This is a genomic window from Streptomyces sp. NPDC052016, from assembly GCF_044548445.1.
GTDB lineage: Bacteria > Actinomycetota > Actinomycetes > Streptomycetales > Streptomycetaceae > Streptomyces.
Genome location: NZ_JBIUBX010000003.1, coordinates 1 through 171,825, shown reverse-complemented (window position 1 = coordinate 171,825; position 171,825 = coordinate 1). Strand labels below are relative to the sequence as shown.

Sequence of the window (171,825 nt, the reverse complement as noted above, 5' to 3'; positions counted from 1 at the left end):
TGCGCCACGGCCACGCGGCACCACCGCCCACCCAACCCAATAGCCAGGACAGGGCCGAGGCGCCCACGAGCAGGTGCACCAGCGCCCCAGCCCACGCGGGCAGTGCGGACGGTGGCGCGCCACGGACCGATGGCGTGACTGCCCACAGCGCGGCCGGCAAGACAGGCCCGGTGCGCCATGGCCAAGCGACACCCCCGCCCCCAGCCGGGCTGGGCGAGTGGGGCGCGCGCCGCGGCCGGGGCCGGGCGAGCCGCTGCCGTGTCGGGCGGGGCGCGGGTGGCGTGCGGTCTCGTTCAGTCCTTGCGGGCGATGATCCGGTACGCGTTCGAGAAGCGGGTGTGGCGCAGGACGGGGGCCAGGGTGCGGTCCAGGGCCATCGCTGTCGTCACCAAGGGGGCCGCCGCGCGCAGGAGGGTACCGCGGGACGGCGGGACGGCTCGGGTCAGGGACAGGGAGAGGGCCGCCGACAGGTCGTAGGGGATGTGGGCGTCGCGGCGGTCGGCGGCGAGGACGGTGCAGCCCAGGGTCTCCAGTTCGGTGCGGAGGTTGGGCAGGGGGATCAGGTGGAGGTGGCGGGGCTGGCCGTGGGCGAGCCACCACTTGCCGAGCAGGGCGGCGAACACGCTGCGGGGCTCGGGGGCTTCGAGGAGGAGGTGGCCGCCGGGGCGCAGGACGGTGAGGGCGGCGCGGAGTTCCGCGCGGGGGTCGAGGGTGTGCTGCAGCTGATGGAGCATGCTGACGACGTCGTAGCGGGCGCGCAGGCGGGTGGTGATGCCGGGTGTGGTGAGGTGGCCGATGTAAGCCTCCTCGACGCGGCCCGCCCGCTGCGCCCGTTTCACTCTCGGGGTGGGGTCCAGACCGTCGAACGCCGTGTACGTGAACATCTCCTTCGCCACACGCGGGAACAGGGCGTGCCCCGTGCCCACGTCCAGCCAGCTCTCCGGCTCGGGCAACGGCAGCATCGTCCGCGCGGTGGCGCGCAGGCGGCGACGGTCGGTGCGGGTGGCGAGGACACGGCCGGTGAGACCCGTCCGGTGGCCCTCCTCCGGGTCCGGGTCGTAGAGGGCGAGTCCCTCCGCGGTCAGGCGCGGGTTCTGGAAGGCGTGGGCGCAGTCCCGGCACTCGTCGACCACGAACGTCCCCGGTCTGTGGTGGCGCAGGTCCGGCGCGCGCAGTCGTGTGCGCAGGCGTCTGGAACCGCACCAGGGGCAGTCGTCGCGGCGCGGCTCGTGGATGGGCCTGGGGGGCATGAGCGGCTCCGGTGGGGGGCGTGGGCGCGCGGCAATTCGTGGTAAAGCGGAACGTATGGGATCCGGATCTAGGGTGCAAAGACGTCGTGGGGGTGTGGTGGCGATGTGGCGCGGAACCGTTCGTTCGGTGCCGGTACTGTTCGGCGAATGAGCTCGCTGAATCTCGACGACTTCACCGATCTGATCGAGCGCCCCGACGGTGGGGTGCGCCGCGACGCGGAGGCGCGCCGGGAACGTCAGATCGTGCCGCCCGGATCGCTGGGGCGCCTCGACGACCTGGGTGAGTGGCTGGCGGCGGCGCAGGGCACGGTGCCGGTGCGCCCGGTCAGGCGGCCGCGGGTGGTGCTGTTCGCCGGCGACCACGGGATCGCCGAGCTCGGCGTCTCCGTCCGGCCCGCGGGCAGCGCCGCGGAGCTGGTGCGGGCCGTGCTGGAGGGCGGCCGTCCGGCGGCGGTGCTGGCCCGTCAGCTCGAGGTGCCGGTGCGGGTCGTGGACATGGCGCTGGACTGCGAGCCGGACGCCTTCCCCGAGGACGTCGTACGGCATCGGGTACGGCGGGGCAGCGGCCGTATCGACGTCGAGGACGCGCTGACCCTCGAGGAGGCCGAGGCCGCCTTCCGGGCCGGGGTCGCCGTCGCCGACGAGGAGGCCGACTCCGGTACGGATCTGGTCGTGCTCGGGGATGTGAGCGTGGGCGGGACGACAGCGGCGGGCGTGCTGGTCGCGGCGCTGTGCGGGACCGACGCGTCCGTGGTGACCGGGCGGGGCGGCGAGGCGATCGACGACCTGGCGTGGATGCGCAAGTGCGCCGCGATCCGTGACGCGTTGCGGCGGGCCCGGCCGGTGCTCGGCGACCAGTTGCAGTTGCTGGCGACCGTGGGCGGCGCCGACCTCGCCGCGATGACGGGCTTCCTGTTGCAGTGCGCCGTGCGGAAGTTGCCCGTCGTGCTGGACGGGGTCGTGACGGCGGCGTGCGCGCTGGTCGGGCAGCGGATCGCCTTCCGGGCGCCGGACTGGTGGCTGGCCGGGCAGCGCAGCGGCGAACCCGGGCAGGCCAAGGCGCTGGACCGGATGGCGCTGGAGCCGCTGGTGGACCACGGGGTGACCGTGGGCGAGGGGGCGGGCGCCCTGCTGGCGCTGCCGTTGGTGCAGGCCGCGGCGGCGCTGGCCGCGGAGCTGCCGGAAAAGCCCGAGAAGCCCGAGGGGTCCGGGGAGTCCAAGGAGACGTCCGGGGAGTCCTCCGACCGGTCCGAGGAGGACGAAGGGACCGGGGAGCCGCAGGCAGAGTAGGCGGAGTAGGCGGAGGCGGAGGCGGAGGCCCGGGCGACCGAGCGGAGGCGGAGCTACGGCGTCGGCGGGAAACGGCATCTCCGGGCCGCCGGTCGGCGCGGCAGAGCCGGGGACGCGGGGAGCCGCGCGGCCGACTGTGCGGCCGTGCCGCGGCCGGCCTCGACGTGGACGACCTGGTCCTCGTCGGCAGCCCGGGCACGGGGCCGACTCGGCGGCCGGGCATGAGGCCGACTCGGGGGCCGGGCTGCGCACCCGTGCGCGGGTCTGGGCGGCCAGGGAAGCCCGCACGCGCCGCACGACCCTCGCCGCCTGGGCGCCACCGGCGAACGTCACCCCAGGAGAACCAACCCCGTCACCCCGGGAGGATCAACCCCGTCATCCCGGGATGGCCGACCCCGTCACGCCGGGAGAACCTGCACCGTCACCCCGGGCCGACCGGCCCCGTCCCCCCGGGAGAACCTGCACCGTCACCCCGGGCCGACCGGCCCCGTCACCCCCGCCCGGGGGAGCGCAGCTCCGCGTCGGTCTTGCCGCCCAGCCAGTCCCCCATCACCCGCCGCGGCCGCGCCCACCGCCGGTCGTGGTGGTAGGCGCGCAGCGCGGCTCTGGCGCGCGCCCGCGGCCGCCGGCGGTAGAAGCGGCGGGCCCACCAGGAGTCGGGGCGGGCCAGGCGGACGAAGCCGATCAGGCCGAGGAGCGGAATGATCACGCTGAAGATCGCCATCCGGGTCTTGCCCTTGCTCAGGACCGCGAGCGCGAACAGGAAGTTGACCACCACCGTCGAGATGACACCACCCCGGCCCTGGCGCTCGTCCTGGTCCACGTCGTTGACGCCGAACGGCGAGAAGCCGACCAGGACCAGCCCGACCAGGGCGGCCGTCAGGACGACGACCTCCACGCTCTTGCGGCCCGCCTCCGTCCAGTAGACGTCGTCGAGGTGCAGGACCAGCGCGAACTCGTCCAGGACGAGCCCGGCGCCGATGCCGAAGACGATCGCGAAGGCGGCCGGGCCGACACCGTGCCGGCCGCTCGCCACGGCGCCGAACCCGCCGACGACGGACAGGACGACACCGGGGACGACGTGATGGACGTGCAGCCCGCCCGCGCTGACGTTGCCGAAGGGCCCCTTCCCGGCCCGGATCAGACGGGTGACGACACGGGTGATCACGAAGGTCAGGACGAAGGCGGCGAGGGCGAGAAGCAGCGGGAGTTTGCCCGGCTCGACGATGTTCCGCTGCAACCAATCTCCCATATGCGCATTTTCGTCCTTGCCCGCACGGGACGCCCGTCCGACCGCCCGGTAACCTGCGCCGGTGTCCACGCCCCCGCCGCCTCCCCCGCCCTCCGCCGCCGACGGCCTCCGTTTCGCCTTCGGCACCCTCACCGTGCTCCCGGTGCGGGTGACCCGTTGGGACCGGGAGGCCGCGCGCGGGGGCATGCTCGGCGCCCCGGCGGTCGGGCTGGTGGTCGGCGGCTGCGCGGCCGGGCTCGGGCTGCTGGCGCTGTTCCTGGGGGCGGGACCCCTGCTCGCCGCCGTCGCCTCCGCGGCCGTACCCGCCGTGCTCACCCGTGGGCTGCATCTCGACGGGCTGGCCGACACCGCGGACGGGCTGGGCAGCGGCAAGCCCGCCGAGGACGCGCTGCGCATCATGAAGCAGTCGGACATCGGCCCGTTCGGCGTGCTCACCCTGGTCCTCGTCCTGCTCGCCCAGGTGGCCGCGCTGGCCCAGCTGTACGGCGCCTCCTGGGTGCGGGGCGCGCTCGCGGCCGTCACCGCGGCGGTCGCGGCCCGGCTGGCCCTCACCCTGGCCGCCCGCACGGGAGTGCCGGCGGCCCGCCCGGAGGGGCTGGGCGCGGCGGTCGCCGGCGTCGTACCCGCACAGGGGGCGCTCGCCGTGGCAGCCGCGTGCACCGCCGCCGCGGCGGCCTCGGGGGCACTCCTCGGCCCCTACGACGCCGTCCGCACGGCCCTCGCCGTCCTCCTCGCCCTGGGCGCGGCCGAACTCCTCCTGCGCCACTGCACACGCCGTTTCGGCGGGATCACCGGCGACGTCTTCGGCGGACTGGCCGAGACGGCGGCGACGACCGCCCTCGTCGCGCTGTGCCTTGGCGGCTAGTCGCACTGCGCCCGGACGACCGGAACCGCCCCCCGCCGGAGCCCGGTCGCCCCGCCCGCACTCCGCCCGGACGCCCCGCCCGCACTCCGCCCGGACGCCCCGCCGGAGCCCGGTCGCGATCCGCCCGCCCGCACTCCGCCCGGACGACCGGAACCGCCCCCCTCGGAGCCGAGTTGCACCACCCGCACTCCGCCCGGACGACCGGAACGCCTCCCACCGGAGCCCGGTCGCCCCACCCGCACTCCGCCCGGACGACCGGAACCGCCCCCACCGGAGTCGAGTCGCGCCGCTTCACCGGCACCCGGCGGGTGTGACCGGGGGCGGGGAGTGCGAGGATCGGGGCGTGGCCACGACGCCCGACCGACAGCCGAAGACTCGCCTGCATGAGCGAACGCACAGGCACGCGTACGCTCGTCCCGGGGGTTCGCCGCGCCGGTTCGCCGCGCCGGTGGGGCCGCCCCCGGTTGCGACCGCACCCCCAGCCCGGATCTAGGGTCGGCTGTCGGGCCCGGTCGACCCACACAGATCGGCCACTGCAACTTCACATCGGAAGCGAGATTTCACCACCGTGACTGCTCTCACTCTCAGCACCGCCGCGGCGCCCGGCCTGCGGGCCGACGCGATCGTGATCGGTGTCGCCAAGGGCTCCGCGTCCCGGTCTGGGGACCTGGTCGTCGCCCGGGGCGCCGAAGCCGTGGACAAGGCCTACGACGGCCGGCTCGCCGGCGTCCTGGAGACCCTCGGCGCCACCGGCGCCGAGGGCGAGGTGACGAAGCTGCCCGCCCCGGCCGGCTTCAAGGCACCGCTCGTGCTGGCGGTGGGGCTGGGCGGGGAGCCCGAGAAGGACGCCTCGTACGACGCCGAGGCGCTGCGCAAGGCGGCCGGCGTGGCCGCCCGCACCCTCGCCGGGTCCAAGAAGGCCGCCTTCGCCCTGCCGCTGACGGACCCCGCCGACGTCGGCGCGGTCGCCGAAGGCGTGGTGCTCGGCGCCTACTCCTTCGACGCCTACAAGGAGAACGGCAAGGACGCCAAGGCCAGGAACGGCAAGGCGCCGCTCGCCGAGGCCACCCTGCTCGGCGGCAAGCCGCGCGACGCCGCCCACAAGGCCGCGCTCGCCCGCGCCACCGCCGTCGCCGAGGAGCTCAACCGCGCCCGCGACCTCGTCAACACCCCGCCGAACGACCTCAACCCCGAGGCCTTCGCCGCCATCGCCCAGGCCGCGGCGAAGGAGCACGGCATCAAGGTGCAGGTCCTCGACGAGAAGGCCCTCGCCAAGGGCGGCTACGGCGGCATCCTGGGCGTCGGTTCCGGCTCCGCGTCGGCCCCGCGCCTGGTGAAGCTGTCGTACACCGCCTCCAAGGCGGACAAGCACCTCGCCTTCGTCGGCAAGGGAATCACCTACGACTCGGGCGGCATCTCGCTGAAGCCGGCCGGGCACAACGAGACGATGAAGTGCGACATGAGCGGCGCGGCGGCGGTCTTCGCGGCCGTGGTCGCCGCCGCACGGCTCGGCCTGCGGGTCAACGTCACCGGCTGGCTGGCGCTCGCCGAGAACATGCCGTCCGGCTCCGCCACCAGGCCGGGCGACGTGCTGCGCATGTACAGCGGCAAGACGGTCGAGGTGCTCAACACCGACGCCGAGGGCCGGCTGGTGCTCGCCGACGCGCTGTGGGCCGCCTCCCAGGAGAAGCCGGACGCCATCGTGGACGTCGCGACGCTCACCGGCGCGATGATGCTGGCGCTGGGCAACCGGACGTTCGGGATCATGGCGAACGACGACGCCTTCCGCTCCACGGTGTTCGAGGTCGCGGAGGAGGTCGGCGAGCCCGCCTGGCCCATGCCGCTGCCGGAGCACCTGCGCAAGGGCATGGACTCCCCCGTCGCCGACATCGCGAACATGGGTGAGCGGATGGGCGGCGGCCTCGTCGCCGGCCTGTTCCTCAAGGAGTTCGTGGGCGACGGCATCACCTGGGCGCACCTGGACATCGCCGGGCCGGCGTTCAACGAGGGCGGGCCGTTCGGCTACACGCCGAAGGGCGGCACCGGCACCGCGGTGCGGACCCTCGTGCGGCTCGCCGAGCGGACCGCCTCGGGCGACCTGGGCTGACGCCGGCTCGGGGCGCGGGGACTGTGCGCCTGGTCACTCGGCCCGCACCCGTCGTACGGCGGGTGCGGGCCGTAGGTGGCTGGTCGCGCGGTTCCCGCGCCCCCGGGCGCGAGCCCCACGGCCTGCCGAAAAGGACCGTGGGGCGTCTCACACAGCAGCCCCGCGTCTCGTCTCCCTCGCACAAGTGCAAAGATGGGGCTCGGCAGGACAGGGCCCCCACCACAGGGCCGAAGAAAGAGCGGCCGGACACCAGCCGCCGACCGGTCACCGCTGACCGGCGTGGCGCACATGCATGGAGGACGTGACGTGGCGAACGACGCCAGCACCGTTTTCGACCTAGTGATCCTCGGCGGTGGTAGCGGTGGTTACGCCGCGGCCCTGCGCGGGGCGCAGCTGGGCCTGGACGTCGCCCTGATCGAGAAGGACAAGGTCGGCGGCACCTGCCTGCACCGGGGTTGCATCCCCACCAAGGCCCTGCTCCACGCGGGCGAGATCGCCGACCAGGCCCGTGAGAGCGAGCAGTTCGGCGTCAAGGCCACCTTCGACGGCATCGACATCGCCGGGGTCCACAAGTACAAGGACGGTGTGATCTCCGGCCTGTACAAGGGTCTCCAGGGCCTCGTCGCCTCCCGCAAGGTGACCTACATCGAGGGTGAGGGCCGGCTGTCCTCCCCCACCTCCGTCGACGTGAACGGTCAGCGGATCCAGGGCCGTCACGTCCTGCTGGCGACCGGCTCGGTGCCGAAGTCGCTGCCCGGCCTGGAGATCGACGGCGACCGCATCATCTCCTCCGACCACGCCCTCGTCCTGGACCGCGTGCCGAAGTCCGCGATCATCCTGGGCGGCGGTGTCATCGGAGTCGAGTTCGCCTCCGCGTGGAAGTCCTTCGGGTCGGACGTCACGATCATCGAGGGCCTGAAGCACCTCGTCCCGGTCGAGGACGAGAACTCCTCGAAGCTCCTCGAGCGCGCCTTCCGCAAGCGCGGCATCAAGTTCAACCTGGGCACCTTCTTCTCCAAGGCCGAGTACACCCAGGACGGTGTCAAGGTCACCCTCGCCGACGGCAAGGAGTTCGAGGCCGAGGTCCTGCTGGTCGCCGTCGGCCGCGGCCCGGTCTCCCAGGGCCTGGGCTACGAGGAGGCCGGGGTCGCCATGGACCGCGGCTACGTCCTCGTCGACGAGTACATGCGCACCAACGTCCCGACCATCTCGGCCGTCGGTGACCTCGTCCCCACGCTCCAGCTCGCGCACGTCGGCTTCGCCGAGGGCATCCTGGTGGCGGAGCGTCTGGCCGGTCTGAAGACCGTCCCGATCGACTACGACGGTGTCCCGCGGGTGACGTACTGCCACCCGGAGGTCGCCTCCGTGGGCATCACCGAGGCCAAGGCCAAGGAGATCTACGGCGCGGACAAGGTCGTCGCTCTGAAGTACAACCTGGCGGGCAACGGCAGGAGCAAGATCCTCCAGACCGCGGGCGAGATCAAGCTCGTCCAGGTCAAGGACGGTGCCGTGGTCGGCGTCCACATGGTCGGCGACCGCATGGGCGAGCAGGTCGGCGAGGCCCAGCTGATCTACAACTGGGAGGCCCTGCCGGCCGAGGTCGCGCAGCTCATCCACGCCCACCCGACGCAGAACGAGGCGCTCGGCGAGGCCCACCTGGCTCTCGCGGGCAAGCCCCTTCACGCGCACGACTGACCCTCGGTCGACGAACGCGACGACACAGACTTCCGCAATTCGTAAGGAGCAACCGAAACCATGGCGGTTTCCGTAACCCTTCCGGCGCTCGGCGAGAGCGTCACCGAGGGCACTGTCACCCGCTGGCTGAAGGCCGAGGGCGAGCGCGTCGAGGCCGACGAGCCGCTGCTCGAGGTCTCCACCGACAAGGTCGACACCGAGATCCCCTCCCCCGCCGCCGGCGTCCTGGCCTCCATCAAGGTCGCCGAGGACGAGACGGTCGAGGTCGGCGCCGAGCTGGCCGTCATCGACGACGGCACGGGCGCCCCGGCCGCCGCTCCGGCTCCGGCCGCCGAGCAGGTCGCCCCGCCGGCTCCCGAGCCGACCCCGGCCGCACAGCCGTCCACCGAGCAGGCGGCCCCCGCCCCGGCCCCCACCGCCGAGGCCGCCGCCGGCGCCGGTGCCGCCGAGGGCACGGACGTGGTCCTGCCCGCGCTCGGCGAGTCCGTCACCGAGGGCACCGTCACCCGCTGGCTGAAGTCGGTCGGCGACACCGTCGAGGCCGACGAGCCGCTGCTCGAGGTCTCCACCGACAAGGTCGACACCGAGATCCCGGCGCCCACCTCCGGTGTGCTGCTGGAGATCACGGTCGGCGAGGACGAGACCGCCGAGGTCGGTGCCAAGCTCGCCGTCATCGGCGCCCCGGGCGCCGCTCCGGCCCCCGCCCCGGCCCCCGCCGCCCCGGCTCCGGCCCCCGCCGCCGCTGCCCCGGCCGCTCCCGCCGCCCCGGCCCCCGCCGCCCCGGCTCCGGCCCCCGCCGCGGCTGCCCCGGCCGCTCCCGCCGCCCCGGCTCCGGCCCCGGCCGCCCCGGCCGCCGCCGCGCCCGCCCCGGCCCAGCCCGCGGCTCCGGCCCCGGCTCCGGCCGCCCCGGCGCCGGTCACCCCGGCCCCGGCCGCTCCGGCGCCCGCCGCCGTGCAGCCCACCGACGAGGGCGCCTACGTCACCCCGCTGGTGCGCAAGCTCGCCGCCGAGCACGGCGTCGACCTGGCCTCCGTCAAGGGCACCGGCGTCGGCGGCCGCATCCGCAAGCAGGACGTCGTCGCCGCCGCCGAGGCCGCGAAGGCCGCCGCCGCTGCCCCGGCCCCCGCCGCGGCCGCTCCGGCCGCCGCGAAGAAGGCCCCGGCGCTGGAGGTCTCCCCGCTGCGCGGCCAGACCGTCAAGATGCCCCGCATCCGCAAGGTCATCGGCGACAACATGGTCAAGGCGCTGCACGAGCAGGCCCAGCTGTCGTCGGTCGTCGAGGTCGACGTCACGCGTCTGATGAAGCTGCGCGCCAAGGCGAAGGACTCCTTCGCGGCCCGCGAGGGCGTCAAGCTCTCCCCGATGCCGTTCTTCGTGAAGGCGGCGGCCCAGGCGCTGAAGGCCCACCCGGTCATCAACGCCAAGATCAACGAGGCCGAGGGCACGATCACCTACTTCGACACCGAGAACATCGGTATCGCGGTGGACTCGGAGAAGGGCCTGATGACCCCGGTCATCAAGGGTGCGGGCGACCTGAACATCGCCGGCATCGCCAAGGCCACCGCCGACCTGGCGGGCAAGGTCCGCGCCAGCAAGATCACGCCGGACGAGCTGTCCGGTGCGACCTTCACCATCTCCAACACCGGTTCGCGCGGTGCGCTCTTCGACACGATCATCGTGCCGCCGGGCCAGGTCGCGATCCTCGGCATCGGTGCCACGGTCAAGCGTCCGGCCGTCATCGAGACCGAGGAGGGCACGGTCATCGGCGTCCGCGACATGACGTACCTGACCCTGTCCTACGACCACCGTCTGGTGGACGGCGCCGACGCGGCCCGTTACCTGACCGCGGTCAAGGCGATCCTGGAGGCGGGCGAGTTCGAGGTCGAGCTCGGCCTCTGATCCCCTGATCAGGCAGTACGGCGCCCCGTCCGGAGTTTCCGGGCGGGGCGCCCGCCTGTTCGCCGGGCGCCGGGGCGCCGGGGCACCGGGCACCAAGGAGCGGGGCCACGACGCGTGCGCGCTCCACGGCGCGGGCCCGGCCGGCCGCACCCGGCCCGCACCCGCCCGGCGGCGGACCGGAGCGCGCCGGCCGACGCACCGGCCGGCGCACCGGCCGGACCTCACGCCGTGTAAGTCTCGTCTCACCTGCGGCAAAGGGCGCCCGTGCGCTCCTCCGGGACGGAGGGTCGGCCTTATTGTCTAAACGTCAAACGCCCCAGGGGCCGATGGGCGGCCCCTCCCTAAGGAGCACTCATGACCGCGCCCGTCGTCCACTCGCTGCGCGAACAGATCCGCGAGCACATCGTGGAGGGGATCGTCAGCGGGCGCTGGAAGCCGGGCGAGCGGATCGTGGAGCGGCGGATCGCCACCGAGCTGGAGGTCAGCCAGACGCCGGTGCGGGAGGCGCTGCGCGAACTGGAGTCGCTGCGGCTGATCGAGTCCGCGCCGAACAAGGGCGTACGGGTGCGCAACCTCACGGCCGCCGACCTGGAGGAGATCTACCCGGTCCGGGCCGGCCTGGAGCAGATCGCCGCCGAGCTGGCGGCCGCCCGGCTGGCCGAGGGCACCGCCGTGCTGGAGGCGGAGGTCGCGGCGCTGTACGAGGCGGACCGCGGGGCCGACAGCGAGGCGCAGGTCAGGCACACCGTGGCCTTCCACCGGGAGATGGTGCGGGCGGCCGGGAACAGCGTGCTGCTGCACACCTGGGAAGGCCTGGGCATCGAGGTGTTCACGGCGCTGTCGATCCGGTGGCTCGGGACGCGGCAGCAGTCGTACGCGGAGGAGCACCAGGCGCTCGTCGAGGCGTTCAGGCGCCGGGACCCGGACATCGGCCGCCTCGTGAAGGAGCATGTGCTGGGCTGCGCTCCGCGCGCCGCCCAGCCGCAGGCCTGACGACCCGGCGACTCCGTCCGGCGGCTACGTCCGGCGGCTCCCTCCCGCGGCGTGTCCGGCGTCGCAGCGCAGGACGATCTCCTCGGTGTGTGCTCATACTGAGGGGAGTTGTGTGTCCGCCGGGGCGCTGATCGTGCCACCCGTTGGCCGAGGGAGGCCGCGTGACCTGGGCCGTGTTGTCCCCGTCCACCCTCTCGCGGTCCGTTTTGTCCGCATCTGCGGCAGCTGGATCACTGCTGTCGGGAACTATCCGTACCGTCTCGGAACGGTTGAGTTCCCTGTCCGCGTCGCCGTCGGCGGACCCCGACCCCGGACCGCCTGGTGACCCCACATTCCGGCGGACCGCGGGCGGTGTGCAGATCGAGGTCCGGCGCCTGGGCCGGCCCGGCACGACTTCCGCGGCACGCGAGCTGGAGACCGCCCTGCGCCGGCTGCCGGGGGTGGGCCGCGCCGAGGTGAACGGCGCCTTGGGCTGCGTGTACGTGGGGTGCGGGCCCGAGACCGATCTGGAGGGCGTGCTCGCCCTGGTCTCCGCCGCGGAGGCGGACATGACCGAGGCCAGCGCCGACGGCGAGGAGGAGCCGGGCAGCGGCGCCCGGCGGGCGCCCGGCCCGGTCGGCCTGTCCACGGTGGCGGGGACGGGGATCGCGGCGGCCGCGCAGCTCGGCGCGGGCGTGGTGGCGTTCGGGGTGGCGTCGGCCGGCACCGCCCTGCGGCTGCGCGGACTGCCGCCGGTGGTGCTCTCGGCACTCCAGCTCCTGGAGGCCACGCCGCGGCTGCGCGAGGGCGTCGCGGACCGGTACGGCGAGGCGGCCACGGAACGCGGCTGGACCGCGGCGAACCTGCTCGTCGCCACGCTGACGTTCCGGCCGCTGGGCACCGCGGTGACGACGGTGCTGGCCGGAGCCCGGTACCTGGAGGCGCAGGCCCGCCGCAGGGCCTGGGAGGACTGGTCGCGCAGGCTGGCCGGGCAGGAGGGGACGTACCGGCATGACGCGGTGCCGGCCTGCCGGCGGCCCGCCCCGCTGCCGCCGGGGCCGGGCGAGCGGTACGCCAATCTGGCGGTGCCGGCGTCCCTCGCGGCGTACGGACTCACCGCGGTCGGCACGCTCGACCACGACCGCGGGCTGGCGCTGTTGACCGCCGGGACGCCACGGGCCCCCCGGCTCGGCCGGGAGGCGTTCGCCTCCTCGGTGGCACGGACCCTGTCGGACCGGGGAGCCCTGGTGCTCCGCCCTGAGGCGCTGCGCCGCCTCGACCGGATCGACACTGTCGTCCTCGACGCCCGGGTGCTGGCCACCGGCGGCTGGAGCGTCGAGCACGTGCTGCGCCTGACACCGGCCGGCGAGCCTTCGGAGGCCGGGGGGAACGGCCCGCACGGCGAGCGCCCGGACACGGCGGGCATCAGCCCGTACGGCGAACGCCCCGGTGGCGCCGGGGAGGGCCGGGGCGGCGCTCCCGGTGACGCGTACGGCGACCACCCGGGCGGCGGCGCCGGCGGAGCGGACGGTGACGGACCGGGTGACGACGAGATCCACGCGCGGATCCACGAACTGATCGAGCCGGACGGGCCCCCCGGGTCGCGGGCCCGGCGCCGGGGCGGATCCGCGCGGCGACGGCAGCGGTCGGACTGGGCGCTGGAGCCGTTCCGGGGTCCGGGCTCCGCCCCGGTGTCCGAGGACGCGGCAGCACGGGCGGAGCGGTGGGCCGAGGAGGGTGCCCAGGTGGTGCTGGTCCTGCGGCAGGGCACACCGGTCGCCGTGGCCGCCCTGACCCCCCAACTCCATCCGCTGGCCCACCACTTGGTGCGCGCGGCGGGTCAGTGCGGCGAGGTGCGGCTGGTGGGCGGCCCGCCCGGCCTGCACCGCCGGCTCGGGTTGCCCGGCGCGGTTCCGGCCGGGCGGCGCCGTACGGCCGCGCTGGTGCGTTCCCTGCAGGCCGAGGGCCACGGCGTCGCGGTGGTCACGGCACGCAGCCGGCGCGCCTTCGCCCGTGCGGACCTGGGCATCGGGCTGACCACCGGTGTACGGCACGTGCCGTGGGACGCCCATGTCGCCGCTCCGCCCGAGGCGGTCCACCTGCTGCTCACCGCCGTGCGGGAGGCCCGGCGGGTCAGCGTGGTGTGCACCCGTGTCGAAGGGGCCGGCGCCCTGGCGGCCTCCGCGTTCGCCCTCCTCACGCCCCGTCCGGGCGCCTGGGCGCGGGCCCGTCCGGTGGCCGAGGGGGTGACCGTCACCGGGATCGTCCTCGGCTTCTGGGCGGGCCGGCAGCTGCGCGCCCGCCCGGCTCCGGCGGCCGTCGAGCGCACCGCCTGGCACGCCATGACGGTACGTCAGGTGATGGCGCGGCTCGGCACCTCCTCCCGGGGACTGGACGAGGCCGAGGCCGCCCGGCGCCGGCAGGCCGACGCCGGTGCCCGGCATGACGGCCCCGTCACACTCGCGGGCCGGATCATGGAGGAGCTGGCCAATCCGCTCACCCCCGTCCTGGCGATCGGCGGCGGCATCTCGGCGGCCCTCGGCTCCGTGGTCGACGCCGTGCTCATCGGCGGCGCCCTGGGCGTGGACGCCCTGGTGGGCGGGGTGCAGCGGCAGCGGGCCGACCGTGCCGCGGAGCGGCTGGTCGAGGCGACGTCGGTACAGGTGAGGGTGCGCCGCGCGGGCCGGGCCGAGCCGGTCGAGGCGCCCGCCGAGCAGCTGGTGCGCGGCGACGTGATCGAGCTGCGGGCCGGTGACGCGGTCCCGGCGGACTGCCGGCTGGTCCGGGCGACCGGACTGGAGGCCGACGAGTCGGCGCTCACCGGGGAGTCGCTGCCCGTCGCCAAGAGCGCCGCGCCCAGTGCGGCGCGGGCCGTGGCGGAGCGGACGTCCATGCTCTACCAGGGCACGACCGTGGCCGCGGGGCAGGCCCTGGCCGTGGTGGTCGCCACCGGGACGGCCACCGAGGCGGGCAGCGCGGCGCAGGCGGCCCCCGAGGACGGACCGCCCCAGAGCGGTGTGGAGCGGCGCCTGAAGGAGCTGGGCCGGTGGTTCCTGCCGATGTCCGTCGCCTCGGGAATCGCGCTCCTCGTCGTCGACCTGCTGCGCAGGCGACCGCTGGGCGCCGCACTAGGATCCGCGGTGAGCCTGTGCGTCGCGGCGGTGCCCGAGGGGCTGCCGTTCGTCGCCACGGTCGCGGAGCTGGCCGCGGCCCGCCGTCTGTCCACCCGCGACACCCTGGTGCGCAGTGCCTCCACCATCGAGGCGCTGGGACGCACCGACGTGCTGTGCTTCGACAAGACCGGCACGCTCACCGAGGGCAGGATCAGCCTCCAGCAGGTCTCCGACGGGCTGGAACGCCGTCCGCCGGACCGGCTCACCCCGGCGCTGCGCCGGATCGTCGCCACGGCGGCCCTGGCGGGTCCGGGGGGTCCGGCCTCGGCGCTCACCCACCCCACCGACCGTGCCATCGCGGCCGGAGCGGAACTGCTCGGGGCCGCCCCGGCCCGGGCCGCCGGACTCGGCACGGACACCTGGGAACGGGTGGCGGAACTGCCGTTCGAGCCGGGGCGCGGCTACCACGCGGTGCTGGGGCGGTCGGACGCGCAGACGCGGATCGTCGTGAAGGGGGCGCCGGAGATCGTGCTGGCCCGCTGCGACCGGATCCGCCGCGACGGCGACGACACACCCTTCACGGAGCGGCAACGCGAGGAGTTCGAGGCCGAGGTCGACCGGCTGGCCCGGCAGGGCCTGCGCGTGCTGGCGGTCGCCGAGCACGTCCTGGCCCCGGAGGCGCCCCGGGACGAGGCCGCGCTCGCCCGCTTCGCCGATCTCAGCGAGCTGGGCCTGGACCGGCTGTGCCTGCTGGGCCTGCTGGGACTCGCGGACCCGGTGCGGGCCACGGCGGCCGAGAGCGTGGACCGGCTGGCCACGGCAGGGGTACGGGTCGTCATGCTCACCGGGGACCATCCCAGCACCGCCGCCGCGATCGCCAGGGAGCTGCGGCCCGGACAGGAGCCGCGGCTGATGACCGGGGCGGACCTGGACGCCCTCGACGACACCCGGCTCGCCGGGGCGTTGACGGACGTCTCGGTGTTCGCCCGGGTGACTCCGGCGCACAAGGTCCGGGTGGTCACCGCGCTGCGCTCGGCGGGCCGGATCGTGGCGGTCACCGGCGACGGCGCCAACGACGCGCCCGCGATCAGGATGGCCGACGTCGGCATCGCCCTGGGCTCCCGGGCGACCCCCGCGGCCCGCTCCGCCGCCGACATGGTGGTCACCGACGACCGCATCGAGACCGTCGTCGACGCCATCGTCGAGGGCCGGGCCATGTGGGCCTCGGTGCGCAAGGCGCTGGGCGTCCTGCTCGGCGGGAACGTCGGGGAGATCGCCTTCACCCTGACGACCGGCCTGCTGGCCGGCGGCAGTGCGCTGAACGCACGCCAGCTCCTGCTGGTCAACCTGCTCACGGACATGCTGCCCGCGCTGGCGATCGCCGCCCGGCCGCCGGCCGACCGCCCGGACGAGCTGCTCGCCGAGGGGCCCGAGACCTCGCTGGGAGCGGCCCTCACCCGCCAGATGCGGCTGCGTGCCGTCGCCACCACGTCGGCGGCCGCCGGTGCCTGGCTGGTGGCCCGGGCGACCGGCACCCGGGGGCGCGCCGACACCGTCGGCCTGGTGGCCCTGGTGGCTTCCCAGCTCTTCCAGACGCTGGCGGACGCGGGCCGGGACCGCCTGGTCGCCCTGGCCGTGGTGGGGTCCCTTGCGGCGCTGGCCGTGGTGGTGACCGTGCCGGGGCTCAGTCACTTCTTCGGCAGCCGGCCGCTGGGGCCCGTGGGCTGGACGATCGCCCTGGGGGCGGCGGCGGTGTCCGCGGTGGCGCCGGCCGTGGTGCGGGGCGCCGCCGGTGCCACCGGGCGGAACGGATGGGGCTGACCGGGCCGACCGGGCCGACGACCGGCCCGACTGGGCAGGAAGCGGAACAGACTCATCCGGAAAGTTGGAGTTCACCCGCAGGACACCTGGACGAAGCCTCCCGGACCAGATGACACCGGACAAAGGAGATGTCCCCAGAACGATGCACATGAAAGTCGGATGAACCATGCCGCACCTCCTCACCTCGATCCTGACCCGCGCCGCGGTCGGCCTGCTCGAGACCGCCGTGATGCACCTGTCCGTCCTGCTCTGGAAGTCGCTCGTCACCGGCGGCCGTCCGGCGGCCGCCCACGCCTGACCCGCCCGCCCCCGGACCCGCGTCCGTCCCGCCCCCGCCGGATCCCCGCAACCGGCGAGGGATTCCTGGGCTTTTGCCCGACATTGACGGTTTACCGACGCCAGGGAATGGAAGGCGGTGGGGGAGACGCCTCCTTCACTCAGGGTTCCCACCACGGGAGGACGGAGATGACTGCCCCACAGGCCCAGCCCACACCCCAGCAGCAACCGACACCGCCCCCGTCCGGGACGGCTCACACACCGCCGCCGTGGACGAAGACGACCCAGGCGGAGTCCACGGCCGGCCAGGCCGAGCGACCGCCCGAGGCGCCCACCGGGCGCCACGACGGGGGTGCCGCCGAACGGCTGCAGCACGCGGGCGGCAAGGTCATGCACCTGCACACCGCGCACCCGCGGGTTCCCATCCCGTACGTGACCCCGGGCGACATGTTCACCGGCGCCCGCTCGGCCGCCTCATGGCTCCCCTCCCCGCGCAAGCTGGCCTTCTACGGCGTCCTCGGCGGCATGGCCGCGCTCGAGGTCCTGGAGTGGCCGGTCGCGGTCGCCATCGGCGCCGCCACGGAAGTGATCACCCGCGAGCAGACGCAGCGGCAACGCGCCGAGCAGGAGCAGCGCGGGCAGCCCGCCGCCGAGACCCCGGCCCGGACGGAGCCGGGCAGGCCCCCACAGCCGGCGATGGGATGACGCGCACCTTCCGCCCCGGACGGATGGGGCCGCACACCGAAGGGTGTGCGGCCCCACCGGTCTGTGCGGCACCGTCGGCCCGTAAGGCACCACCGGCCTGTACGGCACCCCGGCCCGTGCGGCACCACCGGCCTCTGCGGTCCCACCCCGCCTGTGCGCGTACGGACGGGGCTCCGGCGCACACGTAACCCCGCCACAGCTCAGGTGAGCAGGGAAAACGCGGCACGGCGTGCCCAAACCCCTGGCACGCGATGCCAATTTTTCGGTCAGCGAGAGATTTTCCGCTTCACCCTTTGATCGATCATCGATCACGGAGTTAGAGTCGCCGACGGGCTTCCACCCAAGCCCCACCGCCCTGTCCTGCCAAAGACCAAGGGCACCCCGAACCCTTACCGATGAGGGAACCCCCTTCGACTGAGGAAGGCGGCGACATGACCGACCCCAACGCCATCCAGCCGAGCGCGCTCGACCAGCTCCCCGACCGGGACCCGGAGGAGACCGCCGAATGGCAGGCCTCCCTGGACGCCGTCGCCAAGGCGGCCGGGCCTCACCGGGCCGCGTACCTGATGCGCCGCACGCTGGAGCGCGCCGAGGCGGGCGGCATCGCGCTGCCGAAGCTCCTTGAGACCGACTACGTCAACACCATCCCGACCGCCGCCGAGCCGTCCGTGCCCGGCGACGAGGAGATGGAGCGGAAGATCACCGCGTGGAACCGCTGGAACGCGGCCGCGATGGTCACCCGCGGCTCCAAGTACGGTGTCGGCGGCCACATCGCCACCTTCGCCTCCGCCGCCTGGCTGTACGAGACCGGCTTCAACCACTTCTTCAAGGGCAAGGAGGCCGACGGGTCCGGCGACCAGCTCTACATCCAGGGCCACGCCTCCCCCGGCATCTACGCCCGCGCCTTCCTCGACGGCCGGCTGAACGAGACCCACCTCGACAACTTCCGCCAGGAGGCGGGCGGCAACGGCCTCCCGTCGTACCCGCACCCGCGGCGCCTGCCCTGGCTGTGGGAGTTCCCGACGGTGTCGATGGGCCTCGGCCCGCTGTCGGCGATCTACCAGGCGCGGTTCAACCGCTACCTCACCAACCGCGGCATCAAGGACGTCTCCGCGTCCCACGTCTGGGCCTTCCTCGGCGACGGCGAGATGGACGAGCCCGAGTCGACGGCGGCCCTCGCGCTCGCCGCCCGTGAGGAGCTCGACAACCTCACCTTCGTCATCAACTGCAACCTGCAGCGCCTCGACGGCCCGGTCCGCGCCAACTTCAAGATCGTGCAGGAGCTGGAGGCCCAGTTCCGCGGCGCCGGCTGGAACGTGATCAAGACGCTGTGGGGCTCGGCCTGGGACGAGCTGTTCCAGCTCGACACCACCGGCGCGCTCGTACGCCGCCTGCGCGAGGTACCCGACGCCCAGGTGCAGACGTACCAGACGCGCGACGCCGCCTACATCCGCGAGGACTTCTTCGGCAAGGACCCGGCGCTCGTCGAGATGGCGAAGCTGCTGAGCGACGACAAGATCCTCGAGTGCTTCCACCTCTCCCGCGGTGGTCACGAGGCGCGCAAGGTGTACGCCGCGTACAAGGCCGCCGTCGAGTTCAAGGGCGCGCCGACCGTGATCCTGGCCCAGACGGTCAAGGGCCACACCCTCGGCGAGGGCTTCGCGTCGAAGAACGCCAACCACCAGATGAAGAAGCTGACGGTGGACGAGTTCAAGACAATGCGCGACCTGCTCGAACTGCCCATCAGGGACAGCGACTTCGTCGACGGGGTCGTCCCCTACGGCCACCCGGGCGCCGACTCCCCCGAGGTCCGCTACCTCCAGGAGCGCCGCGCGGCCCTCGGCGGCCCGGCCCCGGCCCGCCGTACGCACGCGCTCGCGCCGCTGCCCGCCCCGGCGGAGAAGGCGTTCGCCTCCTTCGACAAGGGCTCCGGCTCGCAGAACGTCGCCACCACCATGGCCTTCGTCCGCCTGGTCAAGGACCTGGTCCGCGACAAGGAGACCGGCAAGCGCTGGGTGCCGATCGTCCCCGACGAGGCGCGCACCTTCGGCATGGAGTCGCTGTTCCCGTCGCTCGGCATCTACTCGCCGAAGGGCCAGACGTACGAGCCGGTCGACCGTGACCAGCTGATGTACTACAAGGAGGCCAGGAACGGCCAGATCCTCAACGAGGGGATCACCGAGGCCGGCTCGATGGCCGACTTCATCGCCGCTTCGACGTCGTACGCGACGCACGGCGAGGCGATGATCCCCTTCTACATCTTCTACTCGATGTTCGGCTGGCAGCGCACGGCCGACCAGATGTGGCAGCTCGGCGACCAGCTCGGCCGCGGCTTCCTCGTCGGCGCGACGGCGGGCCGCACCACGCTGACCGGCGAGGGTCTGCAGCACGCCGACGGCCACTCCCCCGTCATCGCCGCGACCAACCCGGCCGCGCTGACGTACGACCCGGCCTTCGCGTACGAGATCGCCGTCATCGTCAAGGACGGTCTGCGCCGGATGTACGGCGAGGCGGCGCCGGGTGAGGACCCGAACGTCTTCTACTACCTGACCGTCTACAACGAGCCGCTGCCGCAGCCCGCGAAGCCGGCCGGCCTCGGCATCGACGAGGGCATCGTCAAGGGCCTGTACCGCTTCAACACGGCGGAGTCGGCGGGGCTCACCCCGGCCGCCAACGCCCCGCGGATCCAGCTCCTCGGTTCCGGTACGGCGATCCACTGGACGCTCGAGGCGCAGAAGCTGCTCGCCGAGGACTGGGGCGTGGCCGCCGACGTGTGGTCCGCGACCTCGTGGAGCGAGCTGCGCCGCGACGCGCTCGAGGCCGACGCGGCCCTGCTGCGCGGCGAGGAGCGGGTGCCGTTCGTCCGTCAGGCGCTGCAGGGCGCCGAGGGGCCGGTGCTGGCGGTCTCCGACTACATGCGCCAGGTCCCGGACCAGATCGCGCAGTGGGTCGAGCAGGACTGGTCCTCCCTGGGCGCGGACGGCTTCGGCCTGTCCGACACCCGTGAGGCGGCCCGCCGCCACTTCGGTGTCGACGCGCAGTCGGTGGTCGTCGCGGCGCTGGCCCAGCTGGCCCGGCGCGGCGAAGTCAAGGCGACGGCCGTGAAGGAAGCGCGCGAGAAGTACGGCCTGTAGGTCGTCGCTTCGGCGGAAGGGGCACGGCGGTTCCGCCGTGCCCCTTCGTTGTCGGTGCTCCCCGGCATGATGGTCCGCATGCGCGCTGCCCGGCTGATCAAGATGGTGCTGCTGCTGCAGTCCCGGCCCGCCATGACCGCCGCCGAGCTGGCGCGGGAGCTGGAGGTGTCGGAGCGGACGGTCACCCGGGACGCGCAGGCGCTCTCCGAGGCGGGGGTGCCGGTGTACGCCGAGCGGGGGCGGGCCGGCGGGTACCGGCTGGTCGGCGGCTACCGGACACGGCTGACCGGGCTGGCCCGCGGTGAGGCCGAGGCGTTGTTCCTGAGCGGGGTGCCGGGGGCGCTGCGGGAGATGGGGCTGGAGGACGCGGCCTCGGCGGCCCGGCTGAAGGTGTCGGCCGCGCTGCTGCCGTCCCTCCGGGACGCCCCGCGGACGGCGGCGCAGCGGTTCCATCTGGACGCTCCGGGCTGGTTCCAGGAGCCGAGGACGCCCGAGCTGCTTCCGGTGGTGGCGGAGGCGGTGTGGGACGACCGGCGGGTCCTGGCCCGTTACCGCCGGGGCGAGGGCGATGTGGAGCGGGAGCTGGAGCCGTACGGGCTCGTGCTCAAGGCGGGGGTCTGGTACCTGTGCGCCCGGGTGGTCGAGCCGGGGACGGGCGCGAGGACCGGTGTCTTCCGGACGTACCGGATCGACCGGTTCACGGATGTGCGGACGCTGGAGGAGCGTTTCGTCCGTGACGAGGACTTCGACCTGCCGGGCTACTGGGCCGAACAGGCCGAGCGGTTCGCCCGCTCGATCCTGCGCGCCGAGGTGGTCGTACGGCTGTCGGAGGCGGGCGTCCGCAGGCTGCCGTACACCGTGGACCCCGTGGCGGCCAGGGATGCGCTGGCACAGGCCGGGGAGGCCGACGGGCAGGGGTGGGTGACGGTCGCGCTCCGGGTCGAGTCCGAGGAGGTGGCGCACACCCAGCTCACCGCCCTCGGCCCGGAGGCCGAGGTGCTCTCCCCCGCGTCACTGCGGCGGCGCTTCGCCGAGGACGCGGCGCGGCTGTCGGGGCTGTACCGCGGCTGACGGTCCCCGCCCTCGCCCGACGGTCCCCGCCCTCGCCCCGACGCCTCGGCCGCCCGCGAGCGCGCCCGGACGGGGCCGTACCGCGGCCGGCAATCGCCTTCACTCCGGGTGCGTGCCACCCGTCGAGGCACGATGCTGGGACGCGTGATGGACGAGACGGAGTTCTGGGAGATGGTCGACGCCACCCGCGAGGCCGCCGAGGGCGATCCCGAGGAGCAGGCGGACCTGCTCCTCGACCGGCTCCTGCAGATGGAGCCGGACATGGTCCTGGACTTCGCCCGTCACTTCGAGGCGCGGTACAACCGCGCGTACACCTGGGATCTGTGGGGTGCCGCCTGGGTGCTGCTCGACGGGGCCAGCGACGACGCGTTCGACTTCTTCCGGTGCTGGCTGATCGGGCAGGGCCGGGAGGTCTACGAGGGCGCCGTGCACGACCCGGACTCGCTCGCCGACCTGCTGGACGACTTCGACGAGGAGATCGACGGCGACGGCGAGGAGCTGGGCTACGCGGCCGACGAGGCCTACGAGCAGCTCACCGGGACCGTCGCCCCGGACCTGGGCATCGCGCCCGCCCCGGCTGAGCCCGAGGGCACACCGGTCGACTTCGAGAACGAGCAGGCGCTCGCGGAGCGGTATCCGCGGCTGTGGGAGCGCTTCAAGGAGTGATCCGCCTCTTCCCCGGAACCCCAGGGCCCTGAAGCGGGTTCCGCGGCCGCCGGGGTGCTCAGGCCGCGGTGCGGCGGCGGGTGCTGTCCGAGGGGATGTAGGCCTGCGCGGGCTCGGCCCTGACGGCGTGGTGCAGCGGCGCCTTGTTGGCCTGCTCCAGGGCGGACGCGGTGGTCGCGGCCGGTCCCAGGACGACCGCGGCGACGGCGCAGACGACCGTCCAGGGCCTGCGGGCGGCCCCGGTCCGGCCGGCCTTCCGCTCGACGGTCCCCGTGGTCTCGGTACGGCTGCTGTTCATGTTCCCCACCTCCGGTCGGCTTGTGTCGTGCATGACCGTAGGACGCGGGGATGGGAGGACCCTGAACGCCGGCTGAGGCGTTTCTGTGAACGCCTCAGCCGGTCCTGCCCTGCAGCCGGGCCGCCGCCCGGCGGATCTCCGGCAGGCGGGCGCTGAGGGCCGCTCCCGGGCAACTGGTCATGTAGCCGTCGCCGTGGCCGGCCAGGGCGGGCAGAACGGCCGTGACGCCGGCGGCGTACCGGCTGCCGCTGTTGCTGGAGGTCAGGCGGACGTCCTTGCGCGGATCGGTGTCGGACGGGCCGAGTTTCCAGGCGGCGAGGGCGGCGATCGCGTCGATCATCGGCTGCGGGACCTCGACGCCCGCGGTGAAGGTGCCGAGGGCGGCGATGCCCGTCGTGCGGTGGTTGAAGCCCTGGGTGTGCGCGCCGGTGACGGGGCGGTCGACGCCGCCGGCCCGGCCCTCGTAGATGGTTCCGCAGCGGTCGACGAGGAAGTTGTAGCCGATGTCGTCCCAGTCCCGGCCGCCGGTCTGGCCCGCGTACAGGTGGCGGATGACACGGGGTGCGTCGACGCAGTCGTAGCCGTTGGGTGAGTCGGTGTGGTGGACGAAGACGGCCACCACCTCGTCGTCGTAGCGCGGGGGCGGCTGCCGGCGTCCGGCGAGGTCGGCCAGCCACGCGGAGCGGGGCAGGATGCGGGGGCGGGCGGCGGTGTGCGGGGTCGCCGGGCGCCCTCCGGCCGGGTGGGCGGAGCGGGCGGCCAGGGCGGTCGTTGCGGCGTGCTCGACGCCCTCCGCGCACAGCACCAGGGCGACGGCCGCTGCGAGCCCGGGCAGGCCGCCCAGGAGCACGAGGAGCGGGCCCGGCAGCCGTGCCGGGCGCCGTCCCCACGTCCCCCGCACGCGGCGGGGGATTCGGATGGCAGGCATGAGCCCACTGTCGGCCGGTTCCGCTCCGCTCGCGATGTGTGCTGTGCCACCCGGTGGAACCATCGTCCCGGTCCGCTACGTTTCCGGTGGTAAGCCCTGTCCGGCCCGATCCGCCGGACGCCCCCGGGTACGGCCGGCCGGTTCACCGCCCGCGCACGGCTCGCTCCCGGCTGATCACCGGGCCCGTCCCGTACGTACTGGAGGATCCGAGAGAGAGGCGGCTCCGTGGACCTGCTCGACATCGCGCTGGTGCTGGTGGCCCTGGCGTACGCCGGCTCCGGATACCGGCGCGGACTGCTGGCCGGCTGCGTCTCGCTGGCCGGGTTCGTGGGCGGCGCGGTGGTGGGCGTGTGGGTGCTGCCGTGGGTGATGGACCTGGTGGCCCCGGGCACGACGGCGGCGACGGTGACCGCGGTGCTGACGGTGCTGGTCCCGGCGGCGCTGGGCCACGAACTGGCGGGACGGCTGGCGCTGCGGCTGCGCCGGGAGCTGGACCGGGGCCCGCTCAGGGTGGCCAACGGGATCGGCGGCGCGGCGGCGAACGCGGTGGCGGTGCTGGTCGTGGCGTGGGTGGCGGCGAGCGTGCTGGGGGCGTCCTCGTCGGCGGCCGTGACGTCGGCGATCCGGGACTCCCGGCTGCTCGGGACGGTGCAGGACGCGATGCCGGACACCACCCCGGCGTGGTTCTCGCGGGCCACATCCGCGCTGACCGAGGCGGGCTTCCCCCAGGTGTTCAACCCGTTCGAGGCCGAATCGACGGCCGAGGTCGCCAGGCCCTCCGGCGACAGCGTCACGGCGAGTGCGACGAACGCGGCCAAGCTGAGCACGGTGAAGGTCGAGGGCGTCTCGGGCGACCAGGGCCGCGAGGGCAGCGGGTTCGTGTACGCGCCGGAGCGCGTGATGACCAACGCCCACGTGGTGGCCGGCATCGACGAGCCGACCGTACGCGTCGGGGGCGTGGGGCGGTCGTACGAGGCGCGGGTGGTGCTGTTCGATCCGGGCGAGGACGTGGCCGTGCTGTACGTGCCCGGTCTGCGGGCGCCGGTCCTGCGGTTCGACGGCACGGCCTCCCGCGGGGACTCCGCGGTCGTCGCCGGCTATCCCCAGGACGGCGGCCTCGACCTGCAGGCGGCGACGGTCGCGGGCCGGGTCGACGCGACCGGCCGGAACATCTACAACGACGCGACCGTCACCCGCGAGATCTACTCGATCCGCTCCACGGTCCGCCCCGGCAACTCCGGTGGCCCGCTGCTGACCACGGACGGCCGGGTCTTCGGCGTCGTCTTCGCCCGCTCCACCTCGGACGTCGAGACGGGCTACGTCCTGACGGCGGCCGAGGTCGCGGACGACGCGGAGCGGGCGGCCACGGCGACGACACCGGTGGACACCGGCGCGCTGATCACGTCGTAGTCGTCCCGCCGGTCACAGGGAGCGGCCCATGAGGACGTCGTCGACGTACTCCCCGCCGAGCAGGAACTCCTCCGGCAGCACGCCTTCCACCACGAATCCCTCGGACTCGTAGAGCTTGCGGGCGGGGGTGTTGTGGGCGAGGACGCGCAGGGTGACGCGGCGGGCGCCGCGCCGGCGGGCCTCCTCGACGGCCGCCCGGATCAGCGCCCGTCCGGCGCCCCGGCCGCGCGCCTCGTTCGCGACGGCGAGGCCCTGGATCTGGCGGACGTGCGCGTTGCAGGCGAGCGGGGTCGGGAAGCCGAGGAGGACGTAGCCGGCGACGCGGCCGTCGACCTCGGCGACCAGGCAGTCCTCGGGGGCGTGGCGCTCGCTGAAGAAGGGGGAGAAGGGCGGCTGCGGCTCGGGCGTGACCGCGTGCAGCCGGGACCAGGTCAGACGGTCGATCAGACCGAGCGCCTCGTCGTCGGCGGGTCTGGCGGTGCGTATGCGCGGTGCTGGGGGCTCGGACATGAACGTCACCCTATGACCCGGACACCGGATCACAACGGGGGTTTTACGGGCGCACGCGGCAGGATGGCCGCATGGAACGTAGGCGAATCGCGGTGGCCGGCGCGTCCGGTCTCATCGGCAGCGCCCTGGTGCGGTCCCTGACCGCGGACGGGCACGAGGTGGTGCGTCTGGTGCGGCGGGCGCCCCGAGGGGCCGGCGAGGTGCGGTGGGATCCCGAGCGGGGCCGGATGGACCGGGCCGGGCTCGCCGGGTGCGACGCCGTGGTCAACCTGGCGGGCGCCGGGGTGGGCGACCGGCGGTGGACCGAGGAGTACAAGAAGCGGATCCACGACAGCCGGGTGAACGGGACGGCGGCGCTCGCGCGGGCGGTCGCCGAACTGGACGCGCCGCCGCGGGTGTTCGTCAACGGCAGTGCGATCGGCCGCTACGGCGAGACGGGGGACCGGGCCGTCGACGAGAGCGCGCCCGCCGGACACGGGTTCCTGCCGGAGCTGTGCGTGGAGTGGGAGGCGGCCGCGGCTCCGGCGCAGGAGGCGGGCGTACGGACGGTGTTCACCCGGACCGGGCTGGTGGTGGCGCGCGGCGGTGGCGCCTGGGGACGGCTGTTCCCGCTGTTCACCGCGGGCCTCGGCGGGCGGTTGGGCGACGGCCGGCAGTACTGGTCGTACATCGCGCTGCACGACGAGGTCGCGGCGATCCGGCACCTCCTCGACCGCGACGACCTGTCGGGGCCGTTCAACCTGACCGCGCCCGAGCCGCTGACGAACCGTGAGATCACCGAGGCCATGGGACGGGTGCTGCACCGGCCGACGCTGTTCGCCGTGCCGGCGCCGGTGCTGCGCGCGGTGCTGGGCGAGATGGCCGCGGACGTGCTGGGCAGCGCACGGGTGGTGCCGAAGCGGCTGCTGGCGTCCGGGTTCACCTTCGCGTTTCCCGGGATCGAGGACGCGATCCGAGCGGCCTGAGACCCGCCGGGACCACATGCGACCGCTGTGCGACCGTGCCCTGTCCATGCGCGACTGTTCCCGACCGATCACGGCCCTACCCTCGATCCGAACTCGGGTATCCCGGACGCCCGTTGGGGGCATGACGTCTCCACCGGCCGCGCAACCTCGAGGCGAGGAGGGGCACGTGCTTGAGCCCGCGTACCAGGCAGACGTCGTCGTGGTGGGAGCCGGGGTCGCCGGCCTCTCCGCGGCCCATCGGCTGATCAGTGCAGGAGTGACGACGGCGGTGCTGGAGGCCGCCCCCTGTGTGGGTGGCCGCATGGCGACCGAGAAGGTCGACGGCTTCCGGCTCGACCACATCGGCCAGCTGCTGTCCACGGCGTATCCCGAACTGGCGCTGACCCCGGGGCTGGATGCGCTCGTCCTGCGCCCGTTCGCCCCCGGGGTGCTGCTGCACAGCGACGGGCGCCGTCATCGCGCGGGCGCGCAGACGAGCGCAGGGGGCGCAAGGGGCGCACTGCACGCCGTGCGCGCCCTCGCGAGCGCCCCCCGGCCGGGGGCGCTGCCCAGGCCGCGCCCAGGGGCCTCCCGGGCGGTGCCGCTGTCCGGCAGGCGGGCGGGCACGCCCTGGCAGGCCGGGCCCGCGCCCCGGGTACGGGCCGGCGCGCCGCTGGGCACCGCCGTGGACCAGGCCCGGCTCGGCGCGGCGCTCACCCGGCTCGCGGCCACCCCCGCCGAACGGCTGCTGCGCCGGCCGGAGGCGCCGGCCGCCGAGGCCCTCGCCGCCCGCGGACTGCCCGCCCGCACGATCGACGGCTTCCTGCGGCCCCTGCTCGCCGCGCTCCTGTGCGACCCGGACCTCACCACCTCCAGCCGCTGCGCCGACCTCGCGCTGCGCGCCTTCGCGGCCGGGCGGCTGTGTCTGCCGGAGGGCGGGGCCGAGGTGCTGCCGGAGCTGCTCGCACGCACCCTGCCGCAGGGCACCGTGCACACCGGCGTGCGGGCCACCGCGGTCTCCACGACGTCGGTGACCACCGCCGAGCACGGCGAGTTCCGCTGCCGCGCGGTCCTCGTCGCCACCGACGCGCGCACCGCCGCCGAGCTGCTGCCCGGTCTGCGGGTGCCCGACTTCCACCCGGTGACGGTCCTGCACCACACCACGGACGACCCGCCCTCCACCGGAGCGTCGCTCCTCCTCGACGCCGACCGCGGCGGCCCGGTCGCCCACACGGCGATCACCAGCCGCGTCGACCCGAGTCGCGCGCCCGCCGGCCGCACGCTGATCTCCTCCACGGTCCTGGGCACACCCCCGCCCGGCGTGGACACCGCGGTCCGCATGCACCTCTCCCGCCTCTACGGCACCTCGACCGCCCGCTGGGAGACGCTGGCCGTGCACCACACCCCCGAGGCGGTCCCCGCCATGCGCGCCCCGCACGATCTGCGCCGCCCGGTCCGGCTGCTGGCGGGCCTGTACGTGTGCGGCGACCACCGGGACACCAGCACCGTGCAGGGCGCGCTGCACTCCGCCCACCGGGCGGCGGCGGCCATCCTGTCCGACCTCGGCGCGGCGGGCTCGCTCCACGCGGCGGACCCGGTACGGACGGTGCCGAAGGCGGCGTAGGCGGTTGACCGGACCCGGGACCCGGTGGGACCGGCGGTCGGGGGCGGAACCCGCTCAGGGCCGGCAGCGCGGGTCCGGCAGCGGCCCCACGGGGACGGGACGGGTAAGGGCGGCGGGGGGTGACGAACCCCGCCTGACGGGGGGGACGAGGAGCCCTCGCCTGACGGGGCGACGGGGAACTCCCGTCAGGGCAGGGGCGCGAACCCCCGCCCCCCGAGTCACCCGGGGGGCGACGAAACCGCCTGGCGGGGGATGAGGAGCCCTCGCCTGACGGGGGACGAGGAACTCCCGCCAGGCAGGGACGCACGCGAACCCCCGCCCCCGGGTCACCCGAGCGCCGCCACCTTGTCGCGGTACGTCCGTACCGGCGCCGCGTCCTTGTACGGCTCCAGCCGGCGTTCGAAGTCCCTGACGTACTCCACCGCCCGCACCGACCGCATCTCCGCCGCCTGTCCCGCCGCCTCAGCCGCCAGCTGGCAGGCCTGGTCGAGTTCGCCGAGGCCGAGGCGGGCGGAGGCGAGGACGACCCGGCAGAAGAGCCGGCTGCGGGCGTAGGCGGCGGGGCGGAGCTGGAGGGAGCGTTCGGCGTGCTGCGCCGCGGCGCGGAACTGCTGCAGGTCGCGGTGGCAGTGCCCGAACTCGTCGGCGAGCTGCCCCTCGTCGAAGTACCGCGCCCAGAACGGCACCTCGTCCCCCGTCTTGGCCGCCTCCAGCGCGCGCTCGGCCCGTACCAGCGACGCGGTGCAGGCGCGCACCTCGCCGAGCACCCCGTGCCCGCGCGCCTCGGCCGCGTGCAGCAGGGCCTGGACCACGGGCGGGGCGTTGGTGCCGGCGCCCTGCTGGGCGACGCGCGCGAGCTGCACGGCCTCGCGGCCGTGGCCCAGGTAGACGGCCTGACGGCTCATGGTGACGAGGACGAAGGAGCCGTACGCCCGGTCCCCCGCGGCCTGGGAGAGGCGCAGGGCCTGGACGAAGTAGCGCTGGGCCAGTCCGTGCGCGGCGATGTCGAAGGAGGTCCAGCCCGCGAGGCGGGTGAGGTCCGCCGCGGCGCCGAAGAGGCGGCGGCCGGTCTGCTCGCCGTAGGTGCCGCGCAGCATCGGCTCGCACTCGTGCTCCAGGTAGCGCACGAGGGCCTGGCGGGCATGACCGCCGCCGTACATGTTGTCCAGGGTGCGGAAGAGCTCGCCCACCGAGCGCAGGGCGGCGATGTCGCCGCCGGTGACGCGCTGGCCGGGGCCCCGCTCGGCCGTGCCGCGCTGCCGGGGTACGCCGAGCGCGCCCGGCACGAGCGCGGCCGTGGACCTGGGCGGGACTACCTGCGGGGAGGCGGGCCCGGTCTGCCCGGTCCGGGCGGACGGGCGGCTCTGCGCCGGCAGCCGGCCGGACTGCTCACCTGGACCGCGGGCGACCTTCTCGTCGGCCCGGCCGATCAGCCAGTCCCTGCTGGGGACCACGAGACCCGCCGGGGTGAAGGCGATCTTGCGCAGCTCGGCGTGGCTGCCGGAGTCCTTGCGCCACAGCCCGCCGACGATGTCGATGGCCTCCTCGGGCGTACCGGCGAACTCCAGCCCGGCATACACGGGGGCGCACGCGTCCAGACCGAGGTCCTGCGCGGTCAGCCGGCGCCCCAGGCGACGGGTGAACACCTCGGCGATGAGGGCGGGGGTGGTGCCGCGGGGCTGCTGTCCGCGCAGCCATCGTGTGACGGAGGTCTTGTCGTATCTGAGATCGAGCCCGTGCTCGAGGCCGAGCTGATCGACGCGCCGGGCCAGACCCGCGTTGGAGAAGCCCGCTTCTGCGATGAGCGCGGCGAGCTGGCGGTTGGGAGTGCGCTGCGCGGGTCGTTCCGTCATCTGCGGTGCGGTCTCCTGCCTTCCGGGCTCTGAAGTGCCCGGATTGCCCTGTGAGCAGCCCTAATGGCCTGGTGAACGGCGCGAATGTAGCGGAGCGTAGCCAGTCGATCGCACATCTCGACGTTCATTCATCCGATCGTGTGAGGATTGGCCGCGGGGCTGACGCGTGACGGGCGGACGTACAGTGGCTTGGGCGCGTTACGCGCCTGGCACGACTGTCGCTGAGCTGCACTGCCGTATCGCCTTAGGGAGGCGCTTGCCGTGAGTGGGTTGCGGTTCGTTCGCATGGGCTTCGGAACGGACGCCGTGGAGTACCAGGAGGCGTGGGACGAGCAGCGCCGGGTGCACGCGGCCCGGTTCGCCGACGAGGTCCCCGACACCGTGCTGCTCCTGGAGCACCCGCCGGTGTACACGGCGGGGCGGCGCACGGCCGACGACGAACGGCCGCTGGACGGCACCCCCGTCATCGACGTGGACCGGGGCGGCAAGATCACCTGGCACGGGCCGGGCCAGCTGGTGGGGTACCCCATCCAGAAGCTCCCGCGCCCCGTGGACGTGGTGGCGCACGTTCGGCGCCTGGAGGAGGCGCTGATCCGCACCTGCGCGGAGTTCGGCCTGGAGACCACCCGGGTCGAGGGCCGCAGCGGGGTGTGGGTGCTCGGCGATCCGGTGGAGCGGCGCCCGGCGCTCGGCGGCCTGTCCCTGGACTTCGACCCGCGGCTCACCGACGAGGAGTTCGACCCGCGGCTCAACGGGCCGGAGTACGCCCCCTCCAACGCCGGGCAGCGCCGCGAGGACCGCAAGATCGCCGCCATCGGCATCCGCGTCGCCAAGGGCGTCACCATGCACGGCTTCGCGCTGAACGTGAACCCCGACAACAAGTGGTTCGACCGGATCATCCCGTGCGGGATCCGCGACGCGGGGGTCGCCTCCCTCGCCGGCGAGCTGGGCCGGGACGTGACCATCGAGGAGGTGCTGCCGGTGGTCGAGCGGCATCTGCGGGACGTGCTGGAGAACGCGGAACTGAAGCCGAGGGTGATCGAGACCACGCCGGCGGCGTGAGACGGCCTGTCCGGCGTCCGTGGACGAGGCCGCAGAGGCCGGAACAGGGGTCCGGGAGGGCATCACCGGGCGGCCGGCACCCTCGCCGGACCATCAAATCAACGGGCGTACCCTTGAGGTCGCCGAGGAATCAACGCTAGGGAGCCGGTCGTGTCCGCAGTCGCACCCGACGGACGCAAGATGCTGCGCCTGGAGGTCAGGAACAGCCAGACCCCCATCGAGCGCAAGCCCGAGTGGATCAAGACCCGGGCGAAAATGGGTCCCGAGTACACGAAGATGCAGAACCTCGTGAAGAGCGAGGGTCTGCACACCGTCTGCCAGGAAGCCGGCTGCCCCAACATCTACGAGTGCTGGGAGGACCGCGAGGCGACCTTCCTCATCGGCGGTGACCAGTGCACCCGGCGCTGCGACTTCTGCCAGATCGACACGGGCAAGCCCGAGGCCCTCGACCGGGACGAGCCGCGGCGCGTCGGCGAGTCCGTCGTCACCATGGACCTGAACTACGCCACCATCACCGGTGTCGCGCGCGACGACCTGGAGGACGGCGGCGCCTGGCTGTACGCCGAGACCGTGCGCCAGATCCACGCGCAGACCGCCGAGCGCGAGGGCGGGCGGACGAAGGTGGAGCTGCTGGCTCCCGACTTCAACGCGGTTCCCGAGCAGCTGGCGGAGGTCTTCTCCTCCCGGCCCGAGGTCTTCGCGCACAACGTCGAGACCGTCCCGCGGATCTTCAAGCGGATCCGGCCCGGCTTCCGCTACGAGCGCTCCCTGAAGGTCATCACGGCCGCCCGCGACTTCGGGCTCGTCACCAAGTCGAACCTCATCCTCGGCATGGGCGAGACCCGCGAGGAGGTCGTCGAGGCGCTGAAGCAGCTCCACGACGCGGGCTGCGAGCTCGTCACCATCACGCAGTACCTGCGGCCCTCCGTGCGCCACCACCCCGTGGAGCGCTGGGTGAAGCCGCAGGAGTTCGTCGAGCTGAAGGAGGAAGCCGAGCAGATCGGCTTCTCGGGCGTGATGTCCGGCCCGCTGGTACGGTCCTCCTACCGTGCCGGGCGCCTCTACCAGATGGCCGTCGAGAAGCGCGGCTCCTTCGTCGCCGCCCAGGCCGTCTGACACTCCGTCAACCGCCCTTCCCCCAGGGCGACGAGGCAAGCGTGTGAATTCGCGCACAAGAGGCTACCAATCAGTAGTGGCCGATACGACGCGGTCCTGACCGTCCTCGCAGATGAGGGCGTGCGTCAGGGCCGCGTCAGCATTTCGGCCCCCGCATCAAGGCTTCATTGGTGTTTGACCGGTCGGTCACGCCCTGGTAACACCAATCAGTGACGCTGGTGTCACGCCAGGTAGACCCGCCACCCAAACCGCCCGAGGGGGACCTCCACCATGCAGGCCGCGCCCGTTCGCGCCACCGCGATCCCTTCCTTCACCGACGCTCTGCGCGCCGTCGAGTCCCTGCTCATGAGCGGCGGCCAGCGCACCGCCCGACGCAACGCCTGGACCTCCGTCCTGGAGGACCGCCGCCGCGCCAAGGACCGTGTCGAGGCGCAGCGCGTCCTCGAAGAGGTCACCTCCGCACGCACCTCCTGACCGCCCCCGCCCTCCTCGCGGGCACTGCCGTCGTCGGTACTCCCGGAGCCACGTAGACTGCGTGACATGGCGAGGAAGGACACGGCGGCGGACGCCGCGAACCCCGGGCGACTGAAGCAGATCGCCCTGACCTACAAGATGACCCGCAAGGCCGACAAGAAGATCGGTCTTGTACTCGCGGCTGTCGGAATCGTCACCTTCGGTGTCTTCCTCGCGATCGGTTTCTTGATCGGCCACCCCATCTATCTCGGCATCCTGGGCTTCCTGCTCGCCTTCCTCGCGACGGCGATCGTGTTCGGCCGCCGGGCCGAGCGGGCCGCCTTCGGCCAGATGGAGGGCCAGCCGGGCGCGGCCGCGGCCGTACTGGACAACGTCGGCCGGGGCTGGACGACGACCCCCGCGGTGGCGATGAACCGCAGCCAGGACGTGGTGCACCGGGCGGTCGGCAAGGCCGGCATCGTTCTGGTCGCCGAGGGCAACCCGAACCGGGTGAAGGGCCTGCTGGCCGCCGAGAAGAAGAAGATGAACCGCATCGTGGCGGACGTGCCCGTGCACGATCTGATCGTCGGCACCGGTGAGGGCCAGGTCGAGCTGAAGAAGCTGCGGACCACCATGCTGAAGCTGCCGCGCGTGCTGACCGGCCCCCAGGTGACCACCACCAACGACCGGCTGCGCGCCATGGGCGACCTGATGTCCAACATGCCGCTGCCGAAGGGGCCTATGCCCAAGGGCATGCGCCTGCCGAAGGGCGGGCCCAAGGCCCGCTGACCCCGTGACACACGAAGGGGGCGCCCGGATCACTCCGGGCGCCCCCTTCGCCGTACCGACCGCTTTCCGCCTCCCGGCGGCTCGGATCCGTACGAGCGCCTCAGATCCGCACTTCCACCGTGCGGGCCAGGCGGTCGTGGAGGCCGCGGCCGTCGCGGTCCCAGATCAGGGCGGGGACGGCGAGGCAGAGCAGGACCGTGCGCAGGGCGGAGCGGGCGGGCTGGACCGTGCCGGTGTCCAGGGCGACCACGCGCAGGCCGAGGAGGCGCTTGCCCGGCGTGAAGCCGAGCGTACCGACGGTGAGGACGCTCATCACGAAGAAGATCAGCAGGGCCCAGTTGCTGGTCGCCTGGCCATAGCCGTCCGTGATCAGACCGTATGCGATCAAGAGGCACAGACCCCAGTCCACGGCCAGCGCGCCGAGCCGGCGGCCGGGGCGGGCGATCGAGCCCGGTCCCTCCTCCGGCAGACCCAGTTGCTCGCCCCGGTATCCGAAGTCGGCACCGGCTTCCTCCATGGCCGCGCGGGGGCCGGAGAGCCACGATCCGATTGCTTGCCTCTTGTCCACCCGTCCACGGTACTGCGCACCCATATGACCGGGGTGCGCAGGGGTGCGGCGGGCGGTGGCGGAGCTACCGTGGAACGAAGGCCGGTTAACTTCTGCGAAACAAATGGGTCACGCACGAGAAATCACCCGTCCCTAGGGTCGGGGTCAGCGTGTGCCACCCGCACTGGCCGCACGAACGAACTACCACCCCGGCGGAACGGTCGGGAGTAGGAGGAGCTGGATGTTCCAGAACGCCGACGAGGCCAAGAAGTTCATCGCGGACGAGGACGTCAAGTTCATCGACGTCCGGTTCTGCGACCTGCCGGGCGTCATGCAGCACTTCTCGCTGCCCGTCGAGGCGTTCGACCCGGACGAGGAGCTCGCCTTCGACGGATCGTCGATCCGCGGTTTCCAGGCCATCCACGAGTCCGACATGGCCCTGCGCGCCGACCTGTCGACCGCGCGGGTGGACCCGTTCCGCCGCGACAAGACGCTCAACATCAACTTCTTCATCCACGACCCGATCACGGGCGAGCAGTACTCCCGTGACCCGCGCAACGTGGCGAAGAAGGCCGAGGCCTACCTCGCGTCGACCGGTATCGCGGACACCGCGTACTTCGGTCCCGAGGCCGAGTTCTACGTCTTCGACAGCGTGCGCTTCAAGACCTCGGAGAACGAGTCCTTCTACCACATCGACTCCGAGGCCGGCGCCTGGAACACCGGTGCGCTGGAGGACAACCGCGGTTACAAGGTCCGCTACAAGGGCGGCTACTTCCCGACCCCGCCGGTCGACCACTTCGCCGACCTGCGTGCCGAGATCTCCCTCGAGCTGGCCAAGGCCGGCCTGAAGGTCGAGCGGCAGCACCACGAGGTGGGCACCGCCGGCCAGGCCGAGATCAACTACAAGTTCAACACGCTGCTCGCCGCCGCCGACGACCTCCAGCTCTTCAAGTACATCGTGAAGAACGTCGCCTGGCGCAACGGCAAGACCGCGACCTTCATGCCGAAGCCGATCTTCGGTGACAACGGCTCGGGCATGCACGTCCACCAGTCGCTGTGGAGCAACGGCGACCCGCTGTTCTACGACGAGGCCGGTTACGCGGGCCTGTCGGACACCGCCCGCTACTACATCGGCGGCATCCTCAAGCACGCCCCGTCGCTGCTGGCCTTCACCAACCCGACGGTGAACTCGTACCACCGCCTGGTCCCGGGCTTCGAAGCCCCGGTGAACCTGGTGTACTCGCAGCGCAACCGCTCCGCGGCCATGCGTATCCCGATCACGGGTTCGAACCCGAAGGCCAAGCGTGTCGAGTTCCGCGCGCCCGACTCCTCCGGCAACCCGTACCTGGCCTTCTCGGCGCTGCTCCTCGCGGGCCTGGACGGCATCAAGAACAAGATCGAGCCGGCCGAGCCGATCGACAAGGACCTCTACGAGCTCGCCCCCGAGGAGCACGCGGGCGTCCCGCAGGTCCCGACCTCCCTCCCGGCGGTCCTCGACTCGCTCGAGCGCGACCACGAGTTCCTGCTCGCGGGCGACGTCTTCACGTCCGACCTGATCGAGACCTGGATCGACTACAAGCGCGCGAACGAGATCGCCCCGCTGCAGCTGCGTCCGCACCCGCACGAGTTCGAGCTGTACTTCGACGTGTGATCGGACCACGCGTGCTCCACGCGTGAGGCCTCCGGCGCCCCCGTTTCCTGTTTCTCAGGGCGGGGGCGCCGTCGTATGGTTCTTGCACAGCTGTTCGACAGAGGTGACGGGGAGAGCCGGGGATGCCCGAACAGGACGACGGTCAGCGGGAGTTCGACCTCAGGTGGGCGGACGACGCCGAGCACAAGGAGCCCTCGGCGCGGGCGCGGATGCTGGCCGCCCGGTGGAAGGAGAACCCCCCGCAGCCGCAGCCCTTCCGGGCCGCCCCGGGGCCGGCGGCGCCGCGCAGGTCGTCGTGGGTGTCGACGGCGATCGTGCTGGGCTGCGTGGCCGCGGTGATCCTGCTGCTGGGGTACACGCAGTTCCGGGCGCCGTACTGATCGGCTCGCGGACATGGGTGTCATGGAGGACGTGCGGGCCGGAGCATCGGCCGCCTGGCGGCTGGCGGAGGGCGCGACGCTGCGAGAGGTGATCGACGTCGGCGCTCCCGCCGCCTGGACGGGACTGGACGCGGGGGTGCGGGCGGAGACGACGTACCACTCGCCGTATCACGTGGCGGCCTGACGGCAGACGTACGGCGGCTCTGGCCGTTGCTCGACGATCCCGCCCCGGGGGTCGTGCGGGAGGTCACCCTCGCGGTGCTGCCCTCCGCGGGACTCGTGCCCGGGGAGTGGCTCGCCGAGCGGCTCGACGCCGGGTGGCCCCGGCATGTACGGCTCGCCGCCTTCCGGCTGCTCCTGGTGCGGGGCGGGGCGCCAGGGCAGCGGGCGCTGCTCGCGTTCCGCGACGACCCCGACGGCCTGCTGCGCGAGCGGGCGGCGCGTGCCGCACTGCGCTGACCGCCGCGGCTCACAACCCGCGGCTCACGACCCGCGGCTCACGGCCCGAGGCCCACCCACGACTCGCTCACGACTCATGGCACACGGCTCAAGGTCACGGCCCACGCCCACGCCCACGCCCACGGCCCACGCCCACGGCCACGGCCACGGCCACGACCCAGGCTCACGGCTCACGGCTCACAGCTCACAGCTCACAGCTCACAGCTCACAGCTCACAGGGAGCTTTTGCCACCCTTGGGGCTGATCACGACCGCTTCATGGGACGGGTCGGGTGCACACTGGCGGTGGGGCGAGTGCCTGACTTGCTGGGGTGATGCAGATGCAGAGCCGCTTCCGGAGCGACCGGCGGTTGACCGTGCGGATGACGGTCACGATGTTCCTGCTCGGTCTGCTGTACGTGGGCTTCGTCGCCGCGCTGATCGTCCTGCTGAAGTCCTGGGTGCTGGTCGTCGCCGTGGTGGCGGCGATGTTCGTCGCCCAGTTCTGGTTCTCCGACCGGATCGCGCTCTTCGCGATGCGCGGGCGGGTCGTGGAGCGGGAGGAGTATCCCGAGCTGTACGCCGTCGTCGACCGGTTGTCGGCGCTCGCGGACATGCCCCGGCCCGTCGTCGCCGTGTCCGACATGGAGATGCCCAACGCGTTCGCGACGGGACGCGACCCCGACCACGCGGTGGTCTGTGTGACGACCGGGCTGCTGCGGCGGCTGGAGCCGGCCGAGCTGGAGGGTGTGCTGGCGCACGAGCTGTCGCACGTGGCGCACAAGGACGTGGCCGTGATCACGATCGCCTCCTTCCTCGGGGTGATCGCGGGACTGATCGTGCGGTTCGCCTTCTACGGCCAGGTGTTCGGCGGGGGACGCCGGGACCAGAACACCGCCGTCGTCTTCGCCGCCGTGATGGGTGTGTCGGCGGCCGTGTACGCGATCAGCTTCCTGCTGATCAGGGCGCTGTCCCGGTACCGGGAGCTGGCGGCGGACCGGGCCGCGGCACTGCTGACCGGACGGCCCTCGGTGCTCGCCTCCGCCCTGACGAAGGTCTCCGGTGACATCGCCCGGATCCCGTCCAGGGACCTGCGGACGGCCCAGGCGTTCAACGCCTTCTACTTCACTCCGGCGCTCGGTTCCGAGCCGGGTGTCGCGGGCCTCTTCTCCACCCACCCGAGTCTGGAGCAGCGGCTGGAGCAGCTCGGGCGGATCTCCGCCGAACTGGGCGAGGCGGCCTCCCCCGGGAAGGCGGGGTGATCATGGGCCTGCTGGACATCCTGCTCGGCCGGACCAAGCCGGTGGAGCCCGACCTGGACCAGCTGTTCGCGCTGCCGTCGGCGGCGGTGACGCTGCAGGCCGCGTCCGGCCTCAGCCCGACCGGGCAGGGCGCGGTCTGCTTCGCGACGGTCGAGGGCTCGGCCTTCGAGCAGACGCACCGCGAGGTCCAGGCCCTCCTCGACGCCGACACCGAGCGCACCGGTCCCCCGGTGCGGCTCCTGCGGGACGAGTACGGCTATTCCTGGCTGGTCTCGCGTCGCGCCCCCGACGAGCTCCCGGCCCTGGTCAACGATCTGCACGCGGTGAACAGCGCGATGGAGGTCAACGGTTTCGGGCCCCAACTCCTGTGCTCGTTCGCGGGTTTCGCGGACGACAGCGGTCGGCGGCTGGCACTGGTGTACCTGTACAAGCGGGGTTCCTACTATCCGTTCGCGCCGCTGCCCGGTGCCGGACAGCGGCGCGACAACGCGCTGGAACTCCAGGTGAAGGCGGCTCTCGCGCACGACCTTCGGATCGAGCAGGATCTGAGCCGCTGGTTCCCCGTGTGGGGAGCCCCCGGCCTGTGACGGCCGGGGGCTCCGGTGGGGGCTGCGACTCCCAGGGCTGCGGCCCCCAGGACCGCGCGGGCCCTCACTTGGTGCGCTCGCGCTCCTGACGGCGGGACTCCAGCGGGCGCTCCCTGCGGTAGCGGCGCTCCCACCGGGCCTGCTGGTCACGGCGGTCGCGGTAGGCCTTGTAGGAGGTCGGCGCGGCGCTCGCGGCCGGGCCGGGGGCGGGCGCGGAGGACTCGTCGCGCCCGTACCGGACGTACAGGATCAGCACGGCGACCGCGGCGAGCCAGTAGAGGTGGTTTCCGAATCCCAGGACCACCAGGACGACGGTCCCGGAGAGAACGACGGTGCCCATGGCGTGCCTCCTTCCCGGGCATGGACGGACGGTGAGCGAGCGGTGTGGGTGGGGGTGGGGTGGCGTCTTCAGAGTAGGGAGGCCGTCACTCGGGGTGCATCTGCTTTTCCACGGGCCTAAAGTCGGCCGAAGCGGCATGAACCGCTCATCTCCGACCACCAGGGGTGTCCCGCATGAGCAACCTCTTCGTCGTCGCCTACGACGACCTCGCCACCGCCAACCAAGTGCGCGAGAAGCTGTTCGAGCTGTCCCGGCAGCATCTGGTCGAGCTGGAGGACGCGGTGGTCGTCGAGCGGCGCGGCGACGGAAGGATCAAACTCCACCAGGCGGTCGACCACACGGCGGTCGGCGCGGCCGGCGGCGCCGTGTGGGGCGGAGTGATCGGGCTGCTCTTCCTCGCCCCGCTGCTGGGCGCGGCGGTGGGTGCGGCGGCCGGTGCGGCCGGGGGCGCGCTCACCGACACCGGCATCAACGACGACTTCATGAGGGACCTCAGCCAGAACCTGCGCCCCGGCGCCGCGGCCCTCTTCCTCCTGGTCAAGCACGCGGCCGGCGACAAGGTGATCCCGCAAGTCGCCTCGTTCGGCGGCCAGTTGGTGCAGACCTCACTGGGCCGGGCGGAGGAGGAGCACCTGCGCGAGGCGATCAAGGCGGCCCGGCCGGCGTGAGCGGAGGGGGAGATGAGCGAGCTCTCCTCCTTCACGCACCAGCACTTCGCTGAACGCCTCAGCGGTGCGTACGGCGACGGCGGCGGCCCGGGAGCGGCGACCGCCGCCGTACCGCACGGGCGGGCAACGGCAGCATGGAGCGCCTGCTGCCGCTGCTCGGCGAGTTCCTGGCACAGGGCTGCCACGCCCTCGCCTTCTCCGGGCACGGGGGAAGTACGGGCACGGGGGAAGTACGGGCAGGCCAAGGGAGTTGAGCCTGCGCCGGCGGCTGGAGCAGGCCGTGGCGGTGATCGACGCGTACGCGCCCGTCGACGGGCCGCTGCTGCCGGTCGGGTTCAGCATGAGCTGGGGCCTGGTTCCGCGACCGCGCCGAGGACCGGCGGGCGTTCGTGAGCACCGTGCCGGCCGCGGCCTGAGCGGCGCCCGGGCCGGCCCCCGTGGCCGGCCCGGGCGCCGGCGCCGGGCGCCGCGCATGTGCGTCGGCCCCCGGCGCCGCGCTCACCTGGAGTACCGCATCAGCGCTCGCACCATGTGGCACGTCGTGTCCGACGGCGGGTGGACGCCGATCAGTCGGGCCGTGTCGCGGATCTTCTCGTTGCGCGCCTGGTTCGGCAGGTAGACGCCCGAGTCGAGGAGCGCGATGGCGAGGCGCATCGCCTTGAGGCGGCGGTTGTGCGTGACGTACCACTCACGCGGACGGCCGGGCGGCAGCGGCCGCTTGTCCACGGGGACGTACGGCAGGTCGAGTTGGACGGGGCGCTTGGCGGTGGACTGGGTCGGCAGCGGCTTCGGCTTCAGTGCGGCAGCGGGCACAGGCATCCTCCTGTCGCGGTCAGGGCCCCGATCCGGAACCTCCGGCGGAACCCTCGAACACTGCTTCTATTCTACTGCCCCCCACTGACAAAAGCCCCTGGCCACAAGGGCTTTCGGGGTCGCAGTGACGCACGGGGAGAACGAGTTTCGGAGCCCTCGGGGAAGCTCCCGCTACCGTGATCCGCATGGAGATCTGGATCAACCCCGCCTGTTCCAAGTGCCGCAGCGCACTCAGTCTGCTCGACGCCGAGGGCGCCGACTACACGGTCCGCCGCTACCTGGAGGACGTCCCGAGCGAGGACGAGATCAGGGACGTACTCGACCGGCTGGACCTGGAGCCGTGGGACATCACCCGGACCCAGGAGGCCGCGGCCAAGGAGCTCGGCCTGAAGGAGTGGCCGCGGGACGCGGCCTCGCGCGAGCGCTGGATCTCGGCCCTCGCCGCGCACCCCAAGCTCATCCAGCGCCCGATCATCACCGCCGACGACGGCACGGCGGTCGTGGCCCGTACGGAGGAGTCCGTACGGGAGGCACTGTCCCGTCAGGAACCGACGCCGGGCGGAACCGAGCGGCGCCCGACTGACCTGTGACGCACGCCACTTCAATTGACTCCTGTCACCACTGAGTCGCCCCGTTCGGTATCTCGTACATAGCGGCGTACGCTCCCCTACCTCTCCGGAGGCGCGCATGTCCCGCAGGAGAACTCTCAGTACGAAGAAGAAGCTGGCGCTGCTGGTGAGCGCCGCGACGGTGGCGGGAGGCGGTGCCTTCGTCATGGCCGCCACCTCCAACGCGGCGCAGTCCCCGAAGACGGCGGCCGAGTCGTCCGTCTGCCAGGGCCTCGCCACCGCGCTCGGCAACAACCAGCGGTTCATCGACGGCCAGCGGGCCAACCCGGACGCCCAGTCCGCGGCCCGGATCACCAACCGTGAGGCCGTCATCGAGCAGATCAAGGTGCAGCAGAAGGCGTCCGGGTGCGTCGTTGGGGAGTCGGCTCAGGGCTCCCAGGCGACGCAGCCGGCGCAGCCCGCACCGCCGGCCCAGAGCGCCCCCGCCGGGAACAACGGCGGCAACGCCGGAAACAACGGCAACGGCAACGGCGGAAACAACGGCAATGCCGGGAACAACGGCAACGGCGGGAACGCGGGCGGCGGCGCCGCCGCCGGCCAGCAGGTCTGCAACGGCTCCACCGTCACCCTCTCCGGCGAGGGAGGCGCCCCGGCCGCGTCCAGCAACCAGTTCCCGGCGGGGACCAAGCTGAAGGTCACCAACCTGGACAACAACAAGTCCACGACGGTCGAGGTGACCTCGGTCTCCGGAAGCTGTGTGCTGCTCAACAACGCGGCCTTCGAACAGGTCCGTGAGCCCGGCAAGTTCCTGATCCGCCGGGCCGTGATCGAGAAGGTGGGGTGACGCTCAGACGAGAAACTCCGTGAGGCGGCGGCCCAGTTCGGGCGGCGCGGCGTGCGGCAGCGCGTGATGGGAGACGTCCGGCAGGACGACCGTCACGACGTCCCGCAGCACCTCGCCCGCACGAGCCGTCACCTCGTACGTGTCATGGGTCCTGCTGTTCGCGGCCACGAGCAGCAGGACCCGCACGTCCAGGGCCCGCAGCGCCCCGGGCGCGGGACGCGGGCCCGTCACCGGCCGGCCCGAGGGGAATCCCGCGGCCGCCTCCTGCAGACGGAGCCAGTCGGGGTCCAGGGCCGCTCCCCCGGTCTCCCACTCCAGGAAGGCACGCACCCGGCGCGGGGCCGGCCGCAGCAGCATCGGCAGCGCGCGGAGCAGGTACGCCGCCTTGTACCCGGCGAAGCATCCGGTCGGGTCGAGGAGGAACAGGCGGCGTACGCGCTCGGGAGCGTGCAGGGCGTGGTGCAGGGCGATCCAGGCGCCGTAGGAGTGCCCGCCCACGTCCGCCCGCTCGACGCCCAGGCCCGCCATCACCGCGTCCAGCCACCCGGCGAGGTCGCCCACGGTCCGCGGTCGCCGTGCGGCGCGCCCTCCGCTCCGTCCCGCGGCCCCGATCAGGTCGACGGCGTACACACGCCGCAGCCGGGCGAGTTCGGCCGCCTGGGCGAACCAGGACGCCGAGGTCGCTCCCCCGCCCCCGGGCAGGAGCAGCAGCGGGGGCGCGTCGCGCGGGCCGCAGACGTTGACGTGCGTCGTGCCGTACGGCGTGGGGACGGCGGCCGTCTCCCGGTCGGCGGGCCACCGGGCCATGACCTTGTCGTAGGCGGCCTGGAACGTGCCGTCGTCGTACGTGCCCATGGAGCCTCCCGTCTGTTCGCGCGCTCCCGCATGTCCCCGCGCGCCGGCGTATTATCTCGCCGAGCGAGATGTTCGTCGGGCGAGATGACGGCGGGAGGGCCGTATGCCGACCGAGGGCCGGGACGCGATGGAGACCGTGCATCTGCTGCGCGCGGTGACGGTCGCACTCGGGCTGCACAGTGCCCGGTTCGCGAACCGGAACGGTATGCACCCGACCGACGTACGCGCCCTGATCGCGCTGATGGACGCGCGGCGGGCGGCCGAGGAGATGACGGCGGGGCGGCTCGGGGCCGCGCTCGGGCTGAACTCGGCCGGGACGACCGCCCTCGTCGACCGCCTGGAGCGAGCCGGGCACGTCCGCCGGGTGCGCGGCGCGACCGACCGGCGCAAGGTCGTCGTCGAGGTCGACGAACGCGCGGTCGAGCTCGGCCGGTCCTTCTTCGGGCCGCTCATCGGAGAGGTGGTGGAGCTGCTGCGCGGCTACGACGACCGGGAGCGGGCCGCGATCCACGGCTTCCTGGAGGGCGTACGGCGGGCGGCGGGCGAGGCCGACTGAGCCCGGTACCTCCCTCTTCCCCGGCCCCGGCCCCATCGCATACGAGACGCCGGCCGCCCCCCGCGTCCGCTTCCGCGAACGGCGACTCCGGGCGCGGCCGGAGCCCTCACACCGTGAGCCGCGCCACAGAACCACCAGGTAACACGGGGTTCACATTCGAGCAATGACCGGGAAATCGCCTGTTGACAAGCTTCCGGGCGAACGAGAGCGGCGCCCCAGTGCCGCAGCGCCGCAGCACCCGCAAGTGCGTCAGACACCCCCCGAAGGAAGTGGCCCGTGACCTTCAAGGCTGAGTACATCTGGATCGACGGCACCCAGCCGACCGCCAAGCTCCGCTCCAAGACCAAGATCATCACGGGCGAGCCCGCCGGTCTGGACGCGCTGCCGATCTGGGGCTTCGACGGGTCCTCCACGAACCAGGCCGAGGGCCACTCCTCGGACCGTGTCCTCAAGCCGGTCTTCACCTGCCCCGACCCGATCCGCGGCGGCGACGACGTCCTCGTCCTGTGCGAGGTCCTCAACATCGACATGACGCCGCACGAGTCCAACACCCGTGCCGCGCTCGTCGAGGTCGCGGAGAAGTTCGCCGCCCAGGAGCCGATCTTCGGCATCGAGCAGGAGTACACCTTCTTCCAGGACGGCTACCCCCTCGGCTTCCCCAAGGGCGGCTTCCCGGCCCCCCAGGGCGGCTATTACTGCGGTGTCGGCGCCGACGAGATCTTCGGCCGTGAGGTCGTCGAGGCCCACCTGGACAACTGCCTCGCCGCCGGTCTCGGCATCTCCGGCATCAACGCCGAGGTCATGCCCGGCCAGTGGGAGTTCCAGGTCGGCCCGCTCGCCCCGCTCGAGGTCTCGGACCAGCTGTGGGTGGCCCGCTGGCTGCTCTACCGCACCGCCGAGGACTTCGGCATCTCCGCCACCCTCGACCCCAAGCCGGTCAAGGGCGACTGGAACGGCGCCGGCGCGCACACCAACTTCTCCACCAAGGCGATGCGCGAGGGCTACGACGCGATCATCACCGCGTGCGAGTCGCTCGGTGAGGGCTCCAAGCCGCTCGACCACGTCAAGAACTACGGCGCCGGCATCGACGACCGCCTGACCGGTCTGCACGAGACCGCCCCGTGGAACGAGTACTCCTACGGCGTCTCCAACCGTGGCGCCTCGGTCCGTATCCCGTGGCAGGTCGAGAAGGACGGCAAGGGCTACATCGAGGACCGCCGTCCGAACGCCAACGTCGACCCGTACACGGTGACCCGCCTGCTGGTGGACACCTGCTGCTCCGCGCTGGAGAAGGCCGGCCAGGTCTGATCGTCCCCGCGACTCCGTGAAGGGGCGCCCGCCGTTTCGGCGGGCGCCCCTTCCGCATGTCCCGCGCCTCATGGAGACGGAGACCGGCGGAAGGGAGAGTGCGCGCGGACGACGTGCTCCGGATCGCCGGCCGCAGGCTCCACGCCCGCACGCGTGGACGACTGAACCGGCCGCCCGCGCGGTCGATCGGCGTCGACTTCCCGCCAACCAGGCGTCCAAGCAGTGAGAGGAGCCTCCTGTCACGGCCGGGTGTCTGCTTCAATGAGGCCATGGCCAGCTTCCAGAAGCACACCGCGACGGGTCGCCATGACCTCGAGCCCTTCTGGCCCTCCCGTCAGCACCACGACTTCGACCGGGTGTGTTGCCGCGCGACGACCGCGCCGGCCCTCTGACGCCGTACACCCCGGCTTCCGGCCAGCGCACGACGTACGTCCTCGACGAGCCCGACCACGATTCGCGGCCGTCGTCCTCCCCGACGAACCTCTCGCGCGAAAGAGCTGACCCCTCATGGCGACCACTCGTTCTGCGTCCACCGCTCCCCTCGCCTCCTCCTCCCCGGCCGGTTCCGCCCGGCACCGCCTGCGTGCCGTGGACCGGGACGAGGTGGTGGACGTCGCGGACCTCCTGCCGCCGGGCGCGACCTGGCTGCCCGCTCCCCCGCACACCCTGCCCGTCCTGCCGGGCCGGCCGCCGATGGTCGGCTACCTGGTGCTCGTCCCGGCCGACCAGCCGCTGTTCCCGCCGGGGGCGGTGGCGGACCGGCCGGACACCGGCGGCGGCGACGGCGACCCGCTCGTGCGGATCGACTCCGTGCGCCGCACCGCCGAGGTGGACGGCCGGGAACTCGACCTCACCTACCTGGAGTTCGAGCTGCTCGCGCACCTCGTGGCGCACCCGAACCGGGTGCACACGCGGGACCAGCTCGTCACCACCGTGTGGGGCTACGGCCACGTCGGCGACGGCCGCACGGTCGACGTCCACATCGCGCGGCTGCGCCGCAAGCTGGGCGCGGAGCACCGCGAGGTGATCAGGACGGTGCGCCGGGTCGGCTACACGTACGCCCCGCCCACCGCCCGTTGATCCTCTGCTGACGGCAGAAGCCGGTTCCCTCCGGCGCACGTACCGGGCACAGTCACCGGCATGAGACTTCTGGTGCTGGGTGGTACGGAGTTCGCGGGACGGGCGGTCGTCGAAGCGGCCCTCGGGCGCGACTGGGACGTGACGGTCCTCAACCGGGGGCGGCACGCGCCCGTCCCCGGGACGCGGTCGCTGACCGGCGACCGCACCGCGCCCGACGGGCTCGCCGCCCTGGCCGAGGGCGAGTGGGACGCCGTCGTCGACACCTGGTCGTCGGCCCCGCGCGCGGTGCACGAGGCGGCGCGGCTGCTGCGGGGCCGCGCCGGGCGGTACGTGTACGTGTCGAGCTGTTCGGTGTACGCCTGGGCCCCGCCCGCCGGGTACGCCGAGGACGCGCCCCTGGTCGAGGGCGCCGAGGCCGACGCCGGCCGGACCGACTACCCGCGGGACAAGCGGGGCGGCGAGCTGGCCGCCGTCGGCGCCTTCGGTGCGGAGGACTCCGTCCTCGTACGGGCCGGGCTGATCCTCGGCCCGTACGAGAACGTCGGCCGGCTGCCCTGGTGGCTGAGCCGGATCGCCCGCGGCGGGCCGGTTCTGGCGCCCGGGCCGCGCGATCTGCCCCTGCAGTACGTCGACGTACGCGACCTGGCCGAGTGGACCCTCGGGGCGATCGAGCGGGAGCTGAGCGGTCCCTACAACCTGATCAGTCCCCAGGGCCACGCCACCATGGGCGCGTTCCTCGACGCGTGCGTGCGGGCCACCGGGGCCACGGCCGAGTTGCGCTGGGTGGAGCCGGAGGTGGTCCTCGACGCGGGCATCGCGCCGTGGACGGAACTGCCCGTGTGGGTGCCGCCGGGCAGCGACCTGCACGACGCCCTGCACGCGGCCGACGTCTCGCGGGCGGTGGCCACCGGACTGGCCTGCCGTCCCGTCGAGGAGACCGTCGCCGACACCTGGCAGTGGCTCCAGGACATCGGCGGCACGGCGCCCCAGCGTCCCGACCGGACCAGTAAGGGCCTGGACCCGGAGGTGGAGGCGAAGGTGCTCGCGTCCACCGGAACCACGGCCGGGGGTGTACCTGACACCACCCCCTGACCGGGGGCCCCGGGCCAGTGACCCCCGGCCCGCGGGTCGGCGAGACTGACGCCCATGAACACCAACACGAAGAGCGAGGGCGGCGGTTCGAGGGCGCGGGGGATGCTGCGCGCCGCCTGGAGGGGGTTCGTGCTGGCCGTCGTGTCGCTGCCGCTGACCGTCCTGTCGTTCACCCTCACCGCCGTGTCGATCGCCCTCGTCCCCATCGGTGTCGGCCTCGTCACCACACCGTGGGTGCTGACCGGGGTGCGCGCCTACGCCGACCGGCGGCGGGCGCTCGCCGCCGAGTGGGGCGGGGTGCGCATCCCGTCGGCGTACCGGCCCCTGCCCGAGGACGCCAACCCGTGGACACGTACCTTCGCCCTGCTGCGGGACCCGGCGACCTGGCGGGACCTGCGCTGGCTGCCGGTCGACATGACGGCCGGGTTCGTGACCGCGCTGCTGCCGGCGGTGCTCGTCCTCTACCCGCTGGAGGGGTTCGCGCTGGCCGCCGGGTGGTGGCGGGTGGTGACGGACGGTCCGGGCCACCCCTACTGGTACGGCTTCGTACCGATCAGCGGCCAGGTCTCCGCGCTCGGCGCCGGTGCGCTCGCCGCCGCCCTGCTCGTCGTCGCCCACCGGTACACCGTGAGCGCGTTCCAGGCCCACTTCCGACTCACCCGGGCCGTCCTCGAGCCCAGCCGTGCCGAACTGGCCGAGCGGGTGCGGGTGCTGACCGAGACCCGGCGGGACGCGGTGGACACCTCCGCCGCCGAACTGCGGCGCATCGAACGGGACCTGCACGACGGCGCCCAGGCGCGGCTGGTGGCGATGGGCATGGACCTGGGGACCGTCGAGATGCTCATGGACACGGACCCGGAGAAGGCCAAGCAGCTCCTCGCGCAGGCCCGCCGGTCCTCCGCCGACGCGCTCGCCGAGCTCCGCGACCTGGTGCGCGGCATCCACCCGCCGGTGCTGGCCGAGCGCGGACTGGGCGACGCCGTACGGGCGCTGGCGCTGCGGCTGCCGGTTCCCACCGAGGTGGCGGTGGATCTCGACGGGCGGGCGGAGGCGCCCGTGGAGTCGGCCGTGTACTTCGCCGTCAGCGAGGTGCTGACCAACGCCGTCAAGCACTCCGGCGCCGACCGGATCTGGGTCGACCTGCACCACGCCGACGGGCACCTGCGGATCTCCGTCACCGACAACGGCAAGGGCGGCGCGGTCGTCGGGGCGGGTTCGGGCCTGGCCGGCGTCGAGCGGCGACTGGGTACATTCGACGGCGTCCTGGCCGTCGGCTCCCCGGTGGGCGGTCCCACGATGGTGACCCTGGAGATCCCTTGCGTGTTGTCCTAGCGGAAGACCTGTTCCTGCTGCGGGACGGCCTCGTGCGGCTGCTGGAGGCCTTCGGCTTCGAGATCGCGGCCGCGGTGGAGAGCGGACCGGAGCTGGAACGGGCCCTGGCCGAGCTGAAGCCGGACGTCGCCGTCGTCGACGTCCGGCTTCCGCCGACCCACACCGACGAGGGCCTGCAGTGCGCGCTCGCCGCCCGGCGGGAGCGGCCCGGCCTCCCGGTGCTGGTGCTGTCGCAGCACGTGGAGCAGTTGTACGCGCGCGAGCTGCTCGCCGACGGCAGCGGCGGCGTGGGCTACCTGCTGAAGGACCGGGTCTTCGACGCGGAGCAGTTCGTGGACGCCGTACGGCGGGTCGCGGCGGGCGGTACGGCGATGGATCCGCAGGTGATCCAGCAGCTGCTCGCCCGGCGCACCGGCGACGAGCGGAACCCCGTGGCCCGGCTCACCCCCCGCGAACGGGAAGTCCTGGAACTGATGGCGCAGGGCCGGTCGAACGCGGCGATCGCCGGGAAACTGGTCGTCACCGAACGGGCCGTCGCCAAGCACACCGCGAATATCTTCGTGAAGCTGGGTCTGGAGGTCTCGGACGACGACAACCGCAGGGTACTGGCGGTGCTGGCGTACCTGGACCGGGACCGGTGACCTCTCAACTCCTCTGAGTTCTGCGGGCGTTGGGGCCGCTTTGTCGTACGGGTCTCTCATCAATTCCTGAGACGGCTGAACACCTCCGGGGCGGCGTGCGTATGGGAGGGGGCAGCTTCACTCCTGTCGGGCGCCTCGATGCTGCCCCGCAAGGAAGTCAGAGGAGTTCCATGGGACGCAACACACGTAAACGCCGTTCGTCTATGGCCACGAAGGCCGTGGCAGCTTCGGCGGCCCTAGCGCTCGGCGGGGGCGGGCTGATCTGGGCGAACTTCTACGCTTCGGCGCACGAGTCGGATTCCGGAAGGAACGCGACCAAGGCCGCGGGCTCAGCCGCCCAGGTCGCCACCATCTCCTGCCCGGACGTGGGGCAGAAGCTGACGAACGTGCCGAACGGGGCCCGCCAGGGCGTGGCCACGGAGCTGGCCAACCTCGACAAGCAGATCACCGAGGCCTACACCCGGCTCGCCTCCACGCGGCAGGCCCAGGCGAACGACTCCGGGTTCGTGCAGAACGCGATCGTCGGCCCCCTCAAGTCGAAGCGGACCGCCACGATCGACCGGATCCGGATCAACATCCAGCGCGCCGGCGGACAGTTCAACAGCTCGCTGAGCCAGCTCGCCGGCTGCACGACGCAGACCACCAACCAGACCAACGCCGGTGAGGGCGGTCAGGACAACGGCGGTCAGAACGACGACGGCCAGCAGAACGGCGGCGGCCAGAACAACGACGGCCAGCAGGGCAACGGCGGCCAGCAGGGCAACGGCGGCCAGGGCGGCAACGGCCCGGTGGCGGCCGACTTCGTGGACATCACCAAGGTCCAGGGCAACGCCCAGCTGGGCGTCGGCCAGAACGGTCTCGCCGCCAACGGCAGGAGCGGTTCGCGGGGCACCTTCACCACGAACTGCGGCACCAACGGCAACGACAACCACAACACGGACAACGTGATCGTGGCCCCCGGTGTCACCAACGGCGCGCACCACCTGCACGACTACGTCGGCAACCAGAGCAACGACGCCTTCGCGAGCGACCAGGAGCTGGCGGCGGCCGAGACCAGCTGCCGAAACCAGGGCGACAAGTCCTCGTACTTCTGGCCGGTGCTGCGTCTGCAGGACGGCACGCAGGACTTCGACCAGAACAACGACGGCGGCGGCAAGGAGGGCAACGTCGGCCGGATCCTCCAGCCCGTCCAGGCCCAGCTGAAGTTCGTCGGCAACAAGAGGGGCAAGGTCGTCGCGATGCCGACGGCCCTGCGCATCATCACCGGTGACGCCAAGGCCTTCGTCAACGGCAACGCCAACGCCAACGTGAACTGGAGCTGCACCGGCTTCGAGAACAAGGTGCAGCTGAAGGACAAGTACCCGATCTGCCCGCAGGGCAGCCAGGTGGTCCGTACGACCGCCTTCCAGAGCTGCTGGGACGGTCAGAACATCGACAGCGCCAACCACCGCACGCACGTGTCGTTCGTCCGGGCCGACGGCACCTGCGCCAACGGTTTCAAGGCCATCCCCCAGCTCCAGGTCCGCCTGGTCTACAACGTCCCGGCCCCGAAGATCCAGAACGGCCAGGTCGTGAACCCGTACGCGGTGGACTCCTTCCCGGAGAACCTGCACAAGCCGATCACCGACCACAACGACTTCATCAACTTCTTCTCCCCGAACCTGATGAACAAGATGGTCAACTGCATCAACACCGGCAGGAAGTGCACGTGACGCCGACGGTCTGACCGGACGCCGAAGGCCGGCGGTGAGGAATCCTCACCGCCGGCCTTCGTGCTGTCCGGGATCAGTGACCGGAGTGCGTGGCGCCCGCGGAGGGCTCGTCGGAGGTGTGCGCCGAGTGGTCCGTGCCCTCCTCGATGTCACCGCCGAGCTTCTTCTGCAGCGCCGTCATCGTGGTGGTCTCGCCGACGGCCACCCACTTGCGGCCGACGAGGTAGTGGCCGCCGTAGTCCTTCGCGCCGTTGATCCACTCACGCTGGCCGCGGTCGGTGGCGAAGGTGGCCAGGATGAACTTGGCGTCGGCGTCCTTGCAGACCGCCTGGCGGATCTCGTCGGCGTCGATCTGCATGTTGGGGGTGCACTTCGCCTCGGCGGCCAGCTGCTCGAGGCTGCCGGTGGCCGTCTCGGGGACGGCCTTCGTGCCCCCGTCGGAGCCGCCGCAACCGGTCAGCACCAGCACCGCCGCGGCGCCGGCCACCGCGAGCATCGATCGGGTCACCTTCATCAGTCCTCCCTGCAAGAGCCTCGTCGTGGATACGGCTCCCGCGCGCGGTCCGCTCAAAATACCGCTGCCACCGAAGGGGCACGCGTGCGAAGGTGGGCCGGTGGACCAAGACTGGGAAGACCGCGTGACCGCCGCCTGGGCCCGCTTCGGCACCTACACCGAGGAGGCGGCGCCCGACTTCAGGGCCGTGATCGACGCGCTCGTCGCCGAACTGCCCGACGGCAGCCCGCTCGGCCCGTTCGAACAGGCCTGCGCCTGGGACTCGACCGGCCACTCGGACAAGGCGGTCCCGCTGTACCGGGAGGCGCTGGCCCGCGGTCTCGACGGCTACAAGGGGCGCCGCGCCAGGATCCAGCTCGCCAGTTCGCTGCGCAACATCGGGCAGCCGGAGGAGGGCGTCAAACTGCTCACGCCCGAACTGGCCGCCCCCTCCGACGAGTTGGACGACGCGGTCCGCGCCACACTCGCCCTGTGCCTGTCCGGTCTGGGCCGTGACCGCGAGGGCCTCTCCCTCGTCCTCGAGGCACTCGCCGCCCACCTGCCCCGCTATCAGCGCTCGATGGCGAACTACGCGCGGGAGCTGGTCGCGCCGGCGGACTGACCCACCCGTACGGCCGGTGACCATCCACCGGTTCGCTCGTTCTACTGGGCGTGCAGTCACAGGATGTCGCCCCGCGCCCCGCACCCGGTTTCCCGGCCGACCGGGTCGTCGACGTCGAGCAGGCCGAGGCCGCGCTCGTCGAGCACTACCCTCGCCTCGTCCGGCTCGCCTACCTGGTGCTGCCGCCGGACCTCGGCCGGGGCCGCCGCGTTCTGACCGCCCACGCCCTCGCCCAGCGCGCCCTGCCCCGCGGCCGCGCCGCGGCCCCCGTCATCCCGGCCCAGTCCACCGCCCGCGACGGCGATCCCGGCTACGCCTACGTCCGCCTCCAGGTCGTGCGCACGGCGCTGGAGGCAGGCCTGCCGCTGAAACGGCGGGCGTGGCCGAAGCGCGCGCAACTGCCGCCGCTGCTGCCCCAGGTGTGGGGGCTGCGCCTCTTCCCCCGTTCCGGCGGCGCCGACGAACTCGCCCTGGACCAGCGGCTCTGCGCCCTCCCCGGACCGGCCCGCGCCGCCTACGTCCTGCGCGGCCTGGAGAGGCTCCCCGACGGTGATGTGCGCGAGGTGCTGACCGGCGCCGGGGTCGGCGCCGACGAGGTCGCCGCGGCCCTGCGCGAGGCCGACACGGTCCCCGCGCGGTACGCGCTGCTCGACTCCTCCGAGTTCGACCCGTGCTTCCTCCAGGTCCGGCCCACCGACCTGATGCGCCGCCGCCGGCACACCAGGGCCGCGCTCGCCGCCGCGGCCGCGCTCGCCGTGTGCGGCGCCCTGGTCGCGCTGCCCGGCGACGGCTGGGGGCCCGACGGCGCGGCCGCCCCGGTGTACGCGCGGAACCCGGCCGCCGAGGCCGCCCTCGACCCGGGGCGGCTGGTGAAGGTCTCCCCCGCCGCCTGGAAGACCTCCGCCCGCACCGACTTCTCCGTCTGGCCCGCGCGCGGCGACCTCACCGGCGACAGCGCGCTGCTGCGCCGCGCCCTCGCCGTCTGGGCCCGCCCCGGCGGGACCGTCCGTGTCTCGGCGACCCCCGACACCCCGACCGGCGGCCCCTCCGGGCCGCCCCAGCTCCTGTTCGCGGGCGAGGTCGACACCGCCCGCGTGGTCGTCCTCCACGACGGCCTGCGCATCGCCCGCTACGCCGAGCCGAAGGAGGGCACCGCCGGGGCCGCCCTGGACTTCGCGCGCGTGGACGGAGCGACCGGTGCGGAGGCGTCCGCGGTGGTCCTGGACCGGACCGACGGCAACGTCCGCTACCTCACCGCGCCCTGGGTGAGGAAGGCCGCCGAGCGGGACCTGTCGAAGCCCGGCGCCGGGCTGATGGACCTGACCCTGACCGACGGCATGACCTCACCGCTGGCCAGCCCCGCCACCCATGCCGGCGCCTGCACCACGTGGAACGTGCTGCAGCTGACCGACGCCTCGGGCTCCTACCTGGTGAGCGACCTCGGTGAGCTCGTTCCCGCCCGGCTGACCGCGGGCCGTCCGGGCAGGACGAAGGACGCGACGGGGGCGGAGGCGCTGCGCACCTGGGCGCCGTTCGCCTGCTCGCTGGGCGAGGTGCGCGGACAGGGCGTCCGCACGGTCAACGCGTGGGGGTACGCGCGGCAGTCGCTGCCCGACGAGAGCGGGTCGGGCGCCTGGGTGTGCACGCGGGCCGAGACCTGGCGGGGCGACGGGACGCGGGTGCTGGCCCAGTTCCAGACGCCGGGCGGACTGTTCGGGGCGGTCGTGGCGAAGGCCGGCGACGTACCGGCGTGCGGTCCGCGCGATCCGCACGTGCTGGCCGGAGTGCTGTGGAAGTCGAAGGCCGGTTCCTGGTACCTGCTCGCCGCCGGCGACAGGAGGACGGAGTCGGTGCGGGCGACGGGCGGGGTCAGCGGGTCGGCGGAGGGCAACCTGCTGGCCGTACCGACGAAGCAGGGGGCCCAGGCGGAGCTGAAGGGAACGCTGGAGAACGGGCGGTCGATCAGCGGGCTGCGGTAGGCCGTTCCGCCGGCACGAATCCCGTGGCCGATCCCGTACTTCGCGTCCGGATTCGATCGGTAGGGTGTTCGTATGACTATCGGGGTTCGCCGCAGAATGGGAGTGGAGGAGCGGCGGCAGCAGTTGATCGGCGTCGCCCTCGAGCTGTTCGCCCGCCGTTCCCCCGACGAGGTCTCCATCGACGAGATCGCCGCGGCCGCCGGCATCTCGCGCCCGCTCGTCTACCACTACTTCCCCGGCAAACTCAGCCTGTACGAAGCCGCGTTGAGGCGCGCCTCGCAGGATCTGGCGGGCCGGTTCGCCGAGCCGCACGAGGGGCCGCTGGGGGCGCGGCTGCTGCGGGTGATGCGCCGCTACTTCGACTTCGTCGACGAGCACGGGCCCGGTTTCTCGGCCCTCATGCGCGGCGGCCCGGCGGTCGGCTCCTCCACGACGAACGCGCTGATCGACTCCGTGCGCCAGGCCGCCTACGAACAGATCCTGTCGCACCTGGAGATCACCGACCCGCCCGCACGTCTGGAACTGGTCGTCCGCTCCTGGATCTCCCTCGCCGAGTCGACGGCGCTGATCTGGCTGGACGGGCGGCGCATCCCGCGCGAGGAGCTGGAGGTGCAGCTCGTGCAGGACTTCGCCGCCCTCACCGCCGTGAGCGCCGCCCACGACGAGGAGCTGCGCACGCTGCTGCGGCCCGTCCTGGGCGGAGAGCCGGCCGACGGCCCGTTCGGCGAGCTCGTCACCCGGCTCATCGCCCTCGCTTCCTAGGACACGCCCAGGAGAGGTCCTAGCTTGATCTTTAACCTGGTGCCTCGAACGGCGCCTCGTACTTGATCACTCGGGTTGGTAACTGCCGTACATGCAGGCGGCCTTCGGCTGACTATGTGCTCCGACCAAGGAACGCACACACCCAGCACGAAGGCCGTGGGGATGAGTCTGTTGCACCCTGCTGTTCGGCAGGAGCCGTTCGCTGAACTGTCACGCTTCCGGGGCTAGCTCTCGTACTTGCGGTACGACGGGTCGAGGTCGCGCACCTCGGCGGAGGCGTGCAGCGCGAGGCCCTCGGCGGGCTTGACGTGCTGCCGCAGCAACTCCAGCACCGCCTCGGTGAGCCGGGCCCTGGTCTCCTCGGTGCGACCCGCCAGCAGCCCGATATGGATGTGGACGATCGCGTGCCCCTGCGTGTCCGGGCCGACGGTGGCGTCCTCGGTCCGCCGGAACTGCGTCTTGCACGCCGGTGGCTTCGCGGCCGCGATCTCGACGACGGCGCGGTGCAGCGCCTTGGCGAATCCGGGCCGGTCGAAGTCGTCGGCGAGCCGGTCGGAGTAGTCGACGGTGATCTGCGGCATGGGCACTCCTGTGCTAGGCGACAGCGCTCACCCTAACCCGCAGGTCAGGGTGAGCGACTCTCGATCAGTCCGTGCGGGAGAAGACCGCCACGGTGCGCGCCGGCACGTCGAACGTCCCCGCGGCCGTCTCGTACGCCGCCGTCTTCACGGTGGCGTCCGCGCCCGCCGCCTGCACCGGGTGCAGGCGGTAGCCGGTCCCGGCGAGCGAGGCGACCCGCTGCTTCTGCGCCTGGGGCGTCGCGTTGAAGACGACGACCAGGTCATCGAGGCGCATGGTGATCACGCCGGGCGTCTCGTCCTTCCCCGACAGGGGGAAGGAGAGCGCCGACTGCACCTGCGCGGCCGTGTCGAGGGAGAACGCCTTCTCCGTCGTACGGATCCGCAGCAGGTCCCGGTACGCGGCCGAGGCGCCGTCGATCTGCGCGCAGCCGACCGCGACCTGGGTCAGCAGGGGCTTCGCGTACGACCACTTGGACGCGTTGTCGGCGGCCGGCGGCAGTCCGCGTCCGAAGCCGTTGCCGTCGGCGCAGCTCCAGTGGATCGCGTTGAACCAGTCGCCGCTGTCGTAGGAGTTGCGGTCCAGGGACTTCGAGCGCAGCAGGTCGGTGCCGGCCTGGGAGAGCGCCGGGCCCTGCGAGAGGGCGGCCGTGGCCATGGCGAGGACCTGCATCCGGGCGCGGTCCGCGGCGGAGGTGCCCGCCGGGAGCTTGAAGGCGAGGGCGTCGAAGAGCGACTCGTTGTCGTGGGCGTCGGCGTAGGCGAGGGCGTCGCCGGGGGCGTCCGCGTAGCCGGCGGGTGAGCCGTTGTAGTCGACCTCGGAGCCCTTGACCTCCTTGCCGCCGGTGTCGGTGAAGCGGTAGCCGGCGAGGTTGCCGGAGAGCCCGACCTTGATCAGGTCTTGGTAGTGCAGCAGGCGGGCCTTCTGCTCCTCCGGGGTGCCGTTGCTCTTCGACGAGTTGGGCTCGTTGTAGAGCCCGGAGGCGAAGCCCTGGACGCCGGGGTCCTCGTCGAAGGGGCCGCCGCCGCGCACCGCGTCACGGGCGCGGTCGGAGAAGGTCGCGATGCCCGTCCCCGCCATGTTCTTCTGCGTGGCCTGGACGAACCGGGCGTCGTCGGCGACCTCGCCGAAGTTCCAGCCCTCGCCGTACAGGATGATCTTCTTGCCGTCGACGCCGTCCTTCGCGAGGGTCAGCCCGTCGAGGGCCTTGCGCACGGCGAGGATGTTGGCCTTGGGGTGGTGGCCCATGAGGTCGAAGCGGAAGCCGTCGACCTTGTACTCCCTGGCCCAGGTGACGATCGAGTCGACGACCAGCTTGCCCATCATGGCGTTCTCGGTCGCGGTGTTGGCGCAGCAGGTGCTGTTGGCGACCGAGCCGTCGGCGAGGAGCCGCTGGTAGTAGCCGGGGACGATCCGGTCCAGGACGCTGGTGCCGGCCTGGCCGGCGGCCGCCGTGTGGTTGTAGACGACGTCCATGACGACCCGCAGGCCGTCCTCGTTGAGCGCCTTCACCATCTTCCGGAACTCGACGGTGCGGGCGGTGCCCTCCGGGTCGGTGGCGTAGGAGCCCTCGGGGACCGTGTAGTGGTAGGGGTCGTAGCCCCAGTTGTAGGCGTCCTTGGCGGCGGCCTTCGCCACGCACTCCTGCTGCTTGTCGGAGTCGGCCGGGTAGGAGGCCAGGTCGCAGTCGACGGTGGCCTGGTCGGACTTCTTCTCGGGGATGGTGGCGATGTCGAAGGCCGGCAGGAGGTGGACGTACGAGGTGCCGGCCTCGGCCAGCTTCCTCAGGTGCCGGCTGCCGTCGCTGTCCTTGTCGGTGAAGGCCAGGTAGGTGCCCCGGTCGCTCGCCGTCCTGTCCTCGACGGAGAAGTCCCGGATGTGCAGCTCCTGGATCTGGGCGTCCTTGAGCGGCACGGCCTTCGGCTTCTTCAGGGAGGTCCAGCCGCTCGGTGCGAGGGACCTGTCGGCGAGGTCGACGACGAGGCTCTGCTTCGAATCGGTGGTGAGGGCGACCGCGTACGGGTCGGTGACCTTGTTGGTGACGACCTCTCGGACGCTGGGCGCCCACACCGTCACCACGTACCTGTACGGCTTGTTCTTCCAGGACTTCGAGCCGGTGACGGACCAGACGCCGGTGGCGGCGTCACGGCGCATCGGCTTGAGCGAACCGTCCAGCTCCAGGGACACGCTCTGGGCGGTGGGGGCCCAGACCGCGAGGGTGGGACGGCCCTGGTGGAAGGTCGGGCCGAGGTCCGCCCCGGTCGCGTCGTACAGATCGTCGAGCACTCCGGCGATCTGCACGCCGGTCGCCGCGAGCACGGCGCCGTTGGCGGCCTGCTGGGAGGCGACGAGCTGGCCGCGCAGGGCCTCGCGGACCCGGTCGCGGTCCCGGGGGTCGACGGACCAGGCGGTGTAGTCCTTCAGATGCGGGAACTTCGCCTTCTGGGCGTCGGTGAGGCCGGTCTTGTCCAGCCGCAGCCGGCGCTCGTCGGTGCTGGTCAGCGTGCCGTTCTCGGCCTTGATCGAGCCGGTGCGGGAGTACCGCAGCTGGGTGGAGGCGGCGGCGTCGGAGCCGTTCCAGGCGACGGTGTCCCGGTCGATCCAGACCGCCTTGGAGGTGGTCAGGTCGACGGCGGCCGCGGAGCCCGCGGGCTGCGGCAGCAGGGGCTTCTCCTGGCCGTTCAAGAGCCACACCTCGTGGCCGCCGGCCTTGAGGTCGAGGGACTGGTCGGTGGGGAGGTCCTTCTCGTCGCCCTTGTGGATGATGTAGCTGAGGCTGGTGGCACCCTCGGTGAGCGGCACCTCGAAGACAGCGCCATAGGCATCAGTCTTCACCGGCTTCAGCGGGTTCGACCACTCGGTGGGGTGCGCGGCGCCGGTCCAGACGTGCAGGCCCCAGCCGTCGTAGTTCCCGTCGGCCCGGTGGTAGTGCAGGACCGCCTTGGTCGTGTCCTGCGCCGGGTAGTCGGGCCGCTCGGTGCGGACGGTCTCCTTGCCCTGCTCGATCCAGACCTCGCCCGTCCTGGTGACGTCGATGGTGCGGTCGGCGGAGACGTCCTTGTCGCCGTCCTCGTCGATGACGAGGAAGCCGATGTTCGAGGCACCGGGCTTCAGCTTGACGTAGGCGAAGGCGCCGTAGGCGTCCCGGCCGGTGAAGGGGTGGCTGTCGGGCCAGTTGGTCGACTCGCCGTCGGCGAGGTCGCCCCAGGCGTACAGGCCCCAGTCGTCGTAGGCGCCGTCGGCGCGCTTGTAGTGGACGATCGCGTAGTCGCGGGAGGAGGCGGTGGGGATCTCCTCGGCGGGCGGGGCGCCGGTGACGCTGTCGGCGGTGGCGCTCGCCGTACGCCCGGCCGCGTCCACGACGACGGCCTTGTAGCGCAGCGCGGTGCCGGCCGGGACGTCCTCGCCGAGGGTGTGGGTGACCTTGTAGGGGGCGTGGTCGGCGGAGCCCAGCGTCCGCCACGCGCCGTCGCCGACCTGGGCGGCGAAGACGACCCGGTTGAGCCGGCCGCCATCCACGTCCGCGCTCACTTCGACCGTGCCGGTGGCGCCGGCGGCCGGGGCCTTCAGGGTGATCGTCGGCTTCGTGGCGGGCGCGGCGGGCTTGCCGGCCGCCTTGAGGACGACGCTCGCACCGGCGGGGACGGTGAGCGTGACCTTGCTGTCGGCGTCGGAGGTCACGGCGCCGGACGTGCCGTAGATCCCGCGGAAGGAGGTGTGCGTCGAGCCGCTTGCGACGGTCGCCGTCCGCGCCTCGCCGGCGTTGTTGAAGGCGACGAGGTACTCGGTGCCCGTCCGGGCGTCCGTGCGGGAGAAGGCGTAGATGCCGGGGCCGTCCGCCGCGTACCGCTCGGTCTGCACGCCGTCGGCGAGGGCCGGGTTGGCCTTGCGGAGCTGGGACAGTGCCCTGATCTGCCGGTACAGCGGGGCGGTGGTGTCGAAGGCGTCGCTCGCGTGGGTGCGGTCGGTGCCGATCTCGTCGTCGTCGAGGTAGTCGGCGGTGCGCGACGCGAACATGGTCTGGCGGGCGTCCTTGTCGCCGCCGGAGCCGGTGAAGCCCTGCTCGTCGCCGTAGTAGACGACCGGGTTGCCGCGGCTGAGGAACATCAGCTCGTTGGCGAGCCGGTCCTTGGCGAGGAGGTCGGCGTCGGTGGCCTTCGGGTTGTCCTGCTTCAGGAAGTACCCGATCCGGCCCATGTCGTGGTTGCCGAGGAAGGTGACCTGCTCGTAGGCGTTGGCCTTGTCGGTCGTGTACTTGTAGTCGTCGCCGAAGACGGCGGCGAGCTTCCTGGCGCTGCCGCCCTGGGAGGCGTACTGGCGGGCCGCCTCCTGGAAGGGGAAGTCGAGGGTGGCGTCCAGGCGGCCCTGGGTGACGTACGGCGACGTGACCGAGGTGTCGGAGGAGTAGACCTCGCCGAACATGAAGAAGTCGTCACGGCCCCGCTTGGCCGCGTAGGCGTCGAGGGCCGTGGCCCACTGCGTCCAGAACTCCATGTTGACGTGCTTGACGGTGTCGATGCGGAAGCCGTCGATGTCGAAGTCCCGGACCCACCGCTGGTAGATCTTCTCCATGCCGCTGACGACCTCGGGTCGCTCGGTCCACAGGTCGTCGAGGCCGGAGAAGTCGCCGTAGGTGGAGCTCTCGCCGGCGAAGGTGGAGTCGCCGCGGTTGTGGTACATCGCCGGGTCGTTGAGCCAGGACGGGACCTTGACGTTCTTCTTCTGCGCGGGCACGGCCGGCGTGCGCGGGAAGGAGTCGGCGTCGGTCTCCGGGAAGTCCCCGGTGCCCGCGTAGTCCGCGTCGTCGAAGGGCTCGCCGTCCTTCGTCAGGTACGGGAAGGCGCCCTTGGAGAGGTAGTCGTAGGACTTCTCCTCGTAGTCGACGACGTCGGCGGTGTGGTTGGTGATGACGTCGAAGTAGACGTTCATGCCCTTGGCGTGCGCCTTGGAGATGAGGGTCCGCAGGTCCTCGTTGGTGCCGAAGTGCGGGTCGACCTGGGTGAAGTCGGTGATCCAGTAGCCGTGGTAGCCGGCGGAGGCGTTGGCGCCGGTTCCCTGGACGGGCTGGTTCTTGAAGATGGGCGCCATCCACAGGGCGGTGGTGCCGAGGCCCTTGATGTAGTCGAGGCGCTTGATCAGGCCCTTGAGGTCGCCGCCCTGGTAGAAGCCCTTGTCGGTGGGGTCGTAGCCGGTCGTCAGGCGTGAACCGGTCAGGCCGCCCCTGTCGTTGGCGGTGTCGCCGTTGGCGAAGCGGTCGGGCAGGACGAAGTAGAACTGCTCGCGGGTGGCGTCGTGCCGGGCGGGCTCCGCGGCCAGCCGCGCGTCCGACGGGGGCGGAGGCGGGGTGTCCGCGCGGGCCGCGAGCGGCTGCACGAGTGCGGCGGCGAGCGCGGCGGCGGTCACGGCCGCGACCCGTCCGGCATGGGCGGTACGGCGCCTTCGACGCGCCGGCCATCTCGGTATCACAGGCGGGAACTCCTTGCGATTACGGCTCAGGTGGGTCCGACCCCGCGCGACCGTATCGCTGACGAAAGCTTTACAGCAAGAGTCTTGAAACCATCGGTAAGAACTTTCATCCGCGGTCTTGACGTCTCATTCCCAACTCCCCGACACTCACGGGCGGTTCGGCCTCCGACGACGTCATCGCCGACCTGTGGTCCCACCTGGGAGTCCGGCGCGAACCGCTCGTTCACGACGGGCGGTTCGCGCCGGATGCTCCGTGAGCGACACCTGGAAGCAGGGGTCAGCAGCCCGACTTGCCCGCGTAGATCGCCAGGGCCGTGTTCGAGCCCAGGGTGGCGGTGAACTGCCCACTGGAGTTCACCGTCACCGTGGTGTTGTTCTGCACGTTGCAGTACGTCCCCGCCGGCAGCGAGGTCTGGTACGTCCGGGTCAGCGAGCCCGGCTCGTGGTTGATCGCGACGTACCCCTTGGCGCCCCGCCCGAAGGCGATCGCGTCACCTCCGTTGTCCCACCAGTTGGTGACCGCCGCACCGCGCGTGGCGTTGCGGAACGCCACCATCGACTTGATCTCCGGCCAGGCGTGCTGGCACTTCCAGCCGTTCTGCCAGCAGGCGTTCACCGTGCCGCCGTTGGGCGGGCCGGCGTCGACGTCGGACCACTCGTAGGCCGAGTTGACGTCCGGGGCGCCGTAGGGCCAGGCCAGCATGAACACGTGGGCCAGCGTGTAGTTCGCGCCGTCCTTGTAGTTGAGGGTGGAGCCGTTGCGCTCGGTGTCGTGGTTGTCGACGAAGACGCCGGAGACGCCGCTGCTCATGTAGCCCCAGCCCTCGCCGTAGTTCTTGAGGTAGGCGAGGTTCTCGTTGTTGAAGACGCGCTTGAGGTCGTAGGCGTAGCGGAACTCCTGCACGTCGCCGTTGCCCGTGTACTCGGTGGGCTGGACGGCCTCGCCGCTTCCGTAGATGACCTCCTGCTTCCAGTAGGCGTTCGGGTTGGTCAGGCGGGACTTGATGTTCGCGAGGTCCGCCGCGTCGATGTGCTTGGCCGCGTCGATGCGGAAGCCGTCGACGCCGAGGCTCAGCAGGTCGTTCATGTAGCCGGCGACGGTCTTGCGGACGTACTCCTCGCCCGTGTCCAGGTCGGCCAGGCCGACCAGTTCGCAGCGCTGGACGTTCCAGCGGTCGGAGTAGTTGGAGATCTGGCTCGTGCAGTCGTCGAAGTCGTAGGAGGAGTACAGGCCGGGGTAGGCGTACTTGGTGTACGACGAGCCGCCGGTGCCGGTGCCGTTCCCCGCCGACATGTGGTTGACGACGGTGTCGACGACGACTTTCACGCCCGCCGCGTGGCAGGTGTCCACCATGGAGCGGAACGCCGTACGGTCCCCGAGCCGTCCGGCGATCCGGTAGCTGACCGGCTGGTAGGACGTCCACCACTGCGCGCCCTGTATGTGCTCGGCGGGCGGGGAGACCTGGACGTATCCGTAGCCGGCGGGGCCCAGGGTGCTGGTGCACTCCTTGGCGACCGAGGCGAAGTTCCACTCGAAGAGGACGGCCGTGACGTCCTTGGTGCCGGGCGGGGAGGCCTGCGCTTCGGACGGGGTCATGACAAGGGCGGCCGCCGCGAGGGCGAGGGCCCCGGAGAGGGATCTGCGTGCCATGTGGGGTTCCTTCGACGGTGAAGGCACTTGCTGAAATCTTTCAGCAAACTTGCGGTGACGCAGATGTTAAAGGCCCGCCGCCTGAAAAGGCAGCGGGCCGTGTGAAGTTGATGCAGGAAATTGCGACGGGCTGTCAGGCCGTGTCCGGGCCGTCTCAGTCCGTGGTGAACCACACCGTCGTGTCCGCCGGCAGCTTCGCCTCGCCGTTCGCCTCCGCCACCTCGCCGCTGGCGAGGAGGACACGGCCGTACGACGGGATCCGCACCGACTCCCCCGACGTGTTCGCGACGCACACGAAGTCCCCGCGCCGGAAGGCCAGGACGCCCTCGGGGGCGCGCAGCCACTCGACGGAGTCGCCCGCTCCGAGGTCCGGCTGGGCGCGGCGGACGGCCAGCGCGGAGCGGTACAGCTCCAGCGTCGAGCCGGGCACGCCGTCCTGCGCCTCCACGCTCAGCTCGCCCCAGCTCTCCGGCTGCGGCAGCCAGCTGCCCCCACCGCCGAAGCCGTACGAGGAGCCCTCGCGCGTCCACGGGATCGGCACCCGGCAGCCGTCGCGGAAGCCGTCCTGGCCGGCGCCGCGGAAGTACGCGGGGTCCTGGCGCACCTCGTCCGGGAGGTCGACGACGTCCGGCAGTCCCAGTTCCTCGCCCTGGTAGACGTACGCCGAGCCCGGCAGCGCCAGCATCAGCAGGGTGGCCGCCCGTGCCCGGCGCAGGCCCAGCTCACGGTCTCCGGCGGTGCGGATCTGTGTGCCGAGGCCGGGCGGGTTGGCGAACCGGGTGGCGTGCCGGGTGACGTCGTGGTTGGACAGGACCCAGGTGGCGGGGGCGCCGACGGGACGCATGGCCTCCAGGGTGCGGTCGACGACCGAGCGCAGCTCCTCGGCGTCCCACTCGGTGGCCAGGTACTGGAAGTTGAAGGCCTGGTGGAGCTCGTCGGGGCGGACGTAGTTGGCCGTGCGCTCGACGGTCGGGGTCCACGCCTCGGCGACGAAGATGCGCTCGCCCGAGTACTCGTCGAGGATCGTGCGCCACTGCCGGTAGATCTCGTGGACGCCGTCCTGGTCGAAGAACGGCATGACATCGTTGCCCAGCAGCTTGAGCTGGTCGTGGGATCCCAGGTCCGGCAGTCCCTGTGCCTTCACCAGGCCGTGCGCCACGTCGATACGGAAGCCGTCCACGCCCATGTCGAGCCAGAAGCGCAGGATGGAGCGGAACTCGTCGCCGACGGCCGGGTGCTCCCAGTTGAAGTCGGGCTGCTCGGGGGCGAAGAGGTGGAGGTACCACTCGCCGGGCGTGCCGTCGGGTTCCGTGACCCGCGTCCAGGCGGGCCCGCCGAAGATGGACTCCCAGTCGTTGGGCGGCAGTTCGCCGTTCTTCCCCTTGCCGGGACGGAAGTGGTAGCGCTCCCGCAGCGGGGAGCCCGGGCCCTCGGCGACGGCCCGCTTGAACCACTCGTGCTGGTCGGAGGAGTGGTTGGGGACCAGGTCGACGATGATCCTGAGGCCGAGCTCGTGGGCGTCGCGGATCAGCGCGTCGGCGTCGAGGAGGTTGCCGAACATGGGGTCGACGGCGCGGTAGTCGGCTACGTCGTAGCCGGCGTCGGCCTGCGGGGAGGCGTAGAAGGGGCTGAGCCACACGGCGTCGATGCCCAGGTCGCGCAGGTAGGGGAGGCGGGAGCGTACGCCTTCCAGGTCACCCATGCCGTCGCCGTTGCTGTCGGCGAAGCTGCGCGGGTACACCTGGTAGATCACCGCGTCCCGCCACCAGTCGCGGCGCTGGGCGACGGTGGCGACGGTGGCGACGGCGGAGGCGGGCCGGGAGGTGGGGGCCGGGGCGGCGGAGTGCTGCTGGCTCATGGCGTCCTTGGTAACGGAGTTGCGGTCATGGGGGTCTGGGGTGTTCGGCGGCGGATGATGAGGCGGCCGCGGTGCCGGCGGGGTCGGATGGACACCGCGGCCGCCACCCGCGCTCTCACGAGCGCGGGAGTCGATCTCCGGCGGGGCGGGTCTCAGCCCTTCGTGCCGCCTGCGGTCAGGCCGGTCACCAGGTTCTTCTGCACGAGGTAGAAGAACGCGGAGACGGGTATCGCGATCAGCACCGCGGTGGCGGCCATGAGGTTGCGCTGGGCGTCGTGCTCGCTGACGAAGCTCTGCAGGCCGACGGCGAGCGTGTACTTCTGGTCGTCGAGCAGGAAGGTCGTCGCGAAGGCGACCTCGCCGAAGGCCGTGATGAAGCTGTAGAACGCGGCGACCGCGAGGCCCGGCTTGGCGAGCGGCAGGATCAGCCGCGCGAAGGTGCCGAACGGGGTCAGGCCGTCGACGCGTCCGGCCTCGTCGATCTCGAACGGGATGGTGTCGAAGTAGCCCTTGAGCAGCCAGGCGCAGTAGGGCACCGCGGTCGAGCAGTAGACGAGGATCAGGCCGAGGTAGGTGTCGATGAGCTGGAGCTCCGACAGGATCTGGTACATCGGCACGATCAGCACGGCGATCGGGAACATCTGGGTGACCAGCAGCACCCACATGAACTTCCGGTAGCCGGGGAAGCGCATGCGGGACACGGCGTAGCCGGTGGTGGCGGCGATCAGCACGCCGATGACCGTGGTGCCCAGCGAGACGATCAGGGAACTCTTCAGCCAGTCGAAGAAGTTCGTGTTCTGCAGGACGAACGAGTAGTTGTCGAACGTCATCTTGGACCAGATGCGTCCGGGGTGAAGGTAGTCGTCCTTGTCGGGGCCGAGGGAGAGGAAGACCAGCCAGGCGATCGGGAACAGCGCGATGAGGCCGGCGACGGTGAGGATGCCGTGGGAGGCCAGGGAAACCAGAGGCCCGCGCTTCCCGCGGCCCCGGGTCTTCCCGGGGGTGCCGGCCGGGCTGCGCTCGGTCACGTCGGCGGAGGTCTCGACGGTGGTCGTGCTCATGGGAACTCCTGCCTCAGATCGCGAGCTGCTGCTCGTTGCGGTTCAGCCAGCGGCGGTAGAATGAGGTGAAGACGATCAGGATGGCCAGCAGCAGGATGCCGTAGGCGGCCGACTGAGCGAAGTCACGCGGCTGCTGTCCGAAGCCGAGGTAGTACGCCCAGGTGACGAGGATCTGGGCGTCGGGCGCGGTGTTGCCGAACAGCAGGAAGATCACGGCGAACTGGTTGAAGGTCCAGATGATGCCGAGGAGGACGACGGTGGAGCTGACGGACCGCAGTCCCGGCAGGGTGACGTACCGGAACCGCTGCCAGGCGTTGGCGCCGTCCATCTCGGCGGCCTCGTAGAGGGAGGAGTCGATGGACTGCAGGCCGCCGAGCAGGGAGACCATCATGAACGGCACACCGCACCAGGTGTTCACCATGATCGCGGCGAACCGCTGCCAGAAGGTGTCCTCCAGCCACAGCGGCGTCGGCAGGTGCAGTGCCTCCAGGCCGGAGTTGATGATGCCGCCGTCGGCGAGCATGAACCGCCAGCCGAAGACGGTGACGAAGGTGGGCACGGCCCAGGGCAGGATCAGGATCAGCCGGTAGAAGGTGCGGCCGCGGATCTTCTGGTTGAGCAGCAGCGCGAGGCCGAGGCCGATGGTGTAGTGCAGGGCGACACAGGCGGCCGTCCACACGATCGTCCAGATGAAGTGCGACCAGAAACGGTCGTAGGAGGTCTCGCCCCACAGGATGTCGGCGTAGTTGTCCAGGCCGATGAACTTGTAGGTGGCCTCGATCTCGTTGACGCCGATGGTGCGGGCCGTGTTGAGGCTGTTGGCGTCGGTGAGGGTGAGGTAGAGGCCGTACGCCAGCGGATACAGCACCAGGACGCCCAGCACGACGATCACCGGGGCGATCATCGCGTAGGCGTACCAGTGCTTCTGGTAGCCGTGCTTCAGGCGCTGGCCCAGCCCGGGCCGCGGCGCGTCACCGCGGCGCTTGCCGGTCGCGCGGTCGATGGCGACTGTCATGGTTCGACACCTTCTGGAAGATCTGCGGCTCTGGGGGTGGGGCCGTTACGCGGGCACAGGCCGGTGGCCGCCGGATCACTCCCCCCTTGAGCAGGGTGATCCGGCGGCCACGCGGGACTCACTTGCTGAAGTCCGGAACCAGCTTGGCGATGGCGGTCTCAGCGTTGCTCAGGCCCTTGTCCAGGGACTCCTTGCCACCGGCGATCTTGGGCAGCTCGGTGTCCAGCGGGCCCCACAGGGAGCTGTACTCCGGCAGCGCCGGGCGCGGCTGGGCGGCGGACAGGACGGCGCCGTAGCCGGCGATGCCCGGGTCGGCCTTGACCTGGTCGGTGTAGGCGTCGTCGCGCGTCGGCAGGGTGGAGTTCTTCAGCGCGACGGCCGACTGGGACTTCGCGGAGGTCATGAAGTTGACGAACTTCAGCGCGGCCTTCTGGTGCGCCTCGTCGGAGCCGGCGTAGACGGACAGGTTGTGGCCGCCGGTCGGGGCGCCCGCCTTGCCGGTGGAGCCGGCCGGGACGGTGGCGATGCCGAGGTTGTTCTTGTCCTTGAACGCGGTGCCCTTGTAGAAGTTCGTGATCTCCCAGGGGCCCTGGATGATCGCGGCGACCTTGCCGTTGACGAAGGCGTCCTGGATGTGGGCGTAGGCGTCCGCGGTGGTGTCGGCCTTGTGCAGGCCCTTGCCGTCGAACAGGCCGAGCCAGGTGCCGTACGCCTTCTTCGCCTCCGCCGAGTTGACGGTGATCTTCTTGGCGTCGGCGTCGACGGTGTCGGTGCCCTCGCCGTAGAGGAAGGACTGGGCGTAGTAGGCCTGGGTGGAGCCCCAGTAGCCGTCGACGCCGGTCTTGTCCTTGATCGTGGCGGCGGCCGTCTTCAGCTCGTCCCAGGTCTTCGGGGCCGCGGTGATGCCGGCCTTGGCGAAGAGCTCCTTGTTGTAGACGAGCGCGAGCGTGTCGGTGACGATGGGCACGCCGTAGGTCTTGCCCTCGTACTTGGCCTGCTCGATCAGGTTGGACTTGAACTTGTCCTGCTCGGCGAGGGCCTCGGTGCCGTCCAGCGGCAGGAAGTAGCCCTTCTTGGCGAAGGCGGGGGTCCAGCCGACCTCGGAGCGCAGCACGTCCGGGGCTCCCTTGGAACCGGCGGCGGTGTCGAACTTGTTCTGTGCCTGGTCGAAGGGGACGTTGACGTACTTGACCTTGATGTCCTTGTTGGCGGCCTCGAAGTCCTTGATCAAGGCCTGGTACGTCGGCGCCTCGTTCGTCGCGTTGGACGTGTCCCACCAGGTGATGGTGACCGGGCCGTCGGCCGAGTCGCCGCTGTCACTTCCGCCGCAGGCCGTCGCCGCGAGGGCGAGGGACGCCACCAGCGCGGTGGCCGCTATGCCACGCCGCATGAGTTCTCCTTGAGGGTGAAAGCCCGTGTAGCTACAGGAGCGGTCCCGTCCACCGTCCTGTCGACTTGCCGACTGCGCCATTGCGGCGGCCGCCGGGCGACGAGAACGTAACAGCCATGTAAGCGGTGCGAAAGACCTTGCAGAAAAAAAGTGCAAGAGATCTCCGAAGTTATCCGGGCGTGACCTGATGACAACCGCCATGAGACCGTTGTTGACGCGGTTGAGCGGCCACAGAGCAGGGCACGGGGCAGTTGTGCAAGACTCTGCAAGCTCTTGCCATCACTTTCACGAGGGAGCGCGATGACGCAGCAGCCCCGGGCGGGCCGTCCAACAGGTCGCCCACGGCGTCCGATTGGTGTGCAAGGTGACACCTGGCCGGTACAGTCCACCCCTGTGACCACACGGCTTGCCGACATCGCTGCGCAGGCGGGGGTGAGCGAAGCGACCGTCAGCCGCGTCCTCAACGGGAAGCCCGGCGTCGCCGCCACCACCCGCCAGTCCGTGCTCGCCGCCCTCGACGTCCTGGGCTACGAGCGCCCCGTCCGTCTGCGCCAGCGCAGCGCGGGCCTGGTCGGCCTGATCACGCCCGAGCTGGAGAACCCGATATTCCCGGCCCTGGCCCAGGTCATCGGCCAGGCGCTGACCCGCCAGGGCTACACCCCGGTCCTCGCCACCCAGACCCCGGGCGGCTCCACGGAGGACGAGCTGACCGAGATGCTGGTCGACCGGGGGGTCGCCGGCATCATCTACGTCTCCGGCCTGCACGCGGACACCACGGCCGACATGCAGCGCTACGAGCAGCTGCGCGCCCAGGGCGTCCCCTTCGTCCTCGTCGACGGCTTCTCGCCCAAGGTCCAGGCCCCCTTCATCTCCCCCGACGACCGCGCGGCGATGACCCTCGCGGTCACCCACCTCGTCTCCCTGGGCCACACCCGCATCGGTCTCGCCCTCGGCCCGAAGCGGTTCGTCCCCGTCCAGCGCAAGATCGAGGGCTTCGTCCGCGCGATGCAGGACCAGCTGGCGCTGAGCCCGGAGACGATCGAGTCCGAGCTCGTCCAGCACTCCCTCTACACCCTGGAGGGCGGCCAGGCGGCCGCGACGGCCCTGATCGACCGCGACTGCACGGCGGTGGTCTGCGCCAGCGACATGATGGCCCTGGGCGCGATACGAGCGGCACGGCAGATCGGCCTGGCGGTCCCGCGGGACGTCTCCGTCGTCGGCTTCGACGACTCCCCGCTGATCGCCTTCACCGACCCGCCCCTGACCACGATCCGCAAGCCGGTCCCGGCGATGGGCCAGGCGGCGGTCCGTACGCTCCTGGAGGAGATCGGCGGCACCCCGGCCCCCCACAGCGAGTTCGTGTTCATGCCGGAACTCGTCGTGCGCGGCTCGACGGCCTCGGCACCCGGTGACCGCAATCGCCCGTAGGGCGGATTTCGCCTCGTACGACCGGTGCGTCCGTCGTATCCCGTAGGGGTCTCCCGGGTGGAGAACATGCGGGTCGGACGGGCCCAGGGGATGATCGGGGGTGATGGCTTTTCTGGCAGACTCTGTGTCCATGGGTGAATCGACCGTGACGTCGCCGGAAGGCCGTGAGGAGGCCGCTCCGCACACCGTCACGGCCGAGACGCGTCCGGGCACCCTGCACCGGCTGCGCACCCCTCGCCGCCCCCGCTTCTGGTTCGAGATCCTGCTCATCGCGGTGAGTTACTGGACGTACTCTCTGATCCGCAACGCGGTCCCGGAACAGAAGGCCGAGGCGCTGCGGAACGCCGACTGGATCTGGAAGGCCGAGCACCAGCTGGGCATCGCCGTGGAGGAGTCCGTCAACCACGCCGTGAACTCGGTGACTTGGCTCGTCGTCGGCATGAACTACTACTACGCCACCCTGCACTTCGTGGTGACGCTCGGTGTCCTTGTCTGGCTCTACCGCTGCCATCCCGGCCGCTACGCGGCCACCCGGACGGTCCTCTTCGCCACCACCGGCGTGGCCCTCGTCGGCTACTACCTGTATCCCCTGGCACCCCCGCGCCTGATGAACGGCGACCAGTTCATCGACACGGTCGTCGTCCACCAGACGTGGGGCTCGATGGCCTCCGGCGACCTGAAGAACATGTCGAACCAGTACGCCGCGATGCCGTCCATGCACATCGGCTGGTCCCTGTGGTGCGGCCTGACGATCCTCGCCCTGGCCTCGCTCCCCTGGGTCCGGGTCCTCGGCCTGCTCTACCCGGCGGCGACGCTGGTCGTCATCGTCGCCACGGCCAACCACTTCTGGCTGGACGCGGTGGGCGGCGTCCTCTGCCTCGCCTTCGGCTTCACCGTCGCCCGCGTCTGGTACGGAGCCCTGCCGCACGCCCTGCCGAAGCGGGTACCGGCACAGAGGCCGAGCAGACCACTGCTGCCGACCCAGGCCTAGGGAGGGAGTGTCCGCGGGGCGTGGCTGAGGCGTCGGTCTGCGGTGCCCCGAGTGACGACGCCCAGCCTCCCCGCGCGTCGTCCCCGAGCGGGACGGTGTCCTCGACCGGCGGGGCTTCGACGGCGACGGGCTGATCGACCGCACACCGCTCGGGACGAAGTGATGGTGGTACGGCCGGCGCTCGCCGCGTCGACCGCCTCCTGGACGGGACAGGTGACCGGCGCTCACGCCTGACGGGCCTCGGCTTCGGCCATGTCCGGTCATGCCGTGCCTCCTCGGGGAGGGGGACCCGGTGGCAGCCGCGCGCGTCCCGGCTCCCGTCGGCAGGCCGGAAGCGGAGGGAACCGCCGCTCCGGGTGGGCTCGTGTCCTCACACGGGCGGGAAGACAGACGGCTCGAGGTCGCGGGGGACATCATGCAGATCATCGAGGTGACCGGGTATGCCGTCCGATCTGCCGTGATCACCATGAGGCGGACAGGAACGCCACTCGAGTTCGTGATCTTCCCGATGCTGCACGTGGCGTCGCCGACGTTCTACTCCCAGGTCCGTATCAGGCTCAGGGCGTGCGACCTCATAGTCGTCGAGGGAGTCCGAGGGAAGTCCGTCGCGGCGAGTGCCCTCACGCTCGCCTACCGGTTCGCCCCACGTCGGCGGCGCAACGGCCTGCAGGAGCAGCGCGACGAGCTCGTGCTTCCCGAGGGCGTGCCGGTCGTCAACCCCGATGTGACCGCGGCGGAGGCGATCGCGGACCTGAAGAAGCTCCCGCGGTCGACGTACCTGCTCCTCATGGTCGCGGCTCCGGTGATGGGCCTGGTGTTAGCGCTGCGCGGTCCCCGCGCCTTCCTGAGCGAGGACCTGGTGGTCGAGGATCTGCCGTCGACGCTGCGGGCGGAGATGATGGCCGACGACCCTGTGGGACATGCGCTGACCGATCGACGCGACCAGCGGTTGCTCGACGCGCTCGGCGAGATCCACGCGGAGCGCGCCGCCGAGCCGATCCGGGTGGCCATCGTCTACGGAGCCGGCCATGTCCCGGCCATCGTGTCGGGCCTGATGAATCGTTACGGGTACCGGCCACGCGAAGCGGAATGGCTCACCGTCCTCATCCCGGCGTAGACCGCCGACGCAACGCTTCGCGCGGCCCGGCACACGGTCTCGTCACCGGGGCGGCACTCCCCCGGCGGTCGCCCGCAGCGCGTCGAGGAAGTGGTCCAGCGCGGTCTGTGGCGGTGCGCTCTCCCGCACTGCCGCCTGGATGCCCCGCACCGGCACCGGGTCCCGCACCTCCCGTACGACGACCCCCGGATGCCGGGTGCCGAGCCCCAGCCGGGGTACGAGCGCCACTCCCATCCCGGCGGCGACGAACCCCTGGGCGGTCACGTAGTCCTCGCTCTCCACCACGAACCGCGGCCGGAACCCGGCGGCGGCACAGGCGTCGAGCTGGGCGTCGAGGCAGGGCCCGGGCCACTCGCTCCCGACCCACGGCTCCTCGGCCAGCTCCGCCAGCCGCACGCTCCGCCGCCCGGCGAGCCGGTGCCCGCGGGGCAGGACGGCGAGATAGGGGTCGTCGAGCAACGGCACGAGCCGTACGCCCTCCCCCGTCCCGGCCCGCACCAGCAGGGCGAGATCGGCCCGCCCCTCCTTCACGTCCGCCAGCGCCTCCCCGGGCTCGGCCAGCTTCAGCTCGACCCGCACTCCGGGATGCGCCTCCCGCACCCGGGCCACCGCCGGCGCCACGAGCCCGGCCCCCGCGGTCGCGAAATACCGCACCGCGAGCCGCCCGGTACGCCCCGCGACCAGGTCGGCCAGAGCGGCCTCCGCCTCGGCGACCTGCCGCCCGATCGCGTCGGCGTACTCGGTGAGCACCAACCCGGCCGCGGTCGGCCGTACACCCCGCCCCACCCGTTCCAGCAGCTCGACCCCCGCCTCCTTCTCCAGCGCCGCGACCTGCTGGCTGACAGCGGAGGGCGTGTACCCCAGCCGAGCGGCGGCGGCGGTCACCGACCCGCTCCCGACCACGGCCCGCAGGACCTGCATCCGCCGCACATCAAGTGTCATGCAGCACAGCTTAACGGTTCCTCCAGAACTCTTCACTTGTCCTGACAGGTCGTCCCCGCGACTGTAGAACCATGTCTCCCGCCTCCACCGTCCGCATGGCCGCACTGGCCCTCCTCTGGGGCTCCGGCTTCCTCTGGATCAAGATCGCCCTCAACCACGGACTCTCGCCCGCCCAGATCACCATCGCCCGCTGTGCCCTGGGCACGGCGACCCTGCTGGTCCTCGCCCGCCACGCCGGCCAGCGCCTGCCCCGCTCGCGCGCCACCTGGGGCCACCTGGCCGTGGCCGCCCTGTTCTGCAACGCCGTGCCCTTCGCCCTGTTCGCATTGGGTGAGCAGACCGTCGACTCCGGCGTCGCGGGCGTCCTCAACGCCACCACACCCCTGTGGTCCCTCCTGATCGGCCTCCTCCTCGGCACGGACCGGCCCCTCCACCGCCGCCGCCTCACCGGCCTCCTCCTGGGTTTCACCGGCACGCTGTTGATCTTCGCCCCCTGGCACCGCTCGGGCCTCCTCACCTGGGGCGCCCTCGCCCTGCTGGCCGCCGCCGCGAGCTACGCCGTGGCCTTCGCCCACATGTCCCGCAAGCTCACGGACGCACAGGCGCCCCTGGCCGTCTCCGCGGCCCAGCTCCTCGTGGCGACCGGCTGGACCACCCTCGCCCTCCCCACCGCGGGCCCCGTCGACGCCGACCTCACCGCACTCCTGGCGGTCACGATCCTGGGCATCCTCGGCACCGGCGTGACCTTCTACCTCAACTACCGCCTGATAGCCGACGAGGGCGCCACCACCGCGGCCACCGTCGGCTACCTCCTGCCGGTCGTCTCGGTGGCCCTGGGCGCCCTGCTCCTGGGCGAGAACGTCGGCCCCCGCGTCTTCGCGGGCATGGCCGTCGTACTCGTAGGCGTGGCGCTCACCCGCGCCCGGGGGACGGCCGAACCGACTCCGCCACCCACCCGGGAAAGCCGCGAGACGGCGGAAGCGGGCCGTGGCGGTGCGGCGCGGCCCGTCGCGTAGCGCCGCTCCCCATCGCACCGACGCCCGCGCGCCCGCACGCCCGCGCCCACCGCGCTACCCGCCGTAGAACAGCGCCTCCACAACCCCCCGCGCCCGCCGAGCGGTACGCCGGTAGTCGTCCAGCATGTCGCCGACGTGCCCCGGCCCGTACCCCAGGTACCGCCCCACCGCGGCAACCTCCCGTGGGTCCGAGGGGAAGGTGTCCCCGGCCCGCCCCCGCACCAGCATCACCGCGTTCCGCACCCGCGTCGCCAGCACCCACGCCTCGTCGAGGGTGGCGGCGTCCTCCTCCGACAGCAGCCCGGCCTCCCGGGCCGCAGCCAGCGCGGTCCGCGTACGGGTGGTCCGCAGCCCCGGCACCTCCGCCCCGTGCCGCAACTGGAGCAACTGCACGGTCCACTCCACGTCGGACAGCCCGCCCGGCCCCAGCTTGGTGTGCAGCTTGGGATCCGCCCCCCGCGGCAACCGCTCCGACTCCATCCGCGCCTTCAGCCGCCGGATCTCCCGCACGGCGTCCTCCCCCAGCCCGCCGGCCGGGTACCGCAAGGGATCGACGAGCTCGACGAACCGCCGCCCCAGCTCCTCGTCCCCCGCGACGGGTTCCGCCCTCAGCAGGGCCTGCGACTCCCACACCAGCGACCACCGCCGGTAGTAGGCCTCGTAGGACTTCAGCGTCCGCACCAGCGGCCCGGACTTCCCCTCGGGCCGCAGATCGGCGTCGATCAGCAGCGGCGGATCGGCGCTGGGGATCTGCAACAGCCGCCGCATCTCGGAGACGACCCGGCCCGCCGCATCGGCGGCCTCCCTCTCGTCGACCCCGTCCTGCGGCTCGTGCACGAACACCACGTCCGCGTCCGACCCGTAGCCCAGCTCGTGGCCCCCGAAGCGTCCCATCCCGATGACGGCGAACCGGGTCGGCAGCGTGTCGCCCCACCCGTCCCGTACGACGGCCCGCAGCGTCCCGGCCAGCGTCGCGGCCGTCAGGTCGGACACGGCGGAGCCGACCCGGTCGACCAGGGCCCCCTGGTCCGCCTCCGCGGGCTGTGTCTCCGTGCCGTAGGAGCTGACGATGTCCGCGGCGGCCGTACGGAACAGCTCGCGGCGCCGGACCCCGCGGGCCGCGGTGACCGCCTGCTGCCCGTTCCCGGCGCGCCCGACCGTGGCGAGTATCTCCTGCTCGAGCTGCTGCCGGCCCCGCGGCACCAGCCCGCCGCCGTCACCGTCGCCGTCCCCCAGCAGCGCGACCGCCTCAGGCGCCCGCATCAGCAGGTCGGGCGCGAGCCGCCCGGCGGACAGCACCCGTGCGAGGTTCTCCGCGGCGGCCCCCTCGTCCCGCAGCAACCTCAGGTACCAGGGCGTCTTGCCCAGGGCGTCGGACACCTTGCGGAAGTTGAGCAGCCCGGCGTCCGGATCGGCGGAGTCGGCGAACCACCCCAGCAGCACCGGCAGCAACGTCCGCTGGATGGCCGCCTTGCGCGTCACCCCGGACGCCAGCGCCTCCAGATGCCGCAAGGCGGCCGCCGGATCGGCGTACCCGAGCGCGACCATCCGCTCGCGAGCCGCCTCACTGCTCAACCGTGCCTCGCCGGACGGAAGCTGAGCGACCGCGTCCAGCAGCGGGCGGTAGAACAGCTTCTCGTGCAGCCTGCGCACCACCGCGGCATGCCGCTTCCATTCCCGGTTCAGCTCGCCCACCGGATCGGCGCGCAGGCCCAACGACCGCCCGAGCCGCCGCTGATCGGCCTCCCCTTCCGGAACGAGGTGGGTCCGCCGCAGCCGGTACAGCTGGATGCGGTGCTCCATGAACCGCAGGAAGCGGTACGCCTCGTCGAGCTGCACGGCGTCGGCGCGCCCCACGTACCCGCCGGCGGCCAGCGCCTGCAGCGCGTCGAGCGTCGTGCCGCTGCGCAGGGAGGCGTCCGCCCGCCCGTGCACCAACTGCAGCAGCTGCACGGCGAACTCGACGTCCCGCAACCCGCCCGGCCCGAGCTTCAGCTCCCGCTCGACCTCCGCGGCGGGGATGTTCTCGACGACCCGCCGCCGCATCTTCTGCACGTCGGCGACGAAGTTCTCCCGCTCGGCGGCCTGCCACACGAGCGGCTCGACGGCCGCGACGTACTGCTCGCCCAGGGCGAGGTCCCCGGCGACGGGCCGGGCCTTCAGCAACGCCTGGAACTCCCAGGTCTTGGCCCAGCGCTGGTAGTAGGCGAGGTGACTGCTGAGCGTCCGCACCAGCGGGCCGTTGCGCCCCTCGGGCCGCAGATTGGCGTCGACGGGCCAGATGGACCCCTCGACGGTGCTCTCGGAGCAGATCCGCATCATGTGCGAGGCCAGTTTGGTGGCGGCCCGCAGGGCCTTGCCCTCATCGGCTCCGTCGGCGGCCTCGCCCACGAAGATGACGTCGACGTCGGACACGTAGTTGAGCTCGTGCCCCCCGCACTTGCCCATCGCGATGACGGCGAGCCGGCACAACGCGGCGTCCTCGGGCGCCGCGGCGCACGCGAGACCGAGCGCGGCCCGCAAGGTGGCGGTGGCGAGGTCCGCCAGCTCGGCGGCGGCCTGGGCGACGTCCGTGGTCCCGCAGACGTCCCGCGCCGCGATGGCCAGCAGGCACCGCCGATAGGCGACCCGCAACGACACAGGATCGGTGGCGGCGGCGAGCCCCCGCTCGAACTCCTCCACCCCGGGATGCAGATCGCGCGGCTCGTACGTGACGAGCGCCTCCCAGTCCTTCGGGTGCCGGGCGAGGTGGTCGGCGAGCGCGGCGGACGCGCCGAGGACTCCGAGCAGGCGGTCCCGCAACGGCTTGGCGGCTGTGACCGTGTCCAGCAGCGCGCGCCGCGCGGTGGCCCCCGGCTGCGCCTCCAGCAGCCGTACCAGCCCGTGCAGGGCGAGATCCGGGTCGGCGGTCCGGCCGAGGGCCTCCAGCAGCACGGGATCGTTGCGCACCGGGGAGAGCTCGGCGCTCTCGAGGAGCCGCTCGGCGGCGGAGGGATCGGTGAAACCGTGCCGCAGCAGCCGTGTGAAGGTACTGCTCCTGCGTCCCGGCCCAGTCATCCCGGCCTCCTCGACTCCGATCAAGGTCGTACGGACTCGAGCCTAACCGGAGAGTCCGGGGGGGAGCGCCGGGCCGAGCGGCGATGAGTCGACGCCGTGCGGCGGGTCCGTCCCGTAGGGGACGATGCCTGGAGGTGCCGACGACCGTCCGGCCATCCCGGAACCGCCTCGACGCGCGCCACGGCGACGAGACGGCCACGGCGACGCCCTGGCCGCCGGCCGAGCACGTCACCCCCGGCCGGCGGTCCGGTGCGGCCGGGGCCTGCACGTCCGCACCGGCCTCGAAGCACGCAAGGCAAGGAACCGAGAGCACCACTCCGCCACACGCGAGGAGAAGGACAGCCGATGCAGTACACGCTCGAAGTGATCCCTCTGCCCGTCAGCGACATCGACCGGGCCCGGGACTTCTACCGCGACAAGGCCGGTTTCCACGTGGACATCGACCAGGAGGTCATGCCGGGCATGCGGATCGTCCAGCTGACGCCTCCGGGCTCCGGCTGCTCGATCGCGCTGGGCGACAGCATCTGGGAGATGACGAAGGGCCCGCGCCCGGCCCCCGGCTCCTACCAGGGCCTCCAGCTCTGTGTGGCCGACATCGAGGCCGCCCGCGCGGAACTCGTGGAGCGCGGCCTGGACGTCTCCGAACCGGTCCGGTACGCCCCCGACGACGGCGCCACGTTCATGTACTTCACCGATCCGGACGGCAACGGCTGGGCGATCCAGGAGTACCGCCGCCGCGCGACGGAACCGCTCCACCGGGTGCTGGCAGGGTCGGCGGATTCGGGGGCGTGAGGAGAGGGTCGTGAGGGGAGGGGTGCGGCCCGGCCGGGCCGCACCCCTCGTCTTCCCGGGCGGTACCTCTCAGCCGTCAGGAGGCATCCGGATGGTGATCCGGTGGATCACCACGCACGATGGTCCGCAGTGCCCCAGTGACGGTCGAAGGAGACACCCGTGAGTCCCGGCGATGAACCCGTGAGGACTTCCCCCGAGTCCCGCACCGGCCCGCGCCTGCGGATGCCACGGCTCCCGGCGAGCTCCAGAGGGTCACTGGCGGTCCTGGTGGGGATCCTGCTGGTCCTGCTCGTGTCGACGTTCATGCTGGGATGGTTCGGTGTCGAGAACCTCGGCTCGGCCCTGACCTACACGGGGCGCTTCACCGGTGCCATCCTCCTCGCGGTCTCGCTCACCACGCTGTTGGGCTCGGCCGCGGCCGTGGACCACTGGTACCGGAACAGCTTCACCTACTCGGGAATGGTGGCGCTGATCGCCGCCATCGCGGCTCTCGTCGCCAACGTCATGATCCTGCTCGAGACGTTCAAGGGCGATTCCACGGGCTACCGAGTCCTGTGGGCCCTGCTCACGGCGGCTTCCCTGTGGGCCGCCCTCGCGCTGTGGCGGACCTCGGTCGTGATCCCCGCCCCCAAGCGGGTGGCCGCGGCGGTGATCGTGACCTCGAGCATCGCGGTGGCCAACTTCGGTTATCAGCACCTGTACCAGCCGTATCAACGCGGAGCCAAGCCCCTCGTCAAGATGACCGTGGGCGAGCCCATGCTGAGTCAGGACGGTCAGGCGTTCTCGGTGCCGATCGACATCAGGCTCGAGAACCGCAGTGATGTGGGCTTCTACGTGATCGGCGCCGAGTTCCACGCCATGGGGGAACGGGTGCCGCTGAGCGAGACGGACCGGCTGCGCGCCCAGTGGCGTGACGATGCCGAGAAGTGGAGCAAAGCCCAGTTCTTCCCGGAGGCACACCCGCTCGCCCGCTGGGAGATCCACCAGCCCGGCGAGCTGGTCGCGGCGCACCCGTGGACGTTCGCCGGAAACTGGATCGAGGCAGACGACGAGTTGCACACCCGGACAGTCGTGCAGCTGCCCATCGACACGGAGTACGACCAGCTGGCGTTCTACGCCAACGTGAGTCTGGCGCGCAAGGACCGGCTCGGCCTGGAGAACCTCGTCCCGGTCGGGAACTCCTGGTCCGGCGGCAAGGTGCCCCGGTGGATACAGGAGGGGCAGGAGGACATCGACTCCATCATCTACCGCGGCAGGGTGCACGAGAACAACGCGATCGCGAACCACACGATGGATCCCCGCAGTCTCACTCTCTTCTGGCGGTTCGGCCCACACGGCGCAGGCCTGGTGCCGATGATCAGGCGAGAGGGGGAGGAGGACCTGATCCTTGCGGGGGCGGAGGACCACGCGTTGCGGAACAGATACGGCCTCGTCGACGCCGGGACCGGCCCGTTCGAACGCACGCTGTGGGACGTCAAGAGCCGGCGATGACCGGTACGGCGGCGTCCCGCGCGCCGGAGCGCCGGCCCAGCCGCTCCAGCCACACCACGAGGGCGAGGGAGCTGTTCAGACGGTCCCAGGCGCAGGCGTCCCCGATGCCGAGCTGCGCCTCTCTCACCGCCCGGCACAGCGTCCCGACGTCGAACATCTCCGTGACCAGCGGGTGGCGGGCCGAGTGGCAGAGGTCGACGAGTTCCTCGCCGTGTGTCCGCAGGCCGCGGGCGTAGACGTCGTCGAAGGGAATCTTGACCACCCGCTCGCGGATCGGGGCCGGAAGCAGATCCGCCATGGCCTCCCGCAGTACCGCCTTCGGCCGGCCCGGCCGGAACGTGGCTTCGGCGGGGAGGCGGCGCATCGTGGCGACGACCTCCGGGTCGAGGAAGGGGTGCGAGAGGAAGAACCCGTTCCGCCGTGCGTGGTGCCAGGACACCGGGTCGGGAGCGGCGAGGTAGTTGGCCGCGTCGTACCGGGACTGTGCGGGTTCGCGCCCGAGCAGGAAGCGGCGCTCCGCGCCGGCGGCCTCACGGTAGCCGTGAGCCCGGGCGAAACCGTGGCGCAGCCACGGGGGGCGGGTGAAGGCGCCGAGGCCGCCGAGCACCGTTCCGCGACGGTGGACGAGCGCGGTCAACCGTTCGGCTGCCGGCGGAAGAGCCGGCTGTACGACGTGGGCGGAGACGATGTCCCGCACACCCCGCTCGCTGCCCGCGGCCCAGGCGCGGGCCTGTTGCGCCATCTGCCGGAGCTGTCCCCTGCGGGCCAGCTCGTGCAGGTGCAGCGGGTCGGCGTCGGCGATCGGGTCGGCCCCGCAGCCGGTCATGAGGATGTCGCAGCCCAGGTCCGCCGCGGCGGTGTGCAGCCTGTTCCAGAACGGGGCGCGGAAGGCGTGGGCGTGAGGCTCGTCCGCGTCGCCCGCGTGGTGCTCGAAGTCGTCGAAGTCGGCGACGTCGTCGGCCTCGACGATCACCGTTCGCGCCGCGGGGGCGTGACGGCGTATCTCCTCCATCGCCGCGTCCAGGTACGGCCGCTCCCCCGCCAGTTCTCCCGTGCCGAAGCCGCCGGCGAGCAGCACCAGGTCCCCGGGGTGGTCCTGTTTCCCGGCGAGCAGACGTGCCGCGAGCAACGCGACGCCGGTGGAGTCGGTGCCGCCGGAGACATGGCATGCCGTCGACTCGCCCATGCGGCGGCCCACGGCCTCCTCCAGTGCGAGGCGCAGCTCCTTCGCGGCCCCGGCCGCCGCCCCGGCCCCGCTCGGGCGCTGCGCGTCCGCCGTGGGCTCCGGCGGGGCGTCGGTCCGGGGGACGCGTCGCGGGACGCGGCCGCGCAGTCGCCCCGTGAGCGACAGCTCCACCACCTCACCGCCGAGGACGCGGTGCACCCCGGCGAAGGGGGTGAGGTCCGCGTGCTGCTGGGTCAGGTTCCCGGTCAGGTACCGGCAGAGGTAGCGGGGTTGCGGTTCCGCGTCGCCGCCCAGGCGGCGTGCCGAAGTGCTCACCTCGGTCACCCGGCCACCGGACTCCTTGAAGAACAGCGGCATGCGTGCCTGCTCGTCCCGTATCAGCAGGATGCGGTCGCGGCACACCAGGACGGCCGCGTAGTCGCCGTTCGGCAGGCGCGGTTCGGCGCCCGGCGGGCCGAAGTCGTCGAGGAGACGGCGCGCGCCCGCGACGCGGTCGCGGAACGAGCCGACCCAGCCGACGACGGCCGCGGTGCCGGCCGGTGAGGAGACCGTCGTGACGAGTCCCCGCCGCACCATGGTCTCGGCCGCCCAGAGCCCGGGCGCGCCCCCGGCCCACTGGAGGCCGAGCGCCTCCACGTCACTGCCCTCCGCCGTCGATCGAGAGAACCGGCGCGAACGCGTGCCCGCGCGGGTCGGCGTCGGGGATGCACAGGTCTCCCGAGGACGTCCAGGCGTGCAGGGCGAGCGGGTGCTCGCGCACGCCGACGTGCAGGACGGCCTTCCAGCCGCGCCGCCGCAGCAGGACGAACGCCGTCACGGCCTCGGACTTGCAGTCGCCGTTGACGAACCAGCTTCCGCGGCTGTGCGACTGCACCGCCCGTTTCAGCCGGGCCACGTCCTCCGCCGGAGGGGGGTCCGCACGGGCGTAGTCCGGGGCGACCAGGGGCAGGAGCCGCAGGACGCGCCCGAAACCCACGGTCCGGATCAGCAGGTGCACTCCGCGCAGCCAGAGCCCGACTTCCTTGTCCGCATGCGCCTTCGGGCCGGCCGTCGCGCACCCGGCGCGGACGAGACCGCTGACGAGGGCCGCGCGTTCCTCCGGGCTCCCCTCGGCAAGGTTCCGCAGATCTGCCGTGGCCATCCCCAGGAAGCGCGTCCGCCGCCAGTCCGCGATCAGCGCTCCACTCGCCATCCTGGTGACCCGGCAGTGCGGCGACAGGATCCGCGTCAGGGCCGCCAGGGCATCGGTCTCCTCTGCCACCGCACATCCTCCAGGCCCGGCGCTTGCCGCCGCGCCTGCGCGGCGGGCCCGGTTCGACTCGCGGACGGGGTCAGCCCATGTATCCGTGACCGTCGTAGAGACTGCCGCTGAAGCCTCGGATCAGGCGGCCGTCACCGAAAAGGACAAGCCCGCACGGCAAACGACGGCGCAGCAATCGGAGAAACATCGCCTACCTCCAGAATCAGGCAGCCGTCGGTCAACTCCAGGCTACTCCGGCCCGGATGACCCGCAATCGGGCTGTCGCCCCCGTGCGTCGCGAGGCAAGCGCGGTTCTCAGGGCCGCGCGTACACGGGGAGAACGGTCGGACCGGTGCGACCTCAGGCGGTGGACGTCGGCGCAGCGTCGACCGCGGCCGAACGGTCGTCACTGGTCGTCGTGGGTCACCTTGGGCCACCCTTCGGCGGCCCACAGACGGCCCGGCTCATGCGGCACGGCAGAGCCACCGAGTCCCATTAGTCCAATTTAACGATATTAAGCGTGTCTCGATCGAGGGTGCTCGGCGACCCAGCGTGCGCAGGTCAAGCTCGCACTCGACTACGGGGAAGCCCCCCGAAATCGATGCATGGAGCACGTACATGAGTCCTCGGTTCAGAAGGACTGCCCTGCTCGGGCCACTGGCGCACCACAGCATCAGGAAGACCGGCACGCTCGTCTCGCTCGCGGTGGTGATGGCGGCCGGCGCGGCCATCCCAGCCATGGCAACGGAGCAAAGCGCGACCCCGCGCGCCGCCGTGTCGCCCGGCAACGGGGTCCCGTGCAAGACCGATCAGCCGGGACAGAAGCCGGCACCCGGCAACAACAACGCCAACGACCCGTGCCCCGGCGGGGGCCCCAAGCCTCCGCCTCCACCCGCGACCGCGTGCGGCCCCGCCGTCGACTCGACGCAGCCCAACGGCAATGAGCAGTATCTCGCCGCGCTCAACCAAGGAGTGCCGTTCGCCGGCAGACGCGACGTCACCAACCCGGAGAACACGCTGATCACCTCAGGCCCGGCCAACACTCCCGGCTGGACCAACCTCAGTCTCATCAGCGGCTTCCCCGTCGACTCCCCGGTCTGCGACGTCTCGGTTGACGCCAACGGGAGTGACGCGTTCTACAAGATCATCACCTTGGACGGTGACGTCTACACCCTGCACTGCGACGGCGGGGGTCAAACCCTCGTGTGTCCCGCCCCGGCACAGGGGCAGATCCCCCAGTCTCAGTGGAGGGAAGTGACGGACCTGCCGAACTCGCCTTGAGCTCGGCCAGTTCGATCCGACGACCTGACCGTACAGCGGTGAAGTGCGTTGGGGCCGACGTCCGTGACCGTCGGCCCCACCCGCCGAATCGGCGGAGAACATGCTTCGACCGGTGGTTACAGCACCGGCAGGTTCTTCCGCAGCTCGAACGCGGTGACCTCGGACCGGTACTCCTCCCACTCCTGCCGCTTGTTGCGCAGGAAGAAGTCGAAGACGTGCTCGCCGAGCGTCTCGGCCACGAGGTCGCTCCGCTCCATCAGGGTCAGTGCCTCGCCCAGGTTCTGCGGGAGCGGCTCGATGCCCATCGCGCGGCGCTCCGCGTCGGACAGCGCCCACACGTCGTCCTCCGCGCCCGGCGGGAGCTCGTAGCCCTCCTCGACGCCCTTGAGGCCGGCGGCCAGCAGCATCGCGTAGGCCAGGTACGGGTTGGCGCCGGAGTCGAGCGAGCGGACCTCGACCCGGGCCGAGCCCGTCTTGCCGGGCTTGTACATCGGGACGCGGACCAGGGCGGAGCGGTTGTTGTGGCCCCAGCAGATGTACGAGGGGGCCTCGCCGCCGGCGCCCGCGGTGCGCTCGGAGCCGCCCCAGATGCGCTTGTAGGAGTTGACCCACTGGTTGGTGACGGCGGAGATCTCCGCCGCGTGCTTGAGCAGACCGGCGATGAAGGACCGGCCGACCTTGGAGAGCTGGTACTCGGCGCCGGACTCGTAGAACGCGTTGCGGTCGCCCTCGAAGAGCGAGAGGTGGGTGTGCATGCCGGAGCCGGGGTGCTCGGAGAACGGCTTCGGCATGAAGGTCGCCTGGACGCCCTGCTCCAGCGCCACCTGCTTCATGACGAGGCGGAAGGTCATGATGTTGTCGGCCGTGGAGAGCGCGTCGGCGTAGCGCAGGTCGATCTCCTGCTGGCCGGGGGCGCCCTCGTGGTGGGAGAACTCGACCGAGATGCCCATGGACTCCAGCATGGTGATCGCCTGGCGTCGGAAGTCCATGCCGATGTTCTGCGGGGTGTGGTCGAAGTAGCCGGAGTTGTCGGCGGGGGTCGGGCGCGAGCCGTCGAGCGGGCGGTCCTTCAGGAGGAAGAACTCGATCTCGGGGTGCGTGTAGAAGGTGAAGCCCAGGTCGGAGGCGCGGGCCAGGGCACGCTTGAGCACGTACCGCGGGTCGGCGAAGGACGGGGAGCCGTCCGGCATGAGGATGTCGCAGAACATGCGGGCGGTGCCGGGGGCCTCGGCGCGCCAGGGCAGGACCTGGAAGGTGGAGGGGTCCGGCTTGGCGATCATGTCGGACTCGTAGACCCGGGCGAAGCCCTCGATGGCGGAGCCGTCGAAGCCGATGCCCTCGTCGAACGCCTGCTCGAGCTCGGCCGGCGCCACGGCGACGGACTTGAGGAAGCCCAGCACGTCCGTGAACCACAGGCGTACGAACCGGATGTCGCGCTCCTCCAAGGTCCGGAGCACGAACTCCTGCTGCTTGTCCATCTTCCGCTTCCCCATCCTTGCTGGTCAGGCCGCCTGTCCCCCGTCCCGCGGGAGGCGGTCGGGCACCTGAGCATCCCACCACAACAGCGTTTCACGCGCGTTGCGCACCTTGATCGTCGCGGCGACCGGGGCCCGAACGCCTCGCGTACGGCGGGTGTACTGCTCTGCCGCCCATCTTGCCTGCTCGGACTGACATCCGTAATGCCCGGCCCCTCCCGTCCCGCGTCCACGCATTAATTTGCATCTCAAATGCAAGTTTTACTAGCGTGCCGGGTGCCGGGTGGTCAGCGAGTCCCGGCGAGCGAGCCCGAGGAGGCCTCATGCTGTCCGAACAGTCCGCAGCCACCGTCCGCGCCACGCTGCCCGCCGTCGGGGCGGCCATAGGCGAGATCACCGAACGCTTCTACGCGGGCCTGTTCGCCGCCCACCCCGAGCTGCTGCGCGACCTCTTCAACCGTGGCAACCAGGCCGCCGGCACCCAGCGCCAGGCCCTGGCCGGTTCCATCGCCGCCTTCGCCACGCACCTGGTCGAGCACCCGGACACCCGCCCCGACGCGATGCTCGGCCGCATCGCCCACAAGCACGCGTCCCTCGGCGTCGCCCCCGACCAGTACAAGGTGGTCCACGAGCACCTCTTCGCCGCCATCGCCGACGTCCTCGGCGAGGCGGTCACTCCCGAGGTCGCGGCCGCCTGGGACGAGGTCTACTGGCTGATGGCGAACGCCCTGATCGCGATCGAGAAGCGGCTGTACGAGGAGCAGGGCGGCCCCACCTGGCGGCCCTGGGAGGTCGTGGAGCGCGTGGCGGAGACCCCCGACGTCGTCACCTTCCGCCTCCGCCCCCTCGACGACGGCCCGGTCCGCGACTTCCGCCCCGGCCAGTACGTCTCCGTCCGCACCGAACTCCCCGACGGCGCCCGCCAGATCCGCCAGTACAGCCTCTCCGGGGCACCGGGCTCGTCCGTACGGCAGATCAGCGTCAAGCGTGTTGCGGGCGACGCCACGGCCCCGGAGGGCGAGGTCTCCCACCACCTCCACGCGCGCGTGCACGAGGGCGCCGCGCTGGAGCTCTCGGAACCGTTCGGCGATCTCGTCCTCGACGACGTCACCGCCACCCCCCTGCTGCTGGCCTCGGCCGGCATCGGGGTGACCCCGATGGCCGCGATGCTGGCCCACCTCGCGGCCACCGGCCACCCGGCCCCCGTCACGGTGGTGCACGCCGACCGCTCCCCCGCCGACCACGCCCTGCGCACCGACCACGAGACGTACACGGCGAAGCTCCCCGAGGCGACCGTCCACCTCTGGTACGAACAGGACGCCCCCGAAGGCGCCCGCACCGGCTTCGCGGACCTCACGGACGTCCCCGTCCACCCCGGCACGCGCGCGTACCTGTGCGGCCCGCTCCCCTTCATGCGGGCGGTGCGGGCCCAGCTGATCGAGAAGGGGGTCTCACCGGCCGACGTGCACTACGAGGTGTTCGGGCCGGACCTCTGGCTGGCGGGGGCCTGAGCACCGGCCCCTGAACACGGACGGACGGATCGCGGGCCTGATCCGTCCTGAGCCCGCGGACGGTGTCTCTGCGCCCCGCCGAGACACCGCCTCGGCGTCCCGCCGCCCGGGAGACCTGAAATATGAGACCTGGGCGAACGGTATCCCCGGCCTCCTCCCCGCACCGGACGCCCGGCCCTCCCAGGGACGGGCTCAGTCCGCGGGCCGGCTGCCGATCCCTAGCAGCAGCGGCCCCGTCGGCTCCGCGACCATGTCGGCGATCGTCAGCGGGTCGAGGGACGCGAAGAAGGCCTCCTGAGCCCGGCGCAGCGCGCCGCGCAGCCGGCAACCGGAGCTCAGGGGACAGGGAGTGGCGCCGCCCTCGCAGTCCACCACGTCGCCGTCGCCCTCGAAGGCCCGGACGACCTCGCCCACGGACGCCGAACGGCCTTTCTCGGTCAGGGTGAGGCCGCCGCCCCGGCCGCGGCGGGCGTCCAGCAGGCCCATGTGCTGGAGTTCGGCCACGACCTTGGCAGCATGGGTGTAGGGAACCTCCATCGCGGCCGCCACGTCCCGCGTCGTGGGGGTGGTCGGGCCCGCCACCGCGAGCCGCATCAGCACGCGCAGCGCCAGGTCGGTGGATCGCAAGAGCCGCATGGGGGAAACGGTAGATAATCCATATCCGAGCTTCAAATTTCTCCTGCGGTCTCTTGGCTGTGAGCTGTCTACGAGATCCCCCTGATCCCCCACTACGATCAGCGGACCCGAACGTCCCGCAGGCCCCACCGACCGCCCCTCTCCCCAGAAGGACAGACCTCATGGGTTCCGCCAAGAACAGCACCAGCGCGGCGCGCAAGGCGCGCATAGAGGAGATGCGGCGAGCCGAGCAGGCGCGTGAGCGGCGCAGCCGGATCCTCATGATCACGGCGAGTGCCGTCGTGGTCGCCGGGCTCGTCGCGGGGACCGTGGTCCTCGTGCAGTCGCAGTCGGACGACAGCTCCTCCACCGACGCGAAGGCGACCGCGGGGAAGTTCGTCACCGGCTCGGACGGCGTGAGGACGTGGCAGGGAACGCTCGGGCGCACCCACGTCACCAAGACCGTGAAGTACCCGACCGAGCCGCCGGTCGGCGGCGACCACCACCAGGCGTGGATGAACTGCGACGGCGACGTCTACACCAAGGCGCTGAACAACATGAACGCCGTGCACTCGCTCGAGCACGGCGCGGTCTGGGTGACGTACAACAGCAAGGCCGCGAAGGCGGACGTCGACGCGCTGGCGGCGAAGGTCGAGAAGACGCCGTACACGCTGATGAGCCCGGACGAGAAGCAGGCCGATCCGATCATGCTCACCGCGTGGGGGCACCAGCGGACGGTGACGGGCGCGAGCGACCCGAACGTGGACAAGTTCTTCGAGAAGTTCGTGCAGGGCGAGCAGACGCCCGAACCGGGCGCCGCGTGCACGGGCGGTCTGTCGCAGTGAGGTACGCCGGAGTCGCCGTGGCCGTGGCCGGGGTGCTGGTCGCGGCCGGGGCGATCAGTTACTCCGTCGCCGGGGACAACGGCCCGGCGGTCCCGTCCGCCGACTCGGCGGACGCCGGCTTCGCCCGGGACATGGCGGTGCACCACCAGCAGGCCGTCGAGATGTCGTACGTCGTGCGCGACCGCACGAAGGACGAGGACGTGCGGCGGCTCGCCTACGACATCGCGCAGACGCAGGCCAACCAGCGCGGCATGCTGCTGGGCTGGCTGGACCTGTGGGGGCTGCCGAAGGTGTCGTCGGACGAGCCGATGGCCTGGATGGGCATGAAGGGCATGGCCTCCGGTGAGGACGGCGCGCTGATGCCGGGCATGGCCACCGACACCGAGATGAAGAAGCTGGGCGCCCTCAACGGCAGGCAGGCCGAGATCTTCTACCTCCAGCTCATGACGGACCATCACCAAGGCGGCATCCACATGGCCGAGGGGTGTGTCGCCAAGTGCACCGTGGGGGTGGAGAAGCGGCTCGCGCAGGGCATGGTCGACGGGCAGGAGTCGGAGATCCAGCTCATGACGGACCTGCTCGCCGCGCGCGGCGCCAAGCCGCGGCCGTAGCCGCGGCCGCCGCCCGGGTGAGCGGGTGGCGTGAGGTGGGCGACACCTCACCCCACCCCATCGCGTCGCTCTGACGATTACACTGGTGCGCGTGCCTCAACTTCGCCTCGCCCTGAACCAGATCGACTCGCGCGTCGGCGACCTCGCCGGCAACACCGAAACGATCCTCCGCTGGACCCGGCACTCCGCCGAGCAGGGAGCGCACCTCGTGGCGTTCCCGGAGATGGCGCTCACCGGGTATCCCGTCGAGGACCTCGCCCTGCGCTCGTCCTTCGTCGAGGCCTCCCGCGCGGCCCTGCGCACGCTCGCCGCGCGCCTCGCCGACGAGGGTTTCGGCGGGCTTCCGGTCGTCGTCGGCTACCTGGACCGCTCCGAGACCGCCCAGCCGAAGTACGGCCAGCCGGCCGGCGCCCCGCAGAACGCGGCGGCGGTGCTGCACGGCGGTGAGGTGGTCCTCGCCTTCGCCAAGCACCACCTGCCGAACTACGGCGTCTTCGACGAGTTCCGCTACTTCGTGCCCGGCGACACCATGCCGGTGCTGCGGGTGCATGGCGTCGACGTGGCCCTGGCGATCTGCGAGGACCTCTGGCAGGACGGCGGCCGGGTGCCCGCGGCGCGTTCCGCCGAGGCCGGCCTGCTGCTCTCCATCAACGCCTCCCCCTACGAGCGCGACAAGGACGACACGCGCCTCGAGCTGGTGCGCAAGCGCGCCCAGGAGGCGGGCTGCACCACCGCCTACCTCGCGATGATGGGCGGCCAGGACGAGCTCGTCTTCGACGGCGACTCGATCGTCGTGGACCGCGACGGCGAGGTCGTCGCGCGAGCGCCGCAGTTCGCGGAGGGGTGTGTGGTCCTTGACCTCGACCTGCCCGCGGCGTCGGCCGACGCTCCGCAGGGCGTCGTCGACGACGGTCTGCGCATCGACCGGGTGATCCTTTCCGAGGACCCGCTGCCCGCGTACCGGCCCGAGCTGGCGGGCGGCTACGCGGAACGGCTGGACGACGACGAGGAGGTGTACTCGGCGCTGGTGGTCGGCCTGCGGGCGTACGTCGCCAAGAACGGCTTCGAGTCGGTGCTGATCGGCCTGTCGGGCGGTATCGACTCGGCCCTCGTGGCCGCGATCGCCTGTGACGCGGTGGGCGCGCAGAACGTGTACGGCGTGTCGATGCCGTCGAAGTACTCGTCGGAGCACTCGAGGGGCGACGCGGCGGAGCTGGCGCGGCGGACCGGGCTGAACTTCCGCACCGTGCCGATCGAGCCGATGTTCGACGCGTACATGGGCTCGCTGGGCCTGACGGGCCTGGCGGAGGAGAACCTCCAGTCCCGGCTGCGCGGCACCCTGCTGATGGCGATCTCGAACCAGGAGGGCCACATCGTCCTCGCGCCCGGCAACAAGTCCGAGCTGGCGGTGGGCTACTCGACGCTGTACGGCGACTCGGTGGGCGCGTACGGGCCCATCAAGGACGTGTACAAGACGTCGGTCTTCCGCCTGGCCGAGTGGCGCAACCGGGCGGCCGCCGAGCGGGGCCAGACCCCGCCGATCCCCGAGAACTCGATCACCAAGCCGCCGAGCGCGGAGCTGCGGCCGGGACAGGTCGACACGGACTCCCTGCCGGACTACCCGGTTCTGGACGCCATCCTCGAGATGTACGTCGACCGGGACCAGGGCGCCGACGCGATCGCCGCGGCGGGGTACGACCGTGAGCTGGTCGTCAGGACCCTGCGCATGGTGGACACCGCCGAGTACAAGCGGCGGCAGTACCCGCCGGGGACGAAGATCTCGGCGAAGGGCTTCGGCAAGGACCGGCGTCTGCCCATCACCAACGGCTGGCGCGAGTCGGTGTGAACGGGCCCGGGCCCTCGTCGTCCTTCCCCGCGCGGACGCCTCGGGAGGACGACGAGGACATCGGGACCCGTCGCCGGTGGGGTGTCAGGCCTCGCAATCGGTGATGACGTCGTTGCCCGGTCCGCCGTCGCAGGTGTCCGTTCCGGCGCCGCCGTCGAGGGTGTCGCCGCCGGGGCCGCCCCAGAGGGTGTCGTCCCCGTCGCCACCGCGGATCGAGTCCGTGCCGCCCACGGTGTCGATCGGGCCGCCGGGGCCCACGTTGTCCCCGAAGAGCGTGTCGTTGCCGCCGCGCCCGAAGATGACGTCGTTCCCGGCGGTCAGCCCGGTGGGGTCGCCGACGCCGCTGTCGCCGACGACCTCGAGCTCGTCGCCGCTGCCGCCGGTGATCCGGTCGTTGCCGGATCCCGTCGCGGTGCCCTGGGAGGCCGCGTGGTCCCCGACGGCCACGAGGGCGCCGTCCGCGCCCAGGTCGATGAGGTCGTCACCGCCGCTCCCACCGGCGTTCCCCAGGATCGACACGCTGTCACCGGTCACGTCGCCGAACTGGCCGAGGCCTTCCAGGAGCACATCGTCCGCGGCGCCTTGGGCCGAGAAGACGCCGAGCGAGTCGCCGGTCAGCCCGTCGTCGCCGTCACCGCCCTCGAGGCGGTCGCTCGCTCCACCGGTCACGGTGTCGCCCCGGCTGTCGCCGACCATCTGGTCGCTGTCGGCCCCGCCGAACGCGATGTCCCGGGAGGCCCCCCGGGCGTCGCCCTGGACCGCCAGGTTGTCGCCTGTGATGACGTCGTCGCCGGGGCCGCCGAACAGCCGGTCGCTTCCGGTGGATGCCGTCGCGTCTCCCGTCGGGGCGAAGGAGTCGCCGGTCAGGCCGTCCCCGCCGTCGCCGCCGTCGACCGAGTCGTTGCCGGGGCCTCCGATGAGGCGGTCGTTCCCGCCCAGGCCGCAGATCAGGTCGTCACCGCCCCGGCCGTCGAGCGTGTCCGCGCCGGCGGTGCCGATGATCACGTCCGCACCCGGGGTTCCGGCGGTGCTCCCGGGCTGTGTCGCCGGACGGCCGAAACACGTCGGCTGCGCGCCGCTCGCGCCCGCGGCCCCCATGAACACCATGGCGGTCGCCGTGAAGACGCCCGCCGCGACCACCAGCGCGGTGCGTCTTCGCGGCCTTGCCCCCGACCCGCCCCTGCCCTCGCCGCCGTACCCGCGTCGCCGCTTCACCGTCATCATCCGTCGATCCCTTCTCAGCCGGACTGACCGCTGCCAGATGCCAGAACGACTCATTGCCGGATCGGCAAGGTGACCCGCGGGCGTGGCGGCGATTCCACCCGGAGGGACCAGCGCCCCGCTCCCCGCGGCCGTACCGGCCCCCAGGGCCGGCTCCACCCGGTGTCGCCTGCACCGGGCCGACTCCACCCACCCCCGCCGGAGCGCGGGAGACAGCGCTGTCCGCGGCCCGTCGGCGAGAGACCTCGCCCCGCACGGGGATCATCACGGCACGGGATGAGCGACGGGAACTGTCAGCGCACTGCCTAGCGGTGCAGCGCCTCCGTCCGCTGTGCCGTCCCGGCCGCGACGATCCGCGCCCCGCCGACTCGCTCGGGAGTGCTCCGCCGGTCCACCGCGTAGGCCACGCCCGCGACGGCGAGGCCCAGCACCGCGAGGCCCGCGCCGGCCACCGCCGGTGACGTCACGCCGAAGCCGGCGGCGAGGGCCAGGCCGCCGATCCAGGCGCCGCCGGCGTTCGCGAGGTTGAAGGCGGCCTGGTTGGCGGAGGAGGCCAGGGAGGGGGCGGTCGACGCCTTCTCCATCACCATCAGCTGCAGCGGCGAGCCGGTGACGAACGCGGCCACGCCCAGCAGCGTCACCGCGAGCGCAGCGCTCCACGCCGTGTCCATCAGCAGCGGGAACAGCGCCAGGACGAGGACCAGCGAGGCCAGGCCGCCGAACAGCGTGCGCCGCATGGCGTGGTCGGCGAGGCGGCCGCCGAGCAGGTTGCCGATCGTCGCGCCGACGCCGAACAGCGCCAGCAGCAGGGTCACGCTGGCGTCGGCGTACCCGGCGGAGTCGGTCAGCATCGGCGTGATGTAGCTGTACGCGGAGAAGAGCGCCCCGAATCCGGCGACCGTCGTGCCGAGCGCCAGCCACACCGGCAGGGAGCGCAGCGCCGCCAGTTCGCCGCGCAGGCCCGCCGAGGGGGCCGCGTGCGTGTGGTCCCGGGGGATGAGGAGCGCGAGGGACGCGATGGCCGCCAGGCCGATCGCGCTCACGCCGAGGAAGGTGGCCCGCCAGCCCAGGTGCTGACCCATGAGGGTGGCCACGGGGACGCCCGCGATGTTGGCGACGGTCAGGCCGAGGAACATCAGCGACACCGAGCGGGCCTTGCGTTCGGGCGCGACCAGGTTCGTGGCCACGACCGCGCCGACGCCGAAGAAGGCGCCGTGCGGCAGACCGCTGAGGAAGCGGGCGGCCAGCAGCCACTGGTGGTCGGGGGCCAACGCCGACAGCGCGTTGCCCGCGACGAACAGGCCCATCAGGGAGATCAGGACCGTGCGGCGGGACAGGCGGGCCGTCGCCGCCGCGAGCAGCGGGGCGCCGATGACGACGCCGAGGGCGTAGGCGGAGACCAGGTGTCCGGCGGCCGGGATCGAGATGTGCAGGTCGTCCGCGACGTCGGGCAGCAGTCCCATCATCACGAACTCGGTGGTGCCGATGCCGAAGGCACCCACGGCCAGGGCGAGCAGGGCCAGGGGCATGAGAGAGCCTGTGCCTTTCAGAGAGAGGTTCCGTCCATCATAGGTTCACTATGTTCAGTGACGGAACAAACTCTGTCGCGCCCCGTATTCCGGTGGGTTACGGTGTGGTGACCCTCACACGAGCGGCGACCGGCAAGTGGTCGCTGCCGGTCTCCGGCAGGGTCCACGAGGTGACCGGCTCCACGCCCGACACCATGATCTGGTCGATGCGCGCCATCGGGAACGACGCCGGCCAGCTGAAGCCCATGCCGCTGCCCGCCGCGCCCTGCGCCGAACGCATCTGGGAGGTGACGGCGTTGAGGGAGCGGTCGTTCATCGTTCCGTTGAGGTCGCCGAGCAGGATCTTCCGGCTCAGCGGGTCGGCGGCGATCGCCTCGCCCAGCGCGTCCGCGCTCTTGTCGCGCTGATGGGCGGTGAACCCGGCCTGGAGCTTGACGCGCACGGACGGCAGGTGGGCGACGTAGAACGCTACCGGCCCCTCCGGCGTGGTGACCGTCGCCCGCATCGCGCGCACCCAGCCCAGCTTGATGTCGACGTCCGCGACGTCGCTCAGCGGGTACTTGCTCCACAGCCCGACCGTGCCCTGCACCGAGTGGTACGCGTACGTCGCCGCCAGCGCCTTCTCGTAGACCGGCACCGCCGAGGCGGTCAGCTCCTCCAGCGCCAGCACGTCCGCGCCGGACGCGGCCACGTCACGGGCGGTGCCGGACGGGTCGGCGTTGTCGGCGTTGACGTTGTGGGTGGCGACGGTGAGGTTGCCGCCGCTGCCGGTCTTGTCGGTGAGCTGGCCGCCGAACAGGTTCAGCCAGACCACGGCCGGGAGGAGCACCGCGATCAGCGCGGTCGCCGACCTGCGCACCAGCGCGAGCAGGAGCAGCAGCGGGATGAACAGGCCCAGCCACGGCAGGAAGGTCTCCGTGAGGCTGCCGAGGTTGCCGAAGCGGTTGGGGATGCGCGAGTGCAGCGCCATCACCGTCGAGAGGAGCAGGGCGAGCACGGCCGCGACGACGCCTCGGCGCCAGATGCGCGGGTCGCCGCGCCAGCCCGCCGACAAACGGGCGGCCAGACGTCCGATCAGGCGCCGAAGCCGGGTTCCCCGGTGCTCGGGCCCCGAGCCGCCGTTGTCCGTCTCCGTCATGTACGCCTGCTGCGCCATACCGTCGCCTCACTGCCTGCCGTGCACACCGTTCGTCCCCCCTGTATGACCCTAGGGGATGATCGGTCCCGATCCTGCCGTCCCATGACGGCCGTACGGGCACGAGGACGAACGGGTCCGTGTCACGGGTTCCGGTCGGGGGTCACGAAGACCGGTCTGTGACGAAACGCGCACATCAGTGCCGAGTCTCGGGCGAACTGACGGGCCGTAGCCCGGCGAGCAGCGCGTCGACCATCCGTTCCGCGAGTCCCTCGGCGAGGTCGGAGTCGGGGTGCAGGACGGCCCGGACCAGCATGGGGCCGACGAAGATGTCGTACAGCAGCTCGCGGTCGAGGTCGGTGCGCAGTTCGCCGTTCTCCTGGCCGCGGCGCACGACTTCGAGGCCGATCCTGCGGCGGGGCTCGACGACCGTGTTGTGGTAGGCCGCCCAGATCCGGGGGCTGCTCTTCATCTGGGCCCGGACGTTGTGCAGGATCGCCGAGGACCGGGTGGCCAGTCCGCGCCGGCGCACCGACTCCAGCAGCACGATCAGGTCGTCGCGCAGGGAGGTGCCGGGGAGTTCGGGGTCCGCCGGTTCGGCGGCGCGCAGGACGTCGACGAAGAGTTCCTCCTTGCCGCTCCAGCGGCGGTAGATGGTCGCCTTGCCGACGCCGGCGGTCCGGGCGATCCGTTCGATGGACACCTCAGCGAGCGGAACACCCTCCTCCAGCAGCTTCATCGTCCCCTCGATGATGGCCCGTTCCACCGCCTCACTACGGGGTCGCCCCCGACCGGGCTGTTCCACACCGGTGCCGCTCTCCGCGAGGCTCACGTCCGTCCGTCCCTTCTTCGCGCTGGGGAGATTGTCGCTCAGAGGGCGGCCGCAGGCCGGGCCTACGAGTCCGCCCGCACCAACTCCCCCTCGTCCGCGCTGATCTGAGGCTCCTTCGGCCTGCCGGGCAGGAAGAGCCCCACGACGACCGCGCCCACGACCGCGACCACGGCCCCCCACAGCGCGGTGACGTGCATCGCGTGCAGGAACGCGTCGTTGGCGGGGTCGACCAGCGCCCTGCCCCGGTCGCCGAGCTTCGCCGCGACGCCCAGGGTCGCCTCGATGGACTCCCCGGCCGTCCCGCGCAGCCCGGCCGGCAGCGCCGCCAGGTCGTCCTCGATGCCGCCCCGGTACGACGTGGAGAGCACGGAGCCCAGGACGGCGATGCCGAGCGCGCCGCCGACCTGGCGGAAGGTGTTGCTGAGGGCGGAGGCGGAGCCGGCCTTCTCCCGGGGCAGGGCCTGCATGATGACGACGCTGGTCGGCGTCATGATGTGGGCCATTCCGGCGCCCATGAAGAAGAAGACGACCTCCAGGATCCAGATCGGGGTGTCCGCGTCCAGCGTGGCGAAGGCCACCAGCGTCGCCGCGATGACGAGCATGCCGGTCGTCGTCGTGGCCTTGACGCCGAAGCGGTCGACGACGAGCCGGGCCCGCGGCGCGAAGACCATCTGGGCGGCGGCCAGCGGCAGCATCAGCAGACCGGTCTGCAGCGGCGAGTAGCCGCGCACGCTCTGGGTGTAGAAGACGGAGAAGAACGTCACGCCCATCAGCGCGAAGAAGACCAGCGCGATGACGGCGATCGCGGCCGAGAACACCTTGTTCCTGAAGTAGGCGACGTCGATGGACGGGTGGTCGCTGCGCTTCTCGTGGACGACGAACGCGACGAGGACGGCGAGGCCGGCGGTGATCGTCGTGACCACGGTCGGGTCGGTGAAGTCGGCGAGTTCGCCGCCCTTGATGATGCCGTAGACGAGGAGGATCAGGCCGACGACGGACAGGGCGACGCCGACGGGGTCGATCCGGCCGGGGTGCGGGTCGCGGGAGTCGGGCACGAGCCACAGCATCAGCGCGACGGCGACGATCACGATCGGCACGTTGATCAGGAAGACCGAGCCCCACCAGAAGTGGTCGAGGAGCAGGCCTCCGGTGATGGGGCCGATGGCGATGGCGAGCCCGACGCCGCCCGCCCAGATGCCGATCGCCTTGGGCTGCTCCTCGCGTTCGAAGACGTTCATGAGGACGGCGAGGGTCGCGGGCATCACGAAGGCGGCGCCGAGGGCCATCAGCGCGCGGAAGGCGATGAGCTGCGCGGGCGAGCCGGACTCGGCGGCGAGCGCGGAACCGATGCCGAAGACGACGAGGCCGCCGAGCAGGACCTTCTTGCGGCCGATGCGGTCGCCGAGGAGGCCGGCGGAGAACAGCAGACCCGCGAAGACGAGCGTGTAGGAGTTGATCGCCCACTCCAGCTCGCTCTGCGTGGCGCCCAGGCCGACGGGGGCGGGGGTGGAGATGGTCTTGATCGCGACGTTCAGGATCGAGTTGTCGAGGACGACGATCAGCAGGCTCAGCATCAGCACGCCGAGGATCGCCCAGCGGCGCCGGTGCACCGCTTCCGGTATGCGGGGGCCGACGGGGCCGACGGGAGTGGTCATGCCGACGAGCCTAGGCGAATTTCGATACGAGACCGTCTCGTATCGGAATTCTTTCGTCTCTCTTTCGGGTCTCTTTACCGGTGCCTTACGGACCGCGCGGTGAGGCCCGGCCCACACCGGGGGCGCTCTGGCCCTCCCTGGCACGAGGTGCCACCATGGAGGTGGTCCGGGGACGCCGTCAGGGCGCCTCGAGATGACGTAAGGAGCCGTTGCAATGACGCAGTTTTCGGCTGCCCAGACGAAGCCCTCCGACGGCAGCAAGGCGCTGTACGGGGGCAAGGGCACCCGCCGCATCACCGTTCGCGACATCGCCGCCGCCAAGGAGCGCGGCGAGAAGTGGCCCATGCTCACCGCGTACGACGCGATGACCGCGTCCGTCTTCGACGAGGCCGGGATCCCGGTGATCCTCGTCGGCGACTCTGCGGGCAACTGCCATCTGGGGTACGAGACCACCGTGCCCGTCACCCTCGACGAGATGACCATGCTGTCGGCGGCGGTGGTACGGGGCACCCAGCGTGCCCTGATCGTCGGCGACCTGCCCTTCGGCTCGTACCAGGAAGGGCCCGTGCAGGCGCTGCGGTCGGCGACCCGGCTGGTCAAGGAGGCCGGGGTCGGGGCCGTGAAGCTGGAGGGCGGGGAGCGCTCGCACCGGCAGATCGAGCTGCTGGTGGAGTCCGGCATCCCGGTGATGGCGCACATCGGCCTCACCCCGCAGTCGGTGAACGCCATGGGCTACCGCGTCCAGGGCCGCGGCGAGGAGGCGGCCGCGCAGCTGCTTCGGGACGCCAAGGCCGTGCAGGACGCGGGTGCCTTCGCGGTCGTGCTGGAGCTGGTGCCGGCCGAGCTGGCGGCCGAGGTGACGCGCGTGCTGCACATCCCGACCGTCGGGATCGGCGCCGGGGCGGAGACGGACGCGCAGGTCCTGGTCTGGACGGACATGCTGGGTCTGACCTCCGGGCGCGTCCCGAAGTTCGTGAAGCAGTACGCGAACCTGCGTGAGGTCATGAGCGGAGCGGCGAAGGCGTTCGCGGAGGACGTCGTCGGCGGAACGTTCCCGCAGGAGCAGCACTCGGTGCACTGAGCCAACTCCGCACAGGCAGCCCGCCGATCTTCCCCCGTCGGCGGGCTGCCGTTTTCTCGTTCCTCGGCCTCTCCGCCCCCTCCCCTCCCGCCCCCGGCCCCCGCATCGGCCCCGCACGGGCCTCGGGCCCCTTCGGCGCGCGTGAACCGCGCCGCTGTCGGCGGGATGTCGGCGCTGTAGGTGAGCTGTCGGCGCTGTAGGTGAGCTGTAGGCCGTCTGTCGGTGGGGGCTGACAGCGTCGTCCGCATGACACGCATCGACAAGAATCCCAGCGGCGCCGGAAGCGCCGTCACCGTACGGGGACTCGTCAAGCACTACGGGGAGACCAAGGCGCTGGACGGCGTCGACCTGGACGTGCGGGAGGGCACCGTCATGGGGGTCCTCGGGCCGAACGGCGCCGGGAAGACCACCCTCGTGCGGATCCTGTCCACCCTGCTGGCCCCCGACGCCGGCCGGGCGACCGTCGCCGGCTACGACGTCGTACGACAGCCCCGGCAACTGCGCAGGGTGATCGGGCTCACGGGCCAGTACGCCTCCGTGGACGAGAAGTTGCCGGGCTGGGAGAACCTGTACCTCATCGGGCGGCTGCTCGACCTGCCCCGCAAGGAGGCCCGCGCCCGCGCCGACGTGCTGCTGGAACGGTTCTCCCTCACCGAGGCGGCCCGGCGGCCGGCCGCCACCTACTCCGGCGGCATGCGGCGGCGGCTCGACCTGGCCGCCTCCATGATCGGCCGGCCCGCCGTGCTGTACCTCGACGAGCCCACCACGGGCCTCGACCCCCGCACCCGCAACGAGGTGTGGGAGGAGGTCAAGACGATGGTCGGGGAGGGGGTGACGGTGCTGCTGACCACGCAGTACATGGAGGAGGCCGAGCAACTCGCCACCGAGCTGACCGTCGTCGACCGGGGCAAGGTCATCGCGGGCGGTGCCATCGAGGAGCTGAAGGCGAAGGTCGGCGGACGGACGCTGCGGGTGCGGCCGGCCGACCCGGCGCAGCTGCGGCCGCTGGCCGCCGCGCTGGACGAGCTCGGCATCACCGGGCTCGCCACCACGACCGTGGACACCGAGCGCGGTGCCGTCCTCGTGCCGATCCTCAGCGACGAGCAGCTCACCGCCGTGGTCGGCGCGGTCACCGCACGCGGCATCACCCTCGCCTCCATCACCACCGAACTGCCCAGCCTGGACGAGGTGTTCCTGTCCCTCACCGGCCACCGCGCCAGTGCCCCGCAGGACGCCACGCCCGCCGAGACCCGTGAGGGGGTCGCCGCATGAGCTCCCGCCCTTCAGCCACCACCACCCTGAACGAGGCCCCTCCGGAGCGGACGGCCGGGGCGCACCCCGGTCGCACCGCCCCTTCGGCCTCCGCCCCGGCCGCCGACGTCCGCATCTCCCTGCGCGGCCACCTGCGCCACACCGGGGCCCTGATCCGCCGCAACCTGCTGTGGATCAGGCAGGACCCGGAGTCGATGTTCGACGCGCTGCTGATGCCGGTCGTCTTCACCCTGCTGTTCGTGTACGTCTTCGGCGGCTCGATCGGGCAGGCCCTGGGCGGCGGTCAGGACGGGTACGTCCAGTACGTCATCCCGGGCATGATCGCGATGATGAGCATGACGCTGTCGCAGGGCGTCGGCACCGGCTTCAGCCAGGACTTCAACTCCGGGGTCATGGACCGTTTCCGGTCCCTGCCGATCGGGCGCGGCTCGGTGCTGTTCGCGAAGATCTCGGTCGAGCTGGTGCGGATGCTGTTCGCGACGACCGTGCTGATGATCGTCGCCGTCCTGGTCGGTTTCGACATCGACCACTGGCTCGGACTGTTCGCGGCCGTGGGCCTGTCCACGGCGTTCGCCTCGTCGATCATGTGGGTGTTCCTCACCCTGGGCGTGATCCTGAAGAACGCGCAGTCCGTGCAGGCGATGGGCTTCCTGGTGCTGTTCCCCCTGCAGTTCGGCTCGTCGATCTTCGCCCCGACGGCGTCCATGCCGGGCTGGCTTCAGGCGTTCACCGACTACAACCCGCTGTCCACGCTCGCCGACGCGGCGCGCGGGCTGATGGTGGGCGGCCCGGTCGCGCACGACCTGTGGGTGACCCTCGGCTGGTCGGTGGCCATCACTGCGGTGATGGCACCGGTCGCGATCCACAAGTTCCGCACGAAGAGCTGACCGTGGCCGTGCCGTGCGGCGCTCACACCAGGGCGGTGGCCTCCTCGTAGGAGAGGCCGCCGCCCTCGGCGTACGCGGCCTCGTAGGCCTCGTCCCCGAGCGCGGCCCGCGCCCGTGCCTCGGCCATCTCCCGTGACTCGCGTTCCAGGCGCGGGGCCACATGGCGGGGCGGGAGCAGGCTGTCGGCGGTGCCGAGGCAGCGGGCGGCGGCCGCGGCACGGCTGCTGCTGCCGTCGCCGGCGCCGGTGAGGACGATGGCGGCGACGGTCAGGAAGAGGGAGCGCATCGGCGGGGCGATGGCCTGGGACAGCGGGTCGCCGGCCCGCTGCAGGGCCTTGCGGATGGTGGGCCGGGCCTCCTCGTGGCGGCCGTCGACCGCGTCAAGCCAGGCCTCCGCGCCCAGGATGAAGGCGTCGAAGACGACGAAGTGCGCGATCCCGAAGTCCCGGCGCAGCAGGCGCAGTTGCTCGCGCGCCTCGGCACGCCGGCCGGTCATGCCGAGCCAGCCGGCGAGGAAGATCCGGGCGGCGGGCATGGCCTCGTTGACCGTTCCGTCCGTACGTCCGATCACCTCGCGCAGGATGCGCTCGCCGCGCTCCTCGTCACCCGCCTCCAGCAGCGCGCTGCCCAGCCGCGCACCGAGAACGGCCAGCTGGGCGCGCGCGCCGAGCCGTTCGGCGTGGACCATGGCCTCCTCGTAGTCGGCGGCGGCCTCGCGGTGGAAACCCATCCGCTCGTGGGCCTCGGCGCGCGCCGAGAGGGCCTCGGCCGTGCCCCAGGCGTCGCCGAGGCGGCGGAAGATCTCCAGCGACTCGTCGGCGTCCCGGGTGGCGTCGCCGGCCCAGTCCGAGCGGTTGGCGAGGAGGTTGGCGCGCATCTGCAGGCAGGCGGCGAGCTCCCACTCGTAGCCGGGGGTCTCACGGCAGGTGCGGACGTTGGCGTCGAGGATGCGGCGGATGCGCCCCATGTCGCCGGTGAGCATCACGGCGAAGAACCAGAGCAGGCCGGGGGTACGGCAGGTCTGCGGCAGGCCGGGCTCGTAGGTCCGGGCGATCGCCCGCAGCTTGGCCTGGGCCGCCGGCTGCTGCCAGGCGTCCAGCTCGGTGTCCATGCAGGCGAGATGGGCGAGGTGGACACCGCGCCGGGCCTCGGCGAGGACCTCGCCGGTCATCGGCGGCGGGGCGTCGGTGCAGGGCTTCCACACCGGGGCCGCCGGGCGCACCGGTTCGCTGAAGGGGTCGGGGCCGAGGGCCATGACCTCGCTGCACCAGGTGCGGGCCTCGATGCGCAGGTCACGCATCTGCCAGTAGACGACGAGGGAGAGGGCGAGGCAGAGCGCCTCCTGCTCGTCGCGTGCGGCGACGGCACGGCGCAGCGCGGTGCGCAGGTTCTCGTACTCGAGCTGGAAGAGGTCGATGGCGGTGCGCTGTCCGGCGCCGCGCAGCGACGGCTCGGTGGTGCGGGCGAGTTCCCGGTAGTACGTCAGGTGCGCGCGCTCGGCCGCGGGGCGGCCGCCGGACTCGTCGAGGCGTTCGCCCGCGTACTCGGCGACGGTCTCCAGCAGCCGGTAGCGCATCGCGCCGTCGGGGGCGGGGGCGGCCACGACCAGCGACTTGTCGACGAGGGAGCCGAGGGCGTCGAAGGCGGCCGGGCCGCACACGGCCTCGGCGGCGGCGAGGTCGCAGCCGCGGGCGAAGACCGAAAGGCGGCCGAGGACCTCGCGTTCGTCCTCGTCGAGCAGGTCCCAGGACCAGTCGACGACGGCACGCAGGGTCTGCTGGCGGGGCAGGACGGTGCGGCTGCCGGAGCTGAGGAGGCGGAAGCGGTCGTCGAGCCGGTCGGCGATCTGGCGGGGGGTCAGCATCCGCAGGCGGGCGGCGGCCAGCTCGATGGCGAGGGGCAGGCCGTCCAGGCGGCGGCAGATCTCGGCGCAGGCCTCGGGGTCGTCGTCGACGCGGAAGCCGGGCCGGGCGGCGGCTCCCCGGTCGGCGAGCAGCCGCAGGGCGACCGGCTCCGGCAACGGCTCCACGGGTCGCAGTACCTCGCCGGGTACGCCGAGGGGTTCGCGGCTGGTGGCGAGGACCGTCAGGCCGGGGCAGCGTTCCAGCAGCTCCTCGACGAGACGGGCGGCGGCGCCGACGACGTGCTCGCAGTTGTCCAGGACGATCAGCATGCGGCGCCGGGCGCAGTGCTCGACGAGGCGGTCCACGGGGTCGTCGTGGCGCTCGCCGACGGTCCGCAGTTCCTCGGCGCCGGCGCCGTACAGCACGGTCTCACGGGCGCCCACGGCGGTGAGGACGGCCTGCGGTACGGCGTCGGGGTCGGCGACGGGCGCGAGTTCGGCCAGCCACACCCCGTCGGGTGCGTTGTCCCGTGCGGTCTCGGCGGCCTCCTGCGACAGCCGCGTCTTGCCGGCGCCGCCGGGCCCGAGCAGCGTGACCAGGCGGGCGGCGCCGAGATCCCCCCGGATCGCCTCGATGTCGGCCTCCCGCCCGACGAAGGAGGTGAGACGGGCGCGGAGGTTGCCGAGCGGACGGGCGGATCCGTCGGCCGACGGGACGGAGCCGGCGAACCGTCCGGCGAGGCCGTCGCCCGGCGGCACGGCGGCGGCCGGGGTGTGCACGGGGTCGTGCGGGACGTGCGGAACCTGCGGGGCTTCCGGAACGTGCGTGACCTGCGGGACGTGCGCGGTGTCCGCCGACGGCCCGGCGGGGCCGGCAGGGCCGGCGGAAGGCCCGGCGGACCCGTCAACGGGCGTCCCTGTGAAGCCGTCCCGATCCCGTGCCGGACGGCCCGAAGGCCCGGCGGACCCGTCAACGGGCGTCCCTGTGAAGCCGTCCCGATCCCGTGCCGGACGGCCCGAAGGCCCGGCGTCACCGGCCGAAGGCCACCCGCCGGAGCCCTCCCGAGCCCCGGCCGAACCGCGATACGGCCCCGAATACCCGCTCGCACTCCCGACGGAACCCTCCCGGGCCCCGTCCGACGCCGGATCCGCCCCCGAAGACCCGCCCGCACCCCCGCCGGAACCCTCCCGGGTTCCGGCGGAACCACCGGACGGCTCCGAGCCACCCGCCTCCGCCGCGGGAGCGCCCGAAAGCCGCCACCCGGACCCCTCCCCGGCCCCGGCGGAACCGCTCGCCCGCCCGGGACCGTCCGCCGGCCCGGAACCGTCCACCCGCCCGGAACCGTCCGACGAGCCGGCGGAGCCGCCGCGCGGCCCGACCGGACCGCCGAAGGGCGCCCCGCGGTCGGCCCGCCCCCGTGCCGGGTTCCGCGCCTCGGCCGGGGTCAGCAACTCCGCGTGCAGGAAGCGCAGTTCGGGGCCGGGGTCCGAGCCGAGGCGGTCGGCCAGCAGGCGGCGTACGTCCTCGTAGGCGGCCAGCGCCTCGGCGGTGCGGCCGGCGTCGCGCAGGGCGCGCAGGCGCAGCGCCTGGAGGGGCTCGTCCAGGGGGTGGGCGTCGCACAGGGCGGTCAGCTCGGGCAGCGACTGCTCGGCGTGGCCGAGGGCGAGGGCGGCGGTGTGCCGGGCGCGCAGGGCGTCGAGACGGCGGGCCTCCCTGCGGGCCGCCTCGGCGGTGCGGTCGGGCAGGTCGGCGAGGGGCGGACCCTGCCACAGCGCGAGGGCGTCGTCGAGGAGGACGGCCGCCTTGGCCGGGTCGCCGTCCGCGAGAGCGCGCAGGCCGTCGCCCGTCAGCCGTTCGAAACGGTGCAGGTCGACCGCGTCGGGGCCGGCGGTGAGGCGGTAGCCGCCCTCCGCCGAGGCGACCGCGTCCGCGCCGAGGGCCCGGCGCAGCCGGCCGACCAGCGCCTGCAGGGCGCCCGGTGCGTCGGCGGGCGGATCCCCGGTCCACACCTCCTGCACGAGCAGCCCCGCGGGCACGGTCCGCCCGGCCCGCAACGCCAGCACGGTCAGAAGCGCACGCAAGCGCGCCCCGCCGACGGCGACGGGGGTCCCGTCCGGGCGGAGCGCCTGAGTGGTGCCGAGGATGCGGTAGCGCACGGGGTCCATTGTCTCCGGTCGGTTCGGGGCGGGTCACGGGGTTCCGGCGGTGTCGCGGGCCGGGACCATGGCGGGTGTCTCTTTCCCCACCTTCCTAGGAACCGGCGACCGGCCGCGAGACGTTTTCCCGGTACGCCCGGTACGGTCGGGCAGTTCCACGCCCGCCCGGACCCAGGGAGCCCCATGACCACCGCCCTCACCCGCCGCAGCGACCGGCGGATCAGCCCCGTCTTCGTCGGCATCCTGGCCGTCACGGCGGTCACGGGGTGGGCCACCTGGACCGGGTTCGCCGCGCAGCCCGGCGTGGCCGTGTTCCTGTTCGTGACGGCGGCCTGGCTGGTCTCCCTGTGCCTGCACGAGTACGCGCACGCGCGCACCGCCCTGCACAGTGGGGACATCTCGGTCGGAGCCAAGGGCTATCTGACGCTCAATCCCCTCAAGTACACGCACGCCCTGCTCAGCATCGTGCTGCCGCTGCTGTTCGTGATCATGGGTGGGATCGGTCTGCCGGGCGGCGCGGTGTTCATCGAGCGCGGGCGGATTCGGGGCCGGTGGCGGCACAGCCTGATCTCGGCGGCCGGTCCGCTGACGAACGTGCTGTTCGCCGTCGTGTGCACGGCCCCTTTCTGGCTGGACGCACTGGACGGCGTGCCCGCCGACTTCCGGTACGCGCTGGCCTTCCTGGCCCTGCTCCAGGTCACGGCGGCGATCCTGAACTTCCTGCCGGTGCCCGGCCTGGACGGCTACGGGGTGATCGAGCCGTGGCTGCCGTACGGCGTGAAGCGGCAGGTCGAGCCGTTCGCGCCGTTCGGTCTGCTGTTCGTGTTCGCGCTGCTGTGGCTGCCGGCGGTCAACGGGGCCTTCTTCGACGTGGTCGACGCGGTGCTGCGCGCGCTCGGGATCGGCGACTTCGAGACGTACTGCGGGCAGGCGCTGTACCGCTTCTGGGAGGGGACGCCGGAGATCTGCTCGGTCAGCCCGTGAGGGACCGGCGGGCCTTCTCACGCTTGACGTAGTACCAGGTCATGTTCGACGACAGGCCCGCCAGCAGTACCCAGACGACGCCCAGCCAGCTTCCCCGGGTGAAGGAGACGACCGCAGCGGCCACGGCGAGCAGACAGACGACGAGGGTGTAGACGGCGAGGCGGGGCATGGGGGGCGTACTCCTGTCGAGGGCTGTCGGGTCCCGTCGGGTCCCGCGGGGGACACCGCCGGCACACTGCTGTGTTGCCTGTGACGACCAGTGTCCCCCATGCGGCACGGGGGCTCACACGTCGGTGACGCGCAGCCCCGCGTGCGCCTTGTAGCGGCGGTTCACCGAGATCAGGTTGGCGACCAGCGACTCGACCTGGTGGGCGTTGCGCAGACGCCCGGCGAAGATGCCGCGCATGCCGGGGATGCGGCCGGCCAGCGCCTGCACGATCTCCACGTCGGCGCGTTCCTCGCCCAGCACCATGACATCGGTGTCGATCTCGTCGATCGCGGGGTCCTGCAGCAGCACGGCCGACAGGTGGTGGAAGGCGGCGGTGACCCGTGAGTCCGGCAGCAGGGCGGCGGCCTGCTCGGCGGCGCTGCCTTCCTCCGGCTTCAGGGCGTAGGCCCCCTTCTTGTCGAAGCCGAGCGGGTTGACGCAGTCGACGACGAGCTTGCCCGCGAGCTCCTCGCGCAGGGCCTCAAGGGTCTTGCCGTGACCCTCCCACGGCACGGCGACGATCACGATGTCGCTGCGGCGCGCGGTCTCGGCGTTGTCGGCGCCCGCGACCCCGTGGCCGAGCTCCTCGGCGGCGGCGCGGGCGCGGTCGGCCGCCCGGGAGCCGATGATCACCTTCTGGCCGGCCTTGGCGAGCCGGTACGCGAGGCCCTTGCCCTGCGGACCGGTCCCGCCGAGCACGCCGACGACGAGCCCGGAGACGTCGGGGAGGTCCCACGGGTCCTTGGCGGGGGCCTTGGCCGGGGTCGTCGCGGCGGCGGTCTGTGCGCTGTCGGTAGAGGTCATGGGCCGACTTTACGTGCGTGGTGGCGCCCCGACGGGGCAGGGTGGCCGCCGTCACGTCCGCGGGGCGCTCCCCCTGGGATTCCGCAGGGGGATCCGCAGGTCGATCCCTTGAGATCCGCAGGGGACCGCAGGTCGCTCCCGCGGGATTCCCCCTGCGGAATCCCCCGGCCGTTCCCCGGGTCGGGCGAATCGACGGCGAACGCCGGGCCGGGTCCGGCCGGGTGCGGCAGGATGCGGACGCATGGACGCCGTACGGGTCGCGCTGCTGCGCGAGGTGCTCGCCGGGACGGAGTGGCTGGGGGCCACGCGGAGGTTCGCCGCGGTGCTGCGCGGCTCGGTGGTGTCGCACGGGGGCGGGCTGCTGCTGGTGGGCACCGCGGAGTACGAACCCTGGCACCTCGCGGCCCATCTGGTGGACGAGGCCGCGTGGTCGGGCACGCCGGAACTGGCCCCGACCCTGGTACGGCACGACGCGCGCCCGTCGGATCCGGCGCACCTCGCGGTCGGCCTGGGGCGGATCGAGGCCGCCCGGCGGGGCGAGACCCTGCTGGTGGTGTCGCCGGAGGGGGACGTGCCGCTGCTGGAGCGGGTGTCGGACGCGCGGCGGGCCGGGGTGACCGTGCTGGCCCTCGGCCCCGGCGAGGCGGAGCTGACGGCGCTGGCGCACGAGACGCTGGCCGTGCCGGACGGCTCCGAGCTGGACCTGGACACCGTGCAGCACCTGGTGAGCGCGGCGGCGGGCGAGCACACGGTGCCCTCTCCGCGAGGGCGCTGGCGCTTCCGCGACAGGCTGTCCAGGCTGGCGGAGTCGCTGACGGCCCCGCCCCCGGCCCCTTGGTGACGGCGAAAAGCGGTTGCCCCCCGCTCCGGCCGCGCCCAACCATGCCCCCGTGAGCGACGACGCCCCCACACCTCCGGCCGTCGAGCGGCCGCCGTCCGGCCCTTCCTCCCGCCTGCGCGCCCTCCTGCCCGATCTCGCCCCCTGGCGTGCCTCAGCCGACTTCCGGCGGCTGTGGATCTCAGGGGTGATCACCAACTTCGGGAGTTTCCTGACGTTCGTCGCACTGCCCGTGCAGATCAAGGAACTCACCGGGTCGGCCGCGGCGGTCGGCGCGATCGGCGCGGTGGAGCTGGTGCCGCTGGTCGTGTTCGGGCTGTACGGCGGTGCGCTGGCCGACGCCTGGGACAAGCGCCGGCTGATCGTGTGGACGGAGGCCGGGCAGGGTCTGCTCTGCGCGGTGCTGCTGGTCAACGCGCTGATGCCGGCCCCCGCCGTGTGGCCGCTGTACGCGGTGGCCGCCCTCTCCTCCGCGCTGGTCTCGGTGCAGCGGCCGGCGCTCGACTCGCTGATGCCGCGGATCGTCGCGCACGAGCACCTGCCGGCCGCGGCCTCGCTTAACTCGCTGCGCTGGCAGGTCGGTGGGGTCGCGGGCCCGGCGCTGGCGGGTGTGGTCGTCGCCTACGCGGGACTCGGCTGGGCGTACGCCGCGGACCTGGTCACCTTCCTCGTCTCGGTGGTGATCTGCGTCCGTCTCGCCCCCTCCCCCGCCGCACACGAGGCGCAGAAGCCGTCGCTCACCTCGATCCTCGAGGGCGCCCGGTACGCCTGGAGCCGCAAGGAGCTCCTCGGCACGTACGTCGTCGACATCGCGGCGATGCTCTTCGCGATGCCGCTCGCGGTGCTGCCGTTCCTCGCGGACGAGCTGGACGCGCGGTGGTCGCTGGGGCTGATGTACGCGTCCGTCCCGGCGGGGGCGTTGCTGGTGAGCCTGACCAGCGGCTGGACCTCCCGGGTTCACCGGCACGGGCGGATCGTGGTCGTCTCGGCCGCGCTGTGGGGCGTGTGCGTCGCCGCCGCGGGGGCGGCCGGGAACGTCTGGCTGGTGCTGCTGTTCCTGACAGTCGGCGGGGCCTTCGACATGGTCAGCGGGATCTTCCGCGGGGCGATGTGGAACCAGACGATCCCCGACGAGCTGCGCGGCCGGCTCGCCGGTATCGAGTTGCTGTCGTACTCGGTGGGGCCGCAGCTCGGTCAGACCTGGGTGGGCGGGGTGGCCGCCTGGAAGGGCGTGCGGACGTCGGTGTGGTCGGGCGGGCTGCTGTGCGTGGGTGCGGTGGGTCTGCTCGCGCTGTGCCTGCCGAAGCTGATGACGTACGACGTGCGCACGAACGAGCACGCGGTACGGCTGCGCGAACAGCGCGCGACGGCGGCCCGCCCCTGAACGAGGACCGCCTCACGGGCCGCCTGGTCCCCGGCCCGTCAGCTGTTCGTGGCGCACCCGTGTCGTCGAGCGCCCCGGCATCGCCCTGCCGGCGGATCGTCCGGATATCGGGTACGGGCATCGCGCCGCCCAGGTCATCGCGCCGCCGGTGTCACGCCCTCCGGGGAAGCGGCCGCACGGCCGTGCGGCCGGGAGGCCGCCGCGGTGCGCGCGGGCGCGATTCACCCGACGCCGACACGTCACAACGGCGCCGACGGCGGCCCATTCCGGATCACCACCGCGAGCAGCCCCGACCTGATCAGCGGCAGCCTCGGTGACCCAGGCCGGGTGCGTGACGGCCGCAGCGAACCAGGCCGGCCAGTGGCGGCCGCTGCGACCCGGACCGGGGCCCACTCAGCCGCGGTCGGCGGCCGGACAGCCGCAGCCGCAGTAGGCCGACCGCACAGCGGCACCGCCCGGGGTCCGGCCGGCAGTGACCGCAGCGAGCTGGGCCTGGGTCACCGACAGCCGCAGTGCACTCGCCGGTCAGCGGGCGCGGCACTCGCCGGTCAGCGGGCGCCTCAGGGGACCGACCGGAAAGCGGCAGCCCGGTGGTATGGCCGGGCGGCAGCCGCAGTGGGCCGACCAGACAGCGGCAGCCGCAACCGACTGGGCGTGGTCAACCGGCAGCCGCAGCGGCCCGGGCCGGGTGCCGGGCAGCCCCGGGGGGCCGGCCGGTCGGCAGTGACCGCAGCGGGTTGGGCCTCACCGACAGCCCCAGCGTCCCGGACCGGCGTTCCCGGCAGCCCGGTGGGCCCGCAGTCGACAGTGACCGCAGCGAGCTAGGCCTGGTCACGACAGCCCCGGTGGGCCCGCCGGTCGGCAGTGACCGCAGCAGGCCGAGCGGTCGGCAGCGGTGGCGGGTCGGCCGGTCGGTCGTCGGTCGGACCGGGCGGGTCGCCGACCGCCACAGCGGACCGGACCGATGACCGGCAGCCGCAGTGGACCAGCGGGTCACCGACCGCCGCCGCGGCCCGGACCGATGACCGGCAGCCCCGGTGGACCTGCCGGTCAACGGCGGCCTGGGTGAGCCCGCCGGTCAGCGGCGGTCGCAGCGGGCCGATCGGGCGTCGGCCGCCGCAGGGCGGCCGGTCAGTCGTCGTCCGGGGTGGTGGTCGTCCGGGCGTCGTGCCAGCGGGGGTCGTTCTCCCACTGGAGGTTGCGCTCGCGCGCGGTCGCCATCGCTTGTTCGGCCTCGCCGCGGGTCGCGTACGGGCCGAAGCGGTCCTTGGCCGGGCACTCCGGCCCCTCCTCGACCTTCTTGTGTTCCAGGCAGTAGTACCACTCGCCCGGTTTGCCGACGGTCCGCTTCTTGAACAGGGCCATGACCAGCTCCTCTCGCCATCGACATGTTCCCCCATGCCCGCTGGTTAGACTCGCTTGCATGTCTGGCCAGTCGCTGCTCGTTCCCGGGGAGTTGTCCCCCACCCGTTCCGTGCCCGGAAACATCCGTCGTCCCGAGTACGTCGGCAAGCCCGCGCCGACCCCGTACACCGGGCCGGAGGTGCAGACGCCGGAGACGATCGAGGCGATGCGGATCGCCGGCCGGATCGCCGCGCGGGCGATGGCGGAGGCCGCGAAGCTGATCGCGCCGGGCGTCACGACCGACGAGCTGGACAAGGTGGCGCACGAGTACATGTGCGACCACGGCGCCTACCCCTCGACGCTCGGCTACCGCGGCTTCCCCAAGTCGCTGTGCACGAGCGTCAACGAGGTCATCTGCCACGGCATCCCGGACTCGACCGTCCTGCGCGACGGCGACATCGTCAACCTCGACGTGACCGCGTACATCGGCGGGGTGCACGGCGACAACAACGCGACCTATCTGGTCGGGGAGGTCGACGAGGAGAGCCGGCTGCTGGTGGAGCGGACCCGCACGTCCCTCGACCGCGCGATCAAGGCGGTCAAGCCGGGCCGGCAGGTCAACGTCATCGGCCGGGTCATCGAGTCGTACGCGAAGCGGTTCGGGTACGGCGTGGTGCGGGACTTCACCGGCCACGGCATCAACTCGTCGTTCCACTCCGGGCTGATCATCCCGCACTACGACAGCCCGCACGCCACGACCGTGATGCAGCCGGGGATGACCTTCACGATCGAGCCGATGCTGACGCTCGGGACGCACGAGTACGACATGTGGGACGACGGCTGGACGGTCGTGACGAAGGACCGCAGGCGGACGGCCCAGTTCGAGCACACGCTGGTGGTGACGGAGTCGGGCGCGGAGATCCTCACGCTGCCGTAACACCACCCCCCGCTGTCGCGCGAGCCCGCTCTCCTCGGAGGGCGGGCTCTTCGTCGTCGGGTTAGGTTGCCCCCAGGAGGTTTTTTACCGACCGGGCGTCGGAAAAGGTTGCCGACGGCAAGTCGGCAAGTCGTTGACTTAGGTAAGGCTAACCATAGAAGATCTGGGCCATGGACTCCTTCTCGACAGTCATCCGCACCGCGTCCCACGAGCAGCATGTGGAGGCGGAGACCTCGACGTTCATGAGCGACCTGCTGGGCGGCCGGCTCGGCGTCGACGCCTACGCGCGCTACACCGAGCAACTGTGGTTCGTGTACGAGGCACTGGAGGCCGGGGCCGGGCGGCTGGCGGCGGATCCGGTGGCCGGGCCGTTCATCCAGCCGGAGCTGTTCCGGCTGCCGGCGCTGGAGCGGGACCTGTCCCATCTGCGGGGCCCCGACTGGCGGGTGGGCCTGTCCGCTCTCCCGGCGACGCGGGCGTACGCGGAGCGGGTCCGCGAGTGCGCCGAGCGCTGGCCGGCCGGGTACATCGCCCACCACTACACCCGTTACCTCGGCGACCTCTCCGGCGGGCAGATCATCCGCGACAAGGCGGAGCGAACCTGGGGCTTCGAGAAGAAGGGCGACGGCGTCCGCTTCTACGTGTTCGAGGGGATCGGCAACCCCGCCGCGTTCAAGCGCGGTTACCGGGAACTGCTGGACGCGGTGCGCGCGGACGACCTGGAGAAGCAGCGGATCGTGGCCGAGTGCAAGCGGGCGTTCGCCCTGAACACGGCGGTGTTCAGGGCGCTGGGCGAGGAGTTCCCGCTGTCGGCGTGAGTCCCGCCGACGACACGGCCGGGCCCGCACTCCTCCGCGAGGGAGGAGTGCGGGCCCGGAGTCGTCTCAGCCGCGGTGAAGGTCGCCGTAGCTGTCGTCGTGCTTGTCGTCGTGCTTGTCGTCCTGCTTGTCGTCGTGCTTGTCGTCCTTCTTGTCGCCGTACAGGTCGACGTGCTTGTCGCCGTACTTGTCGTCGTGCTTGTCGTCCTTCTTGTCGCCGTACAGGTCGACGTGCTTGTCGCCGTACTTGTCGTCCTGCTTGTCGTCCTTCTTGTCGCCGTACAGGTCGACGTGCTTGTCGCCGTACTTGTCGCCGTACTTGTCGTCCTGCTTGTCGTCCTTCTTGTCGCCGTACAGGTCGACGTGCTTGTCGTCGTGCTTGTCGTCCTTCTTGTCGCCGTACAGGTCGACGTGCTTGTCGCCGTACTTGTCGTCGTGGCGGTCACCGACGTGGTCGGCGTCCTTGTGGAAGCCGAAGAAGTGGCCGCTGCAGTGGGCGCCGGCCCAGAAGAGGTCGCTGGAAGACGTGTCGATCCCGCCGATGTACGGGCTGCAGACGGTGTCGTCACCGCCGTCGAAGTGACGGAGCCCGTCATGGGCGGTGGCGCTCGCGGCGCCTGCGGCGGTCAGGGCGACGCCCAGGACGGCAGCGGCCAGGGCAGATCGGATACGCATGATGTTCCTCTCGCGGAGGCTGGGGTGGTCACGCCCAGAGGTAACCGTTCGCCGCCCCGCGCACACGCGCTACCACCCGTACGGAGGCGGGAAGGGTCACGGGTCCGCGAGGTCAGCGCTCCAGGAAGACCCGTCCGCCGATCTCCACCCAGCCGTACGGCTGAGGAGCCGTCAGAATCTGGGAGCCCATGCCCTGGGTGATGTTGAGGGCCCGCCCGAGCCGGTCCGTGAGCAGCAGGGCCGCCGCGCCCGTCGCCTCGTCCTCCTCGATGCCGTCGCCACGGCCGGGGAACGCCCGCGCGCGGATCCGCCCGGCCGACTCGTCCTCCCAGGCCCAGGCGTAGATCCACTCGCCGGGCGGCGGCACGGGCAGGTCGTCGACCTCGGCGGCGGTGGCGTACTGGCGCAGGGTGCGCGGCGGGGCCCACTCCGCGCGCGCCTCGATCCAGCTGAACTCGCCGTCCAGGCGGGCGCCCACCACCCCGGCGGGCGTGACGAGTTCGGGCACGTCCAGCAGCCAGGCCGTGCCCACGCAGGGGTGTCCGGCGAAGGGCAGGCGCAGGGTGGGGGTGTAGATGTCGACGACTCCGCGCTCGGGGTCGTCGACGAACACGGTCTCGCTGAAGCCGAGCTTCGCCGCGAGTTCCTGCCGGTCACTCCGCTCGGGCACCCGGGAACCGTCACGCACGACACCCAGTTCGTTGCCGTATCCGCCGTTGGGCGCGCAGAAGACGCGGAGCACGTCGTAATCAGTCACGCGGGCATTGAAACATCGCGCGGGCGGCCGGGTCCTCCGAGCCCGGGGCGGACGATCGCTGGTGAGTCAGGTACCTACCTAAGCTTCTGCTTCGACCGTCCTGGACAAGTCCGCCGAGTCCGCCGAGCCCGCCCCTCGTGTCGAGCCCGAGCCCGCCGCGGCCGGCTCCCGTCGGAGGCGCGGAACCGCCTGGCTGCTGACCGCCGGGCTGGTGGTGTGCCTTCTCGTGCTCGTGCCGGTCGCCGCCGGGCTGGGCGCGTATCCGGATGCCCGTCGGGGACGTGCTGACCTCCGTGCAGCACCGGATCGTCCTCGCGGGCGCCGCGTTGGACCGGGTCGCGGAGTCGGTGCTGTGGAACGTGCGGGTCCCGCGGATCGTGCTCGCGCTGCTCGTCGGGGTCTCGCCGGGGTGCGCGGCGCGCTGATGCAGGGGGTGTTCGGCCATCCCCTGGCCGAGCCGGGCGTCATCGGGATCTCCTCGGGCGCGGCGGTCCGGGCGGTCACCGCGATCGCGGCGGTCACCGCGATCGCGTTCGGCGTGAACTTCCTCGGCACCTGGATGGTCGCTGAAGGGCGTGTTCGACTTCCAGCCCGATCCGACGGTCCTCCAGGTCACGGTGTGGCTGCTGTACGTGGTCCCGACGCTCGCGCCGTTCCTCGCCCCGGTAGGGTTCGCCTCCGGGAAGGGGAAGGTGAAGGCACCTGATGACCAGGGAACGCAGCCTGACGACCGGCCGTCCACGGCTTCGCAGGCGTGACCGGAACGCAATCACGGCGGCCTCGCTCGTCGCCGTCTCGCTGACGGCGAGCGGATGCGTGGTGGTCCACGGGGAGCGCGAGGTGCTGCCCGCGGCCACCCGTGCCGAAGCCGCCGAGGCCGTCGCGCAGTTCACGACCGCGTACAACAAGGCGGACGCGGCGTACGACAGTTCCCTGGACGCCGAGCACACGACGGGGGCGCTCGGCGCGATCGACGCGGCCCGGCTGAAGGCCGGGCGGGTCAACCACCCGGACGGCAACCCGCAGCACACGCCGCTGGTGCTGACGGACGTGAAGTACACGATCGTCAAGAAGGCGGGCTGGCCGCGCTGGTTCGTCGCCGACGCGCAGGCCAACAAGGGCGGTGACGCGCGCTGGCTGCTGGTGTTCACCCGCAACCGCCTGGCGGACCCCTGGCAGGCGGCCTACCTGACCCTGGTGGCGCCGGGCGCGGTGCCGCAGTTCACCAAGGACAAGGACGGCTGGGCCGAGGCCGTACCGGCCGACTCGGCAGAACTGACGTGCTCTCCCCGTGATTTGAGCAAGGACTACGCGACGTACCTGAAGGACGGCGAAGGCGCCTTCGCCGACGGCAGGTACACCAGCGAACTGCGCTCCACGCGGGCGAAGAACTCCAGCAAGCCGGGTCTGGCCACGCAGTACATCGACGAACCGCTCACCAGCGGCGACTTCGCGCCGCTGGCGCTGCGCACCGCGGACGGCGGGGCGCTGGTGTTCTTCACCACGCACCACTACGTGAAGCAGACGGCCGCGGCGGGCGCCGCCGTGCCCACGCCGAACGCCAGCGTGCGGGCGCTGACGACCGGTGAGATCAAGCAGTCGCTGACGATGGAGTTCGTCGCGAACGAGGTGGCCATCGCCCCGGCGAAGGGGTCGGGGGACGGCAAGGTGTCGTTGCTGAGCCGGTTGGAGGGCCTGACGGCGGCCAAGGGGGAGTAGAACTCCTCGGCATCCGCCTGTTCGTCGCCGTGTGGGGCCGCGGGCGGTCCGTGGGCGGTCGTGTCCCCGCCGCGGAGCCGTCTGCCGGTCGTCGTCCCGCGCCGCTTCCGGGCCGGCTCAGTGCCGCAGGGGCCAGGTGGCCGCCGCTTGGTCCGGTGTCTCGCCGGCGTGCCGGGCGCAGGCGTCCGTCAGGGACTCCAGGAGGCTCAGCGGGTCGGGCAGCGGGTGTTCCGGGCCGCGGAGCCAGTGGACCGCCCGGCCGTCGTCGCCGGGGAGGCGGGCGGGCGGGACGAGGACGTAGGAGCCGCGGCAGTGCCAGCGCAGCCCGGGGTGCTCGTCCATGGTCTCGGGGTGGCAGTCCAGCTCGCAGGGCCACCACTCGTCCTCGTCCTCGGGGGTACCGCGGGTGAGGGTGAAGAAGAACATCCGGCCGTCGTCGCTGACGGCGACCGGGCCGACCTCGACGCCGGAGCCGAGCAGCCGGTCCAGGGCTGCCTGGCCCGCCTCCTGCGGTACGTCCAGGACGTCGTGCACCATGCCGGTCGCGGTGATGAAGTTGGCCTGCGGCTGGTGCCGGGCCCAGCGCTCGATCTGGGCGCGGTCGGTGGTGGACTGCGTCTGCCAGGCGAAGGAGACGGGGTGCCGGGCGGGGGTGGGACAGCCGACCCGGTCGCAGGAGCAGCGGTAGCCGGGGGCCGGGTGCGCGGCGGGCGCGAGCGGCAGTCCCGCTCCGGCGGCGGCGAGCAGCAGGGCCTCACGGCCGCCGTCGCCGGCGGCCTCCTTCGGGCGGCGTCCCCGCAGCCACTGGGAGAGTTTGCCCTGCCGGCCGGTGCGGCCGCCGTTCTCCGCGCTCATTTATCCCCTCGCCTCGCCGTGGTGCGGACAGCATGCCTTATCGTCCCACCATCCCGCGCATCGGGGGTCCGGAGTACCCAATCGGGGCAGGTCGGACAAGGGTACGGATGGGTCGCTACGGGTTACCGGGGTGCCAGGCCGTTGAGGGCGTAGTCGACGAGCGTGTCGGTGTACTCGTACGAGAGGGGGCCCGTGCGCTGGAGCCAGCGCTGGGCCAGCGGTGAGACGAAGAGTTCCAGGGCGATGCGCGGGTCGACGTCGGCGCGGACGTGCCCGGCGTCCTGGGCGGAGCGCAGGCGGTCGACGTACAGCCGCAGGTTGGGTTCGAGGAGCTTGGCGACGAACTCGCGGCCCAGCTGCTCGTTGACCAGGCCCTCGGCGGTCAGGGCGCGGGACGGGGCGTCGTAGCGGGGGTCGAGGAGTTCGTCGACGGTGGCACGCAGGACGGCCTTGAGGTCGGCGGCGAGGTCACCGGTGTCGGGGATGGCGTACGGCACCTGCCCCGCTGCTTCGGCGGCCTGCTCGCCGAGGTCGAGGAACGCCTCCAGCAGGACGTCGGCCTTGGAGCCCCACCAGCGGTAGATGGTCTGCTTGCCGACGCCGGCCCGGGCGGCGATGCCCTCGACGGTGGTCTTCGGGTAGCCGACCTCGCCGACGAGGGCGAGGGCGGCTTCGTAGATGGCGCGTCGGGACCTCTCGCTGCGGCGGGTGGTGTCGGGGGCCGGCTTTCCGGGCTGGGTGACCATGCGACGACCGTACCAAGGCGGTGAGACGGGGCGTCTCGCTCCGGCCTCGGCGAGACGCCCGCGCGGGAGGCCTACGCGGCGGCCTCTCCCGGGTAGCGCACCCCGATCCCCTTCCGGATGGCGTCCAGCGTCCGCATGACCGCGAGCGTGCCGTCGAGCGGGACGAGCGGGGACTCGGTCTCGCCGGCCCGGATCGCCCGCATGACCTCGCGGGCCTCGTGCCGGAAGGTGGTGCGCGGCCCGTCGGCCGGGTCGGCGGCGAACTCCTCGGGGTCACGGCCGGCGCGGTGCAGGACGAGCAGGTCGGGGTGGAAGAAGCCGGACGGGATGTCGATGCGGCCGCGCGACCCGGTCACGGAGGCCGAGGTGCCCGTCCCGCCGACGACGGAGCAGTGCAGCGCGGCGAGCGCGCCCGACTCCCAGGACAGGGCCGCCGCGGTCTGCAGGTCGACGCCCTCGGGCGAGAGGACGGCCTGCGCGGAGACGCCGGTGGGCTCGCCGAGCAGCAGGTGGGCGAAGGAGACGGGGTAGACGCCGAGGTCGAGGAGGGCGCCGCCGCCCTGGGCGGGGTCGCGCAGCCGGTGCGAGGGCGGGAAGGGCCCTTCGAGCCCGAAGTCGGCCTGCACGGTGCGCACCTCCCCGATAGCGCCGTCGTCGATCAGCGACTTCAGGCGGCGGATCAGCGGGTTGCAGTACATCCACATGGCTTCCATGAGGAAGCGCCCGTTGTCCCGGGCCAGCGCGACGAGTTCCTCGGCCTCGCGGACGTTCAGCGTGAACGGCTTCTCGCACAGCACGTTCCGCCCGGCCTTCAGGCACAGGCCGGCGGCCGTCCGGTGGGCGGCGTGGGGGGTGGCGACGTAGACGACGTCGATGTCCTCGTCCCAGGCCAGCTGCTCCCAGTCGCCGTACGCCCGGGGGATCCCGAACCGCTCGGCGAAGGCCTGCGCGGAGGTCTCGGTGCGCGAGGCGACCGCCACGACCTCCGCGTCCGGCAGGTCGATCAGGTCCGCCGTGAAGGCGCCGGCGATGCCGCCGGTCGCCAGGATCCCCCACCGCACGCTGTCCGTCGTCATCCCGCCCACCCTCGTGCCGTCCCATCGGTCTGTTCGAGCTGAGAGCATAAGTGGCGAAGATGACGGAGAGGGAGGGGCCACATGCCCGAGGGTGGGGCGCCGATACCGGGCGTGTCGCACACAACCGAGACGAAGACGCACCAGCTGGGCCGGGCATCGCGCGCACAGCGCCGCACCGGCCTCCTCGTCATCCTCGTGCTGGGCGGACTGACCGCCACTCCCCCGCTGGCGATGGACATGTACCTCCCGGCGCTCCCCGAGGTCACGCGCTCCCTGCACGCGTCGGCCGCGACCGTCCAGCTGACGCTGACCGCCTGCCTGGCCGGCATGGCCCTGGGCCAGCTCGTGGTCGGCCCGATGAGCGACCGCTGGGGGCGCAGACGACCGCTGCTCGCCGGACTGGCCGTGTACGTCGTGGCGACCGCCCTGTGCGCGCTGGCTCCGACGGTCGAGCTGCTGGTGGCCTTCCGGCTGGCGCAGGGGCTCGCGGGCGCGGCCGGCATCGTGATCGCCCGGGCGGTGGCACGGGACCTGTACGACGGCGTGGCGATGGCCCGCTTCTTCTCCACCCTGATGCTGGTCTCGGGCGTGGCGCCGGTCGTGGCGCCGCTCATCGGCGGGCAGGTCCTGCGGGTGACGGACTGGCGGGGCGTCTTCGTGGTCCTCGTGGTCGTCGGCGTTCTGCTGACCGCGCTGGTGGCGGCGAGGCTCCCGGAGACCCTGCCCGCCCCCGAGCGCCACTCCGGGGGCGTGGGCGAGGCCCTGCGCTCCATGCGCGGCCTGCTCGCCGACCTGCCCTTCACCGGCTACCTCCTCACCGGCGGCTTCGCCTTCGCCGCGCTGTTCGCCTACATCTCGGCCTCGCCGTTCGTCGTCCAGGAGATCTACGGCGCGTCTCCGCAGACGTTCAGCCTGCTGTTCGGGGTGAACTCGGTGGGGCTGGTCGCGGTCGGTCAGCTCAACGGCAAGGTGCTGGTGGGCCGGGTCCGCCTGGACCGGGTCCTCGCCGTCGGCCTGACGATCGTGGTGCTGGCCTCGGCCTCCCTGCTCCTGATGGCGGCCGGCGTGTTCGGCGAGGTGGGGCTGGGGCCGGTGGCGGCCGCCCTGTTCGTGCTGATGTCGGCGATGGGCGTCACCCTGCCCAACGCGCAGACACTCGCCCTGATGCGCGTCCGGCACTCCGCCGGTTCCGCCTCCGCCCTGCTGGGCACGTCCTCCTTCCTCATCGGCGCGATCGCCTCGCCGCTCGTCGGGATCGCCGGCGAGGACACGGCCGTACCGATGGCCGTCGTCCAACTGGTGGCGGCACTGGTGGCGCTCGCCTGCTTCGTGGTTATGTGCCGTCCCTGGACGACGACGGGGGCGGAGGACGAGGGTGCCCCCGCCCGGGCGGCGTCGGGAGTGAGGGAGGAGAGCTGAGCGCACCGAGACTGCGCGTCGACACCCCGGAGCGTGCCGGGCTCGACCCCGAGGAGATGCGTCACCTCGTACGCGACGTCGTGGACTTCACCTGCGGCGACCGTCCCTGGGCGGCGGGCGCCGTCGTGGTGGCCGGGCGCGGCCCGGTGATCGCCGTGCAGGAGGCCGTGGGCTGGGCGGTGCGGTACTCGGCGTACGACCCGCGGGCCGACGCGGGCGTGGAGCTGCCGCCCGAGGCACGCGTCCCGATGACCGTCGGCACCCCCTTCGACCTGGCCTCGCTGACCAAGCTGTTCACGTCGGTCGCGGCCGTCCAGCAGATCGAGCGCGGCACCCTCGGCATCGACGCCCGCGTGGGCGCCTACCTGCCCGACTTCCGCGCGGCCGCCGCCCACGACATCACCGTCCGCCAGCTCCTCACGCACACGTCCGGCCTGCGCCCCGAGCTCCCCCTGTACGACTGCCGGGACGACGCCGAGCGCCTGGGCCTGCTGCGCGCCGAGGCCCCGATCCGCCCACCCGGCACGTACCTCTACTCCGACCTGAACATGCTGCTGCTCCAGCAGCTCCTGGAACGCCTCACCGGCCGCACCCTCGACGTCCTCGTGCACGACGGCATCACCCGCCCGCTGGGCATGACGTCCACCTGCTTCGGCCCGTGCCCCGGCGCCGCGGCCACCGAGGACCAGCGCAGGCCCTGGGCGAAGGCGGACCGGGGCATGCTGCGGGGCGTGGTCCACGACGAGAACGCCTGGGCGCTGGGCGGTGTGGCCGGTCACGCGGGCCTGTTCTCCACGGGCCGCGACCTGGCCGTGTTCTGCCGCACCCTGCTGGCGGGCGGCTCGTACGGGCCCGCCCGCATCCTCGGACCGGACTTCGCGGAGCTGCTGCTGACCCCGCCGGGGCTGGGCTTCGCGGTGGACCAGCCGTGGTTCATGGGCGAACTCGCCGGAGAGGGAGCCGCAGGCCACACCGGGTTCACCGGAACCTCGCTGGTCCTCGACCCGGCGACGGACACGTTCCTGGTCCTGCTGGCGAACACGGTCCACCCGGTCCGCAGACCACCGGACAACGCCCCCCGCGCACTGGCCGGCACACGGATGGCGACGGCGGTGCGCTGAGACCACCGGGCCGGACCGGGGGCCTGCCGGGGGCCTGCCGGGGGCCGAGGGCCTACCGCGCCTCGCGTCCCACCGCTCGGGGCCCGGCCGGGGCGGGGACCTCGTCGAGCAGCGGGTGGGACCTGAGAAAATTGTCGGGTGAACGTCTCCGTATCCGCCTCCGAGAATCTCCGTGGTGCCCTCACGGGGCTTCTCGACGGGCTTCCGCCGAAGCAGGCCGCGCAGGCCGTCGAGCGGCTCATCGCCAACTACCGGGGGGCGACCCCCACCGACGCCCCGATCCTGCGCGACCGCGCCGACGTGGCCGCGTACGCCGCCTACCGCATGCCGGCGACCTTCGAGGCGGTGAGCGCGGCCCTGGAGGCGTTCGCGGACGCCGTACCCGGGTGGACGCCCGGGAGTCATGTGGACGTCGGCGGCGGCACCGGCGCGGCGACCTGGGCGGTCGGCGCGACCTGGGCCGGGGAGCGTCCGGTGACGGTGCTCGACTGGTCCGAGCCGGCCCTCGCGCTCGGCAGGGAGATCGCCGCCGCCCACCCGGCCCTGCGCACCGCCCGCTGGCAGCGCGCCCGCATCGGCACGGCGCTCAGCCTCGACCCCACCGACCTCGTCACCGTCTCCTACGTCCTCAACGAGCTGCCCGCCGCCGACCGCGCCGCCCTCGTGGACGCCGCCGCGGCCGCCGCGCAGGCCGTGGTGATCGTCGAGCCCGGCACCCCGGACGGGTACGCCAGGATCATCGAGGCCCGCGACCGCCTGGTCGCCGCAGGTCTCCGGGTCGCCGCGCCCTGTCCGCACAGCGCCGCGTGCCCGATCGTGCCGGGCACGGACTGGTGCCACTTCTCGGCGCGGGTCAGCCGTTCCTCCCTGCACCGGCAGGTCAAGGGCGGCTCCCTGCCGTACGAGGACGAGAAGTTCGCCTACGTCGCCGCCGCCCGCTTCCCGGTCGCGCCGGCCCCCTCCCGGGTGGTGCGGCGCCCGCAGATCCGCAAGGGCCAGGTGCTCCTCGACCTCTGCGAGGCCGAGGAGCGGCTGGAGCGGACGACGGTGACCAAGCGCCACGGCGACCTGTACAAGGCGGCACGGGACGCGGACTGGGGCGACGCCTGGCCTCCGGTGGCGTAGGTCAGGCCGGTTCGAGGCCCTGCTCGCCGACCCGGGTGACGAAGGACGCGGCCGTGCTGACGGGTGCGCCCTGCCGGGTCACGTACGGCACGGTCTTGAAGTCGGCGCGCGCGAGGTCGCGGCCGAGGGAGACGGTGACGTAGCCGCGCCGCCCGTTGTAGAACTTCAGGTGCGGGTTGGCGGTCGTGTACGTGGTCCAGTTCGCGGGCTTGTCGGAGCCGTCGCGGCCGCTCGCGATCGACGTGGCGACGATCTCCGTCCCGAGGGTCTTCGAGGCCGGGTCGTCGAAGTCGTCCTTGATGTCGAAGGCGTACCCGACGTGCACGTCGCCGGTGAGGACCATCAGGTTGTCGACGCCGGCGGCCTTCGCGCCGTCCAGGACGCGGCGGCGGGAGGCGCGGTAGCCGTCCCAGGCGTCCATCGACAGCTTGGCGACCGGGTTCAGGTCCAACTTGCGCTGCGAGAAGGTGACCTGCTGCGGCACGACGTTCCACAGCGCCCGCGAGGCGCGCCAGCCGTCGAGGAGCCAGCGCTCCTGCGTGGCGCCGGTCATCGTGCGCGCCGGGTCGTCGATGTCGGGGCCGGGGAGCTGCGCGCCGTCGCCGTAGGCCTGGTTCGAGCGGTACTGGCGGGTGTCGAGGACGTCGAACTGGGCGAGGTCGCCCCAGTGGAGGCGGCGGTACAGCCGCATGTCGGAGCCGTCGGGCAGCTGGGGGCGGCGCAGCGGCTGGTTCTCCCAGTAGGCGCGGTAGGCGGAGGCGCGGCGTAGCAGGAACTCCTCCGGCGGGACGGTGTTCTCGGGGGTGTCGCCGGCGTAGTTGTTCTCGGTCTCGTGGTCGTCCCAGGTGACGACGAAGGGGTGCGCGGCGTGCGCGGCCATCAGGTCGGGGTCGGACTTGTAGAGGGCGTACCGCAGGCGGTAGTCCTCCAGGGTCACGGTCTCGCGGTCGAACACGGCGGGGAGCGTGCGGTCGGTGTAGTTGCGGTGGTTGCCGACCGAGTTGATGGCGTACTCGTAGAGGTAGTCGCCGAGGTGGAAGACGACGTCGACGTCGTCCTGGGCGAGGTGGCGGTACGGGGTGTAGTAGCCGTCGGCGTAGGCCTGGCAGGAGACCGCGGCGAGCGTGAGGCGGCCGGTGCCGTGGGCCCGGGCCGCGGGGGCGGTGCGGGTGCGGCCGGCCGGGCTGACCCAGCTGCCGACGCGGAAGCGGTAGTGGAGGACGCGGTCGGGGGCGAGGTGGGGCACCTCGACGTGGACGGTGTGGTGGAACTCGGGGTGGGCGGTGGCGGTGCCGCGTCTGACGATCCGTCGGAAGTTCTCGTCGTGGGCCAGTTCCCAGCGGACGGTGACGCGCTGCGCGGGCAGGCCGCCGTCGGGCTGGTAGGGGGCCGGGGCGAGGCGCGTCCACAGGAGCACCGAGCCGGGCAGCGGGTCGCCGGAGGCGACGCCGAGGGTGAAGGGGTCGTCGGTGATCCGGGCGGGGTCGAGTTCGGCGGCGGCCGCGGTGCCGGCGGTGGGCAGGTTGACCGCGAAGGCGAGCGCGGCGGCGGCGCCGGTGACGGTGAGGAAGCGACGGCGTCCCAAGTGGCGGGCCGCCTCGCGGAGTTGGGGGGCGTGCTGCGACGGGTGCGCTGCGGGTGTCATTCCGGTCCTCCCCTGACGATGGGTGCAGGAGGCATTGGAATGGCCGGGAACGACCCGGGAGCGACCGGTGATGGGCGCGTGCACAACAGTCCCGTGGCGGAAGAACGCGTTCCGCATGTCGGGCCCTGCCGTACGCTGCGGGCCCATGAACGCGAAGCGAACCGCCGGGAAGTCGAAGATCGCCGTGGTCACCGGTGCCGGTTCCGGCATCGGCCGCGCCGTGGCCGTGGAACTGCTGCGCACCGGCTGGTCGGTGGCCCTGGCCGGCCGCCGCACCCAGCCCCTGGAGGAGACGGCCGCGCTGGTGCCCGAGGCCGCGAGTCTCGCCGTGCGGACGGACGTCTCACGCCCCGAGGACGTCGCGGCCCTCTTCGCCGCCGTACGCGACCGGTTCGGGCGGCTCGACCTGCTGTTCAACAACGCGGGCACGTTCGGTCCGGGCGGGGTGCCCGTCGAGGACCTCTCCTACGACGCCTGGCGGCACGTGGTGGACACCAACCTCAACGGGGCGTTCCTGTGCGCGCAGGCGGCGTACCGGCAGATGAAGGAGCAGGACCCGCGGGGCGGCCGGATCATCAACAACGGCTCCGTCTCCGCCCACACGCCCCGCCCGCACTCCGCCGCCTACACGGCGACCAAGCACGCCCTGACGGGTCTCACCAAGTCCCTGTCCCTGGACGGCCGGGCGTACGGCATCGCGGTCGGGCAGATCGACGTCGGCAACGCGGCGACCGACATGACGGCCCGGATGCGGACGGGGGCCCTGCAGGCCAACGGGGAGATCGCGCCGGAACCGGTGATGGACGTCGCGGACGTGGCGCGCACGGTGCGGCACATGGCGGAACTGCCCCTGGAGGCGAATGTGCAGTTCGCGACGGTGCTGGCGACGGCGATGCCGTACGTGGGGCGTGGTTGAACGGGCAATCCTCACAAACGGATTGCGACCTTCCGCTCCATTGCCGCCGGTCGGAGACCTATGCTCGACGCGTCTCCACGAGACCTTCACAGTTGGAAGGCCGGGCTTCCGCCGGTCGCACGAACCACAGTGTGGGGGGAGTGCGGCAGCCGTTCCACGGTACCGGGTGGGGGTGGGCCTCGCGGGGGAACCGCGAGGTGCGCACCGGACCCTGGAACGGCTGCCGCGCCATGAGGGGTTCCAGGCCTCAGCGAATTCTCATCCCGAACCGCCGCATTCCCAGCCCCCGCACATCCTTCACCCATGCCGACTCAAAGGTTCGTCCCTAATTTGAGGCCGCGCCCACAGCGGGCGCCAAGAACCTTTCGAGGAACGGGATGTTGGCATCTATCTCAAGCGCGAGCTGGGCCGGCGCAAGAAGGCGGCCCTCGTCGTCGCACTGGGTCTGGCGCTCGGTAGGCGTTCAAGCTCATCCCGACCCTGACCGCACAGGACGAACGTCGAGACGGCCCTGGTGCCGCTCGGCGTGAAGCCGTGCGAGCGGCACGAGCGTGCGGCCGAGGCCCTGCGGACCGTGGGCCTGGGCGAGCGGCTGTCGCACGTCCCGTCCGAGATGTCCGGCGGCCAGCAGCAGCGCGTCGCCATCGCCCGCGCCCTGGTGAAGAACCAAAGGTGCTCCTCGCCGACGAGCCCACCGGCAATCTCGACGAGGGCACCCGCGACGACATCATGGCCCTTCTGGAGGGCCTGTGGCGCGAGCACGGGCTGACCTTCGTCATGGTCACCCACGACTCGTCGATCGCCCGCCGCGCCCCGCGCCTGGCCACCATCAGGTCGGGGCGGCTGACGCTGACCGAGCAGGCCGTACGCGCCGGGTGAGATCGCCCGGAGGGCCGCTCACCGCCCGAGGATCCGGTCGGCCTCGGCCACCTGCCCGGCAGTGAGCGGCCCTTTCCCGATCGCGCCCGCGTTCTCCTCGGCCTGGGCGACCGAGCGGAACCCGGGGATCGGCACGGTCCGCGGGCTGCGCGCCCACAACCAGGCGAGGGCACCCTGCGCGATGGTGCGGCCGCCGCTGGTGAGGACGTCCCTGAGGGCGTCGACCCGGCCCAGCCAGTCCGGGTCCGCGCCCGACCCGTCCGCGAACCCCTTCAGCCAGACCGGCGGACGGCTGCGGATGTCCCCCGCCTCCAGGGCCTGCCCGTCACGGCGCCTCCCGCCGAGCAGCCCCATGGCCAGCGGGCTGCGGTTGACGCTCGCCAGGTCCAGCTCCTCGCACAGGGCGAGCATCTCGGGCGCGTCCTGCAGCACGTTGACCGCGTGCTGGACCGCCGCGCAGTGCTCCCCCTCGGCGAACACGGCGGCGCGGGCCGGGTCGTCGGTGCTCCAGGCGTAGGCGCGGACGAGCCCCTCCGACACGAACTCCTCGCACAGGTCGCGCAGTTCGGCCGCCTGCGCGGGGTGGGCGTCGGAGAGGTGCAGCTGGTACAGGTCGACGTGATCGGTGCCGAGCCGGGCGAGCGAGGCGGTCAGAGCGGCACGCGCGTACTCGACGGAGGCGTCCTGCCCGTACAGCGTCCTGGTGCCCTCGTCGAAGAGGTTGCCCCACTTGGTGGCGACGACGACCTCGTCCCGCCGCCTGCCGAGGGCCCGCCCGAGGATCCGCTCGCTGTGCCCGGTGCCGTAGACGTCGGCGGTGTCGAAGAAGGTGACACCGAGGTCGAGGGCGCGCCGGATCGCCCGTACGGACTCGTCGTCGTCGACCTTGCCCCACCCCAGCGGCTGCCCGCCCGCGTCCTGCCACTCCCCGCCGACGGCCCAGCACCCGAAGCCCAGTGCGCTGACCTGTATGCCGCTACGTCCCAGTGTCCGGTTGGTCTCCATGCCCACGGACGGTAGGAGTTCGAGCGCACCCGAAGGCAAGGGCCGTACCGCTTTCGACGTCCACGCCGTGCTGTCTACGCCTGCCCTGTCTCGAAACGGGAGATCCGCCCGTCGTCCTCGACCACGAAACGCCACCGGGTGCGCATCTCGCCCCAGGTGTCGTTGCTGTAGCGGGCGATGAGGGCACGGCCTCCGCTCGACTCGTTGTCGACCTCCATGTGACCGTGGGAGGAGAAGATCTCCCGGTCGATCCACTCGGCGAGGTCACGGTCCGAGCCGTCGTCCGCCATGGTCGCGTCCGGCGTGAGGAGGCTCAGGAAGGCCTCCCGGTCATGGGCGTTGACGGCGGAGACGAAGGCCCGGACGGCCGGGTCGGTGAGTTTTCCGGTCTGGATCGTCATACGCGCCAGCGTCACACCGCACCCGGGACCCCGCCACCCGAACGGCGCCCGGGCGGGCGGGCAGGCGCGGGGGATGCGACGGTGGAAAGGCGGAGGGGGTCGTTCCCGTCGTCTGGAGTGCACCGTGACTAGTTACGACCGACGTGATCTGGGGCTGCTGCTGCTTCGGCTGGGCACCGGAGGAGTCCTGGTGGCCCACGGCACGCAGAAGCTGTTCGGCTGGTTCGGCGGGCACGGTCTGGAGGGGACCGGCCGCTTCATGGAGTCCGTCGGCTACCGGCCCGGCAAGGCCAGCGCGGCTGCGTCGGGCCTGGCGGAGACCGGCGGCGGCACCCTTCTGGCGCTGGGCCTGGCCACCCCGGCGGCGGGCGCGGTGGCGGCCGGCGCGATGGCGGGGGCGTCCGCGGTGCACGTACCCAACGGCTTCTTCGCGGAGAGCGGCGGCTACGAGCACGCGGCCTCCCTCGGCCTGACCGGCGCGGCCCTCGCCATCGCCGGTCCGGGCCGCCTCTCCCTCGACCACGCCCTCGGCCACACGGTCAACCGGGGCTGGATGGTCCCGACGGCCCTGGGTGTCGCGGCGGCGGCCACCACGGTGATCGTGGGCCTGAGGAACCAGCGGCTGCGGCGACGGGAGGAGGAGCCGCTGTTCGAGGACTAGAAGCGTGGGGCAGGCTTGCGCCCATGAGCGACAGCGACACCACCGACCTCAAGGACACCGGTCTCGGAGAAACGGACCTCACGGATACCGACCTCAAGGACGCCGACTCCCGGGAAACGGACCTCGGGGACGCAGGCTTCGGAGACGCCGGCCTCGGGGACACCGGCCTCTGGGAGACCGTCGACGCCCTGTGGGCCTGGCTGGACGCCGATCAGCCGGTCGGCGGGCGCGAGGGGCTGCTGCTGCGCATCCTGAAGTTGTCGGAGGAGGTCGGAGAGACCGCCCAGGCGGTGATCGGCGCGACCGGCCAGAACCCCCGCAAGGGCACCAGCCACACCTGGGAGGACGTCGGGTCGGAGCTGTGCGACGTGGTCATCACGGCGCTGGTGGCGCTGCGTACCCTGACCCCGCAGGCGCGGCAGGTGTTCGCCGGACACCTGGCCCGCGTGGCGGAGCGGTCGCTGGGCACGACCGCCCCGTGAACCCCGGCCACGAACACAGGGCCATGAACGGCGTCACCGGTCCCGCGCGGAACGTGCCCTGAGAGTGAAGGACTGCTGTGGCAGTGGAGCACGACCTGCGGTCTAACTCCGTCTTCGCTCCGCCCGAGGACGACCCGTCCGCATGGCAGGCGAGCGTGGAGACGTTCCGGGATGCGCTGGAGCGGGCTTTCCCCGACGCGTTCCTGGAGACGAGCACCTCCTCTCCGCGCGATGTGCCGTCCTGGACTTCGCGATCGAGGTGGCACCGGACGTCTTCGTCTCGGGAACGGCCGCCATGCCCGCCCCGGACTACGCCCATGTCAGCGTCATCGACGTCACCGCACACGCGGCGGCCCTGTTCGCCCGGTGGCTCCGTGACTCGTACGTCCCGTCACCGGCCGGCGTGCGCTTCCTCGCCCTCGTCCTGGACCCGGCCGCCGCTCCCGCGGAGGCCGCCCAGGCCGTGGCCCGCTGAGCAGCTTCGTCATGGAGAACGGCGACGAGACGCCCTGGCCCCTCCCGGCGACAGGCGACGCCACGGAGATCGAGGCCGTACTGCGGAGCCACTTGGCCGCCGCCGAGTGACCGCCGTGGGACCGCTCGACCAAGAGTTGTGCGAGCGAACGCGAGGGCTGTCGAGGAGCAGCGGCAGACGAGTCGGGCTATACGCCGGGTTCTGTTCCGGGGGGTCCTCTCGGGCCCCTCGGCGACGGCCATCCATCTAGGACCGGCGTTGCCGCCGGCCTCGTGCGGTCTACCCGCGGACTCGGGCGGGCAGCCCTCGATCGTCCGCGCAGAAACACCGGGGTGTTTCCTTTTGACCTTGCTCCGGGTGGGGTTTACCTAGCTGCCCAGGTCACCCTGGGCACTGGTGGTCTCTTACACCACCGTTTCACCCTTACCGAGGACCGAGGTCCCCGGCGGTCTGTTTTCTGTGGCACTGTCCCGCGGGTCACCCCGGGTGGCCGTTAGCCACCACCCTGCCCTGTGGAGCCCGGACGTTCCTCGGGAAGCCCCCTAGGGGGACTCCACGCGGCCGTCCGCCCGGCTCGTCTGCCGTGTCGACCATGGTACCGGGCGGGCGGCGCGCTTCGGTCCCTCGGCCGTCGCGAGCACCGAGCCCGCCAGGATGAGGGCGAAGGCGGCCAGGGCTCCGGCCGTCAGGGGCTCGTCCAGGAACAGGGCGCCCGCGGCCACCGCGACGGCCGGGTTGACGTACGTGATGACCGTGGAGCGGGTGGGGCCGATCTCCTTGATCAGTTCCAGGAAGGCGACGAATGCCACGGCCGTGCAGACCACGCCCAGGGCGGCCAGCGCCGCCAGGACCTCGGGGGCCGGCGTCGTGGCGGGCCAGGACGCCGCCGCCGCGGGCGCGTAGACCAGCGCCGACAGGGTCAGGCAGGGCGCGATGAGCTGCAGGGTGGGGACGTCCTTGAGGCGGCGGGCCGCGATCAGGGGCGCGGTCGCGTAGCCCACCACCGTCAGCAGGACCTCGCCGAGCGACTTCACGTCTCCCCCGGTCAGGTGCGGGACCGTGAGAACTCCTACACCGCCGAGGCCCAGCGCGAGGCCCGCGATCCGTCGTGTCCCCAGCACCTCCGTGTCGCCGAGGAACCGGGCCGCGAGGACGCCGACGATCGGGACCCCCGCGATCAGGAGGCCGGCGGTGGAGCTCGACAGATGCCGCTCGGCGTCCGTGAGCGTGAACCACGGCCCGATGATCTCTATGCACGCGAAGGCCAGCATGGGCGCCCAGTGCGCCCGGACGGTCCGCAGCAGGCCTCCCTGCCGGATCGCGAAGGGCAGCAGGAGGAGTGCGCCGAGCGCACAGCGCGTGAACACCACCATCGACGGGGAGAGGTCCTCCACCGCCACCTTGATCAACAGGTAGGGGATGCCCCAGACCACTCCCATCAGGGAGAACAGGAACCAGCCGCGTGCAGTCATGCGGCGAGTGTCGGGCCTCTCACCACCGGCCGTCTTGAACGCTGTTGCGGTACGCCGCCGGCGTCACGCCCAGCACCCGGCGGAACCAGCGGGTGAGGTGCGCCTGGTCCGCGAAGCCGACGAGCGGGGCGACCTCCGCGGGGCGCAGCCCGGCGTCCAGCAGGCCGCGCGCCCGGTGCACGCGGTACTGCGCCAGCCAGGCGTACGGCGGCACCCCCGTCGCCGTACGGAAGGCCCGCAGGAGCTGGTAGCGGGACAGGCCGAGGTCGGCGGCCAGGTCGGCCAGGGACGGAGGCGCCAGCAGTTCGTCGGCCAGACGGTCGCGGACCGTGCGGGCCACCCGGTCCGCGCCGGGCACGGAGTCGGGGGCGGACCGGGCCGTGGAGTGGCGGCGGGCCAGGGCCGTGAGCAGCCAGGGCAGACGGGACTCCGCCTCCAGGGGGTCGGGGCACGCGCTGAGGCCGGTGTGGGCGGCGCGGAAGGCGGCGGCGAGTTCCGGGTCGTCGATCAGCGGTTCGCGGAAGTGCGGTACGCCACCGAGGGTGCCCTCGGTGAGCAGGGCCGGGCCGGCGTACAGGGCGCGGTAGGCGTAGCCGTCGGTGGTGTTGCCGGGGCCGCCGGTGTGCATCTCGCCGGGGGCGAGGACGACGATGGAGCCGGGGCCGGTGTGGATGCGCCCGCCCCGGTAGTCGATGATCTCCGACCCGGCGACACAGACGCCGACCGTGAACTCGTCATGGGCGTGCGGGGCGTAGACGTGCTTGTCGAAGCGGGCGGTGAGCAGGTCGACGGGCGGACCGCACCGGCCCAGCCGCGCCCTGGTCCACCGGGCCTGTTCCCGTGCGCTCACCCCGCGCCTCCTCACGCTCGGGGAGTGCAACGCCCCGAGGCCCTGCTTCATGCCCGGGTTCGAGCCCTGGGCTCAGAGGAGGTCGCCGGTCTCCAGGTCGAAGGCGAAGGGCTCCGGGAGGGCGAGCGGTTTACCGAAGGGGAGGGTGCGGTGCTCGCGGTAGTCGTCGTGCTGCGGGTCGCTGAACACCGTGATCTGGGCTGTCTCGCGGTCCACGAGCAGGTAAAGGGGGATACCTCCGCGGGCGTAGCAGCGGCGTTTGGTCTCGCGGTCTGCCTCGGGCTTGGTGGAGGTCACCTCCAGGACCATCTCTACGCCGTCGCAGGGCATCCAGGAGTCGGCGCCCCGGTAGAGCCGCAACTCCGAAGGGGCGAACGTGCCGTCCGGGATCACGTGGTTCTTGGGGCAGGCGCCTCCGCTCCGCAGTTTCAGTCCCTTGTTGCCGGAGAAGTCCATGTCGGTCCGGGACCGCCTGATCACCTGCTTCATGATCCGATTGATGTAGTCCTCGTGATCCCCGTCCGGCGGCGGTGTCACTAGGATCTCCCCCTCGACAAGCTCCGCCCGGAAACCCTCCGGGGTGTCCAGGGCGAGAAAGCCCTCCAGCAGGACGTCTTCCTGCGTGAGCGGCTCATGGGCCATGGCAGTCATGTCACGCCCCTCCTTCGGTCGCTCGCCAGACTCGGACATCGCTGGTCACCTGTCCGTGAGATCGGGAACCGTTCCCTCGATCGTGGCACACGATCACCGGCCCCGTCAGAACACCGCTCGCTTGACCCTGCCGCGACGTCAACGTCTGTACTGGTCCCATGCGGATCGGAGAACTCGCCGAGGCCGTCGGCGTCACCACGCGGGCCGTCCGGCACTACCACCACCTGGGGCTGCTGCCCGAGCCGGAGCGGCGGGCCAACGGGTATCGGGACTACACGCTGCGGCACGCGGTCGTGCTCGCCCGGATCCGGCGGCTGACGGAGCTGGGGCTGGGGCTGGCCGAGGTGCGGGACGTGCTCGCGGACGATGCCGGGAAGGACCTCGTCGAGGTGCTGACCGAGCTGGACGAGGACCTGGCCCGGCAGGAGTCGGCGATCCGGGAGCGCCGGGCGCGGCTGCGGGCGCTGCTGGACGCGGAGGCGCTGCCCGCCGAGGGTCCGGTCTCGCCGGAGCTGGCCGCGCTGTTCGCGCGGACGGCTCCCCTGTCCGACTCGCCCATGGCCGCCAAGGACCGCGAGGTGCTCGCTCTCATCGAGACGGCCGCACCTCCCGCGGAACGGGAACGGCTGATGGCGGTGGTGGGCGCGGTGCTGGAGTCGCCGGAGGCCGTGGCCCGGGCCAACGAGGCGTACGCGCTGCTCGACGCGCTCGTCGGCGTCGATCCCGGCGACCCCCGGGTGGAGGCGGCCGCCCGCCGGCTCGCCGAGTGCACCCCTCGGGAGCTGCTGCCGGAAGGGGCCGCCATCGACCACGACAGCAGTTTCCTGCGTGCGCTCTACGCCGACTTCGCCCCGGCACAGGCGGAGGCGATCCGCCGGGCGCTGCGGATCCTGACCGATGCGCGGACCGACGGGACGACCGACGGGACGACCGATGAGGAGGGTGCACGGTGAGGCTGGGGTACCTGCTGGTCCGGCACGAGGTCCGGCTGCTGGTGAGCCTGCTGCTGTGGGTGGCCCGGCGGCGGCACGGGGTGGGTGACGGGCGGGCGTTCGGGTACGCGCGGGGGCAGGGCGCCGTGATGGCGGGGTTCGCCTTCGTATGCGTGATCGAGACGTTCACCCTGTCCGTGCTGCTGCGCGACTGGCCGACCGTCCACGCGGTGGTGCTGTTCCTGGACGTCTACACGGTGGTCGTCGTGATCGGCCTGTACGCGGCCTGGCAGGTCCGCCCGCACGTCCTGCACGACGGCAGCCTGCGCGTCCGTCGTGCCGTCCACGTCGATCTGCGGATCCCGCTGGAGCGGATCGCGGCCGTACGGCAGGAGCTGCGCACCACGCACGAGCGCGTCGACGGCGAGCTGAACCTCCCCGTGGGCTCACAGACCTCGGTCACGCTGGAGCTGACCGAACCGGTCGCCCATGTCACCTTCCTCGGCCGTCGCCGGGAGGTGGGCGTGGTGCGCCTGCACGCGGACGACGCCCGGGGCCTCCTCCAGGCCCTCGCACCGGCTCTCGCCCGGGCGCGGGACGGGTCCACCGCGCGATGAGGGCGGGCTGCGGCAACCCCGTACGCTGGCGCGGAGCCCTACCGAAGGAGAAACGCTCGTGCTCGTCCTGCTGCCCCCGTCCGAAGGCAAGGCCGCGTCCGGCCGTGGCGCCCCGCTGAAGCCGGAGTCGCTGTCCCTGCCGGGGCTCGCCGCCGCCCGTGAGGCCGTCCTCGCCGAGCTGGTCGAGCTCTGCGCGAGCGACGAGGAGAAGGCGCGCGAGGTGCTGGGGCTGAGCGAGGGGCTGCGCGGCGAGGTCGCGAAGAACGCGGAACTGCGCACGGCGGGCGCGCGGCCGGCCGGGGAGATCTACACGGGCGTGCTGTACGACGCCCTCGGCCTGGCCTCGCTGGACGCGGCCGCGAAGAAGCGCGCCGCGCGGTCGTTGCTGGTCTTCTCCGGTCTGTGGGGTGCCGTCCGGGTCACGGACCGCATCCCGTCGTACCGCTGCTCGATGGGGGTGAAGCTGCCGGGGCTCGGCGCGCTGGGCGCGCACTGGCGGGCGCCGATGGCGGACCTGCTGCCCGAGGCGGCCGGGGACGGGCTGGTGCTGGACCTGCGGTCGGCGGCGTACGCGGCCGCGTGGAAGCCGAAGGGGGAGGTCGCCGGGCGGACGGCGAGCGTGCGGGTGCTGCACGCGCCGACCCGGAAGGTGGTCAGCCACTTCAACAAGGCGACGAAGGGGCGGATCGTCCGCGCTCTGCTGACGGCGGGCATCGACCCGAAGGACCCCGCCGAGCTGGTGGTCGCGCTGCGGGACCTGGGCTACGTGGTGGAGGCGAAGGAGCCGGCGCGGGCGGGGTCGCCGTGGACGCTGGACGTCCTGGTGGAGGAGATCCACTAGCGGAGGGGCGCCGGAGCGACCGGAGGGCGCCGAGCCATTGCAGCATACGCAATGGCCTTTGCGCGTGGTGCACGTCGCGGGCAGGATGAGGCGCATGACCTCACCCCTGTCCTTCTCTTCGGCTGCCTCCGTGCTGGATCTCGCGCCCGTCGTACCCGTGGTGGTCCTGCGGGACGCGGCCGATGCCGTACCGCTGGCCCGGGCCCTGGTCGCGGGCGGGCTGCCGGCGATCGAGGTGACGCTGCGCACGCCCGCCGCGCTCGACGCGATCCGGGAGATCGCCGACGCGGTCCCGGAGGCGGTGGTCGGGGCCGGGACGGTGATCACACCGGAGCAGGTGACGCGGTGCACGGAGGCCGGCGCACGGTTCCTGGTGAGCCCCGGCTGGACGGAGGCGCTGCTGGCGGCGATGCGGGCGTCCGGGACGCCCTTCCTGCCCGGTGTGTCGACCACCTCGGAGGTGGTGGCGCTGCTGGAGCGCGGGGTGCGGGAGATGAAGTTCTTCCCGGCGCAGGCGGCCGGGGGAACCGCGTATCTCGGGTCCCTGGCCGGACCGCTCCCGCAGGCCCGGTTCTGCCCCACGGGCGGTATCGGCCCGGACAACGCGGCCGATTACCTCGCGTTGCCCAACGTCGGCTGCGTGGGCGGGAGTTGGATGGTTCCCGGAGACGCGGTGGCGGCCCGGGACTGGGAGCGGATCGAGGAGCTGGCGCGCGCTGCCTCGCGGCTCAGGGACGCAGGTGGGACGTGTCGTTGAGGAGGCGGAGGCTGGCGTTGCCGTCCGCGTAGTACGCCACGACCGACAGGGAGGCCGCCGACAGCTCCATCCGGAACAGGGACTCGGGCGGCGCGCCCAGGGCGAGCCGTACGAGGGTCTTGATCGGGGTGACGTGGGTGACCAGCAGCACGGTGCGGCCCGCGTAGGCCGCGGTCAGCTTGTCGCGGGTGGCGGCGATGCGGGTGGCGGTCGCCGCGAAGCTCTCGCCGCCGCCCGTGGGCTCCGCCTCCGGGTCGGCGAGCCAGGCGTTCAGGTCGTCGGGGTAGCGTTCGCGGACCTCCCCGAAGGTCAGCCCCTCCCAGGCGCCGAAGTCCGTCTCGCGCAGCCCGTCGTCCACGGTGACCTCGAGGCCCAGACGGGCCGCGACGGCGTCGGCGGTCTCCCGTGTCCGGGCGAGCGGGGAGGCCACGATGTGCTGGACGGTGCCGCGCCGTGCGAGGGCGGTGGCCACCCGGTCGGCCTGCTCTCGGCCGATGGCGGAGAGGGAGGGGTCGCTGCCGCCGCTGCCCGAGAAACGCTTCTCGGGCGTGAGGGGGGTCTCGCCGTGACGGAGCAGGACGAAGGTGGCGGGGGCGCCCAGGTCGGGGGCGGACCAGCCGGCGGACGGCTGCGCGGTCGCCGCTCGGGCGGTCGACGGTTGCGGCGCGGCCGACGGTTGCGGCGCGGTCGACGGTTGCGGCGCGGCCGACGGGGTGGCGACGGTGCGGGCGGCCCGGAGGTCGGCGTCGGCCTTGGCACCGGGGACGGCGGCGGCCGGGGTGGCCGCGGTCGCCGTGGCGTCGGACGGGCGGGAGCGGGCCAGCGCCTCGCGCGCCCTCGCGGCGCCGGCGGCCGCGTCTCCGGGCGGGCCGGACGGCTCGGGAACCGCCGGAGCGGAGGCGGACGCCTCCAGGGCGGCCCGGGAGGCCCCGGCGTCCCACTGCTCGCCCCGCCGGCCCGCGTCCATCGCCTCGTTGGCGAGCCGGTCGGCGTGCTTGTTGCGCTCGCGCGGGATCCACTCGTAGGTGACCTGGCCGTGCGGGAAGACGCGGGCGGCCTCGGCGGCCAGCGGCTTCATGTCCGGGTGCTTGATCTTCCAGCGGCCCGACATCTGCTCGACGACGAGCTTGGAGTCCATCCGGACGCGCACCGCCGCCGACGGGTCGAGTTCCCGGGCGGCGCGCAGCCCGGCCAGCAGGCCGCGGTACTCGGCGACATTGTTCGTGGCCACGCCGATGTACTCGGCGCGCTCCACGAGGGTCTCCCCCGTCGCCGCGTCGATCACCACGCTGCCGTAGCCCGCGGGCCCCGGGTTGCCCCGCGACCCGCCGTCGGCCTCGACGATGAACTCCCGCACGCCGTCCGCCCCTTACAGCCCCGACTCGGAGGTCCGCACCAGGATGCGGCGGCAGTTCTCGCACCGCACGACGGTGTCGGGAGCGGCCGAGCGGATCTCGTTCAGCTCGGTGATGGCGAGCTCCTGACGGCAGCCCTGGCAGGTGCGGGCGTACAGCTTCGCCGCGCCGATGCCGCCCTGCTGCTCGCGCAGCTTGTCGTAGAGCTTGAGCAGGTCGGCGGGGACGGCCCCGGCGACGACCTCGCGCTCCTTGGTCACCGTGGCGGCCTCGCCGTCGATCTCCTCGAAGGCGGCGTCCCGGCGCCCGGTCGCGTCGTCGATCTTCGCCTGGACGGAGCCGACCCGCTCGGTCAGCTCGGCGACCCGCTCCTGGGCGGCCTCACGGCGCTCCATGACCTCCAGCACCACGTCCTCGAGGTCCCCCTGGCGCTTGGCGAGGGAGACGATCTCCTTCTGCAGGTTCTCCAGGTCCTTCGGGGAGGTGACGGCGCCGGAGTCGAGCCGCTGCTGGTCGCGGGCGGCGCGCTGGCGCACCTGGTCCACGTCCTGCTCGGCCTTGGTCTGCTCGCGGGCGCAGTCGCTCTCCTCGGTCTGCGCGGCCACCAGGAGGTCCCGCAGCTGCGTGAGGTCCTTGGTCAGCGACTCGATCTCGGCGTGCTCGGGCAGCGACCTCCGCCGGTGGGCGAGCTGCTGCAGGCGGACGTCGAGGGCCTGGACGTCGAGGAGTCGGATCTGGTCGGCGGGCGCGGCGTTCAGTTGGGGGCTCCAGGTGAAGGGGTGGAAGGGGAGTGACCGGTCCAGGGGTCGGTGACCGTCTTGGAGACGTGGACCCTGAGGCCCCAGCCGTACCGGTCGGAGATCTCGTCGAGCTGGGCTGCGGCCAGCTCGCACCAGGGCCACTCGGTGGCCCAGTGCGCCGCGTCGAGCAACGCGAGAGGACTGTGGGCGCGGGCCTCGGACGCCGGGTGGTGGCGCAGGTCCGCGGTGAGGAACGCGTCCACGCCGGCGGCGCGGACGTGGTCGAAGAGGCTGTCGCCGGATCCGCCGCTCACGGCGACGGTCCGCACGACCGCGTCCGGGTCGCCGGCCACCCGGATGCCCTGCGCGGTGGCCGGCAGCCGCTCGGCGGCACGGGCGGCGAACTCGCGGACGGTGAGCGGGTGGTCCAGCTCGCAGATCCGGCCGAGGCCGCGACGCCCGTCGGGGTCGGAGGAGTCGGGGACCAGGGGCCCCACGACCCTCAGATCGAGCGCCCCGGCGAGCGCGTCGCTGACGCCGGGGTCGGCGGTGTCGGCGTTGGTGTGGGCGACATGCAGGGCGATGTCGTTCTTGATCAGGCGGTGCACGACCCGCCCCTTGAAGGTGGAGGCCGCGACGGTCGTCGTCCCGCGCAGATACAGCGGGTGGTGGGTGACCAGCAGGTCGGCGCCCAGCTTCACCGCCTCGTCGACGATCTCCTCGACCGGGTCGACGGCGAAGAGCACCCGCCCGACCTCCTGGTCGGGAACGCCCACCACCGTGCCGACCGCGTCCCAGGACTCGGCCCGCTCGGCGGGCCACAGCTTCTCCAGCGCGGCGATGACTTCAGACAGACGGGGCACGGGGAAAGGCTACCTGCCCGGCTTGCGGGGCTGCATCGCCGTGGGGCTCTGGCCGAGGGCTGGGCGGGGGTGTTCGCCCACCCACCCGCCCGACTCGGTTGGTTGAGAGATCAGGCCCTTGGGGCTTCGCCCCAAACCCCAGCGGGGGCTCCGTCCCCTGCAGCCCAGCGGGGCTCCGCCCCCTGCACCCCTGCGGGCTCCGCCCCTGCACCCCTGCGGGCTCCGCCCCTGCACCCCGGCCGGGCCGGCCTCCTGTATCGCGACGAGGCCGGCCTCCTGCCCTCCGGGGCCGTCCTGCACCCGGGGGGACGCCCCAAAAGGTGCGCTTCCAGCCGACCCCTTCGGGGCGGAGCCCAGGGCAGGCACCCTGCCGCCGACCGAGTCGGGGGGAGGTCGGCCGACCTCTTGGGGGCGCAGCCCGGGGCGGGCGTCTCCGAGTCGGCCGAGTCGGGCGGGCCAACCCTTCAGCGCGGGCCCGGAGCGGGAACCCTTCCGTCGACCGAAGAGGGCGGGCGGGCCGACCTCCTCAGGGTGGAGCCCGGGACGGGCGCCTCCCGGCCGGGACGGGCCGGCGGGTCACCCCCTTCGGCGCGCGGGCCAACGCGGGCACCTCCCCGCCAACCGAGTCAGGCGGACCGGCCGACCTCTCCAGAGCGGAGCCCGGGACGGGCGCCTCCCGGCCGGGACGGGCCGGCGGGTCACCCCCTTCGGCGCGCGGGCCAACGCGGGCACCTCCCCGCCAACCGAGTCAGGCGGACCGGCCGACCTCTCCAGAGCGGAGCCCGGGACGGGCGCCTCCCGGCCGGGACGGGCCGGCGGGTCACCCCCTTCGGCGCGGGGGCCAACGCGGGTGCCTGCCCGCCGCCCGAGTCGGGCGGAGCGTGTGGGCCGACCCCCGGAGCCAAACCCAGACGCCCACCCCCTCGCCGACCGAGTCAGGCGGGTGGGCCGACCCCAGAGCGGAGCCGGGGCAAGCGCCTCCCGACCGGGTCGCGGGAGCGGGCCACCAGCTTCGGTGCGGGGCCAACGCGGGTGCCTGCCCGCCACCCGAGTCCGGTGGGGCGTGTGGGCCGACCCTCCGGAGCCAAGCCTGCCCAGACGCCCACCTCCTTGCCGACCGAGGGCGGGCGGGTGGGTGGGCCGACCCCCGGGACAGAGCCCAAGGCGCCCACCTCCTCGCCGACCGAGTCGGGCGGGCGGCTGGGCCGGCCCCCGGGCGGAGCCCGAAGCGGCCGCCTCCCCGTCGGCCGGGTCGGGCGGGTGGGTGGGCAAGGAGCACGAACGCCTCGTTCCTCGATGGCGAATCGGTTCTGCACCACTCGTAAGAGCGAAACCCGCACCGCCCGAAACGCCGCCCGTGCGTACGAAAACTAGCTTCGTCGCCGGAGGTGACCGCGCCATGACGGCCTGTGCAATCGAATCCACCGCGGAGGACGAGGACGACGACCGTGCGCCGCACGCGGACTGCGTGATCACGGCGGACGGCGCCTACGCCGCCCGCCTCGCGCGGGACGGAGAGTCCTGGTTCCCCGAGCGCTGGACGCTGGACGGCCCCGAGCCGTACGCCGTACCGCTGCCCGTCCACCAGCCCGAGGAGCCCGGCACGGAAGTGCACCCGATGGCCGACGGCCGGGTCCTCGTCCACCGGCTGGTGCAGAAACGGCACGCCTTCTCGCTGCTGTACCCGACCGGGCCCGGCACGGGCGAGCTGCCCCTGGGCGCGGTCGAGTGCCCGGACGGGGGCACCCGGCTGCGGCTGCTGCCGCCGGCGCCGTGCGGCGAGCGGGCGTACGCCCTGGCCGTGGGCCCGCGTTCGACGACCCTGTGGCTGGTGGCGGGCGGCGCCTTCGGCCCGGAGCACGTCGCCGAGATCCCCGGCCGCTGCTCGGGCGGGGTGTGGCTGGACCGGACGGGACGCATGCTGGCGCTGGACCGGGAGGCCGGCGGCCGCACGAAGGCGGTCGTGGTGGACCTGGAGCGGGGCGGCGAGGTGTCCCCACTGCTGCAGATCGCCGCCGACAGCGACGACCGCCTGCTGCTCGCGGACCCCGACAGCGGCCTGCTCCTCATCCGCTCGGACGCGCCCTCACCCGGTGAGCCACGGCTGGGCTGGGGTGTGCTCGGCAGCACGTTCCCGGTGCGTTTCCCGGAGTCGCTGCGGCTGCCCGACTGCACCCTGACGCCGTTCGCGATCCAGCCGGGCCAGGTGCTGCTCCCGGAGGACTGCGCGGTGGCCCTGCGCGTCGACGGCCCGTTCGGCAGCTGGGTCGGCGTATGGCGCGCGACGGAGCGGCACCTGCATCAACTGGCCCCGCCGAAGGGGTGGCTGACGGGCAGCGGCCTGTGGACGCGGGACGGCGTGCTGCGTCTGCCGTACGCGACGGAGGCGGAACCGTGCGGCGTCGCGCGGATGACGGCGCCCCTCGCGCGTCCGTCCACGGAGCCGCCGCACACCGCCCCCCGGCCCTGCGCCGAACCCCCCGCCGCGGAGCGCTCCACCCCTCGCCCCGTGCCCCTCCAGGAGGCCCCACTGAACCGACTTGTAACGAAGTAGCAGCGGTTGGCGTGGCCGCCTGGATCCGCCCCGAGGTGCGCCGGATAAACTCACCCGGCTGTAAAAGATCATGTTGACGGGGTGAACTCTTCCGATGAGCGACGCAAGCAACACGCAGCCGCTGTCCGCCGACGCCCAGGAGAACGCCGGTCACGGCCGGCACCGGGGCCCGGTCTCGTCCCACGACGGCGAGTCCGCTCCCCGCGGCAGGCACCGCAAGCCGGCCGAGGAGAAGGCACAGGCGGCTGTCTGACGGTTCGACGGGAGGGCCCCGTCCGTCCTCGTGACGGGGGGCCCTCTTCCGCGTTCCTGACACCCCTCAGCGTTCCCGCGCGTTCCTGCACTCCTCCGCGTTCCCGCGCGTTCCTGCACTCCTCCGTGTACCCGCGCGTTCCCGCCCTCCTCCGCCTTCCGTCCCCTCCCCCTACTCCCGCCGCAGCCCCAGCACCTCCACCGCCGCGAACGTCTCCTCCACCGGCCGCTCCGCGTAGTGCGGTGTGAGGGCGGCGTCCAGCTCCTCGTACGTGAAGGCCTCCTGCTTGCTGTCGAACTTCGCCCGTATCCGTGGCCGTTCGACGACGGCCACCATCCCGCCGTGCGCGACGAGCAGTTGCCCGTTGACCCGCCCGGCGGCCGGCGAGGCCAGGTAGCCGACGAGTGGGGCGACGTGTTCGGGCGCGAGCGGGTCCAGGCCCTCCTCGGGGTGTCCTAGGCCCGCGAAGACGTCCTCGGTCATCCGGGTGCGGGCGCGCGGGCAGATGACGTTGGCCGTGACGCCGTACTTGGCGAGGGCGTGGGCGGTGGACGTCGTGAGCCCGACGATCCCGCCCTTCGCCGCCGCGTAGTTGGGCTGCCCGGCCGAGCCCGCCAGGAACGCCTCCGACGAGGTGTTCACGATCCGCCCGTACACCGGCCCGCCCGCCGCCTTGGACCGTGCGCGCCAGTGCGCGGCGGCGAAACGGGTGGTGTTGAAGTGGCCTTTGAGGTGGACGCGGACGACCGAGTCCCACTCGTCCTCGGTCATGGAGAAGACCATGCGGTCGCGCAGGATGCCCGCGTTGTTGACGAGTACGTCGAGCTTGCCGAACGCGTCGATCGCCGACTCCACCAGTTCCCGGGCCTGCGCGAAGTCGGACACGTCCCCGGCGTGGGCGATGGCCGTGCCGCCGGCCGACCGTATCTCCGCGGCGACCTGCTCGGCCGGTCCGGCCGACGCCTCGCCCGAGCCGTCGCGGCCGGACCGCCCGTGGTCGTTGACGACGACGGCCGCGCCCAGCCGGGCCAGCTCCAGCGCCTCGGCCCGCCCGAGCCCGCGCCCGGCGCCGGTGACGATCGCGGCGAGTCCTTCCAGCGGAAGTGACATGGTCTGCTCCCGCCCGCCGTCAGATCTCTATGCACGTACGCAGGGCGGTCCCCGTGCGCATCTGGTCCAGCGCCTCGTTGATCTCCGCCAGCGGCACCCGGTGGGTGATCAGGCCGGCCAGGTCGATCCGGCCGGCCCGCCACAGGGCGATGGTCCGCTCGTAGGAGCGCAGGACGTCGCCGCCGCCGTACATCGACGGGAGGATGCGTTTCTCGTCGAAGAACAGCTCGAACATGTTGAGCTGCAGGAAGTCGTCCATGGCGCCGGCTCCGACGACGACGAGGGTGCCGCCGCGCCGGGTGTTCTCGTAGGCGGTGCGGGCGGTCGCGGAGCGGCCGACGACCTCGAAGACGTGGTCGAAGCCCTCGCCGCCGGTGACCTCCTGCTTCGCGCCGGGCAGCTCCTCCGGTGGAACGGCCCTCGTGGCGCCGAACCTCAGCGCGGCCTCGCGGCGCGACGCGACCGGGTCGACGGCGACGATCTCGGCGGCGCCCTTGAGCCGGGCGCCCTGGATCACGGAGACGCCCACTCCCCCGCATCCGATGACGGCGACCGACGAGCCGGCCTCCACGTCCGCGGTGTTCAGGGCGGCGCCCAGACCGGTGGTCACTCCGCATCCGATGAGCGCGGCGATGTCGAAGGGCACGTCGTCGGGGATGGGGACCGCGCATCCGGCGTCGACCACGACCTCCTCGGCGAAGGTGCCGGTGCCGGCGAAGCCGAAGACGTCGGAACCGCCGTCGCACCTGCGGAAGTTGGGTGTGCCGGCGTTCATGAATCCGGCCAGGCACAGTTCGGTCTGGCCGCGCCGGCAGGCGGGGCAGGTGCCGCAGGCGGGCAGCCAGCACACCACGACCCGGTCGCCGGGCCTGACCCGGGTGACGCCCTCGCCGACCTCCAGGACCTCTCCGGCGCCCTCGTGGCCGGGCACGAACGGCGCGGGCTGCGGCAGCACCCCGCCCATCGCGGACAGGTCCGAGTGGCACAGCCCCGTGGCGCGCACCCGGATCCTGACCCTGCCGGGGCCGAAGCCCACCGCCTCGACGTCGTCGAGGACCTCCAGCTTGTCCTGGCCGATCTCGTGCAGTACGGCTGCGCGCATGGTGCGGCTCCCCTCAATTCCCCTAGGAGGACGGGTGGTTCAGGAGTGGTGGACGATGGTGTCGGCGAGGACCGGCGCGTCGTCCCTCCCCCACGCCCGGCTTCGCTCGCGCGGGGGGACCCCCCTGACCGCGCCGACCTCCACCCGTACCGCGCCCTGCCGCCGCCACATGCGGATGCGCAGGGTCTCGCCGGGGTACACGACTCCGGCGAAGCGGGTGGCGTACGACCGCACGCGGGTCACGTCCCCGTCGAGCAGCGTGTCGACGACGGCCTTGAGGGTGATCCCGTAGGTGCACAGGCCGTGCAGGATGGGCCGCTCGAAGCCGGCGCGCTCGGCGAACGCGGGGTCGGCGTGCAGCGGGTTGTAGTCGCCGGAGAGGCGGTAGAGCAGGGCCTGGTCCTCGCGGACGGCCCGCTCGACGACCTTGTCGGGGTCACCGGTGGGCGCCTCAGGGCGGGCGGACGGCCCCCGGTCGCCGCCCCAGCCGCCTTCCCCCCGTACGAAGATCTGGGCGTCGTTGGTCCACAGCGGCCCGTCTGCGTCGGCGACCTCGGTGCGCATGACGAGGACGGCGGCCTTGCCCTTGTCGTACACGGCGGCGATCCGGCCGGTGGCGGTCGCCCGGCCCTCCACCGGGATCGGGCGGTGGACCTCCAGGTGCTGGCCGCCGTGCAGGACCCGGGCGAGGTCGACGTCGACGCCGGGCATGGACAGTCCGCCGATCACGCCGGGCGAGCCGGAGCCCGCGACGGTGGCGAAACTCGGCAGGACGTGCAGCCGGGACTCCAGGGTGTAGCGCAGTTCGTCGGGGTCGGTGGCGGGGACGCCCGCGCCGATGCCGAGGTGGTAGAGCTGGACGTCCTTGCGGTCCCAGGCGATCTCGCCGGTCCGTGGTTCGGCGGCGAGCGCCTTGGCTGCGTCGATGGGCATGGGGCTCCTGGCGGGTCTCGAGACCTCGGCACGACCGTCCGCACCGTCGGCCGTACCGAGGTCGTCACGGGCGGATCTAGAACGGGTTCCAGTCCGGCGCCCTCTGTATAACCCAGCACCCGTCACTTGTGAAGATATCTGACGCATCGTCAGCTACCTGCTTCAACCCGTGTGGAGGCGGTGCGCGAGCGCGCCGACAGGGCTCACCGGGTCGGCTGCGGCGGCCCTGTGAGCCCCTGGCATAGTGCCGTGATGCTTCGACGAACAATGACCGGCGGACGTGCGGCGGCCCTGGCGGTGAGCATCGCCTCCGTGCTCGCGACGGCCGGGGCACCCGCCGCGGCCGACGGCTCCGGGCAGGTCATGGTGCGGCTGGAGACGCCCTCCACCTTCGTCATGTACAACGCCGACGAGGGCGCCGCGGCCTCGAACGACGACTTCGTCGTGCCGGTCGCCGTCGTGCCCGGCGGGGGCCCGGCCCGCGACGTCAAGGTCGTCGTGGACGCGTCGGGGCTGGCGGGCGTCGCCGTCGCGAGCAAGGGCGGCTACGGCAACTGCACCGGCGACGGCCCGGTGTTCACCTGCGTCTACGGCGACCTCCAGAACGGCGACGGCGAGGCCAACGCGCCCTTCACCCTGCACGGGCTGGACGGCGTCCGGCCGGGCGACAGCGGGACGGTCACGTACACCGTCACCGCGGACAACGCGGCCCCCGTCACCGGCGTCACCCGCATGACCGTGGGCGGCCCGACGCTGCACGCGCCCGGCCCGGAGAAGAGCGTGAGCGGGCTGGAGCCGGGCCGGGCCGCGGCACTGACCCCGAGGTTCGCCAACAACTCACGGTTCCCGGCGCGGCAGGGTGTCGCCCTCCGGGTCGACGTGTCGGAGGGGATGACGCTGACGCCCCGGCACAGCAACTGCTTCTACGCGGGGCCCGCGCCCACCTCGGCGTGGTGCGCGTTCCCCACACGGGCCGCGCCGGGCGCCGCCTACCGTACGAGCGCCCCGCTGCTCTACTCGGTCACGCCACCCGGGAAGCCGACCGGTGACGTGACCTACACCTGGTCCGCGGACCCGCGCAGGCCGGCCGACCACACCGTGCGCGGCACGGGCGCCCCGCTCGCCCTGGTCCCCACCCCCGGTGAGGGCTTCGGCGACGGCTACGGCAGCGTCGGCGTCACCACCACCGTGCAGGCCGACTACCGTCCGGTCACCGCGACCGTGCGGGGCCGGGTCGGCGACACGGTGAAGGTGCGGCTCGGCGTGCGCAACCTGGGTCCCGGCGAGCCGTCCGACTCCGAGTCGCTGGGCCGCTTCGAGGTGGTCCCGCCGGAGGGCACCACGGTCACCTCCGTCCCGTACTCCTTCGAGGGAGACGGCGGGGAGTGGGCGTGCGACCGGCCCGCCGGGCCCGGCGGGGCGTTCGTCTGCGCGATCGGGTACGACCCGTTCTACGAGGCCCGGGACGGCCGGGGGACGACCGCCCTCGACTTCCACATCCGCATCGACAGGCGGGTCCCGGGTGCGAGGGGCACCATCCGCGCCTACAACCCGTACGACCGCACCCCCGGCAACGACGTCGCCGCGATCCCGCTGGAGGCGTCACCGGCCCTGCCGTACCGGACCTTCCGGCAGCCCGGCACCTGGTTCGCGATCGGTGCGGGCGCCCTGGCGGCGGTCGCCCTGGCGGTCGGGTACCGGCGTCGCCGGGCGGCGTCCTAGACGCCGGTGCCGGTGCGCCGCAGCACCCGCAGGGAGCCGGTGTCCGAGACCTCCGTGAAGGCGCCGGAGGCCAGGGCGCGCAAGTAGACGCGGTAGGGAGCCTGGCCGGTGAACTCGTCGACCGGGTCCGGGAAGACGTCGTGGATGACGAGGAGCCCGCCCTGGGCGAGGTGCGGGGCCCAGCCCTCGTAGTCGGCGTTCGCGTGCTCGTCGGTGTGGCCGCCGTCGACGAAGACCAGGCCGAGGGGGGAGCCCCAGACCTTCGCCACCTGGGGCGAACGGCCGACGAGGGCGACGACGTGCTCCTCCAGGCCCGACCTGTGGAGCGTGCGGCGGAAGGTGGGCAGGGTGTCCATCAGGCCGATGTCGGGGTCGACCGTCTCCGGGTCGTGGTAGTCCCAGCCGGGCTGCTGCTCCTCGCTGCCCCGGTGGTGGTCGACGGTGAGGGCGGTGACCCCGGCCCGGCGGGCCGCGTCGGCGAGCAGGATCGTGGAGCGCCCGCAGTAGGTGCCGACTTCGAGGAGCGGCAGCCCGAGCCCGCCCGCCTCCACGGCGGCCGCGTACAGCGCCAGCCCCTCGTCCACGGGCATGAACCCCTTGGCGGCCTCGAACGCGGCCAGGATCTCGGACTCGGGTGCTGCCGCGGGCATGGGGTTCCTCTCGGTCGTACGACTGTCCCGGCGACCATGCTGCCGCACCCCCGCCGGCGGCCCGGCAAGGGGTGCGGACGACAGGCCCCCGGTGAGCCCGCTTCAGGACGCGGGGAGGCGCGCGCCGGCCACGGCGATGCCGCGAGCGCCGCCCGGGGGGCCACGGCTCGGCAGGCCCCCTTCCGAGGAACGGGCCCCGGTACGGCGACCGCCGCAGGGCACGGCGCCCCGCGGGGCGCTAAGCGCTCACGGTCTCCCCCGGCAACGGCAGATCGACGTCCACCGCCCGCTCGTCCCCGGCGTGCGTCACCGACGAGGCGTACGGCCCGTGCCCCGCGGCCCGCGCGGCCAGCACGTACGCCCCCTGGACCGGCACCGCGAGGGCGTAGGTGCCGTCGTCGGCGGAGAGCGTGGCACCCGCCCGGCGGCCGCGGCGGTCGATGAGGGTGACCTTGGCGCGGGCGACCGGCGTGCCGTCGGCGTCCAGGACACGGCCGCGGAAGCCGCGCAGCGCCTCCTCGGCGCGCTCGAGGTTGGCGTCCTCCTCGCTGGAGGCGCGCAGCTGCGGCCGGCCGGCGGGGGTGCGTCCCGGCAGGAAGAGGGCCAGCAGCAGGCCGACGGCGACGGCGGCGGTGGCGATGAGGAAGGAGACGCGGAAGCCGTGCATGGTCGGGACGGCGACTCCGTTCACGGTGTGCGCGGTGTTGGCCAGGACCATGCCGATGACGGCGCTGGAGACGGAGGTGCCGATCGAGCGCATCAGCGTGTTGAGGCCGTTGGCCGCGCCGGTCTCGGAGGCCGGGACCGCGCCGACGATCAGCGCGGGCAGGGAGGAGTAGGCGAGACCGATGCCGGCGCCGAGGACGACCGCGATGACGAGGCTCTGCCAGGCGGCGCTCATCAGGCCGAGGCCGGCGCCGTAGCCGATGGCGATGACCAGCAGGCCGAGGATGAGGGTGACCTTGGGGCCGTAGCGGGCGGACAGCCGGGCGTAGACGGGGGCGGTGAACATCATCGTCAGGCCGAGCGGCGCCACGATCAGGCCCGCGGCGACCATCGACTGGCCGAGGCCGTAGCCGGTGGCGGTGGGCAGTTGCAGGAGCTGCGGCAGGACGAGGGAGACGACGTAGAAGCTGACGCCGACCATGATCGAGGCGAGGTTGGTGAGCAGGACCTCGCGGCGGGCGGTGGTGCGCAGGTCGACGAGCGGGGCCTTGAGGCGCAGTTCCATCACGCCCCACAGGACGAGGACGACGGCCGCTGCGGCGAAGAGGCCGAGGGTGGTGCCGGAGGTCCAGCCCCAGTCGCCGCCCTTGGTGATCGGCAGCAGGAAGAGGACGAGACCGGCGGACAGGCCGAGCGCGCCGGGCAGGTCGAAGGAGCCTCGGGCGCGGGCCGGGGACTCGGGGACGACGAGGAGGGTCAGCGCGATGGCGAGGGCGCCGAGGCCGGCGGCGCCGTAGAAGAGGGCGTGCCAGTCGGCGTGCTGGGCGACCAGGGCCGCGGCGGGCAGGGCGAGGCCGCCGCCGACGCCGATGGAGGAACTCATCAGGGCCATGGCCGAGCCGAGCTTCTCGGGGGGCAGCATGTCGCGCATCAGGCCGATGCCGAGGGGGATCGCGCCCATCGCGAAGCCCTGGAGGGTGCGGCCGGCGATCATCGTGAGCAGGTCGCTGGTGACGGCGCTGAGAAGCGCGCCGGCCACCATCACGGCGAGGCTGGCGACGAGCATCCGCCGCTTGCCGTACAGGTCGCCGAGGCGGCCCATGATCGGCGTGGCGACGGCCCCGGAGAGCAGGGTCGAGGTCAGGACCCAGGTGGCGTCACCGGGAGCCGCGTCCAGAAGCTGCGGCAGGTCCTTGATGACCGGCACGAGCAGGGTCTGCATCACCGCGACCACGATGCCCGCGAAGGCGAGCACCGGAACGACGGCGCCGTTCGCTCGGGGGGCGGGCCGTTCGGTCGGGGTGTGCGTCATGGCGCGGGGCCTCCAGGCTGGGTCGGGGAAGTACGTGCAGACTGAACCCCGTATGCACGAGCAACTATTCCGATGCTTCGGCCCACTAACGAAATCTTGACCTTCTCTTGGGGAAGCCGGGTGCGCGGACGGGCTCCGGCCGCAGCGACCGGACGGCCACCGGACCACCGGGCGGTCCAGGTCCCTCACCCGATACCCGCGCACCCGGGTCCAGGCCCCTCTCCCCATGCCCGCGCACCGGGGTACGCCCCCATGCGCGATGCGGGCCGCACGCGGCGGTTGAGAGCATGACGTCCATGTCCGATGCCGCTCACGCCTCCTCCCGCCGTACCTCCGCCCCCGGCTGGCTCGTCGTGGCGCTCGCCTGCGCCGGACAGTTCCTGGTCGTCCTCGACGTGTCCGTCGTGAACGTGGCGCTGCCGTCGATGCGGGCGGAGCTGGGGATGAGCACGTCCGGGCTGCAGTGGGTGGTGAACGCGTACGCCATCGCCTTCGCCGGTTTCATGCTGCTCGGCGGGCGGGCCGGTGACCTCTACGGACGCAAGCGCGTCTTCCTGGTCGGGCTGGCGCTGTTCACGCTGGCCTCGCTGGCCGGCGGGCTGGCCGGGGACGACTGGCAGTTGCTGCTGGCGCGGGCCGTGCAGGGCCTCGGCGCCGCCGTGCTGGCGCCCTCGACGCTGACCATCGTCACCGGCGCGGTCCCGGAGGGCGCCGCGCGGGCACGGGCGATCGCGACATGGACGGCGGTCGGCGCGGGCGGCGGAGCCGCCGGCGGGCTCGTGGGCGGGGTCCTGGTCGACCTGCTGTCGTGGCGGTGGGTGCTGCTGATCAACGTCCCCGTGGGGGCGGTGGTGCTGGCCGGGTCCGTGCGGTGGCTGGCGGAGAGCCGGGCCGGGGACGGCCGGCGCCTGGACCTGCCCGGCGCGCTCCTGGTCACGGCGGGCCTGGCCACGCTGGCGTACGGCGTCTCGCAGACGGAGGCCGAGGGCTGGACGGCGTCCGCCGCCCTGGTGCCGCTGGCCGCCGGGCTGGTGCTCGTGGCGCTGTTCCTGGCCGTCGAGGCCCGTACGGCGGCGCCGCTGATGCCGCTCGGGCTGCTGCGGCTGCGGCCGGTGGCCTCGGCGAACGTGGCGATGTTCCTGTCCGGCTCGGCGATGTTCTCCACGTGGTACTTCATGACCACCTACGCGCAGAGCGCGCTCGGCTACACCCCGATGGAGGCCGGTCTGGCGCTGATGCCCAGCTCCTTCGCCCTCGTCCTCGGCTCGAAACTCGCGCCGCACCTCATGCGGGCGGCCGGGGCGCGCACCGTGGCGACGCTGGGCGCCCTGGTGGCGGTGGCCGGGTTCGGCTGGCAGTCGACGATGCGCGCCGACGGAGCCTACGTCACCGCGATCATGCTGCCGGGCGTCCTGATGATGCTGGGCGCGGGCCTGTCGGCGACCCCGCTCGCCGCACTCGCCACGTCGGGGACGGCGCCGGGCGAGGCCGGTCTGGTGTCGGGGCTCGCCAACACCTCCCGCACCATGGGCGGTTCGCTGGGGCTGGCGGTGTTCTCGACGGTCGCGGCCGCCCGCACCGGCGGACGCGGTACGCCGCAGGCGCTGACGGAGGGCTACGCCCTGGCGTTCCGTACGGGAGCGGGGGTGCTGCTCGCCTGTGCCGTGCTGATGCTGGTGTGGCTGCCGCGCGGGACGTCCGCGGTGCCGGCGGGTCCCGAGGCCGCGGGGGCGGAGACCGGGACAGCCGGGATCTCCACGGGCTGAGGCAACGAAAATGCCCCCTCATGGCCTCCTAGGAACATCCAGGAGGTGCCCATGGGGGATCGGAAACAGGCCGGGGACACGGAGTTCCAGGCCTTCGTCGTCGGCCACTGGCCGCGGCTGATGCGTACGGCGTTTCTCCTCACGGGGGAGCAGCACGCCGCGGAGGACCTGGTCCAGTCGACGCTGGAGCGGGCCTTCGTGGCCTGGCGCAGGGTCGCCTCGGCCGACGACCCGGAGGCGTACGTACGGCGGGTGATGATCAACGCGCACGCCCGCAGGTACCGCAGGAAGCTGCGGGAGTTCCTCGCCCCCAAGGACGACACGGGGCTCGCGCACGAGGTCGCCGACACCGGCGACCAGATCTCCCGCGCCGACGACCGGCACACCCTGCTGACGGCGCTGGTCGAGCTGCCGCCGCGGCAGCGGGAGGCGGTGGTCCTGCGCTACTGGGAGGACCTGACCGAGACGCAGACGGCCGAGGCGATGGGCTGTTCGGTCGGCGCGGTGAAGAGCAACGCGGCCAAGGGGATCGCGAAACTGCGCGCCGTACCGGGACTGGCGGCGATGGTGACGCACGGAGGGCGGAAGTGATGAGCGCGGACGCGGAGACGGGGCACGACATGAAGCACCAGGACATCGCCCTCCTGCTGGCCGAGGCCGCGGACGGGGTCGAGATCGGCACGGCGCCCGCCCAGGCGCTGCTCCGCGGCGGCCGCCGCCGCAGGGCGCGTCGCAGGGCCGTGGCGACGGCCGCGGCGCTGGTGGTGGTGGGGGCGACGGGGGCGCTGGCGTCGGGTGGGCTGCCGGGCGGTGACGGCGAGCGAGTGGCGCCGGCGGCGACGCAGTCGCCGACCGCTTCGCCGAACCTGTTCCAGCCCCACGGCAGGACCACGCTCGCGACCGGGACGGACGGGGGCAAGGAGTGGCGGGTCACCATCGACGTGTGGCCGGCCCCGGTCGACACCCAGGAGGCCCAGGCCATGATGGACGCCATGGCGGAGTACGGCGAGACGCCGACGGCCGTGCGCACGGCCGCGGAGCTGGTCGGCAGGAGCGCCTACTTCGTGCACCGGGGCACAGAGGAGAACGGCATCGGCTGGGAGCATCTGACGCTGTCGTCCATGACCACCCGGGACGACCACATGGCGGGCAAGGACATCGACGCCTTCGCCGTCCCGTTGGACCCGGGGTCCCCCGGCCCCGACCGGCTGGTCATCGGTCACGTCGCCAAGACCGCCCGGCAGGTGACGTGCACCTGGGAGGACGGCACGACCTCCGAGGTGCGCAGGGCACCGGCGGACATGGAGACCGCCACCGACGACCCGGCGATCCGCCCGGCCGAGGGCTCCCCGTTCAACTGGTTCGTGTGCCTGGCCCCGCAGGGCACGGAGTACCGGTCGGCGGAGGTGACGGGCTAGGGGGTGTCCGCGAAGTCGCGTCGTCCGCCCGGAGGGCGGGGCCTGCGGCGTCTGGTGCGTGCTCTCAGCGTGCCGGGCGGGCGCCCGCGTACTGGTCGTACTCGGGTGTTCGCCCGGTGCGGCGAGAGTGCGTGCCAGGCGTCGCGGGCCAGGCGAGACTCGCGGACACCCCCTAGGAGGGTGCCGGGAGGGGCCCGTCATCCGTCCGGCCGCCGTCCCAGGGTGGGCCCCGGCGAGGCCCGCTAGGGTGGCAGACGTGTCGTACGCAGGCCCGGAACTCGATCCCCCCAACCCCCGCCGCTCCCCGCTGCGCCGCCCGCTGGCCGTGGCGCTCGCCGCGCTGGTGCCCGGCGCGCTGCTCGGGTGGCTGGCGTACGAGGCGCTGGGCGGCTCGGGGGACGGCGGGCCGGGCCGGGCGACGGGGGCGGCGTCGAGCAGCCAGGCCTCTCCCACGGCCGGTGCGGACGGCGACGAGAAGCCTGCCCCCGCCGCACCGTCCGCCACGGCGTCCGCACCGGCCGGCGTGGGCTCCCTCCGGGGCAAGGTCGTCGTCATCGACCCCGGCCACAACCCGACGAACTTCCGGCACACCGCCGAGATCAACCGCAAGGTGGACATCGGCACCGGCGCCAAGGAGTGCGACACCACCGGCACGTCCACCAACGACGGTTACAGCGAGGCCGCGTTCACGCTGGACGTGGCGCACCGGCTGCGCACCCTGCTGCAACGGCAGGGCGCCACCGTGCGGTTGACGCAGGACGCGGACCGGCCGTTCGGGCCCTGCATCGACGAGCGCGCCCGGATCGGGAACGCCGCGCACGCCGACGCGGTGGTGTCGATCCACGCCGACGGCTCGGGGACCGGCAACCGCGGCTTCCACGTGATCCTGCCGGGCGCGGTGCGGGCGGGCGCCGCCGACACCCGTGCCATCGTGGGCCCTTCGCGGGAACTCGGGAAACTGATCGCCGCCGACTTCGGTCGCGCCACGGGCACCGCTCCCTCCAACTACGTCGGCGACGGCAGCGGTCTCGTCACGCGCGAGGACCTGGGCGGTCTCAATCTGTCAACGGTTCCCAAGGTGTTCGTCGAGTGCGGCAACATGCGCGATAGCAAGGACGCGGCGCTGCTCACCAGTGGCGCCTGGCGGCAGAAAGCGGCGCAAGGGATCTCTGACGGAATCGTGAGTTTCCTGCGCGGGTAGTGATCAGCGCGCTGATCCCGGCGGACAGCCCGATCGTTCGGACGATAGTGTCGTCCCAACGATGAGGGGCCACCCCCGCGCTTCCCACCCGGGCCTCCCGGCGACATGGTGACAGCGACGCCTCTACCGATGCGTGGACCGATGACGAGACGACTGACGAAGGACCTGAAGTGAATATCCGCTCCCTCACTCGAGGCGACGGCGTGGTGATCGGAGCAGCGGTATTGCTGTTCATCGCGTCGTTTCTGGACACGTTCGACGGCTCAGGCGACGACGTCCCCAACGCCTGGGACAACCTCGGCCTCCTGATGAGCATGTACGTCGGTGGCATCATCGGGGCGGCCCTGATCGTCGTGGCCCGCACACTCCCGCAGCCGCGCAAGGTGGTCGGCCTGGACCTCGGTCAGCTCGGGGTCGCGCTGACGGTCTTCGCCGCGTGGACCTCGTTCTGGTCGATCATCGACCCGCTGGGCGCGTTCACCGACGCCTTCGACGGTGCGGACATCGACACGGGTGCCGGTCTCATCCTCGGCCTCATCGCCGCCCTCCTGCTGGCCGCCGCCGCCATCGCCGGACCACTGGTCCCGGCGTTGCAGGCCGCGCTGATCCCGGCCCCGAAGCCGCCGGCGCCGCAGCCCTACGGCGCCCAGCCGCCCGGTGGTTACGGCTACCCGGGTGCGCAGCAGCCGCCGTTCGGCGGTCAGCCGCAGCAGGGCCAGCCGGGCCAGCAGCCGTTCGGCGGGGGCCAGCCGGCCCCGGCGCCGCAGCCGGCGGCCGCGGACTTCTCGCCGTTCTGGTTCGCGGTTCCGGTGCCGCGCCCGCTGTACGGGGAGGACGGTGCGCCGATGCCGATCGCCGAACTGGCCCCCGGCACCTGGTACCTGGCCGTCGAGCAGGGTTCCCAGGGCCTGGTCGCGCAGACCCAGGACGGCCGACGCGGCGTCCTGCGCGACACCTCCGGAATCCAGCGCGGCTGAGCCCGCTCCCTCCGGCGCCTCACGGCCTCTCGCCCTTCCGGGCGGGGGGCCGCTGCCGTACAGTCACCTCCCGGCTGACGCACCGTCAGGAGGCAGGCATGCGGCTCGGTCTGGCACTCGGCTATTGGGGACGCGGTCCCTCCGCGGACCACGTCCCGCTCGCGCAGGAGGCCGAACGGCTCGGCTACGACTCCGTGTGGACGGCCGAGTCCTGGGGGTCGGACGCCTTCACCCCGCTCACCTGGATCGCGGCCCGCACGTCGAGGATCCGGCTGGGGACGGCCGTGGCCCAGATGGCGGCCCGCTCGCCGACCACCACCGCGATGCACGCGCTCACCCTCGACCACCTCTCGGGCGGCAGGATGCTGCTCGGGCTGGGCCTGTCCGGCCCGCAGGTCGTCGAGGGCTGGTACGGACGTCCGTTCCCGAAGTCGCCGCTGACCGCGACCCGCGAGTACGTGGACGTCGTCCGGCAGGTGCTGCGCCGCGAGGCACCGGTGGAGCTGGCCGGGCGCTTCCACCCCCACCCCTACCGCGGCCCGGACGGCACCGGCCTCGGCAAGGCGCTCAGGCCGATCACCCACCCCCTGCGCCCGGACCTGCCGGTCCTGCTGGGCGCCGAGGGGCCGAAGAACGTGGCGCAGACGGTCCGGATCGCGGACGGCTGGCTGCCCCTGTACTGGGCGCCCGGCCGCCCGGAGGTGTACGGCCCGGCGGTCGCCGATCTCCCACCCGGCTTCCTGGTGGCCCCCATGGCCCAGGTCCGCGTCTGCGACGACGTCGCCGAAGGCCTCCTGCCCGTCAAGGCCATGCTCGGCTTCTACATCGGCGGGATGGGCCACGCGGGCCGCAACTTCCACGCCGACCTGATGGCCCGCATGGGCTACGAGAGGCAGGCCCGGCGGATCCAGGAGCTGTTCCTCGCCGGACGCCGCGAGGAGGCCGTACGGGCCGTCCCCGACGCCTTCGCGGACGAGATCTCCCTGGTCGGCCCACGGGAGAGGATCGCCGAGCGGCTTCAGGCGTGGCGCGAGGGGCCGGTGACCGACCTCCTGGCCCTCGCGCCCGACCCGCACACCCTGCGGGTGCTGGCCGAGCTCAACTCCTGACGCGTCAGCGGAAGATGGCGACCGGGTCCAGGGTCAGCTCGCCCGACTCCCGGTCCCAGGTGCGGACCTTGCCCAGGCAGCGGGCCTGGAACTCCCCCGTGTAGTAGGCCTCGTCGCGGAACTCGCCCCGGCCCTCGGACTCGGCGCAGGTGATCTTCAGGCGGGCGATCGGCAGGCCGGTGCCGTAGCGGGCACGCAGCTCCACGTCGCCGTTGTCGATGCGGCGGGCGGTGAAGCGGGCGGTGACGGAGACCCACTCGGTCATGACGGCGCTCAGCGGCACGCGCCCGTCGTCGGGCCCGTCGCGCAGGGTCTCGGCGAGCGAGCGGTTGAGGACCAGACGGCCGGTGGTGAGGTCGGCGTCCACGATGACGTCCTCCTTGCGCATGGTGTCCACGAGCACGCCGATCACGTTCATCGGCGTGCTCTCGCGCAGGTAGGTGGTGACGCGCTCGTCGGTGACGGCCCGGTCCGCCCGGCCCGTCCAGGCGAGCCGGGGGTCGTCGACGTTCTGGGTGCCCGGGGTGCTGTTCCGGTTGGCGACGAAGGCGAGGAGGCTGAGGTAGGTGCCGGCGGAGTTGGACTCGCAGACGCTGGAGGTGCGCACCAGGACCCGCCCGCTGTTGCTGTGGCCGCCGGCCTGGTCGAAGCCGATGCCGTTCCAGGTGTCGGCGCCCTCGATCTCGCCGTCGCCGTCCTGGTCGGCGGTGGTCCGGTCGCCCGCCCTGCCGTCGAGCAGGTTCATGAAGGCGGGCATGTCGAGGTCGTAGTAGAGCGTGGGGCCGCCGTCGGGGGGTCGCTGCGGGGTGGCGACGCCCGCCTTCACCAGGGTTTCGGCGTAGTCGCGGAAGGTCCCGAGCACCAGGGGCGTGACGAAGGGGCGGACCGAGCGGACGGACTTGTCCTGCCGGTCGAGGATGAGCTTGGCGGCGGGCTGCCCGGACGGGAAGACGGCGTCCATGTCCTTCAGGGACTGGGTGGCGATCCCGCGGGAGCCGAGGCGGTGGATGTCGACGCGTATGCCGTGTTCGAGCAACAGCCGTTCCACTTCGGGATCCCGGAAGAAGTCCGACTTCGACGCCATCCTCGCCTCGACGGTGACGATCCGTTCGAAGGGACGGAGCGCGTTGCCCGAGACCGTCAGGGCGATCAGCCCGGCCAGCGCGACCGGCAGAGCGACAGCGACATGCCGGGGAACACGGCGGCGCCCGACCCGGCGCGTGGTCAGTCTCGGTTCCTCGATCGGGGGTCTTCCGGCCTCGGACAACGGCCCTCCTGCCACTCAAGGGGGCAGGATCATCGTGGACGCCTTCGAACACCGCCCCCTGGAAACGTCAATTCCACGCCAACACAGGGGAAAGGGTCACCGCGTGGCGCGGGCGGCCGTGCGGAGGGTTTCGTACCGGCGCGAGCGGCAAGCCGGACAGTATGTCCCCTCGATATCGCAACGGTGCGAGTCAGGCCGGGACGGTCATCGCCGTCGTGGCCGACGTCATGGCCCTCATCCTGGGCCTGTGGATCCTCATGTACCTGCTGGACGCCAACCGGGGCAACGACTTCGTGCAGTTCGTGCACGACGTGGCCCGCTGGCTGGCGGGCTGGTCCCACGACCTGTTCACCTTCGACGAGGCGTGGGCGAGGGTGGTCGCGGGGTACGGCCTGGCGGCGGTGGTGTACCTGTTCGTGGGCCACGCGATAGCGAACCGGGTCCACCGCCACTGAGCCTCCGCCGGTGAGCCGTTCGCGCCGGGAGCTCGAACGGCACGGGCCGGTCGGCGACTACGGGCCGTCGGTGGCCGGTCGAGGCACCCGGCCGCGGCTGCCGCCGCCGGCCCCGTGCGGACCCGCGCCCCTTCGGAGCGCGTTCAGCCGCAGCAGTCCGGATCCAGCCCCGCCGGCAGGTGCTCCCCGCCGAACACCGCGCACGTGGCCTCATGGCCGCCCAGCGCGGCGACCGCCAGCAGCAAGGACCCCGCGGTCCACGTGGTCAGCTCCTGGGGCCACACCGCCTCGTCCTCGAAGACGTAGCCGGTCCAGTACAGCCCGGACTCCGCGTCCCGCAGGTGCTGGATCGACTGCAGGATCTCCAGCGCGCGGTCGGACTCCCCCATCGCCCAGAGCGTCAGGGCGAGTTCGGCCGACTCGCCGCCGGTCACCCACGGGTTGGGCACGACACACCGCACGCCCGTCCCGGGCACGACGAACCGCTCCCAGCCCTCCTCGATCCGGGCCTTGGCCTCCGCCCCGGTCAACGCCCCGCCCAGGACCGGGTAGTACCAGTCCATCGAGTAGCGGCCCTTGTCCAGGAACCGCTCCGGGTGCCGGCGTATCGCGTGCCGCAGCGCACCCGCCGCGAGCTCCCAGTCCGGCTGCGGCTCCTCCCGCTGCTCGGCGATCGCCAGCGCGCACCGCAGCGCCTGGTGGATCGACGACGAGCCGGTCAGCAACGCGTCGGCCGTCGGGGTGCCGTCGTCGTCGCGGCGCCAGCCGATCTGCCCGCCCGGCTGCTGGAGCCGCAGCACGTACTCGACCGCCGCATGAACGACCGGCCACATGCGGTCCAGGAAGGTGTCGTCGCCGGTGGCCAGGTAGTGGTGCCACACGCCCACGGCGACGTAGGCGACGAAGTTGGTCTCGCGCCCCCGGTCGGTGACGTCGTCGAAGTCCCCGTCCTGGTAGGCCGCGTACCAGGAGCCGTCCTCGTTCTGGTGCCGGGCGAGCCAGGTGTACGCCCGCTCGGCGGCCTCGTGCTCGCCCGCCGCGTCCAGGGCCATGGCGGCCTCGGTGTGGTCCCACGGGTCGAGGTGGTGTCCCCGGAACCACGGGATCGCGCCGTCCTCCCGCTGCACGGCGAGGATGCCGCGGACGGTCGCGGCGGCCTGCTCGGCGGTGAGGACCCCGGGCAGGACGAGGTGTTCTGTCCGGGGCGTCGTCACGTGGCGGCCGCCTCGGTCCCGGCCCCGGTGCCGGTCGCGCCCTCGGCCCCGGAGAGCCGCGGGAGGTGGGGCTTGGTCGCGTACACCACGAAGCTCTTGCCGATCAGCGGGTTCAGCGCCTGCTCGGCGACCCGGGTGGCCAGCGGCTTCTTCATGATGTCCCAGACCAGGAGCTTGTGGTACGCACGTACCGGCAGGGCCTTGTCGTTGTCGACGCCGAAGGCGCACTTCAGCCACCAGTACGGGGAGTGCAGCGCGTGGGCGTGGTGGCTGCCGTACGGCCTCAGCCCGGCCTCGCGGATCTTCGCGACGAGTTCGTCGGCCTTGTAGATGCGGATGTGGCCGCCCTCGACCTCGTGGTAGGCGTCGGACAGGGCCCAGCACACCTTCTCGGGGCCGTAGCGCGGGACGGTGATCGCGATCCGGCCGCCCGGCTTGAGCACCCGCACCATCTCGGCGAGGACGCCCTTGTCGTCGGGGATGTGCTCCATCACCTCGGAGATGATGACGACGTCGAAGGACTCGTCGGGAAAGGGCAGCGCGAGCGCGTCGCCCTCCATGGCGGTCGCGGTGGCGCCCTCGGGGGCCTCGCCCGCCTCCTTCATCGCCGCGAACCACTTGGCGACCTCGCGGATCTCCTCGCCGTTCTGGTCCAGCGCCACGACCTGCGCGCCACGCCGGTAACACTCGAAGGCGTGCCGGCCGGCCCCGCAGCCGAGGTCCAGGACACGGTCGCCCGGGGCGAGCGGGAACCGGGAGAAGTCGACGGTCAGCACGTGGCCCTGCTTTCGCGATCGGATACAACGTCAACAGCTTCGGCGGCGGTCCTACGAGGTGTGGCCGCGCTCCCGCGCGGAGCGTCCACCGCGGCGGACCGGGGTGCGCGCCCGCGCCCCGCCCGCTCGATGGCCTCGCGGTACCGCGCCACGGTCCCCTCGGCGGCCCGCGCCCAGGTGAAACGCTTCAGCACCCGCTCCCGCCCGGCCGCGCCGAGGCGGGCACGCAGCGCGGGGTCGCCCAGCAACCGGCCCAGCGCCGCGGCCAGTGCTCCGGAGTCGCCCGGCGCGACCGCCAGGCAGGTCTCCCCGTCGCGCCCGGCGACCTCGGGGATCGCGCCGCCGGTGGTGGCGACGAGCGGAGTCCCGGTCGCCATGGCCTCGGCGGCGGGGAGGGAGAAGCCCTCGTACAGCGACGGCACGCAGGCCACCTCGGCCGAGCGCACCAGGTCGACCAGTTCGGCGTCGGAGATGCCCTTGACGAACTCGACGGCGCCTTCGAGGCCGTAGCGCTCGACGGCCTGGGCGACGGGCCCCTCCTGGGGCTGCTTGCCGACGACGACGAGGTGCGCGCCGGGGTGCTCGGTACGGACCTTGGCCAGCGCCTCGACGAGGAAGACCAGGCCCTTGAGCGGCACGTCCGCGCTGGACGTCGTCACGATCCGGCCGGGTATGACGGGCACCGACGGATCGGGCGAGAAGAGGTCGGTGTCGGCGCCGATGTGGACGACGTGGATGCGGTCCTCGCGGACGCCGAGGTGGTCGACGATCTCCCCGCGGGAGGTGCCGGAGACGGTGAGCACGGACGGCAGGCGGCGCGCGACGCGCTTCTGCATGCGGGTGAACGCGTACCAGCGGCGGACCGAGTAGCGCCGCTGCCAGCCCTCGGCGGCGTCCAGCTCCAACTGCCGGTCGACGGTGATGGGGTGGTGGATGGTGGTGACCAGCGGGGCCCCGACGTCGCCCAGCAGCCCGTAGCCGAGGGTCTGGTTGTCGTGCACGACGTCGAACTCGCCGCGCCGGGCGCGCAGATGGCGGCGGGCGCGGAGCGAGAAGGTCAGCGGCTCGGGAAAGCCGCCGGTCCACATCGTCGCGACCTCCAGCGCGTCGATCCAGTCGCGGTACTCGTCGCGCTTCGGGGTGCGGAAGGGGTCCGGCTGACGGTAGAGGTCGAGGCTCGGCAGCTCGGTGAGGGAGAGGCGGTCGTCGAGGCCGCCGCCGAGGACGTCGAGGACCGGGTACGGCTGGGAACCGATCACCTCGACGCGGTGGCCGAGGCGGGCCAGCTCGCGCGAGAGGTGGCGGACGTAGACGCCCTGACCGCCGCAGAACGGGTTTCCCTTGTAGGTGAGGAGCGCGATGTCGAGCGGTCGCCCGCCGTCCGCGGCGAGGGCCTGACCAGGCCCCGCCTGACTGGCCTCAGCGGTCACTCCGGGCCCCCTTCTGCCTGCACTGTCCCGCGAGATTACGACGGGACGCTAATCTAGAACAAGTTTCAGACTTGATCGTTCGGGAGGCTCTGAATCTACCGGCAGGTAAGGACGCTGGGAGCAGTGGATCAGGTGATTCACGCCACGACCGGCCGCCCTGTTCTGCGGTCTGATCGCAAGCCCTCACCGACTGTCACGGAACGGGACCCATGCCTGCGGAAGCCAGCACCCAGCGCCCTGCCTCCCCGCCCCTCACCGAGCGGCAGGAGGCCCGTCGGCGCCGCATCCTGCACGCGAGCGCCCAGCTGGCCAGCCGGGGCGGTTTCGACGCGGTCCAGATGCGGGAGGTCGCCGAGTCCTCCCAGGTCGCCCTCGGCACCCTCTACCGCTACTTCCCGTCCAAGGTGCACCTGCTGGTCGCCACCATGCAGGACCAGCTGGAGCACATGCACGGCACCCTGAGGAAGAAGCCCCCGGCGGGCGAGACCCCGGCCGAGCGCGTGGCGGAGACCCTGATGCGGGCCTTCCGCGCCCTCCAGCGCGAGCCCCACCTCGCCGACGCGATGGTCCGCGCCCTCACCTTCGCCGACCGCAGCGTCAGCCCCGAGGTCGACCAGGTCTCCCGTCAGACGACGGCGATCATCCTCGACGCGATGGGGCTCGCCGACCCCACTCCGCAGCAGCTCTCCGCGGTCCGCGTCATCGAGCACACCTGGCACTCGGCCCTGATCACCTGGCTCTCGGGCCGCGCCTCCATCGCCCAGGTGCGGATCGACATCGAGACGGTGTGCCGACTGATCGACGTGACGACCCCGGGCGGTGGGCCGGGCGAGTAGGGCGTCGCATCCGGGGTGGGGGCCGGGGTCGGGGCTGCGCGGCCGGCCCTGCCCGTTCGGGGTCGGGCGGGTCGGCAGGCATGAGGTCGCCTGACTCGGCCGCGGTCGACCGGAACGCCGAGGTCGACCGGCAGGCCGGGGGCGACCGGCTCGTCCGAGGTCGACCGGCTCGTCCGGGGTCGACCGGAACGGCCGGGGTCGACTGATCGGCGGGGTCGACTGGCTCGCCGGGGGTGACCGGCACGGGCGGGGGGCGACCGGTGCGCCTGGGGTCGACCGGCCCAGAGGGGTCGTCCGGCACGGGGCGGGTCGGCGGACACGGGCTGGGGTCGCACGGCTCGCCCGGGGTCGACCGTCACGCCCGGAGTCGTCCGTCACGCGCAGGTCGACAGGCACGGGCCGGGCCGACCGGCACGGGCCGGGGTCGACCGATACGGGCCGGGGTCGCGGGCCCGGCACTCCCGGGGTGGCCCGTCACCTACGGGTCGCCCGGAGCGGCCGGGGGTTGACCGGCTGGGCCGGAAAGGGTGGTCGCCCGGCTCGGCCGGAAGGCGCGGTCGCCCGGAGCCGGTCTGAGCCGGAGCCGGTCTGAGCCGGAGCCGGCCTGGGCCGGAAGAGATCGGCGGCGCGCAGCCACTCCTCCGCGTCCCAGGCCTCGTACGCCTGCTTGATCACCTGCTCGGGCTCGGGCTCGCTTCTCCCACCCCGCTCGACGTCCCGGCAACCGCAGAAGCGTAGGCCCCCCTCTGCCCTGGGACGGGAAAAAGCAGCGCGCGGTGCGCGCAGCTCGCGTGGTGCGCGCACGAAAAGGACCTACGAGACGGGTTCCCTTCGCCGGTATTACCCGGATCAGGTACTGGGGGTCGCCTTCCGGCCCTACTACTGCCTTCCGGCCTCTCAGCCCGACCGTCGATGTCGGCCCCAGCGGATGCCGAAGCGTCTCGCCAGAGTCGGCTACTCCGGTTGGGCTCCCTCACTCGTCCCGTAGGCCAATACCAGAATAAAACGCCCTCCTCAGGATGGAACCCCCCGAACAATGATTTTTTGTCGCGACATGCGGCACGTGTCAGGCGGAGGCCGGAGCCCTCACGGCGACACCCGCCCGGCGGGCCGGCCGGCCGCACCACCTGCCCAGCGCGAGCAGGAACGCGGTGGGCAGGAACAGCGCGTCGCAGACCACCATGGCCAGTGAGAGCAGGGGCATCCCGAGCAGGGCGACGATGGCCAGGTGCCCGCCGATCACCACCGCGATCAGCACGTTCTTGACCCTTCGGTTGGCCAGGGTGAAAGGGAAGGAAACCTGCACGATCACGGTGCCGTACGTCAGCACGAGCACGAGCACCGTACTGCCGGCCACGGCGTGGGAGAGCGCGGGCCACGGGGTGAAGTAGTCCAGGTGCAGGGCGTAGTAGAGGGCACTGCCCTCCTGCCACCGCGAGCCCTGGATCTTGTACCAGCCGGCGGTCGCGTACACCAGGCACACCTGTACCGCGATCATCAGCAGGGCGCAGTTGTGCAGCATGGCGGTGCAGGCGTCGAGGAACCGGGCTCCCTCATGGCCGGGGCCCTTGCCGCGCACCGCGTACCGGAGCGCGTGCGCGCCCCAGAGCACGAACAGCACGAGGGGCCAGCCCACCTCGGTGGGAAGGCCGAAGCCCACCAGGAGGAAGAGCCCGGTGACCCACCAGAGGACCGCGCCGGTGCGGTCGCTGCCGGGGCCGTGCGGCGCCGTGGAGCCTCGGCCGCGGGCCCGGCGCGCGTCCAGCGCCCACACCTCGGCACAGCGCGTGAACACCAGATAGATCACCATGATCCGGACGATGTCGTCGCCACCGTCGCCCACCAGGGTGTTCCGGTGCCCGAGCGAGAGAACCCCGATCATCTGGACCACTGTCGCCGTCCGGGTACGCCAGCCCAGGAGCACGGCAAGAGCCGCCAGCACCGTGACGAGGTAGACGGTCTCGAACCACACTCTCTCGCCCGACCAGTGGAGGAGGGTGAAGGTCCTCTCCTCGGCTCCCAGGGCGAGCGCCAGCTCGTGCGAGAGAGGACTGCGGTCCCCGTAGAGCACCCGGCGGTGTGGCCACTCCCGCAGCAGGAAGGCGAGGAGGACGGCCGAGAGTCCGATGCGGAACAGGGCGGCCTGGTACGGCGCCTGCGCCGTGCACAGGAATTCCGCGATCCGCTGCGGCCGGCTCCGCCGACCCTCACGGGGCGCTGCCGGAACGGCGGCCTCGGGCCGGTCGGAGGTCGTCGAGAGTACGGTGCCCATGTCACAGCCCCCGGTAGTCCTGGTCCGTCACGCGCCACCACGGCAGGACGCGGTAGGTGGTGGTGTCCGGCGCCTTCTCCTTGCTCCATGCCGGAGGCGGCACTTCCGTGTACCGGCCCGCCACCTGTACTGCCGTGATGGGCTCGCCCCGCCACCGTCGTCCCAGGCGTTGCAGGACCACCCGCTTCAGGTAGGCGGCGGCCACCTCGCCCCGCGGTCCGTCGGGCCGGTCGCCCTCGGTGTGCGACCGCACGTAGGTGTCCCAGGCGCGCCGGAGCATGTTCTGGTGCACGTGGCTGGGGAGCGGGTTCCCCTGGATCTGCGCAAGGTCCCGCGCGGTCAGGTTGATCCACTTCGAGGTGCGGTCGTTCACGTGGGGCGAGGAGGTCCGGAGGCGGACACCGACGGATTCGTTGCGCTGGAGCGGGTTCGGCGCGAACAGCTTCCAGTCCTGATCGAACTCCGGCTGGACGTACCCCGTGATCCGCTCCTTCTGTTCCAGGGAGACGGCGTTCGTCGGAGCGAGATGCAGGAACATCATGGTCAGGTGGAGGAGCAGGGCGCCCACCAGGACGACGGCGGTCACCGCCAGTCCCGCCAACGACCAGAAGGACCACGGGCGCAGGGGGTCGGGCGGCGACGCGACGGCGGGGGGACGGCCCCGGGTGGCCCCCGCCGGCCGGGGGACGGTGGCGGATGCCGATGCGGACGCGTGGGTCCGGGTCTCACTGCGGGAGAGAGGGACCGTGCTTCCCGTCGCTCCCCTGGGGTCTTCCATCGTGCTCCTTGTGCTCTGTGGCCCCGTGCGGTGGCTTGGGGTGCCCACCGCACGGGCCACAGTCCCCTTGACCGCCGGGGCCTCAGGGCGCCGTGCGGGACGGGCGGTCGGGGCCGTCAGTTCCAGGACCCGCGGTTTTCCTGGACACCGCCGGACCCGCTGCCCGAGCCACCACCGGACCCACCGCTGTTCGCGTGGACGCTTCCTTTCCGGGGTGGGGCAACGGGCGGCGGAACTGCCGTCCGCATGCCCTCCCCGGAAGTCGGCGCGTCCTGTACGCGTCCTTAACTCACCTTGATCCGAACGGAGGATGCCGCGGTCGTTTCTCCCTGGACCGGAGTAGCGGCAGCTCCGGACAGCGGCATGTTCGTCGTATGAGCTGCGCCCGACTCCCCGTCGCGGGAACCTAGTCCTCCGGCGGGAACACCGCCTCCCCGCTGTCCACCAGCGTGATCGTGATCGCCTCCACCGGACAGCTCTCCGCCGCCTCCAGCACGCGCTCGTTCGCGTCCGCGTCCGGGTCCACCGGACGGGACTGGCGGGCCGTGTCCAGGCGGAAGCCGTCGGGGGCGTGGTGGAGGCATTGGGCCGAGCCGATGCACAGGGCGCGGTCGACCTCGACGTGCCAGCGGTCCCCCACGGCGGCCGTCACCCCTCCCAGCCGGCCGGCAGGTGGATCATCTTGTGCTCGAGGTACTCGCCGTAGCCCTCGGGGCCGAACTCCCGGCCCAGACCGGAGTTCTTGTAGCCGCCGAAGGGGCCGAGCATGTCGAGGCTGAAGGTGTTGACCGAGTAGGTGCCGGTGCGGACCTGGCGGGCGACCTCGATGCCGTGCTCGACGTCCGCCGTCCACACGCTGCCGCTCAGGCCGTAGTCGGAGTCGTTCGCGATCTTCAGGGCTTCGGACTCGTCGCCGTAGGGCAGGAGGCAGATCACGGGGCCGAAGATCTCCTCGCGGGCGATCCGCATGGAGTTGTCCACGTCGCCGAAGAGGGTCGGCTCGACGTACCAGCCGCGGTCCAGGCCGGGCGGCCGGCCGCCGCCGGTGAGGATCTTCGCGCCCTCCTCCTGGCCGATGCGGATGTAGTCCAGGTTGCGCTGCTGCTGGCGCCTGGCCACCAGCGGACCGACCTGGGTCGCGGGGTCCAGCGGGTCGCCGACGACCAGTGCGCCCGCCGCCGCAGCGAAGGCGTCCGCGAACTCGTCGTAGCGGGAGCGGGGCAGCAGGATGCGGGTCTGGGCGACGCAGGCCTGCCCGTTGTTCATCCAGGCCGCCGGGACGATCCCGGCCACCGCCGCCTCGACGTCCGCGTCCGGCAGGACCACGGCCGCCGACTTTCCGCCCAACTCCAGCGTGACGCGGGTGAGATGGCGGGCGGCGACCTCCATGACGCGCTTCCCGGCGACCACCGAACCGGTGAAGGAGACCTTGTCGATGCCGGGGTGCCCGACCAGGTACTCGCTGACCTCGCGGTCGGCCGGGAGGATCGACAGCACGCCCTCCGGCAGCCCGGCCTCCCGTGCGATCTCGGCCAGCAGGTAGGCGTCCAGAGGGGATTCGGGTGACGGCTTGAGCACCACCGTGCAGCCGGTGAGCAGCGCGGGGGCGAGCTTGGCGGCGGCCACGAACTGTGGGACGTTCCAGGGGACGACGGCCGCGACCACGCCCACCGGCTCACGTCGCACGAGGATCTTCCCCAGGACACCGTCGCGCCGCTCCTCGTGGGGGAAGTTCCGGGCGACCGTGATCGCCGCGTCCCACACCATCATCGCGCCGAGCGCCTGCGCGAGGACGCTCCAGGAGTACGGGGAGCCGTTCTCGGAGGAGATCACCCGGGCGATCTCCTCGTGGCGGGCGGCGATCCCGTCCTTGATGCGGGCGACCACGGCGATCCGCTCGTCGAGGGACAGCCGGGGCCAGGGCCCTTCGTCGAAGGCCTGCCGGGCGACCGCGACCGCACGGTCCACGTCGGCCGTCGAGGCGTGCGGGACCCGTCCGATGACCTCCTCCGTATGGGGGGAGATCACCTCGATCACGTCCTTGCCCAGGGGGTCGGTCAGTTCCCCGCCGATGAACAGCTGTCCGTGTTCCACGAGCTCGGCCATGGCCACTGCCTTCGTCCGCGATGATTCTGACGGTGTTTCAGGAACTGATACCAGTTCTAGTTAAAGTAGTCCACGGACAAGACGAGAATGCCCCTGACCAGCGGTTTCCCGGTGATCAGGGGCGGGTGCCGAACGCGTGGGCCGTCAGGGGGCCGTCGGGGGCTTGTTGGCCGTGCGGTACATCTCGTCGACGGCCTTCCGTGTACGGGTCTCGCTGCTCGGCATGAGGTGGGTGTAGGTGCGCAGCGTGAACCCGGCGTCGGCGTGACCGAGGTAGGCGCTCAGGGCTTTGATGCTCTCTCCGGAGTCGAGGAGCACCGAAGCGTAGAAGTGCCGTAGCGCGTGCATGCCGTCTTCGCGGGCTTCCTTGTACCGCTCCCCCGGCCCGGGCTTGGGGATCACTCCCGCCGCGGCGAGGGCAGGCTTCCATGCGTGCGCGTTGAAGGCGTTGCGCCAGACCGCCCCACCCTCAGCGGCTGTGAAGTACAGGAGCCTGGTCACCGGCTCACCGTCGGGGCGCATCCAGGGAAGCGTGACTTCGGCCGGCGGGAAGGCCGTCATGTGCTCGGCGAGCGCGAAGGCGACCGAGTCCGGCAGCGGCACGTCACGGAGCTTGCCGTTCTTCGGCGGGGCGAAGACCAGCTTCCGATCCACGATCTTGACCTGTTGGGTGACGTGCAGAACGCCTGACAGAGGGTCCACCTCGTCGACGGCCAGCCCGAAGATCTCCCCTTGCCGAAGTCCGCATCCGGCTCCGACGTCGACCATGGCCCGGAACCGGTCAGGCAGTCCCCGCCGTACGGAGAACACACGGTCGGCAGACCACGGAGCGACACGACCAGGGGCGGGCTTCGGGCGCCGAACTGAGCGCGCCCCGCAGGGGTTGCGCGCGAGGCGGCCGTCATCGACAGCGGCAGCGAGCACCGCCGACACGTTCCCGAAGATCACGCGACGGGACGATCCGGCGCTTCCTGCGTCCTCCAGCTTGCGTATCCAAGCTCGGATGTCGGACGGCTGCAGCGAGGAGAGCGGACGGCTTCCGAGGTACGGGAAGGCATGGAGCCGAAGGCGACGCTCCGTGTTCTCACGAGTCGTCGGGTCGGTGGTCTGCCCGGCCAGCCACTCGGTGGCGTACTGCTGGAAGGTGACCTTCCCGGCCTCGGGGTCGACGTACTGGCCACGCGACATGTCTGCCTCGATACCCACGAGCCACTGGTCGGCGAGCCGCTTCTTTCCGTCCGGGAAGCTCCTGGACTTCTCCGTCCCGTCGGGACCGATGTAGCGAGCGCGGTAACGCATGCCGGTGCCGTGACGGTCCGTCTTGACCTTGACGGTCTTTCCGTCGGGCGTCGCCTCGGTCTTGTACCAGCGGTCTTGGATGTGCCCAGCCACTACGCGGCCCCTTCCATGAGGGAGCCGACCCAGGCACGCACGTCGTCGGGGTCGTAGCGCAGGTGCCGGCCGACTCGGAAGCCGCGGGGGCCGGTGCACTTCCGACGCCATTGGTACACGGTCTCGACGGGCACTCCTAGCAAGTCCGCGAGGTCGACCGGCGTCAGGTACCGCTCGGGAAGCGTACGGACGGTCATGCTGCGGCTCCTTCCAGGGCCAGGTCTTGCAGGGCTTCGCGTGCGGTTTCGCGGTTGAGCTGGAGGTCGCGGGCGATGGTGGCGGCCAGGACGGATTCGCCGGGTGTGTGGCCGTGGCCGGCGTACTGCCAGTCGGCGAGGACCAGGACGGTGTCCGGCTCCTGGTCGTCGAGGCCGAGGGCGGCGTGTTCCTGCGCGGCGCGGTAGTCGGCGCGGGCCTGGCGGAGAGCGCCGAGGGTGGTGGAGTAGCGGCGGGACTTCGAGGAGAAGTGACCGCGGAAGCCGAGCATGTGCGCCCAGGCCCACAGGCGCCGGTCCGGATACAGCGGGTCGAGCCGCTTGCACGCCTCGATCAGACGGCGGGTGTGGTCGGGGACGCCGTGGCGGTCGAGTTCGGACAGCTCACCGATGCTGCGGTCAAGGGTGCCGGTGTTCTCGGCGGCCTTGGTGGCGTACTTCGCGACGTAGGAGGCGACAGCCTGTTCCGTGATGTCGGAGCCGTCAACGAAGGCCTTGACCGGGCGGACGTCGAGCTGTCGGCCCCAGCGGAAGGTCCGGGCCGGTTGGTCGGCGGCGGCCGGGACAGAGACCGAGGTGTAGGAGTGCTCGGCGGCGGCCCGGATCGCGTCGCTGAGGAGGTCGACCGTGGCCCAGGCCGGCGGCGGGGTGCCAGGACCGTCCGGTCCGTCGATCCGGATCACGGCATGGAAGTGCAGCGCGCCGCGCTTCTGGAACTCCGCGACCTTGCCGTACGACAGGCGGGCGCGCTCCTTCAGCTCCCGTTGCGAGAGGCCGGCGCGGGCGGCGACTTCCCGGCGGAGCCGGTTGGTGAAGCGCTGCCAGAGCTGCCCGGCGTGGTTGTTGAACAGCACCGCGCCCGCGTAGTCGTACGTCTCCGGGTCGAGGGCCGTACCGAGGACGGGATCGTCGGCGGCGTGGCGGGTGCCGCAGCGGCAGACGCCCCGGTCGGGCCGGTTGTGGACGCGTCCGAACGAGGGGGCGGTGAGGGTGGCGAAGACGCGGGGATGGTCGCGGACGGTGGCGGGGATGTCGCGGCGGTCGTCCCCGGCGAGGCCGGCGCGGATGAGGTGGTAGGTGTCGCCCGCGTAGGTCCAGGCGCAGGACGGGCAGCGGGAGGCCCGGCGGTTGCCGCAAGCGAGGCGGAGGCGTCCGCCGGGTTCGCCCTCGGTGGAGTAGTGGTGCAGGGTCTCGCCGGTCATCTTGTCCTTGTGCAGGACCCAGCCGGTCAGGTGGATGGGGTCGGCGCAGCCGCCGGTGCGGCGGATCTGCTCGTGCCAGCGGTGGTAGTCAGAGGCCGAAGCCACCCTCAGCAGGTCGCCGAGGGTGGTCGGGTCGAGCAGCTGCTCAGGCACGGGCACCCTCCCGGTCGGGGCGGGTGCGGGTGACGCCGAGGCCGTTGCAGGCCGGGCAGTGCGCGGTGATGGTGCGCAGGTGGCCACGGTGGTCGCGGCCGCCGAGCGTGACGGCGACGGAGGCGAAGCCGTCGCAGGCCGGGCAGATCCTCGGCGGGGGCGAGCTGTGGTGGGCCATGATGGTGGTTCCTTTCGATTGCGGTTGGAAGGAACGGCCCCGGGTGGCGGCGTGCTTGGCGGCTTGTGCGCCACCCGGCGGCCTCTCAGCGAGTGGTGCGGGAGCCCCGGCGGGTGCGGCCCTTGGCCGCGTACATGGCCGCGTCGGCAGCGGCGAGTGCGTCCGTCAGGACGGGCACCGCGAGATCCGCGACGGGGCAGACGCCGACCGAGGCGGCCATCGGGAGGAACGTTCCGTGGTAGGGCAGCGGCCGGTGCAGTACGGCCGTGAGCGCGTCGAGGTCGGCGGCGGCCAGGTCCTGGACGACGGCGACGAATTCGTCTCCACCCAGGCGGCCAGCGGTGCCGTTGTGCCCGCACCAGGTGCGCAGCCGGTCGGCGGTGGCGACGAGGGCGGCGTCCCCGGCGGCGTGGCCGTGGGTGTCGTTCAGGTTCTTGAAGTGGTCGAGGTCGACCAGGAGCACGGCCGCGTTCGGGTGCCGGCGGATGAGGTGTTCGGCGCGGGCGGTCCATCCGGCGCGGGTGTGCAGGCCGGTGAGCGGGTCGCGGCGGGCGGAGGCGAGACGGCGGGTGAGGATGCCGCCGTGCAGGGCCCAGCCGAGTAACGGCACGATGCTCGCGGCTGCGGTCAGGTCCATGACGTTCTCCTTGGCGATGGCGATTGGCTGGTGGAGCGCGGTCCCAGAGGTGGCGGCGTGCTTGGCGGCTTGTGCGTCGCCCCGGAGACCGTTCAGCGACCGTGCTGGGAGGACATGAGCGAGCGGATAACCAGGGCGCAGACGGCGACCGAGGCGGCGGTGACGGCGACCGCGAGGAGCATGGAGACCAGGACGGTGCCGACGACCAGGACCACGGCGGTGCCACCGCCTATCAGGGCGAGCACGGACCCCGGGGTGAGCTGCACTGTGGGCCGTGAAGACACCGGAGCCGCAACCGGGGCGACCGGCGAGGGAACGGGGGTGGGCTGCTGCTGGATGACGACGGTCGGCTCAACGACCCGGGCGGGCGGGGTGATGAGGCCGGTGGGCTGCGGCATGACCGGGATCTTGGGGCGGAACATGGCGGATCTCCCCTTCTCGGGTGCTTACTTGACGGCGGTGTCGATGACGGGGGCGAGCATGCTGTCGGCGATGAGGTAGCCGCCGAGGAGCAGCACCAGGACCAGCCAGAGGGGCGGGCGGAAGAGCTTGCAGCCGAGGTAGCCGACGACGGCGAGGGCGAACCAGAGCGGGACGTCCATGGGTGGTGGTCTCCTAGCGGACGCGGCAGCGGTGGGTGCGGGCGGCGAGCTGGGCGGCGCTCTGGCTGGTGTAGTCGGCGGACCAGCCGCAGCGGTCGGCGGTGCAGACGGCGGCGTGCTTGGTCTGGCCGGTGCGGTTGCGGTGGGTGCCGATCTGCACGGGGCCGATGCGCATCACGGAGTGGAAGTTGTCGCGGGCGGGCATGTCAGTCGCTTTCCTTCCGGGTGGTGGTGGGGTCGGGGAAGCTGGCGCGGATGCCGGCGGCGGTGGCCGGGTCGGTGGTGCGGCGGGCGGCTTCCTCGGCGAGCAGGTGGGCGAGGTAGGGCCGGTTGGCGGCGGTCATCTTGCGGGCGCCGTCGAGGTAGTCGGCGGCGGTCAGGTCGGCGGTGTCGGAGGTCATGGGGCGTCCTGCCTTTCGGTTCAGGCGAGTTGGGCGGCGATGGCGTCGGCGAGGTGGGGCGGGACGCCGAGGCGGGTGCGGAGGGTGTCGGTGTCGATCGGGGCGCCGGTGCGGTCGCGGTACTCGGCGGCGACCTTGCGGGCGTGGTCGATGAGGACGGCGGGGACCGCGGGCGTCCGGAAGGGCCGGCGGTTCCTCTACCAGGGCTGGGGCGGGCTCCGGGTCTGGAACGGGCTCGGGGGTTGGTTCGCGGCCGTCGGCGAGGTCGGGTTCCGGGGTCGGTTCGGGTGCTGGCGGAGTCGGTGTGCGGTGGTCGGCGGAGTGGGCGAGGAGGGTGCCGCCGAGGAAGGCGAGGGCGGGCCATCCGGCGACGCCCAGGCGGAGCAGGGCGGGCGGGTCGGCCAGGTCGAGGAATCCGGCGGTGGCGACGTTGGCGCCGAGCGAGGCGAACAGGGCGATGAGGAACCAGCACCAGGCCAGCCGGGAGGGACCCTCGGAGCGCAGGCGTCGCCAGGCGGCGACCAGGAGCAGGTCGACCGAGATCGGGTAGGCCCAGGCCTTCCAGCCGTCCTGTCCGGCAGCGGCGGCCAGGTCGTGCAGGTGGGCGAAGGAGAGGGCTCCGGCGATGACGGCCTGGACCAGGACGGCGTCGACGCGCAGGCCGTGACGGGCGGCCATCAGGACTCCTCCCCTGTCGGCGGTTCGGGGAGCGAGGCGGCCAGGGACGGGCTGACGGCATCGACGAAGTCGAGGTCAGCGCCGGTCGTGTCGGCGTAGAGGGCGAGCTGGCCCAGCAGCAGGACGGTGCGGGCGAAGTCCTCGCAGTCGGGACACATGGCGCGGGTCCTCCCTTCATCAGGCATGGCAGGGGTAGGGAGCTGGCGCGAAGGCGGTCGCGCCGACCGAGGAGGCGGGGAAGGTCAGGCCGTGACGGGAGCCTTGGACAGCCGCACCGGGGCCTCAGACGAGCTGGTCAGCTCGGGCCGGAAGGGGGCCAGTTCGGGCAGGTCCGGGGTGCGGTCAGCGTGCCGGTTGCAGACGTTGACGGCCTGGCGCAGGGAAGTGTGCGGGGCGCGGATGCGGTGCCAGCCGCCGGTGGAGTCCCCGGCGACGGCGAGGCCGCGCAGTTCGGCGGGGATCTGGATGGCGGCCAGGACAGCGTCCGGGGAGATGTCGCCGAAGGCCATGTTGGCGCTCGTCTCGTCGTTGACGCGGTGGGCGGTGCGGCCGGTGAGCTGGGCGCGGAGCATGGTGATGCCCTTGCCGAGTTCGGAGCCGAAGCGCTGCCCGCAGATCTCCAGGTAGATGCCGGCCGCGCGGCCGAGCTGGGCGAGACGGACCAGCGCGGTGATGATCCGGTCGCGCCGCTTCTCCTCCTCCTTGCTGGCGAACAGGGCGAGTTCGGCGACCTCGTCGACCAGGACCACGACCGGCACCGGCCGCAGGTGGTCGGGCAGGTCCCAGATGTCGGCGGCTATCTCCGCATCCGGCACATCAGCGGCGATGCGCTGCTCGGCACGGATGAGCTGGTAGACCCCTTCCATGCGGGACACGAGCGCGTCGAGCAGCTCGGCCGCGGTGTCGGGGTCGTCGGCCAGCGCGGAGAAGCGGCGGGCCAGCGGGAACAGCTCCACCCCCTGCTTGCAGTCGATGCCGACCAGGGCCACGTCCATCGGGGCGAGCCCGGCGACGAGGTTGCGCTGGTAGACGGACTTGCCGGACTCCGTGGCGCCGAGGGTGAGGGCGTGCGGGACGGCCCGGTAGTCGCGGTAGTGCACCGATCCGTCCTCCCGCAGAGCGACGGGCACGAGCATCGGGCGGGTGTCGACCTTGGCGGGCATCTGCACCCGCTTGAGGACGTCGTAGCCGGTCATCCGCACTTCCACGACCCCGGAGCGCACCTCACGCGAGGTGACCCCGTACATCGAGAACGAGTGCCGCAGCCGGTCGGAGGCGGCGGCGATGTCGAAGGCGTCCTGTCCGGGGCGCAGGCCCAGCCGCAGGACCAGGCCGGTCCGGGTCGGACGGAAGCGCAGGATGCGCGGCGGACGCGACTCCGGCACCGGCCGGTTCGTCATCCGGGCCAGGGCCAGGCGCCAGCGCGAGGGCGGGACGGTCAGCCCGCAGGCGTCCATGACGGAGGCGTAGCGGACTAGCACCCGCAGGCTCGCGAGGGTGACGCCGAAGGTCATCCAGTACCAGGCGGGGCGCCGCCACCGCAGGAGACCCGCAGCGGCGACGACCAGCACCAGCGCGACCGTGAAGGCGGTCACGATCAGGCCGCCTTCGAGTTCGCGGCAGCGGCCGCGAGGGAGGTGACGGCGACGGCGCGGAAGGCGATGCCGTGCCGCTTCTGTCCGTTGAAGTCGTTCTCCCACGGCCGGGCGATCAGGCCCGTGAGGGCGACCGGCGTGCCCATGGTCAGCTCACCGGTGATGCCCGGCTCCGGGACGGTGATGGACAGGATCTCGACCTCGTCGTTCGCCGCGAACATCACGTCAACGGTCATCAGCTTCGCGCCGGTCTCGACGTCGGTGGCGATCTCGCCCGTGCGGCGGTCCTTGACCTTCGGCTGCGGCGTCTTGGCGACCATCACGGTCGCGGCGGAGGTGTCGACGGGAATCTGACGCATGATGGAACTCCCTTGAAGAGGGGCGGGAGCGGCGTACTTGCTTGGCGGTGGGTCGCCGCTCTCGTACGTTGGCTGTAACCCGCAGCGAAGCCGCAGGGGTTGCACTTCCTGCTGGTGCGCACCAGTAGGTTGCATCTGGTGCGCGCACCAGATGTCAAGCACTGTCGCCGCGTCGGCGTCTCAACTCGCCTTGCTGCGATGGCTTTAGGGAACCGTTTCTGCCAACGCCCCGGTAGCCAACAGGGGTTAACACATGACGCGTTAACCCCTGCCGACCTACTCAGATGTGAGGCATGCTGCAATGAGGTCTCTGTAACCCCGACAGGCGGCGTGACGTGAGGAACGGACTCAAGGCAGCAAGGAGCGCACGGGAGTGGTCGCAAGAGCGGCTGGTCCGGGAGATCGAACGTCATGCGCGACAGCACATGCTGGATGTCGCATCAACAGCCAGCCTGCGCGTGTACGTCTCGGAGTGGGAGAACGGACGGCGCACCATCTCGTCGCGCTACGCGAAGATACTGCGAGCTCTGCTCGGCGTTACCGACGACTAACTTGGCGACAGGACCGAGCCATTGGTGCCGTCGCCGATGACAGACGGATACGACGATCTCCTGGGGCGGATAGACGCGGCTCGAAGCATCAGCCTGACCATGGTCAACACCTTCATGGACCAGACGGAGCTACTCAGGACCATGGACCGCCAGATGGGTGCCGCGAGTCTCGTCGACCAGATGACGGCCCACCTGGCGACTCTTGAGGACGCTCTCACCTTCGCCGTACTTCCAGAAACACGGCGCCCGGTTGCTCGAGCATTGGCCGGCGCGGCGACGCTGGCCGCCTGGCAGGCGCTCGACGTCGGTGCCGTTGACCGTGCATGGCGTCACTACGAGCTGGGCAAACGAGCAGCCCAAGAAGCCGAAGAGCCTATGTACTTGGCGCATGCCACGGCCGAACAGGCCTACGTGCTCTGCGACGCGGGACGCGCACCGATGGCAGTGCAACTGATACGCGATGCGCAGCGACTCGGCGGTAAGTCCATGTCCCCACGCCTCATTGCCTGGCTGTACGCGGCCGAGGCTGAGATCTGTGCCAGGGCGGGCCTGCCCGACGACTGTCAGCGTGCATTGGAGAGCGCCATGCAATCCCTGCCTGCAGGCGGAGAGGCCCGCGACCCGGACATGCTGAGCATCTTCCTGAACGAAGGACATCTCGCCAGGTGGCGCGGCAACGCGCTAGCCCTGATCGGTGACGATGAGGCGGTGAGCAGCCTGTACACAGCGCTCGACAACGCCGACCCCACGTTCATACGGGCATCCGCTGGGCTGCGTTGCGATCTCGCCCAGGCACACATCGCCCGCGGCGAGTACGACCAGGCGCACGAGCACCTCCGCCAGGCCCGCTTGATAGCGAACCGCACGGGGTCAGTTCGTCAGCGGCGGAGGGTCGAGCAACTCATGCAGCGGTTGTAGGCGAAGCGCCGGCACCGCGCGATGACAGAACATGCAGCAGGGCGACTAGCGTTCCCGAACCCATGAGGTCACCGCGCGCCATGAGCCCCGGGATGTCCGAGAGCGGTACCCAGGCGATGTGTCCGGCTTCTTCGAGGTCCGTAGGCTCGCCGACGAGCTTTGCCCCCTGCCCCACAAAGATCTCGTGGGGCGAGTCGACCATGCCGACCATGGGCTGGTAGGTGACCACGTGCTCAAGTGCGTCAGGCCGCCAACCAGTCTCTTCCTCGACCTCACGCAGCGCCGTCTGTCGAGGGTCCTCACCCTCGTCGACGATGCCGCCCGGGAGCTCCCAGCCGAAGGAGTTCGGAACGAAGCGGTAGCGCCACATCATCAGGACGCGGTCCTGGTCGTCGATGACGGCGGCGATCGCCACATGGTGCAGCTTCACCACGTGATGCTCGAAGCGCTCGACCCCAGGCGGCTCGACGTCGACCAGACTGAGCTTGACCCAGCGATTGTCGTACAAGGTGCGCTCGCCGTGGATCTGCCAGGGCTCCAGATCGGCCGGCGCTTCGGTCGTCACGGAGCGATCGGGCACGCGGTAGGAGCTACGGCCGTGCACCTCGATGGCTCCCTCGGCGATGAGCTTCGCGAGCACCTGGCGCAACGCCGTACGGCCAATGCCCAGCTCCTCGGACAACGTCCGCTCGGACGGGATCTTGGAACCAGGCAGGTACTTCCCCGTCGAGATCCATTCACGGATCGTGCGGTAGACCCGCTCTGACTTTGGCCCCATCCGGTGAGCACGCTCCCTGCCGTCCAGTTATGTCGTCCGACACAAGCGTAGCCAGAAGCTACTCACATGAGTAGGCACGAACCGAACCAGACGATCAGCGAGGTGTCGGATCCCAGCTGATGCCTGACGTTCTGGTCCCAGGTGATGCTTGACGGTGGGCCTAGAGAACATGGGAAGCCCCGTGGGGCTTGTTCGCTT

Annotated in this window: 153 protein-coding genes, 1 other RNA gene, 6 pseudogenes and 1 riboswitch; of the genes and pseudogenes, 85 read left to right on the top strand and 75 right to left on the bottom strand. The window is 72.5% G+C overall.

Annotation, left to right across the window (positions count from 1 at the left end; all coding sequences use genetic code 11):
* Window positions 1–293 precede the first annotated feature (293 nt).
* On the bottom strand, window positions 294–1,250 hold the full coding sequence (locus ACIHAR_RS05755; RefSeq protein WP_400017199.1) for a class I SAM-dependent methyltransferase: 957 nt from the start codon (window positions 1,248–1,250) through the stop codon (window positions 294–296).
* 147 nt (window positions 1,251–1,397) lie between these two features.
* Here ACIHAR_RS05755 and cobT point away from each other — a divergent pair, with 147 nt between their 5' ends.
* Window positions 1,398–2,540 (top strand): nicotinate-nucleotide--dimethylbenzimidazole phosphoribosyltransferase, encoded by a 1,143-nt coding sequence (gene cobT / locus ACIHAR_RS05750; protein WP_400017197.1) that lies wholly within the window; start codon window positions 1,398–1,400, stop codon window positions 2,538–2,540.
* 490 nt (window positions 2,541–3,030) lie between these two features.
* Here cobT and ACIHAR_RS05745 read toward each other — a convergent pair whose 3' ends face one another.
* On the bottom strand, window positions 3,031–3,792 hold the full coding sequence (locus ACIHAR_RS05745; protein WP_365461037.1) for a hypothetical protein: 762 nt from the start codon (window positions 3,790–3,792) through the stop codon (window positions 3,031–3,033).
* A gap of 61 nt (window positions 3,793–3,853) precedes the next feature.
* On the opposite strand from ACIHAR_RS05745, the gene ACIHAR_RS05740 reads away from it, so the two are divergent.
* From ACIHAR_RS05740 to ACIHAR_RS05690, 11 genes are all read left to right on the top strand, one after another.
* The gene (locus ACIHAR_RS05740; RefSeq protein WP_400017196.1) at window positions 3,854–4,657 is read left to right on the top strand and encodes an adenosylcobinamide-GDP ribazoletransferase; all 804 of its coding nucleotides are present in this window, start codon (window positions 3,854–3,856) and stop codon (window positions 4,655–4,657) included.
* 568 nt (window positions 4,658–5,225) lie between these two features.
* Window positions 5,226–6,764, top strand: a complete 1,539-nt coding sequence (locus tag ACIHAR_RS05735; protein ID WP_400017194.1) for a leucyl aminopeptidase — start codon at window positions 5,226–5,228, stop codon at window positions 6,762–6,764.
* A gap of 306 nt (window positions 6,765–7,070) precedes the next feature.
* Window positions 7,071–8,459, top strand: coding sequence for a dihydrolipoyl dehydrogenase (lpdA, locus tag ACIHAR_RS05730; RefSeq protein WP_365461031.1), 1,389 nt, complete (start codon window positions 7,071–7,073; stop codon window positions 8,457–8,459).
* A gap of 60 nt (window positions 8,460–8,519) precedes the next feature.
* Window positions 8,520–10,358, top strand: a complete 1,839-nt coding sequence (gene sucB / locus ACIHAR_RS05725; protein ID WP_365461029.1) for a 2-oxoglutarate dehydrogenase, E2 component, dihydrolipoamide succinyltransferase — start codon at window positions 8,520–8,522, stop codon at window positions 10,356–10,358.
* Window positions 10,359–10,712: 354 nt separating this feature from the next.
* A complete protein-coding gene (locus ACIHAR_RS05720; protein WP_365461027.1) occupies window positions 10,713–11,351 on the top strand; it encodes a GntR family transcriptional regulator in 639 nt (212 codons plus the stop codon).
* Window positions 11,352–11,704: 353 nt separating this feature from the next.
* Entirely contained in the window at window positions 11,705–16,264 is a 4,560-nt protein-coding gene (locus ACIHAR_RS05715; protein WP_365461025.1) for a cation-transporting P-type ATPase, read from the top strand.
* Window positions 16,265–16,430: 166 nt separating this feature from the next.
* Entirely contained in the window at window positions 16,431–16,562 is a 132-nt protein-coding gene (locus ACIHAR_RS05710) for a hypothetical protein (protein ID WP_365461023.1), read from the top strand.
* A 167-nt stretch (window positions 16,563–16,729) separates the two neighbouring features.
* A complete protein-coding gene (locus ACIHAR_RS05705; protein WP_365461021.1) occupies window positions 16,730–17,245 on the top strand; it encodes a hypothetical protein in 516 nt (171 codons plus the stop codon).
* Between the two features lie 431 nt (window positions 17,246–17,676).
* The gene (gene aceE / locus ACIHAR_RS05700) at window positions 17,677–20,379 is read left to right on the top strand and encodes a pyruvate dehydrogenase (acetyl-transferring), homodimeric type (protein WP_365461019.1); all 2,703 of its coding nucleotides are present in this window, start codon (window positions 17,677–17,679) and stop codon (window positions 20,377–20,379) included.
* A 78-nt stretch (window positions 20,380–20,457) separates the two neighbouring features.
* Window positions 20,458–21,450, top strand: coding sequence for a helix-turn-helix transcriptional regulator (locus ACIHAR_RS05695; protein ID WP_400017189.1), 993 nt, complete (start codon window positions 20,458–20,460; stop codon window positions 21,448–21,450).
* A gap of 147 nt (window positions 21,451–21,597) precedes the next feature.
* Entirely contained in the window at window positions 21,598–22,116 is a 519-nt protein-coding gene (locus tag ACIHAR_RS05690; RefSeq protein ID WP_400017393.1) for a DUF4240 domain-containing protein, read from the top strand.
* Window positions 22,117–22,174: 58 nt separating this feature from the next.
* Here the strand turns inward: ACIHAR_RS05690 and ACIHAR_RS05685 are convergent, their stop codons facing one another.
* Both ACIHAR_RS05685 and ACIHAR_RS05680 read right to left on the bottom strand, forming a co-directional pair.
* Window positions 22,175–22,414 carry a hypothetical protein gene (locus ACIHAR_RS05685; RefSeq protein ID WP_365461015.1) on the bottom strand — a complete coding sequence of 80 codons (240 nt, stop codon included), beginning with the start codon at window positions 22,412–22,414 and terminating at the stop codon, window positions 22,175–22,177.
* A 94-nt stretch (window positions 22,415–22,508) separates the two neighbouring features.
* Complete coding sequence (locus ACIHAR_RS05680; RefSeq protein ID WP_365461197.1) at window positions 22,509–23,264, bottom strand: peptidoglycan recognition protein; 756 nt, start codon at window positions 23,262–23,264, stop codon at window positions 22,509–22,511.
* A gap of 303 nt (window positions 23,265–23,567) precedes the next feature.
* On the opposite strand from ACIHAR_RS05680, the gene ACIHAR_RS05675 reads away from it, so the two are divergent.
* The gene (locus ACIHAR_RS05675) at window positions 23,568–24,752 is read left to right on the top strand and encodes a MarP family serine protease (RefSeq protein WP_400017187.1); all 1,185 of its coding nucleotides are present in this window, start codon (window positions 23,568–23,570) and stop codon (window positions 24,750–24,752) included.
* 12 nt (window positions 24,753–24,764) lie between these two features.
* Here the strand turns inward: ACIHAR_RS05675 and ACIHAR_RS05670 are convergent, their stop codons facing one another.
* Window positions 24,765–25,262, bottom strand: a complete 498-nt coding sequence (locus ACIHAR_RS05670) for a GNAT family N-acetyltransferase (RefSeq protein WP_365461011.1) — start codon at window positions 25,260–25,262, stop codon at window positions 24,765–24,767.
* A 71-nt stretch (window positions 25,263–25,333) separates the two neighbouring features.
* Between ACIHAR_RS05670 and ACIHAR_RS05665 the strand changes: the two genes are divergently transcribed.
* Both ACIHAR_RS05665 and ACIHAR_RS05660 read left to right on the top strand, forming a co-directional pair.
* A complete protein-coding gene (locus tag ACIHAR_RS05665; RefSeq protein ID WP_400017183.1) occupies window positions 25,334–26,227 on the top strand; it encodes a TIGR01777 family oxidoreductase in 894 nt (297 codons plus the stop codon).
* Window positions 26,228–26,393: 166 nt separating this feature from the next.
* Entirely contained in the window at window positions 26,394–27,830 is a 1,437-nt protein-coding gene (locus ACIHAR_RS05660; RefSeq protein WP_365461007.1) for an NAD(P)/FAD-dependent oxidoreductase, read from the top strand.
* Window positions 27,831–28,156: 326 nt separating this feature from the next.
* Here ACIHAR_RS05660 and ACIHAR_RS05655 read toward each other — a convergent pair whose 3' ends face one another.
* On the bottom strand, window positions 28,157–29,683 hold the full coding sequence (locus ACIHAR_RS05655; RefSeq protein ID WP_400017181.1) for a regulator: 1,527 nt from the start codon (window positions 29,681–29,683) through the stop codon (window positions 28,157–28,159).
* A gap of 261 nt (window positions 29,684–29,944) precedes the next feature.
* On the opposite strand from ACIHAR_RS05655, the gene lipB reads away from it, so the two are divergent.
* The 4 genes from lipB (at window position 29,945) to ACIHAR_RS05635 (ending at window position 33,103) form a co-directional block, all read left to right on the top strand.
* Window positions 29,945–30,745, top strand: coding sequence for a lipoyl(octanoyl) transferase LipB (gene lipB, locus ACIHAR_RS05650; RefSeq protein ID WP_400017179.1), 801 nt, complete (start codon window positions 29,945–29,947; stop codon window positions 30,743–30,745).
* Between the two features lie 150 nt (window positions 30,746–30,895).
* On the top strand, window positions 30,896–31,861 hold the full coding sequence (gene lipA, locus ACIHAR_RS05645; protein ID WP_365461002.1) for a lipoyl synthase: 966 nt from the start codon (window positions 30,896–30,898) through the stop codon (window positions 31,859–31,861).
* 270 nt (window positions 31,862–32,131) lie between these two features.
* The gene (locus ACIHAR_RS05640) at window positions 32,132–32,335 is read left to right on the top strand and encodes a hypothetical protein (protein ID WP_365461000.1); all 204 of its coding nucleotides are present in this window, start codon (window positions 32,132–32,134) and stop codon (window positions 32,333–32,335) included.
* A 66-nt stretch (window positions 32,336–32,401) separates the two neighbouring features.
* Window positions 32,402–33,103: a DUF4191 domain-containing protein gene (locus ACIHAR_RS05635; RefSeq protein ID WP_365460998.1), complete on the top strand. Its 702-nt coding sequence runs from the start codon at window positions 32,402–32,404 to the stop codon at window positions 33,101–33,103.
* Between the two features lie 100 nt (window positions 33,104–33,203).
* Here the strand turns inward: ACIHAR_RS05635 and ACIHAR_RS05630 are convergent, their stop codons facing one another.
* Window positions 33,204–33,671, bottom strand: a complete 468-nt coding sequence (locus ACIHAR_RS05630; RefSeq protein ID WP_365460996.1) for an RDD family protein — start codon at window positions 33,669–33,671, stop codon at window positions 33,204–33,206.
* Between the two features lie 220 nt (window positions 33,672–33,891).
* Here ACIHAR_RS05630 and glnA (ACIHAR_RS05625) point away from each other — a divergent pair, with 220 nt between their 5' ends.
* From glnA (ACIHAR_RS05625) to ACIHAR_RS05600, 6 genes are all read left to right on the top strand, one after another.
* Window positions 33,892–35,301, top strand: a complete 1,410-nt coding sequence (gene glnA / locus ACIHAR_RS05625) for a type I glutamate--ammonia ligase (RefSeq protein ID WP_365460995.1) — start codon at window positions 33,892–33,894, stop codon at window positions 35,299–35,301.
* A gap of 122 nt (window positions 35,302–35,423) precedes the next feature.
* Complete coding sequence (locus ACIHAR_RS05620; RefSeq protein ID WP_400017174.1) at window positions 35,424–35,681, top strand: hypothetical protein; 258 nt, start codon at window positions 35,424–35,426, stop codon at window positions 35,679–35,681.
* Window positions 35,682–35,694: 13 nt separating this feature from the next.
* Window positions 35,695–35,865, top strand: coding sequence for a hypothetical protein (locus ACIHAR_RS05615; protein ID WP_365460991.1), 171 nt, complete (start codon window positions 35,695–35,697; stop codon window positions 35,863–35,865).
* Between the two features lie 26 nt (window positions 35,866–35,891).
* Window positions 35,892–36,140 (top strand): hypothetical protein, encoded by a 249-nt coding sequence (locus tag ACIHAR_RS05610; RefSeq protein ID WP_400017172.1) that lies wholly within the window; start codon window positions 35,892–35,894, stop codon window positions 36,138–36,140.
* A gap of 319 nt (window positions 36,141–36,459) precedes the next feature.
* Window positions 36,460–37,380, top strand: coding sequence for a zinc metalloprotease HtpX (htpX, locus tag ACIHAR_RS05605; RefSeq protein ID WP_365461195.1), 921 nt, complete (start codon window positions 36,460–36,462; stop codon window positions 37,378–37,380).
* 2 nt (window positions 37,381–37,382) lie between these two features.
* Window positions 37,383–37,967, top strand: coding sequence for a hypothetical protein (locus ACIHAR_RS05600; protein ID WP_400017170.1), 585 nt, complete (start codon window positions 37,383–37,385; stop codon window positions 37,965–37,967).
* 64 nt (window positions 37,968–38,031) lie between these two features.
* Here the strand turns inward: ACIHAR_RS05600 and ACIHAR_RS05595 are convergent, their stop codons facing one another.
* Entirely contained in the window at window positions 38,032–38,307 is a 276-nt protein-coding gene (locus ACIHAR_RS05595; protein WP_365460983.1) for a hypothetical protein, read from the bottom strand.
* Between the two features lie 173 nt (window positions 38,308–38,480).
* Here ACIHAR_RS05595 and ACIHAR_RS05590 point away from each other — a divergent pair, with 173 nt between their 5' ends.
* Window positions 38,481–38,975: a DUF1269 domain-containing protein gene (locus tag ACIHAR_RS05590; RefSeq protein WP_400017167.1), complete on the top strand. Its 495-nt coding sequence runs from the start codon at window positions 38,481–38,483 to the stop codon at window positions 38,973–38,975.
* Window positions 38,976–39,473: 498 nt separating this feature from the next.
* On the opposite strand, the gene ACIHAR_RS05585 is transcribed toward ACIHAR_RS05590, so the two are convergent.
* A complete protein-coding gene (locus tag ACIHAR_RS05585) occupies window positions 39,474–39,788 on the bottom strand; it encodes a hypothetical protein (RefSeq protein ID WP_388757949.1) in 315 nt (104 codons plus the stop codon).
* 185 nt (window positions 39,789–39,973) lie between these two features.
* On the opposite strand from ACIHAR_RS05585, the gene ACIHAR_RS05580 reads away from it, so the two are divergent.
* Complete coding sequence (locus tag ACIHAR_RS05580) at window positions 39,974–40,378, top strand: arsenate reductase family protein (RefSeq protein WP_365460978.1); 405 nt, start codon at window positions 39,974–39,976, stop codon at window positions 40,376–40,378.
* A 97-nt stretch (window positions 40,379–40,475) separates the two neighbouring features.
* Window positions 40,476–41,201, top strand: a complete 726-nt coding sequence (locus tag ACIHAR_RS05575; RefSeq protein WP_365460976.1) for a hypothetical protein — start codon at window positions 40,476–40,478, stop codon at window positions 41,199–41,201.
* A gap of 3 nt (window positions 41,202–41,204) precedes the next feature.
* Here the strand turns inward: ACIHAR_RS05575 and ACIHAR_RS05570 are convergent, their stop codons facing one another.
* Window positions 41,205–42,056 (bottom strand): alpha/beta fold hydrolase, encoded by an 852-nt coding sequence (locus ACIHAR_RS05570; protein ID WP_365460974.1) that lies wholly within the window; start codon window positions 42,054–42,056, stop codon window positions 41,205–41,207.
* Window positions 42,057–42,159: 103 nt separating this feature from the next.
* Between ACIHAR_RS05570 and ACIHAR_RS05565 the strand changes: the two genes are divergently transcribed.
* The 8 genes from ACIHAR_RS05565 to ACIHAR_RS05530 all read left to right on the top strand — a co-directional run bounded on the left by ACIHAR_RS05565 (window position 42,160) and on the right by ACIHAR_RS05530 (window position 49,777).
* The gene (locus tag ACIHAR_RS05565; protein WP_365460972.1) at window positions 42,160–42,612 is read left to right on the top strand and encodes a MarR family transcriptional regulator; all 453 of its coding nucleotides are present in this window, start codon (window positions 42,160–42,162) and stop codon (window positions 42,610–42,612) included.
* Window positions 42,613–42,888: 276 nt separating this feature from the next.
* A complete protein-coding gene (gene glnII, locus ACIHAR_RS05560) occupies window positions 42,889–43,920 on the top strand; it encodes a glutamine synthetase (protein ID WP_365460970.1) in 1,032 nt (343 codons plus the stop codon).
* A gap of 269 nt (window positions 43,921–44,189) precedes the next feature.
* The gene (locus tag ACIHAR_RS05555; RefSeq protein WP_107416303.1) at window positions 44,190–44,312 is read left to right on the top strand and encodes a hypothetical protein; all 123 of its coding nucleotides are present in this window, start codon (window positions 44,190–44,192) and stop codon (window positions 44,310–44,312) included.
* Between the two features lie 115 nt (window positions 44,313–44,427).
* On the top strand, window positions 44,428–45,000 hold the full coding sequence (locus ACIHAR_RS05550; RefSeq protein WP_400017161.1) for a winged helix-turn-helix domain-containing protein: 573 nt from the start codon (window positions 44,428–44,430) through the stop codon (window positions 44,998–45,000).
* 60 nt (window positions 45,001–45,060) lie between these two features.
* A complete protein-coding gene (locus tag ACIHAR_RS05545; protein WP_400017159.1) occupies window positions 45,061–46,092 on the top strand; it encodes an NAD-dependent epimerase/dehydratase family protein in 1,032 nt (343 codons plus the stop codon).
* 54 nt (window positions 46,093–46,146) lie between these two features.
* Entirely contained in the window at window positions 46,147–47,424 is a 1,278-nt protein-coding gene (locus ACIHAR_RS05540) for a sensor histidine kinase (RefSeq protein ID WP_400017157.1), read from the top strand.
* On the top strand, window positions 47,409–48,065 hold the full coding sequence (locus tag ACIHAR_RS05535; protein WP_388757931.1) for a LuxR C-terminal-related transcriptional regulator: 657 nt from the start codon (window positions 47,409–47,411) through the stop codon (window positions 48,063–48,065). Before ACIHAR_RS05540 ends, ACIHAR_RS05535 begins: the two co-directional genes overlap by 16 nt.
* A 170-nt stretch (window positions 48,066–48,235) precedes the next feature.
* Window positions 48,236–49,777 (top strand): DUF1996 domain-containing protein, encoded by a 1,542-nt coding sequence (locus ACIHAR_RS05530; protein WP_400017154.1) that lies wholly within the window; start codon window positions 48,236–48,238, stop codon window positions 49,775–49,777.
* Between the two features lie 73 nt (window positions 49,778–49,850).
* Here the strand turns inward: ACIHAR_RS05530 and ACIHAR_RS05525 are convergent, their stop codons facing one another.
* Window positions 49,851–50,291, bottom strand: a complete 441-nt coding sequence (locus ACIHAR_RS05525) for a hypothetical protein (RefSeq protein ID WP_365460958.1) — start codon at window positions 50,289–50,291, stop codon at window positions 49,851–49,853.
* Between the two features lie 100 nt (window positions 50,292–50,391).
* On the opposite strand from ACIHAR_RS05525, the gene ACIHAR_RS05520 reads away from it, so the two are divergent.
* The 3 genes from ACIHAR_RS05520 (at window position 50,392) to ACIHAR_RS05510 (ending at window position 53,633) form a co-directional block, all read left to right on the top strand.
* Window positions 50,392–50,892: a tetratricopeptide repeat protein gene (locus tag ACIHAR_RS05520; protein ID WP_365460956.1), complete on the top strand. Its 501-nt coding sequence runs from the start codon at window positions 50,392–50,394 to the stop codon at window positions 50,890–50,892.
* Between the two features lie 50 nt (window positions 50,893–50,942).
* Window positions 50,943–52,871, top strand: a complete 1,929-nt coding sequence (locus ACIHAR_RS05515) for a hypothetical protein (protein WP_365460954.1) — start codon at window positions 50,943–50,945, stop codon at window positions 52,869–52,871.
* Between the two features lie 72 nt (window positions 52,872–52,943).
* Window positions 52,944–53,633: a TetR/AcrR family transcriptional regulator gene (locus ACIHAR_RS05510; RefSeq protein ID WP_365460952.1), complete on the top strand. Its 690-nt coding sequence runs from the start codon at window positions 52,944–52,946 to the stop codon at window positions 53,631–53,633.
* A gap of 224 nt (window positions 53,634–53,857) precedes the next feature.
* Here the strand turns inward: ACIHAR_RS05510 and ACIHAR_RS05505 are convergent, their stop codons facing one another.
* The 7 genes from ACIHAR_RS05505 to ACIHAR_RS05475 all read right to left on the bottom strand — a co-directional run bounded on the left by ACIHAR_RS05505 (window position 53,858) and on the right by ACIHAR_RS05475 (window position 66,653).
* On the bottom strand, window positions 53,858–54,214 hold the full coding sequence (locus tag ACIHAR_RS05505; protein ID WP_365460950.1) for a 5-carboxymethyl-2-hydroxymuconate Delta-isomerase: 357 nt from the start codon (window positions 54,212–54,214) through the stop codon (window positions 53,858–53,860).
* 64 nt (window positions 54,215–54,278) lie between these two features.
* Window positions 54,279–59,678, bottom strand: a complete 5,400-nt coding sequence (gene pulA, locus ACIHAR_RS05500; protein WP_400017150.1) for a pullulanase-type alpha-1,6-glucosidase — start codon at window positions 59,676–59,678, stop codon at window positions 54,279–54,281.
* Between the two features lie 277 nt (window positions 59,679–59,955).
* Window positions 59,956–61,329, bottom strand: a complete 1,374-nt coding sequence (locus ACIHAR_RS05495; protein ID WP_365460946.1) for an alpha-amylase family protein — start codon at window positions 61,327–61,329, stop codon at window positions 59,956–59,958.
* Window positions 61,330–61,483: 154 nt separating this feature from the next.
* Window positions 61,484–63,187, bottom strand: a complete 1,704-nt coding sequence (locus ACIHAR_RS05490; protein ID WP_365460944.1) for a glycoside hydrolase family 13 protein — start codon at window positions 63,185–63,187, stop codon at window positions 61,484–61,486.
* 152 nt (window positions 63,188–63,339) lie between these two features.
* On the bottom strand, window positions 63,340–64,248 hold the full coding sequence (locus ACIHAR_RS05485) for a sugar ABC transporter permease (RefSeq protein WP_365460942.1): 909 nt from the start codon (window positions 64,246–64,248) through the stop codon (window positions 63,340–63,342).
* 13 nt (window positions 64,249–64,261) lie between these two features.
* Entirely contained in the window at window positions 64,262–65,263 is a 1,002-nt protein-coding gene (locus tag ACIHAR_RS05480; protein ID WP_365460940.1) for a sugar ABC transporter permease, read from the bottom strand.
* A 118-nt stretch (window positions 65,264–65,381) separates the two neighbouring features.
* Window positions 65,382–66,653 carry an extracellular solute-binding protein gene (locus ACIHAR_RS05475; protein WP_365460938.1) on the bottom strand — a complete coding sequence of 424 codons (1,272 nt, stop codon included), beginning with the start codon at window positions 66,651–66,653 and terminating at the stop codon, window positions 65,382–65,384.
* Window positions 66,654–67,046: 393 nt separating this feature from the next.
* On the opposite strand from ACIHAR_RS05475, the gene ACIHAR_RS05470 reads away from it, so the two are divergent.
* The 3 genes from ACIHAR_RS05470 (at window position 67,047) to ACIHAR_RS05460 (ending at window position 70,189) form a co-directional block, all read left to right on the top strand.
* Window positions 67,047–68,081 (top strand): LacI family DNA-binding transcriptional regulator, encoded by a 1,035-nt coding sequence (locus ACIHAR_RS05470; RefSeq protein ID WP_365460936.1) that lies wholly within the window; start codon window positions 67,047–67,049, stop codon window positions 68,079–68,081.
* A gap of 130 nt (window positions 68,082–68,211) precedes the next feature.
* Window positions 68,212–69,072: a phosphatase PAP2 family protein gene (locus ACIHAR_RS05465; RefSeq protein WP_400017146.1), complete on the top strand. Its 861-nt coding sequence runs from the start codon at window positions 68,212–68,214 to the stop codon at window positions 69,070–69,072.
* Window positions 69,073–69,538: 466 nt separating this feature from the next.
* Window positions 69,539–70,189 carry a hypothetical protein gene (locus ACIHAR_RS05460; RefSeq protein WP_365473103.1) on the top strand — a complete coding sequence of 217 codons (651 nt, stop codon included), beginning with the start codon at window positions 69,539–69,541 and terminating at the stop codon, window positions 70,187–70,189.
* 42 nt (window positions 70,190–70,231) lie between these two features.
* Here the strand turns inward: ACIHAR_RS05460 and ACIHAR_RS05455 are convergent, their stop codons facing one another.
* Window positions 70,232–71,110: a LysR family transcriptional regulator gene (locus tag ACIHAR_RS05455; RefSeq protein WP_400017390.1), complete on the bottom strand. Its 879-nt coding sequence runs from the start codon at window positions 71,108–71,110 to the stop codon at window positions 70,232–70,234.
* Between the two features lie 92 nt (window positions 71,111–71,202).
* On the opposite strand from ACIHAR_RS05455, the gene ACIHAR_RS05450 reads away from it, so the two are divergent.
* A complete protein-coding gene (locus tag ACIHAR_RS05450) occupies window positions 71,203–72,147 on the top strand; it encodes a DMT family transporter (RefSeq protein ID WP_365473106.1) in 945 nt (314 codons plus the stop codon).
* 54 nt (window positions 72,148–72,201) lie between these two features.
* Here the strand turns inward: ACIHAR_RS05450 and ACIHAR_RS05445 are convergent, their stop codons facing one another.
* The gene (locus tag ACIHAR_RS05445; protein WP_400017144.1) at window positions 72,202–75,204 is read right to left on the bottom strand and encodes a bifunctional [glutamine synthetase] adenylyltransferase/[glutamine synthetase]-adenylyl-L-tyrosine phosphorylase; all 3,003 of its coding nucleotides are present in this window, start codon (window positions 75,202–75,204) and stop codon (window positions 72,202–72,204) included.
* A 345-nt stretch (window positions 75,205–75,549) separates the two neighbouring features.
* Between ACIHAR_RS05445 and ACIHAR_RS05440 the strand changes: the two genes are divergently transcribed.
* Together ACIHAR_RS05440 and ACIHAR_RS05435 are read left to right on the top strand one after the other, a co-directional pair.
* Window positions 75,550–75,996, top strand: coding sequence for a VOC family protein (locus ACIHAR_RS05440; RefSeq protein ID WP_400017142.1), 447 nt, complete (start codon window positions 75,550–75,552; stop codon window positions 75,994–75,996).
* Between the two features lie 159 nt (window positions 75,997–76,155).
* On the top strand, window positions 76,156–77,487 hold the full coding sequence (locus ACIHAR_RS05435) for a hypothetical protein (RefSeq protein ID WP_400017140.1): 1,332 nt from the start codon (window positions 76,156–76,158) through the stop codon (window positions 77,485–77,487).
* Here the strand turns inward: ACIHAR_RS05435 and ACIHAR_RS05430 are convergent.
* A complete protein-coding gene (locus ACIHAR_RS05430; protein ID WP_400017388.1) occupies window positions 77,471–79,249 on the bottom strand; it encodes an asparagine synthase-related protein in 1,779 nt (592 codons plus the stop codon). The two genes, ACIHAR_RS05435 and ACIHAR_RS05430, sit on opposite strands and share 17 nt — an antisense overlap.
* A 61-nt stretch (window positions 79,250–79,310) precedes the next feature.
* Window positions 79,311–79,934: a lasso peptide biosynthesis B2 protein gene (locus ACIHAR_RS05425; protein ID WP_400017138.1), complete on the bottom strand. Its 624-nt coding sequence runs from the start codon at window positions 79,932–79,934 to the stop codon at window positions 79,311–79,313.
* 597 nt (window positions 79,935–80,531) lie between these two features.
* Here ACIHAR_RS05425 and ACIHAR_RS05420 point away from each other — a divergent pair.
* Window positions 80,532–81,194: a hypothetical protein gene (locus ACIHAR_RS05420; RefSeq protein ID WP_400017136.1), complete on the top strand. Its 663-nt coding sequence runs from the start codon at window positions 80,532–80,534 to the stop codon at window positions 81,192–81,194.
* A 116-nt stretch (window positions 81,195–81,310) separates the two neighbouring features.
* Here the strand turns inward: ACIHAR_RS05420 and glnA (ACIHAR_RS05415) are convergent, their stop codons facing one another.
* Window positions 81,311–82,672: a type I glutamate--ammonia ligase gene (glnA, locus tag ACIHAR_RS05415; RefSeq protein WP_189940371.1), complete on the bottom strand. Its 1,362-nt coding sequence runs from the start codon at window positions 82,670–82,672 to the stop codon at window positions 81,311–81,313.
* Between the two features lie 320 nt (window positions 82,673–82,992).
* Here glnA (ACIHAR_RS05415) and ACIHAR_RS05410 point away from each other — a divergent pair, with 320 nt between their 5' ends.
* The gene (locus tag ACIHAR_RS05410) at window positions 82,993–84,180 is read left to right on the top strand and encodes a globin domain-containing protein (protein WP_400017133.1); all 1,188 of its coding nucleotides are present in this window, start codon (window positions 82,993–82,995) and stop codon (window positions 84,178–84,180) included.
* Between the two features lie 192 nt (window positions 84,181–84,372).
* On the opposite strand, the gene ACIHAR_RS05405 is transcribed toward ACIHAR_RS05410, so the two are convergent.
* A complete protein-coding gene (locus ACIHAR_RS05405) occupies window positions 84,373–84,816 on the bottom strand; it encodes an RrF2 family transcriptional regulator (protein ID WP_400017131.1) in 444 nt (147 codons plus the stop codon).
* A 161-nt stretch (window positions 84,817–84,977) separates the two neighbouring features.
* Here ACIHAR_RS05405 and ACIHAR_RS05400 point away from each other — a divergent pair, with 161 nt between their 5' ends.
* The 3 genes from ACIHAR_RS05400 to ACIHAR_RS05390 all read left to right on the top strand — a co-directional run bounded on the left by ACIHAR_RS05400 (window position 84,978) and on the right by ACIHAR_RS05390 (window position 88,097).
* Entirely contained in the window at window positions 84,978–85,640 is a 663-nt protein-coding gene (locus ACIHAR_RS05400; protein ID WP_365455117.1) for a DUF3105 domain-containing protein, read from the top strand.
* Window positions 85,637–86,251, top strand: coding sequence for a DUF305 domain-containing protein (locus tag ACIHAR_RS05395; RefSeq protein ID WP_365455114.1), 615 nt, complete (start codon window positions 85,637–85,639; stop codon window positions 86,249–86,251). Before ACIHAR_RS05400 ends, ACIHAR_RS05395 begins: the two co-directional genes overlap by 4 nt.
* 91 nt (window positions 86,252–86,342) lie before the next feature.
* Complete coding sequence (locus ACIHAR_RS05390; RefSeq protein WP_365455111.1) at window positions 86,343–88,097, top strand: NAD+ synthase; 1,755 nt, start codon at window positions 86,343–86,345, stop codon at window positions 88,095–88,097.
* An 84-nt stretch (window positions 88,098–88,181) separates the two neighbouring features.
* Here the strand turns inward: ACIHAR_RS05390 and ACIHAR_RS05385 are convergent, their stop codons facing one another.
* The 5 genes from ACIHAR_RS05385 to ACIHAR_RS05365 form a co-directional block, all read right to left on the bottom strand.
* A complete protein-coding gene (locus tag ACIHAR_RS05385; RefSeq protein ID WP_400017127.1) occupies window positions 88,182–89,321 on the bottom strand; it encodes a calcium-binding protein in 1,140 nt (379 codons plus the stop codon).
* A gap of 302 nt (window positions 89,322–89,623) precedes the next feature.
* Entirely contained in the window at window positions 89,624–90,847 is a 1,224-nt protein-coding gene (locus ACIHAR_RS05380) for an MFS transporter (RefSeq protein WP_400017125.1), read from the bottom strand.
* Between the two features lie 97 nt (window positions 90,848–90,944).
* A complete protein-coding gene (locus ACIHAR_RS05375; protein WP_365455102.1) occupies window positions 90,945–92,003 on the bottom strand; it encodes an endonuclease/exonuclease/phosphatase family protein in 1,059 nt (352 codons plus the stop codon).
* Between the two features lie 175 nt (window positions 92,004–92,178).
* Entirely contained in the window at window positions 92,179–92,814 is a 636-nt protein-coding gene (locus tag ACIHAR_RS05370) for a TetR/AcrR family transcriptional regulator (RefSeq protein ID WP_400017123.1), read from the bottom strand.
* 62 nt (window positions 92,815–92,876) lie between these two features.
* Window positions 92,877–94,469, bottom strand: a complete 1,593-nt coding sequence (locus ACIHAR_RS05365; RefSeq protein ID WP_400017119.1) for a DHA2 family efflux MFS transporter permease subunit — start codon at window positions 94,467–94,469, stop codon at window positions 92,877–92,879.
* Window positions 94,470–94,683: 214 nt separating this feature from the next.
* Between ACIHAR_RS05365 and panB the strand changes: the two genes are divergently transcribed.
* From panB to ACIHAR_RS05350, 3 genes are all read left to right on the top strand, one after another.
* Window positions 94,684–95,550, top strand: coding sequence for a 3-methyl-2-oxobutanoate hydroxymethyltransferase (gene panB, locus ACIHAR_RS05360; protein WP_400017117.1), 867 nt, complete (start codon window positions 94,684–94,686; stop codon window positions 95,548–95,550).
* A gap of 246 nt (window positions 95,551–95,796) precedes the next feature.
* Window positions 95,797–96,822, top strand: coding sequence for an ATP-binding cassette domain-containing protein (locus tag ACIHAR_RS05355; protein ID WP_365455090.1), 1,026 nt, complete (start codon window positions 95,797–95,799; stop codon window positions 96,820–96,822).
* The gene (locus ACIHAR_RS05350; RefSeq protein ID WP_365455087.1) at window positions 96,819–97,709 is read left to right on the top strand and encodes an ABC transporter permease; all 891 of its coding nucleotides are present in this window, start codon (window positions 96,819–96,821) and stop codon (window positions 97,707–97,709) included. Before ACIHAR_RS05355 ends, ACIHAR_RS05350 begins: the two co-directional genes overlap by 4 nt.
* A gap of 22 nt (window positions 97,710–97,731) precedes the next feature.
* Here ACIHAR_RS05350 and ACIHAR_RS05345 read toward each other — a convergent pair whose 3' ends face one another.
* The gene (locus ACIHAR_RS05345; protein ID WP_400017114.1) at window positions 97,732–101,718 is read right to left on the bottom strand and encodes an AfsR/SARP family transcriptional regulator; all 3,987 of its coding nucleotides are present in this window, start codon (window positions 101,716–101,718) and stop codon (window positions 97,732–97,734) included.
* A gap of 174 nt (window positions 101,719–101,892) precedes the next feature.
* Here ACIHAR_RS05345 and ACIHAR_RS05340 point away from each other — a divergent pair, with 174 nt between their 5' ends.
* Complete coding sequence (locus ACIHAR_RS05340) at window positions 101,893–102,693, top strand: site-2 protease family protein (RefSeq protein ID WP_400017111.1); 801 nt, start codon at window positions 101,893–101,895, stop codon at window positions 102,691–102,693.
* Here ACIHAR_RS05340 and ACIHAR_RS05335 read toward each other — a convergent pair.
* Together ACIHAR_RS05335 and npdG are read right to left on the bottom strand one after the other, a co-directional pair.
* Window positions 102,683–102,862, bottom strand: a complete 180-nt coding sequence (locus ACIHAR_RS05335; protein ID WP_365455075.1) for a hypothetical protein — start codon at window positions 102,860–102,862, stop codon at window positions 102,683–102,685. The two genes, ACIHAR_RS05340 and ACIHAR_RS05335, sit on opposite strands and share 11 nt — an antisense overlap.
* Window positions 102,863–102,976: 114 nt before the next feature.
* A complete protein-coding gene (gene npdG, locus ACIHAR_RS05330) occupies window positions 102,977–103,705 on the bottom strand; it encodes an NADPH-dependent F420 reductase (RefSeq protein WP_365455072.1) in 729 nt (242 codons plus the stop codon).
* A gap of 241 nt (window positions 103,706–103,946) precedes the next feature.
* Here npdG and ACIHAR_RS05325 point away from each other — a divergent pair, with 241 nt between their 5' ends.
* Entirely contained in the window at window positions 103,947–104,546 is a 600-nt protein-coding gene (locus ACIHAR_RS05325) for a hypothetical protein (RefSeq protein ID WP_400017108.1), read from the top strand.
* A 49-nt stretch (window positions 104,547–104,595) separates the two neighbouring features.
* A complete protein-coding gene (locus ACIHAR_RS05320) occupies window positions 104,596–105,927 on the top strand; it encodes an MFS transporter (protein ID WP_400017106.1) in 1,332 nt (443 codons plus the stop codon).
* A gap of 1,131 nt (window positions 105,928–107,058) precedes the next feature.
* Here ACIHAR_RS05320 and ACIHAR_RS05315 read toward each other — a convergent pair.
* Window positions 107,059–107,292, bottom strand: a complete 234-nt coding sequence (locus ACIHAR_RS05315; protein WP_365455067.1) for a hypothetical protein — start codon at window positions 107,290–107,292, stop codon at window positions 107,059–107,061.
* Between the two features lie 58 nt (window positions 107,293–107,350).
* Here ACIHAR_RS05315 and map point away from each other — a divergent pair, with 58 nt between their 5' ends.
* Window positions 107,351–108,208, top strand: coding sequence for a type I methionyl aminopeptidase (gene map, locus ACIHAR_RS05310; protein WP_388750855.1), 858 nt, complete (start codon window positions 107,351–107,353; stop codon window positions 108,206–108,208).
* Between the two features lie 170 nt (window positions 108,209–108,378).
* The gene (locus ACIHAR_RS05305; RefSeq protein WP_400017102.1) at window positions 108,379–109,026 is read left to right on the top strand and encodes a heme oxygenase (biliverdin-producing); all 648 of its coding nucleotides are present in this window, start codon (window positions 108,379–108,381) and stop codon (window positions 109,024–109,026) included.
* 66 nt (window positions 109,027–109,092) lie between these two features.
* Here ACIHAR_RS05305 and ACIHAR_RS05300 read toward each other — a convergent pair whose 3' ends face one another.
* Together ACIHAR_RS05300 and ACIHAR_RS05295 are read right to left on the bottom strand one after the other, a co-directional pair.
* Entirely contained in the window at window positions 109,093–109,701 is a 609-nt protein-coding gene (locus tag ACIHAR_RS05300; RefSeq protein ID WP_400017100.1) for a hypothetical protein, read from the bottom strand.
* A 112-nt stretch (window positions 109,702–109,813) separates the two neighbouring features.
* A complete protein-coding gene (locus tag ACIHAR_RS05295) occupies window positions 109,814–110,458 on the bottom strand; it encodes a PhzF family phenazine biosynthesis protein (RefSeq protein ID WP_365455055.1) in 645 nt (214 codons plus the stop codon).
* Between the two features lie 100 nt (window positions 110,459–110,558).
* On the opposite strand from ACIHAR_RS05295, the pseudogene ACIHAR_RS05290 reads away from it, so the two are divergent.
* The 3 genes and pseudogenes from ACIHAR_RS05290 to ACIHAR_RS05280 form a co-directional block, all read left to right on the top strand.
* Window positions 110,559–111,026 (top strand): annotated as a pseudogene (locus ACIHAR_RS05290) (iron chelate uptake ABC transporter family permease subunit); the annotation flags it as partial.
* Window positions 111,016–111,216, top strand: a pseudogene (locus tag ACIHAR_RS05285) (iron transporter); the annotation flags it as partial. The pseudogenes ACIHAR_RS05290 and ACIHAR_RS05285, both read left to right, overlap by 11 nt.
* Window positions 111,164–112,177: a hypothetical protein gene (locus ACIHAR_RS05280; protein WP_400017098.1), complete on the top strand. Its 1,014-nt coding sequence runs from the start codon at window positions 111,164–111,166 to the stop codon at window positions 112,175–112,177. The pseudogene ACIHAR_RS05285 and the gene ACIHAR_RS05280, both read left to right, overlap by 53 nt.
* 117 nt (window positions 112,178–112,294) lie before the next feature.
* Here ACIHAR_RS05280 and ACIHAR_RS05275 read toward each other — a convergent pair whose 3' ends face one another.
* The 3 genes from ACIHAR_RS05275 to ACIHAR_RS05265 form a co-directional block, all read right to left on the bottom strand.
* On the bottom strand, window positions 112,295–113,032 hold the full coding sequence (locus ACIHAR_RS05275; protein WP_365455049.1) for a bifunctional DNA primase/polymerase: 738 nt from the start codon (window positions 113,030–113,032) through the stop codon (window positions 112,295–112,297).
* Between the two features lie 122 nt (window positions 113,033–113,154).
* Window positions 113,155–113,778: a TetR/AcrR family transcriptional regulator gene (locus tag ACIHAR_RS05270; protein ID WP_365455046.1), complete on the bottom strand. Its 624-nt coding sequence runs from the start codon at window positions 113,776–113,778 to the stop codon at window positions 113,155–113,157.
* Between the two features lie 71 nt (window positions 113,779–113,849).
* Window positions 113,850–114,854 carry a Gfo/Idh/MocA family oxidoreductase gene (locus ACIHAR_RS05265; RefSeq protein WP_365455043.1) on the bottom strand — a complete coding sequence of 335 codons (1,005 nt, stop codon included), beginning with the start codon at window positions 114,852–114,854 and terminating at the stop codon, window positions 113,850–113,852.
* 81 nt (window positions 114,855–114,935) lie between these two features.
* Between ACIHAR_RS05265 and ACIHAR_RS05260 the strand changes: the two genes are divergently transcribed.
* From ACIHAR_RS05260 to ACIHAR_RS05250, 3 genes are all read left to right on the top strand, one after another.
* A complete protein-coding gene (locus ACIHAR_RS05260) occupies window positions 114,936–116,273 on the top strand; it encodes a multidrug effflux MFS transporter (RefSeq protein WP_365455040.1) in 1,338 nt (445 codons plus the stop codon).
* A complete protein-coding gene (locus ACIHAR_RS05255) occupies window positions 116,192–117,394 on the top strand; it encodes a serine hydrolase domain-containing protein (protein ID WP_400017094.1) in 1,203 nt (400 codons plus the stop codon). Before ACIHAR_RS05260 ends, ACIHAR_RS05255 begins: the two co-directional genes overlap by 82 nt.
* A 138-nt stretch (window positions 117,395–117,532) precedes the next feature.
* Complete coding sequence (locus ACIHAR_RS05250) at window positions 117,533–118,519, top strand: small ribosomal subunit Rsm22 family protein (RefSeq protein WP_365455034.1); 987 nt, start codon at window positions 117,533–117,535, stop codon at window positions 118,517–118,519.
* 1 nt (window position 118,520) lies between these two features.
* Here the strand turns inward: ACIHAR_RS05250 and ACIHAR_RS05245 are convergent, their stop codons facing one another.
* Window positions 118,521–120,164: an alkaline phosphatase D family protein gene (locus tag ACIHAR_RS05245; RefSeq protein ID WP_400017092.1), complete on the bottom strand. Its 1,644-nt coding sequence runs from the start codon at window positions 120,162–120,164 to the stop codon at window positions 118,521–118,523.
* A gap of 145 nt (window positions 120,165–120,309) precedes the next feature.
* Between ACIHAR_RS05245 and ACIHAR_RS05240 the strand changes: the two genes are divergently transcribed.
* Together ACIHAR_RS05240 and ACIHAR_RS05235 are read left to right on the top strand one after the other, a co-directional pair.
* Entirely contained in the window at window positions 120,310–121,080 is a 771-nt protein-coding gene (locus tag ACIHAR_RS05240; protein ID WP_365455028.1) for an SDR family oxidoreductase, read from the top strand.
* A 459-nt stretch (window positions 121,081–121,539) separates the two neighbouring features.
* Window positions 121,540–121,959, top strand: a pseudogene (locus ACIHAR_RS05235) (ABC transporter ATP-binding protein); the annotation flags it as partial.
* An 18-nt stretch (window positions 121,960–121,977) separates the two neighbouring features.
* On the opposite strand, the gene ACIHAR_RS05230 reads toward ACIHAR_RS05235, so the two are convergent.
* Both ACIHAR_RS05230 and ACIHAR_RS05225 read right to left on the bottom strand, forming a co-directional pair.
* Window positions 121,978–122,964, bottom strand: a complete 987-nt coding sequence (locus tag ACIHAR_RS05230) for an aldo/keto reductase (protein ID WP_400017089.1) — start codon at window positions 122,962–122,964, stop codon at window positions 121,978–121,980.
* Between the two features lie 74 nt (window positions 122,965–123,038).
* Window positions 123,039–123,365: a nuclear transport factor 2 family protein gene (locus ACIHAR_RS05225; protein WP_365455025.1), complete on the bottom strand. Its 327-nt coding sequence runs from the start codon at window positions 123,363–123,365 to the stop codon at window positions 123,039–123,041.
* A 124-nt stretch (window positions 123,366–123,489) separates the two neighbouring features.
* Here ACIHAR_RS05225 and ACIHAR_RS05220 point away from each other — a divergent pair, with 124 nt between their 5' ends.
* The 3 genes from ACIHAR_RS05220 (at window position 123,490) to ACIHAR_RS05210 (ending at window position 124,983) form a co-directional block, all read left to right on the top strand.
* The gene (locus ACIHAR_RS05220; RefSeq protein WP_400017086.1) at window positions 123,490–124,026 is read left to right on the top strand and encodes a DoxX family protein; all 537 of its coding nucleotides are present in this window, start codon (window positions 123,490–123,492) and stop codon (window positions 124,024–124,026) included.
* Window positions 124,027–124,214: 188 nt separating this feature from the next.
* The gene (locus ACIHAR_RS05215) at window positions 124,215–124,508 is read left to right on the top strand and encodes a MazG-like family protein (protein WP_400017386.1); all 294 of its coding nucleotides are present in this window, start codon (window positions 124,215–124,217) and stop codon (window positions 124,506–124,508) included.
* A 142-nt stretch (window positions 124,509–124,650) separates the two neighbouring features.
* Window positions 124,651–124,983 carry a hypothetical protein gene (locus ACIHAR_RS05210; RefSeq protein ID WP_400017084.1) on the top strand — a complete coding sequence of 111 codons (333 nt, stop codon included), beginning with the start codon at window positions 124,651–124,653 and terminating at the stop codon, window positions 124,981–124,983.
* A gap of 174 nt (window positions 124,984–125,157) precedes the next feature.
* Here ACIHAR_RS05210 and rnpB read toward each other — a convergent pair.
* From rnpB to ACIHAR_RS05190, 4 genes and pseudogenes are all read right to left on the bottom strand, one after another.
* An RNA gene (rnpB, locus tag ACIHAR_RS05205) (RNase P RNA component class A) lies at window positions 125,158–125,560 on the bottom strand.
* Window positions 125,561–125,675: 115 nt separating this feature from the next.
* Window positions 125,676–126,422: pseudogene (locus ACIHAR_RS05200) on the bottom strand (DMT family transporter); the annotation flags it as partial.
* 52 nt (window positions 126,423–126,474) lie between these two features.
* Window positions 126,475–127,305 carry an AraC family transcriptional regulator gene (locus tag ACIHAR_RS05195; RefSeq protein WP_388750827.1) on the bottom strand — a complete coding sequence of 277 codons (831 nt, stop codon included), beginning with the start codon at window positions 127,303–127,305 and terminating at the stop codon, window positions 126,475–126,477.
* Between the two features lie 72 nt (window positions 127,306–127,377).
* Entirely contained in the window at window positions 127,378–127,947 is a 570-nt protein-coding gene (locus ACIHAR_RS05190; RefSeq protein WP_400017383.1) for a Uma2 family endonuclease, read from the bottom strand.
* 167 nt (window positions 127,948–128,114) lie between these two features.
* Here ACIHAR_RS05190 and ACIHAR_RS05185 point away from each other — a divergent pair, with 167 nt between their 5' ends.
* The 4 genes from ACIHAR_RS05185 (at window position 128,115) to eda (ending at window position 131,103) form a co-directional block, all read left to right on the top strand.
* Window positions 128,115–128,909, top strand: coding sequence for a MerR family transcriptional regulator (locus ACIHAR_RS05185; protein ID WP_400017081.1), 795 nt, complete (start codon window positions 128,115–128,117; stop codon window positions 128,907–128,909).
* On the top strand, window positions 128,906–129,505 hold the full coding sequence (locus tag ACIHAR_RS05180; protein ID WP_365455011.1) for a hypothetical protein: 600 nt from the start codon (window positions 128,906–128,908) through the stop codon (window positions 129,503–129,505). The genes ACIHAR_RS05185 and ACIHAR_RS05180 overlap by 4 nt, the downstream gene beginning before the upstream one ends.
* Window positions 129,506–129,563: 58 nt before the next feature.
* Entirely contained in the window at window positions 129,564–130,346 is a 783-nt protein-coding gene (yaaA, locus tag ACIHAR_RS05175; protein ID WP_400017079.1) for a peroxide stress protein YaaA, read from the top strand.
* Between the two features lie 94 nt (window positions 130,347–130,440).
* On the top strand, window positions 130,441–131,103 hold the full coding sequence (gene eda / locus ACIHAR_RS05170) for a bifunctional 4-hydroxy-2-oxoglutarate aldolase/2-dehydro-3-deoxy-phosphogluconate aldolase (protein ID WP_400017077.1): 663 nt from the start codon (window positions 130,441–130,443) through the stop codon (window positions 131,101–131,103).
* Here the strand turns inward: eda and ACIHAR_RS05165 are convergent.
* The 3 genes from ACIHAR_RS05165 to ACIHAR_RS05155 are packed head-to-tail and all read right to left on the bottom strand — an operon-like array spanning window position 131,075 to window position 134,061.
* The gene (locus ACIHAR_RS05165; RefSeq protein WP_400017075.1) at window positions 131,075–132,460 is read right to left on the bottom strand and encodes a bifunctional RNase H/acid phosphatase; all 1,386 of its coding nucleotides are present in this window, start codon (window positions 132,458–132,460) and stop codon (window positions 131,075–131,077) included. The genes eda and ACIHAR_RS05165 overlap by 29 nt on opposite strands.
* Window positions 132,461–132,472: 12 nt before the next feature.
* Window positions 132,473–133,216, bottom strand: coding sequence for a C4-type zinc ribbon domain-containing protein (locus tag ACIHAR_RS05160; RefSeq protein ID WP_365455183.1), 744 nt, complete (start codon window positions 133,214–133,216; stop codon window positions 132,473–132,475).
* The gene (locus ACIHAR_RS05155; protein ID WP_365455000.1) at window positions 133,213–134,061 is read right to left on the bottom strand and encodes a Nif3-like dinuclear metal center hexameric protein; all 849 of its coding nucleotides are present in this window, start codon (window positions 134,059–134,061) and stop codon (window positions 133,213–133,215) included. Before ACIHAR_RS05155 ends, ACIHAR_RS05160 begins: the two co-directional genes overlap by 4 nt.
* A 1,399-nt stretch (window positions 134,062–135,460) precedes the next feature.
* Between ACIHAR_RS05155 and ACIHAR_RS05150 the strand changes: the two genes are divergently transcribed.
* Both ACIHAR_RS05150 and ACIHAR_RS05145 read left to right on the top strand, forming a co-directional pair.
* Window positions 135,461–136,615, top strand: coding sequence for a hypothetical protein (locus tag ACIHAR_RS05150; protein ID WP_400017072.1), 1,155 nt, complete (start codon window positions 135,461–135,463; stop codon window positions 136,613–136,615).
* Between the two features lie 94 nt (window positions 136,616–136,709).
* Complete coding sequence (locus ACIHAR_RS05145; protein ID WP_365454994.1) at window positions 136,710–136,868, top strand: hypothetical protein; 159 nt, start codon at window positions 136,710–136,712, stop codon at window positions 136,866–136,868.
* Between the two features lie 171 nt (window positions 136,869–137,039).
* On the opposite strand, the gene ACIHAR_RS05140 is transcribed toward ACIHAR_RS05145, so the two are convergent.
* Genes ACIHAR_RS05140 through ACIHAR_RS05130 form a run of 3 tightly spaced genes read right to left on the bottom strand, consistent with a single transcriptional unit; the run spans window position 137,040 to window position 140,013 of the window.
* Window positions 137,040–137,978, bottom strand: coding sequence for a 3-oxoacyl-ACP reductase (locus tag ACIHAR_RS05140; RefSeq protein ID WP_400017069.1), 939 nt, complete (start codon window positions 137,976–137,978; stop codon window positions 137,040–137,042).
* Between the two features lie 19 nt (window positions 137,979–137,997).
* Window positions 137,998–139,080: a Zn-dependent alcohol dehydrogenase gene (locus tag ACIHAR_RS05135; protein WP_400017067.1), complete on the bottom strand. Its 1,083-nt coding sequence runs from the start codon at window positions 139,078–139,080 to the stop codon at window positions 137,998–138,000.
* Window positions 139,081–139,119: 39 nt separating this feature from the next.
* On the bottom strand, window positions 139,120–140,013 hold the full coding sequence (locus ACIHAR_RS05130) for a MaoC/PaaZ C-terminal domain-containing protein (protein WP_365454985.1): 894 nt from the start codon (window positions 140,011–140,013) through the stop codon (window positions 139,120–139,122).
* Between the two features lie 252 nt (window positions 140,014–140,265).
* Here ACIHAR_RS05130 and ACIHAR_RS05125 point away from each other — a divergent pair, with 252 nt between their 5' ends.
* The gene (locus ACIHAR_RS05125) at window positions 140,266–141,735 is read left to right on the top strand and encodes a hypothetical protein (protein ID WP_400017065.1); all 1,470 of its coding nucleotides are present in this window, start codon (window positions 140,266–140,268) and stop codon (window positions 141,733–141,735) included.
* Here ACIHAR_RS05125 and ACIHAR_RS05120 read toward each other — a convergent pair.
* Both ACIHAR_RS05120 and ACIHAR_RS05115 read right to left on the bottom strand, forming a co-directional pair.
* Window positions 141,732–142,385 carry a class I SAM-dependent methyltransferase gene (locus tag ACIHAR_RS05120; RefSeq protein ID WP_365454979.1) on the bottom strand — a complete coding sequence of 218 codons (654 nt, stop codon included), beginning with the start codon at window positions 142,383–142,385 and terminating at the stop codon, window positions 141,732–141,734. The genes ACIHAR_RS05125 and ACIHAR_RS05120 overlap by 4 nt on opposite strands.
* A gap of 238 nt (window positions 142,386–142,623) precedes the next feature.
* Window positions 142,624–144,591, bottom strand: coding sequence for an MFS transporter (locus ACIHAR_RS05115; protein WP_400017063.1), 1,968 nt, complete (start codon window positions 144,589–144,591; stop codon window positions 142,624–142,626).
* Window positions 144,592–144,650: 59 nt separating this feature from the next.
* Between ACIHAR_RS05115 and ACIHAR_RS05110 the strand changes: the two genes are divergently transcribed.
* The 6 genes from ACIHAR_RS05110 (at window position 144,651) to ACIHAR_RS05085 (ending at window position 150,834) form a co-directional block, all read left to right on the top strand.
* Window positions 144,651–146,129: a DHA2 family efflux MFS transporter permease subunit gene (locus ACIHAR_RS05110; RefSeq protein ID WP_400017061.1), complete on the top strand. Its 1,479-nt coding sequence runs from the start codon at window positions 144,651–144,653 to the stop codon at window positions 146,127–146,129.
* Between the two features lie 51 nt (window positions 146,130–146,180).
* Window positions 146,181–146,720: a SigE family RNA polymerase sigma factor gene (locus ACIHAR_RS05105; protein WP_365454973.1), complete on the top strand. Its 540-nt coding sequence runs from the start codon at window positions 146,181–146,183 to the stop codon at window positions 146,718–146,720.
* On the top strand, window positions 146,720–147,547 hold the full coding sequence (locus ACIHAR_RS05100) for a hypothetical protein (RefSeq protein WP_400017057.1): 828 nt from the start codon (window positions 146,720–146,722) through the stop codon (window positions 147,545–147,547). Before ACIHAR_RS05105 ends, ACIHAR_RS05100 begins: the two co-directional genes overlap by 1 nt.
* Window positions 147,548–147,803: 256 nt before the next feature.
* Window positions 147,804–148,748 carry an N-acetylmuramoyl-L-alanine amidase gene (locus ACIHAR_RS05095; RefSeq protein ID WP_365454967.1) on the top strand — a complete coding sequence of 315 codons (945 nt, stop codon included), beginning with the start codon at window positions 147,804–147,806 and terminating at the stop codon, window positions 148,746–148,748.
* A gap of 170 nt (window positions 148,749–148,918) precedes the next feature.
* Window positions 148,919–149,725, top strand: coding sequence for a hypothetical protein (locus tag ACIHAR_RS05090; protein WP_365454964.1), 807 nt, complete (start codon window positions 148,919–148,921; stop codon window positions 149,723–149,725).
* Window positions 149,726–149,823: 98 nt separating this feature from the next.
* Window positions 149,824–150,834 carry an LLM class F420-dependent oxidoreductase gene (locus ACIHAR_RS05085; RefSeq protein WP_400017054.1) on the top strand — a complete coding sequence of 337 codons (1,011 nt, stop codon included), beginning with the start codon at window positions 149,824–149,826 and terminating at the stop codon, window positions 150,832–150,834.
* A gap of 4 nt (window positions 150,835–150,838) precedes the next feature.
* Here the strand turns inward: ACIHAR_RS05085 and ACIHAR_RS05080 are convergent, their stop codons facing one another.
* Entirely contained in the window at window positions 150,839–152,101 is a 1,263-nt protein-coding gene (locus ACIHAR_RS05080) for a hypothetical protein (protein WP_400017052.1), read from the bottom strand.
* 161 nt (window positions 152,102–152,262) lie between these two features.
* Between ACIHAR_RS05080 and ACIHAR_RS05075 the strand changes: the two genes are divergently transcribed.
* Window positions 152,263–152,556, top strand: a complete 294-nt coding sequence (locus ACIHAR_RS05075) for a hypothetical protein (protein WP_365454955.1) — start codon at window positions 152,263–152,265, stop codon at window positions 152,554–152,556.
* Window positions 152,557–152,699: 143 nt separating this feature from the next.
* Here the strand turns inward: ACIHAR_RS05075 and ACIHAR_RS05070 are convergent, their stop codons facing one another.
* From ACIHAR_RS05070 to ACIHAR_RS05060, 3 genes are read right to left on the bottom strand one after another with little or no spacing between them, the layout of a single operon-like run.
* Window positions 152,700–153,770 carry a prenyltransferase/squalene oxidase repeat-containing protein gene (locus ACIHAR_RS05070; RefSeq protein WP_365454952.1) on the bottom strand — a complete coding sequence of 357 codons (1,071 nt, stop codon included), beginning with the start codon at window positions 153,768–153,770 and terminating at the stop codon, window positions 152,700–152,702.
* Entirely contained in the window at window positions 153,767–154,546 is a 780-nt protein-coding gene (locus ACIHAR_RS05065; protein ID WP_388750799.1) for a class I SAM-dependent methyltransferase, read from the bottom strand. Before ACIHAR_RS05065 ends, ACIHAR_RS05070 begins: the two co-directional genes overlap by 4 nt.
* Window positions 154,540–155,976 (bottom strand): glycosyltransferase family 4 protein, encoded by a 1,437-nt coding sequence (locus ACIHAR_RS05060; protein WP_400017048.1) that lies wholly within the window; start codon window positions 155,974–155,976, stop codon window positions 154,540–154,542. Before ACIHAR_RS05060 ends, ACIHAR_RS05065 begins: the two co-directional genes overlap by 7 nt.
* Before the next feature lie 209 nt (window positions 155,977–156,185).
* On the opposite strand from ACIHAR_RS05060, the gene ACIHAR_RS05055 reads away from it, so the two are divergent.
* On the top strand, window positions 156,186–156,812 hold the full coding sequence (locus tag ACIHAR_RS05055) for a TetR family transcriptional regulator (protein ID WP_365454943.1): 627 nt from the start codon (window positions 156,186–156,188) through the stop codon (window positions 156,810–156,812).
* 809 nt (window positions 156,813–157,621) lie between these two features.
* A riboswitch (TPP riboswitch) is annotated at window positions 157,622–157,797 on the bottom strand.
* Between the two features lie 81 nt (window positions 157,798–157,878).
* Here ACIHAR_RS05055 and ACIHAR_RS05050 read toward each other — a convergent pair.
* From ACIHAR_RS05050 to ACIHAR_RS04970, 17 genes and pseudogenes are all read right to left on the bottom strand, one after another.
* Window positions 157,879–159,084, bottom strand: coding sequence for an HTTM domain-containing protein (locus ACIHAR_RS05050; protein ID WP_400017046.1), 1,206 nt, complete (start codon window positions 159,082–159,084; stop codon window positions 157,879–157,881).
* A gap of 1 nt (window position 159,085) precedes the next feature.
* Window positions 159,086–159,670 (bottom strand): DUF5819 family protein, encoded by a 585-nt coding sequence (locus ACIHAR_RS05045; RefSeq protein WP_400017044.1) that lies wholly within the window; start codon window positions 159,668–159,670, stop codon window positions 159,086–159,088.
* A gap of 598 nt (window positions 159,671–160,268) precedes the next feature.
* Window positions 160,269–160,502 carry a ferredoxin gene (locus ACIHAR_RS05040; RefSeq protein ID WP_400017379.1) on the bottom strand — a complete coding sequence of 78 codons (234 nt, stop codon included), beginning with the start codon at window positions 160,500–160,502 and terminating at the stop codon, window positions 160,269–160,271.
* Window positions 160,503–160,510: 8 nt separating this feature from the next.
* A complete protein-coding gene (locus ACIHAR_RS05035; RefSeq protein WP_400017042.1) occupies window positions 160,511–161,968 on the bottom strand; it encodes an aldehyde dehydrogenase in 1,458 nt (485 codons plus the stop codon).
* 144 nt (window positions 161,969–162,112) lie between these two features.
* A complete protein-coding gene (locus ACIHAR_RS05030; RefSeq protein ID WP_400017040.1) occupies window positions 162,113–163,360 on the bottom strand; it encodes a tyrosine-type recombinase/integrase in 1,248 nt (415 codons plus the stop codon).
* Entirely contained in the window at window positions 163,360–163,557 is a 198-nt protein-coding gene (locus tag ACIHAR_RS05025; RefSeq protein WP_400017038.1) for a helix-turn-helix transcriptional regulator, read from the bottom strand. The genes ACIHAR_RS05030 and ACIHAR_RS05025 overlap by 1 nt, the downstream gene beginning before the upstream one ends.
* Window positions 163,554–164,930 carry a replication initiator protein RepSA gene (repSA, locus tag ACIHAR_RS05020; protein ID WP_400017036.1) on the bottom strand — a complete coding sequence of 459 codons (1,377 nt, stop codon included), beginning with the start codon at window positions 164,928–164,930 and terminating at the stop codon, window positions 163,554–163,556. The genes ACIHAR_RS05025 and repSA overlap by 4 nt, the downstream gene beginning before the upstream one ends.
* Window positions 164,923–165,108, bottom strand: a complete 186-nt coding sequence (locus tag ACIHAR_RS05015) for a hypothetical protein (RefSeq protein ID WP_391003873.1) — start codon at window positions 165,106–165,108, stop codon at window positions 164,923–164,925. The genes repSA and ACIHAR_RS05015 overlap by 8 nt, the downstream gene beginning before the upstream one ends.
* An 85-nt stretch (window positions 165,109–165,193) precedes the next feature.
* Window positions 165,194–165,745, bottom strand: a complete 552-nt coding sequence (locus ACIHAR_RS05010) for a GGDEF domain-containing protein (RefSeq protein ID WP_400017035.1) — start codon at window positions 165,743–165,745, stop codon at window positions 165,194–165,196.
* A gap of 92 nt (window positions 165,746–165,837) precedes the next feature.
* The gene (locus ACIHAR_RS05005) at window positions 165,838–166,167 is read right to left on the bottom strand and encodes a SpdD-like protein (protein ID WP_400017033.1); all 330 of its coding nucleotides are present in this window, start codon (window positions 166,165–166,167) and stop codon (window positions 165,838–165,840) included.
* Window positions 166,168–166,191: 24 nt separating this feature from the next.
* The gene (locus tag ACIHAR_RS05000; protein WP_400017031.1) at window positions 166,192–166,347 is read right to left on the bottom strand and encodes a hypothetical protein; all 156 of its coding nucleotides are present in this window, start codon (window positions 166,345–166,347) and stop codon (window positions 166,192–166,194) included.
* A 13-nt stretch (window positions 166,348–166,360) separates the two neighbouring features.
* Entirely contained in the window at window positions 166,361–166,552 is a 192-nt protein-coding gene (locus tag ACIHAR_RS04995) for a mobile element transfer protein (RefSeq protein WP_400017029.1), read from the bottom strand.
* A 1-nt stretch (window position 166,553) separates the two neighbouring features.
* Complete coding sequence (locus ACIHAR_RS04990; RefSeq protein WP_400017027.1) at window positions 166,554–166,748, bottom strand: hypothetical protein; 195 nt, start codon at window positions 166,746–166,748, stop codon at window positions 166,554–166,556.
* Between the two features lie 20 nt (window positions 166,749–166,768).
* Window positions 166,769–167,426: pseudogene (locus tag ACIHAR_RS04985) on the bottom strand (DUF2637 domain-containing protein).
* Window positions 167,426–167,584 carry a hypothetical protein gene (locus ACIHAR_RS04980; RefSeq protein WP_167396220.1) on the bottom strand — a complete coding sequence of 53 codons (159 nt, stop codon included), beginning with the start codon at window positions 167,582–167,584 and terminating at the stop codon, window positions 167,426–167,428. The pseudogene ACIHAR_RS04985 and the gene ACIHAR_RS04980 overlap by 1 nt, the downstream one beginning before the upstream one ends.
* Before the next feature lie 84 nt (window positions 167,585–167,668).
* Window positions 167,669–169,021 carry an FtsK/SpoIIIE domain-containing protein gene (locus ACIHAR_RS04975; protein WP_400017025.1) on the bottom strand — a complete coding sequence of 451 codons (1,353 nt, stop codon included), beginning with the start codon at window positions 169,019–169,021 and terminating at the stop codon, window positions 167,669–167,671.
* A 2-nt stretch (window positions 169,022–169,023) separates the two neighbouring features.
* Complete coding sequence (locus ACIHAR_RS04970; RefSeq protein WP_400017022.1) at window positions 169,024–169,380, bottom strand: hypothetical protein; 357 nt, start codon at window positions 169,378–169,380, stop codon at window positions 169,024–169,026.
* A 425-nt stretch (window positions 169,381–169,805) separates the two neighbouring features.
* Here ACIHAR_RS04970 and ACIHAR_RS04965 point away from each other — a divergent pair.
* Window positions 169,806–170,849: pseudogene (locus tag ACIHAR_RS04965) on the top strand (XRE family transcriptional regulator).
* Here ACIHAR_RS04965 and ACIHAR_RS04960 read toward each other — a convergent pair.
* The gene (locus ACIHAR_RS04960) at window positions 170,833–171,627 is read right to left on the bottom strand and encodes an NUDIX domain-containing protein (protein WP_400017020.1); all 795 of its coding nucleotides are present in this window, start codon (window positions 171,625–171,627) and stop codon (window positions 170,833–170,835) included. The pseudogene ACIHAR_RS04965 and the gene ACIHAR_RS04960 overlap by 17 nt on opposite strands.
* Between the last annotated feature and the right edge of the window lie 198 nt (window positions 171,628–171,825).

Coding starts and splice junctions, on each gene's coding strand:
- ACIHAR_RS05035 (WP_400017042.1), bottom strand. CDS start 161,968: ATGGCCGAGCTCGTGGAACACGGACAGCTGTTCATCGGCGGGGAACTG.
- ACIHAR_RS05105 (WP_365454973.1), top strand. CDS start 146,181: ATGGGGGATCGGAAACAGGCCGGGGACACGGAGTTCCAGGCCTTCGTC.
- ACIHAR_RS05655 (WP_400017181.1), bottom strand. CDS start 29,683: ATGACGGAACGACCCGCGCAGCGCACTCCCAACCGCCAGCTCGCCGCG.
- ACIHAR_RS05110 (WP_400017061.1), top strand. CDS start 144,651: ATGACGTCCATGTCCGATGCCGCTCACGCCTCCTCCCGCCGTACCTCC.
- ACIHAR_RS05115 (WP_400017063.1), bottom strand. CDS start 144,591: ATGGGGAGAGGGGCCTGGACCCGGGTGCGCGGGTATCGGGTGAGGGAC.
- ACIHAR_RS05375 (WP_365455102.1), bottom strand. CDS start 92,003: ATGGCGCAGCAGGCGTACATGACGGAGACGGACAACGGCGGCTCGGGG.
- ACIHAR_RS05085 (WP_400017054.1), top strand. CDS start 149,824: ATGCGGCTCGGTCTGGCACTCGGCTATTGGGGACGCGGTCCCTCCGCG.
- ACIHAR_RS05240 (WP_365455028.1), top strand. CDS start 120,310: ATGAACGCGAAGCGAACCGCCGGGAAGTCGAAGATCGCCGTGGTCACC.
- ACIHAR_RS05050 (WP_400017046.1), bottom strand. CDS start 159,084: ATGGGCACCGTACTCTCGACGACCTCCGACCGGCCCGAGGCCGCCGTT.
- ACIHAR_RS05530 (WP_400017154.1), top strand. CDS start 48,236: ATGGGACGCAACACACGTAAACGCCGTTCGTCTATGGCCACGAAGGCC.
- ACIHAR_RS05430 (WP_400017388.1), bottom strand. CDS start 79,249: ATGGTGCGGCGGGGACTCGTCACGACGGTCTCCTCACCGGCCGGCACC.
- aceE (WP_365461019.1), top strand. CDS start 17,677: ATGACCGACCCCAACGCCATCCAGCCGAGCGCGCTCGACCAGCTCCCC.
- ACIHAR_RS05485 (WP_365460942.1), bottom strand. CDS start 64,248: ATGAGCACGACCACCGTCGAGACCTCCGCCGACGTGACCGAGCGCAGC.
- ACIHAR_RS05130 (WP_365454985.1), bottom strand. CDS start 140,013: ATGCCCATCGACGCAGCCAAGGCGCTCGCCGCCGAACCACGGACCGGC.
- ACIHAR_RS05335 (WP_365455075.1), bottom strand. CDS start 102,862: ATGCCCCGCCTCGCCGTCTACACCCTCGTCGTCTGTCTGCTCGCCGTG.
- ACIHAR_RS05380 (WP_400017125.1), bottom strand. CDS start 90,847: ATGCCCCTGGCCCTGCTCGCCCTGGCCGTGGGTGCCTTCGGCATCGGC.
- ACIHAR_RS04970 (WP_400017022.1), bottom strand. CDS start 169,380: ATGCGTCAGATTCCCGTCGACACCTCCGCCGCGACCGTGATGGTCGCC.
- ACIHAR_RS05135 (WP_400017067.1), bottom strand. CDS start 139,080: ATGCGCGCAGCCGTACTGCACGAGATCGGCCAGGACAAGCTGGAGGTC.
- ACIHAR_RS05540 (WP_400017157.1), top strand. CDS start 46,147: ATGAACACCAACACGAAGAGCGAGGGCGGCGGTTCGAGGGCGCGGGGG.
- ACIHAR_RS05615 (WP_365460991.1), top strand. CDS start 35,695: ATGGGTGTCATGGAGGACGTGCGGGCCGGAGCATCGGCCGCCTGGCGG.
- ACIHAR_RS05665 (WP_400017183.1), top strand. CDS start 25,334: ATGGAACGTAGGCGAATCGCGGTGGCCGGCGCGTCCGGTCTCATCGGC.
- ACIHAR_RS05245 (WP_400017092.1), bottom strand. CDS start 120,164: ATGACACCCGCAGCGCACCCGTCGCAGCACGCCCCCCAACTCCGCGAG.
- ACIHAR_RS05075 (WP_365454955.1), top strand. CDS start 152,263: ATGTCCCCTCGATATCGCAACGGTGCGAGTCAGGCCGGGACGGTCATC.
- ACIHAR_RS05405 (WP_400017131.1), bottom strand. CDS start 84,816: ATGCGGCTCTTGCGATCCACCGACCTGGCGCTGCGCGTGCTGATGCGG.
- ACIHAR_RS05225 (WP_365455025.1), bottom strand. CDS start 123,365: ATGACGATCCAGACCGGAAAACTCACCGACCCGGCCGTCCGGGCCTTC.
- ACIHAR_RS05300 (WP_400017100.1), bottom strand. CDS start 109,701: ATGCGTATCCGATCTGCCCTGGCCGCTGCCGTCCTGGGCGTCGCCCTG.
- eda (WP_400017077.1), top strand. CDS start 130,441: ATGACCTCACCCCTGTCCTTCTCTTCGGCTGCCTCCGTGCTGGATCTC.
- ACIHAR_RS05185 (WP_400017081.1), top strand. CDS start 128,115: ATGCGGATCGGAGAACTCGCCGAGGCCGTCGGCGTCACCACGCGGGCC.
- ACIHAR_RS05275 (WP_365455049.1), bottom strand. CDS start 113,032: ATGAGCGCGGAGAACGGCGGCCGCACCGGCCGGCAGGGCAAACTCTCC.
- ACIHAR_RS05720 (WP_365461027.1), top strand. CDS start 10,713: ATGACCGCGCCCGTCGTCCACTCGCTGCGCGAACAGATCCGCGAGCAC.
- panB (WP_400017117.1), top strand. CDS start 94,684: ATGACGCAGTTTTCGGCTGCCCAGACGAAGCCCTCCGACGGCAGCAAG.
- ACIHAR_RS05005 (WP_400017033.1), bottom strand. CDS start 166,167: ATGTTCCGCCCCAAGATCCCGGTCATGCCGCAGCCCACCGGCCTCATC.
- ACIHAR_RS05580 (WP_365460978.1), top strand. CDS start 39,974: ATGGAGATCTGGATCAACCCCGCCTGTTCCAAGTGCCGCAGCGCACTC.
- ACIHAR_RS05460 (WP_365473103.1), top strand. CDS start 69,539: ATGAGGCGGACAGGAACGCCACTCGAGTTCGTGATCTTCCCGATGCTG.
- ACIHAR_RS05420 (WP_400017136.1), top strand. CDS start 80,532: ATGAGTCCTCGGTTCAGAAGGACTGCCCTGCTCGGGCCACTGGCGCAC.
- ACIHAR_RS05450 (WP_365473106.1), top strand. CDS start 71,203: ATGTCTCCCGCCTCCACCGTCCGCATGGCCGCACTGGCCCTCCTCTGG.
- ACIHAR_RS05015 (WP_391003873.1), bottom strand. CDS start 165,108: ATGGCCCACCACAGCTCGCCCCCGCCGAGGATCTGCCCGGCCTGCGAC.
- ACIHAR_RS05100 (WP_400017057.1), top strand. CDS start 146,720: ATGAGCGCGGACGCGGAGACGGGGCACGACATGAAGCACCAGGACATC.
- ACIHAR_RS05745 (WP_365461037.1), bottom strand. CDS start 3,792: ATGGGAGATTGGTTGCAGCGGAACATCGTCGAGCCGGGCAAACTCCCG.
- ACIHAR_RS05325 (WP_400017108.1), top strand. CDS start 103,947: ATGGACGCCGTACGGGTCGCGCTGCTGCGCGAGGTGCTCGCCGGGACG.
- ACIHAR_RS05640 (WP_365461000.1), top strand. CDS start 32,132: ATGCAGGCCGCGCCCGTTCGCGCCACCGCGATCCCTTCCTTCACCGAC.
- ACIHAR_RS04960 (WP_400017020.1), bottom strand. CDS start 171,627: ATGGGGCCAAAGTCAGAGCGGGTCTACCGCACGATCCGTGAATGGATC.
- ACIHAR_RS05280 (WP_400017098.1), top strand. CDS start 111,164: ATGACCAGGGAACGCAGCCTGACGACCGGCCGTCCACGGCTTCGCAGG.
- ACIHAR_RS05465 (WP_400017146.1), top strand. CDS start 68,212: ATGGGTGAATCGACCGTGACGTCGCCGGAAGGCCGTGAGGAGGCCGCT.
- ACIHAR_RS05590 (WP_400017167.1), top strand. CDS start 38,481: ATGAGCAACCTCTTCGTCGTCGCCTACGACGACCTCGCCACCGCCAAC.
- ACIHAR_RS05190 (WP_400017383.1), bottom strand. CDS start 127,947: ATGGCCCATGAGCCGCTCACGCAGGAAGACGTCCTGCTGGAGGGCTTT.
- ACIHAR_RS05140 (WP_400017069.1), bottom strand. CDS start 137,978: ATGTCACTTCCGCTGGAAGGACTCGCCGCGATCGTCACCGGCGCCGGG.
- ACIHAR_RS04980 (WP_167396220.1), bottom strand. CDS start 167,584: ATGTGTCCCGACTGCGAGGACTTCGCCCGCACCGTCCTGCTGCTGGGC.
- ACIHAR_RS05710 (WP_365461023.1), top strand. CDS start 16,431: ATGCCGCACCTCCTCACCTCGATCCTGACCCGCGCCGCGGTCGGCCTG.
- ACIHAR_RS05685 (WP_365461015.1), bottom strand. CDS start 22,414: ATGAACAGCAGCCGTACCGAGACCACGGGGACCGTCGAGCGGAAGGCC.
- ACIHAR_RS05000 (WP_400017031.1), bottom strand. CDS start 166,347: ATGGACGTCCCGCTCTGGTTCGCCCTCGCCGTCGTCGGCTACCTCGGC.
- htpX (WP_365461195.1), top strand. CDS start 36,460: ATGCAGAGCCGCTTCCGGAGCGACCGGCGGTTGACCGTGCGGATGACG.
- ACIHAR_RS05755 (WP_400017199.1), bottom strand. CDS start 1,250: ATGCCCCCCAGGCCCATCCACGAGCCGCGCCGCGACGACTGCCCCTGG.
- ACIHAR_RS05505 (WP_365460950.1), bottom strand. CDS start 54,214: ATGCCGCAGATCACCGTCGACTACTCCGACCGGCTCGCCGACGACTTC.
- glnA (WP_189940371.1), bottom strand. CDS start 82,672: ATGGACAAGCAGCAGGAGTTCGTGCTCCGGACCTTGGAGGAGCGCGAC.
- ACIHAR_RS05445 (WP_400017144.1), bottom strand. CDS start 75,204: ATGACTGGGCCGGGACGCAGGAGCAGTACCTTCACACGGCTGCTGCGG.
- ACIHAR_RS05315 (WP_365455067.1), bottom strand. CDS start 107,292: ATGGCCCTGTTCAAGAAGCGGACCGTCGGCAAACCGGGCGAGTGGTAC.
- ACIHAR_RS05575 (WP_365460976.1), top strand. CDS start 40,476: ATGTCCCGCAGGAGAACTCTCAGTACGAAGAAGAAGCTGGCGCTGCTG.
- ACIHAR_RS05455 (WP_400017390.1), bottom strand. CDS start 71,110: ATGCAGGTCCTGCGGGCCGTGGTCGGGAGCGGGTCGGTGACCGCCGCC.
- ACIHAR_RS04990 (WP_400017027.1), bottom strand. CDS start 166,748: ATGACCTCCGACACCGCCGACCTGACCGCCGCCGACTACCTCGACGGC.
- ACIHAR_RS05410 (WP_400017133.1), top strand. CDS start 82,993: ATGCTGTCCGAACAGTCCGCAGCCACCGTCCGCGCCACGCTGCCCGCC.
- ACIHAR_RS05565 (WP_365460972.1), top strand. CDS start 42,160: ATGCCGACCGAGGGCCGGGACGCGATGGAGACCGTGCATCTGCTGCGC.
- ACIHAR_RS05265 (WP_365455043.1), bottom strand. CDS start 114,854: ATGACGACGGACAGCGTGCGGTGGGGGATCCTGGCGACCGGCGGCATC.
- ACIHAR_RS05670 (WP_365461011.1), bottom strand. CDS start 25,262: ATGTCCGAGCCCCCAGCACCGCGCATACGCACCGCCAGACCCGCCGAC.
- ACIHAR_RS05260 (WP_365455040.1), top strand. CDS start 114,936: ATGCCCGAGGGTGGGGCGCCGATACCGGGCGTGTCGCACACAACCGAG.
- ACIHAR_RS05600 (WP_400017170.1), top strand. CDS start 37,383: ATGGGCCTGCTGGACATCCTGCTCGGCCGGACCAAGCCGGTGGAGCCC.
- ACIHAR_RS05555 (WP_107416303.1), top strand. CDS start 44,190: ATGGCCAGCTTCCAGAAGCACACCGCGACGGGTCGCCATGACCTCGAG.
- ACIHAR_RS05230 (WP_400017089.1), bottom strand. CDS start 122,964: ATGGAGACCAACCGGACACTGGGACGTAGCGGCATACAGGTCAGCGCA.
- ACIHAR_RS05150 (WP_400017072.1), top strand. CDS start 135,461: ATGACGGCCTGTGCAATCGAATCCACCGCGGAGGACGAGGACGACGAC.
- ACIHAR_RS05385 (WP_400017127.1), bottom strand. CDS start 89,321: ATGATGACGGTGAAGCGGCGACGCGGGTACGGCGGCGAGGGCAGGGGC.
- ACIHAR_RS05120 (WP_365454979.1), bottom strand. CDS start 142,385: ATGCCCGCGGCAGCACCCGAGTCCGAGATCCTGGCCGCGTTCGAGGCC.
- ACIHAR_RS05350 (WP_365455087.1), top strand. CDS start 96,819: ATGAGCTCCCGCCCTTCAGCCACCACCACCCTGAACGAGGCCCCTCCG.
- ACIHAR_RS05400 (WP_365455117.1), top strand. CDS start 84,978: ATGGGTTCCGCCAAGAACAGCACCAGCGCGGCGCGCAAGGCGCGCATA.
- ACIHAR_RS05125 (WP_400017065.1), top strand. CDS start 140,266: ATGCTTCGACGAACAATGACCGGCGGACGTGCGGCGGCCCTGGCGGTG.
- ACIHAR_RS05305 (WP_400017102.1), top strand. CDS start 108,379: ATGGACTCCTTCTCGACAGTCATCCGCACCGCGTCCCACGAGCAGCAT.
- ACIHAR_RS05365 (WP_400017119.1), bottom strand. CDS start 94,469: ATGACCACTCCCGTCGGCCCCGTCGGCCCCCGCATACCGGAAGCGGTG.
- ACIHAR_RS05495 (WP_365460946.1), bottom strand. CDS start 61,329: ATGGCACGCAGATCCCTCTCCGGGGCCCTCGCCCTCGCGGCGGCCGCC.
- ACIHAR_RS05480 (WP_365460940.1), bottom strand. CDS start 65,263: ATGACAGTCGCCATCGACCGCGCGACCGGCAAGCGCCGCGGTGACGCG.
- ACIHAR_RS05055 (WP_365454943.1), top strand. CDS start 156,186: ATGCCTGCGGAAGCCAGCACCCAGCGCCCTGCCTCCCCGCCCCTCACC.
- ACIHAR_RS05695 (WP_400017189.1), top strand. CDS start 20,458: ATGCGCGCTGCCCGGCTGATCAAGATGGTGCTGCTGCTGCAGTCCCGG.
- ACIHAR_RS05550 (WP_400017161.1), top strand. CDS start 44,428: ATGGCGACCACTCGTTCTGCGTCCACCGCTCCCCTCGCCTCCTCCTCC.
- ACIHAR_RS05025 (WP_400017038.1), bottom strand. CDS start 163,557: ATGACCGTCCGTACGCTTCCCGAGCGGTACCTGACGCCGGTCGACCTC.
- ACIHAR_RS05595 (WP_365460983.1), bottom strand. CDS start 38,307: ATGGGCACCGTCGTTCTCTCCGGGACCGTCGTCCTGGTGGTCCTGGGA.
- ACIHAR_RS05355 (WP_365455090.1), top strand. CDS start 95,797: ATGACACGCATCGACAAGAATCCCAGCGGCGCCGGAAGCGCCGTCACC.
- ACIHAR_RS05210 (WP_400017084.1), top strand. CDS start 124,651: ATGGCAGGCGAGCGTGGAGACGTTCCGGGATGCGCTGGAGCGGGCTTT.
- npdG (WP_365455072.1), bottom strand. CDS start 103,705: ATGACCTCTACCGACAGCGCACAGACCGCCGCCGCGACGACCCCGGCC.
- ACIHAR_RS05490 (WP_365460944.1), bottom strand. CDS start 63,187: ATGAGCCAGCAGCACTCCGCCGCCCCGGCCCCCACCTCCCGGCCCGCC.
- cobT (WP_400017197.1), top strand. CDS start 1,398: ATGAGCTCGCTGAATCTCGACGACTTCACCGATCTGATCGAGCGCCCC.
- ACIHAR_RS05270 (WP_365455046.1), bottom strand. CDS start 113,778: ATGGTCACCCAGCCCGGAAAGCCGGCCCCCGACACCACCCGCCGCAGC.
- ACIHAR_RS05635 (WP_365460998.1), top strand. CDS start 32,402: ATGGCGAGGAAGGACACGGCGGCGGACGCCGCGAACCCCGGGCGACTG.
- ACIHAR_RS05620 (WP_400017174.1), top strand. CDS start 35,424: ATGCCCGAACAGGACGACGGTCAGCGGGAGTTCGACCTCAGGTGGGCG.
- map (WP_388750855.1), top strand. CDS start 107,351: ATGTCTGGCCAGTCGCTGCTCGTTCCCGGGGAGTTGTCCCCCACCCGT.
- ACIHAR_RS05340 (WP_400017111.1), top strand. CDS start 101,893: ATGACCACCGCCCTCACCCGCCGCAGCGACCGGCGGATCAGCCCCGTC.
- ACIHAR_RS05545 (WP_400017159.1), top strand. CDS start 45,061: ATGAGACTTCTGGTGCTGGGTGGTACGGAGTTCGCGGGACGGGCGGTC.
- ACIHAR_RS05345 (WP_400017114.1), bottom strand. CDS start 101,718: ATGGACCCCGTGCGCTACCGCATCCTCGGCACCACTCAGGCGCTCCGC.
- ACIHAR_RS05510 (WP_365460952.1), top strand. CDS start 52,944: ATGACTATCGGGGTTCGCCGCAGAATGGGAGTGGAGGAGCGGCGGCAG.
- ACIHAR_RS05705 (WP_365461021.1), top strand. CDS start 16,730: ATGACTGCCCCACAGGCCCAGCCCACACCCCAGCAGCAACCGACACCG.
- sucB (WP_365461029.1), top strand. CDS start 8,520: ATGGCGGTTTCCGTAACCCTTCCGGCGCTCGGCGAGAGCGTCACCGAG.
- glnA (WP_365460995.1), top strand. CDS start 33,892: ATGTTCCAGAACGCCGACGAGGCCAAGAAGTTCATCGCGGACGAGGAC.
- ACIHAR_RS05570 (WP_365460974.1), bottom strand. CDS start 42,056: ATGGGCACGTACGACGACGGCACGTTCCAGGCCGCCTACGACAAGGTC.
- ACIHAR_RS05010 (WP_400017035.1), bottom strand. CDS start 165,745: ATGGACCTGACCGCAGCCGCGAGCATCGTGCCGTTACTCGGCTGGGCC.
- ACIHAR_RS05690 (WP_400017393.1), top strand. CDS start 21,598: ATGGACGAGACGGAGTTCTGGGAGATGGTCGACGCCACCCGCGAGGCC.
- ACIHAR_RS05440 (WP_400017142.1), top strand. CDS start 75,550: ATGCAGTACACGCTCGAAGTGATCCCTCTGCCCGTCAGCGACATCGAC.
- ACIHAR_RS05525 (WP_365460958.1), bottom strand. CDS start 50,291: ATGAAGGTGACCCGATCGATGCTCGCGGTGGCCGGCGCCGCGGCGGTG.
- ACIHAR_RS05475 (WP_365460938.1), bottom strand. CDS start 66,653: ATGCGGCGTGGCATAGCGGCCACCGCGCTGGTGGCGTCCCTCGCCCTC.
- ACIHAR_RS04995 (WP_400017029.1), bottom strand. CDS start 166,552: ATGCCCGCCCGCGACAACTTCCACTCCGTGATGCGCATCGGCCCCGTG.
- ACIHAR_RS05145 (WP_365454994.1), top strand. CDS start 136,710: ATGAGCGACGCAAGCAACACGCAGCCGCTGTCCGCCGACGCCCAGGAG.